Origin of the sequence: Microbacterium sp. HD4P20 (assembly GCF_019449275.2) — a bacterium.
In the GTDB taxonomy this organism is placed as follows: domain Bacteria; phylum Actinomycetota; class Actinomycetes; order Actinomycetales; family Microbacteriaceae; genus Microbacterium.
Genome location: NZ_JAHZQZ020000011.1, coordinates 227,593 through 448,135, shown reverse-complemented (window position 1 = coordinate 448,135; position 220,543 = coordinate 227,593). Strand labels below are relative to the sequence as shown.

At 69.6% G+C, this 220,543-nt stretch carries 189 protein-coding genes and 1 riboswitch (1 of these 190 cut by a window edge); of the genes, 88 read left to right on the top strand and 101 right to left on the bottom strand.

Annotation, left to right across the window (positions count from 1 at the left end):
- Nucleotides 1-30: 30 nt before the first annotated feature.
- Nucleotides 31-2,367, bottom strand: coding sequence for a DUF1349 domain-containing protein (locus tag K0817_RS05125; protein ID WP_219980326.1), 2,337 nt, complete (start codon nt 2,365-2,367; stop codon nt 31-33).
- A gap of 209 nt (nt 2,368-2,576) precedes the next feature.
- On the opposite strand from K0817_RS05125, the gene K0817_RS05120 reads away from it, so the two are divergent.
- The 12 genes from K0817_RS05120 to K0817_RS05065 all read left to right on the top strand — a co-directional run bounded on the left by K0817_RS05120 (nt 2,577) and on the right by K0817_RS05065 (nt 16,883).
- A complete protein-coding gene (locus tag K0817_RS05120; protein WP_219980325.1) occupies nt 2,577-3,653 on the top strand; it encodes a LacI family DNA-binding transcriptional regulator in 1,077 nt (358 codons plus the stop codon).
- Nucleotides 3,650-5,254 (top strand): FAD-dependent oxidoreductase, encoded by a 1,605-nt coding sequence (locus tag K0817_RS05115; RefSeq protein WP_219980324.1) that lies wholly within the window; start codon nt 3,650-3,652, stop codon nt 5,252-5,254. Before K0817_RS05120 ends, K0817_RS05115 begins: the two co-directional genes overlap by 4 nt.
- Nucleotides 5,255-5,263: 9 nt before the next feature.
- On the top strand, nt 5,264-6,547 hold the full coding sequence (locus K0817_RS05110; RefSeq protein ID WP_219980323.1) for an ABC transporter substrate-binding protein: 1,284 nt from the start codon (nt 5,264-5,266) through the stop codon (nt 6,545-6,547).
- A 14-nt stretch (nt 6,548-6,561) separates the two neighbouring features.
- On the top strand, nt 6,562-7,518 hold the full coding sequence (locus tag K0817_RS05105; protein ID WP_219980322.1) for a carbohydrate ABC transporter permease: 957 nt from the start codon (nt 6,562-6,564) through the stop codon (nt 7,516-7,518).
- Nucleotides 7,508-8,437 (top strand): carbohydrate ABC transporter permease, encoded by a 930-nt coding sequence (locus K0817_RS05100; protein WP_219980321.1) that lies wholly within the window; start codon nt 7,508-7,510, stop codon nt 8,435-8,437. Before K0817_RS05105 ends, K0817_RS05100 begins: the two co-directional genes overlap by 11 nt.
- Before the next feature lie 110 nt (nt 8,438-8,547).
- A complete protein-coding gene (locus K0817_RS05095) occupies nt 8,548-9,582 on the top strand; it encodes a LacI family DNA-binding transcriptional regulator (protein ID WP_219980320.1) in 1,035 nt (344 codons plus the stop codon).
- Between the two features lie 66 nt (nt 9,583-9,648).
- On the top strand, nt 9,649-10,662 hold the full coding sequence (locus tag K0817_RS05090) for a LacI family DNA-binding transcriptional regulator (protein WP_219980319.1): 1,014 nt from the start codon (nt 9,649-9,651) through the stop codon (nt 10,660-10,662).
- A gap of 193 nt (nt 10,663-10,855) precedes the next feature.
- Nucleotides 10,856-12,232, top strand: coding sequence for a Gfo/Idh/MocA family protein (locus K0817_RS05085; protein ID WP_219980318.1), 1,377 nt, complete (start codon nt 10,856-10,858; stop codon nt 12,230-12,232).
- Entirely contained in the window at nt 12,229-13,164 is a 936-nt protein-coding gene (locus tag K0817_RS05080; protein WP_219980317.1) for an NAD(P)-dependent oxidoreductase, read from the top strand. Before K0817_RS05085 ends, K0817_RS05080 begins: the two co-directional genes overlap by 4 nt.
- A complete protein-coding gene (locus K0817_RS05075; protein ID WP_219980316.1) occupies nt 13,161-14,060 on the top strand; it encodes a 5-dehydro-4-deoxyglucarate dehydratase in 900 nt (299 codons plus the stop codon). Before K0817_RS05080 ends, K0817_RS05075 begins: the two co-directional genes overlap by 4 nt.
- Complete coding sequence (locus K0817_RS05070) at nt 14,057-15,187, top strand: mandelate racemase/muconate lactonizing enzyme family protein (protein ID WP_253735178.1); 1,131 nt, start codon at nt 14,057-14,059, stop codon at nt 15,185-15,187. The genes K0817_RS05075 and K0817_RS05070 overlap by 4 nt, the downstream gene beginning before the upstream one ends.
- A gap of 250 nt (nt 15,188-15,437) precedes the next feature.
- A complete protein-coding gene (locus K0817_RS05065) occupies nt 15,438-16,883 on the top strand; it encodes an aldehyde dehydrogenase (NADP(+)) (RefSeq protein WP_219980315.1) in 1,446 nt (481 codons plus the stop codon).
- A gap of 27 nt (nt 16,884-16,910) precedes the next feature.
- Here the strand turns inward: K0817_RS05065 and K0817_RS05060 are convergent, their stop codons facing one another.
- A complete protein-coding gene (locus K0817_RS05060; protein ID WP_219980314.1) occupies nt 16,911-18,032 on the bottom strand; it encodes a glycerate kinase in 1,122 nt (373 codons plus the stop codon).
- Nucleotides 18,033-18,088: 56 nt separating this feature from the next.
- Here K0817_RS05060 and K0817_RS05055 point away from each other — a divergent pair, with 56 nt between their 5' ends.
- Nucleotides 18,089-18,811, top strand: a complete 723-nt coding sequence (locus tag K0817_RS05055; RefSeq protein WP_219980313.1) for a ThuA domain-containing protein — start codon at nt 18,089-18,091, stop codon at nt 18,809-18,811.
- Nucleotides 18,812-18,884: 73 nt separating this feature from the next.
- Here K0817_RS05055 and K0817_RS05050 read toward each other — a convergent pair whose 3' ends face one another.
- Nucleotides 18,885-19,916: a LacI family DNA-binding transcriptional regulator gene (locus K0817_RS05050; protein WP_374209523.1), complete on the bottom strand. Its 1,032-nt coding sequence runs from the start codon at nt 19,914-19,916 to the stop codon at nt 18,885-18,887.
- Nucleotides 19,917-20,045: 129 nt separating this feature from the next.
- Here K0817_RS05050 and galT point away from each other — a divergent pair, with 129 nt between their 5' ends.
- The 3 genes from galT to K0817_RS05035 all read left to right on the top strand — a co-directional run bounded on the left by galT (nt 20,046) and on the right by K0817_RS05035 (nt 23,380).
- Nucleotides 20,046-21,194 (top strand): galactose-1-phosphate uridylyltransferase, encoded by a 1,149-nt coding sequence (gene galT, locus K0817_RS05045; RefSeq protein ID WP_219980886.1) that lies wholly within the window; start codon nt 20,046-20,048, stop codon nt 21,192-21,194.
- On the top strand, nt 21,191-22,396 hold the full coding sequence (galK, locus tag K0817_RS05040; RefSeq protein ID WP_219980312.1) for a galactokinase: 1,206 nt from the start codon (nt 21,191-21,193) through the stop codon (nt 22,394-22,396). Before galT ends, galK begins: the two co-directional genes overlap by 4 nt.
- A gap of 141 nt (nt 22,397-22,537) precedes the next feature.
- The gene (locus K0817_RS05035; protein ID WP_219980311.1) at nt 22,538-23,380 is read left to right on the top strand and encodes an alpha/beta hydrolase; all 843 of its coding nucleotides are present in this window, start codon (nt 22,538-22,540) and stop codon (nt 23,378-23,380) included.
- Nucleotides 23,381-23,662: 282 nt separating this feature from the next.
- On the opposite strand, the gene K0817_RS05030 is transcribed toward K0817_RS05035, so the two are convergent.
- Entirely contained in the window at nt 23,663-25,945 is a 2,283-nt protein-coding gene (locus K0817_RS05030) for a glycoside hydrolase family 3 C-terminal domain-containing protein (RefSeq protein WP_219980310.1), read from the bottom strand.
- A gap of 60 nt (nt 25,946-26,005) precedes the next feature.
- On the opposite strand from K0817_RS05030, the gene K0817_RS05025 reads away from it, so the two are divergent.
- On the top strand, nt 26,006-26,734 hold the full coding sequence (locus K0817_RS05025) for a TetR/AcrR family transcriptional regulator (RefSeq protein WP_219980309.1): 729 nt from the start codon (nt 26,006-26,008) through the stop codon (nt 26,732-26,734).
- The gene (locus tag K0817_RS05020; RefSeq protein ID WP_219980308.1) at nt 26,731-28,212 is read left to right on the top strand and encodes a carboxylesterase/lipase family protein; all 1,482 of its coding nucleotides are present in this window, start codon (nt 26,731-26,733) and stop codon (nt 28,210-28,212) included. The genes K0817_RS05025 and K0817_RS05020 overlap by 4 nt, the downstream gene beginning before the upstream one ends.
- 17 nt (nt 28,213-28,229) lie before the next feature.
- Here K0817_RS05020 and K0817_RS05015 read toward each other — a convergent pair whose 3' ends face one another.
- The 4 genes from K0817_RS05015 to K0817_RS05000 form a co-directional block, all read right to left on the bottom strand.
- Nucleotides 28,230-29,216 (bottom strand): LLM class F420-dependent oxidoreductase, encoded by a 987-nt coding sequence (locus K0817_RS05015; RefSeq protein ID WP_219980307.1) that lies wholly within the window; start codon nt 29,214-29,216, stop codon nt 28,230-28,232.
- A gap of 5 nt (nt 29,217-29,221) precedes the next feature.
- Nucleotides 29,222-30,298 carry a site-specific DNA-methyltransferase gene (locus K0817_RS05010; protein ID WP_374209522.1) on the bottom strand — a complete coding sequence of 359 codons (1,077 nt, stop codon included), beginning with the start codon at nt 30,296-30,298 and terminating at the stop codon, nt 29,222-29,224.
- A complete protein-coding gene (locus tag K0817_RS05005; protein WP_219980306.1) occupies nt 30,277-31,326 on the bottom strand; it encodes a biotin/lipoate A/B protein ligase family protein in 1,050 nt (349 codons plus the stop codon). The genes K0817_RS05010 and K0817_RS05005 overlap by 22 nt, the downstream gene beginning before the upstream one ends.
- Before the next feature lie 207 nt (nt 31,327-31,533).
- Entirely contained in the window at nt 31,534-32,403 is an 870-nt protein-coding gene (locus K0817_RS05000; protein ID WP_219980305.1) for an alpha/beta fold hydrolase, read from the bottom strand.
- A gap of 101 nt (nt 32,404-32,504) precedes the next feature.
- On the opposite strand from K0817_RS05000, the gene K0817_RS04995 reads away from it, so the two are divergent.
- Together K0817_RS04995 and K0817_RS04990 are read left to right on the top strand one after the other, a co-directional pair.
- Nucleotides 32,505-32,966 (top strand): MarR family winged helix-turn-helix transcriptional regulator, encoded by a 462-nt coding sequence (locus K0817_RS04995; protein WP_219980304.1) that lies wholly within the window; start codon nt 32,505-32,507, stop codon nt 32,964-32,966.
- A 65-nt stretch (nt 32,967-33,031) separates the two neighbouring features.
- The gene (locus tag K0817_RS04990; protein WP_219980303.1) at nt 33,032-34,372 is read left to right on the top strand and encodes an MFS transporter; all 1,341 of its coding nucleotides are present in this window, start codon (nt 33,032-33,034) and stop codon (nt 34,370-34,372) included.
- A 71-nt stretch (nt 34,373-34,443) separates the two neighbouring features.
- Here K0817_RS04990 and K0817_RS04985 read toward each other — a convergent pair whose 3' ends face one another.
- From K0817_RS04985 to K0817_RS04950, 7 genes are all read right to left on the bottom strand, one after another.
- Entirely contained in the window at nt 34,444-35,274 is an 831-nt protein-coding gene (locus K0817_RS04985; protein ID WP_374209521.1) for a formylglycine-generating enzyme family protein, read from the bottom strand.
- 164 nt (nt 35,275-35,438) lie between these two features.
- Nucleotides 35,439-36,932: a sulfatase gene (locus K0817_RS04980; RefSeq protein WP_219980302.1), complete on the bottom strand. Its 1,494-nt coding sequence runs from the start codon at nt 36,930-36,932 to the stop codon at nt 35,439-35,441.
- Nucleotides 36,933-37,056: 124 nt separating this feature from the next.
- Nucleotides 37,057-39,513, bottom strand: coding sequence for a glycoside hydrolase family 3 N-terminal domain-containing protein (locus K0817_RS04970; protein WP_219980301.1), 2,457 nt, complete (start codon nt 39,511-39,513; stop codon nt 37,057-37,059).
- 7 nt (nt 39,514-39,520) lie between these two features.
- Nucleotides 39,521-40,357 (bottom strand): ABC transporter ATP-binding protein, encoded by an 837-nt coding sequence (locus K0817_RS04965; RefSeq protein ID WP_219980300.1) that lies wholly within the window; start codon nt 40,355-40,357, stop codon nt 39,521-39,523.
- Nucleotides 40,354-42,123 (bottom strand): dipeptide/oligopeptide/nickel ABC transporter permease/ATP-binding protein, encoded by a 1,770-nt coding sequence (locus K0817_RS04960; protein WP_219980299.1) that lies wholly within the window; start codon nt 42,121-42,123, stop codon nt 40,354-40,356. The genes K0817_RS04965 and K0817_RS04960 overlap by 4 nt, the downstream gene beginning before the upstream one ends.
- Nucleotides 42,120-43,058 (bottom strand): ABC transporter permease, encoded by a 939-nt coding sequence (locus K0817_RS04955; RefSeq protein ID WP_219980298.1) that lies wholly within the window; start codon nt 43,056-43,058, stop codon nt 42,120-42,122. Before K0817_RS04955 ends, K0817_RS04960 begins: the two co-directional genes overlap by 4 nt.
- A 52-nt stretch (nt 43,059-43,110) precedes the next feature.
- Entirely contained in the window at nt 43,111-44,655 is a 1,545-nt protein-coding gene (locus tag K0817_RS04950; RefSeq protein WP_219980297.1) for an ABC transporter substrate-binding protein, read from the bottom strand.
- 129 nt (nt 44,656-44,784) lie between these two features.
- Between K0817_RS04950 and K0817_RS04945 the strand changes: the two genes are divergently transcribed.
- Both K0817_RS04945 and K0817_RS04940 read left to right on the top strand, forming a co-directional pair.
- A complete protein-coding gene (locus K0817_RS04945) occupies nt 44,785-46,452 on the top strand; it encodes a sulfatase (RefSeq protein WP_219980296.1) in 1,668 nt (555 codons plus the stop codon).
- A 2-nt stretch (nt 46,453-46,454) separates the two neighbouring features.
- Entirely contained in the window at nt 46,455-48,221 is a 1,767-nt protein-coding gene (locus tag K0817_RS04940; protein ID WP_219980295.1) for a sulfatase, read from the top strand.
- Nucleotides 48,222-48,240: 19 nt separating this feature from the next.
- On the opposite strand, the gene K0817_RS04935 is transcribed toward K0817_RS04940, so the two are convergent.
- Entirely contained in the window at nt 48,241-48,978 is a 738-nt protein-coding gene (locus tag K0817_RS04935; RefSeq protein WP_219980294.1) for a FadR/GntR family transcriptional regulator, read from the bottom strand.
- A gap of 127 nt (nt 48,979-49,105) precedes the next feature.
- On the opposite strand from K0817_RS04935, the gene K0817_RS04930 reads away from it, so the two are divergent.
- From K0817_RS04930 to K0817_RS04895, 8 genes are all read left to right on the top strand, one after another.
- Entirely contained in the window at nt 49,106-50,524 is a 1,419-nt protein-coding gene (locus K0817_RS04930; RefSeq protein WP_219980293.1) for an MFS transporter, read from the top strand.
- Nucleotides 50,521-52,308 (top strand): dihydroxyacetone kinase family protein, encoded by a 1,788-nt coding sequence (locus K0817_RS04925; RefSeq protein ID WP_219980292.1) that lies wholly within the window; start codon nt 50,521-50,523, stop codon nt 52,306-52,308. Before K0817_RS04930 ends, K0817_RS04925 begins: the two co-directional genes overlap by 4 nt.
- Nucleotides 52,301-52,804: a ribose-5-phosphate isomerase gene (locus tag K0817_RS04920; RefSeq protein ID WP_219980291.1), complete on the top strand. Its 504-nt coding sequence runs from the start codon at nt 52,301-52,303 to the stop codon at nt 52,802-52,804. The genes K0817_RS04925 and K0817_RS04920 overlap by 8 nt, the downstream gene beginning before the upstream one ends.
- Nucleotides 52,804-53,577: a triose-phosphate isomerase family protein gene (locus K0817_RS04915; protein ID WP_219980290.1), complete on the top strand. Its 774-nt coding sequence runs from the start codon at nt 52,804-52,806 to the stop codon at nt 53,575-53,577. The genes K0817_RS04920 and K0817_RS04915 overlap by 1 nt, the downstream gene beginning before the upstream one ends.
- Nucleotides 53,574-54,383 (top strand): sugar phosphate isomerase/epimerase, encoded by an 810-nt coding sequence (locus K0817_RS04910; RefSeq protein ID WP_219980289.1) that lies wholly within the window; start codon nt 53,574-53,576, stop codon nt 54,381-54,383. Before K0817_RS04915 ends, K0817_RS04910 begins: the two co-directional genes overlap by 4 nt.
- Complete coding sequence (locus K0817_RS04905) at nt 54,380-55,273, top strand: phosphogluconate dehydrogenase C-terminal domain-containing protein (RefSeq protein WP_219980288.1); 894 nt, start codon at nt 54,380-54,382, stop codon at nt 55,271-55,273. Before K0817_RS04910 ends, K0817_RS04905 begins: the two co-directional genes overlap by 4 nt.
- 11 nt (nt 55,274-55,284) lie before the next feature.
- Complete coding sequence (locus tag K0817_RS04900) at nt 55,285-56,037, top strand: SDR family NAD(P)-dependent oxidoreductase (protein WP_219980286.1); 753 nt, start codon at nt 55,285-55,287, stop codon at nt 56,035-56,037.
- A 148-nt stretch (nt 56,038-56,185) separates the two neighbouring features.
- Nucleotides 56,186-57,928, top strand: coding sequence for a hypothetical protein (locus K0817_RS04895; RefSeq protein WP_219980284.1), 1,743 nt, complete (start codon nt 56,186-56,188; stop codon nt 57,926-57,928).
- Between the two features lie 122 nt (nt 57,929-58,050).
- Here the strand turns inward: K0817_RS04895 and K0817_RS04890 are convergent, their stop codons facing one another.
- The 3 genes from K0817_RS04890 to K0817_RS04880 all read right to left on the bottom strand — a co-directional run bounded on the left by K0817_RS04890 (nt 58,051) and on the right by K0817_RS04880 (nt 61,487).
- Entirely contained in the window at nt 58,051-59,568 is a 1,518-nt protein-coding gene (locus K0817_RS04890) for a DUF4038 domain-containing protein (RefSeq protein ID WP_253735177.1), read from the bottom strand.
- A gap of 81 nt (nt 59,569-59,649) precedes the next feature.
- Nucleotides 59,650-60,654 (bottom strand): substrate-binding domain-containing protein, encoded by a 1,005-nt coding sequence (locus tag K0817_RS04885; RefSeq protein ID WP_219980280.1) that lies wholly within the window; start codon nt 60,652-60,654, stop codon nt 59,650-59,652.
- A 2-nt stretch (nt 60,655-60,656) separates the two neighbouring features.
- Nucleotides 60,657-61,487: an NAD(P)-dependent oxidoreductase gene (locus K0817_RS04880; RefSeq protein WP_219980276.1), complete on the bottom strand. Its 831-nt coding sequence runs from the start codon at nt 61,485-61,487 to the stop codon at nt 60,657-60,659.
- Between the two features lie 116 nt (nt 61,488-61,603).
- Between K0817_RS04880 and K0817_RS04875 the strand changes: the two genes are divergently transcribed.
- Entirely contained in the window at nt 61,604-64,198 is a 2,595-nt protein-coding gene (locus K0817_RS04875) for a glycoside hydrolase family 78 protein (protein ID WP_219980274.1), read from the top strand.
- Nucleotides 64,199-64,389: 191 nt separating this feature from the next.
- Here the strand turns inward: K0817_RS04875 and K0817_RS04870 are convergent, their stop codons facing one another.
- A complete protein-coding gene (locus K0817_RS04870) occupies nt 64,390-64,869 on the bottom strand; it encodes a hypothetical protein (protein WP_219980272.1) in 480 nt (159 codons plus the stop codon).
- A gap of 270 nt (nt 64,870-65,139) precedes the next feature.
- Between K0817_RS04870 and K0817_RS04865 the strand changes: the two genes are divergently transcribed.
- Nucleotides 65,140-65,427 carry a hypothetical protein gene (locus K0817_RS04865; protein WP_219980270.1) on the top strand — a complete coding sequence of 96 codons (288 nt, stop codon included), beginning with the start codon at nt 65,140-65,142 and terminating at the stop codon, nt 65,425-65,427.
- A 125-nt stretch (nt 65,428-65,552) separates the two neighbouring features.
- On the opposite strand, the gene K0817_RS04860 is transcribed toward K0817_RS04865, so the two are convergent.
- The 3 genes from K0817_RS04860 to K0817_RS04850 all read right to left on the bottom strand — a co-directional run bounded on the left by K0817_RS04860 (nt 65,553) and on the right by K0817_RS04850 (nt 68,307).
- The gene (locus K0817_RS04860; protein WP_219980269.1) at nt 65,553-66,233 is read right to left on the bottom strand and encodes a VOC family protein; all 681 of its coding nucleotides are present in this window, start codon (nt 66,231-66,233) and stop codon (nt 65,553-65,555) included.
- Between the two features lie 119 nt (nt 66,234-66,352).
- Entirely contained in the window at nt 66,353-67,147 is a 795-nt protein-coding gene (locus tag K0817_RS04855; RefSeq protein ID WP_219980267.1) for a formate/nitrite transporter family protein, read from the bottom strand.
- A gap of 611 nt (nt 67,148-67,758) precedes the next feature.
- Nucleotides 67,759-68,307 carry a type 1 glutamine amidotransferase domain-containing protein gene (locus K0817_RS04850; RefSeq protein ID WP_219980265.1) on the bottom strand — a complete coding sequence of 183 codons (549 nt, stop codon included), beginning with the start codon at nt 68,305-68,307 and terminating at the stop codon, nt 67,759-67,761.
- Between the two features lie 151 nt (nt 68,308-68,458).
- On the opposite strand from K0817_RS04850, the gene K0817_RS04845 reads away from it, so the two are divergent.
- Together K0817_RS04845 and K0817_RS04840 are read left to right on the top strand one after the other, a co-directional pair.
- A complete protein-coding gene (locus K0817_RS04845) occupies nt 68,459-68,728 on the top strand; it encodes a hypothetical protein (RefSeq protein ID WP_168912297.1) in 270 nt (89 codons plus the stop codon).
- Nucleotides 68,729-68,804: 76 nt separating this feature from the next.
- Nucleotides 68,805-69,194, top strand: a complete 390-nt coding sequence (locus K0817_RS04840; RefSeq protein ID WP_219980264.1) for an ester cyclase — start codon at nt 68,805-68,807, stop codon at nt 69,192-69,194.
- A 27-nt stretch (nt 69,195-69,221) separates the two neighbouring features.
- On the opposite strand, the gene K0817_RS04835 is transcribed toward K0817_RS04840, so the two are convergent.
- Nucleotides 69,222-69,893, bottom strand: coding sequence for a Type 1 glutamine amidotransferase-like domain-containing protein (locus tag K0817_RS04835; RefSeq protein WP_219980262.1), 672 nt, complete (start codon nt 69,891-69,893; stop codon nt 69,222-69,224).
- 116 nt (nt 69,894-70,009) lie between these two features.
- Here K0817_RS04835 and K0817_RS04830 point away from each other — a divergent pair, with 116 nt between their 5' ends.
- Nucleotides 70,010-70,993, top strand: a complete 984-nt coding sequence (locus tag K0817_RS04830; protein WP_219980254.1) for a sugar-binding transcriptional regulator — start codon at nt 70,010-70,012, stop codon at nt 70,991-70,993.
- A gap of 9 nt (nt 70,994-71,002) precedes the next feature.
- On the opposite strand, the gene K0817_RS04825 is transcribed toward K0817_RS04830, so the two are convergent.
- From K0817_RS04825 to K0817_RS04810, 4 genes are all read right to left on the bottom strand, one after another.
- Nucleotides 71,003-71,665 (bottom strand): aspartate/glutamate racemase family protein, encoded by a 663-nt coding sequence (locus K0817_RS04825; RefSeq protein ID WP_219980253.1) that lies wholly within the window; start codon nt 71,663-71,665, stop codon nt 71,003-71,005.
- Nucleotides 71,666-71,677: 12 nt separating this feature from the next.
- Nucleotides 71,678-72,601, bottom strand: a complete 924-nt coding sequence (locus tag K0817_RS04820; protein WP_253735176.1) for a carbohydrate ABC transporter permease — start codon at nt 72,599-72,601, stop codon at nt 71,678-71,680.
- On the bottom strand, nt 72,594-73,475 hold the full coding sequence (locus K0817_RS04815) for a carbohydrate ABC transporter permease (protein ID WP_219980249.1): 882 nt from the start codon (nt 73,473-73,475) through the stop codon (nt 72,594-72,596). Before K0817_RS04815 ends, K0817_RS04820 begins: the two co-directional genes overlap by 8 nt.
- A 72-nt stretch (nt 73,476-73,547) precedes the next feature.
- A complete protein-coding gene (locus K0817_RS04810; RefSeq protein ID WP_219980247.1) occupies nt 73,548-74,891 on the bottom strand; it encodes an ABC transporter substrate-binding protein in 1,344 nt (447 codons plus the stop codon).
- Nucleotides 74,892-75,047: 156 nt separating this feature from the next.
- On the opposite strand from K0817_RS04810, the gene K0817_RS04805 reads away from it, so the two are divergent.
- From K0817_RS04805 to K0817_RS18685, 3 genes are read left to right on the top strand one after another with little or no spacing between them, the layout of a single operon-like run.
- A complete protein-coding gene (locus K0817_RS04805; RefSeq protein WP_219980245.1) occupies nt 75,048-77,069 on the top strand; it encodes a glycoside hydrolase family 127 protein in 2,022 nt (673 codons plus the stop codon).
- Entirely contained in the window at nt 77,066-78,337 is a 1,272-nt protein-coding gene (locus tag K0817_RS04800) for a RuBisCO large subunit C-terminal-like domain-containing protein (RefSeq protein WP_219980243.1), read from the top strand. The genes K0817_RS04805 and K0817_RS04800 overlap by 4 nt, the downstream gene beginning before the upstream one ends.
- Nucleotides 78,330-79,604, top strand: a complete 1,275-nt coding sequence (locus K0817_RS18685; RefSeq protein WP_219980242.1) for a four-carbon acid sugar kinase family protein — start codon at nt 78,330-78,332, stop codon at nt 79,602-79,604. Before K0817_RS04800 ends, K0817_RS18685 begins: the two co-directional genes overlap by 8 nt.
- Nucleotides 79,605-79,657: 53 nt before the next feature.
- Here the strand turns inward: K0817_RS18685 and K0817_RS04790 are convergent, their stop codons facing one another.
- Nucleotides 79,658-79,936: a hypothetical protein gene (locus tag K0817_RS04790; protein ID WP_219980240.1), complete on the bottom strand. Its 279-nt coding sequence runs from the start codon at nt 79,934-79,936 to the stop codon at nt 79,658-79,660.
- A gap of 496 nt (nt 79,937-80,432) precedes the next feature.
- Here K0817_RS04790 and K0817_RS04785 point away from each other — a divergent pair, with 496 nt between their 5' ends.
- Entirely contained in the window at nt 80,433-81,254 is an 822-nt protein-coding gene (locus K0817_RS04785; RefSeq protein ID WP_219980234.1) for a MerR family transcriptional regulator, read from the top strand.
- Nucleotides 81,255-81,516: 262 nt separating this feature from the next.
- Nucleotides 81,517-83,109, top strand: a complete 1,593-nt coding sequence (locus tag K0817_RS04780; RefSeq protein WP_219980232.1) for an HNH endonuclease signature motif containing protein — start codon at nt 81,517-81,519, stop codon at nt 83,107-83,109.
- A gap of 233 nt (nt 83,110-83,342) precedes the next feature.
- Here the strand turns inward: K0817_RS04780 and K0817_RS04775 are convergent, their stop codons facing one another.
- The 4 genes from K0817_RS04775 to K0817_RS04760 all read right to left on the bottom strand — a co-directional run bounded on the left by K0817_RS04775 (nt 83,343) and on the right by K0817_RS04760 (nt 93,456).
- Nucleotides 83,343-86,504 (bottom strand): glycoside hydrolase family 2 TIM barrel-domain containing protein, encoded by a 3,162-nt coding sequence (locus K0817_RS04775; RefSeq protein WP_219980230.1) that lies wholly within the window; start codon nt 86,502-86,504, stop codon nt 83,343-83,345.
- A gap of 176 nt (nt 86,505-86,680) precedes the next feature.
- Entirely contained in the window at nt 86,681-87,688 is a 1,008-nt protein-coding gene (locus K0817_RS04770) for a LacI family DNA-binding transcriptional regulator (RefSeq protein ID WP_219980228.1), read from the bottom strand.
- 203 nt (nt 87,689-87,891) lie between these two features.
- Nucleotides 87,892-90,720 carry an alpha-L-rhamnosidase gene (locus K0817_RS04765; RefSeq protein WP_219980226.1) on the bottom strand — a complete coding sequence of 943 codons (2,829 nt, stop codon included), beginning with the start codon at nt 90,718-90,720 and terminating at the stop codon, nt 87,892-87,894.
- Nucleotides 90,721-90,771: 51 nt separating this feature from the next.
- Entirely contained in the window at nt 90,772-93,456 is a 2,685-nt protein-coding gene (locus tag K0817_RS04760; protein WP_219980224.1) for an alpha-L-rhamnosidase, read from the bottom strand.
- Between the two features lie 301 nt (nt 93,457-93,757).
- On the opposite strand from K0817_RS04760, the gene K0817_RS04755 reads away from it, so the two are divergent.
- The 3 genes from K0817_RS04755 (at nt 93,758) to K0817_RS04745 (ending at nt 96,993) form a co-directional block, all read left to right on the top strand.
- A complete protein-coding gene (locus tag K0817_RS04755; protein ID WP_219980222.1) occupies nt 93,758-95,068 on the top strand; it encodes an ABC transporter substrate-binding protein in 1,311 nt (436 codons plus the stop codon).
- Nucleotides 95,069-95,164: 96 nt separating this feature from the next.
- Entirely contained in the window at nt 95,165-96,088 is a 924-nt protein-coding gene (locus K0817_RS04750) for a carbohydrate ABC transporter permease (protein WP_219980218.1), read from the top strand.
- Nucleotides 96,089-96,171: 83 nt separating this feature from the next.
- The gene (locus K0817_RS04745) at nt 96,172-96,993 is read left to right on the top strand and encodes a carbohydrate ABC transporter permease (protein WP_253735186.1); all 822 of its coding nucleotides are present in this window, start codon (nt 96,172-96,174) and stop codon (nt 96,991-96,993) included.
- A 15-nt stretch (nt 96,994-97,008) separates the two neighbouring features.
- Here K0817_RS04745 and K0817_RS04740 read toward each other — a convergent pair whose 3' ends face one another.
- Nucleotides 97,009-97,818, bottom strand: coding sequence for a nucleotidyltransferase domain-containing protein (locus tag K0817_RS04740; protein ID WP_219980214.1), 810 nt, complete (start codon nt 97,816-97,818; stop codon nt 97,009-97,011).
- Between the two features lie 131 nt (nt 97,819-97,949).
- Between K0817_RS04740 and K0817_RS04735 the strand changes: the two genes are divergently transcribed.
- The 6 genes from K0817_RS04735 (at nt 97,950) to K0817_RS04710 (ending at nt 105,102) form a co-directional block, all read left to right on the top strand.
- On the top strand, nt 97,950-98,339 hold the full coding sequence (locus K0817_RS04735; RefSeq protein WP_219980212.1) for an L-rhamnose mutarotase: 390 nt from the start codon (nt 97,950-97,952) through the stop codon (nt 98,337-98,339).
- Entirely contained in the window at nt 98,336-99,502 is a 1,167-nt protein-coding gene (gene rhaI / locus K0817_RS04730) for an L-rhamnose isomerase (protein ID WP_219980210.1), read from the top strand. Before K0817_RS04735 ends, rhaI begins: the two co-directional genes overlap by 4 nt.
- A gap of 87 nt (nt 99,503-99,589) precedes the next feature.
- Nucleotides 99,590-100,477 (top strand): alpha/beta hydrolase fold domain-containing protein, encoded by an 888-nt coding sequence (locus K0817_RS04725; RefSeq protein WP_219980208.1) that lies wholly within the window; start codon nt 99,590-99,592, stop codon nt 100,475-100,477.
- Entirely contained in the window at nt 100,474-102,510 is a 2,037-nt protein-coding gene (locus K0817_RS04720) for a bifunctional aldolase/short-chain dehydrogenase (RefSeq protein ID WP_219980207.1), read from the top strand. Before K0817_RS04725 ends, K0817_RS04720 begins: the two co-directional genes overlap by 4 nt.
- Nucleotides 102,511-102,679: 169 nt before the next feature.
- Nucleotides 102,680-104,116, top strand: a complete 1,437-nt coding sequence (locus tag K0817_RS04715) for a rhamnulokinase family protein (protein WP_219980206.1) — start codon at nt 102,680-102,682, stop codon at nt 104,114-104,116.
- Nucleotides 104,113-105,102 carry a serine hydrolase gene (locus K0817_RS04710; protein ID WP_219980205.1) on the top strand — a complete coding sequence of 330 codons (990 nt, stop codon included), beginning with the start codon at nt 104,113-104,115 and terminating at the stop codon, nt 105,100-105,102. Before K0817_RS04715 ends, K0817_RS04710 begins: the two co-directional genes overlap by 4 nt.
- Nucleotides 105,103-105,127: 25 nt before the next feature.
- Here K0817_RS04710 and K0817_RS04705 read toward each other — a convergent pair whose 3' ends face one another.
- From K0817_RS04705 to K0817_RS04685, 5 genes are all read right to left on the bottom strand, one after another.
- Nucleotides 105,128-106,141: a LacI family DNA-binding transcriptional regulator gene (locus K0817_RS04705; RefSeq protein WP_219980204.1), complete on the bottom strand. Its 1,014-nt coding sequence runs from the start codon at nt 106,139-106,141 to the stop codon at nt 105,128-105,130.
- An 80-nt stretch (nt 106,142-106,221) separates the two neighbouring features.
- Nucleotides 106,222-109,032 (bottom strand): glycoside hydrolase family 3 C-terminal domain-containing protein, encoded by a 2,811-nt coding sequence (locus tag K0817_RS04700; protein ID WP_219980203.1) that lies wholly within the window; start codon nt 109,030-109,032, stop codon nt 106,222-106,224.
- A 105-nt stretch (nt 109,033-109,137) separates the two neighbouring features.
- The gene (locus K0817_RS04695; protein ID WP_219980883.1) at nt 109,138-110,550 is read right to left on the bottom strand and encodes a Gfo/Idh/MocA family protein; all 1,413 of its coding nucleotides are present in this window, start codon (nt 110,548-110,550) and stop codon (nt 109,138-109,140) included.
- A gap of 26 nt (nt 110,551-110,576) precedes the next feature.
- Nucleotides 110,577-111,488 carry a carbohydrate ABC transporter permease gene (locus K0817_RS04690; protein WP_219980202.1) on the bottom strand — a complete coding sequence of 304 codons (912 nt, stop codon included), beginning with the start codon at nt 111,486-111,488 and terminating at the stop codon, nt 110,577-110,579.
- Nucleotides 111,489-111,534: 46 nt separating this feature from the next.
- Nucleotides 111,535-112,476 (bottom strand): carbohydrate ABC transporter permease, encoded by a 942-nt coding sequence (locus K0817_RS04685; protein ID WP_253735175.1) that lies wholly within the window; start codon nt 112,474-112,476, stop codon nt 111,535-111,537.
- Nucleotides 112,477-112,804: 328 nt separating this feature from the next.
- On the opposite strand from K0817_RS04685, the gene K0817_RS04680 reads away from it, so the two are divergent.
- A complete protein-coding gene (locus K0817_RS04680; RefSeq protein WP_219980201.1) occupies nt 112,805-114,088 on the top strand; it encodes an extracellular solute-binding protein in 1,284 nt (427 codons plus the stop codon).
- A gap of 114 nt (nt 114,089-114,202) precedes the next feature.
- Nucleotides 114,203-115,852: a hypothetical protein gene (locus tag K0817_RS04675; protein ID WP_219980200.1), complete on the top strand. Its 1,650-nt coding sequence runs from the start codon at nt 114,203-114,205 to the stop codon at nt 115,850-115,852.
- A 39-nt stretch (nt 115,853-115,891) separates the two neighbouring features.
- On the opposite strand, the gene K0817_RS04670 is transcribed toward K0817_RS04675, so the two are convergent.
- Entirely contained in the window at nt 115,892-117,289 is a 1,398-nt protein-coding gene (locus K0817_RS04670) for a glycoside hydrolase family 5 protein (protein WP_219980199.1), read from the bottom strand.
- 161 nt (nt 117,290-117,450) lie between these two features.
- On the opposite strand from K0817_RS04670, the gene K0817_RS04665 reads away from it, so the two are divergent.
- Nucleotides 117,451-118,452: a LacI family DNA-binding transcriptional regulator gene (locus K0817_RS04665; protein ID WP_219980198.1), complete on the top strand. Its 1,002-nt coding sequence runs from the start codon at nt 117,451-117,453 to the stop codon at nt 118,450-118,452.
- Nucleotides 118,453-118,464: 12 nt separating this feature from the next.
- Here the strand turns inward: K0817_RS04665 and K0817_RS04660 are convergent, their stop codons facing one another.
- Genes K0817_RS04660 through K0817_RS04645 form a run of 4 tightly spaced genes read right to left on the bottom strand, consistent with a single transcriptional unit; the run spans nt 118,465 to nt 122,224 of the window.
- Nucleotides 118,465-118,611, bottom strand: a complete 147-nt coding sequence (locus tag K0817_RS04660; protein ID WP_219980197.1) for a hypothetical protein — start codon at nt 118,609-118,611, stop codon at nt 118,465-118,467.
- Between the two features lie 49 nt (nt 118,612-118,660).
- Complete coding sequence (locus K0817_RS04655; RefSeq protein ID WP_219980196.1) at nt 118,661-119,506, bottom strand: transglutaminase family protein; 846 nt, start codon at nt 119,504-119,506, stop codon at nt 118,661-118,663.
- Nucleotides 119,507-119,561: 55 nt separating this feature from the next.
- The gene (locus tag K0817_RS04650) at nt 119,562-120,494 is read right to left on the bottom strand and encodes an alpha-E domain-containing protein (RefSeq protein WP_219980195.1); all 933 of its coding nucleotides are present in this window, start codon (nt 120,492-120,494) and stop codon (nt 119,562-119,564) included.
- The gene (locus tag K0817_RS04645) at nt 120,488-122,224 is read right to left on the bottom strand and encodes a circularly permuted type 2 ATP-grasp protein (RefSeq protein WP_219980194.1); all 1,737 of its coding nucleotides are present in this window, start codon (nt 122,222-122,224) and stop codon (nt 120,488-120,490) included. The genes K0817_RS04650 and K0817_RS04645 overlap by 7 nt, the downstream gene beginning before the upstream one ends.
- Nucleotides 122,225-122,395: 171 nt before the next feature.
- Between K0817_RS04645 and K0817_RS04640 the strand changes: the two genes are divergently transcribed.
- Together K0817_RS04640 and K0817_RS04635 are read left to right on the top strand one after the other, a co-directional pair.
- Nucleotides 122,396-124,216 (top strand): molybdopterin-dependent oxidoreductase, encoded by a 1,821-nt coding sequence (locus K0817_RS04640; protein WP_253735174.1) that lies wholly within the window; start codon nt 122,396-122,398, stop codon nt 124,214-124,216.
- Nucleotides 124,217-124,314: 98 nt separating this feature from the next.
- Entirely contained in the window at nt 124,315-125,004 is a 690-nt protein-coding gene (locus K0817_RS04635; protein WP_219980193.1) for a FadR/GntR family transcriptional regulator, read from the top strand.
- Between the two features lie 55 nt (nt 125,005-125,059).
- On the opposite strand, the gene rocD is transcribed toward K0817_RS04635, so the two are convergent.
- The 5 genes from rocD to K0817_RS04610 all read right to left on the bottom strand — a co-directional run bounded on the left by rocD (nt 125,060) and on the right by K0817_RS04610 (nt 129,033).
- Nucleotides 125,060-126,286 carry an ornithine--oxo-acid transaminase gene (gene rocD / locus K0817_RS04630; protein WP_219980192.1) on the bottom strand — a complete coding sequence of 409 codons (1,227 nt, stop codon included), beginning with the start codon at nt 126,284-126,286 and terminating at the stop codon, nt 125,060-125,062.
- A gap of 10 nt (nt 126,287-126,296) precedes the next feature.
- A complete protein-coding gene (gene ddaH, locus K0817_RS04625; protein ID WP_219980191.1) occupies nt 126,297-127,181 on the bottom strand; it encodes a dimethylargininase in 885 nt (294 codons plus the stop codon).
- Nucleotides 127,182-127,368: 187 nt separating this feature from the next.
- Entirely contained in the window at nt 127,369-128,382 is a 1,014-nt protein-coding gene (locus K0817_RS04620; RefSeq protein ID WP_219980190.1) for an NAD(P)-dependent alcohol dehydrogenase, read from the bottom strand.
- Between the two features lies 1 nt (nt 128,383).
- Complete coding sequence (locus K0817_RS04615; protein ID WP_219980189.1) at nt 128,384-128,599, bottom strand: helix-turn-helix transcriptional regulator; 216 nt, start codon at nt 128,597-128,599, stop codon at nt 128,384-128,386.
- Nucleotides 128,599-129,033 (bottom strand): hypothetical protein, encoded by a 435-nt coding sequence (locus K0817_RS04610; RefSeq protein WP_219980188.1) that lies wholly within the window; start codon nt 129,031-129,033, stop codon nt 128,599-128,601. Before K0817_RS04610 ends, K0817_RS04615 begins: the two co-directional genes overlap by 1 nt.
- A gap of 94 nt (nt 129,034-129,127) precedes the next feature.
- Here K0817_RS04610 and K0817_RS04605 point away from each other — a divergent pair, with 94 nt between their 5' ends.
- A complete protein-coding gene (locus K0817_RS04605) occupies nt 129,128-129,835 on the top strand; it encodes a DUF4386 domain-containing protein (protein ID WP_219980880.1) in 708 nt (235 codons plus the stop codon).
- Nucleotides 129,836-129,847: 12 nt separating this feature from the next.
- A complete protein-coding gene (locus tag K0817_RS04600) occupies nt 129,848-130,408 on the top strand; it encodes a pyridoxal 5'-phosphate synthase (protein ID WP_219980187.1) in 561 nt (186 codons plus the stop codon).
- Nucleotides 130,409-130,466: 58 nt separating this feature from the next.
- Here the strand turns inward: K0817_RS04600 and K0817_RS04595 are convergent, their stop codons facing one another.
- The 8 genes from K0817_RS04595 to K0817_RS04560 all read right to left on the bottom strand — a co-directional run bounded on the left by K0817_RS04595 (nt 130,467) and on the right by K0817_RS04560 (nt 139,374).
- The gene (locus tag K0817_RS04595; RefSeq protein WP_219980186.1) at nt 130,467-131,432 is read right to left on the bottom strand and encodes an arabinan endo-1,5-alpha-L-arabinosidase; all 966 of its coding nucleotides are present in this window, start codon (nt 131,430-131,432) and stop codon (nt 130,467-130,469) included.
- Between the two features lie 11 nt (nt 131,433-131,443).
- Complete coding sequence (locus K0817_RS04590) at nt 131,444-132,955, bottom strand: alpha-N-arabinofuranosidase (protein WP_219980185.1); 1,512 nt, start codon at nt 132,953-132,955, stop codon at nt 131,444-131,446.
- Nucleotides 132,956-133,013: 58 nt separating this feature from the next.
- The gene (locus tag K0817_RS04585) at nt 133,014-133,946 is read right to left on the bottom strand and encodes a carbohydrate ABC transporter permease (protein ID WP_219980184.1); all 933 of its coding nucleotides are present in this window, start codon (nt 133,944-133,946) and stop codon (nt 133,014-133,016) included.
- Entirely contained in the window at nt 133,946-134,872 is a 927-nt protein-coding gene (locus K0817_RS04580; RefSeq protein ID WP_219980183.1) for a carbohydrate ABC transporter permease, read from the bottom strand. Before K0817_RS04580 ends, K0817_RS04585 begins: the two co-directional genes overlap by 1 nt.
- Before the next feature lie 70 nt (nt 134,873-134,942).
- On the bottom strand, nt 134,943-136,277 hold the full coding sequence (locus tag K0817_RS04575) for an ABC transporter substrate-binding protein (RefSeq protein ID WP_219980182.1): 1,335 nt from the start codon (nt 136,275-136,277) through the stop codon (nt 134,943-134,945).
- Between the two features lie 161 nt (nt 136,278-136,438).
- Nucleotides 136,439-137,458, bottom strand: a complete 1,020-nt coding sequence (locus K0817_RS04570) for a LacI family DNA-binding transcriptional regulator (RefSeq protein WP_219980181.1) — start codon at nt 137,456-137,458, stop codon at nt 136,439-136,441.
- Nucleotides 137,459-137,563: 105 nt separating this feature from the next.
- Nucleotides 137,564-138,424, bottom strand: coding sequence for a carbohydrate ABC transporter permease (locus tag K0817_RS04565; RefSeq protein WP_219980180.1), 861 nt, complete (start codon nt 138,422-138,424; stop codon nt 137,564-137,566).
- Nucleotides 138,421-139,374, bottom strand: a complete 954-nt coding sequence (locus tag K0817_RS04560) for a carbohydrate ABC transporter permease (RefSeq protein ID WP_253735173.1) — start codon at nt 139,372-139,374, stop codon at nt 138,421-138,423. The genes K0817_RS04565 and K0817_RS04560 overlap by 4 nt, the downstream gene beginning before the upstream one ends.
- 175 nt (nt 139,375-139,549) lie before the next feature.
- Between K0817_RS04560 and K0817_RS04555 the strand changes: the two genes are divergently transcribed.
- Together K0817_RS04555 and K0817_RS04550 are read left to right on the top strand one after the other, a co-directional pair.
- Nucleotides 139,550-140,812: an ABC transporter substrate-binding protein gene (locus K0817_RS04555; RefSeq protein ID WP_219980179.1), complete on the top strand. Its 1,263-nt coding sequence runs from the start codon at nt 139,550-139,552 to the stop codon at nt 140,810-140,812.
- 71 nt (nt 140,813-140,883) lie between these two features.
- The gene (locus tag K0817_RS04550; RefSeq protein WP_219980178.1) at nt 140,884-142,131 is read left to right on the top strand and encodes a family 1 glycosylhydrolase; all 1,248 of its coding nucleotides are present in this window, start codon (nt 140,884-140,886) and stop codon (nt 142,129-142,131) included.
- A 22-nt stretch (nt 142,132-142,153) separates the two neighbouring features.
- Here the strand turns inward: K0817_RS04550 and K0817_RS04545 are convergent, their stop codons facing one another.
- Both K0817_RS04545 and K0817_RS04540 read right to left on the bottom strand, forming a co-directional pair.
- Entirely contained in the window at nt 142,154-143,158 is a 1,005-nt protein-coding gene (locus tag K0817_RS04545; protein ID WP_219980177.1) for a LacI family DNA-binding transcriptional regulator, read from the bottom strand.
- A 64-nt stretch (nt 143,159-143,222) separates the two neighbouring features.
- Nucleotides 143,223-146,978 carry a bifunctional proline dehydrogenase/L-glutamate gamma-semialdehyde dehydrogenase gene (locus K0817_RS04540; protein WP_219980176.1) on the bottom strand — a complete coding sequence of 1,252 codons (3,756 nt, stop codon included), beginning with the start codon at nt 146,976-146,978 and terminating at the stop codon, nt 143,223-143,225.
- 70 nt (nt 146,979-147,048) lie between these two features.
- On the opposite strand from K0817_RS04540, the gene K0817_RS04535 reads away from it, so the two are divergent.
- From K0817_RS04535 to K0817_RS04525, 3 genes are read left to right on the top strand one after another with little or no spacing between them, the layout of a single operon-like run.
- Nucleotides 147,049-147,705: a hypothetical protein gene (locus K0817_RS04535; protein ID WP_253735172.1), complete on the top strand. Its 657-nt coding sequence runs from the start codon at nt 147,049-147,051 to the stop codon at nt 147,703-147,705.
- Between the two features lie 7 nt (nt 147,706-147,712).
- The gene (locus tag K0817_RS04530; RefSeq protein ID WP_253735171.1) at nt 147,713-148,258 is read left to right on the top strand and encodes a DUF4352 domain-containing protein; all 546 of its coding nucleotides are present in this window, start codon (nt 147,713-147,715) and stop codon (nt 148,256-148,258) included.
- Nucleotides 148,243-148,770, top strand: a complete 528-nt coding sequence (locus K0817_RS04525; protein WP_219980173.1) for a hypothetical protein — start codon at nt 148,243-148,245, stop codon at nt 148,768-148,770. Before K0817_RS04530 ends, K0817_RS04525 begins: the two co-directional genes overlap by 16 nt.
- On the opposite strand, the gene K0817_RS04520 is transcribed toward K0817_RS04525, so the two are convergent.
- From K0817_RS04520 to K0817_RS04510, 3 genes are all read right to left on the bottom strand, one after another.
- Nucleotides 148,674-149,987 carry a hypothetical protein gene (locus K0817_RS04520; RefSeq protein ID WP_219980172.1) on the bottom strand — a complete coding sequence of 438 codons (1,314 nt, stop codon included), beginning with the start codon at nt 149,985-149,987 and terminating at the stop codon, nt 148,674-148,676. The two genes, K0817_RS04525 and K0817_RS04520, sit on opposite strands and share 97 nt — an antisense overlap.
- Nucleotides 149,988-150,013: 26 nt before the next feature.
- Nucleotides 150,014-150,496, bottom strand: a complete 483-nt coding sequence (locus K0817_RS04515; protein ID WP_219980171.1) for a hypothetical protein — start codon at nt 150,494-150,496, stop codon at nt 150,014-150,016.
- Between the two features lie 62 nt (nt 150,497-150,558).
- A complete protein-coding gene (locus tag K0817_RS04510) occupies nt 150,559-151,140 on the bottom strand; it encodes a hypothetical protein (protein WP_219980170.1) in 582 nt (193 codons plus the stop codon).
- Nucleotides 151,141-151,351: 211 nt separating this feature from the next.
- On the opposite strand from K0817_RS04510, the gene K0817_RS04505 reads away from it, so the two are divergent.
- The gene (locus tag K0817_RS04505; protein WP_219980169.1) at nt 151,352-153,301 is read left to right on the top strand and encodes a sensor domain-containing diguanylate cyclase; all 1,950 of its coding nucleotides are present in this window, start codon (nt 151,352-151,354) and stop codon (nt 153,299-153,301) included.
- Here K0817_RS04505 and K0817_RS04500 read toward each other — a convergent pair.
- Nucleotides 153,293-153,598 carry a hypothetical protein gene (locus K0817_RS04500; protein ID WP_219980168.1) on the bottom strand — a complete coding sequence of 102 codons (306 nt, stop codon included), beginning with the start codon at nt 153,596-153,598 and terminating at the stop codon, nt 153,293-153,295. The two genes, K0817_RS04505 and K0817_RS04500, sit on opposite strands and share 9 nt — an antisense overlap.
- 53 nt (nt 153,599-153,651) lie before the next feature.
- Between K0817_RS04500 and K0817_RS04495 the strand changes: the two genes are divergently transcribed.
- Nucleotides 153,652-153,909, top strand: a complete 258-nt coding sequence (locus K0817_RS04495; RefSeq protein WP_219980167.1) for a hypothetical protein — start codon at nt 153,652-153,654, stop codon at nt 153,907-153,909.
- A gap of 15 nt (nt 153,910-153,924) precedes the next feature.
- Here the strand turns inward: K0817_RS04495 and K0817_RS04490 are convergent, their stop codons facing one another.
- Nucleotides 153,925-154,704 (bottom strand): EAL domain-containing protein, encoded by a 780-nt coding sequence (locus K0817_RS04490; protein ID WP_219980166.1) that lies wholly within the window; start codon nt 154,702-154,704, stop codon nt 153,925-153,927.
- A 129-nt stretch (nt 154,705-154,833) separates the two neighbouring features.
- On the opposite strand from K0817_RS04490, the gene K0817_RS04485 reads away from it, so the two are divergent.
- Nucleotides 154,834-155,148 (top strand): ATP-dependent DNA ligase, encoded by a 315-nt coding sequence (locus K0817_RS04485; protein ID WP_219980165.1) that lies wholly within the window; start codon nt 154,834-154,836, stop codon nt 155,146-155,148.
- A gap of 116 nt (nt 155,149-155,264) precedes the next feature.
- Here the strand turns inward: K0817_RS04485 and K0817_RS04480 are convergent, their stop codons facing one another.
- Complete coding sequence (locus K0817_RS04480; protein ID WP_219980164.1) at nt 155,265-155,825, bottom strand: thioesterase family protein; 561 nt, start codon at nt 155,823-155,825, stop codon at nt 155,265-155,267.
- Nucleotides 155,826-155,997: 172 nt separating this feature from the next.
- Here K0817_RS04480 and K0817_RS04475 point away from each other — a divergent pair, with 172 nt between their 5' ends.
- From K0817_RS04475 to K0817_RS04465, 3 genes are all read left to right on the top strand, one after another.
- Entirely contained in the window at nt 155,998-156,504 is a 507-nt protein-coding gene (locus tag K0817_RS04475) for a GNAT family N-acetyltransferase (RefSeq protein ID WP_219980163.1), read from the top strand.
- Between the two features lie 91 nt (nt 156,505-156,595).
- Nucleotides 156,596-157,381: a coenzyme F420-0:L-glutamate ligase gene (gene cofE, locus K0817_RS04470; RefSeq protein ID WP_219980162.1), complete on the top strand. Its 786-nt coding sequence runs from the start codon at nt 156,596-156,598 to the stop codon at nt 157,379-157,381.
- A gap of 10 nt (nt 157,382-157,391) precedes the next feature.
- Nucleotides 157,392-158,081: a pentapeptide repeat-containing protein gene (locus K0817_RS04465; RefSeq protein WP_219980161.1), complete on the top strand. Its 690-nt coding sequence runs from the start codon at nt 157,392-157,394 to the stop codon at nt 158,079-158,081.
- Between the two features lie 61 nt (nt 158,082-158,142).
- Here the strand turns inward: K0817_RS04465 and K0817_RS04460 are convergent, their stop codons facing one another.
- The 6 genes from K0817_RS04460 to K0817_RS04435 form a co-directional block, all read right to left on the bottom strand.
- Nucleotides 158,143-159,036 carry a hypothetical protein gene (locus tag K0817_RS04460; RefSeq protein ID WP_219980160.1) on the bottom strand — a complete coding sequence of 298 codons (894 nt, stop codon included), beginning with the start codon at nt 159,034-159,036 and terminating at the stop codon, nt 158,143-158,145.
- Nucleotides 159,033-159,710: a response regulator transcription factor gene (locus K0817_RS04455; RefSeq protein WP_219980159.1), complete on the bottom strand. Its 678-nt coding sequence runs from the start codon at nt 159,708-159,710 to the stop codon at nt 159,033-159,035. Before K0817_RS04455 ends, K0817_RS04460 begins: the two co-directional genes overlap by 4 nt.
- A complete protein-coding gene (locus K0817_RS04450; RefSeq protein WP_219980158.1) occupies nt 159,698-161,002 on the bottom strand; it encodes a sensor histidine kinase in 1,305 nt (434 codons plus the stop codon). The genes K0817_RS04455 and K0817_RS04450 overlap by 13 nt, the downstream gene beginning before the upstream one ends.
- A gap of 98 nt (nt 161,003-161,100) precedes the next feature.
- Nucleotides 161,101-162,852, bottom strand: coding sequence for a cytochrome b/b6 domain-containing protein (locus tag K0817_RS04445; RefSeq protein WP_219980157.1), 1,752 nt, complete (start codon nt 162,850-162,852; stop codon nt 161,101-161,103).
- A gap of 5 nt (nt 162,853-162,857) precedes the next feature.
- A complete protein-coding gene (locus tag K0817_RS04440; RefSeq protein ID WP_219980156.1) occupies nt 162,858-163,856 on the bottom strand; it encodes an electron transfer flavoprotein subunit alpha/FixB family protein in 999 nt (332 codons plus the stop codon).
- Between the two features lie 11 nt (nt 163,857-163,867).
- Nucleotides 163,868-164,644: an electron transfer flavoprotein subunit beta/FixA family protein gene (locus tag K0817_RS04435; protein WP_219980155.1), complete on the bottom strand. Its 777-nt coding sequence runs from the start codon at nt 164,642-164,644 to the stop codon at nt 163,868-163,870.
- A gap of 90 nt (nt 164,645-164,734) precedes the next feature.
- On the opposite strand from K0817_RS04435, the gene K0817_RS04430 reads away from it, so the two are divergent.
- The gene (locus K0817_RS04430) at nt 164,735-165,271 is read left to right on the top strand and encodes a MarR family transcriptional regulator (RefSeq protein WP_219980154.1); all 537 of its coding nucleotides are present in this window, start codon (nt 164,735-164,737) and stop codon (nt 165,269-165,271) included.
- A 4-nt stretch (nt 165,272-165,275) separates the two neighbouring features.
- Here the strand turns inward: K0817_RS04430 and K0817_RS04425 are convergent, their stop codons facing one another.
- The 3 genes from K0817_RS04425 to K0817_RS04415 are packed head-to-tail and all read right to left on the bottom strand — an operon-like array spanning nt 165,276 to nt 168,186.
- Entirely contained in the window at nt 165,276-166,052 is a 777-nt protein-coding gene (locus tag K0817_RS04425) for an enoyl-CoA hydratase (protein WP_219980153.1), read from the bottom strand.
- Nucleotides 166,049-166,969: a 3-hydroxyisobutyrate dehydrogenase gene (gene mmsB, locus K0817_RS04420; RefSeq protein ID WP_219980152.1), complete on the bottom strand. Its 921-nt coding sequence runs from the start codon at nt 166,967-166,969 to the stop codon at nt 166,049-166,051. Before mmsB ends, K0817_RS04425 begins: the two co-directional genes overlap by 4 nt.
- A 26-nt stretch (nt 166,970-166,995) precedes the next feature.
- Nucleotides 166,996-168,186 carry an acyl-CoA dehydrogenase family protein gene (locus tag K0817_RS04415; protein ID WP_253735170.1) on the bottom strand — a complete coding sequence of 397 codons (1,191 nt, stop codon included), beginning with the start codon at nt 168,184-168,186 and terminating at the stop codon, nt 166,996-166,998.
- A 239-nt stretch (nt 168,187-168,425) separates the two neighbouring features.
- Here K0817_RS04415 and K0817_RS04410 point away from each other — a divergent pair, with 239 nt between their 5' ends.
- The 3 genes from K0817_RS04410 (at nt 168,426) to K0817_RS04400 (ending at nt 174,124) form a co-directional block, all read left to right on the top strand.
- Complete coding sequence (locus tag K0817_RS04410; RefSeq protein WP_219980151.1) at nt 168,426-168,938, top strand: DUF421 domain-containing protein; 513 nt, start codon at nt 168,426-168,428, stop codon at nt 168,936-168,938.
- Nucleotides 168,931-170,304, top strand: a complete 1,374-nt coding sequence (locus K0817_RS04405) for a DUF2254 domain-containing protein (protein ID WP_219980150.1) — start codon at nt 168,931-168,933, stop codon at nt 170,302-170,304. Before K0817_RS04410 ends, K0817_RS04405 begins: the two co-directional genes overlap by 8 nt.
- 142 nt (nt 170,305-170,446) lie before the next feature.
- Nucleotides 170,447-174,124, top strand: a complete 3,678-nt coding sequence (locus K0817_RS04400; protein ID WP_219980149.1) for a choice-of-anchor I family protein — start codon at nt 170,447-170,449, stop codon at nt 174,122-174,124.
- Between the two features lie 66 nt (nt 174,125-174,190).
- Here K0817_RS04400 and K0817_RS04395 read toward each other — a convergent pair whose 3' ends face one another.
- The gene (locus K0817_RS04395; RefSeq protein ID WP_219980148.1) at nt 174,191-174,529 is read right to left on the bottom strand and encodes a YciI family protein; all 339 of its coding nucleotides are present in this window, start codon (nt 174,527-174,529) and stop codon (nt 174,191-174,193) included.
- Between the two features lie 166 nt (nt 174,530-174,695).
- Between K0817_RS04395 and K0817_RS04390 the strand changes: the two genes are divergently transcribed.
- Entirely contained in the window at nt 174,696-174,875 is a 180-nt protein-coding gene (locus tag K0817_RS04390) for a hypothetical protein (protein WP_219980147.1), read from the top strand.
- 36 nt (nt 174,876-174,911) lie between these two features.
- Nucleotides 174,912-175,280, top strand: coding sequence for a VOC family protein (locus K0817_RS04385; protein WP_219980146.1), 369 nt, complete (start codon nt 174,912-174,914; stop codon nt 175,278-175,280).
- A 13-nt stretch (nt 175,281-175,293) separates the two neighbouring features.
- Here the strand turns inward: K0817_RS04385 and pulA are convergent, their stop codons facing one another.
- Nucleotides 175,294-181,035: a pullulanase-type alpha-1,6-glucosidase gene (gene pulA, locus K0817_RS04380; RefSeq protein WP_219980145.1), complete on the bottom strand. Its 5,742-nt coding sequence runs from the start codon at nt 181,033-181,035 to the stop codon at nt 175,294-175,296.
- A 399-nt stretch (nt 181,036-181,434) separates the two neighbouring features.
- Here pulA and K0817_RS04375 point away from each other — a divergent pair, with 399 nt between their 5' ends.
- Nucleotides 181,435-182,283, top strand: coding sequence for an NAD(P)H-binding protein (locus tag K0817_RS04375; protein ID WP_219980144.1), 849 nt, complete (start codon nt 181,435-181,437; stop codon nt 182,281-182,283).
- Nucleotides 182,284-182,441: 158 nt separating this feature from the next.
- Here K0817_RS04375 and K0817_RS04370 read toward each other — a convergent pair whose 3' ends face one another.
- The 7 genes from K0817_RS04370 to K0817_RS04340 all read right to left on the bottom strand — a co-directional run bounded on the left by K0817_RS04370 (nt 182,442) and on the right by K0817_RS04340 (nt 189,224).
- The gene (locus K0817_RS04370) at nt 182,442-182,735 is read right to left on the bottom strand and encodes a hypothetical protein (protein WP_219980143.1); all 294 of its coding nucleotides are present in this window, start codon (nt 182,733-182,735) and stop codon (nt 182,442-182,444) included.
- Nucleotides 182,736-182,758: 23 nt separating this feature from the next.
- Nucleotides 182,759-183,940, bottom strand: a complete 1,182-nt coding sequence (locus K0817_RS04365; protein ID WP_219980142.1) for a thiolase family protein — start codon at nt 183,938-183,940, stop codon at nt 182,759-182,761.
- A 264-nt stretch (nt 183,941-184,204) separates the two neighbouring features.
- The gene (locus tag K0817_RS04360) at nt 184,205-184,660 is read right to left on the bottom strand and encodes a hotdog fold thioesterase (protein ID WP_219980141.1); all 456 of its coding nucleotides are present in this window, start codon (nt 184,658-184,660) and stop codon (nt 184,205-184,207) included.
- 16 nt (nt 184,661-184,676) lie between these two features.
- Nucleotides 184,677-185,867 carry a bifunctional 2-methylcitrate synthase/citrate synthase gene (locus tag K0817_RS04355; protein WP_219980140.1) on the bottom strand — a complete coding sequence of 397 codons (1,191 nt, stop codon included), beginning with the start codon at nt 185,865-185,867 and terminating at the stop codon, nt 184,677-184,679.
- A 103-nt stretch (nt 185,868-185,970) separates the two neighbouring features.
- Nucleotides 185,971-186,870, bottom strand: a complete 900-nt coding sequence (gene prpB, locus K0817_RS04350; RefSeq protein ID WP_219980139.1) for a methylisocitrate lyase — start codon at nt 186,868-186,870, stop codon at nt 185,971-185,973.
- Between the two features lie 160 nt (nt 186,871-187,030).
- Nucleotides 187,031-188,557 (bottom strand): MmgE/PrpD family protein, encoded by a 1,527-nt coding sequence (locus K0817_RS04345; protein ID WP_219980138.1) that lies wholly within the window; start codon nt 188,555-188,557, stop codon nt 187,031-187,033.
- A gap of 13 nt (nt 188,558-188,570) precedes the next feature.
- Nucleotides 188,571-189,224: a GntR family transcriptional regulator gene (locus K0817_RS04340; protein ID WP_219980137.1), complete on the bottom strand. Its 654-nt coding sequence runs from the start codon at nt 189,222-189,224 to the stop codon at nt 188,571-188,573.
- 165 nt (nt 189,225-189,389) lie between these two features.
- Between K0817_RS04340 and K0817_RS04335 the strand changes: the two genes are divergently transcribed.
- The 4 genes from K0817_RS04335 to K0817_RS04320 are packed head-to-tail and all read left to right on the top strand — an operon-like array spanning nt 189,390 to nt 192,997.
- Nucleotides 189,390-190,367: an ABC transporter ATP-binding protein gene (locus tag K0817_RS04335; protein ID WP_219980136.1), complete on the top strand. Its 978-nt coding sequence runs from the start codon at nt 189,390-189,392 to the stop codon at nt 190,365-190,367.
- Nucleotides 190,364-191,983: an ABC transporter permease gene (locus tag K0817_RS04330; protein ID WP_219980135.1), complete on the top strand. Its 1,620-nt coding sequence runs from the start codon at nt 190,364-190,366 to the stop codon at nt 191,981-191,983. Before K0817_RS04335 ends, K0817_RS04330 begins: the two co-directional genes overlap by 4 nt.
- A 9-nt stretch (nt 191,984-191,992) precedes the next feature.
- Complete coding sequence (locus K0817_RS04325; RefSeq protein WP_219980134.1) at nt 191,993-192,457, top strand: GbsR/MarR family transcriptional regulator; 465 nt, start codon at nt 191,993-191,995, stop codon at nt 192,455-192,457.
- A gap of 9 nt (nt 192,458-192,466) precedes the next feature.
- Nucleotides 192,467-192,997 (top strand): ribonuclease H, encoded by a 531-nt coding sequence (locus K0817_RS04320; RefSeq protein WP_219980133.1) that lies wholly within the window; start codon nt 192,467-192,469, stop codon nt 192,995-192,997.
- Nucleotides 192,998-193,110: 113 nt separating this feature from the next.
- On the opposite strand, the gene K0817_RS04315 is transcribed toward K0817_RS04320, so the two are convergent.
- From K0817_RS04315 to K0817_RS04305, 3 genes are all read right to left on the bottom strand, one after another.
- Nucleotides 193,111-193,473, bottom strand: a complete 363-nt coding sequence (locus K0817_RS04315; protein WP_219980132.1) for a VOC family protein — start codon at nt 193,471-193,473, stop codon at nt 193,111-193,113.
- Nucleotides 193,474-193,547: 74 nt separating this feature from the next.
- Nucleotides 193,548-194,024: an NUDIX domain-containing protein gene (locus tag K0817_RS04310; protein ID WP_219980131.1), complete on the bottom strand. Its 477-nt coding sequence runs from the start codon at nt 194,022-194,024 to the stop codon at nt 193,548-193,550.
- Between the two features lie 6 nt (nt 194,025-194,030).
- Nucleotides 194,031-195,044 (bottom strand): aldo/keto reductase family protein, encoded by a 1,014-nt coding sequence (locus tag K0817_RS04305; RefSeq protein WP_219980130.1) that lies wholly within the window; start codon nt 195,042-195,044, stop codon nt 194,031-194,033.
- A 105-nt stretch (nt 195,045-195,149) separates the two neighbouring features.
- On the opposite strand from K0817_RS04305, the gene K0817_RS04300 reads away from it, so the two are divergent.
- Nucleotides 195,150-196,067: a LysR family transcriptional regulator gene (locus K0817_RS04300; RefSeq protein WP_253735169.1), complete on the top strand. Its 918-nt coding sequence runs from the start codon at nt 195,150-195,152 to the stop codon at nt 196,065-196,067.
- A gap of 103 nt (nt 196,068-196,170) precedes the next feature.
- Here the strand turns inward: K0817_RS04300 and K0817_RS04295 are convergent, their stop codons facing one another.
- From K0817_RS04295 to rlmN, 3 genes are all read right to left on the bottom strand, one after another.
- On the bottom strand, nt 196,171-198,300 hold the full coding sequence (locus K0817_RS04295) for an ABC transporter ATP-binding protein (protein ID WP_219980129.1): 2,130 nt from the start codon (nt 198,298-198,300) through the stop codon (nt 196,171-196,173).
- Nucleotides 198,297-200,030 carry an ABC transporter ATP-binding protein gene (locus K0817_RS04290; protein WP_219980128.1) on the bottom strand — a complete coding sequence of 578 codons (1,734 nt, stop codon included), beginning with the start codon at nt 200,028-200,030 and terminating at the stop codon, nt 198,297-198,299. The genes K0817_RS04295 and K0817_RS04290 overlap by 4 nt, the downstream gene beginning before the upstream one ends.
- A 147-nt stretch (nt 200,031-200,177) precedes the next feature.
- Nucleotides 200,178-201,422: a 23S rRNA (adenine(2503)-C(2))-methyltransferase RlmN gene (rlmN, locus tag K0817_RS04285; protein WP_219980127.1), complete on the bottom strand. Its 1,245-nt coding sequence runs from the start codon at nt 201,420-201,422 to the stop codon at nt 200,178-200,180.
- A 73-nt stretch (nt 201,423-201,495) separates the two neighbouring features.
- On the opposite strand from rlmN, the gene K0817_RS04280 reads away from it, so the two are divergent.
- Nucleotides 201,496-202,008: a GNAT family N-acetyltransferase gene (locus K0817_RS04280; RefSeq protein ID WP_219980126.1), complete on the top strand. Its 513-nt coding sequence runs from the start codon at nt 201,496-201,498 to the stop codon at nt 202,006-202,008.
- A complete protein-coding gene (locus tag K0817_RS04275) occupies nt 202,005-202,862 on the top strand; it encodes an HAD family hydrolase (RefSeq protein WP_219980125.1) in 858 nt (285 codons plus the stop codon). The genes K0817_RS04280 and K0817_RS04275 overlap by 4 nt, the downstream gene beginning before the upstream one ends.
- 10 nt (nt 202,863-202,872) lie before the next feature.
- On the opposite strand, the gene K0817_RS04270 is transcribed toward K0817_RS04275, so the two are convergent.
- The 4 genes from K0817_RS04270 to K0817_RS04255 form a co-directional block, all read right to left on the bottom strand.
- Entirely contained in the window at nt 202,873-203,253 is a 381-nt protein-coding gene (locus tag K0817_RS04270) for a glyoxalase/bleomycin resistance/extradiol dioxygenase family protein (protein WP_219980124.1), read from the bottom strand.
- Between the two features lie 54 nt (nt 203,254-203,307).
- Nucleotides 203,308-204,219 (bottom strand): NAD(P)-dependent oxidoreductase, encoded by a 912-nt coding sequence (locus K0817_RS04265; protein ID WP_308211867.1) that lies wholly within the window; start codon nt 204,217-204,219, stop codon nt 203,308-203,310.
- A gap of 105 nt (nt 204,220-204,324) precedes the next feature.
- On the bottom strand, nt 204,325-205,134 hold the full coding sequence (locus K0817_RS04260; protein ID WP_219980123.1) for an enoyl-CoA hydratase/isomerase family protein: 810 nt from the start codon (nt 205,132-205,134) through the stop codon (nt 204,325-204,327).
- An 8-nt stretch (nt 205,135-205,142) separates the two neighbouring features.
- Nucleotides 205,143-205,904, bottom strand: coding sequence for an SDR family NAD(P)-dependent oxidoreductase (locus K0817_RS04255; RefSeq protein WP_219980122.1), 762 nt, complete (start codon nt 205,902-205,904; stop codon nt 205,143-205,145).
- 196 nt (nt 205,905-206,100) lie between these two features.
- On the opposite strand from K0817_RS04255, the gene K0817_RS04250 reads away from it, so the two are divergent.
- The 3 genes from K0817_RS04250 to K0817_RS04240 all read left to right on the top strand — a co-directional run bounded on the left by K0817_RS04250 (nt 206,101) and on the right by K0817_RS04240 (nt 207,822).
- A complete protein-coding gene (locus K0817_RS04250) occupies nt 206,101-206,451 on the top strand; it encodes a DUF488 domain-containing protein (protein WP_219980121.1) in 351 nt (116 codons plus the stop codon).
- Nucleotides 206,452-206,533: 82 nt separating this feature from the next.
- Nucleotides 206,534-207,319 (top strand): aminoglycoside 3'-phosphotransferase, encoded by a 786-nt coding sequence (locus K0817_RS04245; protein ID WP_219980120.1) that lies wholly within the window; start codon nt 206,534-206,536, stop codon nt 207,317-207,319.
- Nucleotides 207,316-207,822 (top strand): SRPBCC family protein, encoded by a 507-nt coding sequence (locus K0817_RS04240; protein WP_219980119.1) that lies wholly within the window; start codon nt 207,316-207,318, stop codon nt 207,820-207,822. Before K0817_RS04245 ends, K0817_RS04240 begins: the two co-directional genes overlap by 4 nt.
- 36 nt (nt 207,823-207,858) lie before the next feature.
- Here K0817_RS04240 and K0817_RS04235 read toward each other — a convergent pair whose 3' ends face one another.
- From K0817_RS04235 to K0817_RS04225, 3 genes are all read right to left on the bottom strand, one after another.
- Nucleotides 207,859-208,653: an energy-coupling factor transporter transmembrane protein EcfT gene (locus K0817_RS04235; RefSeq protein WP_219980118.1), complete on the bottom strand. Its 795-nt coding sequence runs from the start codon at nt 208,651-208,653 to the stop codon at nt 207,859-207,861.
- Nucleotides 208,650-210,179: an ABC transporter ATP-binding protein gene (locus tag K0817_RS04230; RefSeq protein WP_219980875.1), complete on the bottom strand. Its 1,530-nt coding sequence runs from the start codon at nt 210,177-210,179 to the stop codon at nt 208,650-208,652. Before K0817_RS04230 ends, K0817_RS04235 begins: the two co-directional genes overlap by 4 nt.
- Before the next feature lie 80 nt (nt 210,180-210,259).
- Nucleotides 210,260-210,904, bottom strand: coding sequence for an ECF transporter S component (locus K0817_RS04225; protein WP_219980117.1), 645 nt, complete (start codon nt 210,902-210,904; stop codon nt 210,260-210,262).
- Nucleotides 210,895-211,006: riboswitch (TPP riboswitch) on the bottom strand. (Overlaps the previous gene by 10 nt.)
- A 57-nt stretch (nt 211,007-211,063) precedes the next feature.
- On the opposite strand from K0817_RS04225, the gene K0817_RS04220 reads away from it, so the two are divergent.
- On the top strand, nt 211,064-212,653 hold the full coding sequence (locus tag K0817_RS04220) for a D-alanyl-D-alanine carboxypeptidase (protein WP_219980116.1): 1,590 nt from the start codon (nt 211,064-211,066) through the stop codon (nt 212,651-212,653).
- A 35-nt stretch (nt 212,654-212,688) separates the two neighbouring features.
- Here the strand turns inward: K0817_RS04220 and K0817_RS04215 are convergent, their stop codons facing one another.
- The 4 genes from K0817_RS04215 to K0817_RS04200 form a co-directional block, all read right to left on the bottom strand.
- Complete coding sequence (locus K0817_RS04215) at nt 212,689-213,615, bottom strand: DnaJ domain-containing protein (RefSeq protein ID WP_219980115.1); 927 nt, start codon at nt 213,613-213,615, stop codon at nt 212,689-212,691.
- 61 nt (nt 213,616-213,676) lie between these two features.
- Complete coding sequence (locus K0817_RS04210) at nt 213,677-214,216, bottom strand: hypothetical protein (RefSeq protein ID WP_219980114.1); 540 nt, start codon at nt 214,214-214,216, stop codon at nt 213,677-213,679.
- A complete protein-coding gene (locus tag K0817_RS04205) occupies nt 214,213-215,055 on the bottom strand; it encodes an LssY C-terminal domain-containing protein (RefSeq protein ID WP_219980113.1) in 843 nt (280 codons plus the stop codon). The genes K0817_RS04210 and K0817_RS04205 overlap by 4 nt, the downstream gene beginning before the upstream one ends.
- A gap of 5 nt (nt 215,056-215,060) precedes the next feature.
- Nucleotides 215,061-216,122 (bottom strand): enoyl-CoA hydratase/isomerase family protein, encoded by a 1,062-nt coding sequence (locus K0817_RS04200; protein ID WP_219980112.1) that lies wholly within the window; start codon nt 216,120-216,122, stop codon nt 215,061-215,063.
- A 356-nt stretch (nt 216,123-216,478) separates the two neighbouring features.
- Here K0817_RS04200 and K0817_RS04195 point away from each other — a divergent pair, with 356 nt between their 5' ends.
- Nucleotides 216,479-218,059 (top strand): ABC transporter ATP-binding protein, encoded by a 1,581-nt coding sequence (locus tag K0817_RS04195; protein WP_219980111.1) that lies wholly within the window; start codon nt 216,479-216,481, stop codon nt 218,057-218,059.
- Nucleotides 218,056-218,871, top strand: coding sequence for an ABC transporter permease (locus K0817_RS04190; RefSeq protein WP_219980110.1), 816 nt, complete (start codon nt 218,056-218,058; stop codon nt 218,869-218,871). Before K0817_RS04195 ends, K0817_RS04190 begins: the two co-directional genes overlap by 4 nt.
- 67 nt (nt 218,872-218,938) lie before the next feature.
- Here the strand turns inward: K0817_RS04190 and K0817_RS04185 are convergent, their stop codons facing one another.
- Entirely contained in the window at nt 218,939-219,403 is a 465-nt protein-coding gene (locus tag K0817_RS04185; protein WP_219980109.1) for a hypothetical protein, read from the bottom strand.
- A 103-nt stretch (nt 219,404-219,506) separates the two neighbouring features.
- On the opposite strand from K0817_RS04185, the gene cofG reads away from it, so the two are divergent.
- A protein-coding gene (cofG, locus tag K0817_RS04180; RefSeq protein ID WP_253735168.1) for a 7,8-didemethyl-8-hydroxy-5-deazariboflavin synthase CofG crosses the window boundary here: on the top strand, nt 219,507-220,543 show its 5' end (the start). It continues 1,411 nt past the right edge of the window; the window shows 1,037 of its 2,448 coding nt (coding positions 1-1,037); its start codon is at nt 219,507-219,509; its stop codon lies beyond the right edge, outside the window.

Genomic DNA, 220,543 nt, shown 5'->3' with positions numbered 1-220,543 from the left:
GACCGTCCTTCGACGGCCCGCACCCACGGCTCATCCCCCGTTCACACGGACCACGAGCGGGTCGCTGCGCGTCGCGCCGGCGGGGTTCGTGAACTCGATGACATAGCGGTGCTCCCCGGCACTGCGGCCGTCGACGGGCACCTCGACGCGCTGCGCGGCCGGGCTGGCCGCCGTCAGCGCCCCGGATGCGATTTCGATGTCGTCCTCGAACAGGCGCCACGCCGAGGCGTTGGTGCCCCACCACATGTTCGCGGTGATCGTGAAGCTGCCGTCGCCGTCACGATTCGAGGTCGACAGCCGAGGGACGCCGGGGGCGGCATCCGTCACCTTCACTGTCAACGGTGCCGGACTGCTCGCGCCCCGCGAGTTGATCGCCTCGGCGGTGTACACGTAGTCACCGTTCCCGCGGCCCGCGACCGGGACCACCACCGACTGCGGCGCGGGCCCGGCCGGAGTCAGATCGGCGGTGTGGATCAGCTCGCCGTTCTCGTACACCTTGAGGCGTGCGGCGTTCGCACCCCACCACATGTTCCAGCGCAGCTCGAAGTTGCCGTCCTCCAGCCCATGGGCCCACCCGCTCGTCGAAGACAGCACGCCCGCCCCGGGCGAGGTGGTCTCCGAATCGGGCGGGAGCGGGGGCTCTTCGACCAGGCACTGTTCGTACTCTTCCACCGTGGGCGACCAGCGGAACCAGTCGAACGCGCCGGTGATCTCGGGGGCCGAGGTCGACCCGCGGAACGCGAACGGACCCACGTGGGTGAAGCCCGCCTCGGCGACCGGGATCGGACGGCCGAAGTTCGCGAAGACAGCGCCGTCATATGACGCGGACGCGGTGATCTGTGTGCCGTCGCTGGTCAGCCGCAGCCAGATCTTCGTCGCTCCCGGAACAGCGGGCGGAGAGGAATCCTGACGGTTCGAGCCGTTGCGGTGGTAGACGAACTCGACGGTGCGCCCGGGCGTGGCTCGTCCGAGGTCGAACTTGGCGTAGTGGGTGTCGGACGCATAGAGCAGCAGACCGGCTTGCTGGAAGGTCTGCGTGGGATCGATTCCGACCGGCGCGGTGAGCTGCCACGGCCCTTCGGGAAGCTCTTGCTGAAGCAGGGGCGCCGCGGCGACCCCGCCGGTGTACGTGGGGATGACGAGCTTGCCGTCCTCGACCGCGTGGCGGGCGGCGTCTTCCCTGACGACGCGGTCCCACGTCTCGCTCAGCGACCCCGCGAACTCGTCCGATCCCGCTGCCGCGCACGTATCGAACACGGGATTCTCGGGATCGGCAGGGAAGCCCGTCGGGATCTCGACGACCGGCTCTGCGCCGTCCTTCGCCCACGCGATGGTGGCACCCAGCCGATCGCCCGATTCGTAGAACAGGTAGGTCTCGTCCTCATGCGTGACGACTTCGGGCGCCGCCACGCGGCCCACATCGGCCCCTACGCCGCTCGCCTGGTGAAGGATGATCGGCACCTCGCCGACATCGCGGAGGGTCGCGTCGATCGTCCGCGCGTAGCTCTTGCCGCTCGAGGCGTGGTAGATCACGTACAGCTGACCGTCCCACTCCCAGAGGTTGGCCGCTGAGACGTTCTGGCCCTCCTCCGCGCCGGGCGCGACGACGTAGTCGGGATCCACCGTCCAAGTGATTCCGTCGACCGATTCCGCGAGGCGGATGCGGCGGATGTTGTCACGCTCGTTGCCCATGTAGAACATGCCGTACTCGTATTCCGACGCCTCATCAGGGTGCTCGAAGACGCGGGCGTAGCTGCTCTCGGTCACGTTCGGCCCGCCCATGGCGTTCGACACGACGATGTCGCCGTACTCGAAATGGATGCCGTCGTCCGAGGTGGCGTAGCGGGTGACCGAGTTCTCGCCGTGGAAGTACATGAACTGCTTCCCGGCCTGCTCGTTCCAGATCGCATCCGGGCTGGAGGTGTGACTGACGTCGTAGTGCGGAAGCCATTCGCTCGCGATGATCGGGTTCGCCTCGTACTCGGTCCAAGGGCCTTCGAGACTGTCGGCGTACATGAGCATCACACCGGCGGGCGAGTCGTGCGGCGCCAGGTACAGATACCACTCTCCGAGCGGGTCGTCGAAGTAGGCGCCGGCGTGGAAGATGCTCGGGAAGATGTACTCGTTGGTCGGGTTGTAGTCCATGTTCGGCTTGTCGGTGATGACGCCCTGGTAGCCGAATTCGGGCCAGCCCTCCGGCGGCGGGGCGACCGCCGTCGACACCGCCCCGGCAGCCATGGCCGTCCCCGCCCCAACGGCCGGTTGAGCGTGGGCGGCGGGGACGGCCAGCACACCGGCGACGACGGCGGCCACCGCCGTTCCGAGGGCGGTGACGACGCTCGCACGGCGTCTCGCGGTAGTTCTCATCCGTATCTCCTTCGATGCGTTTGCCACGGTCTGGCACGGTCGTTTGACATGGCCCCGCGGTCTGTGCGTATACTCGGCCGGCAGGTGCTAATACGCATTATCAGCCGAGATCCGTTATGCTAATGCGTATTACCCGATTCGGCTAGAGCTAGCCCGAGACGGGGCCCCAGGCAGCACGGCACGGCAGCCGTCCCACCAGAGGAAGTTCGATGACGACACAACCCAGCGCGCAGGGCCGGATCACCCAGCGACGTATCGCCGAGCTCGCCGGCGTCAGCCAGGCGACCGTCTCGCTCGTGCTGAACGGCAAGGCCGATGCCTCCACCCGCATCCCCGAAGAGACTCGTCAGCGGGTGCTCGAGGTCATCAACAGCACGACGTACGTGCCGGACCCGGCCGCGCGCCGGCTCGCCGGAGTGGGCAACAAGATCATCGGCGTCTTCACGTACGAACCGGCGTTCCCGAGCGCCAGTCTCGACTTCTACGCGGCGCTGCTCACCGGCATCGAGTCCGAAGCCGAGGTGCTGGGATGCGATCTGCTCCTGTTCACCAGCGCGCCGGTGCAGGGTGCGCGTCGACGACTCTTCCACGAGAACAACCGCCTGCGGCTCGCCGACGGCTGCCTGCTGCTGGGACAGGAGATGGACACGGAAGAGCTCGAGCGACTCGTCGCCAGCGGCTTCCCCTTCGTCGCCGTCGGACGCCGGGAAGCCGATGGTGTGCCGTACGTCGCCGCGGATTACGTGACCGGTACCGCCGAACTCACCGCTCGCGCCGTCGATCTGGGTCACCGGCGCTTCGCGTACGTCCATCCCGACAGCCGAGGCGAGTCGGTGCTCGACCGTCAGCGCGGTTTCAGGGCGGAGCTCGAACGGCGGGGTATCGCCGCCGACGACGCCACGACGTTCATAGCGAGCGCCGGCACGGACGCCGCCGAGGACTGGAAGCGGGTCCGCTCCTCGGGCGCGACGGTGCTCTTCGTCGAGAACCCGACGTACGCGATCGGGATGCTTCCGCACATGGCCCGCGACGGTGTCTCGGTTCCCGCCGATCTTTCGATCGTCGCTCTGGCCGACCCCTCCCGCTCCTCCGAGAGCGACCTCGACTTCACCCGTCTCAGCCCCCCGCGCACGCGGCTCGGGTCCGAGGCGCTCACGCTGCTGTCGCGCATCCTCGACCCGACCACCGACGTCCCCGAGTCGGAGCTGCGCATCACGCTCGACTGCGCTGTCACCGCCGGAACCACGCTCGCCCGCCCTCGCACCACTCAGGAGACGCCCCGATGACCGAACTGCGCACCGAGATCCTCGTCGTCGGGGGCGGCCTCGGAGGCGTCGCCGCGGCGCTCGCGGCGCTCGATGCCGGCCGGCAGGTCGTGCTCAGCGAGGAGTACGGGTGGCTCGGCGGCCAGCTCACCAGCCAGGCCGTCCCGATGGACGAGCACAGCTGGATCGAGCAGTTCGGAGCCACCGCGCGGTACCGGCGTCTGCGCGACGGCATCCGCGAGCACTATCGCCGGTGGTATCCGCTGACGGCGAGGGCCTTCGCCGACCCGACCCTCAATCCGGGGAACGGCATGGTCAGCCGGCTGTGCGCCGAACCGAGCGCGGGTGTCGCCGTCATCGAGGCGATGCTCGCGCCGCACCGGGCCTCGGGGCGACTCACCCTCGTCCAGCCCGCGGTCCCCATCGCCGCCGACGTCGACGACGACCGCGTGCGTGCCATCACGCTGCGCCGGCTCGACGACGAGTCCGAGGTGATCGTCACCGCGGACTACATCATCGACGCCACGGAACTCGGCGAGCTGCTTCCACTGACCGGCGCGGAGTACGTCACGGGATTCGAGGGACGATCCGACACCGGCGAGCCCAGTGCGCCGGAGCAGCCGCAGCCGGGCAACCAGCAGGCGTTCAGCTGGTGCTTCGTCGTCGACCACGTCGACGGCGACCACACCATCGACCGCCCGGCCGAGTACGACATGTGGCGCAGCCAGCAACCGCCCTACTGGGGCGCACCGATGCTCTCGCTCACCGGACCCGACCCCCGCACCCTCGAAACGCTGACCCGCACGTTCACGCCGCACGCGGCGCGGCCCGCCGCGCTCGCCGACCAGGGGAAGGATCCCGGCGATCGCGAACTGTGGACCTTCCGCCGCATCCTCGCACGCGACAACTTCACCCCGGGCGCGTTCCCGAGCGACCTCGTGCTCGTGAACTGGCCGATGATCGATTACCTCGGCGGAACGCTCGTGGACGTCTCGGCCGACGAGGCCGAGCGCCACAAGAGCCGGGCGCGTCAGCAGTCGCTGTCGATGCTCTACTGGCTGCAGACCGAGGCCCCCCGGCCGGACGGCGGCGCCGGCTTCCCCGGCCTGCGCCTTCGTGGCGATGTCACGCAGGGGCCTGACGGGCTTGCCATGGCACCGTATATCCGGGAGTCCCGCCGCCTGCTCACCGAGATCCGCGTCACCGAACAGGACCTCTCCATCGCCCTGCGTGGCCACGGGCGGCCCTTCACCACCGGCGAATCCGTCGGCGTGGGCATGTATCGGATCGACCTGCACCCCTCCACTGACGGCGACAACTACCTCGATGTGGCCAGCGCCCCCTTCGAGATCCCGATCGGCATCCTCATCCCGCGCCGGCTCGAGAACCTGCTTCCCGCGGGCAAGAACGCCGGCACCACGCACATCACCAACGGCGCGTTCCGGCTCCACCCGGTGGAGTGGAACATCGGCGAGGCCGCCGGCTCACTCGCCGCCTTCAGCCTGCACCGCACGACCACCCCCCGTGCGGTGCGGAACACTCCTGCGCTTCTGCAGGAGTTCCAATCCCTGCTCACTCAGGACGGCGTCGAGCTGCACTGGCCCGACGTCACCGGCTACTAGGAGAACCCGATGAGATCAGCAAAGCCGCTGACCGCCGCCGCACTGCTCGCGGCGACAGCGTTCGTCGCCACCGCGTGTGCGGGCGGCCCCGCGCCCGATGCAGAACCCGCAGAGGACATCGATCTGCGCATGACCGTATGGACCTCGAACGAGGACCACCTCGCCCTGTTCGACTCCATCGCCGAGGAGTACATGGCCGATCACCCCGAGATCGCCTCCATCACCTTCGATCCCCTGCCGTTCGACGACTACACCTCGACGGTCACGACGCAGCTCGCGGGCGGCAACGCCCCCGACCTGGCCTGGATCCTCGAGAACGCCGCGCCGGACTTCGTCTCCAGCGGCGCACTGGTGTCACTGAACGAAGTGCTCGAATCCACCCAGGGGTATGACTTCGACGACCTCGCGCCCAGCGCCACCGCGCTGTGGGAGAGCGAAGGGGAGCTGCTGGCGTACCCGTTCAGCACCTCGCCGTTCGTCGTCTTCGCCAACGACGACCTCCTGGCACAGGCAGGACAGCCGACATCCGCTCAGCTTCTCGCCGACGACAGGTGGACGTGGGAAGACGTCGATGCGATCGGTGCGGCCGTGCGTGGAGCCACCGGGAACGCCGGCTTCGTCATCCGTGACTTCGAGTACCTCAACTGGGACTACCTCAGCACGGTGTGGAACGGCTGGGGAGCCGAGCCCTGGAGCGAGGACGGCGCGACGTGCATGTTCGCCGAGGACGAGATGGTCGAGGCGTTCGAGTTCCTGCACGACGCCGCCTTCACATCGCAGTCGATGCCCGGACCGGGGACGACCGCCGACTTCTTCGCGGGCGAGGCGGCGTTCACGGTGACGCAGATCTCGCGGGCGAACCTTCTCGAAGAGGGCGGCTTCGCGTGGAACCTGCTGCCGTTGCCCGAAGGACCCGTGGGCGAGTACTCCGTCACCGGTCAGGCCGGCATCGGCGTGATGAGTCAGAGCGAGAACACGCAGGCAGCCGCCGAGTTCCTCGCGTTCTTCACCAACCCCGACAATGCCGAGAAGCTCGCCGCCTACTTCCCGCCACCGCGCACCTCGCTGCTCACCGCCGAGACGCTCTCCGCGGCGAACCCGTTGCTGAGCGAAGAGCAGATCGAGTCCGTCGTCGTCCCGGGGATCGAGAACGGCCAGGTGCGTCCGAGCCACACCGATTCCGCCGAGATCGCACAGCAGGTGCGCGCGTCGCTCGATGAGCTCTGGGTGCCGGACGCCGACATCCCCGCAGTCCTCGAGGCGACCTGCGCCGCGATCGACCCCCTCCTGTAGACCCGAAGGACGACATGACCGTCACAACGGACGCACTCCCGGACCACGCTTCGCGGTCCGGGAGTGCCCCCCGCGCGGCGCGGCGACCGTGGCTGACCTATCGGCGACGCGACGCACTCACCGGCTACGTCTTCATCGCCCCGCAGCTGGCCGGGATCGTGCTGTTCGTCCTGGTGCCGCTGGTCTTGGTCTTCTACTACGCGTTCCACGAGTGGAACGTCTTGGCCGGCAGCTTCACCTACGTGGGACTCGAGAATGTCGAGAGACTCTTCTCCGATCCGCAACTCGCACAGGTGCTCACCGCGACCGGCGTCTTCTCGGTCGGTCTGGTGGTCTTCAACCTCTCGCTGGCGCTGCTGCTCGCGGTCATGCTCAACCGGCGGTGGCGGGGCGTCACGGTGTTCCGCACGATCTTCTTCTCGCCTGTCGTCGTGTCGCTCGTGGCATGGACCATCGTGTGGGGCTTCCTGCTGCAGGACAACGGCGGGATCAACGGCCTGCTCGCCATGATCGGCATCGACGGGCCCAACTGGCTGCGCGAGGGGCCGACGGCGATGGCGAGCGTCATCATCGTGCAGGTCTTCAAGAACGTCGGGCTGAACATGGTGCTCTTCCTCGCGGCGCTGCAGGGTGTGCCGCGCGAGCTGCAAGAGGCGGCACGGGTCGACGGCGCGAACGATCGACAGATCTTCGGCCGGGTCGTGCTGCCGCTCATCTCCCCCACGATCCTGCTCACGCTCATCATCACCATCGTCGGCTCACTGCAGGTGTACGCGCAGATCGCTGTGCTCACTCAGGGGGGCCCAGGTATCTCGACGACCGTGCTCGTGTACTACCTCGTGCAGCAGGCCTTCGACTTCCATCACTTCGGATACGGCTCGACCCTCGCGATCATGCTGTTCCTCATCGTGCTGGTGCTGACCGTCGCCCAGTGGCAACTTCGAAAGAGGTGGGTCTTCTATGAGAACTGACACCGCTGCGACAGCCGAGCCGGCAGCATCCCTCGTCCCCCGCTTGCCCGAGGTCGCCGGGCCGTCTTCACGCGGACCGCGCCGACTGTCTCCCGCCTGGAAGAAGGTGCTCTTCTACGGCGCACTCTGCGTCGTCGCGATCCCATTCGTCTTCCCGACCTGGTGGATGATCACGTCGTCGCTGAAGCCCGTCAACGAGATCTTCGCGTTCCCGCCTTCGCTGTGGCCGGCGGATCCCACGCTCCAGGCGTACGTCGACGCTTTCACGATCCAGCCGTTCGCCCGCCAGTACTTCAACAGCGTCTACATCGCCCTTTTCGTGACCGTCGGCACGATGCTCGTTTCGGCCATGGCCGGCTACGCCTTTGCGCGCATCCGCTTTCCCGGTCAGAACCTGCTGTTCATGGTCGTGCTGATGGGACTCCTCATTCCCAGTGAGGTCACGATCGTCCCCCTGTTCCAGATGTTCAACTCGTGGGGCATGGTCAACACGCACTGGCCTCTGCTCCTGGTCACGACATTCGGCGCACCCAGCGTGCTCGCGACCTTCATCATGCGGCAGTTCTTCGTGACGCTGCCGGTCGAGCTCGAAGAGGCAGCACGGCTGGATGGTCTCGGTCGCTGGTCGATCTGGTGGCGCATCGCACTCCCGCTGTCGAGGACGGCGCTCGCGGCGGTGGCGATCTTCACATTCCTCCACGTGTGGAACCTCTACCTCGAGCCGACCGTGTATCTGCTGTCGCCGGAGCTGTTCACCCTCCCCCAGGCACTCACCCGGTACACCGACGCCTACGGCGGCGAGATGTGGAACGTGCAGATGGCGGCCTCGACGATGACGGCGCTGCCGGTGCTCATCGTCTTCGTCTTCGCGCAGAAGCAGTTCGTGGAAGGGCTGGCGCAGACGGGGTTGAAGGGCTGAGCCCGGCATGTCGCAGGGTCCTCCGCACATGCGACATGCGGCTCGCCGTGCTGAGGAAATCGCTTGCCGGTGCCGCCTCCGAATCGCACACAGGGCTTAGACTCTCGCCTGTGAGCAACCCCTCCGCGCCGACCCGAGGCGCTGCCACCCTGCACGACGTCGCCCGCGAGGCGGGCGTGTCGCTGGCCACGGCATCGCGCGTGCTCAACGGCTCCACCCGCAAGGTCGCGGAGAGCTATCGCGAGCGCGTCGAGACGGCAGCCGAGAAGCTCGGCTACACCGCCAATCTGTCAGCCCAGGCGACGGCCCGGGGCACCTCTGCGATCGTCGCGCTGCTGGTCGCCGACATCGCCGACCCCTATTTCAGCCAGCTCGCCTCCGGAGTCGCGCGCGGCGCCGACGAGGCCGGGCTGGTCGTGACGATCGCCATCACGGAACGTGATCCGCAGCGCGAGGTCAAGCTCGTGCGCGCGTTGCGCGGTCAGCGTCCGCGCGGGCTCATTCTCGCCGCATCCCGCACCGAAGGACCCGACGCGGTCGGCCTGCAGTCCGAGCTCGACGCCTTCTCGGGCATGGGCGGTCGCGTGGTCATGCTGGGCCCCGGCACCGGGAGCACGCGGTCGGTCGCCGTCGACAACCATGGCGGCGCCGCCGCGCTGGGCACCGAGCTGGCACGGCTCGGGTATCGCGACGTGATCGTGGTGGCGGCATCCGAGGGGATCCGCACCTCCGACGACCGCGTCGCCGGCTTCACGCAGGGATTCGGCTCCGCGGGCGGCACGGTGCGCGAGGTGCGCCGCACCGGGTTCACGCGCGACGCCGGCTACGCCGCCGCGCGCGACCTGCTCGAGGGCGACGTACCCGCGGGCACCTTGATCTTCGGCATCAGCGACGTCGTGGCGATCGGCGTGATGTCGGCGATCCGGGATGCCGGGCGCCAGGTCGGCCCGGACGTCGCCGTCGCCGGATTCGACGACATCGCAACGGGCCGTGACATCCGCCCCGGCCTCACGACGGTGCGCGTCCCGCTCGAGGATCTCGGCTACCGCGCGCTCCACGCCGCGCTCGAGCCGGAGTGGGACGCCTCCGAGCCGCCCCTGCACCTCGAGGTGGTCGTGCGCGGCTCCACGCCGCCCCGCGCCTGATCCCGCCTCATCCACCGAGGAAGCGTTTCCTGTCCGGGTAGGCTGAGCCGACGGAGGGAGCAGCGGATGTCTCGACCACCTCGTGCCGACGGAGCCCGGGTGACGATCGCCGATGTCGCGGCGCGGGCGGGCGTGTCGCTGTCGACGGTCTCGCGGGCGCTGAACGGCAACCCCACGGTCGACTCCGCGCTGGCGGAGAAGGTGCGGGATGCCGCGGCCGCCCTCGACTACACCGCGAGCCCCGTCGCGCGCAGTCTGGTGCTCGGCCGCACGCAGACGGTCGCCGTCGTCGTGCCTGACCTCGGCAACCCCACGTTCCAGGCGATCCTGCGGGGACTCAGCCGCGCGGCGGCGGCCGACGACTACCACGTGCTCGTCGCGGACTCCGCCGAGTCCGTGGACGAGGAGCGGGTGCTCGCCACCGCAACCCGACGCCGCACCGACGGAGTCATCCTGTGCTCGCCGCGCCTGCCGCAAGACGAGCTGGACCGGCTCGTCGGCGGACTCAAGCCGGTCGTCTTGATCAACCGCTCGTCGGGCGACGTGCCCTCGGTGCGCGCCGACTACCGCAGCGCCCTGACGGCCGAGCTCGAGCACCTCTACGCCCAAGGGCACCGCCGCATCGTGTTCCTCGCCGGCGTCGCGCGCAGCGTCGCGAACGCGGCGCGCCTCGAAGCCATCGCCGAGTTCGCCGCCGGCCACCACGATGTCGAGGTGACCGAGATCCCGTGCGGCGTGGACTTCGAGGCCGGCGCCGCGGCGGGGCCGGCCGTGCGAGCTTCGGGGGCGACGGCGGCGCTCGCCTTCAACGACCTCGTCGCGATGGGCCTTCTCAGTGCGGTGCAGGCCGACGGATGCCGCGTCCCGGCCGACCTGTCGATCGTCGGGTTCGACGACATCCCGTTCGCCCGTTACACCAGCCCGCCGTTGACCACCGCCGCCGTTCCGGCGAGCGAGCTCGGCGCCGAGGCCTGGGCGCGCATGCGCGGGCTGCTGGAGGGCGCCGAGCCGGCGCATCCGCTCTCCCTCCTGCCCGAGCTCACGGTGCGCGGCTCAACGGGCCCCGCCCCCGCCCCCTGACCCCTTCCCCCCTCCTCCTCCGCCGACCATGTGCATTCGGCGCCGACCATGTGGGTTTCTCACCGAGCATGTCGACATGCTCGGTGAGAAGGAGACATGCTCGGCGCAGAACCCACATGGTCGGCGAGCGGGAGGTCAGGGTGAGGAGGCGTGGTATCGTGAGAAAACGTTTCCTGAGCGAAGGACATCGCACATGAGCCACCGCCGGTACGCACTGATCGGAGCCGGTCACCGCGCCCAGATGTACGTCGACGCCCTCATCGGCCCGTACGCCGACGACGCCGAGCTCGTCGCGATCTGCGAGCCGAACCCGGTGCGCGCGCAGTACTACGTCGACCGGATCACGGCAGCCGGCCACGACGCCCCGGCCGTCTACGCGCCCGCCGACCTCGAGCGCATGATCAGCGCCGAGCGGGTCGACCGCACCATCGTGTGCGCGCGCGATGACCTCCACGCCGAGCTGATCGTGCGATCGCTGGATGCCGGGGCCGACGTCGTCGTCGAGAAGCCCCTGACCATCGACGCCCCGAGTGCGGCGGCGATCGAGGACGCGATCGCTCGCACCGGCCGCGAGGTCGTGATCACCTTCAACTATCGTTACTCCCCGCGCAACAGCGCTCTGCGCCAGGTCATCCAGGACGGCACGATCGGGCAGGTCACGAGCATCGACTTCTCGTGGATGCTCGACACCAAGCACGGCGCGGACTACTTCCGCCGCTGGCACCGCGAGAAGGATCACTCCGGCGGCCTGCTGGTGCACAAGTCCAGCCATCACTTCGACCTCGTGAACTGGTGGATCCGAGCCGAGCCACGACGAGTGTTCGCCTCTGGCGGGCTGCGCTTCTACGGTTCCGAGAACGCGGCGGCACGGGGCATCCGGAATCGTCCCGAGCGGGGCACTCCCCTCGGCGCCCCTCGGGCCGGCGACCCGTTCGAGCTCGATCTGCGCGACGACGAGCGACTGAAGGCGCTGTACCTCGACGCCGAGCAGCACGACGGCTACCTGCGCGACCGCGACGTGTTCACCGACGGCATCACGATCGAAGACAACCTGGCGCTCATCGTCGACTACGCCTCGGGCGCGACGCTCAGCTACTCGCTGAACGCCCACGCCCCGTGGGAGGGGTACCGGGTCGCCGTCAACGGCACGCTCGGCCGGGCCGAGCTCGACGTCGTCGAGCGCGGCGCGGTGCTCGCCGACGAGGGCCTGCATCCCGTGCTCGACCCGTCCGCGGTCGACGCCGGCACCTCCGGATCGCTGAGGCCCGAGGGCGAGCGGCTGCTCGTGCAGCGCCACTGGGAGGCCGCGTACGAAGTGCCGATCTCGAACGGCACCGGCGGGCACGGCGGCGGCGACGCACTGCTGCTGGCCGATGTCTTCGAGGGGCCCGGCGACGATCCGCTCGCACGCCCCGCGGACTGGCGCGACGGGGTGCGGTCGATCTGCGTCGGCATCGCCGGCAACCGCTCGCTCGAGACGGGGCTGCCGGTACATGTCACCGAGCTGGGCATCCGCCTGCTCGAGGGCGACGACGTCCGCACCGCCCCGGCCGGATCGGTCCGCGCATGACCCGCATCGCGGTCACCGGAGGGGCCGGGCGTCTGGGTCGCAGTCTCGTCACGGGGCTCGCCGCGGCCGGCCACGAGCTCGTCTCGCTCGATCGCGCCGCGTCCGAAGCGCCCGAGCTCACCGGGATCCACCAGATCGCGGTGGATCTGACGGATCCGGATGCCGCGGCCCGCGCCATCGCCGAAGCCCGCGCCGACGCGCTCGTGCACCTCGCTGCGATCGCCGTGCCGTTCAGCGCTCCCGAGGACGTCATCCTCCGCACGAATGCGACGCTCGCGCTCAACGTTCTCGCGGCCGGCGTCGCGGCGGGCATCGAACGGATCGTCACGGCGTCGAGCCCCACGGTGCTCGGCTACGGCGCGCCGGCGGGGTGGCTGCCCGACCGGTTCCCCCTCGACGAGCGCACGACGCCGAAGCCGTGGAACGCGTACGGCCTGTCGAAGCTCCTCGCCGAGCAGACGATCGCGATGCTCGCACGTCAGACCGGAGACGCCACCCGGTTCGCCGCTTTCCGCCCGTGCTACGTCATCGCCCCCGAGGAATGGGCGGGCGCGCCCACGCAGCAGGGTCATACCGTCCGGGAACGACTCGACGACCCGGCGCTCTCGGCCCCCGCGCTGTTCAATTATGTCGATGCGCGGGACGTCGCGACGTTCGTCGACGCGCTGCTCGCGGCGCTGCCCGGCATCCCGAACGCCGAGGTCTTCTTCGTCGGCGCCGACGACGCGCTGGCCCGCCGTCCGCTCGCCGAGCTGCTGCCACAGTTCGTGCCCGGCAGTGAACAGCTGTCCGCGGGTCTGACCGGCACCGCTCCGGCGTTCTCCAACGCCAAGGCACGGCGCCTGCTGGGCTGGCGTCCGAAGCACACGTGGCGCGGCGAGCTCGGCGCCCTCCCTCTTTCCGAACCCGCCCGAAAGGACGTGCTGGCGTGAACTTCGACGGCATCCTCTTCTTCCCCGTCACCCCCTTCGACGCCGACGACCGCGTCGACGAGGGTCTGCTGCGCACGCACATCTCGACGACGCTCGAGCACTCCCCCGGTGGCGTGTTCCCGGCGTGCGGCACCGGCGAGTTCCACGCGCTGTCGGCCGGCGAGGTTGCGCGCGTGGTGCGGATCGCGACCGAGACGGTGGGCGGGCGCGTGCCGGTCGTCGCCGGCACGGGTGGACCGCTCGGCCATGCAACGGCCGTGGCGAAGACCGCCGCGGACGCCGGCGCAGACGCACTGCTGGTGCTGCCGCCGTACCTCGTCGGCGGTCCGCAGCCGGGACTCGTGGCCTACGTCGAGGCGGTGGCGGCGGCATCCGATCTTCCCGTCGTGATCTATCACCGCGGCAACGCGCAGTATTCGGTCGACTCGGTGCGCCGGCTCGCCCGCAACCCGAAGGTCGTCGGTTTCAAGGACGGCGTCGGCGACGTCGGCCTCGCCCAGCAGATCGTGCGCGCCGTGGCCGAGGAGGGACGCGAGGATTTCGCGTTCTTCAACGGGCTGCTCACGGCCGAGCTGACGCAGGGCGCGTACCGGGGCATCGGCATCCCGCTGTACTCGTCGGCGGCGTTCGCGATGGTCCCCGAGGTCGCGAATGCGTACTACCGCGCGTACGTCGCGGGCGATGAGGCGCGGCGCACCGCGCTGCTCGACGGGTTCTACTCGCCGCTCGTGCGGCTGCGCGACGAGACGCCGGGCTTCGGTGTCTCGCTCATCAAGGCAGGGCTGCGCCTCGGTGGCCTGCCCGTCGGCTCGGTGCGGGCGCCGCTCGTCGACCCCAGCCCCGAGCAGGAGGCGCGGCTCGCCGGCATCCTCGAGGCCGGACGGGCGCTGCTGTGACCATCCCCACGGCCCCAGCGGTCGAGGCGGCCGGCGACGGGGCGACGATCGCGTCGCTCGACGCGCGCCTCATCCGCGTGCCGCTCACCCGCCCGTGGGGCGCCGAGGTGACCTCGGTCGGCGTGATCGCGACGCACGTGGTGCGCTCGGACGGCCGCGAGGGCTGGGGTTTCTCGTGGACCCCGCAGATCGGCGCCGAAGCGGTGCACGCGCTGCTGACGAACGACATCGCCGCCGCCGCGATCGGCCGTGAGGCCGAGCCGGGCGCGCAGTGGCGTGCGTTGTGGCAGCACCTGCACGAGGCCGGTGGCGGGGGAATCACGACGATCGCGCTCGCGGGGCTGGACCTGGCGCTGTGGGATGCCGCGACCCGCGCCGCGGGCACGTCGCTGGTCGGCTTCCTCGGCGCGCGGCGCGAAAGCGTGCGCGCGTACGGTTCGGGCGTGAACCTGCACTACAGCCTCGACGATCTTGTCGCCCAGGCGCAGCGGTGGGTGGACGCGGGCTTCGACGCCGTGAAGGTCAAGGTCGGCAAGCCCGACGTCGCCGAAGACCTCGAACGCCTGCAGGCGGTGCGGGAGGTGCTCGGCCCCGAGCGCGCGCTCATGATCGACGCGAACCAGCGGTGGGAGATCGACCGCGCGACGCGCTCGCTTGAGGTACTCGCGGCCGTGGCGCCGGCATGGATCGAGGAGCCGCTGCGCGCCGACGACCTCTACGGCCACATCGAGCTCGCCGGCCGGCTGAAGGCGTCGAGCGGCATCCCCATCGCCGTGGGAGAGAACCTGCACAACGTCTTCCGCTTCGACGACTTCCTGCGATCCGGAGCCGCCCAGATCGTGCAGCCCAATGTCGTGCGGGTGGGCGGCATCACCCCGTTCCTCGGCATCGCCGCGATCGCCGCCGAGTACGGCGCGGCCGTGCATCCGCACCTGCTGCCCGAGCTGTCCGGCCAGCTCGCACTGACACTCCCCAGCGTCCCGGGCGTTCCCGAGCCGATGGCCGAGGACGTGGAGGACGCCGGCTTCGGCGACCTCGGCGCACTCGACGGCCCCTCGCCGGTGCGCATCACCGACGGCACCCTGACCGAAGTCCCGCACGCCGGCCTCGGCATCCGCTTCTCATGACCCCCGCCCCCTCCCCTCCCTCGCCCCCCTCGCCCTCCTCGCCCTCCCCTCCCTCGCCCCCCTCGCCCTCCTCGCCCTCCCCTCCCTCGCCCCCACGCCCACGGGGTTCGTTCGCCACATATGTACGCCCGAACGCCCGTTTCGCGTACATACGTGACGAACGAATCGAGGCCGGGCCGCGCGAGGCCGGAGCGCGGCACGCGAGACCCGGCCGGCCCGCAAGGGAACGCCGATACGAAAGGATCTCTCCATGACCACCACCACCGCTGAACTCGACACCCTCGCGACTGCCGCGGCGGCCGCAGCGCCGATCTGGCGAGGAGCGGATGCCGCGACCCGGGCGTCGTGGCTGCGTGCAGCCGCCGATGCGCTCGATGCCCACATCGACGAGCTCGTCGCGATCGCCGACGAAGAGACGCGCCTGGGCGAGACCCGGCTGCGGGGCGAGGTCGGACGCACGACGGGCCAGCTGCGGCTGTTCGCGACCGTGGTCGAGGAGGGTTCCTACTTCGAGCTGACCGTCGACGACGCCGACCCGTCCGCGACGCCCCCTCGCCCTGAGCTGCGGCGCATGCTCACGGGCGTCGGACCCGTCGCGGTCTTCTCGGCCTCGAACTTCCCGTTCGCATTCTCGGTCGCCGGGGGCGACACCGCTTCCGCCCTCGCCGCGGGCAACCCCGTGATCGTGAAGGCGCATTCAGGCCACCCGCTCCTGTCGGAGCGCACCGCGGCGATCGTCGCGGAGGCGCTCGCGGCCGCCGGTGCGCCTGAGGGCTCCCTCGCACTCGTGGAGGGTCGCGAGGCCGGAAACGCCCTCGTGCAGCATCCCGTCATCCAAGCCGCCGGCTTCACCGGATCGCTCAGCGGCGGACGCGCCCTGTTCGACCTCGCGTCGGGCCGTCCCGACCCGATCCCGTTCTACGGCGAGCTGGGCTCGGTGAACCCCGTCGTGATCACGCCGGCCGCCATCGCCGCGCGCGGAGAGGCGCTCGCGCAGGGGCTCGTCGCGTCGTTCACGCTCGGGGTCGGCCAATTCTGCACCAAGCCCGGGGTCGTGTTCGTGCCCGCGGGCGCCGGCTTCGAAGAGCTGGTCGCCGGATTCGCGACCGGCGCGGCCGGAGGACCGCTGCTGACCGACCGCATCACGGCCGCCTTCCCCGCCGGCATCGAGCACCTCGAGGCCGACCCCTCGGTGAGCGTTGTGGCACAGGGCCTTCCGGCCGAGGCCGGCGCCGCGCAGCCGGTGGTGCTGTCGACGGATGCCGCAGCCGTCGCCGCCCGCCCCGAGACGCTCCTCGAGGAGTGCTTCGGCCCCGTGACGCTCCTCGTGCGGTACTCGTCGGACGACGAGCTGCTCACGGCACTGCGGGCGGTGCCGGGGTCGCTCACCGGCACGCTGCACTCCGAGCCGGACGACGAGGTCGCCGACGTGCTCGCGGTGCTCGAGCGCAAGGCCGGGCGCGTGCTCTTCGCCGGGTGGCCGACCGGCGTCGCGGTGACGTGGTCGCAGCATCACGGCGGTCCTTGGCCGGCGACCACGTCACTGCACACCTCGGTCGGCGCGACGGCGATCCGCCGGTTCCTGCGTCCCGTCACGTTCCAGGACGCCCCCGAGGCGCTGCTTCCCGACGTGCTGCGCGACGCTTCGCTCGCGACGCTGCCGCACCGTCGCAACGGCGCGCTGCGGGTGCCGTAGGCGGCGGGCGCCGCAGCTCTGGCGGAGTCAGAGCAGCGCACCTGCCAGGGCGGCGCCGGCAGCGACGAGCCACCGCTCGGGCTCGGCCATCGCGGCCGCGCCTGAGCCGGCGAGGTCGGTGAGCGACGCGGTTCCGGCGAAGCCCGATACATCGGCGTCGTCAGTGATGCGGCCCGCGACCAACGCGACCGGCACGCCGCCCGCTGCCGCGACGGCGCCCACGTGCGCGGGCACCTTGCCGGCGGCGGACTGCCCGTCGTATGACCCCTCGCCCGTGACGACGACGGATGCCTCGGCCACCGCCTCGTCCAGGCCCACGAGCTCGGCGACCGCGGCAGACCCCGGCACGAGTATGGCGCCCCACGCCAGCAGGCCGAAGCCGGTCCCCCCTGCGGCGCCGGCGCCCGGCGCATCCGGATCCGCGGTCATCACCACCGCGAGCCCGGCCAGCCCCGCGTCCAGGGCCGCGATGTCGTCGGGCGTCGCCCCCTTCTGCGGGCCGAAGACGGCCGCCGCGCCACGCGGGCCCAGCAGCGGGTTGGTCACATCCGACAGCACCGTCACGCCACCGGCCGGCAGCGGCGGCAGCCCCGACAGGTCGGCGGCCGCCAGGTCGGCGAGCCCACGGCCGCCGGCGGCGATCGGCCGGCCGGCGGCATCGGTGAACCGCGCCCCGAGCGCCGTGAGCATGCCGGTGCCGCCGTCGGTCGACGAGCTCGAGCCGATGCCGAGCACGAGCCGCGACACGCCCCGCGCGAGCGCCGCCGCGATCGCCTCGCCGAACCCGCGGGTGTGCGCGTCGAGCGGCCGCAGCCGCGCCGGAGAGCCCAGCAGCTCGATGCCGCTCGTGTTCGCCAGTTCGACGACCGCGGTGCCGTTCGGGGCGTCGCCGGTCGGCGGAAGCAGGACCCAGGATGCCTCGACCGGCGTGTCCTCCGGACCCGTGACCGTCACCGGCATGCGCTGGGCGCCGGGCACCGCCGTGGCGAAGGCGTCGACCGTGCCCTCGCCGCCGTCCGCCATGGGGAGAAGCCGCACCGCGTCATGAGGACGCACCTGCTGCCACCCCCGCCCGAGGGCCGCCGCCGCGGACGCGGCGGCGATCGTGCCCTTGAAGGAATCGGGAGCGATCACGACGGTGTGCAGCATGGGGCCATTCTCCTGGAGAACGAGACGACGTGGAGGGAAAACGCTATCCTCGCATCATGGCAGCTCCCGAGACTCCGCCCGCCGAACGCTCTTACGGGGGACGGATGCCGCGGGCCGTGATCGCCAGCGGCGCCGGACGCTACGCCGACCCGTGGCATCCGTATCCCGAGACGTCGGCCGCACTCGCGGACCTGCTGCGGGCCGACGGCTGGGACGCACGCGTCATCGCTGATCCCGACGTCGCGCTCACGCAGCTCGCCGGCGCCGAGCTGCTCGTCGTGAACGCCGGCGACCCCTGGCGCAACCCCGACGCCGCGCCCGCCGTCGACCCGGCCGCCGAGGCGGGCCTCGCCGCGGCGCTCGACCGCGGCATCGGCGTCGTCGCGACGCACAGCGCCGTCTCGAGTCTGCGCGACTACCCCGCCTGGAGCCGCACGATCGGCGGAGAGTGGAAGAACGGCAGCTCGTGGCATCCCGAGATCGGCGACGCCTCGGTGCGAGCGGTCGTGCCGGGGCACGACATCGTGCCCGCGGACTTCACCGCGTTCGACGAGCGCTACACCGATCTCGCGGTCGACGCCGCCGTGCACGTGCTGGCCGTGCACGACCTCGATGGCGTCGCCCACCCGCTGGTCTGGACCCACGAGGCCACTCCGGGACGGATGCCGGTGCGCGCTGTCGTCAGCGCGCTCGGGCACGACGCCCGGGCCTACGACTCGGCCGAGCTGCGCGCCGTGCTCGCGCGCGCCGCGCGCTGGTCTGCCCGCCTCGACCCCTGATCCTCCGCTCTCGCGACCGACGTGGGGTTTCTCACCCTCGACCCGGCGCACAGCGCACGCCCGGCGCCCAGGCTCAGCGCGAGGGAGGGGCGGTGCTGCCACGCACGACGAGCGCGGTCGGCACGAGCTCGAATGCGTCCGCGCCATGCTCCATGCCGGTCACCAGAGTCTGCACCGCGAGCTCGCCCAGGCGTCCGAACTCCTGCCGCACCGTGGTGAGCGGGGGACGGTAGTCGGCGGCATCCGCGATGTCGTCGAAGCCGACGACGCTGACGCCGCCGGGCACGTCACGACCCGCGTCGGCGAAGGCGCGCATCGCCCCGAGCGCCATCTGGTCGTTGGCGGCGAAGACCGCCGTGACCGCGCGGTCGCCCGCGAGCGTCGACCCGATGCGGTGACCGGATGCCGCCGTCCAGTCGCCGCGGAGCGGTTCGGGCACGTCCCGCCCGGCCTCGGCGAGCGCGACGCGCCAGCCGGACTCGCGCTCGGCGGCGGCGAACGATGTCACCGGGCCCGCGAAGTGATGGACCGTACGGTGACCGAGCCCGAGCAGGTGCTGCACTGCGGCCCGCGCACCCCCCGCGTGGTCGGACTGCACGATCCCCCGACGCGGCGCAGACGCGGGCCGCGCACCGGACGCGGCGAGGTGCGGGGGCGCATCGACCACGACCAGCGACAGGCCGCGGGGTGTGGGCGCGTCCAGGGCGAGCGCCGTGGCCTCGTTGAGCACGATGACGCCGTCCACGCCCTGCTCGGCCAGCCGCTCGAAGGCGGCGACGGCGCCGTCCTGGCCGAGCGTCACCACGGTGAGGGCGTAGCCGCGGGTGGCCGCGGCATCCGCCACCGTCTGCAGCATGAGCGAGTTGCCCACCGTCGCCAGGGTCGACACCACGAGCCCGATGGTCTGCGTGCGGCCGGTGCGCAGTGCGCGGGCAGCGCGGTGCGGGCGATAGCCGAGCTCGGCCATGGCCACCTCGACGCGGGCGCGCGTCTCGGGGTCGACGCGAGGACTGGCGTTCACCACGCGCGAGACCGTCTGTCCCGAAACCCCCGCGCGTGCGGCGACGTCGGCCATGGAAACCCGGCGCTGCGCCGCTGCATCCATGTCGCCACCTTCCTGCGAATCGCCCGGCGGGCCGGCCCCATCGTGTTGACGCTAACATAGCGCAGTTGCTACCGTGTTGACGTGAACACTCCTGAGTCCGGAACGGATGCCGCAGCCACCGCGGCACAGATGCTCGGCGCGGGCGTCGCCAAGCGCACCGCACGCCTCGCCGACGGGCGGGAGCTGTTCTACTACGACGATCCCGGCACGATCCTCGGGCCCGACCGCGCGATCGATGCGCGCGATCTCGCACCGCGCCCGGCGACGGCCACGATGCGCCGCGACGTGCTGACCGGCGACTGGGTCTCGATCGCGGCGGCACGGCAGAACCGGGCGTTCCTGCCTCCGGCCGAGCTCGACCCGCTCGCGCCGCAGACACCGACGAACCCTTCCGAGATCCCTTCGATGTACGACGTCGCGGTGTTCGAGAACAAGTCGCCGTCGTTCGGTCCGGCCCTCGCCGTCGCACACGGCGACGCGCCCGCAGGCGAGCACGCGCCGCACGGTCTCGACGACCTCGACGCCCCCGGTCTCGGACGCACGCGCACGAGCGTCGGACGCTGCGAGGTGGTGTGCTTCAGCCCCGAGCACTCCGGCTCGTTCGGCTCGCTCACCCCGACGCGGGCGCGCACCGTGATCGAGGCATGGGCAGACCGCACCGCCGCCCTCTCGGCCCTGCCCGGCGTCGAGCAGGTCTTCCCCTTCGAGAACCGCGGTGAGGCGATCGGCGTGACCCTCCCCCACCCGCACGGCCAGATCTACGCCTACCCCTACATCACGCCGCGCACCGCGACGCTGCTGGACTCGGTCCAGCGCGAAGGCTCCGACCTGTTCGCCCGCATCCTGGACTTCGAGCGTGCGGCTGACCGCGTCATCCTGTCGGGCAAGCACTGGACGGCCTTCGTCCCGTTCGCCGCGCGCTGGCCGATCGAGGTGCACCTTCTGCCGCATCGCCACGTGGCCGACCTCGCCGAGACCACCCCGGCCGAGCGCGACGAGCTCGCCCCGCTCTACCTGCGCCTTCTGCGCGGCATCGACGCGCTCTACGACAGCCCCACGCCCTACATCGCGGCGTGGCACCAGGCGCCGGTGCACCGCGGACGCGACGCCGTCCGGCTGCACCTGCAGCTGACGAGCCCGCGGCGAGCGGCCGACAAGCTCAAGTTCCTCGCCGGATCCGAGGCCGCCATGGGCGCGTGGATCGGCGATATCCCGCCCGAGACCTCGGCCGCGCGCCTGCGCGAGGCCGTGGCATCCGTTCCCGAGGAGACCCTGTGACCGACACCGCCCGCACCACCGGCACCGCTGCGGCGGCGCGCGAGCTCTTCCGGAAACAGTTCGGCGCCGAGCCCGTCGGCACGTGGTCCGCCCCCGGCCGGGTGAACCTGATCGGCGAGCACACCGACTACAACGACGGCTTCGTGCTGCCGTTCGCGATTCAGCAGCGCACGCACGTCGCGCTCGCGCCGCGCACCGACGGCGCCGTACGGCTGCGCGTCGCATCGACGTTCGACCAAGCGATCGTCGAGGTCGCGATCGACGAGCTCGACGCCCTCTTCCCCGAGCGCCGCGACGAGGTCACCGAATGGGCCCGCTATCCGCTGGGCGTCGCATGGGCGCTGCTGGCGGCATCCGGAAAATCCCCCGCCGACGTCGGCGGCCTCGACCTCGCATTCGCGTCGAACGTTCCCGTCGGGGCGGGGCTGTCGTCGTCAGCTGCCATCGAAGGTGCCACGGCCGTTGCACTCGCCGACGCTTGGGGCATCTCGCTGGACCGGGTGTCCCTTGCCAAGGCCGGGCGCGTCGCCGAGAACGAGGCCGTCGGCGCCCCGACGGGCATCATGGACCAGATGGCGGCCCTCCTCGGGCGCGCCGACGCGGCGATCTTCCTGGACTGCCGCTCGCTCGAGACCGAGATCGTCGACCTCGGGTTCGACGGCGCCGGCCTCGAACTGCTCGTCATCGACACGGGCGTCGCCCACTCCCACGCGACCGGCGGCTACGGCGAGCGCCGGGCGGCGTGCGAGCGCGGGGCGGCGGCCCTCGACGTGCCGGCTCTGCGCGACGTCACGGTCGGCGACCTCGACAGGCTGGCCGGCCTCGTCGACGACGTGACCTACCGCCGCGTGCGGCATGTCGTCACCGAGAACCAGCGGGTGCTCGACACCGTGCGCACGCTCCGCGAGCAGGGTCCGACCGCGATCGGCGATCTGCTCGTCGCCTCCCACGTCTCGATGCGCGATGACTTCGAGATCTCGGTGCCCGAGCTCGATACCGCCGTCGATGCCGCGTTGGCGGCGGGCGCGATCGGCGCGCGCATGACCGGCGGCGGCTTCGGAGGAGCGGCGATCGCCCTCGTCGCCCGCGACCGGGTGCAGAACGTGACGGATGCCGCGACCGCCGCATTCGCGGCATCCGGTTTCGCAGCCCCCACGATCTTCACCGTCACCCCCTCCGACGGCGCCGCTCGCGACGCCTGACGCACGCCCCGCCGGTTCAGGGCACGTGAACGGGGTTTGAACGCTCGACTCGCCGGTGCGGAAGACCTGGCGATGACGGATGCCGGGGCCTAGCGTCGTAGCAGGGCCGGACCACTCGTCTGCCGGCCGAAAGGAGCCATCGTGGCGTACATCACCGTCGGAACAGAGAACTCGGTCGACATCGACCTCTACTACACCGACCAGGGGCCGGCCGACGCACAGCCCGTGGTGCTGATCCACGGGTTCCCGCTGAACGGCGAGTCCTGGACGAAGCAGCAGGGCGCGCTGCTGGATGCGGGCTTCCGGGTGATCGCGTACGACCGCCGCGGGTTCGGCGCGTCGACGAAGGCCGGATCGGGCTACGACTACGACACGTTCGCGGCCGACCTGCACGCCCTGATCGAAGACCTGGACCTGCGCGATGTCGTCCTCGTGGGATTCTCGATGGGCACGGGCGAGATCGCACGGTATCTCTCGCGCTACGGCAGCGCGCGCGTCGCGAAGGCGGCGTTCCTCGGCTCGCTCGAGCCGTTCCTGCTGACGACCGAAGACAACCCGGGCGGCGCCGGCCCCCAGGAGTTCTTCGACGGCATCGCGCAGACGGTGCGCGAGGACCGCTACGCCTTCATCGCCGGATTCTTCCGCGATTTCTACAACCTCGACGACAACCTCGGCTCGCGGATCTCACAGGAGGCGGTGGACGCGAGCGTGCAGGTCGCGAACCTCATGGGCAACACGGCCATCGCGGCCGCTCCGCTGGCGTGGCCGACGGACTTCCGCGGCGACATCCCGTCGATCGATGTGCCCGCGCTCATCCTCCACGGAACGGCCGACAACATCCTGCCGATCGATGCGACCGGCCGCCCCTTCCGAGAGCTGCTGCCCGACGCGACATACGTCGAGCTCGAAGGAGCGCCGCACGGACTGCTGTGGACCCACGGAGCCGAGGTCAACGAGGCGCTGCTGGCGTTCCTGCGCGCCTGATCCCCCTCTCCCCTCCCGCCCTCTCTCCCCTCCCGCCCTCTCTCCCCTCCCCCCTCTCCCGTCTCCCCTCTCTCCCCCGCTCTTACCCGTCGAGGACGTACGTTCTCGCCGAGAACGTAGGTCCTCGAGGTCGGTAGCGTGCGGTTTCGGCGAGAACGCACGTATTCGACGGGGGCGAGCGGGCGGGCGAGGGGGCGGGGCGAGGGGGCGGGGCGAGGGGCCGGGGCGGGGCGAGAGAGGGCCGGGAGCGACGCGGGCGGCGGGGCGGAGGGTGCGGAGGTGTCAGGCCTGCCGGGGAGCGTTGGCCAGCGCGATGAGGCCGTCGATCATCTCCGACGAGACGCCGCCCTCGCCCGCGGTGAACATTCCGGCACGGCCGATCGGGAACGACTCCATCATCTTCGAGGCGTCCACCCCTTCGGGCATGATCGCCTCGACGCCCTCCATGCCGCTCATCATCTGCGCGATCGCGGCCTGCACCATCGGGCCGACGACCGGGTGGGCCATGGCCTCGCCGATCGACGACGTGGGCGACAACGGCAACACGACGTCATCGCCCGTGATGGCGACTGCGACCGTGGAACGGATGTCACGGCTCGAGGCGGCGACATCCACCATGTACTCGCCGCCCTCGACCACCCAGCCGTCGACGCGGATGTCCCAGTAGGCGAGGTCCGCTCGACGCACGACGAGCGTCACCGGCCGGGTCTCACCTGGCTGGAGCTCGATCGATGCGAAGGCCTTGAGTTCGCGCACCGGGCGCTGCACGGCGCCGCCGGGAAGCGACGTGTACGCCTGCACGACCTCACGGCCGGCGCGGTCGCCGGTGTTGGTCACCTCGACCCGCACCTCGATGTCGCCGTCCGCGTTCACGGCGCCCTCGGCATCCCCGTAGGCGAACGTCGTGTACGACAGGCCGTGCCCGAACGGGAACGCCACCTCCATGCGACGCGCGTCGTACCAGCGGTAGCCGACGAACAGGCCCTCGCCGTAGCGCACGTGCGAGAACTCCCCCGGAAAGTCGAGGTACGCGGGCGTGTCCTCCAGCCGCAGCGGGATGGTCTCGGTCAACTTCCCCGAGGGATTCACATCGCCGAAGAGCACATCGGCGGTCGCCCCGCCGCCCGCCTGGCCGAGCAGCCATCCCTCGAGGATCGCCGGCACGCGGCCGCGGAAGGGCAGGGCGACGACACCGCCGTTCGACAGCACGACCACCGTGTTCGGGTTGGCTGCCAGCACGGCATCGAGCAGGTCGAGCTGCGCGGCGGGCAGGTCGATGTCGTCGCGGTCGTACCCCTCGGACTCGAGCCGTGCCGGAAGCCCGAGGAACACCACGGCGACGTCGGCACCGGATGCCGCGGCGACGGCCTCGTCGCGCAGCGCCGCCGTCTCGTCGGCTGTGACATCGAGGGCATTGCTGAAGCCACGCGCGTACGAGACCTCACCGCCCGAGGCCGCCCGGATGCCCTCCAGTGCGGAATCGAGCCGCGTCGGGTTGATCATCGACGAGCCGGCGCCCTGGTAGCGCGGCTTCTCGGCGAACTCCCCGATGACCGCCAGCGCGGCGTCCTTCGCCAGCGGCAGCACGCCCCCGTCGTTCTTCAGCAGCACGATCGAGCGCGCGGCGGCTTCCCTCGCGAGCGCGTGATGCGCGTCGACGTCGAGCGGCCCGGACACCGCTCCGGCGCCTTCGGTCGCCTTGCTCACGAGGTCGAGAACGCGCCGGGCCGCGGCATCCAGAACCGACTCGTCGAGTGTGCCGTCGTTCACCGCCGCGACGATCTGCGCGTCGGTGACGCCGTTGGACGAGGGCATCTCGAGGTCCATGCCCGCCTTCACGCCCGGGACGCGCTCATTGACCGCTCCCCAGTCCGACACCACGAGACCCTCGAAGCCCCATTCGTCGCGCAGCACCCGGGTGAGCAGCCACGGATCCTCCGAGGCGTACACGCCGTTGATGCGGTTGTACGAGCACATGACGGTCCAGGGCTGGGCGTCCTCGACGACACGCTGGAACCCACGCAGGTACATCTCGCGCAGTGGGCGGGGGTCGATGTCGGAGCTTGACCGCATGCGGTCGTTCTCCTGGTTGTTGGCGGCGAAATGCTTCAGCGACGCGCCGACGCCCCGCGCCTGCATGCCGTGGACGATGGCGGCACCGAGCACGCCCGAGACGATGGGATCCTCGGACAGATACTCGAAGTTGCGGCCGCACAGCGGCGAGCGCTTGATGTTGATGCCGGGGCCGAGCAGCACCGCGACGTTCTCGATCGAGGCCTCGACGCCCAGCGCGTCGCCGACGCGGCGCAGCAGATCGACGTCCCACGACGAGCCCAGCCCGACCGCGGGCGGGAAGCACGTCGCCGGCACGCTGTCACCGAGGCCGAGGTGGTCGCCGCCCTCGCGCTGTTTGCGCAGGCCGTGGGGTCCATCGGTCATCATGACCGCGGGTACGCCTACGCGCGGCACCGGCTTGGCGTACCAGAAGCTCGCGCCGCTGGTCAGTGACGCCTTCTCTTCGAGGGTGAGCTCAGCGGTGAGCCGGGACGCGTCCAGATCGGTCATGGCAAAACCTTACGTTATTTGGTTTTCAGTTATCAAGCATTGTTCGGGTTTACTTCTCCTATGGCAGACACCCGGGCGGGGCGGCGCGGCTCGTACGCGAAGGGCGTCGCCAAGCGCGAAGAGATCCTGCAGACCGCCCTCGGCGTCATCGCTCGCGAGGGCTTTCGCAGAGCATCCGTGAAGGAACTGGCGGATGCCGTGGGCCTCAGCCAGGCCGGACTGCTCCACTACTTCGACAGCAAGGAGGAGCTCTTCACCGAGATCCTCCGCAAGCGCGACGAGCTCGATGTCATCGGCCACGGCCTCGGGGACGGACGCGGTGGGAACGGCCTCGGAGAGAGCGCCGGCGCCGTCGCGGATGCCACTGAGGGAGAGCTGCCGGACCTGCGGGCAGGCTACGTCGGCATCATCGAGCACAACGCCGACGTGCCCGGCCTCGTGCACCTGTTCGCCCGGCTATCGGTCGATGCGGCCGATCCGGGGCATCCCGCCCACGCGTTCTTCCTGGCGCGCGGCGAGGGGCTGCGCACCCTCTTCGCGTCGGCGATCGAGGCCCAGCAGCGCGCCGGCCAGATCACCGACCGGGTGGACGCCCAGACCCTCGCCCGGATCTTCCAGGCCGTCGCGGACGGCATGCAGCTGCAGTGGATGCTCGAGCCCGAGGTCGACATGGCGGCCACCGTCGGGGCGCTCTTCGATGCGCTGGCGGTGGCTCCGGCAGACACGGACGAGGCGGCTCCGGCGGCAGGCACCGCGCCCGCGACGACCGACACGGAGGAGAGAGCGTGACCGTGGGCCCGGTCGTGGCGATCTCCCCCGGCCGCGTCCGGGGCTTCTGGCGCGGCGAGCCCGGCGCCGGCGGCTCGGCGGCCTTCCTCGGCATCCCGTTCGCGCAGGCGCCCGTCGGCGACCTCCGGTTCGGCGCACCGGTTCCGCCGGAACCCTGGAAGGGCGTCCGAGACGCACTCGAGTACGGCGCGACCGCGCAGCGCGGCGACCCGGGCGACACCCTCATTCCCGAGCCGTCGGTCCCGGGTGAGGCCACGCTCAACGTCAATGTCTTCACGCCCGCGCCAGGGGGTCACGATGCCGCGCTGCCCGTGCTGGTGTGGATCCACGGGGGCGGTTTCGTCTCGGGGTCGCCGGCGAGCCCGTGGTACGACGGCCGAGCGTTCAACCGCGACGGCGTCGTGACGGTGTCGGTGTCGTACCGGCTGGGCTTCGACGGGTTCGGGCATATCGCTGGCGCCCCGTCGAACCGCGCAGTGCGCGATTGGATCGCCGCGCTGGAATGGGTGCGCGACAACATCGCCGCGTTCGGCGGAGACCCCGGGCGCGTGACCATCGCGGGACAGTCCGCGGGCGGCGGCGCGGTGCTCACGCTGCTCGGGATACCCGCGGCCCAGCATCTGTTCCACTCGGCCTGGGCGCTGTCGGGCGCGATCGCCGACGTGCCTGCCGAGCGGGCCCGCACGCTGTCGGCGAAGCTCGCCCACCTCGCCGGGGTCGCGCCGACCCGCGCGGGCTTCGCCGCTGCCACCGAGGCGACGTTGCACGCCCTGCAGGGGAAGGCGGCCGTCGCGGATTCCTCGGGTCGTCTGGCCGAGGTGCGGTCGCTGCTGGCTGACGGACTGTCGTGGGGGCCCGAGATCGACGGCGACCTGATCACGCAACCCACGATCTCGTCGCTGTGCAGCGGCGTCGGTGCGAGCAAGCCGCTCGTGCTCGGGTCGGTCGACGACGAGTTCACCATGCTGACCGACCACGTCAAGCGGGCGCTGGGCCTCGTTCCCGCAAGCCTCGCGCTCGGACAGCTCGGGGTGCCGCGTGAGCGCGCTCGCACCTACCTTGCCGGCAACGCCGCCCAGCGACGCAGAGGCACGGCGGCGCTGCTGGGACGCTATGTCACCGACGTGGTGTTCCGCGCGACGGTGGTGAAGGTGGCGGACGCGCGAGCGGATGCCCCGACGTGGGTGTACCGCTTCTCGTGGCCGTCACCGGCCCGAGGCTGGGCGCTGCACTGCCTCGACGTGCCGTTCTGGTTCGACTGCCTCGACGATCCGCACGTCGCCGGCATCGCCGGTGCGGATCCGCCGCGGCGCCTCGCCGAGGCGGTGCACGGCGCCGCTGCCGCCTTCGTCCGCGGCGACGACCCGGGGTGGATGCCGTGGTCGCGCGTGCCGGGAATCACCCGCGTCTTCGGGGGCGAGGCATCCCGCCCCGACGTCATCGCCGACGGCTACGCCTCGGTGCGCGCGCTGGTCTGATCGCGGGCGCGCCGCCGTCACGACAGCGCGGCGATGACCCTTCGCTCGAACAGCTCGATGCCCGACAGGTCGTACGCCGCCTCGGGGAAGTAGTGGATCGCATACGTGATGCCGTGGCGCTCGCGCTCGGCGAGGTTCTCGGCGACCCTGTCGACGGCACCGAACCCAGGCGAGGCGAGGAATTCGTTCTCGATCACGTCGGCCCGCTCCTGCCCCACGTGCGGGAGCAGCCGGGCCTTGACCGCAGCCAGGCGGTCGCGCGCCTCGGCCTCGGTCTCACCGACGATCGTGTTGACGTTCGACGAGCGCGTGATCGACGCGAAGTCGCGCCCGATCGCGTCGCAGTGCCCGCGCAGCACCTCGCTCTTGTGATCGACCTGTTCGAGAGAGCCGGTGAAGTTCGTGTACGCGGCGTACTGCGCCGCGATCTTCAGCGTGACCTTCTCGCCACCGCCGGCGATCCACATCGGGATGCCGCCGTCCTGGATGGGCAGCGGCCGCACGATCGCGCCGTCGACCTTGTAGTACTCTCCGTCGAGGGTGGCACGCCCGGTGGTCCACGCCTGGTTCATGATGTCGACGCCTTCGCGCAGCATCCGGAGCCGGTCCCGCACCGGCGGGAACCCGTAGCCATACGCCTTCCACTCGTGCTCGTACCAGCCGCCGCCGATGCCCATCTCGGTGCGTCCGCCCGACACCGCGTCGACGGTCGCGGCGACCTTCGCGAGATAGGCGGGGTTGCGATAGCCCATGCAGGTGCACATCTGGCCGAGACGGATGCGGCTCGTCGACGCCGCGAACGCGGCCATCAGCGTCCACGCCTCGTGCGTCGCCTCGTCGCTGTGCACCGGCGTCGTGTGGAAGTGGTCGTAGACCCACAGCGACTCCCAGGGCCCTGCGTCCGCCCGCTGGGCGAGGCCGTTCATCACCGACCAGTGCTCGGTGGGCTCGATGCCGACGAGATCGAATCGCCAGCCTTGGGGAATGAAGGTTCCGAAGCGCATGGCCCTCAGCCTATTTGCCCGGGCGTCGGGCGAGTGGGTGTCTCGACGACGCGGGCGTGCGGCATCCGTTCCCGCATCACGGCGATCGCCTCGGGGTTGTGGTCGACCAGGACGGCGTGACGGCCGAGCGCCGAGGCGACGGCGCCGGTGGTGCCGCTGCCGGCGAACGCGTCGAGCACCCGGTCGCCGGGGCGGCTGGACGCCTGGACGATGCGCCGGAGGATGCCTTCGGGCTTCTGGGTCGGATACCCGGTCTTCTCGCGGCCCGTCGTCGGCACGATCGTGTGCCACCACACGTCGGTGGGCAGCTTGCCGCGCTCGGCCTTCTCGGGTGTGACCAGCCCCGGAGCCATGTAGGGCTCGCGGTCGACGGCGTCCGAGTCGAACCAGTACGTCTTCGGGTTCTTCACGTACACGAGGATCGTGTCGTGCTTGGTCGGCCACCGCTTGCGGGTCTTCGCCCCGTAGTCGTACGCCCAGATCAGCTCGTTGAGGAACCGCTCACGCCCGACGAGCGCGTCGAGCAGCACTTTGGCGTAGTGCGCCTCGCGATAGTCGAGGTGCACGTAGAGCGTGCCGTCGTCGGCCAGCAGCCGCCACGCCTCGAGCAGCCGCGGCTCGAGGAAGCCCCAGTAATCGTCGAACCGGTCGTCGTACGCGCGCAGGTCGCCGCGGATGCGCTCGTACTCGCGCCCGTGGAACCCCCGGCGCACGACGGACGCCGGCTTCGTCGCGGCGCTCGCCCGGTCGTAACTCCGGCGATCTGCGGCATCGGCGGTTGCCGTTGCGCGGAATTCCGCGGATGTTCGCTCGACCGCGTCGCGTTCTTCCGGAGTTGTGAACGCAGCGGCACTGGAATCGGGAGACGGATGCCGCGACCGCGCGGTCTCGACGGCCCGCTCCTGCGAGCGCCCGGTGTTGAAGGGCGGGTCGAGGTAGATCAGGGTGAACGACGCGTCGGGGAAGGCGCGGAGCACTTCGAGATTGTCGCCCTCGTAGACCTCGACGGATCCGGCATCCGGCTCGGCTCCCGGCTCGGGGTCCGGCGCCGGGGCATCGGTCACGGCACCCGTCGCAGCCACGCGTCCGTGGCGAACTTCGACTCGACCAGGGCTTCGGCCTCGGCGTACTCGTCGTCGGTGATGTGGCCGGGCACGGCGCCGTAGAGGCTGGCGAACGTGTCTTTCAGCTTCTCGATGATCGCCTCGCGCGGCAGTCCCGTCTGACGCCGCAGCGGGTCGACGCGCTTGGCCGCCGACGTGGTGCCCTTGTCGCTGAGCTTCTCGCGGCCGATGCGCAGCACTTCGGTCAGCATCTGCCCGTCCATGTCGTAGCTGAGGGTCGCATGGTGCAGCACTCCGCCGTTGGCGAGTCGCTTCTGCGCCGCGCCGCCGATCTTGCCCTGCGGCGAGGCGATGTCGTTCAGTGGCTGGTAGGTGGCCTCGATGCCGAGGGCGCGCAGCGCCTGCAGCACCCAGTCGTCGAGGAACGCGTACGAATCGGCGAAGGTCAGCCCCTGGACGAGGGATGCCGGCACGTACAGCGAGTACGTCACGATCGAGTTCGCCCCCATGAGCATGGCGCCGCCGCCCGAGATGCGCCGCACGACGTCGAAGCCGTGCTTGACCGCGCCCTCGGGATCGACCTCGTTGCGCAGGGACTGGAACGACCCGATCACGACCGCGTTCTCGTTCCACTCCCACACGCGCAGCGTCGGCCGGCGCCGGCCGTCGCCGACGCGCGCGGTGAGCACTTCGTCGAGCGCGAGGTTCATCCGGGGTGAGACCGGGCGTTCGTGGACGATCTCCCAGTCGAAGTCCCGCCACCCGGGCGCGGTCACCAGCGCGCGGCGCACCGCGGTGCCCACGGCCTCCGGAGTGAACCCCAGCAGCTGCGCCCCCTCGGGGAGCGCCCCGCGCACCGCGGCAGCGATCGCGGTGACATCGGACTCGATCGGCAGGCCATTGACGGCGGCATCGATGTCGGCGAGGGCGTCGTCGGGCTCGAGAAAGAAGTCGCCCGCGAGACGGAAGTCGGCGATGCGGCCGTCGCGCTCCTCGAGGTCGACCACCACGAGCTTGCCGCCCGGAACCTTGTATTCGCCGTGCATGCGTTCAGCCTATTGCCGCCTCCCTCCCCTCGCCCTCCCTCCCCTCGCCCTCCGCCCCATCCCTCACACCCCCTGTGATGTTCGTTCGCCACATATGTACGCCCAGGCCGCCGTTTCGCGTACATATGTGGCGAACGAACGGGGGGGGGTGAGAGGGACGCGGGGAGGGGACGCGGGGAAGGGTCGCGGGGAGGGGACCGGATGGGCTCAGTCGCGGGCGGGGAAGCGGCGGTCGAGCCACGCGAGCAGGTCGTCGCGCACGTCCTGCTGCATGACCTCGTTGAAGATCTCGTGGCGGGCACCGGGGTAGACGAGCGTTGTGACATCGGTGAAGCCCGACCGCGTGCGGTAGGCGTCGGCGAGCTTGTGCACGCTGCGGGGACCGCCTACGGTGTCGTCGCGTCCGACCATGAGAAGCGTGGGGATGTCGCGGCCGAGGTTCCTGCGCGGACGACCCATGATCCGCGCCGAGTCGAGGGGGCCGAACAGCTTCAGCAGCGGTTCGGTCGTCGTCAGGGGATCGTCGATGAATGCCTGCCCGACCGCGAGATCCGATGACAGCCATTCCGTGCCCATGGCGCCCGGGGCTTTCCACGGCGCGTTGAGGTCGCCCGAGTTGAGCGTGCCGGGCCACCGGAGTGCCGACCCGCTCAGCACGAGAGCGTCGTAGCCGTCGGGGTGGTCGTTGACGAGCATCTGCGCCATGAACGATCCCCACGAGTGCCCGAGCAGCACCAGCGAAAGGGCAGGGTTCTCGGCACGGATCTCCTGCGTCAGCTGCCAGATGGCGGCGATCGTGGCGGGAAGCCCTCCTGGGCCGAGGCGGCCGAGTCGTGACGCGTCACCGCCATACTGACCCATTCCGGTGCGACCGTGGCCGCGATGGTCGTCGGCGTACACGGTGAAACCGGCCGTCGTGAGGGCACTCACGAGGGCGCCGTACCTGCCGGCGTGCTCGCCGACACCGTGCAACAGCTGCACGACGGCGCGAGGCTCGCCCTCCGCCCGGTGGACCTCGTAGACGATCGATACGCCCTGGGCATCCGTGTAGGACCGCACATCGGTGTTGTCGGGCATGCGCAGAAGTCTAGGCCGCATGGCGCGACGGTCGCGGGACCTGTGGAGGAAGCATCCGAGACTTTGTTTAGCAAGACTAATGAGCTAGGCTAAACAACCGCATGACCAGCCACGATTCCACCAGCACCCCCACCGCCGACCACGCCGACTTCTCGCCTGCCGCCGCGCAGCTGCGCATCGCGACGTTCCGGCTCGCGCGGCGTCTGCGCACGCAGCGCGCGGTGGACTCGATGAGCGACGGCCAGTTCGCCGTCCTCGCCGCCCTCTTCGTGCATGGTCCGCACACGCTCGGCGAGCTCGCGGACCGCGAGCGGGTCTCCGCGCCGTCGATGAACCGAACGGTGAACTGCCTGCAGGAGTCGGGCTACATCACCCGGACCGCCGACGAGAGCGACGGACGGAAGGTCGTCATCTCGCTGACCGAGTCCGGGCGCGGGGTTGTCGATGAGACCGCGCGCCGCCGCGACGCGTGGGTGGAGGCGGCGCTGGCCGAGTTGTCGATCGACGAGCGTGCCGTGCTCGCCCGTGCCGCCGAGATCATGGAACGGATGGCCGCGCGATGACCCCCTCGTCCCCTCCACGCGCCGCTGGCGCGTCGCGCGGAGCCTCCGGTCGTGGGGCCCCAGCCATGTTCCGCTCTTTCTCGGTCTTCAACTACCGCGTCTGGTTCATCGGCGCACTGGTGTCGAACATCGGCGCGTGGATGCAGGCGACCGCGCTCAGCTGGGTCGTGCTGACCGAGCTGACCGACAACGACGCCGCCGCGATGGGCATCACGATGGCGCTGCAGTTCGCTCCACCGCTGCTTCTCGTGGGCGTCACCGGCTGGGTCGCCGACCGCTTCGAACGGCGGCGCCTCCTCGTCGTTACGCAGGGACTGCTGCTGCTGATCGGCGTCGCCATCGGCATCCTGCTTCTCGTCGGCGTGATGACGCTGCCGCTGATGTACACGTTCGCTCTGGCGCTGGGCATCGTCGCGGCATTCGACAATCCGGCGCGCCAGGCGTTCGTCTCGGATCTCGTGGCGCGCGAGGTCGCCTCCAACGCCGTAGCCCTCAACGCCGCGTCGTTCAACGGCGCGCGCATGATCGGGCCGGCGCTCGCCGGGGTCGTCATCGTCGCCGTCGGCACCGGCTGGGTGTTCCTCGTCAACGGTGTGACGTTCTTCGCGATGATCATCGCGCTGTGGCTCATCCGCACCGACGAGCTCGTCCCCCGGGCCCACGCGCCCGGCGCCTCGCGCCTCGCCGACGGCTTCCGCTACGTCGCTCGCCGGCCCGACCTCATCGTCACTTTCGCGATGGTCTTCCTCGTCGGCGCATTCGGCATGAACTTCCCGATCTTCGCGTCCACCATGGCGATCGAGTTCGGTCAGGAGGCCGACGGCTACGGTCTGCTCAGCTCCATCCTCGCCGTCGGATCGCTCGCAGGTGCACTGCTCGCAGCTCGCCGCGACCGGGCGCGGATCCGGGTCGTGATCGGTGGGACGCTGCTGTTCGCCGCGGCCGCCGCGGTGTCGGCCTTCATGCCCACGTACTGGTCGTATGCCGCGACGCTCATGTTCACCGGCTTCGCGGTCGTGACGATGCTCACGACCGCCAACGGCTATGTGCAGACGACGACCGACCCGGCGCTGCGCGGGCGCGTGCTCGCGCTGTACATGGCCATCCTCATGGGCGGGACACCCATCGGCGCCCCGATCGTGGGCTGGGTGGCCGACGAATGGGGTCCCCGCTCGGCGATCCTCCTCGGCGCGGTCGCGGCCGTTGTGGCGTTCGCGATCGGAGCGACCTGGCTGATCGTCTCGGGACGCCTGCATCGCCACGAGCAGCGACGGTTCCGGTTGACGATCGACGAGACACGACCGCTGACGGTGGTGCCCCCCGAAGAGTTCTCAGACCAGATCGCCCAGACCACGCCGATCCGCGTGCCGTCGGATCGGGACCAGGTCGACCGCCGCGCAAGCTGACGCGGCCGCGGGTCCGGTCTCGCGCGACGTGGGGACCCCGGCCGCATCAGCGCCGCCCCGGCGGTCGCGGCTCATGCGGCGACCGTCCGGAATCCCGCATTGCCCATCGACGAATCCGGGGTGTTCTGCGAGCGGGCGGCGTTGCGGTATCGGTTGCAGTAGGAGATGTGGCAGAGATAGCTGCCTCCCCGGAGCACGCGCGCACCGCTTGGAGCCGGACCGCGGGGATCGATCGCGAGCTCCTCGGTATAGGTGCGCGGCGAGAACCAGTCCGCGCACCACTCCCAGACGTTGCCGACGGGCTGCCACAGCCCGTACCCGTTGCGGTCGAACGCTCTCACGGGTGCCGTCGTGAGGTAGCCGTCCTCCCGCGTGTTGACGCGCGGGAATTCGCCCTGCCAGATGTTGGCGCGCCAGCCCCCCTCGTCGACCTCTTCGTCACCCCACGGGTACTTCCTGCCGTCGAGGCCGCCGCGAGCCGCATACTCCCACTCCGCCTCGGTCGGCAGCCGTCTGCCCGCCCACGCGCAATAGGCCTGCGCGTCAGTCCAGCTGATGTGGACCACGGGGTGGTCGCCGATCCCGTCGAGCGTCGAGCTGCGGCCGCCCGGGTGCGCCCAGTCGGCCCCGCGGACGCCGAGCCACCACGGGGATCCCGCCGCCGCGCCCATCACGTCCCCGGCAGGCGCCGACACCGCGAGATGAAAGACCGCGCTGAACCCGAACACCTCCGCCTCGGTGCGGTATCCGGTGTCGTCGACGAATCGGGCGAAGTCGTCGTTGGTGACGGTCGTCGCGTCGATTTCGAACGCCTCCAGGGCCACCCGGTGCAGCGGCAGCTCTCCATCGCCCGGATTGCGATCACCCGACGAGTCGCCCATCGTGAATTCGCCCGCCGGCACCAGGGCCTGTTCGACCGCGTGGCGGCCGGTTCCCGCAGGCGCATCGGCCAGGGGCGTGGTCGGACGTCCCCATGCCAGGAGTTCGACCCTCCCCGGCGCCCCGCACGCGCACGACGGCCCGCATCCTCCCGGATCGTCCCGCATCATCCCGTCACTTCTCAGCGTCAGCGCGCGAAGATGCGCCGCACCCGCTCGAGCGTCTCTTGATCGTACGGACCCCAGTCCGGACGAGGCGTGTCAGGGCCCTGGTAGGGCTCGTCCCGGTAGCGGCGCTGGTACTGCTCGAGCTTGTCCTCCAGATCGGCCCGCACGTCCGCATATGCCGGGTCGTCGGCGACGTTGCGCATCTCCGCGGGGTCGGCCTTCAGGTCGTACAGCTCCCACTCCGGCTCGAAGACCCGGTCGGACGCACCCGGCACGCCCAGGCCGGCTCCGTAATAGTGGATGAGCTTGTGATCGGCGGTGCGGATGCCGTAGTGCGCGGGGGCGGCGTGGATCGGATCGTCGTGCTCCCAGTACCGGTAGTACGCGGCGTCCGGCCACTCCTCGACCTGCTCACCGCGCAGCAGCGGCAGGAAGCTCCGGCCCTGCGAGGTGGGCAGCTCCGTCGCGGCCTCGATCCCGCAGGCGTCGAGGAACGTCGCGGCGAAGTCCACGTTCGTGATGATGGCATCGCATCGGCTGCCGGCCGGGATCGCCGCCGGCCACTTGATCAGCATCGGCATCTGCAGCGACTGGTCGAACATCAGCCGTTTGTCGAACCACCCGTGGTCGCCCAGGAAGAACCCCTGGTCGGAGGTGTACACCACCAGCGTGTTCTCGGCGAGGCCCTTCTCCTGCAGTCGGTCCAGGAGCCTTCCGACGTTGTCGTCGATCGACTGAACGCACTGCAAATAGTCACGCATGTAGATCTGGTACTTCCACCGCATGCGCGCCTCGCGGTTCTGTGGACCGCGCAGGTGCTCGGGGATCTCCTGCTTCAGATCGTCGGCGCCCATGTCGTCGGCGATCGTCATGCGGATGCCTCGGACGGCTTTGCTGCGACTCTCGTTGTCGTCGAAGAAGGTGTCGGGTTCGGGGATGGAGCCGTCGGCGTAGAGGTGCTTGTGCTTCTCGTCCGGCACCCAGGGGCGGTGGGGAGCCTTGTGGTGCACCAGCATGCAGAAGGGTTCGTCGGCGCCGAGGCCGTCCAGCCATTCCAGAGACAGATCGGTCACGATGTCGGTCGCATAGCCGCGCATCGTGCGTGTGCCCTCCGGGTCGACCATGTCCGGGTCGAGGTAGTCGCCCTGCCCGGGGAAGATCTTCCAGGTGTCGAAGCCACGCGGAAGCGACTGGCCGTGCTCACCGAGGTGCCATTTGCCGAACATCGCCGTGCGATAGCCGGCCCGCTGGAGTACCTCCGCGAACGTCGGCACGCGGTAGTCCAGTTCGGTCCAGATCGAGGACACGCCGTTGATGTGCGAGTAGGTCCCGGTGAGGATGGATGCACGGGAAGGGCTGCAAATCGAGTTCGTGCAGAAGACCGCGTCCATCCGCACGCCCTGCTGGGCGATCCTGTCCAGGTGCGGCGTGGAGTTCACCCGGCTGCCGTACGCAGATATGGCGTGGGCGGCGTGGTCGTCCGACATGACGAAGACGATGTTCGTACGGGGCATCTCGGTCACCCTCCTAGTACCGGCGGCAGCTCGGCGACGGTGCCGAGCGTCGTGTAACGCGGACCCGCCAGGCGGTCGAGGGGGCGGGGCAGCTCAGTGTCGATGCGACCGTCCATCGTCTCCATCACTGCGCCTTCCTCTGGCTCAGCTGCTGCCACACCCACTCGAGGGTGCCCACGAGGTCGACATCCGGGTTGATGCCCCACTCTGCCTGCAGGCCGTCCGACAGTGCGAGGAAGACCCGCGCCACGCGGTCGGCGTCCACGTCGGCGGGAAAGGTGCCGGCGCGTTGCCGGGCTCGGATGTCGCGTCCGATCACCCCGTGGAGCTCGGTGTCCCTCCGCCGGAAGAACTCGTGGGCGGGATGCTCGGGGTCGTACGCGGCGGCTTCCAGGCTCACGTAGAGGTGCACGAGCGCCGGAAGGTGCACGTTGTGTCGTGCCACCCGGATGGTGGTCGGCTCGTCGCCGGGTTGCTCGGCGAGGATGCGCCGATTCACGATGTCGCGCTGGCGGAGCACCTCCACCAAGAGGTTCTCCTTGGTGCCGAAGTGGTGCAGCAGGCCCGCCTGGGTCATACCGACTTCGGCGGCGATGTCGCGCAGCGACGTGGCGCTGTAGCCCTTTCGTCCGATGACCTCGAGGGCCGTCTCCAGGATCAGGTCCTGGCTCTCACGTCCCTGCGAGTAGGTGCGGCGCGGCGCGCGGCGCTTCACGGGCGCGCTGGGCTGACCGGCCAGGAACAGCGGCCGCACCGAGTCCCCGGGTACGTCGGGCCGAGCGGTGAGGATCGCCTCGGCGGTGCGCGGGATGTCGAAGGGGAGCGCCCCCTCAGCGCGCGTTGCCCCCGTCAGCACCTCCAGCAGCGCGGTGTCGGACGCCCCGAACTCGGCGACCACGGCAGCGCTGTGCGGCAGCAACGGCTCGAGGATCGCGGGACGCTCCAGATGCACGGCGAGGATCACCGGGGCGTGCGCGCTCAGTTCGCGAACGCGGACAGCGACCTCCGGCGCGAACTCGAGGGATCCGGCGTGGAAGCTGGCTTCCAGCGCGAACTCGTCGCGAGGGTCGAACGGCGCGCCGATGCGGACGATGATCGCCTCAGCCTCGGCGGGTTCGGCGACGAGGGTGAGCCCGGCCGCCTTCACAGCCTCCGGCGCGACCTCGGACGAGAACACCTTCGCGCCCCGGCGCAGGGGCAGCGCCGGCGCCGACGACGAGCGACCGTTGATCAGCACGACCATGGAGCGCGCCTGGGCGGCGTGGCCGGCGGCGCGGAAATCGTCCCGGCCGACGATCTCGATGGCCGCGTCCTCGTCGACATACGGGTTCTCGAAGAGGCCGAGCTCGAACTTCACGCGCAGCAGGCGCCGTACGGACTCGTCGATGCGCGCCTCTTCGACCGTGCCCGACTCCACGAGCGAGACGATGTAGCCCGGGTCTTCCTCGCCACCGAGCTGGTCGCATCCAGCGTCGATGATCTTGTGCACTCGCTCGACCTCGGAGAGGTGTTCGGCGCCCCATGCGCGTGGGGGGAGCACTTTGCCGCCGATGCGGGACTCTGTCACCAGGCCCCAGTCGGTGCAGATGACACCCTGGTAGCCGAGGCGCTCGCGCAGCAGCCCCGTGATGATCTGCCGGTTGAAGCCGAAGCCGACCTCCTCGACCGGCTCGCCGTCGAGGGTGAGCCCGATGGGGATTCCGTACGACGGCATGATCGCAGGGACGCCCCGCTCGATCACTCGGCGGAACGGCTCGAGGTGGTACTCGAACATGCCCCCGAGGTAGTCCTGCTCCTTCCCGTAGTGGAAGTGCGGGTCCTCGCCGTCGCGCTGCGGTCCGCCGCCGGGGAAGTGCTTCGCCATGCACGAGATGCCCTGCGGGCCGAGAGAAGGTCCGCCCTCGAACCCGTCGACGTAGGCGACTCCGAGCGCGCCCACCTTCTCAGCGTCCTGTCCGAACGTGCTGTACTGGCGCGCCCAACGCGGCTCGGTGGCGACATCGAGGGTCGGGTGCAGCGCCGAGCGGATGCCGAGCGCCGCGTACTCGCGGCGGGCGATGCCGGCGAACTCACGCACCGTAGCCTCGTCACCCAGGGCACCCAGGCCCAGCGGCTCGGGCCATGCCGAGAGGTGCTCGGCATTGAAGGACGCCCCCCAGTTCTCGGTGAACGAGTGTCGTGGATCGGTCGAGATCGTCACCGGGATGCCGTGGGGCTGGGCCTCGGCGACGCGCTGCACCTGGTTATTCCAGCGCGCCATGGCGCGCGGGTCGGGGATGCGGTGCACGTTCAGGTGGGTGATGTGCCGTTCCTCGATCAGCTGGCGGGCGCTGAGCTCGCGGACGGCGATGGGCTCACCGTCGATGTCGCCGTCTACGGTGACGCTCACCACCGACTGCACCATCAGGCCCGCCTTCTCCGCCAGCGACAGGCGGGACAGCAGATCCTCCACCCGGTCCTCGACGGGCAGGCGCGGATCCTCGTACGGGTCCATCACGCTGTTGCCGTTCAGGTCGCGATATGGTGTTCCGTCCTCGTGGCGCGAGGTGGCGGCGGCCGTCGTGCTCGTGGTCGTCGTCATGTGTTCCTCAGTTCTCCCTGCTGGCCGCCAGGAGGCGGCGTTCTTCGCGGCGTTCGCGCTGCTGTGCGACATCCGCCACCGGGGCGGACATGAAGAGGCGCTGCGTATAAGGATGCTCCGGGCGAGAGGTGACTTGGTCGACCTCGCCCTCCTCGACGATCTCACCGCGGTAGAGCACCGTGACGCGGTGGCTGATATGACGGATGACGCCGAGGTCGTGCGAGACGAAGAGATACGCCACACCGGTGGACTCCTGGATCTCGATGAGGAGATCCAGGACCCGCGCCTGCGTGGTCAGGTCGAGGGCCGACACCGGCTCGTCGCAGATGATGAGCCGCGGACTGAGCGCGATGGCGCGCGCGATGGCGATCCGCTGGCGCTGGCCGCCAGAGAACTCGTACGGCAGCCGTCGATCCGCGTCCGCCGGCAGGTGCACACGGTCCAGAAGGTCGCGGATCCGCGCACTCGCGTCTCTGCGAGTCCATCCCTGCACCAGCAGCGGCTCGACCAGGATGTCGGCCACCGTCATCGACGGGTTCAGCGAGGTGTAGGGGTCCTGGAAGACCACCTGGATGTCGCGGGCGAGACCGCGACGTTCGGTGGCGGGAATGCGGGTGATGTCGCGACCGTCGAACGAGATCGTGCCCGATGTGATCGGGACAAGTCCCAGGATCGCGCGACCAATCGTCGTCTTGCCCGATCCGGACTCACCGACGAGTCCCAGCGTCTCCCCCGGACGAATGTCGAACGACACGCCCGCGAGTGCCGTGAAGCTCTTCCGCCCGCGACTGCGGTACACGACCTCGAGATCGTCTGCGCGCAGCAGCGGTTCGTAGGCGGTCATCGTGCGTCCCTTCCCTCGGAGGCCGGCACTGGCGAGTATGTCCGCACCGGTCCCTCCTCCAGCATGGAGTCCAACAGGGTCCGGGTATACGGGTCCTGCGGCGCCATGAGGATCGACTCGACATCAGCCGTTTCGACGATCCTGCCGTGCTTCATCACCGCGACGCGATCGCAGATGTCCGCGACCACGCCGAAGTTGTGCGTCACCAGGAGAACGGCCATGTCTGTCTCGCGCTGCAGATCCCGCAGCAAGTCGAGGACCTCGGCCTGCACGGTGACGTCCAGCGCCGTGGTCGGCTCATCGGCGATGAGCAGCTTCGGTCTTCCGGCGACGGCGCCGGCGATGAGCACTCGCTGTGCCATGCCTCCGGAGATCTCGTGCGGGTAGGCGCGGAACGTGGCCTCCGGGTCGGGGATTCCCACGCGAGCGAGCAGCTCCAGCGCCCGTGCCTTCGCGTCCCGCTTCGACATGCCCAGGCTGGTGCGCAGTGGCTCGGTGAGCTGGTGCCCGATCCGGAAGCTGGGGTCGAGATTGCTCAATGGCTCCTGCGGCACATAGGCGATATCACTGCCGCGAAGCTTGCGGCGCTGAGCCGGGCCGAGCGTCGTGACCTCCGTGTCGAGGAAGCGGATAGAACCACGAGAGACCCATCCGCCCTCCGGAAGGAGGCCCAGCACCGAGAATGCCGTCTGCGTCTTGCCGGATCCCGACTCGCCCACGAGGCCGAGCACTTCACCCGGCGCGATGTCGAGCGACACGTGATGGACGACGGGATTCTGCGCATCTCCGACTCCGTAGCTCACCTCGAGGTCTCGCACCGAGAGCAGCGACGACATCGGGCGGTCGGCGAGGGACGCAGTCGCTGCCGGCGCCGTGGTGCCCACCTTGGACGAGTCGTCCGAGCCGCGGTCCTCGAGAGCGTCGCGCATGGCGTTGCCCAGCAGGATGAGGGCCATTGTCGTGAGGCCGATCGCGAGGCTCGGCCACAGAATGAGCGACGGCGCGACGAAGATGCGACGGAAGCCCTCATTCAGCATTCCACCCCATGAAGGCATCGAGCTGTCGGTGACCCCGAGGAACTCCAACCCCGCCTGCACCGAGATGGCGATGCTCGCCAGCCGGGCGGACTGGATGATGACGGGAGCCCGCACCACCGTGAGCACGTGGCGACCGATGATCCGGCGATCGCTCAGGCCGGCGACCCGTGCGGCGTCGACATACAGCTCATTGCGCACGCCCTGAACGGCCGCACGGACGATGCGAAACACCGCCGGTGCCAGAAGGATGCCGAAGACCGCCATCGAGACCCAGACCGAGGGGCCCGCCACGGCTCGGACCGCGAGGAGGATGACGATACCGGGAAGCGCCATATTGAGGTTGTTGACCCAGTTGGCCGCCGCGTCGAACCACCCGCCGTAGTACCCGGCAATGAGGCCCGCGGGAAGACCCACCACGAGGGCCACGACGAGCGCGAGTGCAGCGCCGGCGAGGCTGACCTGGGCACCCCACAGCAATCGGCTGAGGACATCGCGCCCCGAGCTGTCGGTGCCGAGGACGTGCTCCGCGCTGGGCGGCTGCATCGCGCTGCGCAGGTCGACGGCATCCGCCGCCGGCAGCGACAGGAACGGCACGATCAGCGCACCGAGGATGATCAGCAGCAGCACGACGGCTGCGGCCAACCCGAGCGGATTGCGCAGGAAGCGGCGCAGGGCACCGCTGCGGGCCGTCTTTGCGGCAGCGACAAGGGTTGTGGTCTGGCTGCTCATGAGAGACGCACCTTGGGATTCAGCCAGGCGACCGCGAGATCGACCAGCAGGTTGACGACGACGACGATGACGACGTACGCGAGGACGGCTCCCAGGACGAGCGGCACGTCGGCGCGCACGGATGCCTCCACGGCCAGACTTCCCAGCCCCGGAAGCGCGAAGATCTGCTCGATCACGACTGCGCCCCCGAGGATGCCGACCACCTGGATGGCGAGCGCGGTGAGTCCGGTCGTCGAGGCGTTGCGGAGGGCGTGTTCGAGCACGACCCGCGTCTCGGGGATCCCTCGACTGCGAAGGGTCCGGACATAGTCCTGGCGGAGGGCGGTGATCATGGAGCTGCGCACCTGCTGCGCGATGCCCGCTATCGCGACCACGGTCAGCGCCGTGACAGGCAGCACAAGGCTGCGGGCCCACGCGGCGGGGTCGGTCGCGAAGTCGGTGAAGCCCGTCGCGGGAAGCCATCCCAGCTGGATGGCGAACACCGTCACCAGGAACAGCGCGATGATGAACGCCGGCAGAGCGTCGGCGAGAGTGGTGAAGAACTGCACGGTCCTGTCGACCCATCCGCGCTTGATGGCCGAGACGACGCCGAAGGCGAAGCCGAGGATGCCGCTCAGCAGTGTGACCAGTACCACCAGGGCCACGGTGACGGGCATGCGGACCGAGATCGCCTGCCACACCGTCTGCGTGGTGAAAAGAGACTGGCCCAGGTCGCCGGTGAAGGCACCGGCGAGCCAGTCGAAGTACTGAACGAACACCGGGCGATCCAGGCCCAGCTGCGCATTGAGCTGCTCCACTTGGTCGGCGCTGGCGTTCTCGCCCAAGACATTGCGCGCGATGTCGTCGAATGCCGGAGAGAGGAGGAGGAAGACGATCAACGACGTCGCGAAGACGAGCGACACCGCCGACAACAGGCGCTTCAGGAGAAATGGCATGGCTGACCCTCAGGTGAAGGGTGGGGGCCCGCCGGGCGAGCCCCCACCGTCGTCACTGTCCGCTCGGCGTGAAGTTGTAGATCGATGGCACGGCCTGCTGCACCTGAGGCACGATCTCGATCTTGTCGCCGTAGAAGTTGAACGTGTTGGGCCGCATGACGGGAGCGAACCAGACGTTGTCGATGACCCACTCGTTGATTTCGCGGGCGGTCTCTGCGCGACCGGCTTCGTCGGCCGCGGGGTAGGCGGCGATCAGGGCGTCGAGTTCGGGATCGGTCGAGCCGAGCGGATTCCACGGGGCATCCGGAGACAGCAGGAACTGCGTGGTGTTCCAGTCGGACCGCTGCGCGAGGGTCATGAACGCGATCGGGAACTCTCCGCGCTGCATCGACGGGACGGCTTCGCCCGGCCCCCATTGGTGACGGTTCACGGTGACGCCGATGTCCTCCCAGTTCTGGATGACCGCGTCATAGATGATCGGCTCGAATACGGGACTGACCGGGAGGGTGATCTCCAGATCCTCCGCCCCGGCTTCGGCCAGCAGGTCCATCGCGCGTTCGGGATCGTAGGCGTAGGCGCTGTCGAGCTCCTCGCTGTACGCCTCGGTCTCCGGTCCGAAGACCTGCGCGGTCGGCTCGCCGAGTCCCTCCCAACCCACGTCGACGAGTGCCTCGGCGTCGATGGCGATCGCGAGGGCCTCCCGGACGCGGACGTCCGCGAGCTCGGGCTGGAGCTGACCGTCGCGATCGAAGAAGAGGATGCCGCCCCAGTTGACGGAGAACGGGTCGGGCTGGTTCAGGCCAGCGGCCTCGGCCTGCAGCGCAGATGCCGCACGGTTGAGCGAAGCGAAGTCGATCTGCCCGGACGTGAGCGCGTTCAGGCGCGCGGTCTCATCGGCGAGGATGCGGAACTCGACGGCGTCGAAGGGCAGCGGGTCGCCCCAATAGTCCTCGTTGCGGGTCAGGTTGTACGCCGAGCCGACCACCGAACTGCCGGCGTCGAGGATGTAGGGGCCGGTACCCACAGGGTTCGCGGCGATGTCGGGCGAGCCGAGGGCGGCCGGGCTGCCCATGTACCCGCCGGCATTCGCGAGGTTGGAAGGAAGGTCGGGATCGGGCGAATCCAGACGGAGGACCACGGTGTCCTCGTCGACGACCTCTGCGCCGACCACGTTCGCGAGGTTGCCCTGCAAGGGTCCGTTCGCGGTCTTGAAGTGCTCGATGTTCGCCTTGACGGCTTCGGCGTCGAAAGGTGTTCCGTCGGTGAACGTGACATCGGTGCGCAGTTCGAGTTCGAGCGAGAGACCGTCGTCCGCCGTCGTCCACTCGGTGGCGAGCATGGGGCTGAGCTCACCGTCGGGCTCGCGCTTGATGAGCGTGTCGTACACGGACTGGAAGACCGGAGCGAGGTGTCCTTCGTTCGCCTGTGCGGGGTCCCAGCTCGAGGGCTCCTGCAGCGCACCGATGACGAGCAGCGGGGCAGTCGCGCCGGCCTCGTCGGAGTCGGCCGGGTCGGGGGTGGTGCCACTACCGGCACATGCCGTGAGCGCCAGGGCGACGGCGGCAGTGCCGCCCACCAGTGCGGTAAGTCGTGCCATTCGCATGGCTGCCTCCAAAGACATCGTTGTGGTTGAAGTTCCCTGCCGCGGTGCTGCGGCGTCGTGTAATACTAAATACCGTTCAGTGGTTTTGGCAACAGCGCCAACGAACGGCTCGAGGAGGAGACGGTGACTGCGACGAACATCGTGTGGATATCGACGCACGACATCAATCAGCACATCGGTCCGTACGCCGATGTGTGGCCACAGCCCGATCGGCCGAAGACACCCCGTCTCGATGCGCTCGCCGCCGAGGGTGTCCGCTTCGATCAGGCGTTCGCCGCAGCCCCTGTCTGCGCTCCGTCCCGCGCGGCGATCATGACCGGCTGCTACCCCATCTCCACGGGCACCATGCACATGCGGACCAAGGCGGCTCCGCCCAGCGAGGTCCGCCTGCTCAGCGAGTACTTCCGCGCCGCCGGCTACTACACGACGAACAACTGGTTCACCGACTTCCAGGTCGAGACCCCGCCGACGGCGTTCGATGACTGCTCGGCGACGGCGCACTGGCGCGACCGACCCGGCGACGCCCCCTTCTTCGCGGCCTTCCACAGCCTCATCACCCACGAATCCCGTGTCTACGGCGACGACGCCTACTCCGCGGCGACCGCGGGGCTCTCAGATGACCAGCGGTGCGATCCGGAATCCGTGGCGCTTCCGCCCTACCACCCGGACACCCCGGCGTTCCGGTGGGCGTGGTCGCGGTATGTCGACCTCATCACCGCCATGGATGCGTGGGTGGGCGGCATCCTGGACCAGCTGGAAGAGGACGGCCTCGCCGACAACACGCTCGTCGTCTTCTGGAGCGATCACGGCGCGAGCTTCCCCCGCGCGAAGCGCTGGGCGAGCGAGGCAGGCCTTCGCGTCCCCCTGATCGCGCGGTGGCCGGGCCGGCTGGCCGCTGGCGACAACCGCGCCGAGGTCGTGCAGCTGCTCGACCTCGCCCCCACCATGCTCGAGGCCGCCGGCATCGCGATCCCGGAGCACATGCACGGCCGCAGCCTGTTCACCGCGGACGGCACGCCGCGTCCGGTCGCGCCCTACGCGTACGGCGCCCGCGATCGCATGGACGCCCAGGAGGACGCCGTCCGTACGATTCGAGACGACCGCTTCCGATACACGCTCAACCTGCATCCGGACCGCTCCGGCATGCAGTACAACCATTACCCCGACCACCTCGACACGTGGGCGGACTTGCGCAGGCTCGTCCATGAAGAAGGCCTCGAGCTGTCGCTCGGCCGAGCGCCGAGCGTGCTGACCGACCTGCAGCGGTCTGTGGTCGCCGCCGGCCGCCCGGCGGAAGAGCTCTACGACGTGGGCAGCGACCCCCACGAGACCCGCAACCTGGCCGATGACCCGGCCTACGACGACGTCAAGAGCAGACTGCGGGACGCCCTCGCGGCGTGGCGGTCGCAATATGGCGATCTCGGCCAGCTGCCCGAGCGCGAGCTCCTCGAGCGCTGGCGCCCCGGCGGGCGACTGCGGCCCACGGGCGCACCCGAGGTGCGCGTCGACGGGGACGTGGTGGTCGCGATCTGCGAGACCCCGGGAGGGTCCATCGCGTGGACCACCGATCCTCCCGGCGCTGTCGGCGAGCGGAACGAGCTGGAAATCCAGACCGGGTCGCCTGTGCCCGACGGGCGCCGATGGAACCTCTACACGTCGCCCATACCTCGTCCTTCGAGCACTGTGTGGTTCGGTGCGTGGCGCCTCGGATATGCCCCGAGCCCTCAGATCGTGCTGGCGACGGACACCGGCGAGGTGCGGCCCGCCGAAGCCGCCGCAGAGGTGCGTTGAGCATGCGCGCGGTCATGCTGATGTTCGACAGCCTCAATCGCCACATGGTGCCGCCGTTCGTCGACGACGTCCTGTCTCTGCCCTCGTTCCGAAGGCTCGCCGAGCACGCGGTCGCGTTCGACAACTTCTATGCGGGTTCGATGGCATGCATGCCCGCCCGGCGGGAACTTCACACCGGGCGACACAACTTCCTGCACCGCAGCTGGGGCCCGCTCGAGCCGTTCGACGACTCGGTGCCGTCGATGCTCGGTGCGCACGGAGTTCACACCCATCTGGTCTCGGATCATCTTCACTACTGGGAGGACGGCGGCGCGACCTACCACACGCGCTACTCCACCTGGGAGTTCTTCCGCGGCCAGGAGGGCGACCCCTGGAAGGGCGTCGTGGGCGCTGCAGACGTCCGCCAACCGCCCCTCGCGCGCATGCGTTCACAGGACCGGGTGAACCGTGCACACATGTCGACCGAGAAGACGCACTCCCAAACGCGCACGGTCGACGCCGGCCTCGAGTTCATCCGGACCAATGCCGCGGCGGACGAGTGGATGCTGCAGATCGAGCTGTTCGACCCGCACGAGCCGTTCTTCGCCGCGGAACGATTCCGGCAGGCGCGCGGCCTCGAGGAAGAGGCATCCTTCGACTGGCCGGCCTACCGTCGCGTCCTGGAGTCGGACGAGGACGTCGCGCGCGCCCGCGGGGAGTATCTGGCCCTGCTCGACATGTGCGACCACTCGCTGGGTCGCGTGCTGGATGCCATGGACGAGCACGACCTCTGGAATGACACGATGCTGATCGTCAACACCGATCACGGATTCCTCCTCGGTGAGCACGGCTGGTGGGCGAAGGCCCTGCAGCCGTGGTTCAACGAGCTCGTCCATCTGCCGATGTACCTGTGGGATCCGCGCTCTGGGCGGCGCGGCATCCGCGACGATCGCTTGGCTCAGACGGTCGACATCCCGACCACGCTCCTCGACTTCTTCGGCGTCCCGGCCACGGCCGATATGACCGGCCTGCCCCTGCACGCAGACGCAGAAGAGCACGCGGGAGCCCTGTTCGGCATTCACGGCGGACACGTCAACGTCACCGACGGGCGCTACGTCTACATGCGTGCCGCGGCCTCGGCCGACAACGCCCCGCTCGAGGAGTTCACCCTCATGCCCACGCATATGCGCGCGCGGTTCTCGGTGGCGGAGCTCGCGTCATGGGAGCCGGCTGAGCCGTTCACCTTCACCAAGGGCCTGCGCACCATGCGGGTGGCGCCCAGCGCGATGTGGCTGAACTCGTGGCAGCACGGAACCTTGCTCTTCGATCTGTCCGTCGATCCGGGCCAGGCCGACCCGCTCGTCGACGATGCGGTGGAGCTGCGGATGGCGCAGCTCCTGGTCGACCTCATGCGCCGGAGCGACGCCCCTGCGAGCCAGTTCACCCGACTCGGCCTTCCGGTGGAGGGAGATGTGGGCGTCGAGCATCTGCGCGCGGGCGTCGACCGTGAGCGAGCCCTGCGCACGGCCGAACCGATTCCCCGTCGCCACGAGCTGCGTGCGAGCGAGGTGCTCAGCCGCCCGCTTGCCGAGCTGCTGACGGACGCGCACTTCGTCGAGATCATTGCCCGGCATGCCCCCGACGTCGTCCACACCGAGATGGTGGGCCTGTCTCCGGGGGTCGACCTGCTGTCGATGGCGGCACGGGCGGCCATCGACGCCGAGACGCTCCGCGCGCTGGACGCGGACCTCGCCGACGTCGTGGCGCGTCGCGCGTCCGCCTCGGGCTGAGACGGATGTCGTCGGGCGGTCAGCGAGCCGCCTCGGCAGCCAGACGCTGGGATGCGGTCGCCATATGCGCGGCCATGGCCGAGGCCGCGGCATCCTCGTCCCCCGCCTCGACGGCGCGATACACCGCGTCGTGTTCCGCGACGGCCGTGCGAGCCTCGTCTTCGTCATGCACGGCACGATCGGCGTAGACCTGCAGGAGCGAGCGCACCACGTGCAGCAGGTCGACCAGCGTCTCGTTGTCCGCGGCGGTCGCCAGCGCGTTGTGGAAGTCCCGATCGGCGCGGGCGAAGGCTTTGAGGTCGGCCACGTCAGCGCGCATGCGTTCCATCGACGCCGCGAGGGCGGCGCGAGCGGATGCCTCGGCACGCGCAGCCGCGAGGCGCGCGACGTAGATCTCGAGGCCAGACCGCAGGTCGAGCAGTTCGGTCGTGCTCTTGCGTCCGATGAGCAGCCCCCACCGCAGCGTCTGCGGCAGCAGCTCGCTCGCCGTTCCTCGCAGGTAGGTGCCCGATCCGGGCCGCACGTCCACGATGCCGAGGATCTCGAGAGCGGCGAGTGCCTCGCGCACCGCCGACCGGCCGACTCCGAGGGTGCTCGCGAGCTGCCGCTCCGGCGGAAGCCGGGTGCCGGGGTCTATGGACCCCCCGGTGAACAGATCCATGAGCCGTCGGGCCACCTCCGAGGCCGGCGTTCCGCTCGGGAGCACGCCGAGAGCGGCGGTGATCTCGGCGGACCGGTCGTCGGGGTAGGCGGGCATGCGAACAACCTAACCGGTTTGCGTGCTCTCACGCCATAACCGGTCAACCGGTTCTTGCATTTGGTCAACCGGTTTGCCACAATGGTCGGCAACCACCCTCGATCGTCGTCGATGAGCAGGAGTCACCGTGGACCAGAGCAAGACCGCCCCCGAGGCGCCGACCGTCGCCGCCTCGGCGATCCGCAAGGTGTCGATTCGCCTCGTGCCGTTCGTGGCGTTGATGTTCTTCATCAACTACCTCGATCGCACCGCGATCGGCTTCGCCGCACCCAACGGCATGAACGACGACCTTGCGCTCAGCGCGGCTCAGTTCGGTTTCGCGTCGGGCGTCTTCTTCATCGGCTACATCCTGCTCGAGGTGCCGTCGAATCTGGCGCTGCACAAGTTCGGCGCCCGGCGCTGGCTGGCTCGCATCATGGTCAGCTGGGGCATCGTGGCGCTGCTGTTCACGTGGGTGCAGAACTTCGAGCAGCTCGTCGTGCTGCGGTTCTTGCTCGGTGTCGCCGAGGCCGGCTTCTTTCCCGGCGCCATCCTGTTCCTCAGTCTGTGGGTGCCCGCGCAGTACCGCGGCCGGGTGCTCATGCTCTTCTACCTGGCTCAGCCGCTCACCACGGTCATCGGCGCTCCGCTCGCCGGGCTCCTCATCCAGCAGGACCAGGTCTTCTTCGGCCTCGAGGGCTGGCGGTTCATGTTCTTCGGCGTCGCGATCCCCGCGATCATCGTGGGCGTCATCGCGTGGTTCTACCTCAAAGACAAGCCGGCCGACGCGAAGTGGCTGACCCGCGAAGAGCAGGTGTGGCTCACCGACGCCCTCGACCGCGAGAAGGCGGCCACACAGCAGAAGGAGCACGGCCACGTCTCGGCGAAGTACGCCTTCAAGAGCGGCCGCGTGTGGGTGCTGTCCTTCATCTACTTCGGCTTCATCTACGGTCTGTACGCGCTGGCGTTCTTCCTGCCGACGATCATCGAGGGGTTCCAGGCGCAGACCGGGCAGACCTTCGACGTTCTGCAGAAGGGTCTCATCACGGCCATCCCGTACCTGCCGGCCGCGATCGTCATGTACTTCTGGTCGCGGGATGCCTCCAAGCGAGGCCTGAAGACCTGGCACATCGCCGTTCCCGCGATCGCCGGCGCCGTCAGCATCCCGCTCGCGCTGTTCGCGGGCTCCCCCGCCGCCACGATCGCGGTCATCACCGTAACGGCGTGCGCGATCTTCGCGGCGCTGCCCAACTTCTGGACACTGCCCACGCGCTTCCTCACCGGAGCCGCGGCGGCAGCAGGAGTCGCCCTCATCAACACGATCGGCAACCTCGCCGGATTCTCGGCGCCGTACATCACCGGTGCGGTGCGCGACTGGACCGGCAACTACGAGGTACCGATGTTCATCGTCGGCTTCTTCATGCTCGTCTCGGCCGTGCTGATGGTGCTGCTCGCTCGCAGCAACCGCATCAACGCGGCGACCGTCGACGGCGCCCTCCATGACAGCGGCGCCCCGGCGGTCACTCCGACACCCGCCAGCGCGGCCGCCGCGGAGGAGGTCCGATGACGCGGTTGTGGAATGAGCCGGCGGATTTCGCGGATGAGATGGTCGCGGGGTTCGTGGCGGCGAACGAGCGGTATGTGCGGCGGGTGACCGGTGGTGTGGTGCGCTCGACGGTGTCGCCGGCGGGTCAGGTCGCTGTCGTGGTGGGCGGAGGATCGGGCCACTATCCCGCGTTCGGGGGTCTGGTGGGTCAGGGCCTGGCGCATGGTGCGGCGATGGGGAATCTGTTCGCGTCGCCGTCGGCGCAGCAGGTGTATGCGGTGGCCAAGGCCGCCGACAACGGTGGTGGGGTGTTCTTCTGCTACGGCAATTACGCCGGCGACGTGCTGAACTTCGATGCCGCGCAGGAGCGGCTGCGGGGCGAGGGGATCGCGTGCGAGACGGTGACCGTCACCGACGATGTGGTGAGCGCGTCCGCCGAGGAGAAGCACAGGCGTCGCGGGATCGCGGGGGATCTGGCGGTGTTCCGTATCGCCGCGGCTGCGGCCGAGGCGGGGTACGACCTTGCCGAGGTGGCCAGGGTGGCACGGCTGGCCAACGAGCGGACCCGTTCGTTCGGTGTCGCGTTCACCGGCTGCACGCTTCCCGGTGCTGAGGCGCCGCTGTTCACCGTGCCGGAGGGTCGGATGGCGGTGGGGCTGGGTATCCACGGTGAGCCGGGCATCGATGAGACCGGCATCCCCACCGCCGACGGACTGGCCGAGCTGCTGGTGGGCCGGCTGCTGGACGAGGTGCCCGGCGGGGTGACCGCGGCCGGGGCCCGGGTGGTCCCGATCCTCAACGGGCTGGGGTCGTTGAAGTACGAGGAGATGTTCGTCGTCTACCGGCGCATCGCGCAACTGCTCACCGACGCCGGGCTGGAGATCATCGACCCGCACGTGGGCGAGTACTGCACCAGCTTCGACATGGCCGGAACCTCGCTCACCCTGTTCTGGCCCGACGGTGCTGATCAGAACAGCGAATTGTCCGACCTGTGGGACACACCCGTCGACACCCCCGCCTACCGGCGCGGGTCGGTCGCGACGGCAGCGCGGGCGGACACTTCGGCTCGTACCTCGCTCAGTGCACGTGCTTCCTCGGCCCCGGCCGATGCGACCCTCGAGGATGTGCCACCGGCGGACGAGGCATCCCGCGCCATCGCTACCACCGTGCTCGCCGCGGTGCAGACCATCGCCGAGACCGTCGACACCCACGCCGACGAACTCGGCCGCATCGACGCGATCGCCGGGGACGGCGACCACGGCATCGGCATGCAGCGCGGCTCACACGCCGCGCTGGCCGCCGCTCGCGTCGCGGTCGACGCCGGTGCCGGCGCCGGCACCACACTTGCCTGGGCCGCAGACGCGTGGTCCGACAAGGCCGGCGGCACGTCGGGGGCGCTGTGGGGCGTCATCCTGAACGCCATCGCCGCCAAGCTCGGCGACCAGGGACGCCCGGAGGCCACCACCGTCGCGGCCGGGGTGGCCGCCGCATCCCGTGGAGTCATCGACTTCGGCAAGGCCGAGGTGGGCGACAAGACGATGGTCGACGCGCTCGTGCCGTTCAGTTCGACCTTGGCCCACGCGGTGGACGGCGGCGCCGACCTCGCGACGGCATGGCGGACGGCCGCGGATGCCGCGACTCGCGCCGCCACGGCCACCTCAGACCTGCTCCCCCGCATGGGACGGGCTCGCACCCACGGCGAGCACGCGCTCGGCACGCCAGACCCGGGTGCGCACTCGCTCGCCCTCATCGCCACCGCCGTGGGCGAGTTGCTCACGACCGAGAAGGAGAAGGCCGATGCCTGACACCGCCACCACGCCTCAGCCGCCGACCAGGGAGCCGCTGCGGATCGTTGTCGGCTGCGATGATGCCGGCTTCGACTACAAAGAGGTCCTCAAGCAGGACCTCGACAACAACCCTGGTGTGGCCGAGGTGATCGATGTGGGTGTGGGTGCCGATGGCCACACCCCGTACCCGAGGGTCGCGATCGAGGCTGCCCAGCGTGTTGCGGCCGGGGATGCCGACCGTGCGCTGCTGATCTGCGGCACCGGCCTGGGGGTGGCGATCGCGGCGAACAAGGTCGCCGGCATCCGCGCGGTCACCGCGCACGACTCGTACTCGGTGGAGCGGGGTGTGTTGTCCAACAACGCACAGGTGCTGACCATGGGCCAGCGCGTGATCGGCATCGAGCTGGCCCGCCGCCTGGTGCGCGAGTGGCTCACCTACCGGTTCGATGAGTCCTCGGCATCGGCGGAGAAGGTCGCCGTGATCGACGAGTACGAGACCACCGGCAGCTGCTGATGTCCGGGCCGGTCGTGGTGGGGGTGAGCCTGAAGACGTACTTCGGGCACCAGCAGGCCGCGGCCTGGTTCACCGAGGTCGCCCAGCGCGTGGGCGAGCACTTCGCGGTGACCGCCGGCGACGTGCGGCTGTTCGTGATCCCCACCTACCTGCAGATCCCCGCCGCGCTCGACGCGTTCGCCGGCACCCCCGTCGCGGTCGGCGCGCAGGACGTCTCGGCCTTCCCACCCGGCGCGTTCACCGGTGAAGTCACCGCGGACGAGCTGGCCGAGCTCGGCGTGGCGTATGCCGAAGTCGGCCACGCCGAACGCCGCCGCCTGTTCGCCGAGACCGACGAGGTCGTCGCCGCCAAAGTCGCCGCCGCACTGGGCGCGGGCATCACGCCGGTGCTGTGCGTGGGCGAAACCGACCACCTCGCAGCCCGTGACGCGGCCACAGCGACCGTCGCCCAGCTGCACGCCGACCTCGAGGACGCTCCCGCCGGCCCGGTCCTCGTCGCGTACGAACCGGTCTGGGCCATCGGCGCACCCCAGCCCGCACCCGCCGCGCACATCACCACCGTCACCCGTGCGCTGCGCACCGCGCTTCACGCACTCCCCGCACACGCCGGCAGCAGCATCATCTACGGCGGCTCAGCCGGACCTGGACTGCTCACCGAACTCGGCGACCACGTCGACGGCCTCTTCCTCGGCCGCTTCGCCCACGACCCCGACGCCCTCATCACCGTCCTCGACGAGGCATCCGCCCTCGCAGCGAAGCGGGAGCCCGCATGATAGGCCTCGGGACCTATGCGTTCTTCTGGCAGCACTCCGACCAGGTGCCGGAGCCGCTGTCGCTCGTCGGCGCCTTCGAGGCGACCAAGGCCCTCGGAATCGACCTCTTCCAGATCTGCGACTACGCCCCGCTCGAGTCCATGGGCTCGGGCGAGCTCGCCGAGGCCGCGGCCGCCGCACGGGACCTCGGCCTCACGATCGAACTGGGAACGAAGGGCATCGAGCCCGAGCGACTGACCCGCTTCCTCGACCTCGCCGGGCTGTTCGACGCGCACCTCGTGCGGAGCATGCTCTACTCCCCTGACACCCGGCCCACCCTGGCTCAGGCCGAGGACTGGCTGCGCGCCGCACTGCCGGGCTTCGAGGCATCAGGAGTCGACCTCGCCCTCGAGACGTACGAGCAGGTCGCGACCGACGAGCTGGTCGCCCTGATCGAGCGCATCGGCAGCGAGCGGCTCGGCGTGTGCCTCGACCCGGCGAACGTCGTCGCTCGCCTCGAGCGCCCGCGGGACTGTGTCGAGGCCACCGCGCGGCACGTGAAGAACATCCATGTGAAGGACTTCGCCTTCGCCCGCCAGGCCGGCTGGGTCGGCTTCACCTACGGTGGCGCGCCCATGGGTGAGGGCCTGCACGACTACGCCCACTTGCTCGCCACCGTCCGCCCCCGCGAGCGCGGCGTCAACGAGCCGGAGGTCAACGAGATCGTCGAGCACTGGCTCTCGTGGCAGGGCGACGCCGAGACCACCATCCGAACCGAGCGGGAATGGACCCGCATCACCGTCGAATACCTGAGGAGCATCGCATGAGCACCACCGCCGACGAGACCAGCACCCAGACCTACAAGATCGCCGTCATCGGAGCGGGCGGCAAGATGGGTATGCGCGTCTCGAACAATCTCGTCAAGACGGCGCACGAGGTCGCGTACGTCGAGAACTCGCCCGCCGGACAGCAGCGCACGATCGACGCGGGCCGTGAGCTGACGGATGCTGCGACCGCCGTCGCCGACGCCGAGATCGTCGTGCTCGCCGTGCCCGACCTCGCCCTGCAGTCCGTGACCGCCGACCTGGTGCCCCAGCTGCAGCCGGGAGCGATCGTGCTCACGCTCGACCCCGCCGCCGCGTACGCCGGTCTGCTCACCACGCGCGAGGACGTCATCCAGGCCGTCGCGCACCCGTGCCACCCCTCGATCTTCCTGCAGCGGCAGACACCCGAGGAGTGGGCCGACACCTTCGGCGGCATCGCCGCCCCGCAGGACGCGATCGCCGCGATCGAGTCCGACGACCCGGCCAAGCAGGCGATCGTCGAGGCCACCGTCCGCGCGATCTACGCACCCGTGATCGACGTGCACTGGGTCACGATCAAGCAGCTCGCCCAGCTCGAGCCGACCCTCGTCGAGACCGTCGCCTGCATGATCGGCGCCCTGCTGAACGAGGCGCTGCAAGAGACCGTGAACACCATGGGTGTTCCCGAGGCGGCGGCCCGCAGCATCCTGTACGGCCACACCCAGGTGGCGCTGGCCAACGCCCTGCGCGGCGACAACCCGTTCTCGGACGCCTGCCTCATCGCCATGGACTACGGCCGTGAGAGCATCATCAAGGAGGACTGGAAGAAGATCTTCCGCGACGACGAGCTCGACAAGAACCTCGCGCGCATGCTCCACCTCCCGAAGATCGACCGCAGTCGCACCGAGCGTTGAGAATGGGCAGCATGTCGCGACTCGAGGGCAAGACCGCACTCGTCACGGGTGCCGGCACCGGCATCGGCAGGGCTGTAGCGGAACGTTTCGTCCGTGAGGGCGCGCGGGTCGTGATCGCGGATCGGGATGCCGCGGCCGCCGCGTCGACCACCGAGGCCCTGGGCTCGTCGGCCCGGGCATCGGTCATGGACATCTCGGACGAGGCATCGGTCGATGCCGCCTTCACCGAGCTGGACGCCGCGAACTGGGCGCCGGACGTCGTCGTCGCAAACGCCGGCGTGCAGCTGTTCGGGCAGGATGCACCGGCAGCCGACCTCGACCTCGAGGTGTGGAGGCGGACGATCGACGTGAATCTCACCGGGACCTTCCTGACCGTCAAGCACGCGATCCGCTCGATGCTGCCGCGCGGCGGCGGCTCGATCATCCTGACCGGTTCGCCGACGGGACTGAACGGCGAGGGCAAGGACTTCACCGCGTACAGCGCGTCCAAGGCCGGCATCCACGGGCTCACCCGTACGGTCGCGGCGGCATATGCCGATCGCGGCATCCGGGTGAACACGGTCGTTCCCGGCTACACCGAGACGTCGCTCGTGACGACGATCACGTCAGACCCCGAGGCGCGTGCGGGCATCATCGGGCGCATTCCGATGGGCCGCGCCGGCACACCCCACGACGTCGAGGGCATCATGGTGTTCCTCGCCTCGGACGACGCCGCATTCGCCACCGGCGCGTTGTTCGCCGTCGACGGCGGCATGACGATCTGACCGTGGTGGCGCGGGGCGGCGCTGGCCGCGTCCACGCCGTGGCCCTGGCCGTTCCCTTGCCCTGAATGTACGGCGAAGTGCCGGAACCGCGTACACACAGGGCAAGTGAACACGGTGGGTCGGGGGTAGAGAGAGGAGGATCGGGAGCATGACCGGGCAGTGGTGGGGCGAGAGCGTGCGGGCATGGCGCAGCGGACCGTGGTCGCTCGAAGTGCGCGACGACGAGGTCGCCGACATCGCCTACGAGGGCCACGTCGTACTGCGGTCGGTCCGTGCGGTGATCCGCGATCGCAACTGGGACACCGCGGGCCTCATGGTCGACCGGGTCGACACGAGCGAGCTCGCCGTCACCCTGCATGTGCGCTCCCAAGGACTCGGCGCAGACGTGCGCGGCATCGTCCGCGCCGAGATGCGCGGCCCCGGCCGCCTCACGGTGCTGACCGACCTCGAGTCGCAGAGCGAATTCTTGACCAATCGCACCGGGCTGGTCGTGCTGCATCACCCGCGCCTCGCGGGTGAGGCGCTGCAGATCCGCCACCCCGGCGGCGACGTCGAGAAGACCCGCTTCCCTGCGCGCATCAGCCCGCACCAGCCGGCGTTCGACATCGCGGGGCTCACGTGGAACGACGCCGGTCTGAGCGTCGGGCTCCGCTTCGAGGGCGACGTCTTCGAGATGGAAGACCAGCGCAACTGGACGGATGCCTCGTACAAGACGTACAGCCGTCCCCTTTCGCTTCCCGTCCCCTACCGGCTCGCCCCGGGTGAGCGGGTCGTCCAGTCGATCGCGATCACGGTTGCGGGACAACCGCTTGTCGCGGACGCCGACGACACGGCGCACATCCGGCTCGAGCCCGGCACGCCGTTCCCCGCGATCGCGGTGTCCGCCGCAACGGGTCCCGCCCCGGCGCCCACGTTGACCCCGTCGACCGGCACGCCGTCGGCGAGCGCGGTGCTCGTCGAGCTGGATCTCGCGACCCGCAACTGGCGGGCGGCGCTCGAGCGCGCGGCATCCGCCGGCCGTCCCCTCGACGTGCGCTTCGTGATCGCCGACGACGACCACGCCCGTATCGCTGACGGCGTGCGGGCTCTGGACGGTCTGCCCGTCGTCCGCGTAACAGCGTTCTGGCCGACCGGACCGTCACGCCATGTGTCGGATGCCGCCGCCATCGCCCTGCTGCGAAGCACCCTCGCCGAAGCCGGGGTGAGGATCGACGTGGTCGGCGGGGCGCGCTCGCACTTCACCGAGCTCAATCGGGAGCGCCACCGGCTCCCCGGCGATCTCGACGGCGTGGTGTTCAGCGTGACACCGCTCTTTCACAGTCTCAGCACCGCGCAGCTCATCGAGTCGCTACCGATGCAGCGGCTGGTCGCGACGCAGGCAGTCGAGATCGCCGGCGGCACTCCGGTGCACATCGGCCCGATCTCGCTGCGCCCGCACTTCAACGACGTGGCGACCGTGCCGCCGCCGATGCCCGAGCACGACGACCTGCGCGACGGCTACGGCGCGGGCCTGACCGACGCGGTGGACGCCCGACAGACCTCTCCCGAGCTGGCCGCGTGGACCATCGCGAGCGCCGCGGCCCTGTCGGTGCCGGGGGTCGCGACGCTGACCTACTTCGAGGAGTGGGGCGATCGCGGCATCCGCTCCGCCGACGGCTCGCCGCGTCCTGTCGCCGCGGCGGTGACCGCGCTCGCCGGCCTCTCGGGGGCATCCGGCTTGCGCGGTTCGTCGCCCGACGGCCTGGTGTGGGCGATCGGCGCCCGCATGGACGGCGTCGATACCGTACTGGTCGCAAACCTCGACCGCCGCGACCGCCGGGTCGAAGTCGAGATCGCCGACGGCACGACCCGCGCCGTCACGGTGCCTGCCGGGACGTTCGCCCGTCTGTGACTTCCGGTCGTTGAGCGAGCGAGGAACGAGCGAGACGAAACGCCTCACCAGCGAGCGACGTCAGCTCGACGCGTTTCGTCTCGCGAGCGCGCTCGACGACCGGCCACCACCAACGGCCACGCTCACGCCTCGACGCGGGTGATGCGAAGCGCGAGCGCCTCGCCTGCCGGCAGCGCCACGGGAGCGGACTCGCGGTCGTAGGCGTCGTTGCGCTGCACGTCGGTCAGCGTGAACCGGCGGCCGACGGGCGTGATCGTCATGTTCCAGGTGTCGATGACGTCGACTTCGAACACGTCGCCTTCTTCGACCCGCTCCCCCGGAACGCCGATCGGCAGGCGGAACTCCCATGACTCCGGCGCCGAGCGCCCGAGATACTGCACGTAGATCTGCCGCGGCACGCCTGCTACGTGGGCGGGGTCATCCCACTTGTCGATCGGGTCGAGCCCTGGGCCGTCCACGTTCTCGAGGACTTGGCGCAGGAACCCCAAGCGCGCGGGCGACTCTCCGCGCAGCGGTCCGCCTTCCACCATGTGCAGGCTGCCGCTCTCGGTGACGAAGCTCTCACCGTGCGACGCGTAGCAGCCGGCGACCGTCGTGATCCAGAACTGGTGCACCAGTTCGTGCCCGTCGAGATTGCCCCACCGCTCCGGGATGTCGCCCTCGTACTTGATCTCATCGAGCACGACGGGCTTGCCGTAAACGTCGCGGTAGAGGTTGGCGCGGCCGAAGTCGGTGGTCGCCGAGCCGTTCTGGATCGAGGCGTGCGTCACCCACGGCTTGTTGTTGTCGTAGAGCTCGATCCAGTTGTGGATCGAGCGCAGGTGGTCGTACGGGTCGATCTCGTTCAGGAGGGCACCGGTGCGATCCCAGCGCTCGGCAGGCCGCTCCAGCTGGTCGAACTCGTTGCACAGCGACCACCACACGTGGGGGTAGGCGGCCAGGCGAGCAACGAGGTAGCGCAGGTAGATCGCGTCCTCTTCCTCGGTGAACTCGTTGAGACCGAACTGACCACGGTCATAGGCGTTGTAGATGAGCACGTCGGCCTGGATGCCGCGCTCCCCGAGCACCCCGACGGCGCGGTCGAGACGCTGGAAGAACTCGGGAACGGGCTTCGCGACGTCCCACCGGCCGTCCGTCTTCTCGAACGGCATCAGCTCCGGCACGTGCTCGATGTACCCGCCGCCCTGCGGGAAGACCATGAACCGGAACTTGTTGAACCCCGCCTCGGCGATCGCGTCGACGGTGGAGGAGAACAGAGGCTCGCCCTGGTGCAGCCAGTTGTACGCGGTCGCACCCACCGGGCGGAAGGGCGTGCCGTCGGCGTGCGCGAAGTGGAAGCGATGCGCCACCCGCACGGGGCCGTGGTCCTCGCCGCGGACGACCTCGAACGTGCCGGTCACTCGCGACAGCGCGGCATCCTCGCTCTCGGTCTGCCAGGTCCACTCCCCCTCGAGATCGGGGGCGAACCTTGCGCGGTACGTGGTGCCGCCGTCCCAGAATCCCGGCACGGCGCGTTCGGCTCCGGATGCCGCGTGCCGCAGTCGCACGGTGAGCGGCGTGCGATCGGCGGGAATGAGCGCCGATCCCTCGAACGTCAGCTCGATGGGGCGGTACAGCTCATGCGGCTGGGAGGGGGACACGTCGTTCTCCTTCGGTTCGTTCGTCGTATATGTACGTGAAATCGCCCGTCCGGCGTACATATACGACGAACGAACTGTGGGTCAGGGGGTACGGGGTGTGCGGCGCGAACTCTCGCGCACGATCAGCTCCGGTGCGTACACGCGCTGCGGGTCGGGCACCGACGCGTGCTCGATCGCCTCGAAGAGCAGATCGACGGCCGTCGCGCCGAAATCCTCATGGCGGGCTCGGACGCTCGTGAGCGGAATGAGGGATGCCTCGGCGAACTCGTTGTCGTCGTAGCCGACCAGCGCGATCTCGGCCGGCACCGATACGCCGCCCGCCACGAGCGCTTGCAGGATGCCGAGCGCGAGCACATCGTTCGCCGCGAAGATCCCATCCGGCCGTTCTTCAGGACCCCGCGCGACGATGGCGGCACCGACGGCGCGACCCGCTGTGATCGACCGATCCGTGACCTCGATCACTTCGAGCGCCGTGGTCACGGCGCGCACGCCCTCGAGCCGATCGGCGACCTGTTGCACGGGCAGCGGTCCTCCCACGAACGCCAGCCGACGGCATCCGCTCACCATCAGGTGCTCGGCAGCCTGCCGACCGCCCGACACATCGTCGATCGACACCGACGGCTGGTCTTCGCGGCGGGCCCGGCGCCCCACCAGCACGGAGGGCGTGCCTCGATCGCGGAGCGCGGCGAGCCGATCTTCGACCGGCTCGAACGACGACACGAGAAGGCCCCGCACCTGGCGCTGCTCGAAGGCTTCGAGGTAGGCGTCCTCGCGAGCGCGGTCGCCGTGCGAGTGAGCCAGGAAGACAGTCATGCCGAGGCTCTGGGCCCGCGATTCGACCTCTCGCGCGATCTCGGCGACGTGCGGGTTACTGACATCGGGTGAGAGGTAGCCGATGACGCTGCTCACGCCGAGGCGAAGCTGCCGGCCCGCCGTGTTCGGCACGAAGCCGAGCTCGGCGATCGCCGCGGCGATGCGTCCGGCCCGTTCCGCGGACACGCGGTCGGGGTGGTTGAGGAACGCCGAGACCGTGCCGACCGCGACTCCTGCGCGCTCGGCGACCTGGCGGATTCCCGGTCTCGACACGATCAGCGCCAGTCGTACCGGGCGGTGAAGCCCAGCCGCTCCTGGATCTTGCGCGTCGACATGAGCGATTCGAACTCGCCGAGGTCATCGGCGACCGGCGTGCCCGGGAACCACCGGGCTGCCACGTCGCGGGATGCCGAGGCCACGCCCGACTCGGGAGCGGCGACGTTGTAGACCTCGAAGCCCGGTTGGGCGGCGGCAAGTGCCAGCGCGACGGCCTCGGCACCATCACGCGCGTCGATCCACGAGCCGACCAGATCGCGCCGGTACTGCGGATCGCCCGCCCGCTCGAACGTCGCGTACTCATCCTCAGCGACGACATTGGTGAACCGCAGCGCCGTGATCGAGGTGTCGGGGTGCCACCGGGCGAGCTGGGCGGCGATCGTCTCTTCCGCGACCTTGCCGAGCCCGTAGGTGTTGTTGGCGCTCGTGTAGGTCTCGTCGACGGGCAGCGAGGGCGGTGCCTCGTCGAACGGGAACCCCATCGCGGTGATGCTCGAGGCGAGCACGATGGTGCGGATGCCCGCGCGGTGCGCCGCGAACATCGCGTTGAACGACACGGTCATGTTGTTGTGGAAGGTCGCGGCATCCGGCACGAGGCCGTTCACCGGAATGGCGGCGAGGTGCACGAGGGCGTCTAGTCCGTCGTGGCGTGCCGTCACCGACAGAAGGGCGTCGAGCGTCTGCCCGAAGTCGGTCAGGTCGACGCGCGTGAAGCCCGGACCGGAAGTACCGGCGAGGTCGAAGCCGATCACGTCGTGGCCGTCGGCCCGCAGGCGCTCCACCGTCGCGCGGCCGAGCTTGCCACTACTGCCCGTCACACCGATCGTCATGATGCCTCCTCGCGCCGCCACGACTTGAAACGTTTCGAAGTCGATGCCACACTCACTGTACACGCAGGACCGAAACGTTTCAGAGCTTCCACCGAACCAACCCGGGAAGGCCCACCATGACCGTCATCGTCGACGCGCCCCGCATCGAGCATCACCGCGAACCCCTCGGGATCGGTGAACGGATGCCGCGGCTCTCGTGGACGGTCGCCTCCGCTCCGTCGGGCTGGCGGCAGGACGCCTACCGCGTCGAACTCGAACGCGGCGGCGCGACGACGTCGCACGAAGTGCAGAGCCCCGAGCAGGTGCTGGTGGACTGGCCCGGTGATCCCCTGAGCTCGCGCGACATCGTCACCGTGCGGATCGCCGTGCGGGGTGCCGACGGCGCGTGGTCCGAGGCATCCGCCCCCACCACCCTCGAAGCAGGGCTGCTCGAGCCGTCGGACTGGGTGGCGCGACCGATCGGGTCTATCCGCAATGAGAACGCCCACTCCGACCAGCGCCGCCCGTCGATCGTGCGCCGCGAGTTCGAGGCGCAGGGCGGGCTGGTCCGGGCACGGCTGTACGCGACCGCGCACGGCCTGTACGAGGCCGAGCTCAACGGCGAGCGCGTCGGCGACGACACGCTCTCACCGGGCTGGACCGTGTACGGGCAGCGGCTTCGCTACTACACCTACGACGTCACCGACAGCGTGCGCCCGGGCACCAATGCGATCGGCGCGTGGCTCGGCGACGGCTGGTACCGCGGCCGGCTGGGCTGGCGCGGCGGGTTTCGCAACCTCTACGGCGCCGACCAGTCCTTCCTCGGTCAGCTCGAGCTCACGTACGCCGACGGCTCGCGCGAGATCATCGGGACCGACCACTCCTGGACCTCGGCGGCGAGCCCCATCCTGCACAGCGGCATCTACGACGGAGAGGACTACGACGCCCGCGAAGAGCACCGAGGGTGGTCGTCCCCGGGCTTCGACGAGGCCGGGTGGGAGGGCGTGCAAGAGCGCCACCGCGACCCCGCGACTCTCGTCTCACCCACCGCTCCCCCGGTCCGCTGCACGGAGGAGCTCCGCCCTGTCGAGGTGCTCACCGGGCCGAGTGGCTCACGCATCCTCGACTTCGGGCAGAACCTCGTCGGCCGCGTGCGTATCCGCGTGAGCGGGCCCGCGGGCGCCACCGTCACCCTGCGCACCGCCGAGGTGATGCAGGACGGCGAGATCTACACGCGGCCGCTGCGCGACGCGCGCTCGGCCGACAACTACACCCTCGCCGGCCGCGACGTCGAGGAGTGGGAACCGCGATTCACCTTCCATGGCTTCCGCTACGTCGAGGTTGCAGGCTGGCCGGGCGACCTCGACGCCGATGCGGCCGCCGGCGCCCTGATCGCCCGGGTCTACCACACCGACCTCGAGCGCACCGGGTGGTTCGATTCCTCCGACCCGGCGCTCAACCGCCTGCACGAGAACGTGCGCTGGGGCATGCGCGGCAACTTCGTCGACATCCCGACCGACTGCCCGCAGCGCGACGAACGCGTCGGCTGGACCGGCGACATCCAGGTCTTCGGGCCGACCGCCTCGACGCTGTACGACGTGTCGGGCATGCTCTCGGGCTGGCTGCACGACCTCGCGATCGAGCAGCTGCCCGACGGCACAGTCCCCTGGTACGTGCCTGTCATCCCCGCCGACCGGATGTGGACGCCGATACGGCCGGGCGCCGCGTGGGGCGACGTCGCGACGCTCCTGCCCTGGACGCTCTACGAGCGCTTCGGCGACACCGGCGTGCTGCGCGCGCAGTTCGACAGCGCCCGCCGCTGGGTCGATCTGCTCGCGCGCCTGGCCGGACCGTCGCGCCTGTGGAACACCGGGTTCCAGCTCGGCGACTGGCTCGACCCGGCCGCGCCCCCGCAGGACCCGGCCGACGCCCGCACCGACCGCTACCTCGTCGCCACCGCGTACTTCGCGAAGTCGGCGCGGACCGTCGCGCGCATGGCCGAGGTGCTCGGCCTGGATGAGGAGCGCGTGCACTACGACGCCCTGGCCGCCGAGGTCGTCGCCGCGTTCGCCGCGGAGTACGTGAACGCCGACGGCACCATGACCAGCGACGCGCAGACGGCGTACGCTCTCGGCTTGCGGTTCGATCTCATCACCGATCCGCACAGACGGGATGCCGCGGCCTCCCGTCTTGCGCAGCTCGTGCGCGACGCAGGCAATCGCATCGCGACCGGGTTCGTCGGCACGCCGCTGGTGTCGGATGCGCTGAGCGCCGGCGGGCACATCGACACGGCCTACGATCTGCTGCTCGAGCGCGAGTGCCCGTCCTGGCTCTACCAGGTGGAGCAGGGTGCGACCACGGTGTGGGAGCGCTGGGATTCGCTCATGCCCGACGGCACCGTGAACCCGGGCACGATGACGTCGTTCAATCACTACGCGCTGGGCGCCGTCGCCGACTGGATGCACCGCGTCGTCGCCGGCCTCGCCCCCGACGCACCGGGATACCGCAGGATCCGCTTCGCGCCGCGGCCCGGTGGCGGACTCACCTCGGCCTCGGCACGACACCTCACCCCTTACGGCGAGGCGGCTATCACCTGGCGCATCGAGGACGGGGCGCTGCACGTCGAGGTCACGGTGCCGGTGGGAACCGAGGCCGTGCTGGACTTCGTCGGGGTCGACGAAGAGTCCGTAGGCCCCGGCATCCATTCCCGTACCGTCAGGTTCTCGCAGTGACGGTGGCCGCACCGGTCGGAGCGAGTGGGTAGGAACACCAGCCGTGCCTGATCGGCAGCGATCACGTACTTCTCGCAGAGACGTCGCGAACGGCCGCTTCTACGCGGTCGACGCGGCCATTTGCGACAGTTCGGTGAGTTTCGGCGGGCGCGCGCCGGCCCATCTGAGACAGCGCATCCGCCCAGGCGCCGCTAGCCCTGTCCAGGGGCTCCGTACGTCGCGCCGTTCGGGAGGGACGGGCAGGCCGCGGACTCGGTTTGAGCCGCGATCTCGGCTCTGACCGCGACACCGTCGTGGATCTTCGCGACCGTGTAGACGATCCCTTCCTGGGCGTCCGGCGCAGGGATGTAACCGACGATCGCTGAAGTGATCGCCGGATCATCGGACACCGGCCCGATCGCGGTCGTCACCAGATCGGCGGTCGGGTGCTCCATCAGCCAGTTGGCCGTCTCGTGGACGGTCGCGCCGGGGATCGTCCAGAACGCTTCGAGGTCCTCGACCGGGCCGCACGGCCACCCTGTCCACGAGTCGAACCTGCCGACACTCACGTCGGAGGGGACGGCTCCTGGCGGCAGGACAGCCGCATCGAGCCACGCCTGAGCCTGCTCCCGCGCCGCGGCATCCGTGCTCTCCGAAGAGGTCGGTTCGCTCGTCTCAGAGGGCTCACTCATCGCCTCGGATGTGGGTGCCCCGCCACCAGCCGCTGCCGAGGCGCACGCAGTCAGACCAAGAGTGAGGAATAGCGCACTGACGACCAGAACTGAGCGAGACCGCATGCCCCCACCGTAGCGGCCAGGGCGGATCGGCCCGCCTCACCCACGAGCAGGTCGCAACCGCACGGGACAGGATGTCGTCCGGCTCGATGACGCTCACCCACGGGAATGCCGGTCTTGGCTCGGCCGTTGCAGTTTCCTGACCAGCCGACCCCAGAGGGAGCCCCGATGGTTACACCCACCACCCCCGGCGTGCGAGACTCCACCGGCGCTGCCGTCGTCGCTCCGTCGGCACCCAAACCGCCGTCCGTACACGTCCGCGCGGTCATCACATGGTTGGCGATCTTCCCGCTTGTCGCGATCGGCATGCTCGCCATGGGACCCATCTCGGTCGACTGGCACCCGGTGGCGCGGGCGTTCGTGCTCACCCTGATCGTCGTCCCCCTCGCGGTATACCTGGTCGTCCCCCAGTTGATGCGCGCGTACGGCGCGATCCGCGCACGGAAGCGCCGCTGACCTCCTCGATCGATTGAGCGGTGGCTGTCCGTGATCTCGCCGATACACGGTCGCCTTCCGCTCCACCGAACAGCTGTGCACGCGCTCGCAATGTCTGATCGAGGGCGGAACGAGTCGTTCGGGTGTCACACCTCATTGCCGGCGGAGTCGCCCACGCTCGCGGGGCGGGCTCCGTCCGGCCACGCCGCGAGGCAGACCTTGTTGCCCGACTGATCCGCGAGGATCCACGCGCTCGGCGCTTCCGAGTCGTCAACGATGCGTCCCCCCGCAGCCACAGCCTCGGCCAGACGCGCCCCGATATGGTCGTGCGCAAGCGAGACATCGATGTGCATGGCGTGTCGGAGCGACTTGGAAGGGTCGAGATCCTGCATCCATACGGTCGAGCCCTGACCGAGCGGATCGATGCAGTTGTCGTCATGCAGCGGCGCGTAGCCGAGCACGGCGCGCCAGAAGGGCAGGTCGATCGCCTCCGGTTTCGCGGCGATCGCCACCTGGACCTCCTGCACCGCGTGTCGATCAGCGACCGCACCGTGCTCGCGCGCAAGAGCGGAGATGTCTCGCGCGACGTCGAGGTGGTCGCGCTCGGTGCCCCACATCTCACGGGTCAGCTTCACGGTGAGGTGATCCGACGTAGCGGTGAGCAGAACCCTCTCACCAAGTCCCGGCACCTCCGCTACCACCGCCGCAAGACGGGCAGCCGCCTGCAGGGATGCCACCGTGAAAACCGCCGTCGGGCCGCCGTGCAGGATCACCCAGTCGTCCACGCCGTCACCGGATAGGAATGCCCGCCACCCGGCTTCGCTCATGCGACCACCCTAAGGACCACACCGTGCGCTGAGAAGACGCATCGTGCGGACCCACCGCCAGCGGGTGCGCCATACCAGGGGCGTGGCGCACCCGTAACCCGTACTCGGCCGGCGGCGGTTCAGTCCTCGCTGGACCGGCGGGCGCCGACGTGCTGCACGACGTGAGTCACGGTCATGAGCAATATGCCGCCCAGCAGATTGCCGGCGGTGGCCACCCCGATATTGACACCGACATCTCCATAGTCGACGTCTCCCCCGAGCAAGACACCGAACAGGAGCATGAGAGCCGATACGACGACGTGGTCGAAGGGTCCGAGGGCAAGGAAGAAGCCGACCATGAAGGCCAGAGCGATGCGGCTGGCCACAGAATCGACGGCGTTCAGGAGGAACGAAAGCAGGGTCAGCAGGGTCCCTGCCGCGATGGCCCTGGCGAAGGTCGCCAGGGGGCTGTTTCCCGCGGTCTCTTCGGCGAGGAGGTTGAGCGTGTCATGCGCGACGGATGGCAGCGCACCTGGAATGGAGAAGATGAGCACCATCGCCGCGCCACCGATGAGGTTGAACAGCAGGACGAGTGCCCAGAGTCTCCCCAGGCCCCACCACTTCTTCCGAGTCGGCGCAGCCAGCGCGGCAGCCACAGGATCGAACAGGTTCTCGGTGAAGAGTTCGGAACGGCCTACCACCAAGAACACCAGCCCGATGGCGAAGGCGAGAGCGCCGGCGACCCTGCCGGGGCCATCGCCGAAGGCGGGGGCCATCCAAGATTCCACCATCCCCCAGGCGGTGATGCCGAAGACGATCGTCACGCCCGCGATGAAGCCCGTGGCGCCCTCTTCGAGCACGGTCATCGAGAGCCTGCGCTCACCCTCCGCTTCAGCGCGCTCGTAGATCTTGTCGGGAGCCGGTGCGATCGCCATGACGACATGGTTTACGCGGCCGCCGAGGCCGTGCAAGCCACTTGCTTGCACCCATCCGGCTCGCTAATGCGAGCGCGTGTGGGGCCGCACGGATTCTCCGCTAGGTGAAATCCGCCTCACGCGCAAGCGACTGCCCGCGATCGATCCCGCGAGCCAGAATCGAGTGGTCGTGCTGAAGGGCGGTCACCGGTTCTCTCGAGGTGAGCACGCACTACCCCACTGTGCGGGTCTCATTCCGGTTGCTCCTCGATGCCGGCACTGATGCCGCACAAGCGCGCAGGGCGATCGGTCGCGCCCTGCGCGGGATGCGCGTGGAGGGCACCCCGGAGCCCGACGCGGTCGTGACCGATGCGGAGAACGGCGCTCTTGAGGTCGAGGTCCGACTGTGGGCCGCATCCGATCGATCGTCACGAACCGTAGCGATCGACCGTGCCGTCCCCGCCGTCCTGGAGGCCCTTCGTGAAGCCGGGATTCGACTCGATGAGCCCCACACCGTGCTCATCGAGAGCGGCGACCAGCCACCAGGGCCGGATCAGTCTGACGTGGAGCCCGTTGCGACCAGGCCGCCGAAGCCACGACCGGGCTCGTGATGCAGAGACCCCGCTCAGCCGCTACGCGGACTGCGCGGAGTGCCGGCCCTCAGCGATCTCCTCGACCAGCTTGGCGTTGAACGCCGGGAGGTCGTCCGGAGTGCGGCTCGAGACGAGACCATCGTCCACCACCACCTCTTCGTCCACCCAGGTGGCGCCGGCATTGCGCAGATCGGTCTGCAGGCTCGGATAACTCGTCAGCGTGCGACCGTCGACGACCTTCGCTTCGATGAGCGTCCACGCCGCGTGACAGATTGCCGCGACGGGCTTGTGCTGCTCGAAGAACGCGCGGGTGAAGGCGACGGCCGCATCATCCATGCGCAGGTGGTCGGCGTTGACGACTCCTCCCGGCAGCACCAGGGCGTGGAAGTCGTCCGCCTTCACATCGGCCGTGACCTCGTCCACCGATTGGGTGTGGCCCTTCTTGCCCTTGACCTCGCCCGACTCCGGTGCGATCAGAACCGCCGTGGCTCCGGCATCCGTCACCGCCTGCCAGGGAGAAGTGAGCTCGCTGTCTTCGAATCCGTCGGTCGCCACGAATGCGACGCGCTTTCCAGTGAGATCAGTCATGGTTTCACGCTAGAAGACGAGGTCGTGCGGCCGGAGGGGGTTGACAGGCTTTGCCGCTTCTTGACGTCATGCAGCCGCGGGGAGAGATTGACGAGGAGCGCGGATGCCGCGTTCCACGAAGCGCAAACCCCCGACAGGAGATACTGGATGCATGTCTTCTTCTGTCGAACGCCGCTCCAACCCGACCGCGTGGGCCGCCTTCTGGTTCGCGCTGGCCGGTCTGGTCCTCATGCCGATCCCTCTGTTCATCGGGTTGATCCTGGGCGGCGGCCTTTCCATCGTCGCCGCAGTCCTCGCCGTGATCGCCCTGCTCAAGGGGCTCGCGCGCAGCGGCAAGGGCATCGCCCCCGTCGTGTTCGCCGCGATCTTCATCGCGCTCACGTGGGGCGGCATCTCGATCGGAGGCGGCACCATCTGGTAGGTCGCCCGGCCGGTTGCACCCACAACGACTTCGGCGCACGGACCTCCCTGGACTGCTCGTCACTGAGAATGGTCAGGTGGAGCCGTGGGAGATGCGCGAGTGGTACGCGGACTACCTGGATGCCTGCAATCGGCACGACCTCGACGAGATCCGGGCATTTCTCGACCCCGCGGTACGCCGTGCACATCTCCCCGGGGGCGCCGACGCCTGGATCGACGATCTCGCCGACCTGTTCCACGGCTTCCCCGACTGGCAGTGGCGCCGCATCCAACTCGTCGTCGAGGACGACCGCGTGGCGGCGCACCTGCGCGGAAGCGGAACACATCTCGGACCGTTCCGGGGTGTCGCGCCCACTCGCCGACACGCGAACATCGCCGAGTTCGCGATATACCGCATCGCGAAAGGCCGGATCGTGGAGTTCTCCGGCACCGAACCCATCGAACTCCTCGCATTGATCCAGGCATAGGACCCGAGCCGAGAGTTGTGGCGCCGGTCAGGTGTTGAACTCGAGCCATTTCCCTTCGGAGATCACTCGCGCGTCGCCGTCTTGCACGGCAATCGCCGTGTGGTCGTCGATCGCGAAGGAGCGTCCCTGGATCCCAGCCGCCCAGCGCGCAGCGCTCTCCGACGTATTGGACGACCAGCCGGGATAGTCCAAGTGCGGAAAGATCGAGAAGTCCACCACGCCGAGCGCTTCATCCGTGCCGTCGACATCCCATTCGAGGAATTCCTTGCCGATGCGCGGCGTCATGACCATGCTGCCGGCGCTCACCCCGACCCACACGGTATCTGCCAATGACGGAAGCAGGTCGGCAAGGCCCGACTCGCGCATCCAATGGCTGAGATAGATCGCCTCGCCGCCGTCCACCAGCAGTGTGTCGGCAGCGGTCACCCAAGGCTCCCAGCGTTCCCGCGCGATGGATGGCAGGGCGGTCAGCTCGAGAACCCCGACCGACCTCCAGCCCAGCTCCGTCAGACCTGGCTGGTCTGGCCATCGTCCGGCGGTCGACCTCCACACGGTCTGCGGCGAGCACATCGGGTGCCCCCATTGCGCCGTAGGGACGAGGAGTGCGTCGCTCTCTTCGATCGGCTTGCCGAGCAGCTCAACGAGCACCGAGCGGATCGAGGCGTTGGTGACGCCTCCCGACGTCAGCAGCATCTTCACGATCACACCCTCCGGCACTCACTCACGAATCTGCGGGCTCTCTAGCCTCGCCGGACGAAACTGAATATCCTTTCGTTAGCGAATCCTGAATCAGGACCGCCTTGATCGGAGTCTTCGTGTCACTGACCCGCTACACCCGGCCTGTCGACGGGCAGGTTCGTCTTCTGACCAAGGTCGCCCGCATGTACCACGAGCGCGGCGTCCGCCAGGCAGACATCGCTGCTGCGCTCAATATCTCACAGGCCAAGGTGTCCCGTCTGCTCAAGCGGGCAGAATCCGTGGGAATCGTCCGCACCATCGTGACGGTCGCGCCCGGCGTCTACGCCGAACTCGAAGAGCAGCTCGAAGACGCGTACGGCCTCGCCGAGGCGGTCGTCGTCGATGTCGACACCGACGCCGACGAGGCGGAGCTTCTGGCGTCGATCGGCGCCGGCGCCGCCGCGTACTTGGAAGCGACGCTCTCGGGCGGCGACCGCATCGGCGTCTCGTCGTGGAGCCAAACGGTTCTCGCCATGGTCGACCGGATGCGACCCTTCACGGTGCGAGGAGCCACCGAGGTCGTGCAGCTGCTCGGCGGCGTGGGCGCTCCGGAGGCGCAGAGCCACTCGAACCGCATCCTCGGCGAGCTCGCCCGCATGCTGGGCGCCGAGCCGGTATACGTCCAGGCGCCGGGGGTGGTCGCCGATCCGGCGATCCGCGACAGCCTGCTGCGCGACCCCTCGATGCAAGAGGTGACGCGGCACTGGAGGGAGCTGACGATGGCGATCATGGGCATCGGCAGCGTTGAGCCGTCCGACGTGCTGGCCACCAGCGGCAACGCCTTCGCGGCCGACGAGCGCGAAGCGCTGCTGGCTCAGGGCGCCGTCGGCGACATCTGTCACCGCATCTTCCGCGCCGACGGCACGCTCGTGCGCGGCGAGGTCGACGACCGCATCATCGCGATCCCTGTCGAGAACCTCATGCGCATCCCCCGGCGCGTCGGCATCGCCGGCGGCGAGCGCAAGCTCGAAGCGATCCACGGCGCACTCGCAGGCGGGTGGGTCACAACGCTCGTGACCGACCTTCGCTCGGCCGAAGCCCTCGCCGCCCGCTCGTCCTGACCGCGCGCTTCAGTGCGGGGCGAACGTCTCGGCGAGGCGCTCGACACCCAGGCGCGGGCTCGTGAGCACGGGCACGTCGACCGTGACAGCCTCGGCCGCGGTCGCCATCGAGGCCTGCGCGAGCACGACCACATCGGCCTCGGCGGCGCCGCGCTCGATCGCCGCCGCGACGAGCCGATCGTGCGTGGCGCGGTCGCCGCCGGCCACAGCCGCGAATGCACCCTCGATCACCTCGCTCGTGAACTCCGGCTCGACGCCCGCGAGGGCCGCGCGCTCCCCCAACAGCGCGAGGGTCGGCCGGCACGTGGTCGGCAGAGTCGCGAGTACCCGGATGCGGCGACCCGCGCGCACCGCAGCATCCGCCATCGCCTCATCGACCCGCAGCACCGGCAGCCCGGCAGCAGCAGCGGCGGGCTGAGCGAGCTCGGAGATCGACGAGCACGTGAACATGACGGCATCCGCTCCCCCGGCAGCCGCCGCGCGGACTAGATCCTCGATGCGTTCGGGAACGGATGCTGCGCGCTCGGCATCGCCGAGATCAGCGACGATCTTGTCGTCGAGGTAGTTCACGACGGTCGCTGCCGGCAGAAGCTCTGCGGCGAGCGCACCGAAGGGCGCGATGTTGACGGCACCGGTGTGAAGGAATGCGATGCGTGGTGCGGACGTGGTCATGAAGCCAGCCTCTCAGCCCTTGATGGCGCCGCCGGCCATACCGGCCATGATCTTCTTGTTGAGCGCCAAGAACACGATCAGGAGCACGACGATGTTGATGCTCACCGCCGCGAACAGTGGCCCGTACTGCGTGGATCCGTATTCGTCGCTCAGGCTGAGCAGGCCGACCTGGATGGTCGCCAGCTCAGGACGCGTCGTGAAGGTCAGCGCGATGAGCAGGTCGTTCCACACACTGAAGAACTGCACGAGGGCGACCGTGAGGATCGCGTTCTTCATCATGGGCACGCCGATGACGAAGAACGACCGCAGTGGACTCGAGCCGTCGACCGTCGCCGCTTCGAAGATCTCGCGCGGCACCGAGCGGAAGTACGTCGCCATGAGGAATGTCGTCAGCGGCAAGCCCATCACGGTGTAGGTGATGATGAGCGGTAGGAGCGAATCGGTGATGCCCATCCGGAAGTACACGATGAACAGCGGCACCAGGATCATCTGGCCGGGCACCATGATGCCCGCCAAGATGTACAGCAGCGTGCCGTTGCGGCCCTTCCAGATCATCACCTCGAGGGCGTATCCCGCGGCCACGCCGATGAAGACGATCAGCAGCACCGACGGGATCGTCACGATGATGCTGTTGAGGTAGTTCTGCCCGACGTTGCCGTTGGTGAGGGCGGAGATGTAGTTGTCGAACTGCCACGTCTCGGGCAGCGACAGCGCGGGGTTGGAGAGGAACTCCGACTGGGTCTTGAACGACCCGAGCACCATCCACACCTGGGGGTAGAGCACGACCACCATCAGCGCGCCGACCAGCAGCCACACCGGGATGCGTCGCACCAGGCGCATCGTCTTGCGACGTGCCGGGCTCGGGGCCGGCTTGCGCCGGGTCGGCACAGCGACGGTGGCCGGGGCATACTTCGTCATCGTCGTCATGTCAGACATCTGCCTTCCGTCGCGAGGATCGGAAGATCGCGAGCGTGAAGACCAGGCACAGCAGGGTCAGCACGAGCGCGATCGTCGAGCCGTAGCCGTACTCGGCGTACTCGAACGCCGTGCGGTACATGTACAGCGTGAGGGGAGCGGTCGAGGTGCCCGGTCCGCCCCCGTTGAGGGCCAGCAGGCTGTCGAACACCTTGAGCGTCGCGTTGAGGCTGAAGATGATCGACGACAGCAGGATCGGCAGCGACAGCGGAAGCACGATGTGCCGCACCAGCCGCAGTCCGTTGGCGCCGTCGAGCCGAGCCGACTCGATGATCTCTTCGGGGATGTCGAGCAGGCCCGCGTACAGCAGCACGGCATAGAAGCCCATCGAGCCCCACAGGGTCATGACGATCGCCGTCGTCATGGTGCCCGCGGTCGAGGCGAGCACCTCGACGCTCTCACCACCGAAGAAGTTGATGATGTCGTTGACCGGACCCTGATTGTCGCCGACGGCGACGAAGCTCTTGAACAGCAGCGCGACGGCCACGGTCGGCAGGATGGCCGGGAAGAACACGATGGTGCGGACGAATGACGACCCCTTGCGCAGGACGAAGACGTAGAGCAGCGCGAGCCCGTAACCCAGCGCCACTTGGCCGATCGTGGCGACGATCGCGAAGAAGACGCTGACCCACATCGACTGCAGGGCGGCCCCGTCGGCGAAGAACGTGGTGAAGTTCTCGAGCCCGATCCACTCGAACCCGCGAAGGGTGTTGCCTTCGAAGAACGACAGCCCGAACGACCACAGAACGGGGACGACCTTGAGAAGCGTATAGAGGAGCAGGGCGGGCGCCAGCAAGATGATGATCGTCTTGCGATCGCCGAAGATCGAGTTCATCGGGCGGGGGCTTTCTTTCGAAGGAACGGCCTCCCGAGCCTAGGCCCGGGAGGCCGGTGCATCAGATGCGGATCAGCGGTTGGCGTCGATGCTCGCCTGGAGCTCTGCCATGTAGTCCTCGGCACTCATCTGGCCCGTGGTGAGCAGCGCTACGTTGGTCGTCGCGAGCGAGTTGCTCTTCGGGTCGAAGAGGGCCTCGAACCACAGCGTCGTCTCTTCGATCCCCGCGATGCGCTCCTGGATCTCGGCCGTGCTCTCCGAGATGTCGGTGACCTCGCCGTTCACTTTGAAGCCCGAGATGACACCGGCGTCCTGCAGCGCCTGCTGACCGTAGTTCTCCGAGATGCAGGCGATCCAGTCGGTGACCTTCGGACCGAACTGCTTGGCGTTGACGATCATCGGTGCGCCCGCGTTGGCCGGGTACTGGTCGATCGAGCCTTCGCCACCCTCGACGGCGGGGAACGGCATGAAGCCGATGTTGTCGTCGCCGATCTGGTTGCGCTCGGGATCGTTGATCGCGCTCAGGAACCACGTGCCGTCATAGGTCATCGCGGCCTGGCCGGTGAGGAACATGTTCGACGACGTGTCGCCGTCGCGCGTGGAGAAACCCTCACCGAAGTAGCCCGCCTCGGCGAAGTCGGCGAGCGCCTGCGCACCCGCCACGTACTCCGGGTCGGTCAGTGCTGCGTCGCCGTCGCGGACAGCGGCCATCGCCTCGGGGCCGACGTTGCGGAAGATGTACATGCCCATGATCCGGGTCAGCGGCCAGCCGTTGGCGCCTGCCTCGGTCATCGGCACGACGCCGGCCTCTTGGAGGGTGGCGGCGGCATCCATCAGCTCATCCCACGTCTGCGGCTCTTCGATGCCGTTGTCGGCGAGAATCTGCTCGTTGTAGAAGATGCCCTCGATGTTGTATTGGTAGGGCATCGAGACGAATCCGCCATAGACCTGCTCCACCGTCGAGGCGGCGGCCGGCAGCACGTTGTCCCATGCGTCGGCGCCCTCGAGGGCGGCTTTCAGGTCACCGACGAGCCCGGCCGCAGCGAGGTCGCCGTCGGGGCGGATCAGCGCGGTACCGGCGATCGTGTGCGTCGGGAGCGCGTCCTGGCTGGCCAGCAGCGTCACCTTCTGCACCGTGTCGGCCTGAGCGACCTTCTGGTGCTCGAGGGGAAGCGCGTCATTCTCGGCCTCACAGGCGCCGGCGGCGAGCGCGTCGAGCTGCGCTTCGAGGACGGTGTTCTCGTTGGCCGTCATGACGGTGAATACATCGGGGTCGGGCCCGCCGGCGCCGCCGCCCTCGCCGTCGTTGCCTGCGTCACCGGAGCTGCCGGCGCAGGCCGCGAGCGGCATGACGGCGGCCAGCGCGATGCCGACCGCGAAGAGGGAGCGGCGGCGGGTGCTGCTGCGAGTGTTCATAGCGTCCTCCTTGACGACGACCATGCGGGTGAAAGGTACGAGCACGACAGTAGGCACGTTTCCAGAGTGTGTCAACACTCAGTGTTGAAATTCTATTCACTTCATGTTCAAATCGTGACTACAGTGACCTCACGCCACTCGGAAGGAACACCCCTCATGACCGCCACGACAGCGCTCCGGGCCCATGCCCGGCTGCGACCCCTCGACGCCGGGAGCGCACGGTGGGCGAGCGGCTTCTGGGGCGACGTGCACGACCGCATCCGCGACGTCACGATCCCGCAGATCTGGTCATCGCTGAGCGATCCCGCGATCAGCCCGGGCCTGGCCAACTTCCGCATCGCGGCCGGCCTGGAACCCGGACAACATCAGGGCCCGCCCTTCATGGACGGCGACTTCTACAAGTGGCTCGAAGCCGCGATCGCGCGGCTCGAGACCGATCCCGACCCCGAGCTCGGGGCGCGCATCGAAGAGATCGCCTCGCTGATCGCCTCGGTGCAGCGCGACGACGGCTACCTTCACACGCCGACGATCATCTCGGCGCGCGATGAAGTCGACGCGCGGGCGCTTGCCGATCGCTTCCACTTCGAGACGTACAACCTCGGCCACCTCATCACGGCGGGCGTACGGCACTACGAGGTGACCGGATCGACGACGCTGCTGGATGCCGCGCGCAAGGCCGCGTCCTTCCTCGAGGACCTCGCGACCAACAAGCCCGTCGAGCTCGCGCGCAGCGCGATCTGCCCCTCGCACTACATGGCGGTGATCGAGCTGTACCGCGCCACCGGCGACGAGCGTTACCTGCGCCTGGCAGAGGCCTTCGTGCGCGTACGCGACGACTTCCAGGGCGGCGACGACAACCAGGATCGCCTGCCGGTGCGCGAGCAGACCGTCGTGGCCGGGCACGCCGTGCGCGCCAACTACCTCTACGCCGGGCTCGCCGACCTCGTCGTCGAGAACGGCGACGCCGAGCTGGTCGAGGTACTCGAGCGGCTGTGGCACGACGTGATCGACACCAAGCTGTACATCACGGGTGGCTGCGGCGCCCTCTACGACGGCGCCTCCCCCGACGGCTCACCCTGGCAGAGCCAGATCAGCCGCGTTCACCAGGCCTACGGCCGCGCGTATCAACTGCCACAGACCACCGCCCACAACGAATCGTGCGCCAACATCGGCATGATCTTGTGGAGCGAGCGGATGCTGTCGCTCACGGGCGATGCGAAGTACGCCGATGTCATCGAGCAGGTGGCCTTCAACAGCCTGCTCTCGAGTATCAGCCTCGCCGGTTCGGAGTATTTCTATACGAACCCGCTCCGTCAGGTGCGGAACCTCCCCTACCCGCTGCGGCGCCCCGGCGACACGGCCATCCACCCCACGCCCGAGCCGCCGCCCTCGGACGAGCGGCTGCGAGAGCCGTACCTGAGCTGCTTCTGCTGCCCGCCCAATATCGCCCGCACGCTGGCCCGGTTCCACGAGCGCGCCGCTTCGCTCGGCGACGACGGGCTGTACCTGCACCTCTACGGCGGCGGCAGCATCGATGTCACGACCGAGGACGGCCGCTCGCTCGCGCTCCGAGAGGACGGTGACTACCCGTGGGGCGAGACGCTCACCTGGACCGTGACTGCCGCCACGCCCTCTCCCGACAGCGCCCGCGAGGGGGTGGGGGGCATCCCGCTTCACCTCCGCATTCCGGGCTGGTCGACGGGCGCGACCCTGACCGTCAACGGCGATGCGGTGGAGGTCACCACGCCGGGCACCTACACCCGCATCGAGCGCGCATGGCGCGAGGGCGACGTCATCCGACTCACGGTGTCGATGCCGGTGCGTGTGCTGCGCGCCCACCGCCTCGCCGAGGAGGCGACGAACCAGGTCGCCGTGCGGCGCGGCCCCGTCGTGTACTGCCTCGAGAGCGCCGATCTTCCCGACGGCATGGTGCTCGAGCAGGCCGCACTGCGCCGCGGCGCGACCTTCACGCCGATCGAGACCGAGATCGCGGGCCACCGCGTGATCGCGCTCGAGGCCGAGATCGCGGTGCTGCCGAGCGCAGACGAGAACGCGCTCTACGACGACCTTGCCGCCGCCGAGCTCGGCACGGCCACCGTGCGCCTCGTGCCCTACTACGCGTGGGGCAACCGTGGTGCGGGCGAGATGTCGGTCTGGCTCCCGCTGGTGTGGCGATGAGCGGCGCCCGGCTGACCGGTGAGCACGTCTTCGCGACCTACATCATCGAGACCTCGCTCCCGCTGAGGCGGGCGGCGGAGGTGCTCGCCGGCGAGCAGTCCACCGGCACCTTCGTGCGAGTGGAACGCGAGTCCGACGACCTGCGTGCCCGCTTCGCGGCGCAGGTGGAGTCCATCGAAGAGGTACCGCTCACGGGGTCGTCGCCGCTGCCCGGAGCCGTGGGCGATCCGTCCCATCGCCGACGCGCCGTCATGCGCCTGCGGTTTCCGCTCGACAATTTCGGCCCGTCGCTACCGAACCTGCTCGCCGCCGTCGCGGGCAATCTCTTCGAGATCAAGGAGCTGGCGGCGATCAAGCTCGTCGACGTCGACCTTCCGCCGGCGTTCGCCGAGCGCTACGCCGGCCCGAGTTTCGGCGTCGACGGCACGCGCCGCCTGATGGGCCGTCCCGAGGGGGCCATGATCGGCACGATCGTGAAGCCGAGCATCGGCCTCTCCCCGGCGGACCTCGCAGAGGTCGTAGGGCAGCTCGCCGAGGCGGGCATCGACTTCATCAAAGACGACGAGCTCCAAGGCAATGGACCGAGCGCGCCGCTGGCCGCACGCGTCCGCGCCGTCATGCCCGTGCTTGAGCGCTATGCCGACCGCACCGGCCGCAAGCCGATGTACGCCTTCAACATCACCGACGACATCGGCAGCCTCGAGGCCAACCACGACCTCGTCGTCGAGGCCGGTGGCACGTGCGTGATGGCGTGTGTGAATCTCATCGGACTGCCGGGGCTGGAGTTCCTCCGTCGGCACGCGGCCGTGCCGATCCATGGGCACCGCGCGATGTTCGGCGCGTTCGGTCGCTCCGAGCAGGTCGGGATAGGGTTCCGTGCGTGGCAGAAGCTCGCGCGCCTCGCGGGCGCCGACCACTTGCACACCAACGGGATCAGCAACAAGTTCTACGAGACGGACGACCAGGTGCTCGACTCCATCGCCGCGGTCCGCGAGCCGCTGCTCGGCCTCACGCCGACGGTTCCCGTGCTGTCGTCGGGCCAGTGGGGCGGCCTCGCGCACGCGACCTACGCGGCGGTGGGCACGACCGACCTTCTCGTCCTCGCCGGTGGCGGCATCCACGGTCATCCCGATGGTGCTGCCGCGGGCGTGGCGAGCATGCGCGAGGCGTGGGCCTCGGCGGCGCAGGGCGAGACCGTCGAGGTCGCCGTCGAGCGCTCGGCGGCGCTGCGCCGCGCCACCGAGCTGTTCGGGCCCGTCCGTGTCTGACAGCGCCCGCTCTCGGGGCGTCGTCGCGTTCTACGGCGACGACTTCACCGGGAGCGTCGACGCGCTGCTGCAGTTCGCGCGGCGCGGGTGGACGGGGCGGCTGTTCACCGCGATTCCGGATGCCGCGGCTCTCCGCCGCGCCGCATCGGATGTCGATGTGGTCGGCGTGGCGGGCATCTCGCGGTCGCTGGATCCTGACGCCATGGAGGCGGAGTTGCGCCCTGTGCTCGAGGCGTTCCGGCAGCTCTCGCCCCAGCTCGTCCAGTACAAGGCGTGCTCGACCGCCGACTCGGCGCCGACCGTCGGCAGTCTCGGTCGCGTCATCGAGCTCGGACGGGAGGCGTTCGGCGACCGACCGGTGCCGATGCTCTTCGCTCAGCCGGACTTCGGCCGCTACACGCTGTTCGGCCAGCACTTCGCTGCGGAGCGCGGCGTCGTCTACCGCCTCGACCGGCAGCCGACGATGTCGACCCACCCGTCGACCCCGATGACCGAGGCAGACCTCGCGGTGCACATCAGCCGGCAGACGTCGCTGCCGATCGGCTCGGTGCCCCTCGTCGCCTTCGACGACCTGGCGGTCCGCTTGCGCGAGGCACCCGAGGCGGCGCTCGTCCTCGATGCGCTCACCGACGAGCATCTCGTGGCCGTCGGATCTGCGCTGGGGGCGCTGCCCTCGCCGATCTTCGCGATCGGCTCGGGCGGGCTGTCCCATGGAATCGCGGCTGCGTCCCCCGGCTCCGCCTCCGCCCTTCCGACGTCGACGCAGGCGTCCGGACCGGTCCTGGTCGTGTCGGGCAGCCGTTCCGCCCAGACGAGGCGGCAGGCGGATGCCGCGGCCACCGCCGGCTGGATGGTCCTGCCACTTCCGCTCGGTGCCGCCCGCTTGCCCTCCACGACGGACGAGGTCCTAGGCGCACTGGGGTCGGGACGCGGCGTGGTGCTGACCTCGGACGACGCCGACACCACCTCGACCGGCTCGGGACCGGTGCTCGAGTCGATCGCGGAGGCCGCTGCATCCGTCGTCATCTCCGCGGTGCGGGAAGGCGCGACCCGTCGCGTCGTCGTGTGCGGCGGCGACACGTCCAGCCGCGTCACGCGACTGCTCGGCGTCGAGTCGCTCTCGATCGCGGCGAACCCGTGGGGCAACGTCGTCCTGCTGCGGGCCCAAGCGTCCGACGCCGCCGTCGACGGACTGGAGCTGGTGCTGAAGGGCGGTCAGGTCGGGTCGGACACGCTGTTCACCGACGTGGCGGCGCTCGGGGCCTGAGGCGGCGGGTTCGCCGGGCCGTGTTCGTCGGGCCGCGAGCGAACGGGATGCGGTCACTTTACGGTCGTCACGGAGTGCTCGTTGGTCTCTGTGTCGCAGGTGGTGACCCGCCACGCCGGCGCCCCGCCTTCGGTGACACGAGCCATCTCGATGATGAGAGGGGTTGGCCACCGCTCGCCTGACAGCCGGGCCGCCTCGTAGATCGAGCTGCCTGTCGGCTGCTGCTCCGCGTCCGTGAGCTCGACCGTGTGAGATGCCAGAGTCTCCAGAGTCCGCACGTCAACGAGCGATTCCTTGCCGAAGCTCGGATCCTCCACACGCTCGCCGAACATGTCGTACTTGGTATCGACGCTCCGAAGCCGCCACATCCACTCCGAGTCGACGTACTCCAGGCGCAGGCCCGACGATGCTCCCGCCGACCGCAGAAGACTCCCCCGGCAGCGACTCAAGAAAGTCAGTGGGCCATGAGAACTCGGGCGGCATGCACGTGCCAGGGAAGCCATCCCCGACCGCATCGGGTGGGCTCGGGACAGTCGAACACGCTGCGCATGCCAGCGTCGACGCGAGCAGGAGCACAGCGCCCCATCGGCGCGGTCCCGCGCTCGTCGCCCCGTAAGACACCCGTCCACCGTATCGGCACCGCGTCGGCGCGCCGCCAGCCGGGCTGTGGTGCGCGGCGTGGACTACCGCTCGACCGCTCGCCACAGGACGGCCGCGGCGCAGAGGCTTCGCCACGCCTGCGTTGAGGGATGACGACGTTCCTCCTGGTCCGCTCATCGCCCTGTGGTTGACTCTGACACTGTGTCATCGTCGAACGTGGCCAGCACCATGTACACCATTGGAGAGTTCGCCGCCTTCGGGCGCGTCAGTGTGCGGATGCTGCGTCACTACGACGCGATCGGCCTGGTGATTCCGGCGCACGTCGATCCGCACTCGGGTTATCGCAGATACGCGAGCACGCAACTGCCCCGGCTGCTGCGGATCGTCGAGCTGCGGGAACTCGGCGTCGGCCTCGACGATATCGCCTCAGCGCTGGATTCCGACGACGAGAGCCGGATCCGTCACGTGCTCGCGAAGCGGCGGGCCGAGCTGGTCGCAGCGATCGACGCGGACACCGCACGCCTGGAGCGCATCGACCGGCGTCTCTCCCTCCCGGAAGGAAGCACCGCCATGTCAGAGACCGTCCAATACCGCCGCGTCGACGCTGTCACCGTCTACGCCACATCGGGAATCGCCCCTGGGGGCGGCCCCGAGAACGTCAGTCCGGTCGTCGGGACCATCATCACGGGACTCGATGATGCGCTCGAGGCTGCCGGCCGGCAGATCATCGAGCCGGGCATCTTCTGGTATGAGCCCGTGCCGGATTCGGACGACCTCGCCGTCCATGTGTCCTACGTCGCCGAACCCGAGCCGCAGCCCGGGGACGGCTACGACGTCGTCACGCTGCCCGCGGTCGAGACCATGGCGACACTCCTCCATCGAGGCGACATGTCAGGCATCGGCGAGTCGTGGTCACGCCTGATGGGCCGTGTCATCGACGAGGGCTACCGAATGACCGGACCCTGTCGCGAGGTCTACGTGGAGGCCGACGGGCACGAACCGGGACCCGACTGGGTGACCGAACTGCAGGTTCCGGTCGAGAAGGCGTGAGGTCAGCTTCGCTGCGGTGAGAACGCCGAGCGTGTCCGTGGTTCACCCGGTGCGCCCGGCGTCCCTCGCATCCGCGCTGGGGCGTCATCTGAGAAGCCAGTCTTCGCGAGCGTGTAGTCGTCGTCATCGTCGGCGCGCGCATGCTGCGCAGCCGACGTCCGCTTGGTCGCGGGTCGGGGGTCGGCGGTCGGGTGATCGGGCTCGCGAAATCAGTCTTGTCGCTGATAAGCACGAATGTCGGAGGCCAGCGGCATGATGAAGTATGGCATTCTTCTCCGACCTGCAGGCAGCGCTGGATGCGCTGCGCACAGTGGTTGGAGACGATGTCGAGGCCGTCGACATTCCTTGCGTCGTGCAGCAGATCACCGATGAGAATGTGCTGGCGCTCATTGAGCACGCCAGCGTGCTCGTGCGTGGCGGAGAGTGCGTGCGGATCGCCGGATCAGGCGCAGTGGCCTCCCGTTCTACCCGTGACGCCGGACACAGCGGCTTGGCGCAGAAGCGCGGGCACCGCTCGACCGTGTCGCTGATCCAGGACCTCACCGGCTCGACCCGCGCAGACGCGGCCAAGCAGGTGCGGCTCGGCGAAGCCCTCGCGGCGGGGCTGGTGCCCGTTGAAGCAGGTGACTTCGCCGACCATGATGCGAGGACCGAGGGGCAGGCGTCGGTCGACGAGGACACGGATGCGGGAGTGCCCACGGCCAGGCAGGCCGGAGCTGCCCGGCGACCCTGGCATGCGGTGCTCGGTGAGGCGCTGATGACGGGGGCGCTCACCTCGGCGCAGCACGACGCGATCTACCGCGGACTGGGCGAACCGCCCGTCGACGATGTGGGGGCAACGGACGATCCGACGACCCACGGCGCGTCGGAAGCCGCTGTGACGGCGGGCCGAGCTACCGAGGTGAGGACGGCTTGGGAGACGGCTGCCGGTCAACTCATCGACGAGGCCTCGGAGCGCACCGTCGAAGAGCTGGCGTCGGCGGCGCGCACGATTCGCGATCTGCTGGATCCCGCAGGTGCCGAGCTCCGGTTCGAGCAGCGCTTCGAAGCACGCTCGTTCCGCCGGTGGACCGATCGCGACGGCATCCGTCACGGCAGCTTCACGTTCGAAGACGAGGGCGGCGCGTGGATCGAGTCCATCATCGACACCGCCCTGCGCCCTCGCCGCGGCGGCCCGCGATTCGTCGACCCCGACGAGAAGGCCCGCGCCGAGGAGCTCGCCACCGACCCGCGCACCAACGACCAGCTCGCCTACGACCTGATGCTCGACGTGCTCCGCGCCGGAGCACTCGCCGATGCTGAGACCGTCTTCGGCACGCGGAGGGCGGGGATCCGCATCGTCGCGACGGCCGGTCTACTCGCTGACGCGACCGAAGGCCGCGCTGCCGTTGCGCTGCTCGAAGACCACGACATGACGCTCCCGGGCTGGCTGGTCGCACGACAGGCCTGTGACACCGGCACGATGACATGCACGCTCGACGAGCGGGGCAACCCGCTCGACCTCGGACGCGAGGCGCGCCTTTTCTCGTCGAAACAGCGCGTTGCTCTCGCCGTCCGCGACGGCGGGTGCCGGTGGAGGGACTGCGATCGACCTGCCTCCTACTGCGAAGCGCATCACATCGATCCGTACAGCGAAGGCGGCCGCACCGATATCGACCGCGGCATCCTGCTCTGTCGTTGGCATCACATGCAGCTGCACCACGGCGAGTGGCGCATCTCCCGTGAAGGCAAAGGCGACTTCCTCCTTCACGCGCCGGACGGTGGGGCTCCTGTCGCCCTGCCCGTGCGCCTCGCGCGCCGCTATGCCTGGGGCGATCTGAAGCCACCACCTCGAAGATTCCGCCCCGCCGCCTGAGCGACGGCGGGGCCACGGCGACGGCGGACTGAACGACGCGGAGAACCTCTGCGACGTTCAGGCGGATCAGTTCGCCCACCCCGCTCTCAGGGGCAGGCGTGCCACGGGGCGACCGACGGGCGCCCCCGAGAGAGCCAGCGACCGCGGCATCCGCTCGCCGTCGTCAGCTCGCCCGCATCCGCTCGCCCGCATCCGCTCGCCCGCATCCGCTCGCCCGCAACCGCTCGCCGATGTCAGCACGCCTGCAGGCGCACGCTCCAACCGGTGCGCTCGCGCGGAATGCGGTACCGCTCAGGAAGGGCAGGACCGACGGATGCCGAGCCCAGGCCCTGCTGCGCATGGTCGATGTTCAGCCACACGCGGCCGGAGTCCACGAGCTCGTGCGGCTTGTCGGCGCGCGCGAGGTCGTGCGAGGTCCATCGCCTCGCCGTGAAGTCGAACTCGGGGCGTCCGTCGACGCGGAGCGACGGCATCCCGTCTCCCTCGATCTCGAGCCAGCGGGTCTGAACGTGATTGCCGTTCTCTTGCGGCACCGGGTACGGCACCTGCAGCTCGTCGACGGTGCGCGAGAACCGGCCGAGGCGCGAGCCGGCGTGCGAATCGACGTAGGTCTCGCCGGGACCACGCCCGAACCATGTCACACGTTGCGCGGCACCCGGCAGCGCGAAAAGCAGCCCGAGCCGCGGCACCCAGATGTCGCGATGCAGGTACGGGGTGTCGGCCCAAGGTCCGACGAATTCGACCGTGACGTCGAGCGTGAGCGCCGCGTCCTCGGGCGTCCACGTCATCGTCCAGTCGACGCCATGCGGGTGGGTACGCGGTGCGGTGCGGCCGCGCACCAGCAGCCGACCCCCTTCGGCGGTCACCCCGCGGACTCGGTGCAGCAGCCGATCCAGCGCCGTCTTGCGCCACACCGAAGCCAGGTCGTTGAGCGCACCCTGGCCGTGGTCGTTCTCAGTCGGTGCGCGATACAGGTCGAGCACCGGACCGTCGATCTCGAGGTCGCCCAGTCGCACGAGCCGCCCGGTGGCGGGGTCGAACTCCCCCGCCCCCACGTGCAGGGGCTCGGTCGCTTCGCTTCGGGCGGCGGTCGAGGTTGAGAGACCGCGCGGGGATGCTGGCCACCCCGGATGCGTGATCACTGAACCCGCATGTGGTTTCTCAACCTCATCGGCCTCGGCACGGGCGGCGGACGGGGCCAGAGTGTCCGCGAGCACCCGTTGCCCCCAGGCGAGCACATGACCGGCGGGCGCCCAGAGCGTCTCGGCGGCGAGCGCCGCCTCGACGGTCAGCACGGCATCGGAGCGTCCGTCGGCAGCGGTCGCGGCATCCGGAATCTCGATCTCGACCGACGCGCCCGCCGCCAGCGGCGGCGGGCGCAGCACCCCGCTGGCTACCCGCGCACCCCCGGCCTCGAGCGACCAGCGGAAGACCAGATCGGCGGTGTCTGCGCGATGTCGGTCGTTCACGATGTGCACCGAGCGCTCGCGCACATCGATCGAGATCGGTTCGTGCGCCTTGGCCAGTTCGACCAGCCCGGGCGTCGGCGTGCGATCGCTGAACACCAGGCCATGCAGGCTGAACCGGCCCCCGCGAGGGTCGTAGTCCACGTCGTCGCCATGCATCGTGAACGGGATGCCGTCAGCCGTGGCCGACGAGAACCCGTGGTCGATCCACTCCCATACGAACGCACCGCACAGACGGTCGTGCGCGCGGATGATGCGCCAGTAGTCCTGCAGCGAACCGGGGCCGTTGCCCATCGCATGCGCGTACTCCACCAGCAGGAACGGCAGGCCCCGACGGCGCTCCTCGTCGTCCTCGCTCACCCCCTCGGGCAGTTGTGCCAGCCCGGACTCGTCGGCGACCATGCCGTGCATGCTGAGGCGGCCACCGCGCGGCTCCTCACGGCGCCCGATCTTCTCGAGCAGCTCGAGCGACGGGTACATGAGCGAGTAGAAGTCCGAATCCCGGTAGCTGGGGTCGCGCTCGTACAGCACGGGACGGGACGGGTCGCGCACGTCGAGCCACCGGCGCATCTCGCCGAACGTATCGCCGGTCATGCTCTCGTTCGCGAGCGACCACACCACGACGCTCGGCCGGTTCTTGTCGCGCTCGACGGTGCGGCGCAGGCGATCCATGAGCGCGTCGCGCCACATCGGCTCGGCGGGCGGATTACCCTCCCACCCCGAGTAGATGAAGCCGTGCGTCTCGAGGTCGACGTCGACCACGACCCACAGCCCGTACTCGTCGCACAGCCGCAGGAACTCGGGATGCGGCGGATAGTGGCTGGTGCGCACCGCGTCGATGTTCGCGCGCTTCATCATCACGATGTCCTGAATCATCGTCGTGCGGTCGAGCGCGCGACCGGTGTCGGGGTGGTGCTCGTGCCGGTTGACGCCGCGGAAGGTGACCGGCCGGCCGTTCGCCACCAGGACGCCGTCGACGATCTCGACGCGCCGAAAGCCGACGACGAGCTCGACGGTCTCGCCCACGGACGTCAGCGTGCCGCGATACAGCCGCGGACTCTCGGCGCTCCACGGCTCGACCGGTACAGTGACGGCTTCGCCGGCGGGCACGCGGATGCCGAGCCCGGGGATCTCGACGATCGCCGCGGTGGAGGCATCCACTCGCAGCGTGCCCATGCCCGTCGTGGCGTCGAAGTCGGCGTGCACGAAGTGGTCGTCGATCGCACCGTCGGCTCGAGACAGCAGCTCGACGTCACGGAAGATACCGGGGAGCCACCACATGTCCTGGTCCTCGAGATAGGTGCCCGACGACCACCGGTGCACGCGCACGCACAACACGTTGCGTCCGGGACGCACGGGCGCGTCGAACTCGAACGGCAGCCGGCTGCCCATCGACCAGCCGAGCTCCTCACCGTTGAGCCACACCCGCGCGCACGAGTCGACACCCTGGAAGCGCAGCACAGCCGCGCCGAAGTCTTCGGCGACCTCGAACACCAGCCGGTAGTCGCCGGTCGGGTTCTCGGCCGGCACGTGAGGTGGATCGAGCGGGATCGGGTACGCCGTGTTGGTGTAGAGCGGCCCTTCTTCGGTGCCGAGCATGCGGCGCGGGGACCCACCCGCGAGAGGGGTGAACTCCTCCAGCACCCAATGGGACGGCACCGGCATCGCATCCCACGACGCGTCGTCGAACGCGTCACTCAGCCACGCATCACCGGTTCCCTGTGCCGTCGGCGAGAGGCGGAAGCGCCACGAGCCGTTCAGGCTCTGCACGCGGGCATCGCTGCGGGCGTCGGCGCGAGGCGTCCGGCGTCCAGACCCGGGGCGCGTGCTCTCCCAATAGCGGTCGGCGGCAATCTCAGCTCCGGCCACCTGGCCCCGGGCGGGAGCGGTGGAACACTCCGGCGAAGATCCGGCGTCTTGCTTCGTCATGAGGCGGTGCATATCCATTCTGCTTTGAATGCACCTGCAGTCTAGCGAGTCGACGCTTTCGGCGGGAACGAGCCAAGCCGAGTCACGGTCGCGAGGGAGCCCGCGCGACCGCTCGTGCACGGGGCGCGACCGGGCCGCCCGCACGGGTTGCTCGCGACTACGCTCCGCCGCCGCGCTCAGCCCGCGGTGGACTCGCGGACGACGAGCTCGGGCCGGAACCGCACCGTGCGCTCGTGGCCGCCGCCGTCTTCGTCCAGCTCCTTGAGCAGCAGGTCGACGGCGGTGTACCCGATCAAGTGGGCGGGCTGGCGGATCGAGCTCAGCGGAACCACCGTCGCCGAGGCGAAGTCGATGTCGTCGTACCCGATCAAGGCGATGTCGCGCGGCACGAGCAGGTCGGACATCAGTGTGAAAGCCTGCAGCGCCCCGACGGCGAGCAGGTCGTTCGCTGCGAAGACGGCGTCGGGCCTTTCGGCGGCGGGCCGCGCGCGGATCGCTTCGCCGGCGGCCCGGCCCTGCAGTACCGACAGTGCGGGCATTTCGATGACCTCGAGCGTCGCATCCGGCGCCTCGGCGACCGCGCGTCGCGCGCCCTCCAGGCGGTCGGCCACCTGCCGGATGGTGCCAGGCCCGGCGACATACGCGATGCGTCGGCGGCCGGTCGAGAGCAGGTGCGAGACCGCGAGATAGCCGCCCTCGACGTCGTCCACCGACACCGACGCGAACTCGTGCCCCGGGTCCTCGTGGTCCACGAGGATCACCGGAACGCCGCCGGTGCGAAGCCGCGAGAGCCGGTCGAGCCCGCCGTCCACCGGAGTGACGAGCACGCCGTTGACGCGCTGCTCGCGGAAGAGGTCGAGGTACGCGTCCTCGCGATCCGAGCGCTCATCGCTGTTGCCGAGCAGCACGCTCATGCCGGCCTCGGCAGCGCGATCCTCGGCACCTCGCGCGACCTCGGCGAAGAAGGGGTTGCCCGCATCGAGCACGATCATCGCGATGCTGCGACTGCGCCCGGCGCGCAGCTGTCGTGCCGCGTCGTTGCGCACGAAGCCGAGCTCGTCGATCGCCTGCAGCACCCGCTCCACGGTCGCCGGTGCCACCTTGCCCGGCCGGTTGAGCACGTTCGAGACGGTGCCGACCGAGACGGATGCCGCGGCCGCGACATCCCGCACGCTCACCACCATGTCACCAACCCCGTCATCCCCGCGTGTGCGGGTCGCTGTCCGCGAGTGTAGGGCACGACCCGCGCCGAGCCGCAGCATCCCTACCGTCCAACAGGTCAACCGGCCCTCCACAGGACGAATCCCCGCGAATTCCTCCTGTGGAAGCCCCGTTCTCCTGCGGAGCGACCGCCGCGAGCCCCGAGCTCGCCGGCCGCGGGTCGGGGTCAGGCATCGACGCGCTCCTCCTGACGCCGGGCGGACAGCTCGGCGAGGCGATCCGCGACGGCCTGTTGCAGTTCGGGCCCGGCATGCTGGAAGAGCGCCTGCCGGAGCTGGCGGCCCGGCATCCACTTCGTGGTCGTCCGCACGGCGTGCGCGCTCTCGGGGCTCTCGGCTTCGATGGCCGCCAGCACCGCGGCATACGCCTCGGGGTCGTCGATGATGGCGGCGAGGCTCGAGTCGAGCCCGACCTCGGCCGGCGGCACGGGCAGCGCCCCGTCGTCGTCGACCTCCCACGAGTGCGAGCCGGAGCCCACCCCGAACGATCGGCCGTCCGGCAGGTCGACCGTCGCGGTGGTGTTCGGCGGCACCGTCGCCTCGATGCGGACCCTGTCGCCCTGCCGCGTCCACTCGACGCGCGCCCGGCCGAAGGGCGTCAGGTGCTCGGCCGCGGCGTGCTCGAGACCGGCCAGCGGCTGCGGCGCGATGCGGAGGCTCTGGTAGCCCGGAGCGTCGGGGGCGAGCCCGCCGACCACGCGATGCAGCCAGTCCGCGATGGCGCCGAGCGCGTAGTGGTTGAACGACGTCATCTCGCCGGGGTTGATGGTGCCGTCGGGCAGCATCGAGTCCCACCGCTCCCAGATCGTCGTCGCGCCCATCGTCACCGGATACAACCACGACGGGTTCTCGGTCTGCGTCAGCAGTCGTCTCGCCGTCTCGAGGTGGCCGGTCCGGGTGAGCGCGTCCTGGATGATCGGCGTGCCGACGAACCCCGTGCCGATGCGGTAGCCCGACTGACGGGTCAGCTCGGCGAGCCGGGCCCCCAGAACCTCGTGCTGCTCGGCCGGCGCGATGCCGAAGACGATCGCCATCGCGTACGCCGTCTGCGCGTCCGAGACCATGCGGCCCGCGGGCGTCACGTACTCCGCGAGGAAGGCGTTTCGCACTTCCTCCGCGACACGACCGTATTCGGCCGCGTCATCATCGTCGCCCAGCAGCGCCGCCGCCCGGGCGACCGCCTCGGCGGAGCGGAACAGATACGCGCTCGCGACGATGTCGGTGTCGGTCTTGGCGTTCGCCGGCAGGTGCGGCGGCGCGTCGGGGTCGAGCCAGTCGCCGAACTGGAACCGGCCCTCCCACAGGCGCCGCGGGCCGGCGATCTCGATGATCGCGTCCGTCCACGCCTTCATGCTGCGGTACTGGCGCCCGAGCGTCACCGTGTCGGCGTAGCGCTCGTGGAGCACCCACGGCACGATGGTCGCGGCATCCCCCCACGCAGCGGCCGGCGCCGGATCGCCCAGCACGTTCGGCACCACGAACGGCACGACGCCGTCGTTCTGCTCGATCTCGAGATCGCGCAGCCACGAGTCGAGGAATCCGCGCACGTCGTAAAGGAAGCTCGCGGTCGGCGCGAAGACCTGGATGTCGCCGGTCCAGCCCAGGCGCTCGTCGCGCTGCGGGCAGTCGGTCGGCACGTATAGGAAGTTGCCCCGAAGACCCCAGACGACGTTCTCGTGCAGGCGGTCGACGAGGGGATCGGATGCCTCGAACCAGCCCGTCCGCTCCATGTCGCTGTGGATGACGACCGCGGTGACGTCGGAGGGGTCGAACTCGCCGGGCCAGCCGGAGATCTCCGCGTAGCGGAACCCGTGGAAGGTGAACTCCGGCTCCCACACCTCGACCCCGTCGCCGGAGAGGATGTAGTGATCTGTCGCGGCGGCAGCTCGCAGCGGACGCGTGCCGAGCTCGCCGTGCTCGAGCACTTCGGCATGCCGGAGAGTGACCTCGGTGCCCGCCGGGCCCGCGACCCGGATGCGCAGACGGCCCACGAGGTTCTGGCCGAAATCGAGCACCGTCTTGCCGCTCGGGGTCGTGATGACCTCGCGCACCGGCAATTCGTCTATCCGCCGGACGAAGGGCGACACCCGCGCCTCGGGCACCGCGATCGGCTCGTGCTCGGCGACCGGCGCCCAGTCCGCGTCGTCGAAACCGGCCTCGGCGTACCCGCGACCACCCGCGTCGCCGAGCGCACGGCGGGCGTCGTAGTCCTCCCCGGCGTACAGCCCGCTGGCGGTGATGGGTCCGGTGAAGGCTCGCCACGACGAGTCGGTGGCGACGGTCTCGGTGTGCCCGTCGGCGTACTCGATCACCAGCTGCGCCGCGAAGCGCGGCTGATCGCCGTAGTGACGGTGCGCGTTCCCGCGGAAGCCGAACCGCTCGGTCGCCCAGGCGCCGGCGAGGCGCACCCCGAGGGCGTTGGTCCCCTCGGTCAGCAGCGCCGTGACATCCGTCGTCTCGTGCACGGTCCGCTCCCGGTACGGCGTCCACCCGGGCTTCATCACCTGGTCGTCGACGTCGGCGCCGTTGACCGCGGCCTGGTACACCCCGACGGCCGTCGCGTACAGGGTCGCCCGTCGCACCGGCCCGCCGATCTCGAACTCGGCGCGCAGGTAGGCCGGCTGCGCCTCCTCTGCGGGGTCGGCCAAGCCGATCGTCGACGCCACCCACTCGCCGTCGCCGAGGAAGCCGGCGAAGATGCGCCGGGGCTCGCTCCACGACCCCTCGACGTCGTCCTCGCCGGTCACCCGCACGCGGAGCACGACCTCCTCGCGCGGCGCGAGGGGTGCGAACGGCCACGGCACCTGGGTCGCCGCTCGGCCCGCCACGCGGTGCGTCTCGACTCCGCCCGGGCGGGTGAGCTCGAGCTCGGCATGCCGCTGCAGCCAGTCGGGGGTAGCGGTCTCGGTACGCCAGCCGAGGCTCGGCGCCGCGGTCGCGACGACGTCGCTGCGGTAGGGGGCTTCGATGACGATCTGCGTGGCCGGCTGGCTCATGACACTCCTTCTATGCTCTGATCTGACTTCTGATGGCGCTGCCGCCCGGCGTCAGGCCGGCACGCTCGCGTGGGGCTGCGCGATGGCGGGCGCCGTCGCCGAGACGCGGTGGACGCCGTGACCGAGCTCGGCGGGCGCGGGACCGCCGTCGACCACGACGGTCGAGGCATCCGTCACCGGGAGGTCGAGCGTCGCGGTGACACCGAAGGGCACCTCGAGCGTCGCCTCGAAGCCCTCCTCCTCGATCCGCCACTCGATCCCGAGCCGGCCGAAGCGGGTGTCGATCGACGCCGAGGCGTGGTCGAGACCGGCCGCCGGGCGGGGCGCGACATGCACGCGGCGGTAGCCGGGTGCGTCGGGATCGGGGGCGAGCCCCGCGACGGTGCGATACACCCAGTCGACCATCGCGCCATAGGCGTAGTGGTTGAACGAGAGCATCCCGGTGTTCTCGGGTCCGCCCTCGGTCGGCGCGGCGTCCATGGCGCCGGAGTGGATCGACCCGTCGGGGAGGATCGCGTCCCACCGCTCCCACACCGTGGTGGCTCCGCGGTCGACCTGGTACAGCCATGACGGCGCCTCGCGCCGGAGCACCATGAGGAACGCCTCGTCGAGGTGACCGAAGCGGGAGAGGGCGAACAGCACCAGCGGCGTCCCGAGGAATCCGGTGGCGATCCGGCCGTTCTCGCGCCGGACGTCGTCGGCGAGGTCCCGGGCGATGTCGGCGTGCCGCTCGGCGGGCGCGAGCCCGAACTCGATGGCGAGCGCCGCACCGGTCTGGGTGGCGATCGCCTCCTCGCCCCAGCGCTCGAAGGTCGCCGCGGCCACGCGGTCGGCGAGCTCGTCATACTCGACGGCTCGGCCGCCGTCGCCGACCAGGCGCTCGGCGCGGGCGAGCAGCCGGGCCGAGCGCACGTAGAACGCGTTCGACACGAAGTCGCTCGACACCTTCGCCTCCCACGGGCGATCGGCCGGCGCATCGGGGTCGAGCCAGTCCCCGTACTGGAAGCCCTCGCTCGGCAGCACGACCGCGTCTCCCGCCCGGCGCCGCAGGTGCTCGACCCAGCGTCGCATGCTGTCGAGCTGGCGCGACAGGATGTCGGCACCTCCGAACGACTCGTATACCGCGAAGGGCACGATGGTCGCAGCATCCGCCCAGCCGGCACGGCCCATGTTCTCGATGGAGCCGTCCTGCATCACGATGTCCTGCGGGCGGATGATGTCGGGCACGACGGAGGGCACGCCGCCCTCGTCGGTCTGGTCGATCTCGAGATCGCGCAGCCACGATGCCCAGAACGCCTCGGAGTCCATGAGCGTGCTCGCGGTGGCGGCGAAGGCCTGCGCGTCGCCGGTCCACCCCAGGCGCTCGTCACGCTGGGGGCAGTCGGTCGGCACCGACACGAAGTTGTCGCGCTGCGACCACACCACGTTCGAATGGAACCGATTCAGCGCCTCGTGCGACGAGGTGAACGTGCTGCGCGTGGCGAGGTCGCTCGAGATCGCCACCGCGACCGCCGAGACCACCTCGGCCCCCTCGACGTCGGCGTACCGGAATCCGTGGAACGTGAAAACGGGCTCGAGCGTATGCTCGCCGTCGCGGTCGAGCGTATAGACGTCAGTGGCCTTCGCCGACCGCAGCGCCGTGAGGTGCAGGTCGCCCGAGGGCTCGAGCACCTCGGCGTGGCGGACGGTGACGACGTCACCGGCAGTTCCGCGCACGGTGAGCCGTACCCAGCCGGAGATGTTCTGGCCGCCGTCCAGCCTGGTGCGGCCGCCGTGCGGCGCGACGCTCATCGGCAGCTCCGCCACCACGCGCACCGGCGGGGCCGAACGGGGCTCGAAGCGTGCGGGGTCGACATCGATGACGGATGCCGCGGCCCAGCCGTCGCCAGCGAACCCGGGTTCGTGCATGGCAGGGTCGTGGAGGCGCAGGTCGGTCTCGGTGCCGTCGTAGATGCTGGCGCTTCGGACCGCTCCGAGGCCGCCCCGCCACGAGGCATCCGTCATCAGCACCGTCTCTCCGTCCGCCTCCAGCTGAGCCAGCGCGCCGGTGCGATCGCCGTAGATGGCGGTGCGCCGCGCGAAGCCGAAGCTGCCGCGGTACCAGCCGTCCGCGACGGCCAGCACGATCGCGTTCGCGCCGGCGCGGAGGAGCGGGGTGACGTCGAGCGTGTCGACGAGGATGCGCTCCTGGTACGAGGTCCAGCCCGGGGTGAGGAGCGCATCGGTCGCGCGGACGCCGTTGATCCACGCGTCGACCAGGCCGAGGGCGCTCAGTCGCAGCCGGGCGGCCGCGGGAGCCGCGTAGAGCGTGAACTCGCGCCGCAGCAGCTGCACCGGGCCGTCGACGGGGGTGTCGATGCCGATGACCTTCGCGGCCAGCTCCGGTCCGTCGACGCCCGCCTCGACGACGAGGGGCGCACTCCACGCCGACCAGCCGTTCGTCGTCGCCACGCGCACGGCAAAGGCACGCCGCTCGCGCGGCTCGAGATCCTGCTCGATCCGGATGCCGTCGCCGCTGTCTCCGGCGATCGGCTCGGCCTCGACGAGCTCGCCGCCCTCGGGGCCCGAGGCGAGCTGCAGCCCGATCAGGCGGGCATCGGCGTCGTCGCTCTCGGCACGCCAATCCAGCCGGAGGCCCCGCCGCGGCAACCCGAGCAGCCCGGGACCATGCTGGGTGCGGAGCGAGACGACGCGGGTCGCGGAGTCGAACGCGGAGGCGGCGGGAAGAGCCGTCATGGCTGTGTCCTTTCGGCGGAGGCATCCTCGCCACCGCGTCGGCGATCGTTGTCGAGCCCGTAGCGGGCCCGATGCGTGAGTCCATCGTGAAACGATTCACGATGCTTGTCAACCAAAGTGTAGACCGTTACACGATCGTGACGGCTCGATTGGGCATCAACTGTTGACGACCTCGCGGCAGCGTCGTACCGTACGAGAGTTGAATGGTTTCAACGTCGATGATCGACACACCGTTCTGAAGCACCAGGAATCCGGCAGCGCGGGCGGATCAACCCGCAGCGTCTTTACAAGGAGGTAAAGCATGAAGAGCACCCGAACTCGGAGACTGCTCGTGGTCACAGCGGGGGCCGCGGCACTCGCGCTTCCACTGGCCGCGTGCGGCGCTGGCGGCGGTGGCGCCGATGGCACCGTTGAGATCTCGTTCCTCACGCAGAGCACCGGCACGAACGTCGAGATCGCCGAAGCGCTCATCGAGGCCTTCGAGGCGGAGAACCCCGACATCAGCGTCCGGCTCGAGACCCAACCCGCGGGCACCGAGGGCGACAACCTGATCAAGACGAAGCTGGCCACGGGTGAGATGGAGGACGTCTTCGGCTACAACTCCGGCTCGCTCTTCCAGGCACTCAACCCCGACCAGACCCTTGTACCCCTCGACGACCAGCCGTGGGTCGGCGACCTCATCGACACGATGAAGCCGGTCGTCTCCACGGACAACGGCATCTACGGGGCTCCGTTCGGTTCTGCCCAGGCGGGCGCCGTGGTGTACAACAAGCAGGTCTACGCCGACCTCGGTCTGGAAGTGCCCACGACGTGGGACGAGTTCGCAGCCAACAACGAGGCGATCAAAGCGGCCGGCATCGCGCCCGTCATCCAGACCTACGGCGACACCTGGACGAGCCAGCTCTTCGTGCTCGGCGACTTCGGGAACGTGCTCGCGCAGGACCCGGACTGGGCCGAGGCCTACACCGCCGGCGAGCGCAAGTACGTCGACGAGCCGGCGCTCGCCGGCTTCGCCAACCAGCAGGCGGGCTATGAAGCCGGCTGGTGGAACGAGGACTTCGCCTCCGCCCTCTACGACGACGGCGCGCGCATGGTCGCCACCGGCGAAGGGGCGCATTACCCCATCCTCACCGGCATCGTCACGACCTTCCAGCAGAACTACCCTGACGAACTGGAGAACATCGGGGTCTTCCCGCTGCCCGCCCAGAACGCCGAGGACACCAAACTCACGGTGTGGCTGCCCAATGCGGTGTACATCCCCAAGACGACCGAGGGCGACAAGCTCGAGGCCGCCAAGACCTTCGTCGCCTTCATCAACGAACCCGGCGGCTGCGAGATCCAGACCGAGGTCATGGTTCCCAGCGGGCCGTTCGCCACGAGCGCGTGCACTCTGCCCGACGATGTGCCGGGTCTGCTGAAAGACATGCAGCCGTACTTCGACGAGGGCAACACCAACCCGGCCCTGGAGTTCCTGTCCCCGATCAAGGGACCGAACCTCGAGAACATCACGGTCGAGGTCGGCTCCGGCATCCGCTCGGCGGAAGACGGCGCGGCGCTCTACGACGATGATGTCGTCAAGCAGGCACAGCAGCTCGGACTCGAAGGCTGGTGACCAGCCGAGCCTGACCTGCCGGGCCAAGCCCGACCTGTCGGATCAGGGGGTCGCGTCGCACGCGGCGCGGCCCCCGATGACATCAACGGAGATGACATGACGACCATCGCGGAACGCCCGCGCGAGAAGACCACTGCCCCACCGCCGACCGGGAAGCGCAAGGGCATTCAAGGCATGTACCCGAGGTGGTTCTACATCCCCTCCGCGGTCCTCTACATCGTGCTCTTCGCGGTGCCGACCTTCGCCTCGTTCTACTTCAGCCTCACGAGATGGTCGCTGTTCGATGTCCAGTTCATCGGCTTCGACAACTACGTCACGTTCTTCACCGAGCCGATGCTCGTTCAGGGCTTCGTCAACACGTTCATCTTCGGCTTCGTGACCTCGGGCCTCAAGGTGGTCCTGGGTCTTGGCCTCGCCCTCCTGCTGACCGGCTCGATCCTGGGACGCGGCTACCTCAGGTCGACCATCTTCTTCCCCGTCCTGGTCTCCACGATCGGCGTCGGCATCACCTTCAAGGTGCTGATGGACCCCTTCGACGGACTCATCAACAACTCGCTCGCCGTCTTCGGTATCGACGGCCCCGGCTGGCTCACCGATCCCTCGCTGGCGCTGATGTCGGTCGCGCTCGTCGATGTCTGGAAGGGCGTCGGCATCGCGACGCTGATCTTCATGGCCGGCATCGTCGCCATCCCGCAGGAGTACTTCGAAGCAGCGAAGGTCGACGGCGCCGGCGCCTGGCAGCGATTCCGCACCATCACGCTGCCGCTGGTGCGGCCGGCCACAGCCACCGTGGTGCTGCTGTCGCTCATCGGCGGTCTGCGATCGTTCGACCTGATCTGGGCGATGACCCGTGGCGGGCCCGGTTTCTCCTCCGACGTGATCGCATCGGTGATCTACAAGCAGTACCAGGCGGGCTTCTACGGCCTGTCGACCGCAGGCAACGTCGTCCTGTTCGTCGTAGTCACCGCGCTCGTCCTGCCCATCTTCTACATCCTCAACCGCAGGCAGGTGGAGTCATGACTCTCACGCGCACCCTCACCACCGCCGGCAGCAAGCCCTCGAAGATCCGCCAGGATCGCCGGCCGCTCACGTTCAAACGCTTCATGCGCAAGTACTTCTTGGGCATCATCGCGATCCTGGCCTCGATCGTCGTGTTCATCGTGCCGTTCGCGTTCATCTTCGTCATGGCGGCCAAGAACGAGCAGGAGGCATCGCTCTTCGAGTTCTCCCTGCCCCAGCAGGGCTGGTACCTCTGGGAGAACTTCCTGGCGGTGCTGCAGACCCGCGACTTCATCATCCTTCGCGCCTTCGTCAACAGCACGATCCTGACCGTCGTCTCGGTGGCGATCATGGTGGTCTTCGCGGCGATGGTCGGCTATGTGCTGCAGCGTCGCAGGTCGCGCTGGAACCACGTCATCAATCTCTTCGTCTTCGCCGGTCTCATCGTTCCCCCGGCAGTCGTGCCGACGATCTGGGTCATGCAGTCGCTCGGGATCTTCAAGACGATGCCGGGCATGATCCTGATCGAGGCCACCTTCGGGCTGTCGTTCTGCATCCTGCTCTTCCGGGCCTTCGTCTCGACGATCCCGAAGGAGCTCGACGAGGCGGCGGTCATCGACGGCGCGGGTCCCATCCGGCTCTTCTTCACGGTGGTACTTCCGCTGCTGCGGCCCGTCGTCGTCACGGTCATCGTGGTGCAGGCGGTCGCGGTGTTCAACGACTTCACGAACCCCCTGTACTTCCTGCCGGGCGACGCCAACGCCACGGTCCAGCTGACGCTCTACAACTTCCAGAGCCAGGCGGCGAGCCAGTGGAACCTGCTGTTCATGGACATCCTGCTCATCACGATCCCGCCGCTCGTGATGTACATCTTCTTCAACCGCCAGATCGTCGCCGGCATGACCAGCGGAGCGGTCAAGGGGTGAGGGGTGCGACCGGCATCACCAGTACTCCGCGGGCACTGTCCCGCGGAGCCAGGCCAGCTCGTTGTCGCGGATGAAGATCGACAGCGTCTCGTCCTGATCGAGATCTCCGCCCAGCCAGTCGAACAGGATGCCGAGCAGTGCGTTCGCCGCATCCGCATCGGGATCCGTCACGACCCGTTCCCACACCCCGACGAACCCGTCGGGCGTGGGAACGGTGGTCACGAGCTGGGAGATGTACTTCGGGCCCGGGAGCATGACGTGCGCCGCGGCGAGAGCGGCCCGCGCAGCGGCGAGCGCCAGGTGCAGTGCCGCGTGGCGGCGGAGGAACTCGTCGCCCCGCTCGAGGGCCTGGCGCAGGAAGTACCCGCCGTACAGACGGGCCTGCGACAGGTACGACCGCACCCGCCCGTCCCACACGTCGTCGGGCAGCACCGTGATGCGCTCGATCGTCTCCTCGAGGTCCGGCAGCGCGCCCGCCGAGGCCGCCGGACCCTCCGCCCGCCACGCGATCCGGGCGCCGAGGAACGACGCGCGCGTGGGATCGTCGGCGCTCTCCGCCGCGGCGGCGAGGTAGGACGGGCTCGCGAGCTTGATGTCGATGTACGAGCCGGGGTAGTCCAGGCCGTACCGCTCGATCCACGCGAACCGTCCGGCGGCGGTCTCGGCGGCGAAGCGGTCCTCCCTCACGACGAGGTAGACGTCGATGTCGGAGTCCTCGCGCTCGCGACCCTGAGCGACCGAGCCGACGACGATCACGGCGAGCACGCCGGGGTCGTCTCGCACCGAATCGAGATAGGCGGCCAGTGCCCGCTCCTGCTGCTCCACGAATGCTCCCTCGCCTGCGGCTCCGCGCCACACCCTACCGAGTTCCCGGCTTGCAGGAGCGCCGCCCATCATCTATCGTTGAAACGATTCATAGGCGTTCGCCCGAGCGCCTGCCCGAAGGAGCGCATGTCATGACCAGCACCACCGCGACGACGCGTGTGTGCTTCGAGCTGCAGGTCAAGCCGGAGCTGCTCGACGAGTACATTGCACGACACACGCCGGTATGGCCGGAGATGCTCGCTGAGATCGCGGCGGCGGGCCGTCGCAACTACTCGCTCTTCCTCGGCGACGACGGCCGCCTGATCGGTTACTACGAGACCGACGACGACGAGGCGGCGCAGGCCTACCTCGCAGCATCTCCCGTCGCCGCCCGGTGGGAGGCCGAGATGGGCCGCTTCTTCGTCGGCCTCGAGGGCCGGCCGGATCAGGCGGCCACTCCCTTCACCGAGATCTTCCACCTCGACGACCAGCTCACCGCAGCCGCGGCGCGCGCCCCACACGAAGAGAGCACCACATCATGACGACGCTGTCTCCCGAGATCCTCAGCCAGCTCGAAGGCCAGGGCATCGAGCTTCCCAGCTGGGCGTTCGGCAACTCCGGCACGCGGTTCCGCGTGTTCACCACGCCCGGCACGCCGCGCGACCCTTTCGAGAAGATCGCCGACGCGGCCCAGGTCAACAAGCACACGGCTCTCGCGCCGAGCGTCGCCCTGCACATCCCGTGGGACAAGGTCGACTCCTACGACGACCTGCGCCGCCACGCCGAAGACCACGGCGTCGCCCTCGGCACGATCAACTCGAACACGTTCCAGGACGAGGACTACAAGTTCGGCGCGCTCACCCACGCCGACGACCGCATCCGCCAGAAGGCGATCGACCACCACTTCGAGTGCATCGACATCATGGGCGCCACGGGCTCGCGCGATCTGAAGATCTGGCTGGCCGAGGGCTCGAACTACCCGGGCCAGAACGACATGCGCGCCCGCCAGGACCGCCTCGCCGACTCGCTGCAGCAGATCTACGCGCGACTGGAGGGCGAGCAGCGCCTCGTGCTCGAGTACAAGTTCTTCGAGCCGGCCTTCTACCACACGGATGTTCCGGACTGGGGCACCTCGTACGCCCAGGTCGCTGCCCTCGGCGAGCGCGCCATGGTATGCCTCGACACCGGCCACCACGCACCGGGCACCAACATCGAGTTCATCGTGATGCAGCTGCTGCGTCTCGGAAAGCTCGGCTCGTTCGACTTCAACTCGCGCTTCTACGCCGACGACGACCTCATCGTGGGCGCGGCCGACCCCTTCCAGCTGTTCCGGATCATCTTCGAGGTGATCCGCGGGGGCGGGCTGAACAACCCCGACGTGGCGTTCATGCTCGACCAGTGCCACAACATCGAAGACAAGATCCCGGGTCAGATCCGCTCCGTGCTCAATGTGCAGGAGATGACCGCACGTGCGCTCCTGGTCGACCGCGAAGCCCTCGCTGCAGCCCAGCAGGCGAACGACGTGCTCGCCGCCAACGCCGTGCTCATGGACGCCTTCTACACCGACGTGCGCCCGGCTCTGGCCCAGTGGCGCGAGTCGCGCGGGCTCCCGGCCGACCCGATGGCCGCGTACGCGGCATCCGGCTACCAGTCCCGCATCGCCGCCGACCGCGTCGGCGGCACGCAGGCCGGCTGGGGCGCCTAAGCGCACAAGACCCACCGGGGGCGCGGGATGCCGATCCTCGTGTCCCCGGTGCACCACCTCCACCACGCTCCGACGAAGGACCGACACATGAGTGAGCCGTACACCGCCGCCGACGGCCTCGTGCGCGTCTACCCCGCCCGGGAGCCTCACGGCGCCGGTCTGGTGTGGGCGCACGGCGGCGCCTTCGCGTTCGGCGACATCGACATGCCCGAGTCCGATTGGGTCGCCCGTCAGCTCGCCGCCCGAGGCACGACGGTCGTCTCGGTCGACTACCGGCTCGCGCCGGTTCCGGAGGGGTGGGATGCCGCGATCCCGGCACGCGCCGGACACCACTACCCTGCGGCATCCGACGACATGCTCGCGGCGTGGTCGTGGACGCTCGAGAACGCAGACCGCCTGCGCATCGACCGGAACCGCCTGGCGCTGGGCGGAACAAGTGCCGGCGGCAATCTCGCTGCCGGGGCGACGATCCGGCTGATCGAGCGCCGCTTCTCCCCGCTTCCCGCCCTCGTGGTGCTTGCTTACCCGACCCTGCTCGCCGTGCAGCCGCCGCCCGGCGCCGAGCTGCGCGCGCTGCTCGACGCGGATCCCGCCGCCGACCGCTTCGGTCCCGACGCGGTCCGGGGCATGTACGAGAACTATCTCGGCGGCTCTGTGGAGCACGCGCCCCTGGGTGCCGTGCCCGGCCGGGCGCGCCCCGTCGACCTGGTGCAGTTCCCGCCGACACTCATCGTGAACGGCGAGGCCGACGAACTCCGCGTCTCGGGCGAGGCGTTCGCCGCGACGCTGCGCGCCGCCGGCCGCCCGGTCGAGGCGGTGACCGAGCTGGGCACCGAGCACGGTCACCTCAACCGGCCGCACGAGCCCGCGGCATCCGTCACCATCGACCGCTTCGCCGCCCGCCTGAGCACACTCGCTCTCTCTTCATCGTCACCTGTCCTCGCCTCTGCGAACCCCGAAGGAATCACACCATGAGCAACCAGGCCGTCTCGGACCTGATCGCGCGGTCGAACCGCCTCGGCGCCGACCCCAAGAACACCAACTACGCCGGCGGCAACACCTCCGCCAAGGGCACCGACACCGATCCCGTCACGGGCGAACCCGTCGAGCTGCTGTGGGTCAAGGGCTCGGGCGGCGACCTCGGCACCCTCAAGCCGCAGGGCCTCGCGGTGCTGCGTCTGGACCGCATGCGCGCTCTCGTCGACGTCTACCCGGGCCTCGAGCGGGAAGATGAGATGGTCGCCGCGTTCGACTACTGCCTGCACGGCAAGGGCGGCGCAGCCCCCTCGATCGACACGGCGATGCACGGCCTCGTCGATGCCGCGCACGTCGACCACCTGCACCCCGACTCCGGCATCGCGATCGCGACCTCCGCCGATGGCGAGGAGCTCACCGGCACCATCTTCGGCGACAAGGTCGTGTGGGTGCCGTGGCGTCGGCCGGGCTTCCAGCTGGGCCTGGACATCGCCGAGATCAAGGCGCAGAACCCGCAGGCGATCGGCTGCATCCTGGGCGGTCACGGCATCACCGCGTGGGGCGACACGTCCGAGGAGTCCGAGCGCAACTCGCTGTGGATCATCGAGACCGCTGCCGCGTTCATCGCCGCCAATGGCAAGGCCGACCCGTTCGGCGGCGTGCGCGCCGGCTTCGAAGCCCTCCCCGAGGCGGAGCGTCGCGCGAAGGCGGCCGCCCTCGCTCCGACCATCCGTGGTCTCGCATCGACCGACAAGCCGATGGTCGGCCACTTCACCGACGCGCCCGAGGTGCTGGACTTCCTCGCTTCCGAGAAGGCGCCCGCGCTCGCCGAGCTCGGCACGAGCTGCCCCGACCACTTCCTGCGCACCAAGGTCAAGCCGCTGATCCTCGACCTTGCCGCCGACGCCACCGTCGAGGCATCCGTCGCCCGCTTGAAGGAGCTGCACGAGCAGTACCGCGCCGACTACCAGGCCTACTACGACGCCCACGCGACCGCCGACAGCCCGGCGATCCGCGGCGCCGACCCGCTCATCGTCCTCGTGCCGGGCGTCGGCATGTTCTCGTACGGCGCCAACAAGCAGACCGCGCGCGTCGCCGGCGAGTTCTACGTCAACGCGATCAACGTCATGCGCGGCGCCGAAGCCCTGTCGACCTACTCCCCCATCTCGGACGCCGAGAAGTTCCGCATCGAGTACTGGGCACTCGAAGAGGCGAAGCTGCAGCGCATGCCCAAGGCGAAGTCACACCAGGGCCGCATCGCGTTCGTCACGGGCGCGGCATCCGGAATCGGCAAGGCCATCGCGACGCGCCTCGCCGCCGAGGGCGCGTGCGTGGTCGTCGCCGACCTCGACCTCGAGAAGGCGCAGGCCGCCGCGGCAGAGCTCGGCGGCACGGATGTCGCGATCGGCGTCGCCGCGAACGTCGCCGACGCCGCGGGCGTGCAGGCCGCGATCGATGCCACGGTGCTTGCGTTCGGAGGCATCGACCTCGTCGTCAACAACGCCGGGCTGTCGCTGTCGAAGCCGCTGCTGGAGACCACCGAGAAGGACTGGGACCTGCAGCACGACGTCATGGCGAAGGGCTCGTTCCTGGTGGCGAAGGCCGCCGCGAAGGCGCTCATCGAGCAGGGCATGGGCGGCGACGTCGTCTACATCTCGTCGAAGAACTCCGTCTTCGCGGGCCCGAACAACATCGCGTACTCGGCGACCAAGGCCGACCAGGCCCACCAGGTGCGTCTGCTCGCGGTCGAGCTCGGCGAGCACGGCGTGCGCGTGAACGGCATCAACCCCGACGGCGTCGTGCGCGGCTCGGGCATCTTCGCCTCCGGCTGGGGCGCCAACCGCGCCGCGACCTACGGCGTCAAGGAAGAGGACCTCGGCCAGTTCTACGCCAACCGCACCATCCTCAAGCGCGAGGTCGTGCCCGAGAACGTCGCCGACGCGGTGTACGTGCTCACCGGCCCCGAGCTCTCGCGCACAACCGGCCTGCACATCCCCGTCGACTCCGGCGTCGCGGCCGCGTTCCTGCGATGACCGTGTCACCCGGCCGTGCAGCTCGCGAGGTGGTCGAGCACTCGACATCCGCTCCCCTGCGTCGAGACCGCACGTGCTCGCCGAGACCGCATGTCGTTCGCGTCACCAGCGTGATGTCTCGGCGACACCGCACGGTTTCGACGGGGAGAGTCGGGTCGGGCGGATGCGCATGAGTAGCACGGCGCGAGCGGGCGGGGTGGTCGCGGCGGTCGACCTCGGTGCGACGAGTGGGCGCGTGATGCTCGGCTATGTGGACGACGGGATGCTGCGGCTCGAGCAGGTCGCGCGATTCCCGAACGGTCCGGTGGCCGGGCCCGAAGGGCTGCACTGGGACTTCACGGCGCTGTACCGGCACATCGTCGACGGACTCGCCGAGGCGGTGCGCCGGGAACCCGGGATCGCGAGCGTCGGCATCGATTCGTGGGCCGTGGACTACGGCCTCGTGCACGGCGACGAGCTGCTCGGCGAGCCGTTCCACTACCGCGACGACCGCACCGCGCGGGGCGTCGAGGCGGTGCACTCGAAGGTGCCGTTCCACGAGCTCTACCGTCGCAACGGGCTGCAGTTCCTGCCGTTCAACACGCTGTACCAGTACGCCGTCGACCGGCGTCTGGCGGATGCCGAGATCGCCCTGCTCATCCCCGACCTCGTGGCGTTCCTTCTCACCGGCGCTCGCGTGGCCGAGCGCACGAACGCGTCGACCACCGGCCTGGTCGATGTGGCCAGCGGCCGATGGGACGCGGAGCTCGCCACACGCCTGGGCGTGCCGGCATCCGCCCTTCCACCGCTCGTCGATCCGGGCGAACGGCTCGGCGCACTGCGCGGCGAAGCCCGGGAGCGCATCGGTGCCCCGCTCGAGGTGATCGCCGTCGGCTCGCACGACACCGCTTCGGCAGTGGTCGCCGTGCCGTTGAGTACGCCGCACGCGGCGTACATCTCGTGCGGCACGTGGGGCCTGGTCGGCGTCGAGCTCGATGAGCCGGTCGTGACCGACGCGGCCCGCGAGGCGAACTTCACCAACGAGGGCGGCGTCGACGGCCGGGTCCGCTTTCTGCACAACGTGACGGGCCTGTGGCTGCTGAGCGAATCGGTGCGCACGTGGGAGGCCGAGGACGGCGCGCCCATCGACCTTCCGGGCCTCCTGGATGCCGCGGCAGCAGTCGCTCCCGACGTGCCGCTGTTCGACGCCAACGACCCGCGCCTGTCGTCGCCCGGCGACATGCCGGCGCGGATCGCGGCTGTCATCGAGCAGTCCGGCGGCGCGGTGCCCGGCTCACGCGAGACGTTCGCGCGCACGATCGTCGAGAGCATCGCTCAGGCGTTCGCCGACGCCGTCGCCACGGCGGCACGGCTCACCGGCCGCGATATCGACGTCATCCACGTCGTCGGCGGCGGGGCCCTGAACCGCCTGCTGTGCCAGGCGATCGCCGACCGCTCGGGGCTTCCGGTGCTAGCCGGCCCGGTCGAGGCGACCGCGCTCGGCAATGTGCTCGTACAAGCGCGCGCGCACGGCTGGTTCGGCCCCGACGCGACCCTGGAGGACCTGCGACGCGTGGTCGCGGCATCCACGTCTCCCGTCCGGTACGAGCCCCACGCCCGCGCATGAGCGGGTACGGGGCCGCGTTCGACTGGGCGCGGCGGCACGTCGCGGCGGGCCGCCTGCCCACGGCGGTGCTCGGGGTCGCGACCGCCGACGGCACGGTCGCGCTCGATGCCTTCGGCGCCACCGACGGGCGGCGCGCGCACACCGACGACCCGTACTGGCTCTTCTCGATCACCAAGGTGCTCACCGGGATCACCGCCGCACGCGCGGTCGAGCGCGGCCTCCTGACGCTGCAGACACCGCTGGCGAGCGCCGTGCCCGAGTTCGGCGCCGGCCGCGACGATGTGGTGCTGCTGCGGCATCTCGCGAGCCACACAGCGGGCATCCCCGAACCGCCGCTGGACCCGGTTCGCTCGCTGCGCGACGCGCTGCTGGCCCCTGGACGAGACTTCGCCGCGGGCACCGCCTCGCGCTACTCGACCGTGGCGTTCACCGGCATCGCAGAGCTGGTGCACCAAGCGACGGGAACGGCATGGGATGCCGACATCGAGGCGTGGTCTCGCGGGATCGGCGCGACCGGCCTGACCCTCGACCCCACGGCCGTCCCTCACGCCGTCGTCGATGCCGGTCGTCTGGGTGTCGACATGGCCCGGTTCGGAGCCCATCGCAATCCGGGCGCCGGCATGATCGGCACGGCCGCGGACCTCTTGACGCTCGGATCGGCGCTGCTGCGCATCGGTCAGGGCGAGAGGGGCGGCGTCGTGCAGCCGGCGACCCTCGCCATGATGCGACGACCGTTGACCGGCGACATCCCGCGCTTCGAGCCCTACGTCGCTGAGCGGGGCCAGGACTGGGGCTTCACGCTCAATCTGCGCAACCGTGCCCCCGGCCTCATCGACCGCGACGTGTTCGGGCACGGCGGCTGGGCCGGCACGGAGTTCTGGGTGCACCCCACGGCCGGCATCGCGTTCGTGCTGCTGACGAACCAGGCCGAGCGCCCCGGCGTCGACCTGGACGAGCTCGACAACGCGGTGGTCTCCGCCGTCTGACCCGCTCTCACCCGATCGGCGGGCGTCAGCGCGCGAGCGGGCGGGTGGACGTGCGCACGATGAGCTCGGTCTCGAACACCTCGTGCACCGGCTCGGTTCGTCCCGCGAGGCGCTCCAGGAGCAGCTCCACCGCCCGCGCGCCCATCTGCTCGCCCGGCTGATGGACGGTGGTGAGTCCCACCGAGGGGTGCGAGGCGATGCGCACGTCGTCGTAGCCGGCGACCGAAATGCCGGCGCCGGCCTCGGCGATCGCCCGCAGCGCGCCGATGGCCAGTTCATCGTGGGCCGCGAAGATCGCGGTCGCGGAGGAGCCGGCGGCGAGGGCATCGCGCACGGCGCGGTACGCGGCATCCTGTCCTTCGTCCGTGCGCCAGACCAGGCCGTCCTCGGCGAGGCCGGCCTCGGCCATCGACCTCTGGTACTCCCTCAGCCGCACGCCGTGCGGCAGGGTGCCCGCGGGGTCGGACTCGGGAAGCGTCAGGTGCGCGATGCGCTCGTGGCCGAGGCCGAGAAGGTGACCCATGAGCGCGGCCGTGCCCGCGACATCGTCGCCGGCGACGGCGTCGTAGCGCTCGGACCTGTCGAGGCGCCCGAACATCACGACGGGCGCGGAGGCGGCGATCCGCTCGAGCGCCGGTTGATCGACGCGGGGCGAGACGGCGATCACGCCGTCCACCTGCCGGTCGATCAGGGCCTCGATCGCCCGCCGGCCCTCGCGCGAACCCTCCTCCGCGGGCGCGATGATGAGCTGATACGGGGTGCCGGCGAGGGCGCCGACCGCGCCGTGGACCATGCGCGTGAAGAACTGGTTGCCGAGATCGGGCAGCTCGATGCCGATCGTGAACGTGCGTCCGCGCATCGCCCGCGCCGCGATACGGGGACGGTACTCCAGCTCGGCCATCGCCGCATTCACGCGTTCGCGCATCGCATCGCTCACGCCGTACGCATCGCGCAGCACCTTCGACACCGCCGCACGCGAGACGCCGGCCAGGCGCGCGACATCCTCGATCGTCGCGGGGCGATGGCGCGCGAGTGTCATGAGATGAGGCTAGTCCCGTCGGTGATGCATCCCCGGGCTGGGCCGCCGGAAGACGACCCGGCCCGGGGCTGCGGAGCGGATCAGCGAAGGACCACGATCAGCGACACGCCCTTGGCGGGCAGCACCGTTCCGCCGCCGCTGTACGCCACTGAGATCCGGTGGACGCCCCGATCCCGCGTGCCGATCGAGACCGTCGCGGTGCCATCGGCCAGCTCGGCTTCGAACGTCTCGCCATCGACCTTCACGACGACGGTCCCCTCGGCGACGACGTCACGTGCAAGCGGCCGCACGTCCACCTGGATGGTGAACTCGGTGCGGGAGTCGCCTACGATCCGATTCGGCTTGACCAGCACGATGGCCGAGGTCTGCACGACCACGGGGGCGCTCTCAGCCACCCCGGCCGGACCCGTGGCCGGGGTCGCCGTGACGCGCACCGTCAGCGCATGACCGCGGTCTGCACCGGTGACGCGGTACTCCCGGTGCGTCGCGCCGCCGATCGCCTCGCCGTCGCGCAGCCACTGGTACGAGAAGGTCAGTCCCTCCTCGCTCCACACCCCCGGATCCGCCGTGAGCTTCCCCCCCGGCTGCGGCTTCCCGGCGATGGACGGCGGAGTGGTGGCGACCGGTGCCGTGATGTCGATCGCCGTGGTCGTCTGCAGCGGCAGGTCACGCGACGACGAGCCCACCGAGATGCCGTAGTCACCGTCGACGATGCGCCAGGCGTCGGCGTCGACATCCCAGATCGAGAAGGGCTGGTTGCTCGAGGCGGAGGCCAGGACGACCTCGACCCGCTTCTCCTCCCCGGGCGCCAGCTCAACACGATCGAAGCCGACCAGCCGCTTCCCGGGCTCGCCAGCTGCGTCAGGCAAGGTGAGGTACACCTGCGGGACCTCGGCGCCCGCTGCGTCACCGGCATTGCGCACTGTGAACGAGACGGTCGAGGTGACGGTGCCGGCCGCAGCATCCGCAGCGTTCTGCACATCCAGCGCCGAGTACTCGAACGACGTGTACGACAGTCCGTGGCCGAACTCGAACAGCGGCTCGATCCCCTGCTCGTCGTACCACTTGTAGCCGACCTGCAGCCCCTCGCTGTAGCTGACCTGTCGGATCTCCGTCGAACCCTCGGGCCGCGTCGTCGAGCCGTCCGCGAAGACGCCCGGGTACTGCTGGGGTGTGTTCGTAGGTGTATCGGCGAGCGAGACCGGGAATGTCATCGGCAACTTGCCCGACGGGTTGACGTCGCCCCACAGCAGGCCGGCGAGGGCCGGACCGAACTGCTCGCCCGAGTGCCATGCGTGCAGCACCGCATCCACGTCGCCGATCCACGGCATCTCGACGGCACTGCCGGCGTTGAGTACCGCGACGGTCTTGTCGGATGCCGCGGCGACTGCCTCGATCAGGGCGTCGCCGTTCGCATCCAGGCGCAGATCGGTCAGGTCGGTCGTCTCGCCCATCGTGTAGTGACCGAAGACGATCGACACGTCCGCCTCCGCGGCGACCGCGGCCGCCTGCGCAGGGTCAGCACCGGAGTCGTACACGACGGTGCCTCCGGCGGCCTCGACCTTCGCGGTGATGCTGTCCAGCGGCGCCGCGATCGCGTCGCAGTTCAGCGCGGTCCCACGGATGAAGACGAGATACCAGGCGCATCCGGTCTTCGCGCTCACCCCTCCCGTAGCGACGGTGGACGCGGTCTGGCCGATCACGGCGACCGTGGCTGCGTCGTTCGCGAGTGGGAGCGCGTCGTCGTTCTTCAGCAGGACCGTGCTCTCCTCGGCGATCTGCCGCGCCAGCTGCTTGTGCTCGGCGGTGGAGACATCCGCGACCGGAGCCGTCGGCACCGGGTGATCGAACAGATCGCCCTCGATGTACGACCGCACCACGCGGAACGCCGCCTCGTCGATGCGCTGCTGCGTGATCTCGCCCGCCGCGAGTGCGGCGTCGAGTTTGGCGGGTGTGAACCAGACGGGACGGTTGAGCTCCTGATCGAGGCCCGCGTTCAGCGACTCGGCTGTGGAGTGCACCGACCCGAAGTCGCTCATGACGTAGCCCTCGAAGCCCATCTCGTCACGGATGCTGGTGGTGAGGATGTCGTTCTCACACGCGTAGACGCCGTTGACCTGGTTGTACGAGCACATGATGCTGCCGGGATCGCTCTCCTTCACGGCGATCTCGTACGGCAGGTCGTAAACCTGCCGCAGCGTGCGCTCGTCGACGTTCGACGAGCTCTCCTCGCGGTCTGTCTCCTGCTCGTTCGCGACGTAGTGCTTGAGGTTCGCGATGACCGGCTTGCCGTCCTCGCGGTTCTCGAGACCGCGGACGTTCGCGGCCGCCATGAGACCCGACAGCAGCGGGTCCTCGCCGAAGTACTCGGATCCGCGACCCGACAGCGGGGTGCGCCCGCTCGCGATGCCGGGGCCGAGCACGACGGCGCTGCGTTTGTCGAAGGATTCCCGTCCGTGCGCCTCGGCCTTCTGCTGACCCAGCGCGAGATCCCAGGTCGCCGCCACCGCGATCGGCCCCGGCCAGGCCGTCGTGCCACGGCTGCCGTAGACGCCATCCGGTCCGTTGGCGTAGATCACCGTGGGCGTGCACTCGACCTGAACGGGGTAGACCACGCCCCCAAACCATGTCGTCTGCTGCGGGCTGTTGGCCGGCTGCTCCACCAGCCAGCGGTACTTCTGATGCTGACTGCTGGCGTCCAGCAGCGCCTGCGCCCTCTCGTCGGCGGACTTTGCGGGGTCCATCCACGGGACGGTCGCGCAGTCGGCGGCGGCGGCGGGCGCCGCGACCGCGACCACGCCCCCGGTCGCGATCAGCACCGAGCCCATCAGCAGGGCGATCACACGCCGCTTGCGCGGGCCGGCTTCCGGATTTCTCTTGAGCAACGTCATCGTCGATCCCTCTCCGTTGAGGCGCGGCCGCGTAGACCGCTCTACACTATGTAGACCGCTCTACGGTGACACGATTCACTTCACGGGTCAACCGTTCGTGCGCGACTAGTGGGTCACGGCGTCGATCTCCTGCCGCACCGGCGCCGCGAGGCTGACGTCGCCGACGAGGGCGAGCCCCAGTCCGAGATCGTCGATCCGCACCGCGTTGCGGGTCTCGAGCGAGCGGTTGCCTGCCAGCCCGACCGCCACGGCGGCAACCCCGTCGCGCCACGTGGCGGCGTGCCCCAGCGGATCCTCGGTGGCACCCCGGAACACCTCGGCGAGCAGCCGGGCGTCGCCGCCGCCGTGGCCGCCGTCACCCTCGGGGATCGGCACCTCGCGTGCGCGACCGAAGTGGTTCTGCACCACGAGCCGCTCGCCGACCGGCCTCGCCGCGCCGCCCTCGACGTGGTCGGGTCGGGCGCTCGGGTCGACGATCGCGGTGGGACGACCGGAAGCCCCGAGCAGCACCTCGCCGCGCTCGACCACGGTGAGCTCGGCCCGGCCACGCGTGCCGTTGATCGCGACCGTGTACCCCTCCCAGGGCGCGTGCGCATTCAGCGCGTACGACATCGAGGCGCCGGCGGCGTAGTCGACGACCAGCGAGAGGTTGTCTTCGATCGTGATGCCGGCGTCGAAGACGTCGCGATCCCGCAGGTACCCGTCGTACGCCTCCTGCTCCAGGTACAGCCCACGCAGGTCGGGGTCGTCGCGCAGGTCGAGGCTGAACGCGTCGCGCAGCGGCGAGTCGTCAGAGCCCCGCGCCGGACGCGGGCCAAGGCCGCGCTGCGCGGCGTTCTCGGCGCCGTAGAAGCGCAGGCCGCCGCTCGCGAAGACGCGCGTGGGCGTGTCGGCGAGCCACCAGTTCACCAGGTCGAAGTGGTGCGAGGCCTTGTGGACGAGCAGGCCGCCCGACCGGTCCTTGTCACGGTGCCACCGGCGGAAGTAGTCGGCGCCGTGCGCCGTGTCGAGCACCCACTCGAAGTGCACCGACGTGACCTCGCCGATCTCGCCCGCGCTCAGCGCGCGCTTGAGCGCGGAGTTGCGCGGTGAGTAGCGGTAGTTGAAGGTCACCGTGACATCGCGTCCGGTGCGCTTGGCGGCATCCGCAATGGCGCGCACACCGTCGGGCGTCGTGGTGAGCGGCTTCTCGACCACCGCGTCGGCGCCCGCCTCGAGGGCAGCGACGATGTGACGGTCGTGCGTCCAGTCCGGTGACGTCACGATCACTCGGTCGACGCCGTAGCGGACGACCGCCGCGCCGAGCTCGTCGGGCGCGAACCGCGGCGGCGCGCCGGCGCCTCGGGCCTGCAGCCGTGCCTCGTACCAGTCCAGACGGCCCTCGTTCGTGTCGGACCACGCGACGAGCTCGGCCACATCGGCGTGGGGGCCGTTGATCGCGTCGAGGTACATCTGAGCACGACTGCCCGTGCCGACGATCGCGTAGCGCACGCGCCGACCGCGCCCGGCGGCATCCATGGGGTTCCCGTTCACTCGATGCCCGCTCACTTGATGCCGGTCGTCGCGAAGCCCTTGACCAGGTAGCGCTGGCCGATCAGGAATGCGAGGAAGAGAGGGATGAGCGAGACGACCGACATCGCGAACATCGCGCCGTAGTTCGACGACGACTGCGCGTCGATGAACCCCTTCAGCGCGACCGACACCGGGAAGTTCTCGCGCGTGCGCAGATAGATGAGCGGCCCGAAGAAGTCGCCCCACGTCCAGATGAACGTGAAGATCGCCGTCGTCGCGAGCGCCGGCACCATCAGGGGCAGCGTCACCTGACCGAAGATGCGCACGTGGCCCGCGCCGTCGATCCGGGCCGCCTCGAAGATCTCCTTCGGCAGGCCACGGATGAACTGCACCATGAGGAAGATGAAGAACGCGTCCATCGCGAGGAACTTCGGAACGATGAGGGGCAGGAAGGTCTCGAGCCAGCCCAACTCGCGGAAGATGATGAACTGCGGCACCAGCACGACGTGGAACGGCAGCATGATCGTGCCGAGCATGACGGCGAACCACGCGTTGCGTCCCCAGAACTTGAGGCGCGCGAACGCGTAGGCGGCCAGCGAGCACGACACCAGGTTGCCGATGATCGCGCCGATCACGAGGATCGTGGAGTTCATCAGGAAGTGTGAGAACGGCAGCTGCTGCGAGGTCCACCCGTGCACGTAGTTCTCGAGCGTCAGATCGGTCGTGAAGATGCCGAGGTCGGTGAAGATCTCGCTGTTGGGCTTGAGCGAAGACACCACCAGCCAGATCAGCGGGTAGATCATGAGCAGCGAGAGCGCGATCAGCCCGGCGTGCTTGAGCACCGAACGCGCCGCGCTGTTGCGCAGATGACGTCGCCGGCGCCGCTCGGCGTGGTCGGCAGGCGGCGGTGCGACGGGAGTGGGAGCCTCGTCGAGTGCGGTCATGGCGGAACGTCCTTCGGGGAGTGCGGCGGATGCTGTCGGCTGCAGTTCAGTCGTCATAGAAGACCCAGAACTTCGACAGCCAGAAGTTGAATGCGGTGAAGCCGGCGATCACGATGAGGAGGAACCAGGCCATCGCCGACGCGTAGCCCATGTTGAGCTCGGTGAACGCCTCTTTGTAGAGGTACAGCGTGAAGAACATCGTCGAGTCCGAGGGGCCGCCGGTGCCGCCCGAGACGATGTAGGCCTGCGTGAACGACTGGAACGCGAAGATGATCTGCAGCACCAGGTTGAAGAAGATGATCGGCGTGAGCAGCGGCATCGTGATCGAGAAGAACCGGCGAACCCGACCGGCGCCGTCCACCTGAGCCGCCTCGTAGTACATCTCGGGAATCTGGCGGAGGCCCGCGAGGAAGATGACCATGGGCGACCCGAACGTCCACACGTGCAGGATGATGATCGTCGCGAGCGCGTAGTCGGGGTGCGAGATCCACCCGGGGCCCTCGATTCCGAACCACGCGAGGAACTCGTTGACGATGCCGTCCTTGCCGAAGACCTGGCGCCACAGGATGGCGATCGCGACCGACCCGCCGAGAAGACTCGGCAGGTAGAAGATCGAGCGGTAGAACGCCAGTCCGCGCATGCCGCGGTCCAGGAGCACCGCGACCCCCAGCGCCAGCGCCAGCTGGAGCGGCACCGAGACCACCACGTAGGTGAGGGTCACGCGCAGGGAGTTCCACAACCGTGCGTCGCCTGCCATCTCGGCGATGTTGTCGAAGCCCGAGAATCGCGGCGGCTGCAGCAGGTTGTAGTCGGTGAAGGCGAGCGCGAGCGACGCGATCATCGGGCCGATCGTGAACACGACCAGCCCCACCAACCACGGAGCGAGGAAGAGATACCCCGCCTTGTTGTCGGGATTCTTCGAGCGCTCGCCGCCCTTTGCGCGCCGCGCCTGAAGCGCGATCTGGCGCAATTCGCCGATGCTGCTCACGGAGACCTCCTTGTCACGGTGATGGTCACGGCAGAGAAACCGCTTTCACCCGGCGTCAGTATCACCCGAACATCCCGCTCACGTCAAACGGCCCCGAATCCGCAGGTTTGCACGACATCGGGGTGCCGCCGCGCGCGAGAACACTTGATAACGAGGCGGCAACAACAATTGACAGCATCCCAGCCCTTTGCTACTTTCCGAGAAAGCGGTTTCATACCGGTCTCGACGAGTCCTGCGTTCGAGGCGACGTGCCGCCGACTCCGGTGGGCACCCGACACGAGATGAAAGAGGCGCAATGACGCGTTATGCACGATCAGCCAGGGTGCGTGTGGCCCTGGGAACGACCCTCGTCGCAACGCTTGCACTGGCGGGCTGCGCGGCCGGCGGCCAGACCCCGCCGTCCTCCGACGGGTTCGACCCCGACGAGGAGATCGAGCTCCACATCGCCTGGTGGGGCAATGACGAGCGCTCCGCGATCATGGCCGAGGCCATCGACCTGTTCGAAGCGGAGTATCCCAACATCACCGTGGTGGAAGAACCCGTGGGTGCGCCCGATGATCTCTTCAACCGCCTCGCCACCGACTTCGCATCGGGCACCGCGCCCGACGTGTTCGCCCTCGGCGGCGCGAAGCCGCAGGAGTACGGCGCTGCGGGCGCGCTGCTGGACCTGTCGACCGTGAGCGAGCAGCTGCCCACCGACGGCTACCCGGACTTCACGCTGACCAACGCCGTGGTGGACGACACCCTGTACGGCCTGCCCACGGGCGGCAACGCCATCGGCGTGCTGGTAAACCCCGCGATCTTCGAGCAGGCGGGCGTCGAACTGCCCGACAGCTCATGGACGTGGGAGGACTTCAGCGAGATCGCGAACGAGATCTCGGCGAACGCGGGCGAGGGGATCGTCGGTCTCGATCTGCGGATCCAGGACATCCTCGGAACCTACGTCGCCCAGTACGTGGAGACCGGCATCTACGACTGGGACGGCGAGCTTGCCGTGGACGCCGACACCATCCAGTCCTGGTACGAGATGGAAGAGGCACTCGTCGCCGACGGCGGACTGCCCGACCCGTCGGTCATCGTCGAGCACTGGAACGTCACGCCCGACCTCTCGCTCTTCGGAACCGGCCGCGCCGGCATGACCTTCGCATACAGCAACCAGATCGCCACCTACGCCGCCGGCGCCGGGGGCGAGGTCGAGATCCTCACGCCGCCGACCTCGACCGACCTGTCGGGAGTGGCCGTGCTGCCCTCGCAGTTCTGGTCGATCGCGTCCGGCAGCGAACACCCCGAGGCGGCGGCACTCCTCGTGGACTGGCTGCTGAACCAGCCCGAGCCGGCCGAGATCATCCTCGCCGACCGCGGGCTGCCGTTCAACCCCGACACCCTCGCGGTGGTCGAGCCGCTGCTCGCCCCAGCCGACGCGCAGGCCGCGGAGTATCTCCAGACCGTGCTCGATGTCGGCGTCGTTGCCCCGCCACAGCCCGCGGGTGGCGCGATGCTCAACGAGTTGTCGCAGCGCATCGAATCCGACATCCTGTTCGGCAACACCTCGGCGGCTGACGGCGCGCAGCAGTGGGTCGACGAGCTGTCGGCCTCGCTCGCATCCGACTGACCACAGGGCCAGCATCGTGGGCGGCTCCGCATGCGGAGCCGCCCACGTTCATGAACGGATGCCGCGGCCCGGCGGCGCAAATCCACCGGTTCTCCCGGCACGACGGAGGCGACGATGACGGCGATCGACGAGGCGCTCGCACGGCTGCGCACGAACGACCCGCTCGCGCGGGCGGGCATCGGGAAGGGGCATCCGCTCCATGGCGACCTGACGCGCGCGGGCGTCAGGTTCGCGGCGGTCGGCGGAGGTCTCGAGGACCGCTGGCACCGCGCCCTCACCGAGCTGGCCGAATGCGTGAGCCCGATGCTCGGCGCTCCGGCGCTCCACGAGGGCGGGGTCTACCACGGTGCGTGGCTCGAGAGCACCGCGACGATCAGCGCGGAGCTGCTCGACAGGTTCGCGCCGTCGGTCACGCGCACCACGCACCTGCTCTTCGCCGAACACCAGCGTGCCGACGGACTGCTTCCGTACAAGGTGACCGATGCCGGGCCAGCGTACTCGCAGATCCAGACCGTCACGCCGCTGGCCCGAGGCGTGTGGAACCACTACCTGCTGACCGGCCGCGAGGGCGAGCGAGACCGTGCGTACCTCGCCCGTATGTATGGCGCGATGGCGCGCAACGACGCGTGGCTCGCCGAGCACCGCGACACGCGGCGCACCGGCGCCGTCGAGGCGTTCTGCACCTTCGACACCGGCCATGATCTATCGCCGCGTTTCTGGCACATCCCCGACCGCTGCTTCGAGGGCGACGCCGCCCGCTTCGACCCCGAAGTGCCCGGACTCCCCTTCATCGCGCCGGATCTGACGGCGAACGTCGCGGTGCAGCGGTCGTATCTGGCCCGGATCGCGGCAGAGCTCGGCGAGCGTCCCGAGCCGTGGCGGGCGAGGGCCGAGGCATCCCGCGCCGCCCTCTTCGCGCAGTGCTTCGACGAGTCCGACGGTCTCTTCTACGACCGCCGCGCCGACGGGGCGCACCTGCGGCTCAACTCCGACGTGCTGCTGCGCGTGCTGGCGTGCGAGATCGGCGACGACCGGCTCTTCGCGCAGGCGCTGGATCACCACCTCATGAGCACCCGCCGTTTCCTGTCGCAGGGCGGCTTCACCTCGATCGCGATGGATGATCCGCGCTTCGACGGCGACCACACGCGCAACTCGTGGGCGGGCCCGGTGAACTTCCTCACGCTCGTGCGGGCGGCGCACGCGTTCGAGGCCCACGACCGCGTCGCCGAGCTCGCACTCGTGCACCGCAGCGTGCTCGGGGCCGTCGCCGGCCACGACCGCTTTCCGCAGTGCCTGGATCCGTGGTCGGGCGATGCCGGCTACACCGAGAAGTACTCACCCGCGATGCTGTGGCTGCTCGACGCCCTCGAGCGCGACTGCGGCATCCTGCCCCGCCCCGACGGCGAGGTGTGGTTCAGCGGGCTCGCGCCCACGAGGCTCGAGCACGGGCAGTCGGCGCGCGCGGTCGCGGCGGCGCGCGTGGTGCGCGGCATCCGCTACGAACTCGCCGCCGACGATGCGACCGTGCAGGTGTACCGCGACGGCGAGCCGTGGCTGCGGTTCCCGCGGGGCTGGCGCGTGGTGGCCGATGCCGACGGTGCTGTCGCGATGGTCGTCGGACTGTCGCCGGCGAGCGTGGCGGGCGAGCTGCGGACGGATGCCTCGAGCCTCGCCCTCTCGCTCGGCCCCAACGACCGCGCCGCCCTCGACTCGGGTCGCGTGACCGCGCGCATCACGCCCGGCTTCACGCCGCCGCAGTTCTGAGGACGCGCAGGGGCGACCCGGTCCGTCCGCGACCGAGCCTCACCCGCGCAGGTGCGCGCGCAGCACGTCCGAGAGCCCGACGCGCTCGTCGCACGCGTCGTACCGAAAGGATGCCGCGAGCTCGCGTGCCCGCTCGAGGTCGATGCCGCGGAACCTGTCGGCGAACTGCTCGGCCAGCGGCTCCGCCAGCAGGATGTGGCGCACGAGCACCGCGATGTGCGGCTGCCGGCCCCACGGGTAGGGCGCGTAGCCGGGGAACTCGCGGGCGAAGAGCGCGTCGATCGGGTCGATCACGTCTCGGATGCCGGCATCCGATCCGCCCCACGAATCCACGCCGAGGCGCTGCTTCTTCTCGACCACGTCGCCGATGAGTCCGAGGTAGGGGCTGTCGGGCGACACCGTCATGAGCCCCTGCAGCCCGATGTCCTTGTACGTCCACAGCGCCCAGCTCGCACCGTGCTCGCGGTAGATCTCGAGCTGGTCCTGCAGGAGGCGCAAGCGCCAGGGATCCTGCGATCGGTCCTGCGAATACACCGGGCCGAATTCGCCGATCCAGATCGGCGTGCCGGTGCGCCGCATGTATTCGGTGCGGCGCAGGAAGGTCTGCTCCACGACCGCGCGGTCGAAGTACTCACCGCGGGTGAGGCCGGGATAGGCGGTCGCGCTGGTGATGCCCGGCAGGGCGTAGTCGTGCGCGGTGTACACCGTGTTCTCCATCGGCTCGGCGCGCGCGTCCAGGAGCGAGAAGTCGGTCGAGTACCGGTTGCCGTCGAGGAACAGCACGTGGCGCGAATCGACCGCGCGGATCGCTCGTTCCAGCCGCTCGTAGAAGACGGGCAGCACTTCGCCCGAGGGATCGCTGGGTTCGTTGATGGGGTTGTACCCCGCCACCTCGGGTCGGTCCTTGAACCGGTCGGCGAGCGCCTCCCACAGGTGCACCACCCGGTCTTGGAAGTGGCGCTGGTTCCAGAAGTCCGCGATGTGGGTGGGGTTGTCGCTGTGCCAGTGCTGGTTCTGCCGGCCAGGGAGCGCGTGAAGATCGAGGATCGAGTAGATGCCGTGACGAGCGAGCAGGGTCACGACGCGGTCGAGGCGCGCGAAGCCCTCCTCCTTGAGCTGGAACGGGGCGTCGTCGTCCTCGAAATGCCGGTAGTTGAATGGGATGCGCACGCTGTTCAGTCCGAGCGAGGCCAGGTGTGCGGCATCCGCTTCGTCGAAGAAGTCCTGCGTGAAGGCCTCGAAGAACGCGTCGTACGCCTCGCGGCCCATGCGACCCAGCAGCAGCCGGCGGATGGTCTCTTCGTTGCCGGGGTAGCCGGTGATGAAGTTCTCCATGTTCATCCAGCCGCCGAGGCCCACGCCGGTCAGACGGACCGGCTCGCCACTGGGGCCCGCCAGGGCGGTGCCGCGGACGGAGAGGAAGTCGAGATCGCTCATGGGCTCACCCTACAAGAAATCGCTTTCTCCGCGGCGCGCCAATTCGACCTCAATGGACATCTGTGCCGCGGTGATTACGGCTGAAAGCGGTTTCGCACCCGTAGGATGGATCAGGCTGACGCCGCGAGCGCGGCCGTCGGCATTTGCGGAAAGGGGCACGCGTGATCAGACGCACCAGGGCGACGACGATCGCCGAGGTGGCGCAGCATGCCGGTGTCTCACCGGCCACCGTGTCGCGCGTCATGAACGACCGCTTCCTGGGTGAGCCGAAGATCGCCGATCGGGTTCGGGCATCCGCTCGCGAACTGGAGTACTCGCCCAATCACCTGGCGCGCAGCTTCGCGCTCGGCCAGACCAACGCGATCGGGTTCCTCGTGCCCGACCTCGCCAACCCCTCGTTCCAGGCGGTGCTCTCGGGACTGAGCAAGGCGGCCGGCGAAGAGGGCTACCGCGTTCTGGTCGCCGACTCCGCGGAGTCCGCCGATGACGAGCCGCTCCTCGCTGCCGAGATCCGCCGCCGGTGCGACGCGCTCGTGCTGTGCGCGCCCCGCATGGCCGAGGACGCCCTCGTGCGGGCGACGGAGACCCTGGGTCCGGTGGTGCTCATGAACCGCTCGAGTTCTTCGGTGACGGCGCCGACGCTGTCGGTCGACTCGCGCGGCGGCTTCGAAGCCCTCGCGCGTCACCTCCACTCGCTGGGTCATCGCCGGCTCGCGTACGTCGAAGGACCGGCCGGCGTCGCCAACGAGAAGCGACTGCGGGGCCTGGCCGACTTCCAGGAGTCGGCCAAGGGCATCACCGTCGAGCGGGTGCCCGGCGGCGCGGGAAGCGAGCACGGCCTCACCGCCGTCGGCCCGCTGCTGCGCACGCGCGCCACCGCGGTCCTCGCGTTCAACGACCTCGTCGCGGTGGGCCTAGTCCACGGACTCGTGGAACGCGGCGTGAGCGTCCCGGGCGACATGTCGGTCACCGGATTCGACGACATCCCCTTCGCCCGCTTCATGTCGCCGTCGCTGACGACGGCATCCGTACCCCACGAAGTGCTGGGCGCGCTCGCGTGGGGACGGATGCGGGCACTCATCGAGGGCTCGACACCCGACCACGACGTGGTCTTCCAGCCGCGCCTCGAAGTGCGCCGTTCGACGGCGGCCCCGCGCGAGTGACCTCGCGGCCGCTCAGGCCGGCGGGCTGTCGGGATCGAGCGTCTTGAGGGTGTCCTCCTCGACCGGGTTGTCGGCCTCGAGCTCGTCCTCGGTCCGCTCGTCGCCGCCGGTCGGGTTGTCGTCCTCGGCGGGCTGATCGTCGGCTCGGCGCTGGTCCATGACCCCACCGTAGATCGATCGGGTCGGCGGCGACAGCCCCACCGCTCGGCTACGCCTCGCGTGTGATGGTCACCTTCACGTGCAGGCTGCTCTTGAACGGGCCCGCATACACACCGCGCAGCGGCGGCACGTCGTTGTAGTCGCGACCGCGGCCGACCAGCACGTGCCGGTCGCCGATCTCGATGTTGTTCGTGGGGTCGAAGCCCTGCCACTCCCCCGAGAACCATTCGACCCACGCGTGCGATTCTCCCGTCACCGCCTCGCCGACCTCGGCCGAGGGGCGCGGGTGCAGATACCCCGAGACGTAGCGCGCCGGGATGCCGACCTCGCGCAGGGCGCCGAGGGTGATGTGGGCGAGGTCCTGGCACACGCCTTTGCGTGCGTCCCACGCCTCGCTCGCCGTCGAGTGCACTCCGGTGATGCCGTGCATGTACTCGACGGCGTCGCCGACGGCGACGGCGATCGCGTGGGCTGCACGTCCCGGGTGATCGTGCTGGGAAGCAATCGACCGGGCGAGTTCGGCGACCTCGGGATGCGGGCGGGTGCGGCGGGTCTGAGAGAGCTGCTCGACGGTCTCGATCGAACGGCCGGCCTCTCGGGCGAGCGCCTCCCACGAGAGGTCGATGTGCTCGAGGGGCCGCGGTCGCACCTCGACGAGGGATCGCGCGGTGATCGTCAGCGCCGAGTGCGGCGAGAGCACGTCGAAGGCGGCGACACGCGTGCCGAAGTAGTCGACGTACTGGTTGACCGACGTCGACGGTTCGATGTCGAGCGACGAGTTGAGCACGAACTGGCTGTCGGTCGAGCCCGGCAGCATCCGTGCCTCGTTGTAGGACGCGGTAGCGTCGCCCTGGTAAGAGAAACCGGTCTGGTGCTCGATGCGGAGTCTCTTCATGAGCTGCGCTCCCGCCTGCGCGCGCGACCCGCCGGGTGGGGAGCCTGTCGATCCATCATGAGACCTCTCCGATCCAGCTGGGCTCGGCCTGCGTCGGGAAGAACCGGCTGCGGACCGCCTCCGACGCCTCGCGGCTGACCGTCTGCACGCGCTGCATGTGCTGAGGGAGCTCGTTCAGGATCTCGGAGATCGGCCGGTACTCGAGGTCGTTGCGGATCTGTCCGAGGGCGCGCAGCACGGTGTTGGAGTGCCCGACGCGGTCGGCGCGGGGATCGATCGCACTCATGCATTCCTCGGCGCGCTGGATCGAGTAGATGATCGAGCGCGGGAACAGCCGGTCCAGCAGCAGGAACTCCGCCGCGTTGCGCGCGCTCGGCATGCCGCGATACGTCCGCAGGTACGCCTCGTACGCGCCGCACGATCTCAGGATGGTGGTCCAGGAGGGCCCGGATGCCTCGGTCAGTGATCGCGTCGCCAGCAGCCGTGCCGTCATGTCGGTGCGCTCGATGCTGCGCCCCAGCGTGAAGAACTGCCAGGCCTCGTCACGGCTGGTGGACGAGTCCACGATGCCCACCGCGAGCGCCGCACGCTCGCGCACCCACTGGAAGAACTCGTGCACGCGGTCGTTCTGCAGGCGCCGCGGCATCCGGGCGCTCGTCGTGTTGATCGTCTCCCACAGTTCCGTCGAGACGATCTCGCGGGCCCGGCGAGCGTTCTCGCGCGCCGCGGTGAGCGCGTACGCGATGCTCGACGGGTTGAGACGGTCCACGGCCAGCCGCGCGAGCACGTCCTCGCGGCGCACCTGATCGACGCCCTCGGGCGGCAGCGAGCCCATCACGCTCAGCAGCGACCGGCACGCGGTGTCTTCGTCGATCCACGGGTCTTCCAGCAGCAGCTGCAGGTGCACGTCGAGGATGCGGGCGGTGCCGTCACTGCGCTCGATGTAGCGCCCGATCCAGAACAGACTCTCGGCGATGCGGCTCAGCACGACTCTCCGCCTTCCCGATCGCGAGGGGAGACGGATGCCGCGGCCTGGCGCTGCTGCGCGGGCTGCTGCTGCTCGGCCTGCTGCTGCTGCTCAGCCTGCTCGACGGGGGTGCGGGGGCGGTCGTGGGGCGAGTGCGTCGGCTCGGACTGCGGGTCGTAGATGACCGGGATCGCGGCGGTCACCGTCGCGGCCTGGTCGGCGACGAGGCCGGACACACCGTGGCCCTGTCCGTACTCGACGTGGCCGGGCGCGGAGCCGCCGATGACCCATGTGTCCTTCGAGCCGCCGCCCTGGCTGGAGTTGACGACCAGCTGCCCTTCGGGGAGGGCGACGCGGGTCAGCCCACCGGGCAGCACCCAGACGTCCTCGCCATCGTTGACGGCGAACGGGCGCAGATCGGCGTGCCGCGGACGCATGCCGTCCTCGACGAGGGTCGGGATGGTCGAGAGCATCACCACCGGCTGCGCGATCCAGCCGCGTGGATCGGCGAGCAGCTGCTGCCTGAGCTTCTCGAGCTCTGACGGAGAGGCATCCGGCCCCACCACCAGTCCCTTGCCGCCCGAGCCGTCGACGGGCTTCACCACGAGCTCGTCCAGGCGGTCGAGGACTTCCTCCAGCGCGCCCGGGTCTTCCAGCCGCCACGTGTCGACGTTCTTGAGGATGGGCTCCTCGGCCAGGTAGTAGCGGATCAGCTCGGGCACGTATGTGTAGAGCAGCTTGTCGTCGGCCACGCCGTTGCCCACGGCGTTCGCGATCGTGACGTTGCCCAGGCGGGCGGCCAGCATGAGTCCAGGGGCCCCGAGCATCGAGTCGGCGCGGAACTGGAGCGGATCCAGGAACTCATCGTCGACGCGACGATAGATCACGTCGACGCGCTGGGGACCGCGGGTCGTGCGCATGAACACCTTGCCACCGACGCACAGCAGGTCGCGTCCTTCGACGAGCTCGACGCCCATCAGCCGGGCCAGCAGCGTGTGCTCGAAGTAGGCGGAGTTGTACACCCCGGGCGTCAGGACGACGACGTTGGGCTCTTCGATGCCGGCGGGGGCCGAGGCGCGGAGGGCGGCGAGGAGCTTGTTCGGGTAGTCCCCGACCGGTCGCACGCGCATCGACACGAACAGCTCCGGCAGCGTCTGGGCCATGACGCGGCGGTTCGAGATGACGTAGCTGACGCCCGACGGCACGCGCACGTTGTCTTCGAGCACCCGCATCTCGCCGTTCTCGTCGCGGATGAGGTCGATTCCCGACACCTGGATGCGCACGCCGTTGGCGGAGTGGATGCCGGCGGCCTGGCGGTAGAAGTACTGCGAACTCGAGATCAACCCGGCCGGCAGCACCTCATCGCGCACGCAATGCTGACGACCGTACGCGTCGTCGAGGAAGGCCTCGAGCGCGCGCACGCGCTGCTTGACGCCCGCCTCGATGCGGGACCACTCGTCGTACGCGATCACGCGCGGCACGGCATCCAGTGGGAACGGTCGCTCCTCGCCGGCGAAGTCGAACGTGACGCCCTGGGCGAGATACGAGCTGGCCAGCGAGTCGGTGCGGCCCCGCAGCTCCTCCTGCGTCATCTGAGCGAGGGCCTGATAGAGCTCCCGATAGGCAGTGCGCGACTCGGCCGCCGCACCGGAATGAGCCGGGGCTCCGAACATCTCGTCGAAGGCCGGGATGCCCGAGGGCGTCTTTCGAGGCGCCAGCGTGGAGCCGTAGCCGTCGAAGAGATCACCCATGCGACGAGCCTAATGCGGGGCGTGTTGCGGCAGTGTTTCCGCGGCGGCAAGTGCGGAGCCGGCTCGCCGGCGCCCCGTGCCCCGTGCCCCGTGCCCCGTGCCCCGACAGACGTCACCGATTCGTCACGGAATGCCGCTGCCGTGCCCGGACGCCGCGCGTAGCCTCGACGTGTGACCGACCCCGCACGACGACGAGCTCCGGCCGGCGGCAGCTCCGGATCCCTCACCTGGGTGGCGGGAGTCGCCGCGGTGGCGCTGGGCGTGGGCCTCGGAGAGCTCGCGGCCGGACTGTTCGCCCCGGCATCCAGCCCGGTCGCCGCGGTCGGCTCCGCCCTGATCGACATCGCCCCCACGTGGGCGAAGGATGCCGCGATCGCCCTGTTCGGCACCGCCGACAAGATCGCACTCATCGTCGGCATCGGCATCGTGATGCTCGCGGTGGCGGCGTTCGCCGGGTGGCTGCAGGCGCGGTTCCCGCCGTGGGGCGTCGTCACCGCGGCCGCCCTCGGCGCGGTGGGCGCGGTCGTCGCGGCGACGCGGCCGGCCGCGGGTCCGCTCGCGTGGGCACCGGCGGTCCTGGCCGGCGCGGTGGCCGCCACCGCGCTGTGGCTGCTCACCCGCTTGCTGCAGCGCACCACGACCGCCCCTGGCCCGGCTGACTCCTCTGACCCCGCTGACTCCTCTGACCCCACTCACCCCTCTGACCCCGCCCACCCAGCTGACCCCTCTGACCCCACTCACCCCTCTGACCCCGACCACCCCGCTGACCCCGCCCACACCGCCCGCCCGACCCACCCCGCCCGCCCGAGCCCGGCCACCGAATCGGATCCGCAGGAGCGGACGGATGCCACGACACGCCGCACCGCCGAGACCCGGGGCGGCGCGTCCGATGCCGGGTCCGCACCAGCGGATCCGCGGCTGCACCCGAGCCGCCGCGCCTTCTTCGCGTGGGCAGGCGCCGCCGCCGCGGCCGGGATCCTCGCGGCGGCGGTCGGCAGCCTCCGCAACACCGCGTCGGCCGGTGTGGCCGCGGCCCGACGTGCCCTGCGGCTACCGGCTGCGGCGGCCGAGGCATCCCCCGTGCCGCCGTCGGCGGAGCTCGGCATCCCCGGGCTCGCACGCGTGGTGACGCCGAACGACCGCTTCTACCGCATCGACACCGCCCTCATCGTGCCCGAGGTCGATCCCGCCGACTGGCGGCTGCGCGTGCACGGGATGGTCGCCGAGGAGTTCGAGCTCACGTGGGACGAGCTGCTGTCGCTTCCGCTCCAGGAGAGCTGGACCACCCTTGCGTGCGTGTCGAACGAGGTGGGAGGCACGCTGATCGGGAACGCCCTGTGGCTGGGCTTCCCCGTGCGCGACCTCCTCGCCCGCGCCCGGCCGGCCGCCGAGGCCGACATGGTGCTGTCACGGTCCATCGACGGATTCACGGCATCCACTCCTCTCGAAGCCCTCACCGATGAACGCGACGCGATCCTGGCGGTCGGGATGAACGGCGAGCCGCTGCCGCTCGAGCACGGCTTTCCGGTGCGGATGGTGGTGCCGGGGCTGTACGGCTACGTGTCGGCCACGAAGTGGCTGGTCGACCTGGAAGTCACCCGCTTCGACCGCGCCCGCGCGTACTGGACCGATCGCGGATGGTCCGAGCGGGCGCCGATCAAGCTGCAGTCCCGCATCGATGTGCCCCGCAAGGCCCAGGGCCTGAGCGCCGGCGAGACGGTCATCGCGGGGGTCGCGTGGTATCAGGGGGTCGGCATCGCCGGCGTCGAGGTGCAGGTCGATGACGGGCCATGGCAGCAGGCGGCACTGGCCACCGCGATCTCGGACGACACCTGGGTTCAGTGGAGCATGCCCTGGCGCGCCGAGGCGGGGGCGCACCTCATCCGGTGCCGTGCGACCGGCAAGGACGGCCAGCGCCAGACGCCCGACCGCACCGCGCCGGCTCCCGACGGGGCCACCGGCTGGCACGAGAGGCATCTCGAAGTGTTCTGACCGCGATTGGTTCGACCATACGAAACCCCAGCCGTGTACGATGCGGGTGGGTTCGGTACCTGGGGAGGTCCGCCCGAAAGCCTTCTGGGGGGGGTACCATGCCTGATCCGCTGGAGACGCTTGTGGCGCGTCTGCTCGAGCTCGCGACCATCGACGAAGACACCGGCCGACGGCGTCTGCCACCCGAGCGGGAGTTGGGGGATGCCCTCGGTATGAGTCGCGGCACCCTGCGCGAGCAGCTGGCCGTCCTCGAGCGGCTGGGATTCCTCCGTCGCACACAGGGGCGCGGAACGTACCTCGAGACCCCTTCCTTCGGCTTCGTGCGAACGTACTTCGCGATCGCGCATTCGCTGGGATATCTCACCGACGCGCACGTCGCCGACTCCCGCGAGCTGATCGAGGCGGCAGTAGCCGAATCGGCCGCACGCCGGGCCACCGACGAGCAGATCGCCGGGCTGCGCGAGTCCGTTGATCGCATGGTGACCGGTGAGGCCCAGGGAGATCTTGCCATGGTCCACGCCGCCGACGCGGACTTCCACCGCCGGCTGCTGCGGATCGTGGACAACCCCATCCTGCAGCTGCTGCAGGAGGGACTCCGGCGATCCCTCCAGCAGGATCTGCGTACGCGCCGGCTCTCGGTCTCGCCCGGAAGCACCGGGGAGACGTTCGACCACGCCCATGCCGAGATCGTCGATGCGATTGCTGCCCACGATCCGGATGCCGCGCGCCTGGCGATGCGGCGTCACTTCGAGGTGGCAGGGAGCGTGGCCTCCGCGTCGCCGACCTGAAACGGCCCCGTTCCGCGACGCCGACCCTGGCCGGCCGAGGGGGCCCGTTGATGCGTCAGCCCGCGAGCACCATGCGCAGCTGCTCGACAGCCCAGTCCAGCTCGGTGGCACGCACGACCAGTGGCGGCGCGATGCGGATGGTCTGACCGTGGGTGTCTTTGACGAGCACGCCTCGCGCGATGAGCCGCTCCGCGATCTCACGGCCGGTGCCGATGCCGGGATCGATGTCGACGCCGGCCCACAGCCCGACGACGCGGACCTCGGTCACGCCGTGACCGACGAGTTCGCCGAGCTTGGACTCGAGGTGCTCGCCGAGGAGCTTCGCACGGTCCTGGAACTCGCCGCCGCGCAGCATCTCGACCACACGGAGCCCGACGGCCGCCGCCAGCGGGTTGCCGCCGAACGTCGAGCCGTGCTCGCCGGGCCGGATGACGCCCAGCACGTCACGATCGGCGACGACGGCGGACAGGGGCAGGATGCCGCCGCCCAGCGCCTTGCCGAGCAGGTACACGTCGGGCACCACGTCCTCCCGATCGCACGCGAAGGTCTCACCGACGCGCCCGAGGCCCGACTGGATCTCGTCGGCGATCATCAGAACGTTGTGCTTCGTGCAGAGTTCGCGCACCGCCCGCAGGTATCCCTCGGGGGGCAGCACCACTCCCGCTTCTCCCTGGATCGGCTCGATGAGCACCGCAGCGGTCTCGGGCGTGATGGCCGCTTCGATCGCCGCCGCATCGCCGAAGGGCACTCCGACGAAGCCGGGCGCGAATGGGCCGAAGTCGCCACGCGCGTCGGGGTCGTCACTGAAACCCACGATCGTGGTGGTGCGGCCGTGGAAGTTGCCGTGCGCGACGACGATGGTCGCGGCATCCGGGGTGATCCCCTTGACGCGATATCCCCACGCACGCGCGACCTTGATACCGGTCTCGACGGCCTCGGCGCCGGTGTTCATCGGCAGCACCAGCTCCTTGCCGCAGAGCTCGGCGAGTGCGTCGGCGAAGGGCCCCAGGCGGTCGTTGTGATACGCGCGGCTGGTGAGGGTCAGGCGGTTCAGCTGCTCCTGCGCGGCGGCCAGGAGAGCCGGATGCCCGTGCCCGAAGTTGAGCGCCGAGTAGGCCGACAGCAGATCGAGGTACCGCTTGCCCTCGACATCGGTCACCCAGGCCCCCTCGCCGCGCGAGATCACGACGGGCAGCGGGTGGTAGTTGCGGGCGACGTGCTCTTCTTCCCCGGCGATGATGCGGATCGTCGCGGTGTCGAGTGTGGTGTGCGAGGGGGTCATGGTGCTCCTGTCAGCGCCGCAGCTCGAGCGTGCAGCACTTGATGCCGCCGCCGCCGAGCAGCAGCTCGGACAGGTCGACCAGCACCGGGTTGTAGCCGCGCTCGCGAAGCTGAGCCTCGAAGCCCTTCGCGCGCGGCGAGATGATGACGTTGAGTCCGTCGCTGGCCGAGTTGAGTCCGAAGACTGCCCCGTCGGCGTCGGCGACGCGGATGGCGTCGGGGTAGCGCTCGGCGAGGATCGCCTGGCTGCGCTCGTCGAAGGCACCGGGCAGGTAGGCGATGTTCGCGCGCTCGGCGCCGCCGGCACCCTCCACCGGGTCGAGGACCGAGATGGCGGTGTCCAGGTGGTAGAAGCGCGGGTCGACGAGGTTCAGGCTCACGACCTGCTTGCCGAACACCTCGGCCAGCTCGCGGTGGCTGTCGCCCGTGGAGCGGAAGCCGGTGCCGGCGAGGATGGTGTCACCGACGAGCAGGAAGTCGCCCTCCCCCTCGTTCACCTCGGCCGGCTCGGCGACCTCGAACCCGTTCGCCCGGAACCAGTCCATGAACGCGGGGCCCTCGGGCACCCGCTCGGGGAACCGGAACCTGGCGCCGTACGCGACGTTGTCGATGACGAACCCGCCGTTGGCGGTGTAGACCATGTCGGGCAGACCCTCGATCGGGTCGATCAGGTGCACCTCGTGGCCCAGCTCGACATAGGTGTCGTACAGCTTCTGCCATTGCTGCACCGCGAGCGCGGTGTCGGTCGGGTTCGCCGGCTCCATCCACGGGTTGATCGTGTAGCTCACCGTGAAGTGCTCGGGGCGGCACATCAGGTACCGCCGGTGCTGCTGAATCCGGCGTGATCCGGCGGCCGTGGTGGTCGAGGCGGCGGGCGCGGTGTCGTGGGTGGACATCAGTCTCCTTGCGAACGAGCGGCGGACGCTGTCCAGAGGCCCGGCGGCCCTTCGACTCGCTGCGCTCGCTCAGGAACCGGAGTGAAGGAGGCGAGTCGGGCACGCCGCACTCATTCTCTCACGGCACCTGTGCGTCGCCTGGAAGCCCTCCTCACGTCTTCGGGCGAAGACGTGAGGAGGCCACGGCTCACGCCGGTGCGGTCACCACGACCTTGCCGACCGTGTGGCCCGCGGCGACGTGCTCCAGCGCCGCGCGCGCCTGGTCGAAGGGGAACGTGCGCTCCACGACGGGGCGGATGCCGCCTTCCGCGGCGAGCGCGGCCAGCTGCGCCAGCATCCGGGTGTCGGTCGTCGCCGTCAGGCCGCGCACCCGCCGGCGCGAGCCGAGCGAGATCACTGCGGCGCGCAGGATGCGGCCCAGGGGGCCGAGGATGCGACCTCCCTCGCCCGCGACCAGCACGACGGCACCGCCGTCTCGCACGAGACGCTGCAAAGCACGCAGCGGCGCTGTGCCGGCGATGTCGATGACGGCGTCGAAGGTGTCCGCGGGCAGTTCGGGTGAACCGGGCTGCACCTGGCGGTAGTCGAAGGTGCGGGCGGCGCCGAGGCCGTGGACGAGCTCCCGGTTGCGCTCACCGCACAGCGCCCAGACCTCTGCGCCGCGGAGCGCGGCGAGCTGTACCGCGAACGTGCCGACGCCTCCGGAGGCGCCGATCACGAGCACGCGCCGGGAGGATGCCCCGACGCGGGCCAGCTCGAGCGCCTGCCACGCGGTCCCACCGGCGATCGGCAGCGTCGCCGCGAGCGCCGGGTCGAGGTCCGCGGGTCGCCGCGCGAGGCGAGCGACCGGGCAGAGGGCGTAGCGAGCCAGGCCGCCACCACCCGGCAGTTCGGCGAAGACCTCATCGCCGACGGCGAATCCGGTGACACCTTCCCCGAGCGCGACGACGGTGGCAGCGACATCCATCCCCCGCACCGCCTGCTTCGGCCGGGAAAGGCCGAAGGCCATGCGCACGAGCCGGGGCTCGCCTCGCATCACTCGCACGTCGCCGTTGTTCAGGGCGGTCACGTGCGGGCGCAGCAGCACCTCGCCCCGGCCCGGGATCGGCACATCCGTCTGCTCGAGCATCACCGCGTCGGGTTCGCCGTAGCGGTCCTGGCGCCAGGCGGGCATCGTGTCGGTCGAGGTGTCGGTGGTCATGTCATTCCTCCGGGTATTGAAAGACATCGTCGAGGCCGGCCCCGAAGACGCGTGAGATCTGGAAGGCGAGCTCGAGCGTCGGCGAGTACTTGCCCTGCTCGATCGCGATGAGGGTCTGCCGCGTGACGCCGATGCGCCGCGCCAGCTCGGCCTGCGTGAGTCCGGCGGACTCGCGCAGCGACCGGATGGAATTGGTCACCCGCGTGGGCTTGACCATCAGACCAGCCCACGGCGGTAGGCGATGACACTCGCGATGCCGCCGACGATCGTTGAGACGGCGAAGCCGAAGAACATCGTGTTCGCGATCCAGAACCAGTCCGCCTCGAAAGCGCACAGCACGATCACCCCGAGACCGGCGATCACGAGGAAGGCCTGTCCGACACGGCCGCCCATGTGCGCGATGTCACGGTCGCGCTGGTCGGAGGCGCCGACGCCGTCGGGATCGCGCATGCCGGCCAGAATGCCCCACACGATGCTGATGACGATCGCGCCGACGATGCTGCCGCCGATGGTCCACAGCATGATCGGCACCCAGTCGACCTCGGTCAACGGGCCGCCGCCGGCTTGCGCGAGGACGACCAGAACGTAGACGGTCATCGCCACGACGCTCACGATCAGGCTCGACCACAGGTTGCGTTCTTCGTAGACCATCGGCCTCACCTTTCGAGTAAAAGATTCTTGACATCGGACGATACGCGGTCCTACGGTCGGATGTCAAGAATATTGGACCTGAATGGAGAAGCCGATGAATGATTCACTCCGCGTGGCCCGCTGGACGGGCGTGGCGTATCTGGCGCTCGCGCTCTGCGGAATGGCCGGATTCCTCATCCTGCGTCCTCAACTGCACGATGCCGACGACGCCGCGGGAACGCTGGCCAATCTTCAGTCGAGCCCGGCGCTGGCTCACCTCGGTGTGGGGCTGGAACTGGCCGTCGTCGCCGCTCAGGCGCTGGCCGCTCTCGGGTTCTATGCGCTGTTTCGCCACGAGCGGCCCGTCGCGGGGTTCGCCGTAGCGATCTTCGGCATGGCCAACGCGAGCGCGATCCTCGCGAGTGCGGCCATGCTGGCGACCGCGGCACAAGTGGCCGGCGATCCATCGCTTGCCGGAGCCGCCGCCGTCGGTGTGGTGGCGCTGCTCTATGCCGTCGCGGACTCGTTCTGGCTCATGGGCGGGCTGTTCTTCGGCCTGTGGCTGATTCCGATGGGCTCCTTCGTTCTGTCGACGGGACGGATGCCTCGTGCCCTCGGGTGGGCGCTCGTCGCGGGCGGGGCAGGCTATGTCATCAGTACGGCGCTGCAGGTCGTCCTCCCCTCGACGCCGGTCTGGCTGATCGACGGGTTGCCGCTCCTGGCCACCGTGGGCGAGTTGTGGATGGTGGCGTATCTGTTGATCCGAGGCATCCGTCCCGCGCGCGCCGCCACCCCGGCCGACCCGGCACCGGCTCGCGCATGAAACGATGGCGGCATGCCCTCCGACACCGCCGCGATGCTCCGCGGCGTCCCCTCCCTGACCGGGAGCCCGCCGCCGCTCGACCTCACCCGGCTGCCGCCCTCGCCCGAAGAACTGTTCCTGCAGTGGCTCTCGGTCGCCCTGGACGATGGCGTCGCCGAGCCGCTCGCGATGACCCTCGCGACAGTGAACGCGAACGGGATGCCGGACGCACGACTGCTCATCCTCAAGGACGTCGGCCCCGCGGGCTGGGCCTTCGCCTCGGAGCGCTCGAGCGAGAAGGGCCGGCAGCTGGCGGCCGTCCCGGCAGCGGCCCTGTCGTTCTGGTGGCAGCCGCAGCTGCGTGCCGTCCGCGTGCGGGGTCGGGTCGTCGAGGCGAGCCCGGACGAGAGCGCCGCCGACCTCGCACGTCGCCCCTCCGCCGTGCGGACGAGCCTGGACCCCGGCGACTGGGTGCTGTGGCGCGTCGTGCCCGATCACGTCGAGTTCTGGCAGGGCTCGCCGGATCGCCGCCACGTGCGACTGGCCTATGACCGCGACGACGACGGGTGGACGATCGCGCGACCCCCGCACTGACAGCGAGACCGTGGGGATACGGGATGCTGCGGCCCGCGGCATCCGGTATCCGCTGAAATCACCAGCTCACGGTCGGCCAGCCGTCCGCGTCCCACTCGATCGGCGCGAGGCCCAGCTGGAACCGACCGTCGAGGTCCGCGTCGTAATAGTGGAAGGCGAGCATTCCGTCCGCGACGGATTGCCCGCCGGGGCCGACACGATTTCCATCCGTCTCGAGGAGGACCGTGCCGCCGCCCTCGAGAAGCGGCACACCCTCGCGATCGACGTAGGGCCCGGTGATCTCATGGGCGCGGCCGACAGCGATCTTGTACGTGCTGTCGGATCCCTGGCAGCAACTGTCCATCGAGACGAACAGATACCAGTGCTCGCCATGCGACAGAAGATACGGCGCCTCGACGGCGTTGGGCGGCAGCTGGCGATCGGCCAGCCGCAGCGGCTCCTCGTCACCCGCGCGGAGCCCGCTCGGCCACTCGAGCTGCACCATTCGGATGCCGCTCCAGAACGAGCCGAACGCCATCCACGGCGTGCCGTCTTCATCGACCGCGATGCCCGGGTCGATCGCGTTGAAATCATCGGCCGACGTCGAGGAGAACACCTCGCCCCGGTCGACCCACTCGTAGCCGGGATCGTCCGGGTCCAGCGTCGTGTTCGTCGCCAGGGCGATCGTCGACCGGTTCTCGCCGAAAGTGGATGCGGAGTAGTACAGGTACCACGTGCCGCCGTGCTCGATGAGTTCGGGCGCCCACAGATTGTCCACACCCGGAACCTGCTCGGTCAGCCAGCCCGGCTTGTCGTCCCACACCTCACCGCGGTAGCGCCACGTGATGCCGTCGGAGGACGACCGGATCTGCACATTGCCGTCGGCGACGAGTCCATTCCCGGTCGAGTAGACGAACCATTCGTCGCCTTGCTTCGCGAGCGCCGGATCGTGGGTGTCGAGGTCGCCTGCGAGGTCGCTCGCGCCGGCGGCGCAGCCGGTTGCGGCGACGGCCACCGCCCCTGCCAGGGCGAGGGCGGTGGCCATGCGACGTAGGGTCACGACAACGCGATCGCTGTCCAGGAGACCGGCGGCAGGGTGATGGTCAAAGTGCCGTCCGCGACCCCTGCGGAGTCGTTGGGGCGCGGTGCCACGCGCTCGCGGTCCTCGAGCGTGTTCTTGGCATACACGTCATCGTCGGCCAGCGTGTGCGTCTCGGTGATGGCGACGTCGCCGAGGCTCGAGACGTCGGCGGTCACCGTGAGCGCCTCCGTCTGGCTGCGGTTGACGAGGAAGATCGCGGTCGCACCGGCTTGGGCATCGTGGGTGGCTACCGCGTCGACCAGCGGCACGTCGCCGTACGCCTCGGTGGAGTAGGTCGGCGCCTCCAGCTTGAGCTGCAGCGCCTCACCCCGGGCAAGACGCGACGTGATCGAGAACGGGTAGAACGTCGTCTGCCGCCACGCCGGACCCCCCGGCTCGGTCATGATCGGGGCGATGACGTTCACGAGCTGCGCCAGCGAGGCGCTCGCGACGCGGTCGGCGTGTTTGAGCAGCGAGATCATCAGATTGCCGAAGACGACCGCGTCGGCGACCGAGTACACGTCCTCCAGCAGGCGCGGCGCGATCGGCCAGTTGTCGAGACCCTCGATCTTGTCGACGTTGTGGAAGCGGTCGATGTACCAGACGTTCCACTCGTCGAACGAGATGTCGATCTGCTTGTCGGAGCCCTTGACCGCCTTGACATGATCGGCCGTGGCGACGACGGTCTCGATGAATCCGTCCATGTCGACGGCCGATGCCAGGAAGCTGCCGAGATCGCCGTTGCGCTCCTCGTAGTACGCGTGGCACGAGATCATGTCGACATCGTCGTAGGCGTGCGTCAGCACCACCCGCTCCCACTCGCCGAACGTCGGCATGTGGGCGCTGGACGAGCCGCACGCCACCAGCTGGATGGAGGGGTCGAGCTGGCGCATCGCCTTCGCGGTCTGCGAGGCGATCTTGCCGTAGTCGTCCGCCGAACGGTGCCCGAGCTGCCACGGCCCGTCCATCTCGTTGCCGAGGCACCATACCTTGACGCCGAACGGGTCGGTGCGCCCGTTCGCCTTGCGCTGCTCGCTGAGAGCGGTGCCATCCGGGATGTTCGAGTACTCGAGGAGGTCGAGCGCCTCGAGCGTTCCGCGCGTCCCGAGGTTGACCGCGAGCATCAGCTCACTGCCCACCTTGTCGAGCCACTCCTGGAACTCGTGCAGGCCGACCTCGTTCGTCTCCGTGGAGTGCCACGCCAGGTCGAGGCGGCGCGGCCGCTGCTCGCGCGGGCCGACGCTGTCTTCCCACCGGAAGCCCGACACGAAGTTGCCGCCCGGATAGCGGATCGTCGAGACGCCCAGCTCCTTGACGAGATCGACGACGTCGCGCCGGAATCCATCGGCGTCGGCGCTCTCATGGCCGGGCTCGTAGATTCCGTCGTACACGTGACGGCCGAGGTGCTCCACGAAACCGCCGAACAGGGCGCGGCGGACGGCACCGATCGAGAAATGGGGGTCGACGGTGATGCGTGCGGAAGACATGGTTCTGCTTTCTTTCAAGACGAGTGCGAAACAGGGGAGGGATGCCGCGGTCAGAGGTCTACTTGACGCTCCCGATCGCGAGCCCGCCTTGCCAGTAGCGCTGCAGGAGCAGGAACGACAGCAGCAGTGGCACCACCGAGATGAACGCACCTGTCGTGATGAGGTTCCACACCTGCTCCCCTCCCGCGCCGGCGTTCGACAGCGTCAGCCAGCGATTCAGCCCGACGGTGACCGGGAGCAGTTCGGGCCCGGTCAGCACCGCGAGGGGCAGGAAGAAGTTGTTCCATGTGCCGACGATCGACAGCAGGAGCACGGTGACGATGGCGGGTCGCAGCAACGGCACGACGATGGTCGTGAACGTCCGCCACTCGCCTGCGCCGTCGATGCGCGCCGCCTCCAGCAGTTCATCGGGGACGGCATCCTGTGTGTACACCCGCATGAGGTAGACGCCGAACGGGTTCAGCAGCGAAGGCAGGATCACCGCCCATGGCGTATTTATCAGCCCGTACTGACTCAGCAGCATGAAGGTCGGAATGACGAGGGCCGTGAGGGGCACCATCACGGAGCCGAGGATCATGCCGAACATGACACCACGGCCGCGGAAGCCGTACTTGGCGAACCCGTAGCCCGCGAGCACCGCGATGACGGTCGCGCCGATTCCGCCGGCGAAAGCATAGAGGAACGAGTTGCCCAGCCACCGCCAGTAGATGCCGCCCTGGTGCTCGAACAGTCCTGCGACGTTCGTGAAGAATGCGGCCGGGTCGTCGAACCAGAACGCCGGGCTTGCGAACAGGCTGCCCGTGCTCTTGGTCGCGGCGACGAAGAGCCACCAGATCGGTATGACGAAGTAGATCGACAGGATGATCAGAAGGACATGCGACCCGATACGTCGCCCGCCCTTGGCGCCACGCGCGCGGCCTGCGGCGGCGCGCGGCGACCCGGACGTACTGAGCGTGCGCGTGTCGAGGGAATCGGGATTCAGGACGGCCATCACTTCAATCCGCTCTGCTTGCGCGTGAGGAACAGGAATCCGAACGAACCGATGAACACCAGCACTCCGAGCGAGAACGCGATCGTGGCGGCGTAGTTGAACTGGCTGTAACTGAACGCGAGCGCGAACGCGTACATGTTCGGCGTGTAATCGGCGGGAAGGGCTCCCGAGGCGACGCTGCGGAGGATGGTCGGCTCGGTGAAGAACTGGAGCGTGCCGATGATGGCGAACGTGATGACCATGATCATCGACGACGAGATCATCGGAACCTTGATGCGCGTCGCGATCTGCCAGCCGTTGGCGCCGTCGATGCGCGCCGCCTCGTACAGCGACGGATCGATCGACCGGAGGGCCGCATAGATGACGATCATGTAATAGCCCGACCACTGCCAGGCGACCACGTTGACCAGGCTGTAGAAGATCGAGTCCGCCGCCAGGAAGTTCGGCGCGGTCATCCCGAAGAGCTCGAAGATCGTGCCGGCCGGACCGAAGCGGGGGCTGTACAGGAAGCTCCACATCAAGGCGCCGATGACCACGGGGATCGCGTAGGGAGCGAAGATCAGCAGACGCGAGAGCTTCGAGAGCCAGGTAGCGAGCGTGTCGAGGACCAGGGCCGCGACGAGCGCGACGATCAACTGCACGGGGATCATGACGACCGCGTAGAGCAGGACGCGGCCCAGGCCGCCCAGGAACAGCGGGTCGGTGAACGCCTTGGCGTAGTTCTCGGCGCCGACGAACCGCGTGCCCGTGGCCAGCGTCGAGCTGAACAGGCTCATCCCGAACGCGTAGATGAGCGGGAACACGAGGAAGGCTGCGAAGACGACGAGGAACGGCGTGACGAAGAGCCAGCCGATGTTCTGGCGCCGACGGATGGCACCGCGTCGGCGCGATGACGCCGGAGGGGCGTCGACGGTGAGCGTGGTCATGAAGGTTCTCCTCGAGTGGGACGAGCGGGACGGGGGTGGGCCGGCCGAGACCGGCCCACCCGTCGTGCCACTACTTCAGCTCGAACCCCTGGTCCTTCGCATATGTCTCGAGCGTCGCCTGCAGGTCGTCCAGCGCCTGGCCGGCATCCTTCGAGTTGTCAACGACGACGGCCGTGACCTCCTCCTGCAGCTGGTCGTACGCGTAGTTCTGGAAGGGGCTGAAGGTGAAGCCCGAGTAGCCGGCGGCGGCCTCGAGGAACACGTCCTTGTTGATCTGCTGACCGCCGAAGAACGGGTACTCCAGGTCGCGGAAGTAGTCCGACTCGAGGATCGGCTTCCACAGCGGGAACAGCGCGGCCTGCTCGATGCCGATCTTCCACGCCTCCTCGGTGCCGAAGATCTCCTTGGCCACGAGCGCCGCGGCCTCCTTGTCCTCTGCCTGCGAGGTCACCGCGAAGGTCGAGCCTCCCCAGTTGATCTGCACCGGGTTGGCCGCGTCCCACTGCGGGACGGGAGCTGCGCGCCACACCGCGGAGTCGTCGGTGCCCTCGAGCCCCTGCAGGTAGCCCGGGCCCCACGCCGCGGCGACGTAGATGGCGTAGGTGCCGTCCACCAGCATCGTGTTGTAGTCGGCGGTGAATGCCTCATCTACCGCGACGAGACCCTGCTCAGCCAGGTCGGCCCAGTAAGCGAGGACATCCTTGGAACCCTGGTCGTTGACCTCGATGCCGATCTCGCCCGGCGTCGCGTTGTCGTACTCGAACGGCGCGGCGCCGGCCTGGGCGAACAGCGCCTGCGTGTAGGCGCGGCCGTTCGGCGGGAAGTCGGCGATGACGCCGGGGGCTCCGGCATCCTTCAGCGTCTTCGCGGCGGCGGCGAACTCATCCCACGTCGTCGGCGGCGTGATGCCGTGCTCGTCGAGGATGTCTTGCCGGTAGAGCATGCCCATCGGGCCACCGTCCACCGGGATCGCATAGACGGCGTCGCCGGACGAGACGTCCTTCCACGCGCCCTCCGTGTAGTCGCCCTTCACGTCGGCGGCGCCGTACTCCGACAGGTCGACCAGTGCGTCACGGATCGAGAAGCTCGAGAGCACCTCCGCCTCGAGCATGATGACGTCGGGCGCTCCGCTGCCGGATTCGATCGCGGTGGAGAACTTGGTGTACTCGTCGTTGCCCTGGCCGGCGTTCGTCCAGCAGACCTGAACGTCGTCGTGGGTCTCATTGAAGAGATCGACGACTTCCTCGAACGCGGGGTACCAGGCCCAGACCGACACCTGCGTCGCGTCGGGGTTGACGATCTCGTTCGTGCAGGATGCCTCTGCAGGGCCGCCTGCGCATCCGGTGAGGGCTGCCGCCGTCGCCGCCGCGACGCCGATCCCGGCCAGAATCCTCTTCGACTTCATGGCTGTGTGCTTTCTCTCGAGGTGCGGACACCGATGTCTTCGAGTGGGCGCGAGCCCTCGGCACTCTCGGCGTCGAGCTCACTTACAACGTTGGAATTCTAACGTTGTAAAGGACTATGCCTGAAGCGTCCGCGGCTTGTCAAGCTCGGTCGCGAGCAGCGTTATCGTTCTGTGAGACGCGCGGATTCGCGCTCCACGATGCGGAAGTCCGCGAGCCGCAGTCGGGGCTCGGCGGCGGCATCCGGGTTCTTGATGCGCTCAAGAAGGGTCTGCACTGCGGTGTGGGCGATCCAGGTTCTGCCCGGGGCCACCGTGGTGAGCGATGGAATCGAGTACTGGGCTTCATCGAGGTCGTCCCACCCGATCACCGCGACGTCATCGGGGATGCTGCGGCCGGCCTCTTGCAGCACCCTCATCGCACCCAGCGCCAGCGTGTCGTTGAGCCCGAACACGGCGTCGAAATCGACACCACGTGCGAGCAGCTCTCGCATGGTGAGGGCTCCGTTCGCACGATGCCACAACGTCGTGTAGCCGATCAGGTCGGGATCCATGGCCACACCCGCCTCTTCAAGCGCTTCCAGATGTCCCCGCAGGCGCAGCCCGGCCGAGCCGATCACCTCGCCATTGTGCGCGCCGATGACGGCGATGCGTTGTCTGCCCGCGCCGAGGAGAGACCGCGTCGCCTCTTTGGCGGCCTCGACATTCCGCATCGTCACGTGGTCGACAGGACCGTCGAAGATCCGCTCACCCAGAAGAACCATCGGGTACGGCACGTCCAGGTACCCGACGTCTTCTTGGCTCATACCCAGCGGGCTGAAGATCAATCCGTCGGTGAGCTTGCGTTGAGCGCTGCGCAGCAGGTCCAACTCGCGGTGGCGGTCCGATCCGGTCTGCTCGACGAGGACGCTGACACCGGCGCGTTCGGCTTCCGCGATCACCTCCGCCGCGAGCTCGGCGAAATACGCGAGCCCCAGGTCGGGCACGGCGAGCCCGATGGTCCCCGTGCGTCCGGATCGGAGGTTGCGCGCAGTGAGATTGGGGGTGTAATCCAACTCCGAGATCGCTGCCTGCACCCGCTCGCGAGTCGTCGGGCGCACGTGCGGATAGTCGTTGATCACGTTGGATACGGTCTTGATCGACACTCCTGCCAACCGAGCCACGTCATGAAGCGTCGCCGCCATACGTCCCCCTCTCGGTCGTCACACTACCGCCGTGCTGCAACGTTGTAACAAATCGGCCCGTCACGCGACCCGCGGGGCGAGGCGACTCCGTCGGCGTAGTGATCATCACTTCAGCCCGGTACTGGCCACGCTCGCCACGAAGCGCCGCTGAAGGAAGACGAAGAGGACCGCCAGGGGGACGAGAGCGATGAAGGATCCGGCCATCATGACGCCGTGCGGAATGATGCCCCCGGGCCCGGTCAGTGCGGTCAGCCCCGAGGTGATGGTGCCCATTCCGGGATCTGTGGTCAGCACCAGCGGCCACAACAGGTCGTTCCAGTTGTTGACGAAGTTGTACACGCCGAGGGTCACCAGCGCAGGAACCGCGTTCGGCAGTACGACGCTCCAGAAGATCCGCAGCTCGGACGCCCCGTCGATGCGCGCGGCGTTGTCCAGATCTCGAGGCAGTGCGAGGAAGAACTGGCGGAGGAAGAAGATCCCGAACGCGTCCGCGGCACGAGGGACGATCAGACCGGCATAGGAATTGATCCAGCCCAAGTCGGCGACGAGCTGATAGACCGGGATCAGCGTGGCCTGGAACGGAATCATCAGACTGCCGATGATCACGATGAGCAGCAGGCGATTCCCCCTGAAGTCGATCCTCGCCAAGACGTAGGCCGCGAGCGCGTCGAAGGTCAGTGAGAGCAGCGTGACTCCGCCGGCGAAGACGAAACTGTTCACGATGAGGCGCGCAAACGGGAGTTCGGTGAAGATGCGCTCGAAGTTCGCCACCGTCCATTGCGCCGGCCAGAGCGTTGGCGGGAACGCGTTCACTTCGGCGGGCGACTTGAAGGCCGTCAACACGATGATGACGATGGGCAGCATGGTGAACAGCGTCGCGGTGAGGACGACGCCGAACAGCACGACCGCGCCGAGCCGGCTGTCACCCTGTCGCCGACGACCGATGATGCGAGATCCCGAGCTCATACCGCCGCCTCCGCCTTGCGGCTGCTGACGCGGAACTGCACGAGGCCGAGAACGAGAGTCGCCAGGAGCAGCACGTATGACAGCGCGGACGCGAACCCGAGTCTCAGGTTCTTGAAACCGGCCTCGTAGATCTCCATGACGATCGTCTGGGTGGTGCGGTAGGGCCCACCCCCGGTGAGGACGTAGATCTGATCGAAGGCCTGCAGCGCTGCGATGGTCGCGATGACGATGACGAATCCTGTCGTGTTGCCGAGCAAGGGCACGGTGATGGCGCGGAACCGTTGCCAGCCCGTGGCGCCGTCGACACGCGCGGCCTCATAAAGCGACGGGGGAATCTCCTGGAGCCCGGCGAGGAAGACGATCATGTAGAACGGGAAGCTCTTCCATGCCGCGATGGCCGCGACAGCAGGCATCGCCAGCACCGGATCCTGGAAGACATCGCCGATCTGAAGCCCCGCGCCGCGCAGCCAGTAGTTCAGGAGCCCCACCTGAGGGTCGAGGAGGAACTGCCACGCGAAGGCAGCCACAGCAAGCGAGACGATGAATGGAAGAAACAGCCAGGTGCGGAAGACTCCTCGCATCGGCAGACGCGGGTGGTTCAGAGCGAGAGCCAGCACGAGTGCGCTCACGACGGCCATCGGAGTGAAGATCCCGGCGTAGAGGATCGTGTTCACCATCGCCTGCACCACACTCGGATCACTGAACACCTCGATGTAGTTGTTCAATCCGACGAACTCGGGCGGACGGAAGCCGTTGGCGTCGGTGAACGAGAGCCCGAACGCGCTCACCATCGGCCAGAAGACGAACGCCCCGAGGATGGTCAGTGCCGGGAGCAGAAGGGCGACGATCATCAGCCGTCGACGAGCACGGCCACCTATCGGGCCATTGCCACCCAGGGCGCGAGGCGTTCGGTGGAACACCGGGCGCTCGGCGGATGCGGTCCTCGTCATCGGCTCTCCTATACAACGTTGTAGTCACACGGTAGGAACAACCCATGAGAAAAGTCAAGATCGGTCTTGACATGGCGATGCGACTGTCCCACCATGATGATGCAACGTTTACCTACATCGTTGTATCAACCGCCTGATCACTTCCGACACAGCAGTCGGGGAAGGACAGTCCACCATGAGAAGGCTCTTCTCAGTCATTGCCGGCGGCGCGGTCGCCGTCGCCCTGGCCGGCTGCACCGCGCAGTCATCCCCCGATACCGGCGCCGCTGGTGAGGTCACCATCGATTTCTGGCACGGCTACACCGAAGCGGACGGCGAAGTGCTCGACTCGCTCGTCGAGGAGTTCAACGCAAGCCAGGACGGCATCCGTATCACTCCCACCACCAAGCCGTGGGCGACGATCCTCGACACGGTGCTTCCAGCGCTCACCTCGGGAACCGGTCCGCAGCTGCTCGCCCTCCCCCCGGAGAACATTCCGGTGTACGCCTCGCAAGGCGCTCTGCGGCCGCTCGACGAGTGGTACGACACACCTGGCAGCGGCGCGGATTCTCTCGGCGAGCAGGCGGTCGCCACCGGCATCGTCGAGGGCGAGCGCTTCGGAGCCCCACTGAGCTTCACTCCCCTCACGATGTTCTACAACCGAACCCTGTTCGAGGCCGCCGGGCTGCAGCCTCCGACGACGTGGGATGAATGGGTCGACGCCGCAAGGACCCTCACCGTCGATGCCGACGGTGACGGCACACCGGAGCAGTACGGGCTCGCACTCGCCGACCACGCGACGGTCGGCAACGGCGTCTGGGTCTCGCTTCTCCAAAGCGGGGGCGGCGACGTGGTGACACCGGAAGGCGACGTTGTCATCGATTCGCCCGAGAACCTCGCGACCCTCGAGTTCTGGGCAGACGCTGTGCGCAATGACAAGATCTCACCCGTCGGCCTCTCGGGGGTCGACTCGGACGGGTTGTTCAGCTCCGGGAAGGCCGCGATGACCCTCGCCGGACCGTGGATGGCGTCCATCTCAGAGTCGTCCGGCATCGACTACGGCATCGCAACACTGCCTGCCGGGCCGGACGGCATCCGGGCATCCGCGCTCGCCGTTGACCTGACCGCGACCTCGCAGGCAACCGACCAGGAGGTTGCCGCCATCGGCGAATTCCTCACGTGGTTCTACGAGAAGCGGAACATGGTCACATGGTCTCTGGCATCGGGCTGGCCGCCGCTCACGACGGACGTCACGGCCGATGAGGTGGCAGAGAACCCCGTGGTCGAGTCCCTCACCGAGCAGTCGCAATACGGCGTCGCGCTCCTCCCCGGCGTCATCCCGCAGACGGACATTCTGGCCGAGCTCGACGCCGTCACTCAGAAGACGCTCGCCGGAGAAGACCCTGCCGCGCTTCTGGACAGCGCCCAGGCCACGATGACGGACATCCTCGCCGACTGACGCTGATCACCTCCCGTCGGTGGCGCGCCCGCGAGCGGGCCACCGACGGCTTCACGTGGAGAGAACAACGCATGACAAACCCCTGGTATCGCGACGGCCGCCTGCGCTTCGCGCTCGGCGTCGAAGACACCTTCATCCCCCAGACCGCCCCCGGCCAGCGTGCGCTGGACGAATACTCGCTCATGCAGCACGACAGCATGTGGCAGCTGGACCTGGACCTGTGCCGGGAAGCCGGCGCGAGCATGATTCGATGGGGGATTCCGTGGTACCGGGTCAACCCGGCACCCGGGCAGTGGGATTGGTCATGGCTGGACCGCGTGATCGACTGGTTCGATGAGAACGAGGTCGCGCTGATCGCCGACCTCGTCCACTACGGCACCCCGCTCTGGCTGGACCGGGAGTTCGCTGCCGGCGACTATCCCCAGCGGGTCGCAGAGTACGCGGCGGCCGTCGCAGATCGCTATCGCGGACGCATCCCGCACTACACGCCTGTCAATGAGCCGCTGCTGAACGTCATCTACAGCGGTGAAGCCGGACACTGGCCGCCGTACCTCACCGGCGACGACGGCTTCGTCACAGTGCTGCGCGGAATATCCCGCGGAATCGTCCAGACCCAGGGCGCAATCTCCGACGTGGACCCATCGGCCGACTTCGTCCATGTCGAGGCCTCGTTCCGGTTTGCCGGCGATCTCTTCGCCCACGCCGAAACGCACGAGCACCTCCGCGAGCGGGCCTTCATCGTTCAGGATCTGGTGACCGGTCGCGTCGATGACCGCCATCCGCTCGTGCCGTACCTCCTCAGGCACGGATTCACAGAATCCGACCTCGAGTGGGCTCGCGACAACCGTGCCGAGCCCGATGTGATCGGCGTGAACTACTACCCGCAGCACTCCACGGAGCTGTTCGAAGCGGGCGTCGTTCTCGGAGGCGGGCCGGGAGATTTGCGCCCCCGCCACAACGCGGGCGTCGAGGGACTCAAGGACGTCTTGACATCCTTCGCCACCCGGTACGGCAAGCCGGTCTTTCTCACCGAGACCGGATACACCGGCACCGTCCAGGAGCGCATCGCATGGCTCTCGGATTCCGTGACCGCGGTCCACGAGCTTCGGGATGAGGGCGTAGACGTGGTGGGCTACACGTGGTGGTGCATCACCGACATGGTCGAGTGGACATATCGCTACGGATCGGGAGCGCCCATGGACTACCGGCTCCGAATGGGACTGTGGTCGCTCGAGGAGGACGGCGACGGAATCCTCCAGCGCGTTCACACCCCGGTCGCCGATGCCTTCCAGTCGCACGCGCGGGCTCGCGTGATCTGACCTCGGCAGCGCCGAGTACGGGTCACGCTGACTCTCGGCGCACGACCTCGAACTCGACGCGCACGTCGCGTGGATCGACGCGGTCGCCGCGGTCGGCGATGCGCTCCACGAGCAGATCGACGGCGGTGCGCGCGATGGCATCACGCCCCGGGTCGATCGTGGTGAGGCTCGGCATGGAGTACTGGCCCTCGTCGATATTGTCGAAGCCGATGACGGCGACGTCGTCCGGCAGATGAACCCCCTCCTGCTGAAGCACCCGCATCACACCGAGGGCGAGCGCGTCGTTCATCGCGAAGACACCGTCGAACGGTACGCGCGCCTCGAGCAGCCGGCGGATGGCGTGAGCGCCGTCCGCCTGGTGCCACAGACGCGCCTCGAGCACCAGACGCTCATCCACCGCCAATCCGGCCGCTGTGAGCGCGGACCGATAGCCCTCGAAGCGCAGCGTCGCCGTCCCCGGAACCTCTCCCGGGTGAGCTCCAACGACGGCGATCCGGCGGCGGCCGGCATCGAGCAGCACCTGCGTCGCGGCCTGCGCCGCCTCGCTGTTGCGCATGCCGACATGGTCGATCGAACCCTCGAAGATGCGCTCGCCGAGGACGACGAGCGGATACCTCACCACCGGCACTTCGCGCGTTCCCTGAGCGATGCCGAGCGGGGCGAAAAGTACGCCATCGGCCAGCTTGATACGCGGGCTCGACAGCACGGACAGTTCGCGGTCGGCGTCCCCGCCAGTCTGCTCGACTTGAACGACGAGACCCCGTTCGTCGGCTCTGGCAATCACCGCGTCGGCAAGCTGAGCGAAGTAGCTCAGGCTCAGCTCGGGGACGACGAGCCCGATCACACCGCTGCGACCCGATCGAAGAGTACGAGCAGAGAGGTTCGGTTGATAGTCCAGCTCCGCGATGGCCCGGCGGACGCGTTCTCGGGTCTCGTCGCTGGCGCCCGGATGGTCGTTGACGACGTTCGAGACCGTCTTGATAGAGACTTTGGCCAGTCGCGCCACGTCGTGCAACGTCGCCGGCATCGCAACTCCCCTGTCCACAGCTGACACCGTGAGGTGACGAGCCGAGCCTACAACGTTGTGCCCGTCAGATCACGGCCCCCGACCACGGGTCCGGGTTGCCGAAGCGGTGGGCGGTGATCGTCACCGACTGCTCGCGCAGGAACGGCAGCAGCTCCAAGCGTCCCGCGGTGGTCACCTCGTTGTCGTAGACGGCCAGGTCGGGGTCACCATCGACGGCGCGCGCGAGCAGCCCGTGCAGCTCGGCGACCGACTCGGCTGATCCGATCAGCCGCACGCGCGTCGGTCGCGCGGGGACATCATCCGCTGCGGCGGCGAGGACGCCGGCATCCGTCGCGGTGATCCGCTCGAGCCACTGCAGGTCGGTCTCGACATACACGTCGACCCTGAGATCGCTCAGCACACGGCGCACTGCCGCCGGCAGTCCGACCGGCGCGCTCAGTGTCAGCGCCGAACCGGCACGCACGCCGGCGACGACTGTCCGCAGCACCGCGTGCCAGGTCGCGTCGCCGGAGGCCCGCAGCCCCACCGAGGGAACCGGTCGGTAGCGGAAGAGGTTGCGCTCGATGCCGAGCCCTGACACATCCTTGACCTGACCGAACTCGCGATCCCATGCGATCGCGTCCGACAGGGCGCCGCGACGCAGCCACTCGAACGCCTCGTAGTCCAGCGACGGCTGCGCGGCCTCGATGATCGCGGCGATCCGCGAATCCAGACCCCGCAGGTGGAGCGTCGCCGAGGCCGGCGCGCCGGAGGTGGCCCGCCAGCGACCGAGGCCGACGAGGTAGTTCGGTCCGCCGGCCTTCGTGCCCGGGCCCACCGAGGATCGCTTCCAGCCCCCGAACGGCTGCCGCTGCACGACGGCGCCCGTGATGCCCCGGTTGACGTAGAGGTTGCCGGCCTCGACGCGGTCGAGCCACAGCGAGAGATCCTCCGGGTTCTGGGTGTACAGGCCCGCCGTCAGTCCGTAGGCCACGGCGTTCTGCAGCTCGATCGCGTGAGAGAGGGACGAAGCGTGCATGACGCCCAGCACCGGTCCGAAGAACTCCTCGTAGTGGAAACGCGAGCCGGGCTGGACGCCGGTGCGGATACCCGGAGACCACATTCGTCCGGCAAGTTCCGGGTCGGCGTCCAGTCGACGCGGTTCGACCAGCCACCGCTCCCCCTCGTCGAGGGTCGTCAGCGCCCACTCCAGCTTCCCGCGCGGGGGCTCGATCACGGGTCCGATCTCGGCGAGCGGGTCGGACGGCGGGCCGATCCGCAGCGACGTGGCCGCGTCGATGAGCTGACGCGCGAACCTGCGCGAGTGCCCCACCGGCCCGACGAGGATCGCCAGCGAGGCCGCGGAGCACTTCTGCCCGGCGTGGCCGAATGCGCTCTTGATCACGTCGGCCGCGGCGAGGTCGAGATCGGCCGACGGCATGACGATCATCGCGTTCTTGCCGCTGGTCTCGGCCAGCAGGGGCAGGTCGGGGCGCCATGACCGGAACAGGGCCGCAGTCTCCCACGAGCCGGTGAGGATGACGCGGTCCACCGCCGGGTGCGAGATGAGCGTCTGCCCGAGACCGTTCTCGTCGATGTCGACGAGCGCGAGCACGTCACGCGGCACTCCCGCCTGCCACAGCGCCTCGGCGACCACGGCTGCGCAGCGCCGGGCCTGCGGGGCGGGCTTGAAGACGACGCCCGACCCGGCGGCGAGCGCGGCGAGCACCCCGCCGGCGGGGATGGCGATGGGAAAGTTCCACGGCGGCGCGACCACCGTGAGCCGCGCCGGCTCGAACACCGCACCGCTCACGCGGTCGAGTTCGCGGGCGGTCGCGGCGTAGTAGTTCGCGAAGTCCACGGCCTCGCTCACCTCGACGTCGGCTTCGGCGAACACCTTGCCGGTCTCGGAGGCGGCGACCTCGATCAGCTCTCCGCGTCGGGACTCGAGGGCGTGCGCGGCTTCGGCCAGCACCGCGGCGCGATCGGCCGCGGGCTCCGCGCCCCATGCCGCCGCGGCATCCTTCACCCGCTCCACGATCTGCAGCAACTCGCCCTCGCCGGTCACGCGTGCGGTCGCGATGGTCGCGTCGCCCGCGCCCGACACGTCGATGCGAGACAGGATGTCGCGCGCCCAGGCCCGATTGGCGGGAAGGGCCGGGTCGGTGTCGGCGGTGTTGCGGAAGCCGGGCGCGCCCGCGCTGCGGGACGCCGTCTGGCGCGGCGAGAACACAGCGGTCTCGACGTACGCCTCGCCGCCGAAGACCTGCTCCTGCGCATATGGCGCGATCGGTGCGGTGTCGGCGCCGGATTCGGCGGCGGCCGCCGAGCGGGCGATCCCCATCACCGCCTGCGTCAGTCCGGCGTCCTCTCCTGGGGCGGCTGCGCCACGCAGAAGTCGCGCGCGGGCGCGGGGCGAATCCCCGGGTTCCACGGTGCGGTCCTGCGCGCGGCGGGGGCCGATCGGCAGCGCCGTGTCTGCAGCGCGTGCCAGCGACGCGAGGAAGCGGTCGCGCTCGCGTTCGAACATCGCGGGGTCGTCGGCGAGGTCGAAGGCCGCCGAGAGGAAGTTCTCGCTCGAGGCGTTCTCTTCCAGGCGCCGCACGAGGTAGCTGATGGCGACGTCGAACTCGTCGGGTCGTACGACGGGGACGTACAGCAGCACGTGCCCGACCTCGCGCGACACCGCGGCGACCTGGCCCTGCGCCATCCCTAGCAGCATCTCGAACTCGACATCCGGCCGCACGCCGGTGCGCTCGGCGAGCAGCCACGCGTACGCGATGTCGAACAGGTTGTGACCGGCCACGCCGATGCGCACCGCCGCGGTGTTCTCGGGCCGAAGCGCCCACTCGAGGCACCGCACGTAGTTGGCGTCGGAGTCCACCTTGGCGTCGTAGGTCGCGAGCGACCAGCCGTGCATGACGGCATCCACCCGCTCCATCGCGAGGTTCGCGCCCTTCACCAGCCGCACCTTGATGCGCGCCCCGCCTGCCTCGACGCGCATCCGCGCCCACGCCGTGAGTTCTTGCAGCGCGGGCAGCGCGTCGGGCAGGTAGGCCTGCAGCACAATGCCCGCTTCGAGCCCGCGCAGCCGCGGATCTTCGAGGATCTTGGTGAAGACGGCGATCGTGAGGTCGAGGTCGCGGTACTCCTCCATGTCGAGGTTGATGAAGGTGTCATCGCTCGCCGCCGAGAGGTACAGCGGCAGCAGCCGCTCGACAACCCTGTCGACCACCTCGTCGAAGGCCCACATCGAGATGTGGCTCGCGATCGCCGAGACCTTGACCGAGACGTAGTCGACATCCGGGCGCCGGATGAGTTCGTGGATGCCGTCGAGCCGGCGCAGCGCCTCCTGCTCGCCGAGCACGGCCTCACCGAGCAGGTTGAGGTTGAGCCGCGCGCCGCTCTCGCGGATGGCGGCGATGGCCGGTCCGAGCTTCTCGGGGCGAGCGTCGACCACGAGGTGCCCGACCATCTCGCGCAGCACGCGCCGTGCGATGGGCACGACGGGTGTCGGCAGCATCCGGGCGACCGTTCCGCCCACGCGCACGGCACCCCGCAGGTACCACGGCAGGAACTCCGGCACGAGGGGAGCGATGCGGTTCAACTGGGATGCCGCGGCCGACAGGCTCTCGGGACGCATCACCCCGTCGACGAACCCGATCGTGAACGGCAGGCCATTCGGGTCTTTCAGCACGCCGGCCAGTCGCTCGGCGGCGGGGTCCACGTCGACCTCGGCGCTCTCGGTGATCCACCGCTGCGCCAGAGCCACGGCACGGTCGGCGAGATCGTCGTCGGGGGCCGGACGGTCGGTGTCCCCCTGGTCAGGGTCGGTCACCATGCCATCAGCCTAAGGTCTCGGGACGGTACGAATTCCGGATGCCGGGGGCAACTCGCCGTAGGCTGTGCTCGTGTCCGAGTCCCCCGACGCCGCGCCCGTGCCCCGGCGCCGCTTCGAGTGGGTCCGCGCGGCGACCGACCGGGTGCCGACACGCTGGTTCGCGGGCATCGCGACGGCCGCGTTCCTCGCCGCGACGGCGGCTTTCGGCGGCCTCGCGACCGCGGCTCCGCCCGAGCTCGAACGGCTCGAGCCGGGCGAGGCTCATGTGACCGATCAGCGGTCGTTCACGGTCCAGCGCGCGGTGCTCATCGATGAACTCTCCGATGCGGGCGTCGATGTGGAAGAAGGGGAGCGTGTGCTGGCCCTGATCGCCGATGTCGAGAACACCTGGACGCAGCCGGTGAGCGCCACCGGCATCTACGGGGTCGCCCACTCGTTCTCGATCCCCGGCATCGAGCGAGGAAGCCGCGACGCGTCGGCGCGCCTCGACGACGGCACGTGGACTCCGTTCCTCCAGCCGGGCGTACCGGCAACCGTCGTCTTCGCATGGCCTGTCGATGCCGACCGCTTTTCCGAGACCGACAGCATTGAAGTCACTCTTTACGACACCACCCTCATCACCGGCTCCGTCGTCCTGGATGAACAGTGGTGGGACAACCACGTCGCACACTCAGTAGTGCGCGTTGAGGTCGAGGATCTGGGAGCAGGAGCCGATGCGGAGGGGTGAACGGCCGGTGCCGCGATGGGCGACCTGGGCGATCGGCACCGCTCTCGTCGTTGCGGCGTGGTTCGTGGCACTCGTCACACCTGGCGAAGACAAGCTCGTCGAGCCCTTCGCCGTGAATGCCGCGCTGGGAACAGAAGCGACGGGACGCAACATCCAGGTCACCGTCACCGAACTCCGTCGAACGCCGTCTGTGAGCGCCGGCAGCTGGTCGGCCGGGGGCAACTGGCTCGTGGTCGAGCTGGACGCAGCATCCGTGGTGTCAGAGTTCGGCGTCCTGTTCAATCACGCCGAACTCGTCATCGACGGGGTCCGGTACGGCGCGAGCGAACGGCCCGATTCCCTCCGGCGTCAAGGCCTGTCTGCCGGAATCTCGCGCGCCGGAAGTGTGGCATTCGAGCTTCCGAAGGGTCTCGCCGAAGGCGCGGCGGTACTGGAATTCGCAATCAACGGCGATACCCGACTCGATTCCGTGATCCTCGTGGAATTCGACCTGGAGGATGTGCGTCAGGTCGACGACGTGGAGCTGGCTGCGACGGGTTGGACGACGCCTTGACTGGCTGGTGGCGTGCGAACGCAGCGGCGCTGGGTGTACTGGTGCTTCTCGTACCGGCGACGGCTGCCGCAGTCGGTTGGAATGAATGGTCAAGCTACTACAGCGGTCGCGCCAGCATCCCCATCATGGTCCAAGCGGGCGAATCCGCTGCCTACGGTGAGGCGACGATAGGCCCGGCAACCGCGGAGTTCACGGAGCATTCGCTGGCACCGTCGGGCACACGGGTCGTGTCGGTCCGCGTGCGGGTCGACCCGGGCGATCCGGCAATCCAGTGCTTCGAGCCGCCGCTGCGGGAGCTCGAGGGGCTTCAGCGCCAGTGGAATTCGGCCTCCTACGAACTCGACCGAAGTTGGGACGTAGAGCGCCCGACCTCCTGTATCGCCGATGCGACGACGCCCTACACCCTGGATGTCGACTACCTGGTGCCGCTCGATGCATCAGGGCCGTTCGTCGTGGACATCGAGTCAGGAGGGTTGCTCCCGGAGTTCGCGAGGCTCGTCGTCGCGCCCTGACGGACGATCAGTCGGCCGATGACGGCATCGTAGCCACCAGCGACCAGAGCGATGCGCACAGGCTCGATCAGCACGGGCACGATGAGCAGGATGAGCTGATCCCACACCAGCCAGAAGCTGGAGAGGTCATGCGGTCCGACAAGACGTGTGACTCCCCAACCGAGCACGCCCTGCGCGGCGAGCAGCAGTGTGTACAGGAGCACGAAGCCGCCGATGAGCACTGGCCCGGAGCGCCACATGAGCACGAATGCGCGCCCGATGGGTGTGAAGCGGCCGACGACGTCGCTCCAGATGTCACGGAGCCGGGCACGCAGGCGCTGCGGTAGGGAGCGATAGCGAGCGCGCAGCCGCTCACCGATCTCGCCACCGAGCTCGTCAGTGGGCACGGCCTGCGGCGCGACCGCTTGGCCGTAGACGACGCCGGCGATCGTCAACCACGCGACGGGAAGCAGAATGATGCCGCCCGCCTCCCCCAGCAACCACTCGACCCCCTCCCACACCCACGCGAGCGGCGCGAACCCGACTGTGACCACCTCGCGGAGATCGGCGAGCCACACCATCGCCTGCCGGGAAGACACCCACGTGTTCAGCGCTCCGAGCGCCATCGATACAACCGTCACGGCGTAATAGACCCACACGGCTTCCAGGTAGGTCGCGGGAACGCCCGACCACTTGGGCAGCCGACCTCGATACCGCTTCCACAGCCACCGCAGCACGAACGCCGCCACTGCGATGGCGATGGTGATCGGAGTCAAACCGAGTTCGCCCACCGCGCCGTCGCCAGCACGTGCAGACTCTTCGAAGGTGGCGACGGCGTCCATCTCGCTGTCGACCTCGAGCACTCTCGCGATGTAGGCGTCGGCGTCCTCGCGCAGGTATCCCCAGGCGGCATAGAACGCGAAGAACGGGAGGATGCCGGTCATCAGCGCGTCGAAGAATTCGCGCCTACGCTCGGCGGGGTCGGTCGTGAGCGGTGCGATGGCATTGAGCTGCCGCATGCCGTCGCGAAGGACGAGGAACATCGCGACGAGGGCGATGAGGCGCGCGAGGATGGCCAGGGGCAGCAGCAGCGACCCGGCGACGGCGCTGTAGGCGCCGACGTACCCCGCCACCTCGATGAGCGCGTACCGCGCCAGGATGGCGCCCAGGTACCACGCGAGCAGCACCGGCCAGTGACGCCACAGCAGGCGGCCGGCGACCTGGACGATGGCGATCACGAACTCACGGTAGCGGCCCGGGACCCTCAGCGCACGATCATGTACGCGCCGTCAGACGGATCGACGATGACCGGAAACGACGACCCCAAGCCGTCGATGGCGCCATCGCTCCCCCGGTGCCTCGTCTCGAACTCGGGAACGTCAGGACCGCTGATGCGCAGCGTGACTTCGACACCCGTCTCTTCTCCGAGGCTCACCGATCTCGGGTCCTGCACCTCCGCGGTTGCCGGGCGGCCGTGCTGTTCGAGGCGTCGGACACGGCGCTGCATGCGGGCCGTGGAGACGATCGTGGCCAGTCCCAGGCCGCCCACGAAGACGATGAGCGCGATCCCGCCGATGAGCGAGGGCAGCTCGAACGCGCCGACGGCTGCAAGCGTGATCATCAGGGCGGGGCCCGCGAGCAGTTCGATGACCCCGGCCGTGTAGCTGGCGAACCGTGCGACCGCGCTCTTGCGGCGAACCTGAGTGAAGTTGCCGTCCTGCGCCAGCCAGAGCTCGTCGGGCTTCATGGCAAGAGCGTAGTCCCCGCTCGCGGTGCGCGCGGTGATGCCCGCTCGCGACCGCGGCCGACTCAGACGCGCTCGGTGCCGTCGGCGCGCCGCGGGCGATCAGCGGGGTCGACGACCTCGTCGGCGGCCACCTCGTCACGTGTCGCGTCACCGTGGACGGTGCCATCGCTTCGCACTGTGCCCTCGTCGCGGGCATCGCGTCGAATGCCACCGGCAGCGGCTGCCGCCGGTGCGTCGGCTGCGGCATCCGTTCGTCCGTCACCGACGTACGGGTCGACGTCGTCCGCCTTGCGCAGCTTCTCGGCCTGCTCGGCGCGCAGCTTCTCGGCATCGGACTGGTGCTCGTCGATCGTTCCCGCGCGGCGTTCGGCTTCGATGGACGCCTCGGCTGCGCGCGCGCGGGCTGCCTCGGCCGCGGCGGTCGCCGACGCGGCCTCGGAACGCGCGCGAGCGACCTCGGCTTCGTGCTCCCGTGCCTCGAGTTCGGTCGAGCGCGCCTCTTCGCGCAGCTTCTCTGCACGGCCGTGGCGGTGCTCGAGTCGGCGTTCGCGGCGGCCGCGCGCGGTCAGGAACAACGCGACCACGACGACGATGAGCAGGACGGCGATGGCGACGATGATCCAGATGAGGGTGGTCGTGTCCACGGCGCACTCCTTCGGTTCCGGGGCCGGACGGATGGCCGACGCTCCGATCGCAGGCAACCGCAGTACGACGGCTCGGGCAAATGGCTTGCGGCCCGCACCGCCGTACGCTAAGCGCAGGGCGCCGTCGTGTGACGGCGTCGCGGCGTCGTGCTTAGGATTGGTGTCCCTTGCGGGCGACGCCGGAGGGATCAGCGTCACCCGAGGAGATTTCGTGACCCACGGCCCCACCCGGTCGGCGGCCCGCAACGAACGCGAGCGCGACCGGTCCGAAGCGCAGCGACTGCGGGAGTGCGCAGCCGAACCCATCCGGACGATCGGCCGCATCCAGTCGCATGGTGTGCTGTTCGGGATCGACCCCGAGACGTCCATCATCGTGCTCGCCAGCGACAACGCCGCGGATTGGCTCGGTCGCCGGATGGAGGACGCACGCAGTGATGTGCTGACCTGGGCAGTGACACACGGCGTCGCCCTCGACCCGGTACGCGCGGAGTTCCAGGGCGGCGTCTACGACGTCATCGTGCACCGCGAGACCTCACCGCTGCTCATGGAGCTGGAGCCCATCGTCGCCGACCTCGATTACGTGCGCACCGGTGTGGTCGGGGCCATACAGCGGTTGGCGGCCATCACCGACCCCGATGCCCTGCGCGAGGTCGCGGCAGCGGAGATCAAGACCGTCACCGGGTTCGACAGGGTCATGGTGTACCGGTTTCACGATGACGGGCACGGCCACGTCGCCGCCGACGCCCGCGAGCCCGACATGGAGCCGTACCTCGGCCTGCACTTCCCCGCTTCCGACATCCCCGCGCAGGCGAGGGCGCTTTATCTGGAGAAGCGCTCCCGCGCGATCGTCGACACCGACGATGCCTGCCTCGGACTCCAGAGCCTGATCCCCGACGCCACCGTCGACCTCGGGCCGACCGAGCTGCGCGCAGCGTCTCCGCACCATCTTCAGTTCATGCGCAACATGGGCCAGGCCTCCACGGTGTCGTTCGCGCTCGTGATCGATGGTCGGCTGTCGGGCATGATCACCTGCGCGCACCGCACGCCTCGGCGTCTTCCGGTCCTCTTGCGACGGACGCTCGAAGTCATGGCGAGCCAGCTGTCATTGCAGCTCGCCGCGGCCGAGAACATCGCACAGCTGCGCCGCCAGCTTGAGGCGCGTCAGCGCCGCGCGGAGCTCATCGCTCCCCTGTACGGTCGCGGACACATCGCACGGGTGCTTCTCGGGGGCGACAAGAGCCTGCTCGACGTGGTTCCCGCCGACGGGGCGCTCGTCCGCATCGACGGCACCACCCACACGCTCGGAGACGTCCCGCCGCGCGCGGTGCTCAGGCGCGTCTTGGATTCGCTGGGTACTGAGCCGTTCTCCTCCGATGCGCTGCCGATGGAGCGGCCCGAGCTGGCCGTCGAGATGCCAGGTGTCGCGGGGCTTCTCGTCGTCCCACTTGGAGAGGACAACTGCATCGTGTTCGTGCGCGGCGAAGTCGCGCGCACCATCGACTGGCTGGGCGATCAGGGGCCGGGCAACCGCGACGACGCGCTCTCGCCGCGCCGCTCGTTCTCCGCGTGGCGTGAGAGCGTCACCGGCCGTTCCGTGCCGTGGGGCGAGCACTGGCACGACGCCCAGGAGCTGGGAGCGGGCATCCGCGCGGCGCTCGCAGCACGTGCGCAGGCCGAGCTGGCCGAGCTCGCTCTGCGCGACGCGCTCACGGGCCTCCACAACCGGCGCTTCCTGGACGAGTGGCTCGACGAGCTCGTCGAATCGTCGCACGAGGGCATCGGGGTGGTCTTCATCGATCTCGACGACTTCAAGAACGTCAACGACGACTTCGGTCATGACGCCGGAGACGCGGTGCTGGCCGCCGTCGGACGCCGGTTGTCGGGCATCGCCCGAAGCACTGACGTCGTCGCGCGGCTGGGTGGCGACGAGTTCGTCATGGTCTGCGTGGATGTCGACGAAGCCGGCGCGAACCGCATCGCCGGTCGGGCCGTCGAATCCGTGTCCGAGCCGATCACCGTCCATGGGACGCAGCTGCGCGTGACGGCGTCGGCCGGCGTCGTTGTGCACACGCAGGCGAGCAGTGCGGCCGACCTGCTGTCGGCGGCCGATGCGGCCATGTACCGGGCGAAGCGCGCCGGCCGAGGCCGCGTCTCAGGCTGAAGAAGCGGGCTCAGGCTCTGGCAGGATCTTCAGCCCGCCAGGCGAGTTCGCCGCGTCGATGAGCTCCTGCAGCCAGACCTTGTTGATCTCGGGCATGGGGGCCTCATAGACGAACCTGACCGAGGCGGACGGCGAGATCCAGAACGCCTGGCGCCGCTGTGTGGCCTCGTCCATGATCGCGAACGAGAGGCTCTCATTCCGGCGGAGCTTTGCGAAGATCACGAGCTCGAGATGCGCGAGGGTGCGATCGTCGACCGTGTACTCGACCGCCGGAGCGCCGTAATGGAGAGTGCCCACGCTTCGATCCTAAGCGCCTCCCCGCTCGCATCACGCGCGGGTACTGTGTATCAATGGCGATCGTGAACAGGCTTACGGTGGGCGGCCGAGACTACTTCCTTCCGGAGCCCGTGACCCAGCTGAAGCAGGAGATCCTCGAGGCGATCAAGGGCGGCGGCGGCTACGTGAACATTCCGCCGCTGCGCGGGGGTCCCGGCATCGACATCCTCTTCTCGCCCGGCATGCCCGTCACGTGGTCGCAGATCGACGTCGGTGACAGTGCAGCTGCCGACGACGACGACGACTCGGACGACGACTTCCCCCAGATCTAGCGACAGTCTCGGCAACTACTCCGTGCGAGCGAGCATCCGCGCGACGCCGTCGCCCGGCAAGGGGCGGCCGAGCAGGAAACCCTGCCCACGGTGGCATCCGCGGTCACGGGCGCGCTGAAGATCGGCCGCCGTCTCGATACCCTCCGCCACGACGCGCCACCCGCCGGCCCGGGCACGCTCCACCACCGACCGCACGATGTCGTCGGCGGCGGCATCCGCCCGCTGGGTCAGACTGCGGTCGATCTTGACCTCGTCGATCGGCAGGATGTCGAGCATCCCTATCGTGGTGTCTCCCGCCCCGAAGTCGTCGACCGAGACTGCCACCCCGGCATCGCGCAGGCGGACGAGCGCTCCCTCCATGTCGGGGATGAGCTGAGGGGGCGGCAGCTCGATGATCTCTACCGTCAGCGCACCGGGTGGCGCCGCGAGGGCCTCGGCGCGCTCCAGAACCGCGCTCACGTAGTCACCCGCGAAGTGCGTGGGCGACGCATTGACCGAGAGACCGATCTCGTGACCGGAGCGCCGCCAGCGCGTGAACTGGGCGCTCGCGACGGCCAGCACGAGCCGATCGAGGTCCTCCAGGAACCCGGCACGCTGAGCGAGCGGGATGAATCGCGTCGGCGACACGTCGCCCATCGCCGCGTGCTTCCAACGAGAGAGAGCCTCCACGGCGGAGGGTGCGGATGCGCTGGAGGCCCAATCGTCCAGCGCGAAGATCGGTTGGTAGACGACCTCCAGCCGTCTCCCCGCGACAGCCGACCGCAGGTCGTGTGTGAGAAGCGGCGTACTGGTCATGCGCTCCAGGTTCAGCCACGATGCAGACGCGCGCAACACCTCACACACGCGCGAGATGTGCGTATAATGCACGTCCGCAATGTGGGCGGCTCATGATGCGCCCCCGTTCGCCCCGGCTACTGTGGCCTCATGGGTACGTTCACCTATGACTCCCGCGTCACCGTCTCGCTCGACGATCGGGTCCTCGCTCACCTGCAGGCCGTGATCTGGTCGAAGCTGCGCCGTTCGGAGACGTTCGCCTTCACATGGACGGATCCCATGCGCAGCGGCATGGGTCGCACCTCGGTGTGGCTCAGCCCGCACGTCCCGATCGCATTCGAGTACTTCGGCAGTCGCCAGCCGCGTCTGAATCCCGCTTGGATCGAGCTGCTCACGAAGTCGTCCAACTCGCCGGGAGGACTGCTTCTCGTCCCCGAACCCGAAGAACCGCCTCCGCCCCAGTAGTTCACCATCACCGGACGGTCAAGAGCCGCTGTCCGGGCCGCTGCGCACCGTACGTGGCGAGGGCGGGGGCGCTGTCGCTGTTGAGACTCGGGATCGTGCGCTGACGACCGGCGCGGTCAGTTCCAGACGCTCGGTGCGTCCGCCCGCGTGGGCGGAAGGGCGGATGCCGCGGCCCATTCGTGCACCCAGTCATCGACCTCGGGGATGCCTTCGGGGCGACCCACCGCCGCGAACAGCTCCTCGTGCGAAAGCGTGCCGCCGGAGCGCTTGAGCATGCGGGCGCGGATGATGGCGCGGGCGTACACCTCCCCCTCGACGACGGCGCGGTGCTCGAGGTAGATGGCCTTGTCGTCGTGCCCGATCAGGCGCGACTCCACGTCGAACCGCTGCCACAGGTTGAGCGACTTGCGGAACGTCACGGTCTCACTCGAGACGACGGCGTACCAGCCGTGGCGCTTCATGACGTCCCACAGACCGGTGCGCACGAGCAGGTCCCACCGGCCGAGGTCGAACAGCGACAGGTAGCGGCCGTTGTTCATGTGCTGCAGCACGTCGATGTCGGTCGGCAGGGTTGTCAGCCGCACCCGCCCGATCTCGGTCGGCCCGAGCCTGCCCTGGCGCTTGGCGCGTCGCCGCGCGGTGATCATCACGAGCAGGGTCCGCCAGATCACGTTCACGAGGTGCGATGGTAGTGACCCTCGCGCGATGTGCCGATTCGATTGTGGGATGCCGACAGTCGGCGGATGGATACGAACAAGCACGGGGCTGGGACATCCTGCTCGTCACCGCCCGTTCACCGGTCGTTGGCGCGATTTCCCGTCTCGCGGCGACGCGCGTAGAGTCTGGCCCATGGAAGCCGAACTCCAGACCGACATCGTCGTCCGTCCGGTGCGAGACGTCGACGCCGAAGCTCTCGGCCGCGTGCACGCCACGTGCTGGCACGAGACGTACGACCACCTCATCAGCAAGGCCGCCCTCGAGGCGGTCTCACCCAAACGCATGGCGGAGCTGTGGACCCACTGGGCCGCCCAGGGCCCCGAGTTCAAGATGTTCGCCGCTCTCGTGAACGGTGAGATCGTCGGATTCGCCGGCTCGGGTCCCGCCCGCGACCGCGACGCCCCGCAGTTCCGAGAGCTGTACTTCATCTACCTGCTCGACGCCTACCACGGCACCGGCATCGGCCAGAAGCTGTTCGACGCGGTCGTGGCCGAAAGCGAGCCGCTGTACTTGTGGGTCGCGGAAGACAATCCCCGCGCGCACCGCTTCTACACGCGCAACGGGTTCACTCTCGACGGCGCGACGCACACCGAGCCGTTCCTCGGCGAGACGCTCACCGAGGTGCGCTTCGTGCGCTGATCGCTCGTTCCAAGGGCGTGTCCGGTTCGCCGGGCACGCCCTTCGTCGTTTCGAAGGCGAGACTGCGCCGCGCATCCGCGAGACTGGACGGATGCAGCCTCGCCCCCCGCTCACTGTCTGGCCCCTGCATGGGATTCCCGAGATCACGACGGGCACCGACCTCGTCGACGTCATCGCGGGTGCGGCCGCCGGAGGGCTCGCCGACGGCGACATCCTCGTGGTCACCTCGAAGATCGTGTCGAAGGCCGAGGGACGATTCATCGTGGCCGACGACCGCGAAGACGCGATCACGGCGGAGACGGTCCGGGTCGTGGCATCCCGCACCCTCCCCACCGGGTCGACGACGCGGATCGTGCAGAACCGCCTGGGGATCGTGTCGGCTGCGGCCGGCGTCGACGCCTCGAACACTCCCGAGGGCACCGTGCTGCTGCTGCCGGTCGACCCCGACGCATCGGCGCGCACGATCGCGGCCGGTCTGCGCGCACGCCTCGGGGCCGAGGTGGGCGTGATCGTGTCGGACACCCTCGGTCGCGCGTGGCGCGAGGGCCAGACCGATCACGCCATCGGCGCGGGCGGCGTGCACGTCTTCGAAGACCTGCGTGGGGAGACGGATGCCGAGGGCCGACCTCTCGTCGTGACCATGCCGTGCGTCGCCGACGAGCTCGCTGCCGCCGCCGATCTGGTCAAGGGCAAGGCGGCGCGGCTCCCGGTCGCGGTGGTGCGCGGGCGGGCCGACCTCGTGGGATCGCTCGACCTGCCGGGCGCCCGCTCGATCGTCCGCCCGCTCGAGCGCGACATGTTCCGCCTCGGCGCCGACGAGGCCTACGCCGAAGGCTTCGCGGCCGGGCGGGCGGCGGGCGTCGGCGGTGCCCCGTAGTGTCCTCGACATGAGTGCGCGTGGGGCGAGGGCCCGAGGATCCCGCGGTGCGCAGGCACCGGCCTTCGACTTCGACGAGTCGCTGCTGACCGGGCTGGACCCCGGCGACATCGCGGCCTTCGAGGCAGGGCGGTTCGAGGCCGTCGCGTACACCGGGCTCGCGATCGACGAGTGGCAGCTCGGCACGGGCGAGACGGTCGACGGATGCCGGTTCACCGGGTCGACCGTCGGCTCGTGGACGCTCCGTGGGGCGCGCATCGTCGAATCGGTGCTGGACGGCATCGACGCGACCGTGGTGAGCGCCGCCCGCTCAGGACTGCGCGATGTCGAGGTCCGCGACAGCCGGTTCGGATCGTTCGAGGCGTTCGACTCGACGTGGCGGGGCGTCCGCTTCACGCGCTGCAAGCTGGGGTTCGTCAACCTCCGCGGAGCAGAGCTGCTCGACGTCGCCTTCGTGGACTGCACCATCGAAGAGCTCGACCTGCTGGACGCGACGGCCCGTCGCGTCGCGTTCCCGGGCAGCCGGATCGGCGCCCTCAACGTCAGCGGTGCGAACCTCACCGACGTCGACCTGCGCGGCGCGGAGGTTTTCGAGGTCGTCGGACTGGCGGGCCTCCGCGGTGCCACGATCTCGCCCGAGCAGCTGCACCTGATGGCGCCGGCGCTCGCGGAGCTGACCGGCATCATCGTCGAGGACTGACGCCGCGCGCGCAGCGTCCCCCTGCCGAGGTCGGCAGGGGGACGCGACACGAGCCCTCACATCACTGCGCCCGCAGCACGGCCTCACCGGCCGAAACCGAGACCCGGATCGTGTTATCGGCCCCGGGAACGCTGCCGATGCGGTTGTCGAAACTGCCCGCCGCGACCTCCGAGCTCACGTCGTACTCGCCGTCGGGCAGCACCAGGCGCAGCGAGCCGGCGTTCACCTCGGCGACGAGCTCGTCGGGAGCGCGGCCCGAGAAGGCGGCCTCCAGCGAGCCGGCGTTGACGGTGACCGCCGCCTCCCCCACGTCGTCGAGCTCCAGCTCCGCGCTGCCGGCGCTCAAGCGGGCCTCGACGCTGTCCGCGGCGCCCGAGATCTCTGCCCGCCCGGCGTCGACCTGCAGGTCCAGCTCGCCGAACGTGCCGTCGACGGTCAGGTCTCCGGCTGCGAGGCCGAGGTCGGCATCCATCCCCTCGAGGGACTGCGGCAGGCGCAGTACCGCGTTTCCGTTGCCGCCGAGCCAGCCGCCGAACCAGCCGTTGAACCAGCCGTCCGGAGAGGCGACCGCGAGCTCACCGCCGTCGCGCTCGAGCCTCCAGCGGTCGATGCCCCACGCGCTGCGCACTTCGAGCTCGGCCTCGTCGATGTCGGCGAACTCGACCCGCATGTCGCCGGCGTCGACCTGTACGTCCAGCTCGGTGACGCCGGTGACCTCGACGGCGCGCGAGGTCGTGTGAACGGATGCCGCGGCCCACGTGCCGAGGATGGACGAGCCGATCGCGCCCAGCAGGATCACGGCGCCCACGACGATCACGACGATCGCGACGACGCGCGACGACTCCCGCACGGGGGGAGTGCCGGGATCGTGCGGCTGCGGGTTCTGCGCCGTGGGGTTCTGCGTCGGCGGCGCCGGGGGCGCGGGCGGTCCTGGCGGCGGGGTGGCGATGCTCATCGGTCTGCTCCTGTCTGCGGCGGGATCCCGCCGTGTTCGATGTGGGCGAGTGCGGCGAGCACTCGGCGGTTGCCGGATTCGTCGGGCTCGAGCCCGAGCTTCTGGAAGACGGCGGTGATGTGCTTCTCGACGCTGCCTTCGCTCACGTGCAGCGTCCGTGCGATGGCCTGGTTCGAGCGGCCTTCGGCGATCAACGCGAGAACGGATGCCTCGCGATCGGTGAGGCGCTGCATCCGCGTGTCGCGGGCCCGCCGGCTGAGCAGCTGCGCGACGACCTCCGGATCGAGCACCGTCGCGCCGCCGGCGATGCGTTCGATGGCCTCGAGGAAGTCCGAGACGTCGGCCACGCGGTCCTTGAGCAGGTAGCCGAGCGATCCGCCGCTGGCGGCGATCAGGTCGGACGCGTAGCGCTCCTCGACGTACTGCGACAGCACGAGGAGCGCCAGGTCCGGACGGCGGTCGCGCAGTGCGAGAGCGGCGCGGATGCCTTCGTCGGTCCAGGTCGGCGGCAGGCGCACGTCGAGGATGCACAGGTCGGGGGTCCTCTGGTCGGCGGCCTCGTCCAGGCGCGACGCGTCAGGGAGTGCCGCGACGACGGTGTGACCGGCGTCTTCGAGCACGCGGACCAGTCCTTCGCGCAGCAGCGCCGAGTCCTCGCAGATCAGGATGCGCACGGGATGCTCACCTCCACCGACGTCGGCCCGCCCGCGGGACTGTCGATCTCGGCGTGGCCGCCGGCCGCGACGACGCGATTGACGATGCCGTCGAGACCACCTCCGGGCGTGATGGTCGCGCCGCCGATGCCGTTGTCTTCGACGCGGGCCCACAGCGTCCCCGGCTCCCGCAGCCGCACCACGACACGGCATTCGGTGGCGCGTGCGTGCTTGGCGGCGTTGGTGAGGGCCTCGGCGATCGTGAAATACGCCGCGGCTTCGGCATCGCGGCTGCAGCGTCCGTCCATGCGCACGTCCAGGTGCACCGGCACCACCGAGCGGCCGGCGAGAGCCGAGAGGGCGGCGTCGAGGCCGCGATCGTCGAGGACGGCGGTGTGAATGCCGCGCGCCAGTTGCCGAAGCTCGGTGATGGCCGCCTTCGTCGAGGTGTGAGCCTCGGCGACCAGGGCTTTGGCGGCATCCGGATCGGAATCGATCTTCTGCTGCGCGAGGCCCAGCGTCATACCGACCGATACGAGCCGGGGCTGGACGCCGTCGTGCAGGTCGCGCTCGAGGCGAGTGCGCTCGACGTCGGCGGCGCGCACGGCGCCTTCGCGCTGCGCGCTCGAAGTGCGCGCCGCCTCGGCGAGTTGCGCCTCGCGCGAGGGCACCATGATGGCCCGCGAGAGGATACCGTGCAAGATGCCGAGGCCGATCACGCCGGCGGTGCCCACGAGCGCCGAAAGCAGCCCGACAGGCACTGCCCATGCGAGCGGGACGGCGATGTCGGTGCGGGCCAGGGTGATGCCGCCGTCTTCGGCGAACAGCGGCGCGAACACCAGCACGATGCCGGACGCGACGAATCCGACGAGCACGAGGACGAGCCAGCCCAGCACGGTCGCGATCGCCGCGTTGGCGACGCCGCGCCAGCTGACCGGATCGATGGCCTGCAGCCACAGCGTGCGAAGGAATCCACCGAATCCGGGGCGGCCGCTCACGCGCAGGCGGCGCGGCGCCAAGCCGAACCCGTACAGTCCGTCGACCCGTGCCGCCTCGAGCCACCCGAGCGCGAAGATCAGATAGGCCAGGGCGACGAGGAACAGCAGCCCGATGCCGAGGACGACGAGGAGGCCCACCCCCAGGGCCAGCATGGTGGCGAGCACCGAGAAGATGACGGGACCGACGACGCCGAGGGCCGCCAGCTGCGCGATCGCGCCGGCGACCCGGGACGGTGACGCCGTGGACGGCGACGCAGCGGGCGGCGCGGAAGACGGAGATGCGGGCGGCACGGCGACCGAGGTGTCGGAACTCATACCCTCACGGTAGGCCGCTCGCGCTTCCCGCGCCCCTGAGCCAGCCCGAGACCTGCGTTCGGGTTATCCCCCGGAAGGATGCCCCGGCCGGGGCGGGCTCAGCGGCCGGAGACCTTGCCGAAAAGCCGTGCGATGGGGGCGAGCACCAGCGGCCGGGCGGCGACCCAGGCGGCTGCGATCACCACGATCGAGGCGGCGAAGATCCAGAAGCCGGTCCAGTTCATCGCGTACGCGTCGGGGTCGACCGATCCCTGCGCGGCGTACATGTGGTTCAGGTTGCGCAGCGCCCCCGTCGCGAAGACGAGAACGACGTGCACGAAAATGAACAGCACGAAGTACAGCATCACCGGGAAGTGCACGGCACGCGCCCACTCGACCGGATAAGCCTTGTTCAGCGCCTTGGCGTTCTTGGGCCAGATGCCCGACATGCGCACGCCCGTGATGACCGCCAGCGGTGCCGCGATGAACACCGTGGTGAAGTAGGCCAGCTGCTGCAGCGAGTTGTAGTTCACCCACCCGTTCTCGGTCGGCCACTCCAGCGACACGTACTGCAGCGCCGCAGACACGGCGTTGGGGAACACCTCCCAGCTGGTGGGCACGATGCGCATCCATTGCCCGGTGACGAACAGCAGCACGACGAAGACGACACCGTTGAGGACCCACAGGATGTCGAGGGACTGGTGGAACCACAGGGTCAGGCTGATCTTGCGGCGGTTGTTGCTGCGCGGCGACCAGAACACCGTCGGACGCTTCTCGTTGCGCACCCGCAGCCCCGAGCGGATGATCAGCACGATCAGGAAGACATTGAAGAAGTGCTGCCAGCCGAGCCAGGCCGGGAAGCCGACCGGCGCCGTCTCGGGCAGGTGGTACTCCCCCGGATACATCGAGAGGAAATCCGCGCCCCATTGGGTGGAAAGCAGCCAGCGCACCGCCGCGACGGCCATGCCCGCCGCATACAACAGGCCCGCGCCGCCCACGATGACCGCGCCGGCCCACTGGAGCTTCGTGAAGGGTCCGATCCGCTTCGGCTCGCCTGCCGGCGCGGCGGCACGCGCCGCCGTTCCGGGCCAGACGGTGCGGGTGAAGGGTAGCGGCCGGTCCAGCGCCACACCGGACGCCGTCCGCGCGACGGCCGGGGCGGCCCCCGCGGCGGCAGGCTGGACGGCCGTTGTGGCTGCAGCATCCGTCGTCGGCGCGCCCATTGTCGCCGCGGCATCCGGAACCGGCGCGGCCTCTGTCGCCGCGGCATTCGTCGTCGCTTCTACCTGAGTCGGTGTCGCCGGGGTCGGCGCGAATCCGGCGGGCGGCCACGGCTCGCCGCCCGGCACGCGCGGCAGTCCTCGCCGGAGCCGGGCCCCACCGTGGGACGCAGATTCGGCCGCCACTTCGCGCGGAGTCGCCGGCGGCAAGGGCGCAGAAACTGCCTGCGGAACCTCGTCGACCCGTCCGGCGTTCGGCTCGGGGGTCACGTCCTGCGGGGTCGGCGGCACCGAAGCCGCAGCAACGGCCCCCTGAACGACCGGAGCGGTGCCGGCGGGTGGCCAGGGGTCGCCGCCGGGCACCCGTGGCAGCCCACGGCGCACCTGACGGGAAGCGGATGCTGCGGGCCGGGGCGTTTCGTCTCGCTCCGCTCGCTCAACGACCGGGGGCTCCGCTCGCTCAACGACCGGCCCCGCGACCGACGCAACCTCGGGGGTCACGTCCTGCGGGGTCAACGGCGCCGAACCCGCAGAATCGGCCCCCTGAGCAACAGCGGCGGTCGAGACGGGCGCGTCGCCGGGGGGCGGCCACGGCTCGCCGCCGGGACGGCGCGGCAGGCCGCGGCGCACCGAGGTACCGAACGTGGCCACGTCGCCTATGCCTTCTTCGCCTCGAGGGCCGCGATCAGCTGCGGCACCACCGTGAACAGGTCGCCGACCACACCGAAGTCCGCGATCTCGAAGATCGGGGCATCGCCGTCCTTGTTGATCGCCACGATGGTCTTGGCGGTCTGCATGCCGGCCTTGTGCTGGATGGCACCCGAGATGCCGAGCGCGACGTACAGCTGCGGCGACACCGACACACCCGTCTGTCCCACCTGGTAGGTCTGCGGCACGTAGCCGGCGTCGACGGCGGCACGGGATGCCCCGACGGCGGCCCCCAGCGCATCCGCGAGCTGCTCCACCAGCGCGAACTTCTCTTCCGAGCCGAGCCCGCGCCCGCCCGAGACGACCTTCGCCGCTCCGCGCAGCTCGGGTCGCGACGAGGCCACGACGGCGGCGTCGACGGATGACACCGTCGCCGACGCTCGGCCGGAGGCACGCACGTCGAGCTCGTGCACGATCGGCTGCGCGACGGCTTCGGCACGGGCATCCACCGACCCCAGCCGGACCGTGATCACCGGTGCGCCCCACGTCACGGCCGCGTCGACGTTGTACGCCCCGCCGTAGACCGAGTGGTGGGCCACGACGCCCTCGGCATCGCGCGAGACGCCGACCGCATCGACCGCGAGACCCGACCGCGTGCGCGCGGCGTACCGCGCGGCCACTTCGCGGCCCTCGATCGAGTGCGGCACGAGGATCGCGTCCGGCCGCACGCGCTCGGCCGCGGCCGCGAGGGCGTCGACGGCCGGAACGGTCAGCCCCTCACCAGCGGCGGCCACCAGCACCGACGCCGCGCCGAGGGCTGCGGCACCTGCACTGAGCGACGAAGGACTCGAAGTGTCCGTCGCCTGCGCCGCGTCGCCGATCACCAGCGCGACCGGCGACCCCACCTGGGACGCCGCGCCCAGGAGTTCGGCCGCGGACTTGGCAAGCCCTCCAGCGGGGGTCGTCTCGAGGAGGACGAGGATCGAGTCATCTGCGAATTCAGCCATCTCAGTCACCCTCACACGAGCCGGTTCTGGACGAGGAACTCGGCGAGCTGCTCGCCCGCGTCGCCCTCGTCGACGATCTTCACGCCCGCCTCGCGGGGCGGCTTCTCACTGAGCGCGATCACGATGGAACGCGAGGCGTTCGGGTCGTGCGCGTCGATGTCGAGGTCGTCCAGCGAGAGCGTCTCGAACGGCTTCTTCTTGGCCGCCATGATGCCCTTGAAGTTCGGGAAGCGGGCGTCGGGCAGCGCCTCGGTGATGGAGATCACCGCGGGCAGCGCCGCCGAGACCTGCATCGTCGCGCCGTCGGACGCGCGCACACCGCTGACGGCGGCATCCGTGATCTCCACCGAGTTGAGGTACGTCGCCGCCGGCACGTCGAGCAGCTCGGCCACCATCGCCGGCACCACACCGCCTGAGCCGTCGGTGGACTGGTTGCCGGCGATCACCAGGTCGAACCCGACGCGCTTCAGCGCCGCCGCGAGCACCTCGGCGGTCAGGCCCAGGTCGGCGCCCAAGAGGGCGTCATCGACCACCTGCACCGCGGACGCTGCGCCCATCGCGAGTCCCTTGCGCACGGTGGCCGAGGCGGAATCGGGGGCCATCGACAGCACGACGACCTCGGTGCCCGGTGTCTTGTCGGCGTACGACAGTGCCACCTCGAGCGCACGCTCGCCGATCTCGTCGAGCACGGTCTCGCTCGCCGCACGGTCGGCCAGACCCGTTTCCAGCGACAGCTTGCGATCCCCGTAGGTATCCGGGACTTCCTTGACCAGGACGACGATCTTCATCACGATCTCCTCACGCTGGCGTCGAGTCTAAAGCCCGCCCTGCACGGCCGACGAACCGCCCGCCCGGTACGGTGGATGCGGGAGGTCCACGTGGCAGCAACCAGGCGTCTTCCGGTCGATCCGATCGCCGAGGCCAAGCGCCAGTGGATCGAGCACGGCTGGGACACTGCCGCCGCCGGCATGACCGCCGTCACCTCGATCATCCGTGCGCAGCAGCTCATGTTCACGCGCATCGACGCGGCACTCAAGCCGTTCGGCCTGTCGTTCGCGCGATACGAGATGCTGCGCCTCCTGGGCTTCACAAGAGAGGGACGGATGCCGATGGCCAGCGCCATCGCGCGCCTGCAGGTGCACCCGACCAGCGTCACGAACACCGTCGACCGGCTCGCCCGCGACGGACTGGTCTCGCGCGAGCCGCACCCCACGGACGGGCGCGCGGCGATGCTCGTGCTCACCGAGGCGGGGCGCGCGCTGGTGGAGCGGGCGACGATCGCCCTCAACACCGAGGTGTTCGAGCAGCCGGGACTGGCCGAGGAAGACACCACCGAACTCGTGCGGATCATCGCGCGCTTGCGCAAGGACGCCGGCGATTTCGCCGACCCGCGGCCGCAACCCGAGCCGTTCTGAGACGTCACCGTCCGAGGAACTCGGGGGGTCGCTTCTCGCGGAAGGCGGCCATGCCCTCCTTCTGATCGGCGGTGTCGAACAAGGAGGCGAAGACGTGACGCTCGAGCCGGAGCCCCTCCGTCAGCGAGCCTTCCAGCGCCGCGTCGAGGGCCGACTTCGCCGCGTACAGCGACGGCAGCGACTTGGCGGCGATTCCATCGGCGACCTTCTGCGCCTCATCAAGCAGTTCAGCGGCGGGCACCACACGTGAGACCAGTCCAGAACGTTCGGCCTCGGCGGCATCCATCATCCGTCCGGTGAGGATCAGGTCAGCGGCCTTGTAGTAGCCCACCGCGCGGACGAGCCGCTGCGAGCCGCCCATGCCGGGGATCACGCCGAGGCTGATCTCGGGCTGCCCGAACTTCGCGGTGTCGGCGGCGAGGACGATGTCGCACATCATCGCCAGCTCGCATCCTCCGCCCAGCGCATAGCCCGACACGGCGGCGATGACGGGCGTGCGCACGGCGGCGAACCGGGCCCAGCCGCCGAAGTGGTCGCTCAGGACCATATCGAGGCCGGACTTGTCTTCCATCTCCTTGATGTCGGCGCCGGCAGCGAAAGCGCGCTCCGAGCCTGTGACCACGATGGCGCCGATCGCCTCGTCGGCGTCGAAAGCCGACGCCGCGACGACGACCTCGTGCATGACCTGCGTGTTCAGCGCGTTCAGGGCTTCGGGACGGTTCAGGGTGATCCACCCGACCCTTCCGCGCGTGTCCACGAGGATCGTCTCGAAGTCGGTCATCGGCTTTCCTCCTCGGACCGCGCACTGTGGGCGCGGATGGTGTTGATGATGCCCGAGAAGTCCTGACTGCCGCCCGGACCCTCGGCGAACTCGCGGTAGACCTCGCGCGCGAGCATCCCCATCCTGGCCTCGACGCCGGTCGATGTCACGGCGTCCTCGGCGAGCCCCAGGTCCTTGTTCATGAGTGCGCCCGCGAAACCGGGCTGGTAGCCGCGGTTGGCGGGGCTCGCGGGCACCGGGCCCGGAACGGGGCAGTTGGTCGTCAATGCCCAGCACTGACCCGACGCGTTGGAAGCGACGTCGAACAGCGCTTGATGCGACAGCCCGAGCCGCTCGCCGAGCACGAACGCCTCGGCCACCGCGATCTGCGACACCGCGAGGATCATGTTGTTGCAGACCTTCGCGGCTTGGCCGAGACCGGCGCCGCCGCAGTGCACGACGCGCCGGCCCATAACCTCGAGCAACGGCCGCGCTGCCTCGAAGTCCTCGTCCGCCCCGCCCACCATGAACGCCAGGCTCGCGTTCTCGGCGCCGACCACACCGCCCGACACCGGCGCATCCAGCGAACGATGGCCCGCCGCTTCGGCGAGCTCGTGCACGGCGCGCGCGTCGTCGACGGCGATCGTCGAGCAGTCGACGAAGAGCGTTCCGGATGCCGCGACACCGAGCAGCCCGTCGGCCCCGTCGCTCCCGCGATACGCGTCGAGCACCTGCTGGCCGGTCTGGAACATCGTGAACACGACCGACGCTCCGGCCGCGGCATCCGTGCCAGAATCCGCGCCCGCCAGCCCCGCCTCTCGCGCTGCCTCGACGGCGGCCGGCATCACGTCGAAGCCGACCACCTCATGCCCTGCGGCGGCAAGGTTCTTCGCCATCGGCAGGCCCATGTGCCCGAGCCCCAGGAATGCGATCCTCATTGCTGACGTCCTTGTCGGTCGGCGCGTCAGCCGGCCAGCAGCTGCCGGCCGATGATGACGCGCATGATCTCGTTGGTGCCCTCCAGGATCTGGTGCACGCGCAGGTCGCGCACGACCTTCTCTATCCCGTACTCGTGAAGGTACCCGTACCCGCCGTGCAGCTGCAGGGCCTCGTTCGCGACACGGAACCCGGCGTCGGTCGCGAAGCGCTTGGCCATCGCGCACTGCATCGCGGCATCGTCGACGTCGGATCCTGCGATCTTGGCGTCGAGGGCGGCGGCGGCATCCCGCACCATCGCCCGCGCGGCGCGCAGCTCGGTGGCCATGTCGGCGAGGGTGAACACGACGGACTGCTTCTCGGCGAGCGGCTCACCGAACGTGAAGCGCTCGTGCACGTACCGCACCGCGCGATCCAGTGCCCACTGAGCGCCTCCCAGCGAGCACGCGGCGATGTTGAGGCGGCCGCCGTCCAGGGCCGACATCGCGATCTTGAACCCCTGCCCCTCACCGCCGAGGATGCTCGACGCGGGCACCCGCACCTCGTCGAGGATCACCTGTCGCGTCGGCTGTGCGTTCCAGCCCATCTTCTTCTCGTTCGCACCGAACGACAGGCCGGGAGTGCCCTCGGGCACCAGGAAGGCGGTGATCCCGCGGGCGCCCGGTTCGCCGGTGCGCGCCATGACGATGTAGACGGATGCCTCGCCGGCACCCGAGATGAACTGCTTGACGCCCGTCAGCACGTACTCAGTGCCACCCTCGGCGTCCGAGACCCGCACGGCGCTCGTCGTGATGGCCGCGGCATCCGATCCCGCCCCGGGCTCGGTGAGGCAGTAGCTGCCGAAGCCCTCCATGGATGTCAGCAGCGGCAGCCATTCCTGTCGCTGAGGCTCAGTGCCGTAGGTGTCGATCATCCACGCCACCATGTTGTGGATCGAGATGTAGGCCGCGATCGCCGTGTCGCCGACGGCGAGCTCTTCGAAGATCGCAACCGCGTCCGAACGCGAGAGTCCGCTGCCGCCGACGTCTTCGCGCACGTACACCCCACCGAGCCCCAGCTCTCCCGCCCGCGCCAGCGTCTCCCGCGGGAAGTACTTCTGCTCGTCCCACTCGAGTGCGTGCGGTGCGAGCTCGGACTGCGCGAAGTCACGGACCGCCTCGAGGATGGCGGCTCGCTCGTCGGCGCTGAGGGCGGGGACCATGGGGGTGACGGTGGACATTGCTGCTCCTTCGGCGATCCCACGGCGCCCTTGTGAGGCCCGAGGTCGACGGCGTGGTGCCTTCGTCGGCACGAAAGAAACTTTACATGGACGTCCAACTATTTGCGAGGGGTTCCAGTATTTACCTGCCCTGGATTGCTCGACGCCCGATCCCCTAAGGGGGTTGCGGCCGGAGCGCAACCCCGTTCCGGAAGCGTCCGACCACGCAGGAGACTGTCCCGCAACCCGAAGGGAGCGCCATGTGGTTTGATTCGTGGTCGGAGGTAGGGCGGGTGGTCGCCGTCGGCGGGGCCGCGTACGTCTTCCTCGTCGTCGTTCTGCGGCTTTCAGGCAAGCGGACCCTCAGCCAGATGAACGCCTTCGACTTCGTCGTGACGGTCGCTTTCGGTTCGACGCTCGCGACGATCCTGCTGAACAAGGACGTCTCATGGGCCGAGGGGGCGACGGCGCTCGTGCTGCTGGCCGCCCTGCAGCTGCTGGTGGCGTGGGCCTCGACGCGGTGGCGCTGGTTCCGCCGGGCCGTGACCTCCGGACCCGCGGTCGTCCTGAGGAACGGAGAGATTCGCCACGACGTGATCCGTGAGAACCGGCTCACCGAGTCGCAGGTGCAGCAGGCCATCCGAAGCGCCGGCTTCGGAGACCCGTCGAGAGTGGGTGCCGTCGTTCTGGAACCCAACGGCATGCTGAGCGTGATCGGCCGGGACTCCGTCGGCGACGGCTCGGCGTTGCCGGGGGAGACCGAAGATGCCTGACTCGGCGCGGCACACACCGCGAAGGACCCGCAGCCACGGCTGGTGGGCCCGACTGTCGGAGTCGATCGAGTCCCGACTCTGGCCGCTTCCCCTGGCCGCGGTCATCCTCTCCGTCGGCCTGGGCCTTCTGCTGCCGCGCGTCGACCTTCTCGTCGACGACAGCCTTCCGGACGCGGTGGACTCCGTGGTCTTCAACGGCGGGGCGGATTCGGCCCGGTCGGTGCTGTCGGCCATCGCCGGGTCACTCATCACGGCGACCTCGCTGACCTTCTCGCTGACGGTGATCGCCCTGCAACTGGCCAGCTCTCAGGGCTCCCCTCGTGTGCTGCGGCTGTTCGCTCGGGACCGCCAGGTCCACTTCACCCTCGCCGCGTTCTTGGGTACGTTCGCCTATTCACTCACCGTCCTGCGAACCGTACGCTCTGACGAGAACGGCGACCCGCCGTTCATCCCGCGGATCTCCGTCACCGTCGCCTTCGGCCTGACGCTCCTCAGCGTCGTGATGCTGGTGTTCTTCCTCGCCCACCTCGCGGCCCAGCTGCGAATCGAGACCATGCTCAGAGACATCCACGGCGAGACCGACAGCACCATCGATCTCGTGAGCGGCAGGAACGCCGAGGTCGACGCGTTCCGGGGCGACGTCCGCGTTCCCACGCTGAAGCATCCGGTCGCTGCGCCATCGAGCGGTTTCATCACGAACCTCGACCACCGCGAATTGGTGGCACTCGCGTCGCAGCGGGAGGTCGTGGTCCAGCTCAGCAGGAAGGTGGGCGACAGCGTGGTGGCGGGCACGCCGCTCGCGCACTGGTGGCCCTCGCGCGCCGACGCCACGGCGGATGCCGACGAGGTCGAGTCCGCGGTGCAGTCGTCGTTCTCGATCGGGTACGAGCGCACAGCGGCTGATGACGTCGACTTCGGACTGCAGCAGACCATCGACATCGGCCTGCGCGCACTCTCGCCGGGGTTGAACGATCCGACGACCGCCGTGCACGCCCTCGGCCACCTGACAGCCATCACAGCGCGGCTGCTCCAGATTCCCCGACTGCCCGAGGCTCTCGCCGACGGCGACGGCCGACTCTGCGTCCTCACGGTGGTGCGTTCACCGGCCGATGAAATCGATGCGGCGCTCACACCGATTCGTCACTACGGCGCGACCCACCCCTCTGTGACGACCCGCTTCCTGCAGGCGGTGTCCGAACTCCACCTGCTCACCGACGATGCCGAGGTCGAGGATGCACTCCTCGCTCAGCTCGACGCCCTGACCGCGCAGCTGCAGTCCAGCGACGGCGATCCGGCCACGATCGACACCATGCTGTCACAGACGCGTGAAACCCGGCGGCGTCTCATCGACGGCTCCTCGCTGTGACCGAAGCACGCCTGCCGGTGCGGGTCCTCCGCGCCGCGCTTGCATGAATCCGTCGCCCGCAGTTCACCCGCGCGACACCTGAACCCGTTAGGCACGGAGGGCGCCGTGTGCGCACCACCCGTCCCCTCCCGTGAGGATTCCGATGCCTTCGCATGCCCACCGCCGCCTCGTCGCCGCCGCGACGACGACGGCCGCCGTCTGCGCGCTCGCGCTGACACCGTTCACCGCCGCCTCCGCGGCGGTCGTCCCCGACCCGATCGTGCATTCGGCTGAGGACGCCACCCTGTCGCTGTCGCCCCTGGGCACGTTCGAGACCGGAGCGTTCGACGAGAGCGCGGCCGAGATCGTCGCCGCCCACGGCGACCGACTGTTCGTGGTGAATGCGCTGGCCGGATCCGTCGATGTGCTGGACTACCGCGATCCCGCGGCGATCACCAAGGACTTCACCCTGTCATCGACCGGCGTCGCCAACTCCGTCGCCGTGCGCGCGGATGGCCTCGGCGTCGTCGCCTTCGAAGCCGCCGTCAAGACCGACGCCGGTCACCTGGTGTTCTTCGACGCCAACGCCGCCGACGCAGCGTCGGCCGTCCTCGGCACCGTCGCAGTGGGGTCGCTGCCCGACATGGTGACGATCTCGGGAGACGGCGCCGTGGCCGTCGTCGCCAACGAGGGCGAGCCGGCCGACGACTTCTCGATCGACCCCGAGGGTTCCGTCTCGGTCGTCACACTGCCGCAGACCGTCGCCGCGCCGGCGCAGGACGCGGTGCGGACGGCGGCCTTCCACGCCTTCGACGACGGCAGCAAGACCCTGCCGGCCGACGTCCGCGTGTTCGGCCCCACCCCGCACGGCGAAGACCGGCCGATCAGCCGCAACCTCGAGCCGGAGTACGTCACGATCGACGGCGGCGTCGCCTATGCGTCGCTGCAGGAGGCGAACGCCGTGGCCGTCGTCGACCTGGACTCGGCCACCGTCACGGATGTCTGGTCGCTCGGTTTCAAAGGCCACGGGCTCGCGCAGAACGCGCTCGACCCCAGCGACAAGGACGGCGGCTTCTCGCTGCGCACCTTCGAGGCGCTGAAGGGCATCTACATGCCCGACGCGATCTCGTCCTACACCGCCGGCGGCCAGACCTATCTCGTCACGGCGAACGAGGGCGACGCGCGGGAATGGGGCGAGTACGAGGAGCCCGCGCGCGTGAAGAACCTCGCGGAGGAGGGCTTCGGCCCCGTCTGCGAGCCCCTCACCGGGCTTCTCGGCGATGCCGACCTGGGTCGCCTCAACGTCACGAAAGAGAACGGCTTCGACGCCGACGCCGGCTGCTACAGCGAGCTCTACGCGTTCGGCGGACGGTCCTTCTCGATCTGGACCACCGAGGGCGAGCAGGTCTTCGACTCCGGCTCGTCGTTCGAAGAGGTGACCGCCGCGGCATCCCCCGAGTTCTTCAACTCCAATCACTCGGAGTCCAACCTCGAGGGCCGCAGCGACGACAAGGGCCCTGAGGCCGAAAGCGTCGCCATCGGCACACTGAGCGACCGCACGTACGCCTTCCTCGGGTTCGAGCGGGTCGGCGGCATCGCGGTGTACGACATCACCGAGCCCGCGGCATCGACTTTCGTCACGTATGTGAACAATCGCGACTTCTCGGTCTCGGTCGAGGACGCGGCGGACCCGGCAGCGGTGCTGTCGCAGGCCGGCGACCTCGGGCCCGAGGGCATCGCGTTCATCCCCGCCGAGGACTCTGCGACGGGCGAGCCCCTGCTCGCCGTCGGCAACGAGGTGTCGGGCACGACGACCCTGTTCGCCATCGAGGACCTCCTCGCACCCGAGACCACCGACCTCCAGGTGCTGACGATCAACGACTTCCACGGTCGCATCGAGGCGAACTTCGGCAACGGAGAGGCCGGCGCCGCGGTGCTCGCGGGCGCCGTGGACGCGTTCGAGGCCGAGAACCCGAACACCCTGTTCGTGTCGTCCGGCGACAACATCGGCGCCTCGACGTTCACCTCGTTCATCCAGGAGGACGCGCCGACCATCGAAGCGCTCGTCGCCGCGGGCCTGGACCTCGGCGCAGCCGGCAACCACGAGTTCGACCGGGGCTTCGCCGATCTCACCGGACGGGTCACCGACCTGTACGGCAGCGCCGACTTCAACCTCGGCGCCAACGTCTATGCCGAGGGCACGACCGACCCGGTCCTCCCCGAGTACACCGTGCGCGAACTGGACGGGGTGCGGGTCGCCTTCATCGGAACGGTGACTCCAGACACGGCCACGATGGTCACGCCGACGGGCATCGAGGGCATCGAGTTCGGGGACCAGCTCGAGGCGGCCAACCGCGTCGCCACCGAGATCACCGACACGGATGCCGCGGACGTGATCGTGCTGCTCACCCACGACGGCTCGGCGACCGAGGACTGCGCCACCATCGCGACCGGAGACACCGACTACGCGCAGCTCGTGAACGGTGCGTCTGCCGAGATCGACGCGATCGTCTCGGCGCACACCCACCAGGCGTACACCTGCATGGTGCCGGTCGAGGGCGTCGAGGGGACTGAGCGCCCCGTCATCCAGGCCCACCAGTACGGCACGACACTGGGCAAGCTCGACATCTCTGTCGACACCGAGACCCGCGAGCTGATCTCGATCGACGCGTCGCTCGTGCCGCTCGTGGGCGGAGAGGACGGCGAGACGCCGCTGTATCCGGCGGATCCCGCCGTCCAGTCGATCGTCGACGAGGCCGCCGCCGAGGCGGACGTGCTCGGCGCGGTCGAGGTGGGCGAGATCAGCGGTGACATCCTTCGAGGCGGTACTCCCCCGGGAGACGACCGTGGCGTGGAGTCGTCGCTGGGCAACCTGGTCGCGGACGTGTACCTGTGGGCGACCTCCAACGAGGACTATGCGGGTACGCCGGCGCAGATCGGCATCATGAACCCGGGCGGGCTCCGCGATGACCTGCTGTACGGACAGGACGGCGTGGTCACCTACCGCGACGTCGCCGAGGTGCAGCCGTTCGCCAACACGCTCGTGACCGTGACGCTTGACGGCGCTCAGCTCGAGCAGCTGCTCGAGGAGCAGTGGCAGCCCGCCGGCTCGTCGCGCCCGAAGCTGCACTTGGGCATCTCGGAGGGCTTCACCTACGAGTACGACCCTGATGCCGCAGCAGGCTCGCGAATCGTCTCGATGTCGCTGAACGGCGAAGCCGTGACGGCCGATGAGACCTTCACGGTCGTGACGAACTCGTTCCTCGCCGCCGGTGGCGACAACTTCGCCACCTTCGCCGAGGGCGGGGACCGCACCGACACCGGCCAGGTCGACCTCACCGCCTCGGTGCAGTACTTCGAGCAGGCGGGCGTCGTCGACCCGGCACCGCTCGGACGAGCGGTCGTCGTCGACGGCGGCCCGACCCCGACGCCCACCCCCACGCCCGGCGTGGACTGGGCGACGGTCGACGTCGGCTCGGGCAGGGTCGAACAGGGCGGATCGCTCCCGGTGAAGGTCTCGGGCCTCGAGCCGGGTCAGCAGATCAGCGCGACGCTGTTCAGCGAGCCGATCGTGGTGCAGGGGATTCCGGCAGCCGACGCGAGCGGCAACGTGTCGTTCACGGTGCGGATCCCGTCGGATCTGCCCCTCGGCGCGCACACCCTCGTGATCGAGTCGGCAGGCTTCGAACCGCTCTCGGTGTCGGTCACGGTCGTCGCCCCGGGCCAGCTCGCCGTCACGGGCGCCCAGCTGCCGTGGGGCATCGCGCTGGCTGCGGCACTGCTCGTGGTGCTGGGTGGAGCAATCGTGGTGATGCGTCGCCGGCCGGCCGTGCGCGGCTGATCCGCATCGGATGTAGAGGAGCCCGGATGCCACGGCATCCGGGCTCCTCTTCTGTCGTCCGACCCGTCAGGCGGATTCGTTCCACGGCGCGAAGGCGCGGAGCTCGAGCTGCCCGTTGCGGGCCATCGGGTGGCGCGATGCGATCTCGATCGCCTCGTCGACGTTCTCGACCTCGAGGATGTCGAAGCCCAGGATCACCTCGCTCGTCTCGGCGAACGGACCATGTGTGGTGAGCACCTTGCCGCCGCGCACTTTCACCACCGTCGACTCTGAGACAGGCGCCAGCACTTCGCCGATGATCCGCTTGCCGGCAGCATCGAGCGGATCGACCCACAGGTCGATGTCGGACTCGTCGGGCTGCTGGTCGGGCTGCGCGTCGCTGACGACGAACATCATGAACTTCATGGTCTGATCCTTCCGGTAGCGGGCGGCCACGTGCCACCCTCGTCAAGGCCGTCGAACAGCGCCGGCGCAGATCGACGAATCGACTGCAGAAAAGTCATCCTCTGGGATGACCACGGACAGACCGGGGGCGGACGCGGACGCGCGCCGCGGTTCGTAGCGTCGGAGTGTGACCACCTCCACCGCTCGGCTTCCGCACGTCCACCGTCGCACCATCTCTCCGCTGGCCGCGTTCGTTCTGACCGTGGCGGGGCACATCCTGGTGCTCGGGATCCTCGCCGCGGGCACCGTGGGGGTCGCCGTGGCGGCGTTCGCCGTCTTCGGATCGTCGATCCTCGAAGCGATGTGACGACCACGACGGCGGGCTCGCCGGTAAAGTTCGCGCATGACCGAGCGCGCTGTTCCCATTCTGCTGAGCCGAGACCTAGCCGAGACGCTCTCGTTCTACGAGCGCCTGGGCTTCGAGAATCGCGGTGCACCACCCGAGGACTGGGGATACCTCATCATCGGGCGCGGTGATGCCGAGCTGCACTTCACGCTGGACACGTCCGTCGATCCGCTACGCAGCGCGTCGATGTGCTACCTCTACGTCGACGACGCCCAGTCGGTGTTCGTGGACTGGCGACACCTCGTGATTCCGGATGCCGCGACCGGCAGCCGCATCGATGCTCCCACCGACACCGACTACGGCATGCGGGAGTTCGCCGTCGTCGACAGCAGCGGCAACCTCATCCGCGTCGGCAGCCCGCTCTGACCCACGGCCGGCGTCACGGCTGCCGATCGATCAGCACCACGGCCGATCGCGCCGGCACCGTGATCGTGCCGCTCGCGGCATCCCACGTCGTCGTCTTGACGACCGCGTCCGAGCCGTCCGCCAGCGCGGGCGTCAGCGCGAACTCGCGACCGGCGAGCTCGGGAACGGACTGCGTCGCCGCGTCGGGCGTGGCGTTGAAGACGACCAGGGCTCCCTCGAGCTCAGGGTCGACGTCCTCACCGACGAGATCGTCGATGAGCATCACGACGAGCCCGGGCGCGGCATCCGGTCCGCTTCCGGGGAACGTGACCTTCTGCTGGATCAGGTCCGCTGACCCGAGGCGCAGCAGGCCCACTTCTTCGCGCACGCGCAGCAGATCGAGAGCGGATGCCTCGGCCGCCGCGATGTCGGCAGCGCCCGGCTTGTTCGCGGGGTCGGCCAAGAGCGGCGCGAGGTCGTCCCAGTGGTCGCCGTTGTCGGCCTCACGGGGCAGGCCGGAGCCGAACGTCGACTCCTGCCCCGTCCAGTCGATGCGGTTGAACCAGTCGCCCGAGTTGTAGCTGTTCCGGTCGAGCGACTTCGAGCGCAGCAGCTCGGTGCCGGCGTGCCAGAACGACGGGGTCTGCGCGAACGCTGTGGTCGCGAGCGACAGCGTGTTCATCCGCACCCGGTCGGCCATCGGGGTGTCGGCGGGCAGCTTCAGCACGCCGAGGTCGTAGAGCGTCTCGTTGTCGTGCGCGTCGACGTAGGTGATGATCTCGTCGGGCTGGTCGGCGTAGCCGGCCGGTGAGCCGTTGTAGTCGAACTCATCGCCGGGTCTCACCGTGCCGTCGGCAGCCGTCATCTCGAAGTCGCGCAGATTGCCCGCGAGGCCGAGCTTCACCAGGTCGGTCTTGTGCGCAAGATCCGCGAACGGGTCGCCCGGCGCGGACTGGTCGCTGCCGTTGGGGTCGGTCGCCAAGCCCGTGCCGAAGCCCTGGAAGAACTTCGAGTCCGCGGCGACGGGGCTGCCGCCATGCACGGCATCGCGCAGCCGGTCGGTGAACGTCCCGATGCCGGTACCGCCCAGCTGACCCTGCGTGGCCTGTTCGAAGAGAGCGTTGTTCGCGACTTCGCCGAAGTTCCAGCCCTCGCCGTACAGGTAGACCTTCGAGCCGTCGACGCCGTCCTCCTTCACCGTGAGGGAATCCAGCGCCTCGCGGACGGCCAGCATGTTGGCCTTGGAGTGATGCCCCATCAGGTCGAAACGGAAGCCGTCGACCCGGTAGTCGCGCGCCCACGTGACGACCGAGTCGACCATGAGCTTCTCGGCTGCCTCGTGCTCGGTCGCGACGTTCTGGCAGCACGTCGAGGTCTCGACACCGCCGGCCAGGTTGAGGCGGTGATAGTAGCCGGGCACGACCTTGTCGAGCACCGATTTCTCGTCCTGACCCGACTGCGCGGTGTGGTTGAACACCTGGTCGAGCACGACCTGCAGACCCATCCCGTGCAGCGCGCCGACCATCTCGCGGAACTCAGCGACTCGGGCGCCGCCCTCGGCATCGACCGCGTACGAGCCCTCGGGGACGGTGAAGTGATAAGGGTCGTAGCCCCAGTTGAAGCCGTCCGAGTCGGCCAGGGCCTCGATGCACGCCTGCTGCGCGGTATTGGCCGGGCCGAACGACGCCAAGTCGCACGCCGGCTGCGCCTGCTTCGACCGGTCCTCTTCGATCGTCGCGATGTCGAACGTCGGCAGCAGATGCACGGTGTTGATGCCGGCGTCCGCCAGCTGCCGCAGCTGCTGCGTGCCCGCGCTGTCGCGCGTGAACGCCCGGTACGTGCCGCGCTCGGCTTCGGGCACCGACTCGTCGCTGATGGAGAAGTCGCGAACGTGCAGCTCGTAGATGGCACGCTCGACGGGCCGGTCGATCGCCGGCGCCTTCTTGGTCTGCCACACCTTCGGCCGCCATTGCTTGTCGTGCAGATCGATGGCGACCGACCGCTCCGAATTCAGGGTGAGCGCGACAGAGTACGGGTCGGTCACGGTGTTCGTCTCGATCGCGCCGGTCGTCGGCGCATAGACGACGACCTCCCACGCATATTCGTCGCCCTTGAGGCCCTTGCCGCCTTCGACGGTCCAGATCCCGGATGCCGCGTCCCACTCGGCCTCGTGCCGCTCGGGGTCGCCGCCCTCGGCACCGGCCTCCCACGTGAGCAGGGACGCCTGCTGCGCGGTCGGGGCCCACAGCCGGAACGTCGGCTTCTTGCCCCGGAACGTCACGCCCAGCTCGGCATCTGCCAGTGCATCGGCATAGAGGGCGTCGAGCACACCGGGGATCTGCACGCCGGTGTATGCCGACACGGCGCCCTCGCCGTTTCGCTGCGACACCATGAGCTGTCCGCGCAGCAGGTCGCCTGCGGCATCCGGATCCGCCACACGCAGCGCCGCGAACCCGGCGAGCGCGGGGAACCGCTCCTGCTGTTCGGCTGTCAGTCCACTTTCGACCAGCGACAGACCGATGGCGTCGCCGCCCGTGACCTCGCCGTCTTCGAGGACGAGCGCCCCGTCGGGAGAGGCGTGGAGCTGCCAGGTGGCCTCCGCCGCCGGAGTACCGAGGTCGGCGGGCCACGCGATCGTGTCGGCGTCGATCCAGTGCGCCCGCTGCTCGCCGAGCCCGGGAAGCCCGTCGCCGATCTGCAGTGCGTGGGTCGCGAGCGTGTAGCGGAAGAGCACCGGCACGCCCTCGGTCACGGTGAACGAGTAGTTCGAGCCGTCGCGCACACCGCCGACGCCGTAGTTCTCGGCCCAGCTCAGGCCGTGCGCCACCTTGCCCTCGTAGGCGCCCTCCGGCAGCTCGAGCGTCAGTTCGTACACGCCGTCCCTGTCGCCGTCGGCCATGAGGCTCGCGAGACAGTCGGGAGCCCAGTCCCCGGCGCATCCGCTCTCGCTCTGGTGCGAGCCGGGCACCGTCACGATGGGACCCTCCGCCGTGGACTGCACGATGTTCGTGCGCGGGTCGAAGTAGAACGTGATCGGTCCGCCCGGGTGGGAGATCGCGATGTTCGCCCCGCCCGGAACGCCGTTGGCGCCGTAGTTGAGGTCCCACGTGCCGTTGATCGCGACCTTGTACTCGTACTCACCGGCGGCCAGGTCGAAGGTGCCCGCCCACACGCCGTCCGCGCGCAGCGTCAGCTTCGCTGCCTCGCATCCCGGCGCCCAGTCGCCCGCGCAGCCCATCTCGGAGTTGAGGCTTCCCGGCACCGTCACCATGTCGATCGGCGACTCGGGCTCTTGGGGAACGTCGAGCGATACGGCGTTGCCCACCGACGCGTAGGTCGATGCCGCGGAGTGGTGGCCCGCGGCATCCGTCGTCACCGCGCGGTACTCGACGAGCGTGCCGTTCGCGAGCCCGTCGATGTCGTGGAAGACGCGCGGCTCGGTGTCTTCGGCGGTACCGAGCGCGTGCCAGTCGTCCGAGCCCACCACCCGCCACGCGAAGCTCGTCTCGTGCCACGTGACGTCATCGACGTCGGCGCTGACGGCGACCGAACCGGTCACTCCCGCTCCGGCGGCGGGCGCGCTCACCGTGAGTTCGATCGGTGCCGCGGGGGCGGTCACGGGCGCGTCGGCGCGGTAGACGACGGCCGACAGGGCCGGAACGGTGACGGATGCCGCGGCGGAGGCATCCGTCTGGATCCCGGTCTGGGTGCCGTACACCGCCGTGAACGCCGCGTTCGCCGTGAGAGTCGGGACGCTCACGGTCTTGTCGGCCGCGGTGTTGTTGAGGGCGACGAGGTATTCGACCTTCTCGTCGCGGTCGACGCGCGAGAAGGCGTAGACGCCGGCGCCGTTGTCGGCGTAGCGCTCGATCTGCGCGCCGGTGACGAGCGCGGGGTGGTCGGCGCGCAGCTGCGAGAGCCCTGCGATGTGCTCGTACACGGGGGCATCCGTCGCGTACCGATCGACGGCGCCGGCGTTCTCGCCCGTGATGAGGGGCTGGTTCTGGTACTCGGCGACCTGACTGGCGAAGAGGGACTGTCGCGCGCTCTTGTCGCCGCCGGTGCCCGCGAAGCCCTGCTCGTCGCCGTAGTACACGACGGGCTGCCCGCGTCCGAGGAACATCAGGTCGTGCGCGAGCAGGTCGCGCTCCAGCGCGTTCGGTGTGGTCTGCAGCAGGTGTCCCACCCGCCCCATGTCGTGATTGCCGAGGAAGGTCGGCAGCGCCGTCGACGACGAGTCCGGTGTCGTGTACCGGTCATCGCCGGCGTAGAGGCTCTGCAGGCCCTTCGCGCTGTTGCCCGCCGCGAAGCTCACCGCCGAGGACTGGAACGTGAAGTCGAGCACGCTGTTCATGTCGGTGTCGCGGACATACGGCGCGAGCTTGACGGGGTCGGCGTCGTAGACCTCGCCGAACATGAAGAACTCGGGCTTGCCCGCGGCGTGGGCGTAGTCGAGCACCTCGGTGGACCACTGCTCCCAGAACTCGAAGTTCACGTGCTTGGCGGTGTCGATGCGGAAGCCGTCGATGCCGAGGTCGATCCAGTCCTGGTAGACGTCGACGAAGCCGCTCACCACCGTCGGGTGCTCGGTCATGAGGTCGTCCAGACCGTCGAAGTCGCCGTAGGTCACCGATTCCCCCGACCAGGTCGAGTTGCCGCGGTTGTGGTACAGCGTGGGGTCGTTGAGCCAGGCCGGGGTCTTCGCGGTCGCGTCGGCACCGGTCAGCGTCGGGGTGTAGGGGAACGACGTCGCCGGGTCCAGCTCCGGGAAGCTGCCGGTGCCCGCGTGCTCGGCAGGGTCGAACGCTGTGCCGTTCGCGTCGCGGTAGGGCTCGGTGGCCTGGTCGATGTACGAGTACTGGCCCTCGGCATAGTCGATCACGTCGGCGGTGTGGTTCGTGATGATGTCGAAGTACACCTTGATGCCCTCGGCGTGCGCCTCGGCGATCAGCGCCTCGAGCTCGGCGTTGGTGCCGAGGTGTGGGTCGATCTGTGTGAAGTCCGTGATCCAGTACCCGTGGTATCCGGCGCTCGCGTTCGCGCCCTCGCCCTGGACCGGGCGGTTGGTGAAGCTCGGCGTCAGCCAGATCGCGCTCGTACCGAGCCCCTTGATGTAGTCGAGGTTCGCCCGGAGCCCGGCGATGTCGCCGCCGTTGTAGAAGCCCTTGTCGGTGGGGTCGAACCCGTGCGCCAGTCGGTCTCCCCCTGGACCCGAAGTCGGCGCGCCGCCGGTGTCGTTCGCCGGGTCGCCGTTGGCGAAGCGGTCGGTCATGACGAAGTAGAACTGCTCGTCGCTGCCGGGCTGGCGGACCGGAGCCGCGATGAGGGCGTCGTCGTCCGCCGTGTAGTCCGTGCGCAGCGACTGGGCCTCGACGCCCACCCTGTGGCTGGTGTCGTCGAACACGAAGCGCAGCGTGGCGGGCCCGTCGACGGTGAGCGGGATGTTGTCGCCGCCGCCGTTCAGACCGTAGGCCTCGTCCCAGGTGTCGTCGACCGCGACCTTGTACTCGTAGGACCCCGCCGGCACCTCGAACTCAGCGGCGTAGACGTGCGGAGTGCCGGTCGGTGTCAGCTCGGTCTCGGTGCACGCCGGCTGCCAGTCCTCGGAGCAGCCCAGCTCGGACTGCAGGCTGCCGACGAGCGCGAACGTCCGGTCGGCAGCAGCAGCCGGCGCCGCAGCGAGCGCCGGGACGATCACTCCCCCCGCGGTTACGAGCGCAGCGGCAGCGAGGCTGGCGGTCAGACGGCGGGCACGTGCGGCGGTCGACTTCGACACGGGAGCTCCTGAGGGGGCGGTGGGCACGCCAACGTGCCGATGATGCAGTGTGCCGCCGACAGTAGCAGCGGCGATCGCGATTCTGCAAGCGCTTACAGTATGAGAACTCTTTCATTCAGGGCTGGCTCGGCGACGCAGCATCCTTCCGCCCGTCGATTTGGGCAACCGCTTGCAGTCCGCGCTTCCGGGCACGTATGCGTTGAGGTCGTTTCCGCCGGGCGGAGAATCGCCGTCGTGTCGGAGGATCCCCGCGAGAAGCTCCGCCGCGGGCACGACCCTCCGCCGGGCGGAGGGGGGATTCGCCGCCCGGCGGACGATCCGAAGGGGCCGTTCCGAGACGATGTCGCAGCCTCGCAGTTGACTGAGCCAGACCCCGCAGAAGAGACCAGAGGAGCGGAGATGTACATCGTCATGGGCGGAACGGGCCACGTCGGATCAGCCGCGGCCGACGCGCTGCTGCGACGGGGAGAGGAGGTGACGATCGTCACCCGAAGCACGGAGTCGGCGTCGTCCTGGCAGGCCAAGGGCGCATCGATCGCGGAGGCCGACATCAACGATGTGGACGGCCTGCGCGACGTGTTCCGGATGGGGCGACGAGCGTTGCTGCTCAACCCGCCGGCCGACCCGTCCGAAGACACCGACGCGGTGGAGCGGCGGACCGTCGACAACATCCTGGCGGCACTCGACGGATGCGGTCTGGAGAAGGTCGTTGCCGTGTCGACGTATGGCGCGGCGCCCGGCGATCGCATCGGCGACCTGGGTACCCTGTGGCGGCTCGAGAACGGACTGGCGCAGCAAGGCATCCCCGCGGCGGTGAACCGCGGCGCCTACTACATGTCGAACTGGGATGGCTTCATCGCTGCGGCTCGCGAGTCGGGATCACTGGCGACGATGCTGCCGACGGATCTGAAAATGCCCATGGTCGCGCCCGCCGATGTCGGCGAGGCAGCCGCGCAGCGACTCGTCTCGGACGTGGACGACGTGGGGATCGAATACGTCGAGGGCCCGCAGCGCTACACCGCGGCCGACGTGGCCGGGGTCCTTGCCGCACAGCTGCAGCGCGACGTGCGACTCGAGGTGGTTGCACCCGACCATCTCGAGGCGACGTTCGCGGCGTTCGGATTCAGCCCCGCGGCGGCGAGTTCGTACGCGGGAATGACCCGCCGTACGATCAGCACCGTCGAGCTTCCCGATGCGCCGCGGCGGGGCACGACCACCCTGGAGCAGTACGTGAAGTCGGTCCTGTGACGCCGTTGGCCGCCGCCATCGGCGGTCCGCGTGCATCCGCCGGGCGGAGACTCGCTGCTACGTCGGAGAATCCCGGCGGGGATCTCCGCCACGCGCACGACTCTCCGCCGGGCGGAGAGCGGGATCCGCCGCCCGGCGGGCCGGCCGCGACGACGTCGCTACGGGAGGTCGTGCGCGCGGGGTCGCCACAGCAGGTCGATCCCGTGGAAGATCACCGCGGATCCGCCGAGGATGAGCAGGACCCCGCCCGCGCCCCAGAGGAGCGGACCAGCGAAGCCGCCGGCGGAGAGGTCGGGCGCCTCGGCACCGGGCAGCCACATCAACAAGAGCTGCAACAGAGTCGAGATGAGCCGCGGCGACATCGCGATCCCTTGCGCGATGGCGAAGGCGCCGGCCACCCACCCGAGGGCGCCGGCCACGAGCGAGACAACGCCCCTTGCGTGTCGCGTCATGATCGTCCTCCGTACGGTCGGCGCTACACGCGCTCGATGATCGTCGCGTTGGCCATGCCGCCGCCCTCGCACATGGTCTGCAGACCGTAGCGTCCACCGCTCGCCTCGAGGTACGCCACGAGCGTGCCCAGCAGACGGGTGCCGGACGCGCCGACCGCGTGGCCGAGGGCGATCGCGCCGCCCCACGGGTTGAGCTTCTCCGGGTCGGCGCCGAGTTCTTCGGCCCACGCAAGCGGCACCGACGCGAAGGCCTCGTTGACCTCGTACGCGTCGAGGTCGTCGATCGACAGGCCGCTGCGCTCGAGGATGCGGCGCGTGGCCGGAATCGGCCCGGTCAGCATGAACAGCGGGTCATCGCCGACGATGGCGAATGAATGGAAGCGGGCTCTGGGCTCGAGCCCGAGCTCCCCCGCCTTCTCGGCGCTCATGATGAGAACAGCGGATGCCGCATCCGTGAGCGGCGACGAACTGCCCGCGGTGATGCGCCAGTCGAGCTCGGGGAACCGCGCCGCAAGCTCGTCGGTGCGGAAGGCCGGGTTCAGCCCGCCGAGGGCTTCCGCCGTCGTACCCGCGCGCACCGTCTCATCGAAGGCGACCGCGTCGGGCGAGCCTGGCGCCAGCACCGGCAGCACCTGGGAGTCGAAGCGGCCGTGGGTCCAGGCATCCGCCGCCCGCCGATGCGACTCGGCCGAGAAGGAGTCCAGCTGCTCGCGCGACAAGTGCCACCTGTCGGCGATGAGCTCGGCCGACACACCCTGGTTCACCAGTCCTTCGGGGTAGCGCGCTGCCAGGCCCGCCGGGAGCGTGGTGTCCTGCCACGCAGATCCCAGCGGCACGCGGCTCATCGACTCCACACCACCCGCGATGACGATGTCGTACGCGCCGGCGATCACACCCTGGGCAGCGAAGTGCGCGGCCTGCTGGCTCGAGCCGCACTGCCGGTCGATCGTCGTGGCCGGCACGGTCTCGTCGAACCCCGCGGCGAGGACCGCCTGCCGACCGATGTTCATGGCCTGGTCGCCGATCTGGCTGACGCACCCCATGAGAACGTCGTCGATGTGGCGCGACTCCAGCCCGTTGCGCTCCAGCAGGCCGGTCAGCACACCCGCGGCGAGGTCGACCGGGTGCACGCCGCTCAGCGCTCCCCCCGGCTTGCCGCGCCCCGAGGGGGTTCGGACGACGTCGACGATGACGGCTTCGCGCATGACAACCTCCTGCTCACGAGCCTAGGACGATGACGGATGCCGGGGGCCCAGCCCTGCCCGCCCCGCATTCAAGTGCCACCCGCACGAGCACCGGATGCCCCGGCCCACCCTTCGAGTGTCACAACACGCGGGCTCCCCCACGCCGACCCCGCACTTCGCGCCACCCGAACCAGCACCACCACCCGAACGACCCCGCACTTCGCGCCACCCGAACAGGCGCCGCCACCCGAACGACGCCGCGAGCAGGCGCGCGAAGGGCGAGTCTCACCCGCGCTGGTCGGGGGTCGAGTACGTCGAGCGCTGCTCGATCACGGCGAGCGTGCAGCGCGAGATGCAGACCAGGCGCCCGACCTCGTCGACGATGCGGATCTCCCACACGTGGGCACGACGGCCGATGTTGGCCGGCGTCACCGTCGCGGTCACCCAGCCCGACGAGACCGGCCGGATGTGGTTGGCGTTGATCTCCTGGCCCACGACGTGGAACCGCTCGCGGTCCACGGCGAGGTGTCCGGCCCACGAGGCGAGCGTCTCGGCGAGCGCGACGGATGCCCCGCCGTGGAGCACGCCCGCAGGCTGGACGGTGCGCCGGTCCACCGGCATCCGTCCCACCAGCGCATCGTCGCGGATCTCGACGATCTCGATTCCGAGGGTCTCGATGAGCGTCCCCGTCGCCATCGCGGAAAGATCGACGCCGGCCACGTCGCCGTGCCACAGACTCATGCCGTCGTCGTCACGATCACTGGGCCGGCTCTTCGGCGCGCTCGGCGGCGGCGAGGGTCGCGGCATCCGGAACATACCCCTCCACGTGCCGCTCGTCCGGACCGTTGTACTCCGACAGCGGCCGGATGAGTGCGTTCGAGGCGAGCTGCTCCATGATGTGCGCCGTCCACCCCGCCACACGGGCCGCCACGAACAGCGGCGTGAAGGTGAGGGTGTCGAAGCCGATCAGGTTGTACGCCGGTCCCGACGGGTAGTCGAGGTTCGGGTAGATGCCCTTGCGCTCCACGAACTGCGACTCGAGCGCGTCGTACAGCGCAGCCACCTCGGGCCGGTCGTAGTGGGCCACGAGGGAATCCAGCGCCGCCTTCATGGTGGGCACGCGCGAGTCGCCGCGCTTGTAGACCCGGTGACCGAAGCCCATGATCTTGCGCTTCTGCGCCAGTGCCTCATCGAGCCACGGCCCGACGTTCTCGGCAGACCCGATCTCGTCGAAGATGTGCAGCACGGCCTCGTTCGCTCCGCCGTGCAGGGGCCCCTTGAGGGCGCCGATCGCTCCCACGACGGCCGAGTACAGGTCGCTGAGGGTCGAGGCGATCACCCGGCCCGTGAAGGTCGAGGCATTGAATGAGTGCTCGGCATACAGGATCATCGAGCGGTTGAACGCGTCGACGACGACCTCGTCGGACTCCTCGCCGAACGTCATCCACAGGAAGTTCGCCGAGTAGTCCAGGTCGTCACGCGGCGCAATCGGCTGCTGGCCTCGGCGACGGCGCTGGCCATACGCGACGATCGCCGGCAGGACCGAGAACAGCCGGATGCTGCGCGCGAGGTTCTCATCCGGATTGCCGCTGGCATCGAGCACCGACCCGATGCCGGCGAGGTCGCGCGCGCCGATCAGGCTCACCGCGGTACGCACCTCGTCCATGGGGTGCGCGTCGAGCGGGACGAGATCGATCGCGGCCCGCACGTCGGCCGGAAGCGAACGGTACGACCGCTCGGTCGCGCGCAGCTGTGCCAGCTGCACGTCGGTGGGCAGCTCGCCGTGCCACAGCAGGTACGCGACCGCTTCGAAGGGCTGCGTCGCCGCCAGCTCCTGCACCGGATACCCGCGATACAGCAGCGAGTTCGTCTCGGGGTTGACCTTCGAAACCGCCGTGTAATCGACGACGACGCCGGCCAGGCCCTTCTTGATGTCGGGTTCAGTCATGCCTGGTGCTCTCCTTCTCGGTGGCGCATGTCCCCATTTCGATCGCTTCGAGGAGGCTCGAGCGATCGGATTCGGGACATGGGGCTCAGAATTCGGGACATGGTCAGCGGTCGATCTGGAAGTTGAAGACGTCCTGGTCGAAGTGGTTGTACTGCTCGTAGTCGATGAGGTCGTACAGTTCGGCGCGGTGCTGCATCTCGCCGAGCTTGGACGTCAGGTGCCCGTCCTCCACGAGCGTATCGAGCGCACGGGATGCTGCGCCCATCGCGATCCGCAGAAGAGAGACCGGCCAGATCACGAGGTTGACCCCAACGTCGCGCAGCTGGTCGACGCTGAACAGGTCGGACTTCCCGAACTCGGTCATGTTGGCGAGGATCGGCACGTCGACGGCGGCACGGATCGTCGCGAACTCGTCGAGCGACCGCATGGCCTCCGGGAAGATGGCATCGGCCCCGGCGTCCACGAGCGCCCGCGCACGCCGGATCGCGGCATCCATCCCCTCCACCGCACGGATGTCGGTACGCGCCATGATGAGGAAGTTCGGGTCGCGGCGGGCATCTGCGGCAGCGCGGATGCGCTTGATCGCGGTGTCCTCATCGACGACGGCCTTGCCGTCGAGGTGCCCGCAGCGCTTGGGGTTGACCTGATCCTCGATGTGAGTGCCGGCCAGCCCCGCGTCCTCGAGCGTCTGGATCGTGCGCGCGACGTTCATCGGCTCGCCGAACCCGGTGTCGGCGTCGATGATCGCCGGCAGGTCGGTCATCCGCGCGATCTGCTGCCCGCGAGCGGCGACTTCGGTGAGCGTCGTGAGGCCGATGTCGGGCAGGCCGAGGTCGGCCGAGAGCACCGCGCCCGAGATGTAGACACCCTCGAAGCCCTTGCGCTCGATGAGCCGGGCCGACAGCGGGTTGAACGCGCCAGGGAACCGCAGCAGCTCGCCCGACGCGAGCCGCTCGCGGAACAGCCGTCGCTTCTCGTGCGCGGGCACGGTGGAGTACAGCATCAGGCGCTCCTCGTCGTGTTCCGCCGGGCGGAGATCCGCGCGGACTTCGGATGGTACGCGCCCGATTCTCCGCCATCCGCGCGATTCTCCGCCGGGCGGGGCCCCCGATCTTCCGCCGGGCGGAGGGACGACTCCGGATGCCGCGAGCCGCCGCCGTGCATCAGAACAGACCCTTGGGTGCGGGCGCGGCGGCGAGGACGCCGAAGTCCGCGACGATCGTGAGCTGCTGGACCTCCTCGGGCGTGAGCTCGGGCAGGCGCTGCGCGAGGTCGAGGAAGCGCTCGATCTCGTCCGCAGTGAGCACCGGTTCGGCCAGCATCCGGAACTTGCGGATGTAGTCCTCGCGCGCGAACGGCCGCGCGCCGAGGGGGTGCGCGTCGGCGACGGCGATCTGATCCTCGATGAGCGAGCCGTCGGTCAGGCGGATCTCGACGCGACCGCCGAACGCCTTCTCGTTCGGGTCGTCGGAGTGGTAGCGGCGCGTCCACTCCTCGTCTTCGGCGGTCGCCACCTTGTGCCATAGCGCCACAGTGTCTTCGCGCCCCGCGCGCTCGGGCGTGTACGAGTCGACGTGGTGCCAGCCGCCGTCCTGCAGGGCGACGGCGAAGATGTACGGGATCGAGTGGTCGAGCGTCTCGCGCGAAGCGGTCGGGTCGTACTTCTGCGGGTCATTGGCCCCCGAGCCGATGACGTAGTGCGTGTGGTGCGAGGTGTGCAGCACGATCGACTCGATGTTGGCGGGGTCGCGAAGGGCGGGCCGCTCCTCGCCGAGCCGACGCGCGAGATCGATCCACGCCTGCGCCTGGTACTCGGCCGAGTGCTCCTTCGTGTACGAATCGAGGATGCCGCGCTTGGGCTCGCCCGCAGCCGGAAGCGGCACGTCGTACGAGGCATCCGGTCCGTCCAGCATCCACGCGATGACGCCGTCCTCGCCTTCGTAGATCGGGCTGGGCGACGTCTCGCCGCGCATCGCGCGATCGACCGCTTCGACGGCCATCTTGCCCGCGAAGGCCGGGGCGTGCGCCTTCCACGTCGAGATCTCGCCCTTGCGCGACTGCCGGGTCGCGGTGGTCGTGTGCAGCGCCTGGCCGACGGCCTGGTAGATCGTCTCGACCGGAAGGCCCAGCAGCGTGCCGATGCCCGCCGCGGCCGAGGGGCCGAGGTGGGCGACGTGGTCGATCTTGTGCTTGTGCAGGCAGATGGCCCGCACCAGGTCGATCTGGATCTCGTACCCCGTTGCAAGCCCTCGCACGAGCGCTTCACCGTCGGAGCCGACGTGCTGAGCAACCGCGAGGATCGGCGGGATGTTATCGCCCGGGTGCGAGTAGTCCGCCGCGAGGAAGGTGTCGTGATAGTCCAGCTCGCGCACCGCGACGCCGTTCGCCCATGCCGCCCATTCCGGGCTGGTCTTGCGGTCCAGAGCGCAGCCGAAGACGGTCGCGCCCGACCCGCCGACCGAAACAGCGTGGTCAAGCGCCTGCTGGCGGGCGGCGCTCACCGGCGCGCGGGTGAGGGATGCCGCCGCCACCGCCGCGTTGTCGATGATCCGGTTGATGATCATGTCGACGACCTCGGGCTCGACCTCGACGGGATCAGCGGCGACTTCGGCGATGTGCCACGCGAGCTGTCCCTCGCGAGCGAGGTGCTCGTCGCTGCGGTGGACACGGAGGTGGTGGATGACGGTCATGACGGTCCTCGCTTCAGCTGTTCGGGGTGCTCGTGAGCGCCCTCAGGATGCTCTCCAGAGCATTGTGCAGATGTACGTGCGTGGCGTGTGCGGCGAGGTCGGCATCGCGTGCGCCGATGGCCTCGGCGATCAGCCGGTGTTCTGCGACGGATGCCGCGAGCCGGCCGGGATTGTCGCGTGCGAGTCGTCGCACCCGGACGAGGTGGGTGCGCACGGTGCGCAGTGCGGCCGTGAGGTAGTCGTTCGCGAGCGACGTGTCGAGCGTCGCGTCGAAGCGGGCGATGAGCCCGTAGTACGCGTCTCGTCCTTCGGGGGTGTCGTCCGCCCCGCGGAGGTCGACCCGCGCGAACTCGCGTGCGAGCTGCGCGAAGGCCGCGGCATCCCCCCGCTCTGCGGCAAGACGCGCCGCGGACTCCTCGAGCGCGCGGCGCACCTCGAAGATCTCCCGGATGTCGTCGGCGTCGATCGCGGTCACGACCGTCACCCGGGGAGACTGCTGGGCGACCAGGCCGTCGGCGGCGAGTCGTCCGAGCGCCTCGCGCAGCGGCGTGCGACTGACCCCGAGACGCGCGGCCTGCTCGACCTCGCCGAGAACGGCGCCGGGCGGCAGAATGCCGGACTGGATCTCGTCGAGAAGCGTCGCGTAGGCGCGGTCGCTGGCTCTCACGGACTCACCTCCTCGCCTGACAACCTGGTTATTGTATACATAAAGCCATTTGACATGCCAATCTCGGGCCGACTCCGGTAATTAGGTATACATCCGCGAGTAAGCGATGGCTGCGCCGATTGCCGAGTATTCACAAATTCATGAATCTGATGTAGCGTCACCGCCATGACCACTGTCATCCGCACGAGCGGACTCCGCAAGCACTACGGCCGCGTCCACGCGCTCGACGGACTGGACCTCACCGTCGAAGAGGGGCAGATCCACGGCTTCCTCGGTCCGAACGGCGCGGGCAAGTCGACCACGATCCGCGTGCTCCTCGGACTCGCGCGCAAGACCGCCGGCGAGGCATCCGTCTTCGGATCCGATCCGTGGCGCGACGCGGTCTCGCTGCACCGGCGCATCGCCTACGTGCCGGGCGACGTCAGCGTCTGGCCGAACCTGTCGGGCGGCGAAGCCGTCGACCTCATGGCGCGCCTGCGCGGGGTCGCGCGACGCGACTCGGCCTACCGCTCCGAGCGCGAACGGCTGATCGCGGCGTTCCAGTTCGATCCCCGCAAGAAGGGCCGCGCCTACTCGAAGGGCAACCGGCAGAAGGTCGCCCTCATCGCGGCGTTCTCGGTGCCGGCCGATCTGTACATTCTGGACGAGCCCACGAGCGGACTGGATCCGCTCATGGACGTCATGTTCCGCCGCGAGGTCGCGCGTGTGCGGGCCGAGGGCGCGACCGTGCTGCTGTCGAGCCACATACTCTCCGAGGTCGAGCAGCTGTGCGACCGGGTCTCGATCATCCGCGCCGGCCGGATCGTCGAGTCCGGCACGCTCCCGGAGTTGCGTCATCTCACGCGCACCGAGGTCTCTTTCGCGGGGACAGCTGCCGCTGCCGCGGGCATCGACGGTGCGCACGACGTCGTGGCCGAGGACGGGCGGGTTCGGTTCACGATCGACAGCAATGCGGTGGCATCGGTTCTCCCCGAGCTCGGACGCCGGAGCGTCGCGGGTCTGCGCGTCGCGCCGCCCTCGCTCGAGGAGCTGTTCCTGCGACACTACGGCGACGAGCTCGGCGGCGCGGCGGACGAGCCGGTCGAGGCCGGCGCCGGCTCCGCCTCTGCCTCCGCGCTGGAATCGTCCGGGTCCGACCGATGAACGGATTCGGCGCACTGCTGCGGTTGCGGGCCCGCCGCGACGCGCTTCAGGTCACCATCTGGACGCTCGCGATGGTGCTGCTCGCCTACGGATCGAGCGTGGGCGTGACCGAGAACTTCGGGACGCTCCAGGAGCGTACCTCGCTGCTGTCGCTGGCGATCGCGAATCCGGTCATCCTGCTGTTTCGGGGGCTGCCGTCCGGCACGGATGAAGGCGCCTTCATCGTCTTCCTCGTGCTGCCGTTCCTGGCGATGCTCGCCGCCCTCATGGCCGCCTTCCTCGCGGTGCGCCACACGCGCGCCGAGGAGGAGTCGGGAAGGGCCGAGCTCGTCGCCGCCACGCCTGCGGGCAGGTGGGTCCCGTTCGCAGCCACACTTGTCCACGGCGTCCTCGCCTGCGTGGTCGTCGGCGCCGGCGGCGCACTGGGATTGCTCGCGAGCGGACTCGAGGTCACGGGGAGCCTGGTCACCGGCGCGGCGATCGCATTGACCGGCGTCGTGTTCCTGGCCATCGGCCTTCTCGCCGCGCAGCTGTTCTACAGCGCGCGGGCGGCGAACTCGGTGACCGTGTCGGTGCTGATCGGCACGTTCCTCGTCGGCGGCGTCGGCAACGCCCTCGGCACACCGGACGACACGCTGACCCGCATGACCAGCAGCGGGCTCGCGTGGGTGTCGCCGTTCGTGTGGGCTGAGAACAGCCGGCCCTTCGCCGATGACGACCCGTGGCCGCTGCTGCTCGCGGCAGCCATCGCCGCGAGTCTCGTGCTGGGCGCACTCGCCCTGCAGGCATCCCGTGACGTCGGGGCGGGCGTGCTCGCGGCCCGCCCGGCACGCGCGGAGGCCTCGCCCCTGCTCTCGGGTCCTGTCGGGCTGGTCGCACGGTTGAGCGCTGGCGCACTCGTGGCGTGGGCGATCGGGGCCGCCGTGGTCGGCGCCCTCTCGACCTCGCTGGCAGCGGTGGTTCAGGATGTCGCCTCCGACAACCCTGCCGTGGAGGCGATCCTCCAGCGCCTCGCCGCCGAAGGGTCCATGGATCAGGGCCTCATCGTCACACTGTTCGTCATGGTCGGGGTCCTGGCGGCGTGCTTCGGCGTCCAGACCGTGCAGCGAGCACGCCAGGAGGAGACGCACGGCACCGCCGAATCCGCACTCGGCACCCCCGTCGGCCGCGTCCGCTGGCTCAGTGCGTTCCTCGTCGTCGCCGTCGTCGGCATCATCGTCATCGCGGGCGCTGCGGTCGCCGGCGCCGCCACCGCGCTCGCCGTGACCGGCGGAGAAGAGTCCCTGGTGACAGATGCGCTCCTCGTCGGCACCGGTCAGGCGGTCGCGGCGATGGTGTTCACCGCCCTCACGGCGATCGTGTTCGCGCTCGCCCCGCGGCTGACCATCCCGCTCGGGTGGGCGCTGGTCCTGGTGGCCGGCTGCCTCGCTCTCTTCGGCAGCATCTTCGGGATCGACGACGACATCGTCGCGTTGTCGCCGTTCGCCGCCATCCCGGTTCCAGGCACCGATGGTGTGGACCAGAACGGGCTGGTCTGGCTGGTGGTCGCGGCGATCGTCGGAGCCGCGGCATCCCTCACGTTCATGCGGCGCAGGGAACTCGCGGCCGGCGGATAGATTCGAGGGATGGGGGGCGAGGTGGATCATCCGGGCGTCGAAGCAGCCGAGCAGGCTGCCGCGATGCTCGCGGCCGCCGGCATGGCGCGCATGCCGGCGCGCGTCATGATGGCTCTGGTCGGCTCGCCGGACGAGGGCTACACGGCGGCCGAGCTGGCCGAGCGTCTCGGGGTCTCGGCCGCGGCCGTCTCGGGTGCCGTGCGTTATCTCATCTCGATGCGCCTCATCCAGCGGCTTTCGCGGCCCGGAGACCGGCGCGACCGCTATGACCTCGTCGACGACGCGTGGGCCGGCATGGTCACCTCCAACGCGCCGCTCTATGCCGCGCTGGCGACACAGATGGATCGCATCGCCGAGGAGAACACGGACGCCCCTCTGTCGGTCGCGCGAGCGCGCGAAGTCGCCGACTTCCTGCGCTACCTCACCGAACGGATGCCGGGACTCGTGGACGAATGGCGGACGCAGCGCGGGTAGCCTCTTCAGGTGACCGACGACTCGCCCTACACCGTGGCCACCGATGGCGCCTGCAAAGGCAATCCCGGACCGGCGGGGTGGGCCTGGGTCGGCGAGGACGGCCACTGGGCCGCCGGCTCGATTCCCGTCGGCACGAACAACATCGGCGAGCTCATGGGACTGCTGAAGGCCATTGAAGACCACGCCGATGTGGCCCACCTCGTCGTGCAGGCGGACTCGAAGTACGCCATCGACACCTACGAGAAGTGGATGGACGGCCACCGACGGCGCGGCTGGAAGACCTCGACGGGTGCGCCCACCAAGAACATCGACCTTCTCGAGCAGCTCATCGTCGCCCGCGACGCGCGGCGGGCGGCCGGGCTTCCCGACGTCGTGCTCGAGCACGTGCGCGGCCACTCCGGCCACGTTCTGAACGCGTGGGCCGACGAACGCGCGGTGCGGGCGTCAGAGCACGCGGCGAAGGGCGTCGCGAGTGCATGGTCGTCTCTCGGCGCGCACGAGAAGATCGACGTCTCGGAGCGTCCGAAGAACGGGCGCTGACACCGGCAGGACGACCGCGTCGACAACGGGCGCCGCTCAGATCTCGCGGCGCTGTGATGCAGGGAGCCAGCTGCGAATCAGAGCAGCCTCGACGCGTCGCCGCCCCGGGCTGGTCAGGCCTCGGTGGTTCCTTCGTACAGGCCGATGACGTTGCCGTCGGGGTCGGCGATGATGGCCCACCAGCTCGTCGGTGAGATCTCGCTCTTCTCCATCAGCACGGTCGCACCGGCATCACGGGCGGCCGAGACGGTGTCGTCGATCGAATCGACCTCGACATACGAGCGGGGCTGCGTGAACCCGTCCTCTCTCGGGGCTAGCCCACCGCCCGAGATCTGATTGGGCGCGCGCCACATCGGGTAGCCCTCGAAGCCGGGCGCCTCTGCGATGTCCCAGCCGAACAACCTCGAGTAGAAGGCCTTCGCCTTCTCGAGGTCCGTGACCGGGATGTCGATGTGCGTGATGTCGCCGTGAGCCATCGAAGTGTCCTTTCGCGGGAGCCAGCCGCGGCCAGTCTGGCCCGGTCGCTCATGCCCCGCAAGAGGTCAGTGCATCAGTCGCCGGCCCTCGCCAGCTGCTCGTCGAGCGCGTCGATCGCCGGGCGCTGACCCTTCACGAGCTTCTCGCGCGCCTCGGGCAGCGGCATCCATTCGACTCGGTCGATCTCTGGGAACGACGCGGTCCGTCCCGACCGCGGCGGCCACTCCAGTTCGAACTCGCCGAACTCCAGGTCGTCGAGCGACAGCCCCTCCCCGTCCGCGACGAAGACGGTGAGGCGTTTGCCCGACGAGTACGCGAAGGTGCCGAGCTCGGCAAACGGTCCGTCGGGCGCATCGATCCCGAGCTCTTCACGGAACTCTCGACGCGCCGCATCCAGCGCCGGCTCGTCGCCCTCGGCGAACTCGCCCTTGGGGATCGACCAGGCGCCGGCATCCTTGCTCGCCCAATACGGCCCACCCATGTGCGCGATGAGCACGCGGGGCTCTGGATCGAGGCGGTAGAGCAGGATGCCGGCGCTGGTCGTAGGCATGGCGGGTCAGGCCGGGCGCGACTTGGGTGACACCGAGTAGGTCTCCTCCGGGTCGGTCACCGCGACGGGCGCGAGCGCCGCCTCGATGGCCGCCATCGTGTCGGCATCCAGGCGCACGCCGGACGCCTTGACGGTGTCGTCGAGCTGTTCGGGCCGGGATGCCCCGACCAGCGCCGCGGCGACGTTCTTGTTCTGCAGCACCCACGCGATGGCCAGCTGCGCCATCGAGAGGCCGGCCTGCTCGGCGACGGGATTGAGCTTCTGGACCGCCTCGAGCACCTCATCGCGCAGGAAACGCGAGATGAAGTTGGCGCCGCTCTTCTCGTCGGTCGCGCGCGACCCGGCGGGCGCGGGCTGGCCGGGCACGTATTTGCCGGTGAGCACACCCTGCGCCATGGGCGACCAGACGATCTGCGAGATGCCCAGCTCTTCCGACGTCGGAACGACCTTGCCCTCGATCACGCGCCACAGGGCGGAGTACTGCGGCTGGTTCGAGATGAGCTGGATGCCGTAGCTCTTCGCGAGCGCGTGGCCCTCGCGCAGCTGCTCGGCGGTCCATTCCGACACGCCGATGTAGAGGGCCTTGCCCTGGCGCACGACGTCGGCGAACGCCTGCATCGTCTCCTCCAGCGGCGTCTCGTAGTCGTAGCGGTGCGCCTGGTAGAGCTCGACGTAGTCGGTGCCCAGTCGCCGCAGCGAACCGTTGATCGATTCGAAGATGTGCTTGCGGCTCAGGCCGGTGTCGTTCGGGCCCTTCGGGCCGGTCGGCCAGTACACCTTCGTGAAGATCTCGAGCGACTCGCGACGCTGCCCCTTGAGCGCCTCGCCCAGCACCGACTCGGCGGCCGTGTTGGCGTACGTGTCGGCGGTGTCGAAGCTGGTGATGCCGAGGTCCAGGGCGCGGTGGACCGTCTTGACGGCCGCGTCGTTCTCGACCTGCGAGCCGTGGGTCACCCAGTTGCCGTATGTGATCTCCGAGACCTTGAGTCCGCTGTTGCCGAGGTACCGATATTCGACCATGGAGAGTCGTTCCTTCCGGGAAGAGTGAGACCTCTCACCCTAGGCACCCGAGCCGACAGAAGTCCAACAACTGCGAACGATGTGATTCAGAAGTACTGTGTATGAATGGACCTGCGCCAGATGGAGTACTTCGTCGCCCTCGCCGACGAGCAGCAGTTCACGCGCGCCGCGTCGGTGTGCGGCGTGTCGCAATCCGGGCTGTCGGCCGCGATCCGCGGTCTCGAAGAAGAGCTCGGCACGAGCCTGTTCTCGCGCACGACCCGTCGCGTCGTGCCGACCGATGCGGGATTGGCGCTGCTTCCCCACGCGAGGGGCATGCTCGCACAGTCGGCTGCGGGTCGGGATGCCGTGGTCCGGGCGACGCATCAGCTGTCGGGGAGCCTGCGCGTCGGCGCCGAGCAGTGCCTCGGCTTCGTCGACGTCCCGCCGCTGCTCGAGCGCTTCCACCGCCGGCATCCGCTCGTCGACATCCATTTCACGCAGGCGGGCTCGCACGAGCTCACCGCGCAGGTGCGCGGTGGCGAGCTGGATGTGGCTTTCGTCGCCACGACCGAGCACGTCTCGACGGTGCGAACGACGGAACTGGGCCGACGCCCGCTCGTGCTGCTGACACCGCCGGACGACCCGCTCGCCGGATCGGGGCGCATCGCTTGGTCCGCCCTCAAGGACCGCGAGTTCGTCGATTTCCGCCCGGCGTGGGGCGTGCGGTCGCTCAACGATGCGGCGTTCGCCGCGCACGGCGTGCGCCGCAGGGTGCGCTGCACGGTCGACGACGTGCACACGCTGCTGGACCTGGTTCACCGTGGTCTGGGAATCGCACTGGTTCCCGAGCATGTCGCGTCCAAGTCGCACGCCGAGGGTCTGATCAGAGTGTCGCTGCCCCAGGACTCGACGCCGCAGTGGGTGGTGTCGGCGATCGTCGCCCCGGCGGCGGATCCGTCCGCCGGTCGTCTGCTCGACATCCTCGCTCTCGAACGGGAGGCTCGCGATGCCGAGCCGGTGGCCGACCCCGCGCTCGCCTGACGGCCCCTGCACGGACCACCCGCGAGATCGAGCCGCGGCGCCCGACCCACGCGGGCCGGCGAGCCGGTGGCTCACCGGGCCGGGGTGGACACGTGGCGGATCGTCAGGAGACCGGCGCGGCCTCGTCCTCGGTCGCGCTCTCGGCCGGCTGTCCTGACGCCTCCTCGACGGCACGGGCCTCGTCGTCCGGATCGGTCGCCGCCTGCTCGAACTGCGAGTTGTACAGGCGGAAGTACGCCCCTTCGGCGGCGATCAGGTCGTCGTGCGTGCCCTGCTCGACGATGCCGCCGTTCTCCATCACGAGGATGAGATCGGCATCGCGGATCGTCGAGAGTCGGTGGGCGATCACGAACGACGTGCGCCCCTCGCGCAGCACCGCCATGGCGTGCTGCAGCAGCAGCTCGGTGCGGGTGTCGACCGAGCTGGTCGCCTCGTCGAGGATGAGCACCGAGGGCTGTGCCACGAAAGCTCGGGCGATGGTGATCAGCTGCTTCTCGCCGGCCGAGATGTTCGACGCGTCTTCGTCGAGGAGCGTGTCGTAGCCGTCGGGCAAGGAGTGCACGAACCGGTCGACATAGGTCGCACGCGCGGCGGCGAGGATCTCGTCATCGGTGGCATCGGCGCGGCCGTAGCGGATGTTCTCGCGGATCGATCCCGCGAACAGCCAGGGATCCTGCAGAACCATGCCGGTCTTGGCCCGGATGGCACGGCGGGTGAGCGTGGCGATGTCCTGGCCGTTGAGCAGGATGCGTCCGCCGTCGAGCTCGTAGAACCGCATGATGAGATTCACGAGCGTCGTCTTGCCGGCGCCCGTCGGGCCGACGATCGCGACCGTCTGACCCGGCTCCACCCGGAACGAGAGGTCGTGGATCAGCGGGCGATCGGGCGAGTACGAGAACGCGACGTCCTGGAACTCGATCGTGCCGTCGCCGTCGACCGGCGCGGGCGCGTCCACCGCGTCGGGTTGCTCCTCGTCGACGTCGAGCAGCTGGAACACCCGCTCTGCCGACGCGGTGCCGGACTGCACGACCGCCGCCATGCCACCCAGCTGCGCGAGCGGCTGGGTGAACTGCTGCGAGTACTGGATGAACGCCTGCACATCGCCGAGCCGCAGCTGGCCGCCGGCCACCATGAGTGCGCCGAACACCGCGATGCCGACGTACGTGAGGTTGCCGATGAACATCATCGCCGGCTGCATGATGTTCGACAGGAACTGCGCCTTGAACGAGGCCTGGTAGAGCTCTTCGTTCTCGACGCGGAACGCCTCGCGTGCGCTCTTCTCGCGGCCGTACACCTTGACCAGCGCGTGACCGGAGAAGGACTCCTCGACGCGCGCGTTCAGGCGTCCGACCTTGCGCCACTGGATGCCGAAGGCCTTCTGCGACCGCGGGCCGATGACCCCGAACAGGACGCCCATCAGCGGGAAGCTCACCAGCACGACGAGGGTCAGCTGCCACGAGATCGACAGCATCATGATGAGCACGCCGATCACGGTGAGCACGCTTGTGAGCGCCTGCGAAAGCGACTGCTGCATCATCTGCGTGATGTTGTCGATGTCGTTGGTGACGCGCGAGATGAGCTCGCCGCGCTGGACGCGGTCGAAGTAGCTCAGCGGCAGGCGGTGGACCTTGGCCTCGACCTGCTCGCGCATGCGCCACATCACGCGGACCATGACGACGTTCATGACGTAGCCCTGGATCCACATCAGCAGCGACGAGCCGAAGTACAGAGCGAGGACGATCAGAAGCACGCGACTGAGCGCCAGGAAGTCGACGCCCGCACCGGGCTCGAAGCGCTGCATCGCCGAGACGATGTTGGCGAGATCCTGCTGGCCGCTGTCGATGAGACCCTGGACGACCTGCTCCTTGGTCGCTCCCGCCGGAGCCATCGCCGATACGACGCCCTCGAAGAGGATGTTGGTCGCCTCGCCGAGGACTTTCGGCGCCGCCACCGTGAGCACCACGCCGATCGATCCCAACAGCGTCACGAAGATGAGGGCGAACGCGTGCGGCTTGAGCAGCCCGAGCAGCCGGCGGAACGAGGTCCCGAAGTTCGCGGCTTTGCCCGGGGCGACGCCCCCGCTCCAGTCGTCGGCCGCGAGGCGGGCCTGCTCGGCCATCTCGAGCTCGAGCTTCTCTTCGGGGCTGAGGTCGGCCGCTGCGGCCTCGACGTCGGCAACGGCCGTGCGCGCGCGGCGCGGCGAGCGACGGCTGGTCTTCTTGTCGTCGCTCATCGCGCGACCTCCGCTCCGAGCTGGGATTCGACGATCTCGCGATAGGTCTGGCTGGTCTCGAGCAGCCGTTCGTGCGTGCCGAGACCCACGATGCGGCCGTCGTCGAGGACCACGATTCGGTCGGCGTCGGTGATCGTCGATACGCGCTGCGCGACCACGATCTTGGTCACCTCCGGCAGTTCGCGCCACAGCGCCTGCCTGAGCCTCGCGTCGGTGGTGAGGTCGAGGGCCGAGAACGAGTCGTCGAAGACGAGTACGCGCGGGTTGTGCACGATCGCACGCGCGATCGCCAGTCGCTGGCGCTGGCCACCCGAGACGTTGGTGCCGCCCTGCGCGATGCGCGCGTCGAGTCCGCCTTCCATCTGCGCCACGAAGTCGCTCGCCTGGGCGATCTCGAGTGCGTGCCACAGCTCGGCATCCGTCGCCTCCTCGCGGCCGAAGCGCAGGTTCGACGCGACGGTGCCCGAGAACAGGAAGGGTCGCTGCGGCACCAGTCCGATCCGGCGCCACAGCGCGTCGAGGTCGGCCTCGCGCACGTCGACGCCACCGACGAGCACCGCACCGTCGGTCACGTCGAACAGGCGCGGAATGAGCGAGACCAGCGTCGTCTTGCCGGCACCGGTCGACCCCACGACCGCGACGGTCTCGCCGGGGGCGGCGCGGAAGCTGATGTCCGAAAGGATCGGCTTCTCGGCGCCGGGGTACGTGAACGTCACACCACGGAATTCGACGGTGCCCGGCTCGGGGAAGTCGGTCCGCGCGTCCGCCGCCCGGTCGAGGCTGGAGCGGGTGTCGAGAACCTCGCCGATGCGCTCAGCCGACACGGCGGCGCGGGGAATCATCATGGTCATGAAGCTCGCCATCATGACCCCCGACAGGATGATCATGACGTACTGCATGAAGGCGAAGAGCGTGCCGATCTGGATGTCACCGGCGTCGACCTGGATGCCGCCGAACCAGATCACACCGACGACCGTGACGTTGAGGATCAGCATCACCGCCGGGAAGAGGACGACGAACAGCGAGCCCACCTTGCGCCCGACGACCATGATCTCGGTGTTGGCCTCGCCGAAGCGCTCCTCCTCGATCGGCTCGCGCACGAACGCGCGGATGACCCGGATGCCGGTGAGCTGCTCGCGCATCACGCGGTTCACCCCGTCGAGCTTGACCTGGAAGGCCCGGAAGAGCGGCACCATCCGGCCGATGATGAGCCCCGCGACGATGAGCAGCACGGGCACGGCCACCGCGATGATCCAGGACAGGCTCGGACCCTGCGTCACCGCGAGGATGATGCCGCCGATCGCGAGGAGCGGCGCCGACACGAGGAACGTGGCCGACATCATCGCGAGCATCTGCACCTGCTGCACGTCGTTGGTGTTGCGCGTGATCAGCGACCCCGCTCCGAACCCGGTGACCTCACGCTCGGAGAAACCCGAGACCCGTTCGAAGATGTCGTCGCGCAGGTCGCGTCCGGCGCGCATGGCGGCGCGCGCGGCGAACCACGTGGCGATGATCGCGGCCACGATCTGGCCGAGCGACACGGCGAGCATGAGCAGGCCGGTGTTCAGGATGTACGCGGTGTCGCCCTGGACGAGACCGTTGTTGATGATGTCGGCGTTGAGGCTCGGCAGGAAGAGCATCGCGAGCGCCGATGCGAACTGAAAGACCAGCACGCCCAGGAGCAACCACTTGGATGGTCTGAGATAGCGGACGAGGAGCTTTGCCAGCACGGATTTCTCCCGGAGCGAGGGCGCCGCAGGGCGCGCGAAGTGAGGCCGATGGAAACCTTCCCACAAGCCGCGGACATTCCGTCAGCGGGTTCGCGGAGGGCGAAAGGACCGGAATCCGGATGCCGCAGGCCGGGCGGCCCGCCGGCGTCAGACCTCGAGCGGGGTCGCGGCGGCGACGGCCTGATCGTCCTCGGTCGCAACCAGCTGGCCGCAGGCCCCGTCGATCTCTTTGCCGCGTGTGTCGCGCAGCGTCGTCGGGATGCCGGCGTCGTTCAGCCGACGCACGAACTCGTTCTGCACCGGCACATCGGACGCGGTCCAGATCGACCCGGGCGTGGGGTTGAGCGGGATGGGGTTCACGTGCACCCACCCGCGGCCGCGCGCATTGAGCTTCTCGGCCAGGAGGTCGGCCCGCCACGCGTGGTCGTTCATGTCCTTGATGAGGGCGTACTCGATCGAAACGCGCCGGCCGGTCTTGTCGAAGTAGGCGCGGGCGGCGTCGAGGGCCTCATCGACCTTCCAGCGCGAGTTGACCGGGATGAGCTCGTCGCGCAGCTTGTCGTCTGGCGCGTGCAGCGACAGCGCGAAGGTCACCGGGATGTCTTCGTCCGCGAGCTTCGTGATCGCCGGAACGAGGCCCACGGTCGAGACGGTGATGCCGCGTGCGCTCATGCCGAGGCCGTGCTCCTTGTCGGTCATGACGCGGACAGCCTGCATCACGCGGGCATAGTTGGCCAGCGGCTCGCCCATACCCATGAAGACGATGTTGGTGACCCGCTCACCGTCGTGGCCGACGCGTCGCGGGTCGCCGAGGCCGCCGTCGGAGATGAGGCGGTTGGCCCGGACGATCTGCTCGACGATCTCGGCGGCCGACATGTTGCGCGTGAGCCCTGCCTGCCCTGTCGCGCAGAAGGGGCAGTTCATGCCGCAGCCCGCCTGGCTCGACACGCACAGCGTGATTCGGCCGGTGTAGCGCATGAGCACCGACTCGACGAGCGCGCCGTCGTGCAGCTTCCAGAGGAACTTGATCGTGTCGCCGCGATCGGTCTCGAGACGCCGAACCTCGGTCAGCAGCGGCGGGAGCATGCCGTGCACGAACTCCTCGCGGCCCGCAGCCGGGAGGTCGGTCATGTCGGCCGGGTCGTGGGTCCAGTGCTGGAAGTAGTGCATCTCGAGCTGCTTCGCCCGGAACCCCGGCATCCCCAGTTCAGCGACCCGGGCCGCTCGCTGCTCGGGCGTGAGGTCGGCGAGGTGGACGGGAGGCTTTCCCCGCTTCGGGCTGGCGAACTGCAGAAGCGGCCGACCCTCGGCATCCTTCTTCTGCGTCCATCCCTCGGTCGCGGGACGCACCTGCTTTGGTTTTGTCGCGCGCACGGGAGAGGACTCGGTCATGTCGTCCAGGGTAGGGGACCCGCCTGGACGGATGCCGGACCGGGGTGTCGCCGGGCAGCGCTAGCGTGGACCGATGGGAGATCTCACGCTGCGACCGATCCGCCCCCTTGACGCGGGCGAAGTGCTGACGCTGCAGCGCGCCGCCTTCGTGCAGGAGGCCCAGATCTACGGCGCACCCGAGCTCACGCCGCTCACGCAGACGCTCGACGAGCTCGAGGCCGAGCTGGCCGACAACCTCGGCTGCGTCGCGGTGGACGGCACACGCATCGTCGGCGCCGTCCGCGCGCGCCGCGACGGCGACCTGCTGCTGGTCGGGCGTCTCGCGATCGCACCCGACCAGCAGGGGCGTGGGATCGGTACCAAGCTCTTGGCCGCCGTCGAAGAGCGCGGCGCGGCGCTCGGAGCGACCGAGGCCGAGCTGTTCACCGGTTCGCTGAGCGAGGCGAACCTGCGGCTGTATCGCCGCGAGGGGTACGTCGAGACGCAGCGGGTCCCCGGCGACGACGGGATCGAGCAGGTCTTCATGCGCAAGCGCCTGCTCTCACCGGGGACGAGCACTGACGCCGGAACGAGCACTGACGCATGACATCCGCTCCCCCGCGCCGCCTCGTCTTCCTCGATGTGGACGGCACGATCCTCGAGCACGGCTCGCACGTCGCACCCTCGACGGGTGCTGCCGTGCGTGCCGCCCGCGCCGCGGGGCACGAGGTGTACCTGAGCACCGGGCGCGCGGCCATCGACATCCATCCGAAGGTGGCCGAGATCGGGTTCGACGGCGCCATCACGAACTCGGGGGCACTGGTGACCGCCGGCGACACGGTGATCGCCGACCGTCCGCTGAGCCCCGAGGCGACCGATCGAATGCTCACCGTGCTGCGCAGCCACGGCATCCGGTTCTTCCTGCAATCGCACGACGGCATCTACAACAGCGACGACATGGCCGAGCTGATGGTCTCGTACGCGCAGGAGCTGCGCGAGCGTGACGCGTCTCGCGGCCTGCGCCCCGAGGACTCCCTCGCGGGGCTCGCGGACCGCGAGTTCCCGCGCGTGGCGGAGGCGGACCTCTCGCGCATCGCGAAGGCGGTGTTCGTGAGCGAGCGCACCGACGGGCTGGAGGTGCTGCGCGCCGAACTGGGCGACGATTTCCTCATCGTGCCGGGGAGCATTCCACTGCCAGGCGGCTCGAATGGCGAGATCTGCGAGCGCGGCACCAACAAGGGGACGGCGATCCAGCTGCTGCTGGAGCACCTCGGCCGGGATGCCGCCGACGCCGTCGCGATCGGCGACAGCTGGAACGACGTCGAGATGTTCGAGGTGTGCGGCACGAGCGTCGCGATGGGCAACGCCCACGATGAGCTCAAGCGCCTCGCCGACTTCGTCACCACCGCCGTGCTCGACGACGGCGTCTGGAACGCCTTCGACCGCCTCGGCTTGCTCTGACCCGGTCGCCTCAGGCGTCCCCAGGAGCCTCGGCGCCGAGATTGACCAGGTTGCCGTCGGGGTCGCGGACCTGCGCCACCCGCTCCCCCCACGGCATGTCGGCGGGCGATTGCTCGGCGCGGCCTCCCGCGGCGATCCACGCCGTGAACGTGTCATCGACATCGTCGACGTAGATCCACAGGGCCATGCGGTCGCCGACCAGCGGGGGCAGCGCGTCCGGATCGCGCCCGATCCCGAGGGCCACACCGCCGATCTTCAGCGAGACGTAGTCGTCCTGCTCGCCGCTGCCGAAGTGGTAGTCGACGCGGGCGCCGAGCGCCTCCTCGTAGAAGCGGACGAGCGCCGGCAGATCCCGCGACAGAAGGATGGGAAACAGACTCCGCACCGCCATGCCGCCACCCTACGCCGACCCAGTCGAGCGAGAAAGGGACGACCGGCGCCGGCGTCAATCCAAGAAGATGTCGGGGAACAGCTGATCGTCGGGTGTTCCCTGCACCGCGGCGTATCCCGAGAAGTCGGTCACCCCGGCCGCCGCGAGCACGTCCTCGACGATGAGCGTCTGCCCGGTGTACTCGCGGGCGGGCTTGGTGAAGACCTCGTACGCGGCATCCGCGTAGATCTCGGGCGTGCGGCTGGCCTTCATCATGCGGTCGCCGCCGAGCGCGAATTGCACGGCGGCCGTCGCGATCGTGGTCCGCGGCCACAGCGTGTTCGCGGCGATGCCGTCGGCGGCGAACTCCGCCGCCAGTCCGAGTGTCGTCATGGTCATGCCGTACTTGGCCAGGGTGTAGCCGGTGTGCGCGCCGAGCCACTTCGGCGCCAGGTTGAGCGGCGGCGAGAGCGAGAGGATGTGCGGGTTCGCGGCATCCTTCAGGATCGGCACCGCGGCGCGGCTGAGCATGAACGTGCCGCGTACGTTGACGTCCTGCATGAGGTCGTATTTCTTCGCATCGAGGTCGAGCGAGCGGGACAGATCGATCACCGACGCGTTGTTCACCACGATGTCGATGCCGCCGAACTCGCCCTGCGTCTTGAGCACGGCCTCGGTCACGTCGTCGTCGTTGCGGACGTCGCCGACGATCGGCAGCGCCTGACCGCCCGCCGCGCGGATCTGCTCGGCAGCGGAGTGCACGGTCCCCTCGAGCTTGGGGTGCGGCGTGTCGGTCTTGGCCAGCAGCGCGACGTTCGCGCCGTCGCGCGCGGCACGGAGCGCGATCGCGAGGCCGATGCCGCGGCTGCCGCCCGACATCAGGATGGTCTTGCCTGCGAGTGGTCTTACGCGCCCGGAGGCTCCGGGCGCGCCGGCGGCGGCTGGAGGGGGTGTGGGGAGCTTGTCGCTTGTCGAGGGGTTGGTCACTGTCTTCCTCCGGTGGTGATGTCCCGATTCTCCGCCTCCATGTCCCGAAACCCTCCGTTCAGGGGCCCGCCAGCGGCGGAAATCGGGACATGCCGACGTCGGGAGTCAGGATGTGGCGGCCTTGGCGGCGGATCTGGCGGATGCGGCAGATTTGGCGGATGCCGCGGCGAAGGCCGCGACGCGCGCCCGGGACTCGTCGGTGTCGAAGCGGGCGCCGATCGAGGCGGCCTCGTCGTCGAGGTTCTCGCCGAACGATCGGTGGGCCCCCGTGCGGACCAGGCGCTTGGCGTGCCCGAACGCCGCCGTCGCATTGTCGAGCCAGAACCGGGCGACGTCCTCGGCGCGAGCGGCGACGTCGGCCGCGCGCAGGACCTCGGCCACCAGACCCCACTCCAGCGCGGTCGGCGCGTCGATGGCGCGGTCCTGCAGCAGCAGCTGCAGCGCGCGGCGCTGACCGATCGCCGCCGGGAGCAGCGTCGAGACGCCGAGATCGGGAGTGAGCCCGATGTTGGCGTACTTGCTGACGAACTTGGAGTTGTCGGCGGCCACGATGTAGTCGGCGGTGAGCATGAGGCCTAGTCCACCGCCGGCGACGGCGCCCTGGACCGCTGCGACGATGGGCTTGTCGGACTCCACGAAGGTGCGGATGCCCTCGTGGATGACATGGGCCGCGCCGGTCACTTCGCCACCGGACGCACCCGACGTCGCCATCGCGACGACGTCCCCGCCGGCGCAGAACGCAGGGCCCGCGGCATCCAGGATCACCGCCCCGACGGAGGGGTCGGCCGTCACCTGACGTGCGACGTCGCGCCAGCGCGCGCCCATCTCGAAGTCCATCGCGTTGAGGTACGCGGGACGGTTGAAAGTGATGCGGGCGAGCCCACCCTGGACGTCGAGAAGAATCGAGTCGGTCATGACGTTCCTTACTTCGGTGCCATTCGGATGGCCCCGTCCAGGCGGATGGTCTCGCCGTTGAGGTAGCCGTTGTCGACGATCGACATGACCAGGCGCGCGTACTCGTCGGGCCTGCCGAGGCGCTGCGGGTAGGGCACCTGCTGTCCGAGCGAGTCCTGCGCCGCCTGCGGAAGGCCCATCAGCATCGGGGTCTCCATGATGCCCGGGGCGATCGTCACGACGCGGATGCCGTAGCGGGCGAGCTCCCGCGCGATCGGGAGGGTCATGGCGTGCACGCCCCCCTTACTCGCGGCGTACGCCGGCTGCCCGATCTGCCCGTCGAACGCCGCGACGCTCGCGGTGCTCACGATCACGCCGCGGTCGCCGTCACTCGTCGGCTCCGCCTTGGCCATCGCCGCGGATGCCTGCGCGATGACGTTGTACGTGCCGATCAGGTTCACGCGGATGATCCGCTCGAAGTCGACCAGCGGCGTCGGCGTGCCCTCACGATCGAGAACCTTGGCGGGGGGCGCGATGCCGGCGCAGTTCACCACCACGCGGAGGGAACCGGATGCCGCAGCCGTCGCGACCGCGGCGGCCACCTGCTGCGGATCCGTGACGTCGGCCGGAGCGAAGGTGCCGCCCAGTTCGTCGGCGAGGTCTGCGCCCGCCGACGAAGGCAGGTCGACGATCGTGACCGAGGCGCCCGCTGCAGCGAGCCGGCGGGCCGTGGCCAGGCCGAGGCCGCTCGCACCACCGGTGACGAGGGCCGAAGCATCCGCCAAATCCATGTGTTCTCCTTCGAACTGATATCGCGTTCCACAATACGTGGAACTGCGTCCCATGTCAGCGTCGTCGCTCGCGTGCGGTTCCACGCTACCCATTGCGAGCCCCGCGGTCACTCGCGCAAAGCCTGCCCACCCGCGCCGGGGACGCCGCGGCAGCGACCTCCTGGCGTGCGTCGCGTCGAACGGGTTGGATAAGCGCATGGAACTGCGGACGAAACGGGTCTACGACGACCCGGCGCCGGCGGACGGATTCCGGGTGCTGGTCGACCGACTGTGGCCGCGCGGGCTCTCGAAGGAGCGAGCCGCGCTCGATCTGTGGGCGAAGGACGTCGCTCCCTCGACCGAGCTGCGCAAGGCCTTCCACCACGACGGGCTGTCGTGGGACGACTTCGCCGAGGCCTACCGCGCCGAGCTCGGCGGCGCGGCCCGCGGCGCGGTCGAGGCGCTGCGCGCGGAGCTGGGGACACACGAAGTGGTGACCCTGCTGCACGCTGTGCACGACGACGCGCATAATCACGCCCTCGTCCTGCGAGAGATCCTCGCGCCCTGACCTCCGCGGCACCTCTCATCGCGATCTGCGCGCTCCCCGCGAATCGAGCCCGGTGCGTGCAGAAGGCGGGAGGATGGGGGGCGTGTCGATTCCCCTCGAAGCCGTCGCGGTGCCCGATCAGGTGCAGCGCCTCGCCGGCGGTGCCGCGCTCGAGCCGGTCTGGCGCAACGATTACGGCGGCCTGACGTTCCGCACCGACGACGACCGTTACATCAAGTACGGCCCGCTCAACGCCGAGACCTCGTTCGCCGGCGAGGCGGCACGGCTGGACTGGGCCGCGCGTTTCGCGCGCGTCCCGCACGTGCTCGAGGCCGGTGCCGACGCGACGCACGAGTGGCTGGTGACCGCAGCCCTGCCCGGGAAGTCCGCGGTCGACCCTCGCTGGCTGGCCGAGCCCGAGACCGCCGTCCGCGCCGTCGGCGAAGGACTGCGCGCGCTGCACGACGCGCTGCCGGTCGATGACTGCCCGTTCGACTGGTCGGTGCCCTCGCGCCTCGCGAACGCCGCGGCGCGCGGCTGGGCCCACGTGCCCGGAGGCTCCGGGCGACGCGCCAGCGGCGCCTGGAGGGAGCGTGGGGACCGGGTTCCGGATTCTCTCCGCGAAGCGCCGCCAGTCGACCGGCTCGTCGTGTGCCACGCGGACGCGTGCTGCCCCAACACGCTCATCGGCGATGACGGCCGGTGGAGCGGTCACGTCGACCTCGGCGCCCTCGGCGTGGCGGATCGCTGGGCAGACATCGCCGTGGCGTCGATGTCGACCACGTGGAACTATGGCGAGGGATGGGAGGACGCCCTCATCCAGGCGTACGGGGTCGAGCCCGACCGCGAGCGCCTGTCGTACTACCGAGACCTCTGGAACGCGACATGACGAGCATCACCGGCACCGTGACCAAGATCGACGACGCGCCGCATCTGGTGATCCTGCGCCGATTCCCCGCGTCCGCCGACGAGGTGTGGCGCGAGTTGACCGAGTCCGAGCGGCTCGAGCGCTGGATCGGCCGGTGGGAAGGCGACCCGAAGTCGGGCCACGTGACGTTCTTCATGACGTCGGAGGGAGACGATGCCGAGCCCGAGGAGTACACGATCCTCGAGTGCGACCGGCCCCGCCGCTTCGCGGGCGACACCTCTCAGGGCGGCGGCGCGTGGCACCTGTGGTTCGAGCTGACCGAGGAAGCCCCGGGCGACACCGTGCTCACCTTCGGGCAGCGACTGAACCCCGGTGAGGATGTCGGCACGATCGGTCCGGGGTGGGAGTACTACCTCGATCGTCTCGTGGCCGCGCAGGCGGGAGTCGACGCCGACACCGTGAACTGGGACGACTACTTCCCGGCACTGCAGCCCGCATACGAGAAGCTCGTCGCCGCGGACTGAAACCGCACGAGCCGACTCAGGACCACACGAGACTGCTCAGGACCACACGAAGCGGAACGTGCCGGCGGCGACGGCGGCGCCGATCGCGAGCGCCATGATGGCCGCCCCGCCCAGCAGTGCCATCGCGTCACGGGGGCCGACCCGTGACGGCCGGGACCACGTGCGCGGGATGCCGGACCCGAAGCCCCGGGCCTCCATGGCCATCGCGAGCTTCGTGCCGCGACGTACCGCGAAGACCAGCAGAACGAACGCCATCGAGAAGAAACGGCGCACCGCCCCCGAGTCGCCTACGCCGCGCGCGCGGCGTGCGAGGCCCATGCTGCGCCAGTCGTCGAGGAACAGCCCGAGAGTGCGCGTCCCGGCGAGGACTCCCAGCACGAACCGCGACGGAAGCCGCGCCACCTGCGCGAGGGCGTCGGCCAGTTCGGTGGGATCGGTCCGGCCGAACAGCAGGATCGTCGGCAATCCCAGGGCGAGCACCCGCACGCACACCGCCGCGGCGAGGGCGATCGAGTCGTCGCTGATCGTGGCGTACCAGAACGACCAGTACACCGTGCCGCCGGGCTCGGCGTACAAGAGCATGCTGACCCCGGCGACGGGCGCGAACAGCAGGATCGGCAGCATCCGCTTCACCACCGTCACCACGGCCAGGCCGGTCAACGGCAGGCACAGCAGCTGCAGCACGATCGCGGCGAGCGCGCTCGTCACGTCGATCGAGGCCAGCAGCGGCACCGAGAGCAGCAGCGCGAGCACGATCTTGGTCACGGGGTTGACGCCGTCGAGCCACGCCGGGGCCGGCTCGGTTCTCACTCCGACGCCGACCGCCGTCATGACCCCGCCCCCATCGGCGCTGGCGCACGCAGCTCGATGCGGTGCCCGCCGAGGTGGCGCAGGACGTCCTCGTCGTGGGTGACGGCGATCACCGAGGTCCCTGCGGCGATCTCGGACTGCAGCAGCCGCACCAGCTCGATCCAGCCCCGGCGGTCCTGCCCGAACGTCGGCTCGTCGAGCACGATCACCGGGGGCGCGTCGGCGAGCACGGTGGCCACCGAGAGCCGGCGCTTCTGTCCGCCCGACAGCGTGAACGGGTTCGCCCCGGCGAGCGGCGCCAGGTGCAGCCGCTCGAGCAGCTCATCGACGATCGCCTCGACCGCCGCCGGCTGGACCCCCCGCGAGCGCGGGCCGATTGCGAGCTCGTCGCGCACGGTCGACGCCAGGAATTGGTGCTCGGGTTCTTGGAAGACCGTGCCGATGCGGGTCAGCAGCTCGCGCGACCGCCACTTCGACGGGCGCCGCCCCGACCGGGCGGCCAGCTCGGGGGCAGCGACGACTTCGCCCGCCGCCTCGGGCAGCAAGCCCGCGAGCGTGAGCGCGAGCGTCGACTTGCCCGCCCCGTTGGATCCGCTCACGACGGTCGCGGCGCCGCGAGGAACGCGCACGTCCAGCTCGGCGCGCACGACGGTGCGGCCGTCGCGCGAGATCGCGAGACCGGATGCCGCGAGCACAGCCTCGTGCGATTGCCCGGCCGGCGCGAGAACCGGCAGATCGACCGGGCGGCCGGGAACCCACACCCCGGCGGCGGCGAGCGCGTCACCGTGCCGAGTGAAGACGTCGCCGGGCGGGCCGTCGGCGAGAAGACCGCCGTCGGCGCCGACCACGATGACGCGGTCCATGAGGTCCGCCCACACCGCCGTGCGGTGCTCGATCGCCACCAGCGTCGCGCCGGTCTCATGCACGGCCCGCTCCACGCCGAGGCGCACCTCGCGCACGCCGTCAGGGTCGAGGTTCGCGGTGGGCTCGTCCAGCAGCAGTACGCCCGGCCGCATCGCCAGGACGCCGGCCAGCGCGAGGCGCTGTTTCTGTCCGCCCGAGAGCGCCTTCGTCGGCCGCGACGTCGGCACATCGAGGCCCACGGCCCGCAGCGCCTCGGCGACGCGAGCGGGGATGTCGGCCGCGGGCACGCCGAGGTTCTCGCACCCGAAAGCGACGTCGTCGCCGACCTTCGAGAGCACGACGCCCGCGTCGGGGTCCTGCAGCACGAGGCCGACCCGCCCGCGCTGCTCCTCGGCCCGAGCCCCGTCAATGAGCAGCGAACCGGTCTCGTGGCCCTCATCCGCGCCGCCGAGGAGTCCCGCGATGCCGGCCAGCAGCGTCGATTTGCCCGACCCCGAGGCCCCCAGCAGCAGCACGCGCTCGCCCGGCTCGATCGTGAACGACACGTCGCGCACGGCGGCCGCGCGGCGACCGGCGTAGCGCCAGCCCCAACCCGCGGCCGTGATGCGGGCCGGACGGGCAGCCGTCCCGGACGCCGGTCCGGTGTGCGGGCGGCTCGCCGAAACCGTCGTCTCGTCGGTCATCGCGGCCATCGCCGCATCGACGCGCCGCGCGGCTCCCGGTGACGCACCGGCGACACCGGGAGAAGGCACGGCGGCCATCGTCAGACCTCTCGGCGCGCCTCGCGACCCGCCGCGAACCGGTTGAGCGCGCCGGTCGCCGCGAGCGCTCGCACCGCGAGCCAGCCCACGACGCCCGCGAGGACCGCGCCCGAGACCACGAGAGATCCGAGGTAGATGGCGTTGAACTCGGCCGTCTTGAGGATGTTCGGCGAGCTGCCGTAGAAGAGCTCGAACACCCACGCCCCGGCAGCGGCCCCGACACCCGCGAGCATTGCCACGGGCAGAGTGAAGCGCCGGTAGAGGAACAGCGCGAAGATCAGCTCCGCTCCGAGGCCCTGCACCAACCCCGACAGCAGTGTCGAGACGCCCCAGACGTTGCCGATGAGCATCGACACGATCGCCGCGATCACCTCCACCAGCAGGGCGGCGCCGGGCTTGCGGATGACGAGGCCGCCGATGACGCCGCCGATGAGCCAGATCCCCACGGCCAGGCCGCCGACACCAGGGGTCAAACCGTCCATGGCGACGAACCAGGCGTAGCCGACGGTGTTCCAGGCCCAGAAGACGAGACCGATGGCGACACCCAGGACAGCGGCGACGACGATATCGATCACACGCCAGCGGTAACGCGACGGCGACGAAGCGCCCCGAGTGCTGCTGGCAGATGCGGACGTGGACGCGTGCATATGAACTCCTCCCTGCGCCGGCATGATCCGGATCAGGTTCGACGGTCGAAGCGTGGGTCGCTTCCTCTCAGCCCGGCTCACCGGACTCCCGTGGTTGTGGCGACAAGTATACCGCGCTGCGCTTGGGCGATCAGATCGGGGGCAAGGTATCTTGAGCGGGTGACCCCGGATGACGCCCCCGCTCCGACGCGCCGCGCGCGTCGCGCGCAGACGGGCGACGTGGCGGTGGTCCGACCCGCAGGGCGCGCGGAAGGCGGCATCCTGACGATCGAGTCGGCGGCACTGCCCCCCGGCTCCGGCAGCAGCACCGCTCCGGGCGTCGTCGACGCCCAGGCATCCACGGTCGCCGCTCTGCCCTTCACCACGATTGCGACCGACACGGGTATGCCCGCGGCCTCCGGCGACGGCTCGGGCCCCGTCGCCCTCGCGTGGGTCGACGAGACCACCATCGGCCGCTCGTCGGCACCCGGCGACCTCAGCGCCGCGGCGACGCCCTACGTGCAGGTCGGCGCCGACCTGCTGGCCGATGCACCGCGCCGATCGCCGCTGCGGGCGGGAGTGATCGTCCCGACGCTCGTGATCGCGGGAGTCGTCGGCGCGTACTCCGCCACCACCCTGCTGTGGCCGCTGCACGCCGTGGCACCGACCGTCGCGGCGGTAGAGGTGCAGCCCGCATCGGCGCCGCCCACCACGCCGGCGTGGCCGGCTCAGGGCAGCGCAGCGATCGCGGTCGGCGGCATCACCGGCTCGGCGGCATCCGCTCCCGAGGCCGACGCCATCGCCAGCATCACGAAGGTCGTGACCGCTCTCGTGGTACTCGATGAGATGCCACTGGCCGTTGGCGAGCAAGGGCCGGAGTTCCGATTCACCGCCGCTGACCGCACGCGCTACTGGCAGTACCGCAGCAACGACGAATCAGCGCTCGACGTTCCCGTGGGCGGGTCGCTCACGCAATACCAGATGCTCGAGGGCCTGCTGATCGGCTCGGCGAACAACTACGCCGACCGCCTCGCCCAGAACCTGTGGCCGACCGACGCCGTGTTCGCGTCGGCGGCGAACGCGTGGCTCGCGAACCACGGTGTGCCGGGTGTCACCGTCGTCGAGCCCTCCGGCATCGACGAGGGCAACACGGCCAGCCCCGAGGCTCTCGTCGCGCTTGCCCAGAAGGCGCTGGCGAACCCGGTGATCGCCGAGATCGTCGCGAAGCAGTCCGTCGAGCTCCCCGGTGCCGGCCTGGTCGAGAACTCCAACGGCCTGCTGGCCGATCCCGGCGTGGTCGGCATCAAGACAGGCACGCTGGCTGCCTGGAATCTGCTGTCGGCGAAGGACATCACGGTCGGCGACACCACCGTCCGCCTGTTCGCGTCGGTGCTCGGCCAGCCCGACAACGAGGCACGGCTCGCGGCATCCCGTGCTCTCTACACACAGCTCGAGCAGGAGCTGCAGCTGAAGCCCTCGGTGACAGCGGGCACGATCGCCGGGCGCGTCGAGACGATGTGGGGCGAGCCGGTCGACATCGTGACAGCCGGCGACGCGTCGGTCGTGCTGTGGAACGGCGGCACCGGCACCGTCGGCACCACCTACGACCTGGGTGAGCAGCGCGACGAGGGCGACGCCGTGGGGGCGCTCACGGTGAGCGGTCCCCTGGACGAAGCGAGTGTCGAGCTGCAGCTGGCTGACGACGTCGACGGCCCGTCGCCGTGGTGGCGCCTGACGCACCCGCTCGACCTGTTCGGCCTCAACGGCTGACACCTGTTCTCGGCAAGGCGCTCAGGCCCGTGCCCTCAGGCGAAGCGCACCGTCTGCTGAAGGCGGGTGCGCACGTCGAACACCTCGTTGCCGCCCATGTCGCGCGCGCCGGTGACCCCACGACGCAGCACCGTGGCCAGCGCGCTGCGCGAGGTGATCGCGACCCGCACGCCGCGCACCTTGCCGATCTCGTCGATCGGTTCGAGCACGTCCTCGTCGGGCAGCACCACGATCGCACCGCTGAACCGGACTCCCGCGGCTCGCGCGATCGAGCGCATGCTCGTCAGCAGTTCGGCGATGGGCGCACCCGGCACACCGTCGCCGACGAACTCGCCGCGGCGCAGGCGCACCGGGCCACCGAAGTCCTCGGACAGGATGCCGTAGAGCCCGCTCGGGCCGAGCACGAGGTGGTCGATCTTGGCGTCCGGGTCGGCACCCCTCCCTGCCGCCAGCACGTCGTGCCACACCGTGTAGCCCATGCCGAGGTCGGCGACGATGCGGGCCGTGGCCTCTTCGGCGAGCGCGTCGGCGAGCAGTCGCCGTAGGTGGTGCGGAGCGGAGCGCACCAGCGCCGGGTCGTACGGGTCGTCGATCGCGACACCCCGGCCCACCCATTCGCGCACCAGGTCGAGGTAGCGCTCGCGCCGCCAGCCGCCGGGATGCCCGTACGACCGGGCGCGCGGGCGGGTGTCGGTGCGGGCCGCCGGTGGTCGCCAGCCCGACCACTCCGCGGCCGGCGCCTCGCCGAAACCGTGACCACGGTCGTAGGCGGCGCGCGCCTCGGGCGTGCCCACGAGCTCCCATGCCCGCTGCACCTGCACGAAGACGGCGGCGTCGCCACCGGTGTCGGGGTGGGCCTGCCGCAACCGCAAGCGGTATGCCTTGCGCAGCGTCTCGTGGTCGACGCCGGGCTCGACCGCGAGCACCTCGTAGGCAGACGCGGACAGCGGACTGTCGAACACTCACCCTCCCCAGCCTCCAGTGATTCCCGGCGGGAATCAGGCTACGTCACGCCGCACCCGGTCAGCGCCGCTCGTGGCGCCGGGCGTATGCCCCGGCGCTGCGGCTCGACAGCGCGAGCAGCAGCAGGATGTCAAGGCTCAGCGACAAGAACGTGGTGTGGATCTCGATCTCCTGTCCCTGCGCCCACCACGCGACGAACACGGTGCCGATCGACAGCGCGGCGATCACCATGACGATCACGCGCGCCCAGTTGCGCCCGAGAAATACGAAGATCCCCAGCACCAGGTCGGCCAGCAGCACCGTGGCGCCGGCGGCGAGGACGAACCACAGCGCCGCCTGACTGCCCTCGGGGCTCGGATCGAAGCCGTCGAGCACCGAGTCCGGGTCGGTCACCAGATCGTCCCAGCCACCTGCGATCGCGATGAGCACGGCGATCCCGGCCAGCACGCGAAGCAGCACGAGAGCCGCCCCGGCGCTGGTGCTGGCCGGCCGCGGCATGTGGGGGTCGTAGCCCGTCGGTGTCAGCAGGCGGGCGGCCGGCTCGTACGCCGGGCGCTTTTCGGGCAGCTCCGGCTGCGGCATCCGCTGCCCGGCACTCATGCGTCCACCGCCGCGAGCGCGCGCACATCGACGATCGGCAGGTCGCCGTCGGTGCGGATGCTGTCGCCCCCGCCGTTGCGGGCGTGATAGCCGGTGGCGAAGTCGGCGATGACGTCGACGACGACGCGGGGATCGGCATCCCGGATCGACGAGACGATGTGGTCGCGCTCGACATCGGTGTCGGCGTCGATGCGGTGCGTCACCTGCAGAGTGAACAGCGAAAGGCCGACGCTCGTGTCGAACGTTCCGGCGGCGAGCCAATCGACGCGGCGCCCGCCCGGCAGCAGCCACCCGTCGGGGCACTTCCAGAAGCGCACGTGATGCCGCTGGGCGGGGTTGCCGTCGACCTCTTGCTGGTATGCGAAGTCCTGTTGCCGCCCGAACAGGAACAGGGGGCTGACCGGCGCTTGGTGGTAGCTGCGCCGCTGGAGCGTCGACGTGACGATGCGCCACGACGAGGCCAGCGTGACCGGGTCGGCCTTGGTCCACCCCGCCTCGCGCAGCGCCGTTTCGATCTGGCCGCCTCCGCCCAGGAACGCGAGGTTCACCGGGTCGCCCAGCAGACCGTCGCTCGTGCGGGTGCGGCCGATGAAGTAGTCCGGCACGTAGATGGTCGTCAGGATGCGATGCAGGCGCGGCAGCACGAGGTAGGCCAGCAGCACCCAGAACGCGATGAAGAACGGGATGCCCCACCAGCCGATGTGGAACGTCTCGGTGAAGCTGAGGTACGCCAGCCACAGCGCGGCGACGCCGGCGAAGACGAAGAAGAACCAGTCGACCGCCGCGCCGACCGAGTACGCCCGCTGTCGGCGGGCATGCGAGCGGCTGTCTTTCCCCATCGCACTCAGCCCCAGAGCGGGATCTCGGGCCGGAAGGCGAGGGCGGATGCCGCAGCATCCGGATCCAGCTCGGCAAGGGTGGCGGGCTGCCAGCGTGGCGAGCGGTCCTTGTCGATGACCTGCGCGCGGATTCCCTCGGCCAGATCGGGCTGGGTCATCGCGAACCACATCACGAGCGCGTACTCCTGCTCGAGCACGTCGCGCAGGCCGGCCAGCTCCCGCGACCGGCGCACCGACGCGAGGGTCACGGCGAGCCCGGTGGGAGAGAGCTCACCGAGCAGATCCGCGGTGGCGGATGCCTCGGGCTCGGGCCGTGCGCGCAGGCGCTCGACGATCTCGGGCACGGTGCCGGCCGCGAAGGCGTCGTCGATCCACTCGCGAGCGCGGATGAGCCGGGAGGGGGGCGGGGTCTCGTCGAACAGCAGCACGAGCTCGGTGGGGCTGGAAGGATCGGCGCGGGTTTCGAGCGCGTCGCGCAGGCCGTCGAGGTTCTCATGGGGCACGAAGTGGTCGGCGAATCCGGCGTAGACCGCGTCGGAGGCATCCATCACCGCTCCGGTCAGGCCGAGATACTCACCGAGCCGGCCCGGCGCGCGGGCGAGCAGCCACGTGCCGCCGACGTCGGGGGTGAAGCCGATGCGGGTCTCGGGCATGGCCAGCTGCGAACGATCGGTGACGATGCGGATGGCGGCATGCCCGGCGAGCCCGATTCCGCCGCCCATGGTGATGCCGTCGGCGAACGCGACGAAGGGCTTCGGGTATTCGGCGATGCGCGCGTTGAGCGCGTACTCCTCGCGGAAGAACTGCGCCGTCTCATCGGCACGACCGGCGTTGACACGCTCGGCGAGCCCGCGCACGTCGCCGCCCGCGCACAGGCCGCGCTCGCCGGCACCGTCGAGCAGCACGATGTCGACCTCGGTGTCGTGCTCCCACGCGTCGAGCACCTCGTGGGCGAGCCGGATCATGCCGAGATCCAGCGCGTTGATGGCGCGCGGCCGGTTGAGGGTGAGTCGTCCCAGTCCGCCGCGCGCGCGGGCGAGAACGGTGGGCTCGGCATCGTCGGTCACGAGCGCCACGTTACCCTCCCCGCATCCCTCGCCCCTCCCTTGTCCCCTTGTCCCCTCGTCCCCCCGTCCCCTCGTCCTCCCCTCGCCCCCTCGTCCCCCTCGTCCCCCCTCGTCCTCCCCTCGCCCCTTCCCGAATCCCCGCCGAGCATGTGGGTTCTGCACCGAGCATGTCGACATGGTCGGTGTGAAACCCACATGGTCGGCGGAAAAGGCACATGGTCGGGAACAACGGGCGAGACGCAGGGCGGAGGGGGGAGGGACGAGGAGCGGAGGCGACGGAGGGGGCGCCTCCTCGCGTGTGCATGCGCGTTCCGCCATGATGGGGAGAATCTGCTCACGATGACGAGAGGTTCGGCATGCCCGAAGGACAGTCGCTGGAGTTCTCGAACGTCACCAAGCGCTTCGGCGCGATCACGGCTGTCGCCGGACTCACCGCCCGCGTCGAGCCCGGTCGTGTCACGGGCTTCCTCGGTCCGAACGGCGCCGGCAAGACGACGACCCTGCGGATCCTGCTCGGCCTGGTGCGCGCGACCGACGGCACGGCGACCATCGGAGGCGTGCCGTACGGCCGGATGCAACGGCCGCTGCAGTCCGTGGGTGCGGTGCTCGAGGCATCCAGCTTCCATCCCGGTCGCACCGCGGCGAACCATCTGAAGGTCTACGCGCAGGCGGCGGGCCTCGGTACGGCTCGCGTGGACGAGGTGCTGGGGCTGGTGGGATTGACGGATGCCGCGGGCAGAAAGGTCGGCGGATACTCCCTCGGCATGCGCCAGCGCCTGGGTCTGGCGTACGCGCTGCTCGGCGACCCGGGCGTGCTCGTGCTGGACGAGCCCGCCAACGGCCTCGACCCCGAAGGCATCCGATGGATGCGCGGATTCCTGCAGCAACTGGCCCGCGAAGGGCGCACCGTGCTGGTGTCGTCGCACCAGCTGGCCGAGGTGCAGCAGACGGCGGATGCTCTGCTCATCATCTCGCGGGGCCAGCTGGTCTTCCAGGGGACCATCGACGAGCTGTCCGACCCGTCGGAGCACGCGACCGTCGTCGATGCCCCCGACCGCGCCGCGCTGACGGCCGCCCTCGAGCGGGCCGGCGTGCGGTTCGAGGTGCTGCGCTCGGGCCTGACAGTTCGCGGCATGGATCCGGTGGGCGTCGGCGCCGTGGCGGCAGCGGCCGGAGTGGCGCTGTCGTCTCTGCATCGCCGGGGGCCTGCGCTGGAGGAGGTCTTCCTCGACCTGGTCAACGGCACGCGCGTCCATGACAGCGCGGGTGGCGGCCTCGCGATGGTCCAGACAGGCGTCGCGAGCCCAGCGGCGGTGGATGAGACGGGTCCGGTCGACGAGGCGGCGAGCGCCGACCCCGACCCGGAGCCGGAGCCCGCCTTGCCCGAGCCGGAGCCCGCCCTGCCCGAGCCGGAGCCGGAGTCCGAGCCCGCCTTGCCCGAGCCCGAGCCCGACCCCGACCCGGAGTCCGAGCCCGAGCCCGACCCCGACCCGGAGCCCGAGCCCGAGCCCGAGCCGGAGCCTGCCGAGGGCGCCGCGGAGGCGGCATCCGGAATCGCGCCCGACGCAGGGGCCCACGCGGGCTTCGCCGTCGCGAGCACGGGCATCATCGACATCGTCCCGCAGGCCGACCTGCCGCCCGACCCCGACGAGGACGTCGAAGCGCTCGGCGAGATCGATGAAGAGCTGTCATCGGGACTGGCGGACTCGGACGATGCCCGGCCGTGGGAGAACCGCGTCAAGACGGAGGCCGATCTCGAGGCCGACCGCTTCTTCGGCCGGTTCAGCGACGCGAACGAACCTGCGAGCGCGACGTCCGACCCGGCTTCTCCAGCCGGCGCCGACGAGCCAGCGCCGGAAGAGCCGCAGCCCGAGCCTGAGGCCGACGAGCCGACGCCGGACGAACCCAATGACGTCGAAGGGGGTGAGCAGCGATGAGCCTCACCGCGGCCACGCGTGCCGAGACCACGAAGCAGTTCACGACCTCGCTGTGGTGGATCCTCGCGATCGTCCTCGTCGTCTACGTCGGCTTCACCGCGTCGGTGCTCGCGGTGGTGTTCTCCGCCTCCGCGTCGGGCTCGCTCGGCGACGGTCCGTCGCTGCCCGAAGAAGGCCTCGCCGGCGTGCTGTACAGCACCGCGACCGCGGTCGGCTACGTCTTCCCGCTGCTCATCGGGACGCTCATGGTCACGACCGAGTTCCGGCACAAGACGCTGACCCCCACGTTCCTCGCGACGCCCCGCCGCGGGCGCGTCCTCAGCGCGAAGCTCGCCGTCGGCGTGCTGATGGGCGCCCTGTTCGGCGTGATCGGCGTCGCCGCGTCGGTCGGCGCGTCGGCGTCCTTCCTCGCGGCGTTCGGCCTCGACACCGCGTTCGGCTCGCCGGACACGTGGGCGATGATCGGACGGATGCTGTTGGCCTACGTGCTCTGGACGCTCATCGGCATCGGCGTCGGCGCTCTGGTGCGCAACCAAGTGGGCGCGATCGTCGGGGTGCTGGTGTTCACACAGTTCCTCGAGCCGATCGGCCGGGCCGCCGCGTCGTTCGTGGAAGGCCTCAGTCGGGTGACGCAGTACCTGCCCGGTGCCGCCGGCGACGCCCTGGTGGGCACGAGCGTGTTCACGATGGGCGTGCCCGACGGCGCGATGGTGCAGCTGGAGTGGTGGGCGGGGGCCCTCGTGCTGCTCGGTTACGCCGTGGTGCTGATCGTGCTCGGGCAGCTGCTGAGCTGGCGCCGCGACGTCAGCTGACCGCGGGCCCGGATCACACCGCAGACCCGGATCAGACCGCGGGCCCGGATCACACCGCGGACCCGGATCAGACCGCGGGCGCCGGGGAGGGAGCTTTGCGCGGTTTCGACTTCTTCGGGGGCGCCGCAGGGATGGTGCCGGTCTCGGACGCGATCTCGGCGACATCCGCCGGTTCTTCGTCCACCTCCAGGTGCAGCGCTTGCACGAGCGCGAGACCGTGGCGGGTGGTGAGGATGATCCGGTGGAAGTCCGGATGCCCGTCGAGGTCGATCACGACACTCGGTCGACGGCGGCGGATGAGGGCGAAATCGTCGCCGCCCGCGGAACGCCACGTGCCCATCGCGATGAGGCCGCGCACGTGCGTGCCGGGACTCGGAACGCCGCGCAGCCAGGTCCACGCGTCGTCGGTCAGCTGCACCTTGGTGATCGCGGAGCGCTCGATCGCGACATTCCCCTTGCGGAATGCCATGGCGCGCTCGGCCGCCGAGAGCACGACTTCGAGCTGCGTCGAGTCGAGAAGCAGCGTCACCATGGCACTAGTCTGCCAGCGCTCCGGGGTCGATCCGGGTTGATTTGCTTACAGGAGGGCAACGATCAGCGCCCCTCGACGCCGTGCGCGGTGCGAGACTGGATCGGTGAGCGCCGTGTCCCCCTCCGTCACCGCGGCCCCCGCCGCCGACGTCCTGGCGCGGGCCGCCGCGCGCGAGCGCCTCCATGCCGCGGACGCGGAAGCGCTGCTGGATGCCACAGGTGCCGATTTCGAGCGTCTGCTCGAGCTCGCCGGAGCCGTCCGTGACGCCGGGCTCGAGGCATCCGGCCGTCCCGGAATCCTCACCTACTCGCGCAAGGTCTTCGTACCCCTCACCACGCTGTGCCGCGACCGCTGCCACTACTGCGTGTTCGTCGACACGCCCGGCCAGCTGCTGAAGAAGCACAAGCCCGCCTATATGTCGCCAGAGCAGGTGCTCGCCGTCGTGCGGCAGGGTCAGGCGATGGGCTGCAAAGAGGTGCTGCTGACCCTCGGCGACCGCCCGGAGGACCGCTGGCCCGAGGCACGAGCGTGGCTCGACGAGCACGGCTTCGCGTCGACGCTCGACTACGTCGGCCACATCGCCCGCCTCGTGACCGCCGAGACGGGACTGCTCGCGCACCTGAATCCGGGCGTCATGAGCGCGGATGAGATCCGGATGCTGCGGCCCACGGCGCCGTCGATGGGCATGATGCTCGAGACCACGTCCCGCCGGCTCTTCGAGGACCCCGGTCAGGTGCACTTCGGCTCGCCCGACAAGGATCCCGACCTGCGCCTCGAGGTGATCGACGCGGCCGGCCGCGAACGTGTGCCCTTCACGACGGGGATCCTGGTGGGCATCGGGGAGACGCTGCGAGATCGCGCCGAGTCGCTCGTCGCGATCCGCGATGCGCACGAGCGCCACGCGGTCGAGGCTCCTGGGGGCACGCAGGGTCACGTGCAGGAGGTGATCGTGCAGAACTTCCGCGCGAAGCCCCGCACCGCGATGCAGGGCGCGCCCGATGCCGAGCTGCGCGAGTACGTGGCCGCGGTGGCCGTGGCACGGCTGGTGATGGGCCCGCGCATGCGGATCCAGGTGCCGCCGAACCTCTCCGACCCTGCCGAGTTCGATCTGCTCGTGCGCGCCGGCGCCGACGATTGGGG

Coding starts and splice junctions, on each gene's coding strand:
- K0817_RS05125 (WP_219980326.1), bottom strand. CDS start 2,367: ATGAGAACTACCGCGAGACGCCGTGCGAGCGTCGTCACCGCCCTCGGA.
- K0817_RS05120 (WP_219980325.1), top strand. CDS start 2,577: ATGACGACACAACCCAGCGCGCAGGGCCGGATCACCCAGCGACGTATC.
- K0817_RS05115 (WP_219980324.1), top strand. CDS start 3,650: ATGACCGAACTGCGCACCGAGATCCTCGTCGTCGGGGGCGGCCTCGGA.
- K0817_RS05110 (WP_219980323.1), top strand. CDS start 5,264: ATGAGATCAGCAAAGCCGCTGACCGCCGCCGCACTGCTCGCGGCGACA.
- K0817_RS05105 (WP_219980322.1), top strand. CDS start 6,562: ATGACCGTCACAACGGACGCACTCCCGGACCACGCTTCGCGGTCCGGG.
- K0817_RS05100 (WP_219980321.1), top strand. CDS start 7,508: ATGAGAACTGACACCGCTGCGACAGCCGAGCCGGCAGCATCCCTCGTC.
- K0817_RS05090 (WP_219980319.1), top strand. CDS start 9,649: ATGTCTCGACCACCTCGTGCCGACGGAGCCCGGGTGACGATCGCCGAT.
- K0817_RS05085 (WP_219980318.1), top strand. CDS start 10,856: ATGAGCCACCGCCGGTACGCACTGATCGGAGCCGGTCACCGCGCCCAG.
- K0817_RS05080 (WP_219980317.1), top strand. CDS start 12,229: ATGACCCGCATCGCGGTCACCGGAGGGGCCGGGCGTCTGGGTCGCAGT.
- K0817_RS05065 (WP_219980315.1), top strand. CDS start 15,438: ATGACCACCACCACCGCTGAACTCGACACCCTCGCGACTGCCGCGGCG.
- K0817_RS05060 (WP_219980314.1), bottom strand. CDS start 18,032: ATGCTGCACACCGTCGTGATCGCTCCCGATTCCTTCAAGGGCACGATC.
- K0817_RS05055 (WP_219980313.1), top strand. CDS start 18,089: ATGGCAGCTCCCGAGACTCCGCCCGCCGAACGCTCTTACGGGGGACGG.
- K0817_RS05050 (WP_374209523.1), bottom strand. CDS start 19,916: ATGGATGCAGCGGCGCAGCGCCGGGTTTCCATGGCCGACGTCGCCGCA.
- galT (WP_219980886.1), top strand. CDS start 20,046: ATGCTCGGCGCGGGCGTCGCCAAGCGCACCGCACGCCTCGCCGACGGG.
- K0817_RS05030 (WP_219980310.1), bottom strand. CDS start 25,945: ATGACCGATCTGGACGCGTCCCGGCTCACCGCTGAGCTCACCCTCGAA.
- K0817_RS05025 (WP_219980309.1), top strand. CDS start 26,006: ATGGCAGACACCCGGGCGGGGCGGCGCGGCTCGTACGCGAAGGGCGTC.
- K0817_RS05015 (WP_219980307.1), bottom strand. CDS start 29,216: ATGCGCTTCGGAACCTTCATTCCCCAAGGCTGGCGATTCGATCTCGTC.
- K0817_RS05005 (WP_219980306.1), bottom strand. CDS start 31,326: ATGCACGGCGAATACAAGGTTCCGGGCGGCAAGCTCGTGGTGGTCGAC.
- K0817_RS05000 (WP_219980305.1), bottom strand. CDS start 32,403: ATGCCCGACAACACCGATGTGCGGTCCTACACGGATGCCCAGGGCGTA.
- K0817_RS04995 (WP_219980304.1), top strand. CDS start 32,505: ATGACCAGCCACGATTCCACCAGCACCCCCACCGCCGACCACGCCGAC.
- K0817_RS04990 (WP_219980303.1), top strand. CDS start 33,032: ATGTTCCGCTCTTTCTCGGTCTTCAACTACCGCGTCTGGTTCATCGGC.
- K0817_RS04980 (WP_219980302.1), bottom strand. CDS start 36,932: ATGCCCCGTACGAACATCGTCTTCGTCATGTCGGACGACCACGCCGCC.
- K0817_RS04970 (WP_219980301.1), bottom strand. CDS start 39,513: ATGACGACGACCACGAGCACGACGGCCGCCGCCACCTCGCGCCACGAG.
- K0817_RS04965 (WP_219980300.1), bottom strand. CDS start 40,357: ATGACCGCCTACGAACCGCTGCTGCGCGCAGACGATCTCGAGGTCGTG.
- K0817_RS04960 (WP_219980299.1), bottom strand. CDS start 42,123: ATGAGCAGCCAGACCACAACCCTTGTCGCTGCCGCAAAGACGGCCCGC.
- K0817_RS04955 (WP_219980298.1), bottom strand. CDS start 43,058: ATGCCATTTCTCCTGAAGCGCCTGTTGTCGGCGGTGTCGCTCGTCTTC.
- K0817_RS04950 (WP_219980297.1), bottom strand. CDS start 44,655: ATGGCACGACTTACCGCACTGGTGGGCGGCACTGCCGCCGTCGCCCTG.
- K0817_RS04940 (WP_219980295.1), top strand. CDS start 46,455: ATGCGCGCGGTCATGCTGATGTTCGACAGCCTCAATCGCCACATGGTG.
- K0817_RS04935 (WP_219980294.1), bottom strand. CDS start 48,978: ATGCCCGCCTACCCCGACGACCGGTCCGCCGAGATCACCGCCGCTCTC.
- K0817_RS04925 (WP_219980292.1), top strand. CDS start 50,521: ATGACGCGGTTGTGGAATGAGCCGGCGGATTTCGCGGATGAGATGGTC.
- K0817_RS04920 (WP_219980291.1), top strand. CDS start 52,301: ATGCCTGACACCGCCACCACGCCTCAGCCGCCGACCAGGGAGCCGCTG.
- K0817_RS04915 (WP_219980290.1), top strand. CDS start 52,804: ATGTCCGGGCCGGTCGTGGTGGGGGTGAGCCTGAAGACGTACTTCGGG.
- K0817_RS04910 (WP_219980289.1), top strand. CDS start 53,574: ATGATAGGCCTCGGGACCTATGCGTTCTTCTGGCAGCACTCCGACCAG.
- K0817_RS04905 (WP_219980288.1), top strand. CDS start 54,380: ATGAGCACCACCGCCGACGAGACCAGCACCCAGACCTACAAGATCGCC.
- K0817_RS04900 (WP_219980286.1), top strand. CDS start 55,285: ATGTCGCGACTCGAGGGCAAGACCGCACTCGTCACGGGTGCCGGCACC.
- K0817_RS04895 (WP_219980284.1), top strand. CDS start 56,186: ATGACCGGGCAGTGGTGGGGCGAGAGCGTGCGGGCATGGCGCAGCGGA.
- K0817_RS04880 (WP_219980276.1), bottom strand. CDS start 61,487: ATGACGATCGGTGTGACGGGCAGTAGTGGCAAGCTCGGCCGCGCGACG.
- K0817_RS04875 (WP_219980274.1), top strand. CDS start 61,604: ATGACCGTCATCGTCGACGCGCCCCGCATCGAGCATCACCGCGAACCC.
- K0817_RS04870 (WP_219980272.1), bottom strand. CDS start 64,869: ATGAGTGAGCCCTCTGAGACGAGCGAACCGACCTCTTCGGAGAGCACG.
- K0817_RS04865 (WP_219980270.1), top strand. CDS start 65,140: ATGGTTACACCCACCACCCCCGGCGTGCGAGACTCCACCGGCGCTGCC.
- K0817_RS04860 (WP_219980269.1), bottom strand. CDS start 66,233: ATGAGCGAAGCCGGGTGGCGGGCATTCCTATCCGGTGACGGCGTGGAC.
- K0817_RS04855 (WP_219980267.1), bottom strand. CDS start 67,147: ATGGCGATCGCACCGGCTCCCGACAAGATCTACGAGCGCGCTGAAGCG.
- K0817_RS04850 (WP_219980265.1), bottom strand. CDS start 68,307: ATGACTGATCTCACTGGAAAGCGCGTCGCATTCGTGGCGACCGACGGA.
- K0817_RS04845 (WP_168912297.1), top strand. CDS start 68,459: ATGTCTTCTTCTGTCGAACGCCGCTCCAACCCGACCGCGTGGGCCGCC.
- K0817_RS04825 (WP_219980253.1), bottom strand. CDS start 71,665: ATGACCACGTCCGCACCACGCATCGCATTCCTTCACACCGGTGCCGTC.
- K0817_RS04820 (WP_253735176.1), bottom strand. CDS start 72,601: ATGTCTGACATGACGACGATGACGAAGTATGCCCCGGCCACCGTCGCT.
- K0817_RS04815 (WP_219980249.1), bottom strand. CDS start 73,475: ATGAACTCGATCTTCGGCGATCGCAAGACGATCATCATCTTGCTGGCG.
- K0817_RS04810 (WP_219980247.1), bottom strand. CDS start 74,891: ATGAACACTCGCAGCAGCACCCGCCGCCGCTCCCTCTTCGCGGTCGGC.
- K0817_RS04805 (WP_219980245.1), top strand. CDS start 75,048: ATGACCGCCACGACAGCGCTCCGGGCCCATGCCCGGCTGCGACCCCTC.
- K0817_RS04800 (WP_219980243.1), top strand. CDS start 77,066: ATGAGCGGCGCCCGGCTGACCGGTGAGCACGTCTTCGCGACCTACATC.
- K0817_RS04790 (WP_219980240.1), bottom strand. CDS start 79,936: ATGTTCGGCGAGCGTGTGGAGGATCCGAGCTTCGGCAAGGAATCGCTC.
- K0817_RS04785 (WP_219980234.1), top strand. CDS start 80,433: ATGTACACCATTGGAGAGTTCGCCGCCTTCGGGCGCGTCAGTGTGCGG.
- K0817_RS04780 (WP_219980232.1), top strand. CDS start 81,517: ATGGCATTCTTCTCCGACCTGCAGGCAGCGCTGGATGCGCTGCGCACA.
- K0817_RS04775 (WP_219980230.1), bottom strand. CDS start 86,504: ATGACGAAGCAAGACGCCGGATCTTCGCCGGAGTGTTCCACCGCTCCC.
- K0817_RS04770 (WP_219980228.1), bottom strand. CDS start 87,688: ATGGTGGTGAGCGTGCGGGATGTCGCGGCCGCGGCATCCGTCTCGGTC.
- K0817_RS04765 (WP_219980226.1), bottom strand. CDS start 90,720: ATGAGCCAGCCGGCCACGCAGATCGTCATCGAAGCCCCCTACCGCAGC.
- K0817_RS04760 (WP_219980224.1), bottom strand. CDS start 93,456: ATGACGGCTCTTCCCGCCGCCTCCGCGTTCGACTCCGCGACCCGCGTC.
- K0817_RS04755 (WP_219980222.1), top strand. CDS start 93,758: ATGAAGAGCACCCGAACTCGGAGACTGCTCGTGGTCACAGCGGGGGCC.
- K0817_RS04750 (WP_219980218.1), top strand. CDS start 95,165: ATGACGACCATCGCGGAACGCCCGCGCGAGAAGACCACTGCCCCACCG.
- K0817_RS04745 (WP_253735186.1), top strand. CDS start 96,172: ATGCGCAAGTACTTCTTGGGCATCATCGCGATCCTGGCCTCGATCGTC.
- K0817_RS04735 (WP_219980212.1), top strand. CDS start 97,950: ATGACCAGCACCACCGCGACGACGCGTGTGTGCTTCGAGCTGCAGGTC.
- rhaI (WP_219980210.1), top strand. CDS start 98,336: ATGACGACGCTGTCTCCCGAGATCCTCAGCCAGCTCGAAGGCCAGGGC.
- K0817_RS04725 (WP_219980208.1), top strand. CDS start 99,590: ATGAGTGAGCCGTACACCGCCGCCGACGGCCTCGTGCGCGTCTACCCC.
- K0817_RS04720 (WP_219980207.1), top strand. CDS start 100,474: ATGAGCAACCAGGCCGTCTCGGACCTGATCGCGCGGTCGAACCGCCTC.
- K0817_RS04715 (WP_219980206.1), top strand. CDS start 102,680: ATGAGTAGCACGGCGCGAGCGGGCGGGGTGGTCGCGGCGGTCGACCTC.
- K0817_RS04710 (WP_219980205.1), top strand. CDS start 104,113: ATGAGCGGGTACGGGGCCGCGTTCGACTGGGCGCGGCGGCACGTCGCG.
- K0817_RS04705 (WP_219980204.1), bottom strand. CDS start 106,141: ATGACACTCGCGCGCCATCGCCCCGCGACGATCGAGGATGTCGCGCGC.
- K0817_RS04700 (WP_219980203.1), bottom strand. CDS start 109,032: ATGACGTTGCTCAAGAGAAATCCGGAAGCCGGCCCGCGCAAGCGGCGT.
- K0817_RS04695 (WP_219980883.1), bottom strand. CDS start 110,550: ATGGATGCCGCCGGGCGCGGTCGGCGCGTGCGCTACGCGATCGTCGGC.
- K0817_RS04690 (WP_219980202.1), bottom strand. CDS start 111,488: ATGACCGCACTCGACGAGGCTCCCACTCCCGTCGCACCGCCGCCTGCC.
- K0817_RS04675 (WP_219980200.1), top strand. CDS start 114,203: ATGACGGCGATCGACGAGGCGCTCGCACGGCTGCGCACGAACGACCCG.
- K0817_RS04670 (WP_219980199.1), bottom strand. CDS start 117,289: ATGAGCGATCTCGACTTCCTCTCCGTCCGCGGCACCGCCCTGGCGGGC.
- K0817_RS04660 (WP_219980197.1), bottom strand. CDS start 118,611: ATGGACCAGCGCCGAGCCGACGATCAGCCCGCCGAGGACGACAACCCG.
- K0817_RS04655 (WP_219980196.1), bottom strand. CDS start 119,506: ATGAAGAGACTCCGCATCGAGCACCAGACCGGTTTCTCTTACCAGGGC.
- K0817_RS04645 (WP_219980194.1), bottom strand. CDS start 122,224: ATGGGTGATCTCTTCGACGGCTACGGCTCCACGCTGGCGCCTCGAAAG.
- K0817_RS04635 (WP_219980193.1), top strand. CDS start 124,315: ATGCCTGATCCGCTGGAGACGCTTGTGGCGCGTCTGCTCGAGCTCGCG.
- rocD (WP_219980192.1), bottom strand. CDS start 126,286: ATGACCCCCTCGCACACCACACTCGACACCGCGACGATCCGCATCATC.
- ddaH (WP_219980191.1), bottom strand. CDS start 127,181: ATGTCCACCCACGACACCGCGCCCGCCGCCTCGACCACCACGGCCGCC.
- K0817_RS04620 (WP_219980190.1), bottom strand. CDS start 128,382: ATGACCACCGACACCTCGACCGACACGATGCCCGCCTGGCGCCAGGAC.
- K0817_RS04615 (WP_219980189.1), bottom strand. CDS start 128,599: ATGGTCAAGCCCACGCGGGTGACCAATTCCATCCGGTCGCTGCGCGAG.
- K0817_RS04610 (WP_219980188.1), bottom strand. CDS start 129,033: ATGGTCTACGAAGAACGCAACCTGTGGTCGAGCCTGATCGTGAGCGTC.
- K0817_RS04605 (WP_219980880.1), top strand. CDS start 129,128: ATGAATGATTCACTCCGCGTGGCCCGCTGGACGGGCGTGGCGTATCTG.
- K0817_RS04600 (WP_219980187.1), top strand. CDS start 129,848: ATGCCCTCCGACACCGCCGCGATGCTCCGCGGCGTCCCCTCCCTGACC.
- K0817_RS04595 (WP_219980186.1), bottom strand. CDS start 131,432: ATGGCCACCGCCCTCGCCCTGGCAGGGGCGGTGGCCGTCGCCGCAACC.
- K0817_RS04590 (WP_219980185.1), bottom strand. CDS start 132,955: ATGTCTTCCGCACGCATCACCGTCGACCCCCATTTCTCGATCGGTGCC.
- K0817_RS04585 (WP_219980184.1), bottom strand. CDS start 133,946: ATGGCCGTCCTGAATCCCGATTCCCTCGACACGCGCACGCTCAGTACG.
- K0817_RS04580 (WP_219980183.1), bottom strand. CDS start 134,872: ATGACCACGCTCACCGTCGACGCCCCTCCGGCGTCATCGCGCCGACGC.
- K0817_RS04575 (WP_219980182.1), bottom strand. CDS start 136,277: ATGAAGTCGAAGAGGATTCTGGCCGGGATCGGCGTCGCGGCGGCGACG.
- K0817_RS04570 (WP_219980181.1), bottom strand. CDS start 137,458: ATGGCGGCGACGCTTCATGACGTGGCTCGGTTGGCAGGAGTGTCGATC.
- K0817_RS04565 (WP_219980180.1), bottom strand. CDS start 138,424: ATGAGCTCGGGATCTCGCATCATCGGTCGTCGGCGACAGGGTGACAGC.
- K0817_RS04560 (WP_253735173.1), bottom strand. CDS start 139,374: ATGACGAGGACCGCATCCGCCGAGCGCCCGGTGTTCCACCGAACGCCT.
- K0817_RS04555 (WP_219980179.1), top strand. CDS start 139,550: ATGAGAAGGCTCTTCTCAGTCATTGCCGGCGGCGCGGTCGCCGTCGCC.
- K0817_RS04550 (WP_219980178.1), top strand. CDS start 140,884: ATGACAAACCCCTGGTATCGCGACGGCCGCCTGCGCTTCGCGCTCGGC.
- K0817_RS04545 (WP_219980177.1), bottom strand. CDS start 143,158: ATGCCGGCGACGTTGCACGACGTGGCGCGACTGGCCAAAGTCTCTATC.
- K0817_RS04540 (WP_219980176.1), bottom strand. CDS start 146,978: ATGGTGACCGACCCTGACCAGGGGGACACCGACCGTCCGGCCCCCGAC.
- K0817_RS04515 (WP_219980171.1), bottom strand. CDS start 150,496: ATGAAGCCCGACGAGCTCTGGCTGGCGCAGGACGGCAACTTCACTCAG.
- K0817_RS04495 (WP_219980167.1), top strand. CDS start 153,652: ATGGCGATCGTGAACAGGCTTACGGTGGGCGGCCGAGACTACTTCCTT.
- K0817_RS04490 (WP_219980166.1), bottom strand. CDS start 154,704: ATGACCAGTACGCCGCTTCTCACACACGACCTGCGGTCGGCTGTCGCG.
- K0817_RS04485 (WP_219980165.1), top strand. CDS start 154,834: ATGGGTACGTTCACCTATGACTCCCGCGTCACCGTCTCGCTCGACGAT.
- K0817_RS04475 (WP_219980163.1), top strand. CDS start 155,998: ATGGAAGCCGAACTCCAGACCGACATCGTCGTCCGTCCGGTGCGAGAC.
- cofE (WP_219980162.1), top strand. CDS start 156,596: ATGCAGCCTCGCCCCCCGCTCACTGTCTGGCCCCTGCATGGGATTCCC.
- K0817_RS04465 (WP_219980161.1), top strand. CDS start 157,392: ATGAGTGCGCGTGGGGCGAGGGCCCGAGGATCCCGCGGTGCGCAGGCA.
- K0817_RS04460 (WP_219980160.1), bottom strand. CDS start 159,036: ATGAGCATCGCCACCCCGCCGCCAGGACCGCCCGCGCCCCCGGCGCCG.
- K0817_RS04450 (WP_219980158.1), bottom strand. CDS start 161,002: ATGAGTTCCGACACCTCGGTCGCCGTGCCGCCCGCATCTCCGTCTTCC.
- K0817_RS04440 (WP_219980156.1), bottom strand. CDS start 163,856: ATGGCTGAATTCGCAGATGACTCGATCCTCGTCCTCCTCGAGACGACC.
- K0817_RS04435 (WP_219980155.1), bottom strand. CDS start 164,644: ATGAAGATCGTCGTCCTGGTCAAGGAAGTCCCGGATACCTACGGGGAT.
- K0817_RS04425 (WP_219980153.1), bottom strand. CDS start 166,052: ATGACCGACTTCGAGACGATCCTCGTGGACACGCGCGGAAGGGTCGGG.
- mmsB (WP_219980152.1), bottom strand. CDS start 166,969: ATGAGGATCGCATTCCTGGGGCTCGGGCACATGGGCCTGCCGATGGCG.
- K0817_RS04415 (WP_253735170.1), bottom strand. CDS start 168,186: ATGTCCACCGTCACCCCCATGGTCCCCGCCCTCAGCGCCGACGAGCGA.
- K0817_RS04410 (WP_219980151.1), top strand. CDS start 168,426: ATGTGGTTTGATTCGTGGTCGGAGGTAGGGCGGGTGGTCGCCGTCGGC.
- K0817_RS04405 (WP_219980150.1), top strand. CDS start 168,931: ATGCCTGACTCGGCGCGGCACACACCGCGAAGGACCCGCAGCCACGGC.
- K0817_RS04400 (WP_219980149.1), top strand. CDS start 170,447: ATGCCTTCGCATGCCCACCGCCGCCTCGTCGCCGCCGCGACGACGACG.
- K0817_RS04395 (WP_219980148.1), bottom strand. CDS start 174,529: ATGAAGTTCATGATGTTCGTCGTCAGCGACGCGCAGCCCGACCAGCAG.
- K0817_RS04385 (WP_219980146.1), top strand. CDS start 174,912: ATGACCGAGCGCGCTGTTCCCATTCTGCTGAGCCGAGACCTAGCCGAG.
- K0817_RS04375 (WP_219980144.1), top strand. CDS start 181,435: ATGTACATCGTCATGGGCGGAACGGGCCACGTCGGATCAGCCGCGGCC.
- K0817_RS04370 (WP_219980143.1), bottom strand. CDS start 182,735: ATGACGCGACACGCAAGGGGCGTTGTCTCGCTCGTGGCCGGCGCCCTC.
- K0817_RS04365 (WP_219980142.1), bottom strand. CDS start 183,940: ATGCGCGAAGCCGTCATCGTCGACGTCGTCCGAACCCCCTCGGGGCGC.
- K0817_RS04360 (WP_219980141.1), bottom strand. CDS start 184,660: ATGAGTCTGTGGCACGGCGACGTGGCCGGCGTCGATCTTTCCGCGATG.
- K0817_RS04355 (WP_219980140.1), bottom strand. CDS start 185,867: ATGACTGAACCCGACATCAAGAAGGGCCTGGCCGGCGTCGTCGTCGAT.
- prpB (WP_219980139.1), bottom strand. CDS start 186,870: ATGCTGTACTCCACCGTGCCCGCGCACGAGAAGCGACGGCTGTTCCGC.
- K0817_RS04345 (WP_219980138.1), bottom strand. CDS start 188,557: ATGACCGTCATCCACCACCTCCGTGTCCACCGCAGCGACGAGCACCTC.
- K0817_RS04335 (WP_219980136.1), top strand. CDS start 189,390: ATGACCACTGTCATCCGCACGAGCGGACTCCGCAAGCACTACGGCCGC.
- K0817_RS04330 (WP_219980135.1), top strand. CDS start 190,364: ATGAACGGATTCGGCGCACTGCTGCGGTTGCGGGCCCGCCGCGACGCG.
- K0817_RS04325 (WP_219980134.1), top strand. CDS start 191,993: ATGGGGGGCGAGGTGGATCATCCGGGCGTCGAAGCAGCCGAGCAGGCT.
- K0817_RS04315 (WP_219980132.1), bottom strand. CDS start 193,473: ATGGCTCACGGCGACATCACGCACATCGACATCCCGGTCACGGACCTC.
- K0817_RS04310 (WP_219980131.1), bottom strand. CDS start 194,024: ATGCCTACGACCAGCGCCGGCATCCTGCTCTACCGCCTCGATCCAGAG.
- K0817_RS04305 (WP_219980130.1), bottom strand. CDS start 195,044: ATGGTCGAATATCGGTACCTCGGCAACAGCGGACTCAAGGTCTCGGAG.
- K0817_RS04300 (WP_253735169.1), top strand. CDS start 195,150: ATGGACCTGCGCCAGATGGAGTACTTCGTCGCCCTCGCCGACGAGCAG.
- K0817_RS04295 (WP_219980129.1), bottom strand. CDS start 198,300: ATGAGCGACGACAAGAAGACCAGCCGTCGCTCGCCGCGCCGCGCGCGC.
- rlmN (WP_219980127.1), bottom strand. CDS start 201,422: ATGACCGAGTCCTCTCCCGTGCGCGCGACAAAACCAAAGCAGGTGCGT.
- K0817_RS04280 (WP_219980126.1), top strand. CDS start 201,496: ATGGGAGATCTCACGCTGCGACCGATCCGCCCCCTTGACGCGGGCGAA.
- K0817_RS04275 (WP_219980125.1), top strand. CDS start 202,005: ATGACATCCGCTCCCCCGCGCCGCCTCGTCTTCCTCGATGTGGACGGC.
- K0817_RS04270 (WP_219980124.1), bottom strand. CDS start 203,253: ATGGCGGTGCGGAGTCTGTTTCCCATCCTTCTGTCGCGGGATCTGCCG.
- K0817_RS04260 (WP_219980123.1), bottom strand. CDS start 205,134: ATGACCGACTCGATTCTTCTCGACGTCCAGGGTGGGCTCGCCCGCATC.
- K0817_RS04255 (WP_219980122.1), bottom strand. CDS start 205,904: ATGGATTTGGCGGATGCTTCGGCCCTCGTCACCGGTGGTGCGAGCGGC.
- K0817_RS04250 (WP_219980121.1), top strand. CDS start 206,101: ATGGAACTGCGGACGAAACGGGTCTACGACGACCCGGCGCCGGCGGAC.
- K0817_RS04240 (WP_219980119.1), top strand. CDS start 207,316: ATGACGAGCATCACCGGCACCGTGACCAAGATCGACGACGCGCCGCAT.
- K0817_RS04235 (WP_219980118.1), bottom strand. CDS start 208,653: ATGACGGCGGTCGGCGTCGGAGTGAGAACCGAGCCGGCCCCGGCGTGG.
- K0817_RS04230 (WP_219980875.1), bottom strand. CDS start 210,179: ATGACCGACGAGACGACGGTTTCGGCGAGCCGCCCGCACACCGGACCG.
- K0817_RS04225 (WP_219980117.1), bottom strand. CDS start 210,904: ATGCACGCGTCCACGTCCGCATCTGCCAGCAGCACTCGGGGCGCTTCG.
- K0817_RS04210 (WP_219980114.1), bottom strand. CDS start 214,216: ATGAGTGCCGGGCAGCGGATGCCGCAGCCGGAGCTGCCCGAAAAGCGC.
- K0817_RS04205 (WP_219980113.1), bottom strand. CDS start 215,055: ATGGGGAAAGACAGCCGCTCGCATGCCCGCCGACAGCGGGCGTACTCG.
- K0817_RS04195 (WP_219980111.1), top strand. CDS start 216,479: ATGCCCGAAGGACAGTCGCTGGAGTTCTCGAACGTCACCAAGCGCTTC.
- K0817_RS04190 (WP_219980110.1), top strand. CDS start 218,056: ATGAGCCTCACCGCGGCCACGCGTGCCGAGACCACGAAGCAGTTCACG.
- K0817_RS04185 (WP_219980109.1), bottom strand. CDS start 219,403: ATGGTGACGCTGCTTCTCGACTCGACGCAGCTCGAAGTCGTGCTCTCG.